Below are 227885 nucleotides of genomic sequence, written 5' to 3'. Positions count from 1 at the left end.
TCCGTCCTCCGCGGGCGCTCTGGGGCTGACCGTGGCTGCGGCGGAGAAGCGGAAACGTCGGACCTACTCGATCGGCGTCGCGCTCGACGGCTTCTTCTTCGTCTTCGCGGGCCTCGCCTCGATCTGGCTCGCCTACCTGAGCTTCACCGAGACCTTCCGCGTCGGATGGTGGGGCATCCCGCTCGCCGTCGCGTTCTGGGTTCTGCTGGCGTACCTCGTGCTGCCCCGGCTGCATCGCATCCTGACGATGATCTACGTGCCCGACTACTTCATCGGTCGCACACGCACGAGCGACGGACTGCTCGGCGACCCCGTCAACCTCGCGTTCATGGGCAGTGCCGAGCAGATCGAGGAGGTGCTGCGCCGAGCGGGCTGGACGAAGGCCGACCCCGTGACCCTCGCCTCCTCGTGGCGCATCATCACATCGACCCTCACCAGACGCAGCTACGACGAGGCCCCCGTCAGCCCGCTGTTCCTGTTCTCCAGGCAGCAGGACTTCGCCTACCAGCAGGAGGTGGACGGCAATCCCGCGCAGCGCCACCACGTGCGCTTCTGGCGCTGCCCCGACGACTGGCTGCTGCCGGGCGGGCGCCGGGTGGAATGGCTGGCCGCCGGCACCTTCGACACCGCCGTCGGGCTGTCGCTGTTCACGCTCCAGGTGACCCACCGCATCGACGCCGACACGGACATCGAGCGCGACCACATCGTGCAGACGGTCACCGCGGCGGAGCCTCGGGTGCGCGTCGACGTGATCGCGGACTTCTCCACCGGTTATCACGCCCGCAACGGCGGCGGCGACAGCATCCGCACCGACGGCGATCTGCCCATCGTGGACGTAAGGGGGGTGACGGCGTGAGCGAGAAGGTCCCCCGCAAGCGCACGGCGTTCGAGTCGCCCGCGCGCCTCGCGCGTCCGCTTGACCACGATCCGAACATGCCGCGACCCGCGGCGACCGTCGCCGGCGGGCTCCTCGTCCTGCTGCGCGTGCTGACGGGAGTGATCTGGCTGCTGTCGATCACGTTCGAGTGGCGTCACATCGTGCACGACGCATCGGTCATGATCGACGGGGTTCCCCTCAGCGAGGAGGAGCGGGCCCTCGGCCTGGGGTTCGTCTGGCTCGTGGGCGCCGCCGTCCTGCTCTTCGACGCCGTCATGGCCATCTTCGTCCTGCGCGGCGGCAACCGTTCGCGGGTCACCGTGCTGCTGTTCTCGGTGCTGTCGATCAGCTTCGCCTTCTCGACCTGGTGGGTGCAGGGTCAGGACATCCGCCTCAGCAGCACCCTGCTGAACCTGGGCCTCGACATCCTGGTGCTGCTCGCGCTGTCCAGCCGCAAGGCCGCGGCCTACGCGCGACGTAACGAACGCCGCTGAGCTCACGGCGCCCGAACAGACGCGGACCGGTAGCCTGGACGCTGCCGTGCGGCAGGTGAAAGCGAGGCGGCGTGTTCGACAGTCCCCTCTCCGCATCCGCGTACGACATCCTCCAGGTCGCAGCCGATGCCGACGATGACACCCTGCGGCGTGCGTTCCGGGTGCGCCTGCGCGAGACGCATCCCGACACCGGCGGCGACGCGGTGCGCTTCGTCGAGGTGCAGCGCGCGTGGGAGCTCGTGGGCACGCCCGAGGCGAGAGCGGCCTACGACCGCGGCCGGGGTGCGGTGAGCGCTGCGCCCGAGGCGGAGGGGGCATGGACGCCGCCCCGCGCGCGGCAGGACACGCGTCCGCGCGCCCGATCGGCCGGCCAGCCCGGCGGATGGCGGCGCGAACGCTACCTGACTCTCATCCGCGAATGGGTGGGACGCGGCACAGAGGTGCCCGACCCCTACGACGCGCAGCTCGTGCGCTCGGCGCCGCGCGAGATCCGGCGCCTGCTGGCCGACGCGCTCGCCGAGGAGGCGACCGCGCGCATCGTCGCCGACCTCGGCATGGGCTACAGCGTCTGGCACGATGTCGCCGCATCCGGTCGCAGCGGGGATCTCGACGAGAAGCTCGACCACATCGTGCTCGGCCCGAGCGGCCTTTACGGTGTGCTCTCCGAGGACTTCGGCGGCGCTGTCGGCTTCCGCCGCGGCGAGATCATCGGTCCCGCGGTCGTCGGCGCCCCCGTCAGCGATCTGCTGTCGCGGATGCGGGTCGTCGCCCGCGCGGCGCGGGTGCGCTTCAGCGGTGCCATCGTCGTGCTGCCCGACAACGACCTCGCCCAGCAGATCACCGAGCTCGGCACCGTGCGCGGCACGCCCGTCGTGGTCGCCGGCCGCTCCGCGCTGGCCACCGTGCTGCGTCGCGGCGTCACCGGCGCGCGCGACATCGGCGGCAATGAGGTCTTCGACGTGCGCACGCGCCTCGACGCCACCGTGCGCTTCGTCTGATCGCACGGTCCCGCACCGGATGCGGCGAACAGTCCGCCGCTAGCGTGGAGGCATGGACCCGATCGCCGCGACGTTCCTCATCCTGGGGCTGGCGGTGCTCGCGTTCCTCTCCGGCCGCGTGCCCCTCGAGGTCGTGGCGATCGGCGTCGCGCTCGCCCTCTGGGCCACCGGCGTGCTCACGCTGCCCGAAGCGCTCGCGGGGTTCGGCGACCCCACGGTGCTGTTCATCGCCAGCCTGTTCGTTGTGGCCAGCGCGCTCGAGCGCAGCGGGATCACCCGCTGGCTCGGCGGTCTGATCGTCGCGCGCGCCGGCGATCGCCGCGGCCCGGTGATCGCCGCGCTCGGTGCACTCGTGGCCGTGCTGACCGCCTTCCTCAGCATCAACGGCGCCGTCGCCGCCCTCGTGCCCGTCGCCGCGGTCATCGCCCGGCGCGCCCGCATCCCGGCGTCGAAGGTCATGATCCCGCTGGCCTTCCTCGCGTCGGCGGCGTCGCTGCTCACTCTGACCGGGACGCCCGTGAACGTCGTGGTCTCCGAGCTCGCCGAGGCGGAGACCGGCCGAGGGTTCGGTTTCGCGGAGTTCGCACTCGTCGGCCTCCCCCTGCTGGGAGCCGCCCTCGCCGTCATCATCCTGTTCGGCGACCGACTGCTGCCCTCCCGACCCCACGCCCCCGCGGATCCCGCGCCAGGGCCGCGTGAGGCGGAGACGCTGTCGCTGGTCCCCGAGACGGTCCGCACCGGCGCCGTGCGGACCGTGCGCACCGGGATGCGGCGGGGAGCCCGGCGCACCCTCGTGATCACCGGCGTGATGGTCGTGCTGCTGGCGACGGGACTCGCGCCGCCCGCCGTGGCGGGCCTGGTGGCGGCCGGTGCCCTCGTGCTCACCCGTGTCGTCACACTGCCTGCCCTGTACCAGGACATCTCGTGGACGACGTTGGTGCTCATCGCCGGCATGATCCCGCTCTCGGTGGCCTTCCTGCAGACCGGGGCGGCGGAGGTCGTGGCCGACGGCGTCGTCCGCGTCGTGGGATCGGCCGATCCGCATCTCGCCCTGCTCGCCGTCTGTGTGGTCACCGTCGTGCTCGGACAGTTCATCTCGAACGTCGCGACGGTGCTGATCGTCGCGCCGGTCGCCACGGCCATCGCGGTGAACCTCGGGGTCAGCCCCGTCACCTTCCTCATGGCGCTGACCGTCGCCGGTGCCGCGTCCTTCCTGACGCCCGTCGCGACCCCGGCCAACCTCATGGTGCTGGGTCCAGGCGGATACCGCTTCGGCGACTACTGGCGCCTCGGGCTCCCGCTCGCCCTCCTCTTCCTCGCCGCGGCGGTGCTCTACGTGCCGCTCATCTGGCGGTTCTGAGCCGGCGCCTATCCAGGTCTGCCAGGCGCTGAGGCGGTGATCACCGATGCCGCGCGCGAGTTCCTCGCCGAGTACCACCTCGCCACGCTTTCCACGCTGGACCGGCAGGGCCGCATCCACTCGGTGCCGGTCGGCATCACCTACGAGGACGGCGTCGTTCGAGTGATCGGCTCCCGCGGCACGCAGAAGTTCCTCAACGTCGAGCGCACCGGCCGCGCCAGCGTCAACACCGTCGACGGTCGCCGCTGGCTCAGCTTCGAGGGTCCGGCGCGCGTCGTCGAGGATGCGGATGCGGTCGCCCATGCGGTCGAGCTCTACACCCGTCGCTACCGCGAACCGCGTCCGAACCCCGACCGGGTCGCGCTCGAGATCGCGGTCGAGCGCGTGCTCGGGTCCCCCGAGTTCCGCGCCTGAGGCCGGACTTCCGCGCGGCTCAGACCAGCCCGAACAGCTCGAGCGGGTGCGTCAACCGCCACCACGGGCTCGGTCCGTTCAGCTCACCGTCGAGCACGACGTCGACCGTCGCCGCGTTCTTCGGGCCGGTCGCGACGAGCGTGCCGGCGACATCGCCCGGCTCGCGGGCGTCGCCGAGGTCGAACGAGCTCGACACCGACGCGGCGGAGCCGTTCCAGAGCACCACATCGGCATCGGCTGCCGTGACGAGCGGAACGCTCGCGCCCCACCGCGTCTCGACTCGACCGACGGTCGTGCCGGCCGCGACCGAGGGCTGCAGCTGCAGCTCCTGCTCGACCTGGGCGAACAGTGCTCGCGTCGCCGCATCCCGCGTCTCTACGTCGGGCTGCCCGAGCGTCGCGGCGTAGATGCGCACCGACGTGTCGCCGATCGTGACGTCCTTCGCAGCGAGCAGGTTGTAGGAGTCGAGCGTCCCGGTCTTGAGGCCGACGACGCCGGGGTCCGCGAGCAGATTGTTCGTGTTCTCGACGAGACCCGCGCCGGGAAGCTCTACGGCGGGCGTGCGCACGATCTCGGCGATGACGGGGTCGGCCAGCGCGCGCTTGGCGACCTTGAGCAGCGCCTCGGGGGTCGCCGTGTTCTCGGCCTCGATGCCGGCGGGGCCGGCGATCGTGATTCCGGAGACGCCGTGCGCGGCGAGCCAGTCGTTGGCGGCCCGCGCGTAGACCGCGTTGTTGGGCCAGATGGTGTCGGCGAGGCGGTCCGCGTAGTTGTTCGCGGAGCCCATGAGCATGCCCTGCAGCATCTGGTACTCGGTGAGCGTTCCGCCGACCGGAACGTTCAGCGCCGACTCGCCGTTACGGCGGTACGACCAGTAGCTGCTCTCATCCGCGGCGCTGAACGCGAACTCCTGCCCCTGTTCGCCTGCAGCCAGGGGCATCTGATCGAGCACGACCATCGCCGTCACGACCTTCGTGATGCTGGCGATCGAACGGGCATCAGCGCTGGAGGCGATGGGCGAGCCCACGCCGTCGACGACGACCGCGGCACTTCCCTCGCCGGGCCACGCTCCGACGGCCGCAGCCGCGGGGGTCGCCTCGACGGCCGACGCCTGGACGGTCGGAGCGATCGCGTGCAGCGGCCACAGCAGCGTCGTGCCGCAGTACGCCGCGATCACGGCCACGATCAGTGCGACCGGAACGATGACCCCGGGACGCCACGGGGTGCGACGGGGGGCGCGGGCGAGCAGGTCCGCAGCGACGGGGGTGAACGAAGCAGCGCCCGCGGCCTCGAGCTGGGGAGCCACCCTGGATGCGTGAGCGACGGTGGCCTCGTCGACCCAGCTCAGCGCCGTGGTCACCGGCGGCACGACGACCGGAACGGATGCGCCCGCGTCCTCCGATGCGTCGTCGAAGCTCGCGGCGGCGATGCGAGCGGGGGTGGATGCGGCATCCGCCGGAACGCCCGACACCGCGATCTCGAGATCGCCGGTCGGCAGGGAAGCCTCGCCGACGCGCGGCTCGACAGGTCCGCCGTGGCGCAGCGAACGCCGAGTGGGCGGGGTCGGGCCAGTCACGGTCACCCGCCTACGGTAGCGCGAGCCGCGGGTCTATACTCGGCACGTCAACCACGGGAGTCCGGTGAGCCGGGCTGAGAGGAAGCGAATCCACGCTTCGACCGTCGAACCTGATCCGGATCATGCCGGCGCAGGAAGGAGCATCAATGCACACGTCCACGTCCACATCCGCTCGTCCTTCTCTCACCTCGAGGTGGCGCTGGCGGGTCGTCGACATCGTCGTCGCCAGCGTGATCGGCGTCGCCGCCGGGGTCATCTTCTGGGTCTGGGGCCAGGCCTGGACGCCGCTGAGCACGGCACTCGCGTTCCTGCCGGGCCTGGAGGGGCTGCTGGCCGGCGGCTGGCTGTTCGCCGGCGTGCTCACAGGTCTGATCATCCGCAAGCCGGGCGCGGCGCTGTACGGCGAGATCGTCGCCGCTGTCGTCTCCATGGCGCTCGGCACGCAGTGGGGTTTCACGACGTTCATCTGGGGAGTGGTGCAGGGGGTGGGAGCCGAACTCGGCTTCGCGCTGTTCGCCTACGCGAACTACCGACTCTGGGTCGCTCTCGTCTCGGGTGCCCTCACGGGGCTGGCCGTCGCTCTGCTCGACACCAACTTCTCCTCCATCGCGGCGTACGACGCCGGCCCCCGCGCCATCTACTTCATCTCCGCGATCGTCTCGGGCATCGTCATCGCCGGGCTCGTCTCGTGGCTCATCGCCCGCGCGCTCGCCGCCACGGGCGCACTCGACCGGTTCGCCTCCGGACGCCAGGCGCGCATCGTCGAAGCCGCCGACGCGGCGTGACGGGCGGCGCGCGGGTCGTCGCCCGCGGGTGGGGGTGGCGGCACGCGGGCCGCAGACGCTGGGCCGTTTCCGACATCGATCTCACGATCGAGCCCGGTGAGCGGGTGCTGCTGCTGGGGGCGAGCGGTGCGGGGAAGTCCACACTGCTGCGCGCCCTGGCCGGTGTGCTGGGCGGTGACGAGGACGGCGAGGCCACCGGGGAGCTGACCGTCGACGGCGCGCACCCCGCATCCGTCCGCGGTGTCGCGGGAATGGTCCTGCAGGATCCGGACGCGCAGGTGATCCTCGCCCGCGTCGGCGACGACGTGGCCTTCGGGTGCGAGAACCTCGGGGTGCCGCCCGGCGAGATCTGGCCCCGGGTCGGTGAGGCGCTGGATGCGGTGGGGCTGGCGGTGCCGCTCGATCACCCGACGTCCGCGCTGTCGGGCGGACAGAAGCAGCGGCTGGCGCTCGCGGGCGCACTGGCCATGCGCCCGAAGCTCCTGCTCCTCGACGAGCCGACGGCCAACCTCGATCCCGAGGGCGCCCGGCAGGTGCGGGATGCGGTGGCCGCCGTCGCCGCCCGCACCGGCGCGACGCTCGTCGTCGTCGAGCATCGCGTCGACCTGTGGGCCGACCTCGTGGACCGCGTCGTGGTGCTCGCGCCCGACGGCGGGGTGCTGGCGGACGGCGCTCCCGCCGATGTCTTCGCCGCCGCCGCGGACGCCCTGACGCAGGCCGGTGTGTGGGTGCCGGGGGTTCCCGTCCGGATCGCGCAGCGCCCGCGCGCCGGAGAGGCATCGCCGCTCGTCGTCGGCACCCGTCTCGCGGTCGGACGCCGTCGGAGCGGGCGCCGCGAGGAGTCTGCCGCCGCATCCGGGATCGACGTGCGACTGAACGCGGGGCGGGCGCTGGCGATCACGGGAGCCAACGGTGCCGGCAAGTCCACGCTCGCGCTCACCCTCGCCGGGCTGCTGCCGCCGATCGACGGCGAGGTGCGGGCGGCGGATGCGTTGGCCGCCGGCGTCGGATCCGACCCGTCGCGCTGGCGCGCAGCCCAGTTGCTCACACGTATCGGCACCGTCTTCCAGGAGCCGGAACACCAGCTGCTCACCGCACGCGTGCGCGACGAGCTCGCTGTCGGCCCTCGCGCCCTGGGACTCTCCGAGGCGGAGGTGGCCGCGCGCGTCGATCCCCTGCTCGAGCGTCTGCGTCTGGGACGCCTCGCCGAGGTGAACCCCTTCACCCTCTCGGGCGGGGAGAAGCGCCGGTTGACCGTCGCCGCGGTGCTTGCGACCGCGCCGCGGGTCATCCTGCTCGACGAGCCGACCTACGGGCAGGATGCGCGCACCTGGCGGGAGCTGGCGGATCTGATCGACGAGCTCCGCGCCGACGGCACCGCGATCGGCTTCGTCTCGCACGATCCCTCCCTCGTCGCGGCGCTCGCCGACGACGAGCTGCGACTGGGGCAGCCCTCATGAGCCTGTTCGCGATCGACGCCTCGGCCAGCCCCTTGGGCCGGATCAACCCGGTCACCAAGCTCGTCGCGACCCTCGTCGTCTCCGTCACCCTGCTGCTCTCGATCGATCCGGTCTCGGCGGCCGTCACGCTCGGGGCCACGCTTGTGCTGCTGGCGTTCTCGCGGCTGCGGGCGCGCGAGGTGTGGCTGCGCGTGTGGCCGATCGCGGTCGCCGCCCTCATCGGCGGCGCGGCGACGGTGCTGTACGGGCGCCCCTCCGGTGCGGTGTTCTTCGAATGGGGCCTCGTGCGCGTCAGCGAGGGGTCGCTCTCGCTCGCCGCCGCCATCGTGCTGCGTGTGCTGGCGATCGCGCTGCCGTCCGTCGTCCTCTTCATCACGACCGATCCGACAGACCTCGCCGACGGCCTTGCCCAGTTGCTGCGCCTGCCCGCCCGGTTCGTGCTCGGCGCGCTCGCGGGCCTGCGCCTGGTGGGGCTGCTCGTCGACGACTGGCGTGAGCTCGCTCTGGCGCGGCGCGCACGCGGGGTGGCCGACCGGGGCCGCATCCGTCGGTTCCTCGGCCAGGCGTTCGCCCTCTTCGTGCTGTCGATCCGCCGCGGCACGAAGCTCGCGACCGCGATGGAGGCCCGCGGCTTCGGGTCCGACGCACCGCGCACCTGGGCCCGGCCGTCACGGCTCGGCTGGCGCGACGCGGTGCTGGTCGCCCTCGCGGCGGTGATCGCCGCCGCATCCGTGACGGCCGCGGTGCTCGCCGGCACCTGGACTCTCGTCTTCGCCCTCTGACTCCGCCGCGCCCCGCGCACGTTCCCCTGCCTTGTTCGCCTGCCTTGTTCGCCTGTCACAGATCGAGCCGCGGGCGTCGATCTGAGACAGGCGAACAAGGGGTCCACGTGCTCGCCTGTCACAGATCGAGCGCGGTGCGTCGATCTGGGGCAGGCGAGCGGGGGGCGTGACGGTGGGACCCGGTGCCGCGTAGGGTGGAACCGGATACCGACGTACGAAGGAGAACGTATGGATGTCGCGGGCGCATCCGCGCTGATCACGGGCGGCGCGAGCGGACTCGGCTGGGCCACGGCTCAGCGACTCGCCGCAGACGGGGCGCACGTCGTCCTCGTCGACCTGCCGTCCTCGGTGGGCGCGGAACGCGCGGCCGAGTTGGGCGGTACATTCGCCGCGGCCGACGTCACGAGTCCCGAGCAGATCGCGGATGCGGTCGCCGCCGCATCCGCCGCCGCGCCGCTGCGCGTGGTCGTCAACTGCGCCGGCATCGCCCCGCCGGCCAAGGTGCTGGATCGTGAGGGCGCCCCGACCCCGCTCGCCGACTTCGAGAAGCTCGTGCGCGTGAACCTCGTCGGCACCTACAACGTCATCGCCCAGTCATCCGCCGCGATCGCCCGCACCGAGCCGACCTCAGGAGGCGATCGAGGCGTCATCGTGAACACGGCGTCGGTCGCCGCGTTCGACGGCCAGATCGGGCAGCCCGCGTACTCGGCGTCCAAGGGTGGAGTGCACGCGATGACCCTCCCGATCGCCCGCGAGCTCGCCCGCCACGCGATCCGGGTCGTCACGATCGCGCCGGGCATCATGGAGACGCCCATGCTCGCGGGCCTGCCGCAGCCGGCGCAGGACTCGCTCGGCCAGCAGGTGCCGTACCCGGCCCGCCTCGGGCGCCCGGACGAATACGCCGGCCTCGTGGCCGAGATCGTGCGTAACGGGTACCTCAACGGCGAGACGATCCGTCTCGACGGTGCGATCCGGATGGCTCCGCGATGAGCGCCGATCCGATCCTGGTGGAGGTCGCAGACGGTCTCGCCCGCGTCACGCTGAACCGTCCCGATCGACTGAACGCGATGGACTTCGCGATGGGCGAGCGCTGGCGGGATGCGGCCCGGCAGGTCACCTCGGACCCTGAGGTCGGAGCCGTGCTGCTGGATGCGGCGGGTCCCGCCTTCTGCGCCGGCGGCGACGTGATCTCCATGGCGACCTCCGGTGCCGACGGCAGCGATGTCACGGCCGCCGCGCACGTGATCCACGACGGCATCCGCGCGTTCACCGAATCCGCCGTACCCGTCGTCGCCGCCGTCCAGGGAGCGGTCGCCGGCGGCGGGCTGGGTCTCATGCTCACGGCGGACTACATCGTCGCCGCCGAGGGAGCGAAGTTCGTCAGCCGCTACGCCAACATCGGCCTCACTCCCGACCTCGGGGTCTCGACCCTGCTTGCCGCCGCCGTCGGCCCGCGCCGGGCGCTCCAGCTGCTGCTTCAGGACCGCGCGCTGTCGGCGCCCGAAGCGCTCGAGTGGGGACTCGTCGCCGAGGTCGCCGCGGACCCCGCATCCCGCGCTCTCGAGGTCGCTCGCTTCTGGCTCGAGGGTGCGACGGGCGCGTTCGGCCAGGCGAAGCGGCTCGTCCGCTCCGGCGCCGACCGCCCGTTCGCCGAAAACCTCGACGACGAGGCGCGCACGATCGGCGCCGCTTTCGACACCCCCGACGCGAAGGCCCGCATCCAGGCCTTCGCCGCCGCATCCGCCCGCCGCGGGTGAGCCCGACGCCCCCGACGCACCAAGGAGATCCCATGACCGAGCAGAAGCCGCTCGCCGGCAAGACCATCCTCATGTCCGGCGGCAGTCGCGGCATCGGCCTCGCGATCGCGCTGCGCGCAGCGCGCGACGGTGCGAACATCGCCCTGCTCGCCAAGACCGACACCCCGCATCCGAAGCTCGAGGGCACGGTGCACACCGCGGCGGCCGCCATCGAGGAGGCGGGCGGGCGTGCGCTTCCCCTCGTGGGCGACGTCCGCAACGAGGACGACATCACACAGGCCGTGCTGACCGCCCACGGCGAGTTCGGCGGTATCGACATCGTCGTCAACAACGCCTCGGTCATCGACCTTTCGGGGTCCCTCGAACTCGCGACGAAGAAATACGACCTCATGCAGGACGTCAACGTGCGCGGCACCTTCCTGCTCTCCCGCGCCGCCGTGCCGATGTTGAAGGATGCGGCCAATCCCCACATCCTGTCGCTGTCGCCGCCACTGAACCTCTCGCCCCGGTGGCTCGGCGTCCACACGGGATACACACTCGCGAAGTACGGGATGACGATGGCGACCCTCGGCATGGCGGCCGAGTTCGCGGAGGCGGGGATCGCCGCCAACACGCTGTGGCCGCGGACGACGATCGCGACCGCCGCCGTGCAGTTCTCCCTGGGCGGCGAGCGGATGATGGCCGTCAGCCGAACCCCGGAGATCTACGCGGATGCGGCGTACGAGGTGATCACGCGGCCCGCACGCGAGTACACCGGCCAGACGCTCATCGTCGAGGACGTGCTCGCCGATGCCGGTGTCACCGACCTGTCCGGATACGCCGCCGTGCCCGGCACGCCGGACTCGGCGATGTTCCCCGACATCTTCCTCGATTGAGCGCGCGGAGGCATCCGCTCGCACCTGGTACTCAGGCAGGGGCCCCTACCCTTGCGCAGTGTCATTCTCCGCGCATCGACCCGGCCGCTTCGGCTCCGACGGCCGCATCGACCTCGAGTCGCAGCCCGAAGAGGAGGCGTTGTACCTGAGCGACGTCCGTCCTCCCGAGGACGTCGCGACCGGTCCGACCGAGGTGATCGACCCGATCGACGAGCCCGAGCAGGAGCCGCAGCCCGAGGCATCCGTGCCGGACCCGGCGCCACCCGTGGTCCGCGAACGCCGAAGCCCGCGCCGCCGACCCCGCCAGCCGCTCTCTCGCACCCTCGCCGTCCTCGGCGGCGCCGAAGGCGAGGTGCTCGACGACGTTCCGAGCGAGACGCCGCGCTTCGTGCAGATGTTCTTCGTGTTGGTCGGCACCGCACTCGTCTCCGCCCTCTCGATGGGCTTCGCGCTCGTCACGGGGGTGCAGATCGCCGTCTGGGCCGCCGTGCCGCTCGCCATCATCTGGGCTCTCATCATCTTCAACCTCGACCGCTTCCTCACCTCCACGATGCGCTCCACCCGCAACGTGTGGCGACTGCTCGGTCTCGCCTTCCCGCGCGTCATCATGGCCGCGCTCATCGGCATCGTCGTCGCCGAGCCGCTCGTGCTGCAGGTCTTCCACAACGACATCGCGCGGGAGGTCAACTCGACCAACGTGGTGCAGGCGCAGTCCGACCAGGATGCGGTCACCAACGGACCCGAGAAGCAGGCGCTGGACGCCGCCTCCGCCTCGCTCGCCGCCCTGCAGAACCAGGCGGCGACCGGCATCGTCGCGGGAACCTCGTCGACCTCGGCCGAGTCGGTGGCCGCGCAGGCGAACGTGGACCAGCTCACCCAGCAGCTCGCCGCGCAGCAGGGCGTGATCGATCAGGCCCGTGCGCTGTACCAGTGCGAGTTGACAGGCGAGGGGGCGGGCACCGTCGCCGGCTGCACCGGCGTGCAGGGATCGGGCACGAGCTCGGACGCCGCCCAGGCACAGCTCACACAGGCGCAGTCCGCGTACGACGCCCTCGCGACGCAGCTCAGCCAGGCGCAGGCCGCCCTCACCTCGGCCAACGCGGCCGGGACGGATGCGGCCGCGGCATCCGCCGACCAGAACAAGAAGCAGGCGGAGGACCAGCTGCCGGCGGCGCAGGCGCAGTACGACGCCGCGCTCGCCGCCTACAACGATCGCGCCGCATCCATCGCCGGAGGCAACGCGCAGGCGGTCGGGTTGCTCAGCCAGATCAGCGCGCTCGAACGACTGTCCGAGCGCGAGCCGACCCTGGCCTGGGCGCATTGGCTGATCGCGGCGCTGTTCTTCATGATCGAGCTGCTGCCGGTGCTCGTGAAGGTGCTGACGAGCTTCGGCGACCCGTCCATCTACGAGAAGGCCGACGCCCTGCGCCGACAGGTCTCTCTCGACCGGGTGACCGCCAAGACGTGGCACGAGCGCGCGGCGATCGTCACCGCGCCCGCGCCCCCCGCATCCGGTCCTCCTGCCGCCGCCGCGGGCTAGCCCGGCCTGGGGTTCCTCGTCGCTCCACCCGCGAAGGATGCGGATGCCGGCTGCGCAGGTTCCCAACGGAGGACGGCGTCGAGCAGGTCCGCGGTGGGGTGGAGGCCGTCCAGTCGGAGTGTGGGCTTGCCGAGCGCGGCGAGCCACGCTTCGTGGGTCGCTCGGCTCCGCCCGTCGAACGTCGGATCGTCGTAGCTCCGTGCCCAGTCCCGGAAGGCGTCCCAAGCCGGGTCATCGAGGGGGCGGCCCTCCCGCCGGCGCCGCTCGCGTGCCTCGAGCCGCCGCATCCGTTCGGCCGGATCCAGCGTGACGAAGACGACCGCGTCGCATTCGGCGGCGATGCCGTCGCCCCAGCCCATCATCGATCCGGAGAGCACCCATGCCGGCCGCGGCGCGAAGATCGCCCGCATGAGCGCCACCCGATCGGCATCCGCCCGCTTCTCGGTGAACGGCGGATCCGTGGGAACCCAGAAGTAGTCGTCGGCGTCCGCGTGCGGCACGCTCCAGGCCGAGGCGAGGGCCGCGCCCAATGTGGTCGTCCCGCTGCCGCTCGCTCCCAGGATGTGGATCCGTGCGCGTCGCATGGACCCATCCTCGCAACGCGCGCCGCATCCGTCACGCCGGTCCATGGGCACGGGCCGGGGCAGGATGCGGGCCGGGACCGGATGCAGTGGCGTGCCTCATCCGTCCGGGGTGCGACCGTCCGCCGCGCGCGTGCCGCCACACGTCTGCGCAGATGCGCCAGTCAATGACAGCTGCGGGTGCGCAAAAGTGGCGCGGGTGCGCAACTGCGACGCAACTCGGGTGAGGGAAGGGGGAGGGGCCTCGGGGGGGTCAGATGAGGCCGTGGCGGACGAAGGCGTTGTGGATGCCGTCGTCGAGCACCGCGGTCGTGACCTCGTCGGCGAGGTCCTTCAGCTCCCGCGCGGCGTTGCCCATCGCGATTCCGGTGCCGCACACCTGGAACATCTCGACGTCGTTCCAGCTGTCGCCGATACCGATCGCGTCGTCGGCGTCGATGCCGAGGTGGGAGAGCACCGCGGTGATCGCCGAACCCTTCGTGACGCCCTGCATGCCGATCTCGCCGTTCGTCCCGCCCGGAAGCGGGATGCTGCCCGGCACGACGTGGAAGCGGTCGCCCAGTTCGGACTGGGCGCGAGAGACCGCATCCGTCGAGTCGCTGAGGAAGACCGCCTTGGCGACGCGGGTGCGATCGATCGTGGCCAGATCCCGGAAGCGGGGTGCGCTCTGCGGTGCGGTCTGCGGCCCGTCCCCGGCGGGCCGGGGGCGCAGCGAGGAGAGCATCGCGGCGACGGCTGCCTGCACCTCGGCGGATGCGTACACGGCCTCCTCGGTCTGGAGGAAGTAGTGGATGTCGTGGGAGCGGAAGAACCGCTCGAGGCGGTCGACCGCATCCGCCGGCATCGGATCGGCGACGATCTCCTCGCTGCCGGCGACCGCGTAGGCGCCGCCGTTGGTGATGGCGCCGTCGAAGCCGATCTCACGCACGGCGGGGTGGATGTCGCCGGCCGAGCGTCCGGTGCTGAGGTAGACGAGGGCGCCGCGCTCGCGGGCGGTGCGGATCGCGGTCACCGTGGAGGGCGCGATCGTCGTGCCGTGATCGAGGATCGTGCCGTCGACGTCGAGGAATGCGATGCGGGGAGGGGTCACGATGATCCATTCTCCCCGGTGTCGCCTGAGAGGTGCGTCGGGGTGGGTGGTGCAGGAGAACACGCGCGCGTGCCCACGAGCCGTCCGAGAGGACGGTCGTGGGCACACGCGGCGGGCGGTGTCAGCGGGTGAGGCTGGCGCCGTTCGTGCGGATGACCTCGGCGTACCAGCCGAACGACTTCTTCTCGAAGCGCTCGAGCGTGCCGCTGCCGTCGTCGTTGCGGTCGACGTAGATGAAGCCGTACCGCTTGCTGAGCTGCGCGGTGGAGGCGCTGACGATGTCGATGCAGCCCCACGAGGTGTAGCCGAGCACGTCCACGCCGTCGGTGATGGCTTCGCCGACCTGCACGAGGTGGTCGTTGAGGTAGGCGATGCGGTAGTCGTCGATGACGGTCTTGACGCCGTCGATCTCGACCAGCTGGTCCTTCGCGCCCAGCCCGTTCTCGACGATGAACAGCGGCTTCTGCCAGCGGTCCCAGAACTGGTTGAGCACCAGGCGCAGGCCCACGGGGTCGATCTGCCAGCCCCACTCGCTCGCCTCGAGCGTGGGGTTGGGCACGCCGCCCATGATGTTGCCCTCGCCGGCGACCTTCTTGGCGGGGTCGGCGGTCGCGGCGACCGACATGTAGTAGCTGAACGAGACGAAGTCGACCGTGTTGGTCAGGTCTTCGCGGTCCTGGTCGGTGATCTCCAGCTCGATGCCCTTCTCGCGGAGCGTCCGCAGGAAGTAGCCGGGGTACGCGCCGCGGGTGTGCACGTCGCCGTAGACGAGGTTGGAGTGATCGAAGTCCATGACGGAGAGCGCATCGGCCGGCGACGGCGTGAGCGGGTACACGGGCATCGAGAGCACCATGCAGCCGATCTGCGCGTTCGGCGCGACCTCGCGGGCGATGCGCGTGGCACGGGCGGAGGCGACCAGCTCGTGGTGCATGGCCTGGTACAGCTGCCCGTCGCTCAGCTGTTCCTTCGGGGTGTTGATGCCGCCGGACATGAACGGCGCGTGCAGCAGCGAGTTGATCTCGTTGAAGGTCAGCCAGTACTTCACGCGCGAGCCGTAGCGCTCGAAGAGCGTGCGGGCGTAGTTCTCGTAGAAGCCGATGAGGCGACGGTCGGTCCAGCCGTCGTAGGTCTCGGCCAGGTGCAGGGGCGTCTCGTAGTGCGAGATCGTGACGAGCGGTTCGATGCCGTGCTTCTCCAGCTCATCGAGCACGCGGTCGTAGAACGCGAGGCCCTCCTCGTTGGGCTCGGCCTCGTCGCCCTTCGGGAAGATGCGGCTCCACGCGATCGAGAAGCGGTAGACGCCGAATCCCATCTTCGCGAACAGGGCGATGTCCTCCGCATAGCGGTGGTAGAAGTCGATGGCCTCGAGCTTGAGGTTGTCGACGGTGGGCTCAGCCGTGCGCGGGCCGACGATGCCGCGGGGCATGACGTCCTGGACCGACAGGCCCTTGCCGCCCTGATCGTAGGCGCCCTCGACCTGGTTGGCGGCGGTGGCGCCGCCCCAGAGGAAGCCCTGGGGGAACGGGGTGGTGGTGCTCATGGTTCTCTTCCGTTTCGTATCTGGGATGCGGCGTGCGGGCGGGAGCATGCGCCCCCGCCCGCACGGGTGTCACTTGGCGGCGACGGCCTGCTCGACGGCGACGGCGAGGAACAGCGGCTCGCCGTGCGCGATCGGGCCGGATGCCGGCGAGCCGATGGTCGGGTACAGGTCGGCGTTGGTGACGATGACCGGGGTCGTCAGGTCGTAACCGGCCGCGGCGATCGCTTCGAGGTCGAACTCGACGAGCAGGTCGCCCTTGCTCACCTGCTGTCCGCCCGTGACCTTGAGGCTGAAGTGCTCGCCGGCGAGCTTGACGGTGTCGATGCCGATGTGGATCAGCACCTCCGCGCCGTCGGCGTGCCGCAGCCCGATCGCGTGGCCGGTCGGGAACGCGGCCACGACGGTCGCGTCGAAGGGCGCGTAGAGCGCGCCGCTGCGGGGGATGATGGCCACGCCCTGACCGAGTGAGCCGTCGGCGAAGGCCGCATCCGGCGTCTCGGACAGCGGCACCACGGTGCCGTCAACCGGGCTGAAGACCTCGAGGTCGGTGCTCTCGGCGGCGGCGACCGCGTCCTCTGCGGGCTCCTTGAAGCCCACGATCACCGTGAGCAGGAAGGGCACGAGGATGGCAGCGCCGAGGCCGAGGGCCAGGAAGACCATGTTGCCGTTGCCGAACAGTGCCGGCAGCGCCAGGCCCGAGGGGACGACGAAGGCCGTGGAGAAGACGCCTCCGAGGGAGATGATCGCGCCGCCGATCGCGCCGCCGGCGATGCCGAAGGCGAACGGGCGCTTGAGCGGGAGGTTGATGCCGTAGATCGCCGGCTCCGTGATACCGGCGAGAAAGCCGGAGAGCGTGGCGGGTGCGGCGAGGGACTTGAGGTTCCTGTTGCGTGCCCGCACCCACACACCGGCGACCGCCGCCGCCTGGGCGAGCACCGCGGCGAAGACCGGAGCGATGAGCAGCATCTGCCCCGTGGTCTGGAGCTCGAGCTGGAACAGCGGCACGAGACCCCAGTGCAGACCGAAGATCACGAACACCTGCCAGAGTCCGCCCATGACGGCGCCGCCCAGCCACGGCACGGTCGCGAAGACCCAGCCGATGGCGGAGCCGACCCATCCGCTGATGACCGCGGAGATCGGGCCGATGACGACGAACACGAGCGGGACGGCCACGAGCACGACGATCATCGGTGTCACGAAGCGGCGGACGGCCGCGGGCAGCTTCGCGTACAGGAAGCGCTCGGCGTGGCTCTGCAGCCAGACCACGATGATGATCGGGATCACGCTGGAGACGTAGTTGACCATCGTGAAGGGGATGCCGAAGAAGGTCAGGCCCTCCGCGCCCACCAGGGCGGTCGCGGCCGGGTAGAGCAGGGCGCCGGCGATCGCCAGCGACGTGAACTCGGAGGCCTTGAAGTAGCGCGCGGCCGTGATCGCCAGCGCCAGCGGGAGGAAGTTGATGAACGCGTCCGACAGGGCGTTCAGCACCACGTAGGTCGAGGTGGTCGTGTCGATCCAGCCGAAGGTGACGGCTGCGGCGAGGAACGCCTTCAGCAGGCCGGTCCCCGCGAGCGCCCACAGCGCCGGGGTGAAGATGGCCGAGATCATGGCGATGAAGCGGTTGAACAGGTTGCCCTTCGGCGCGTCCGCCTCCGCGGCCGCAGTGTCGCCGGAGCCGCCGAACCGGGAGATCTTCCCGATGGCTGCGAACACCTCGGGCACCTCGTTGCCGATGACGACCTGGTACTGGCCGCCGGCCTGCGCGACGGTGACGACGCCGGGCACGGACTTGATCGCGGCGGCATCCGCCTTGCCCTCGTCCTTCAGGACGAAACGCAGCCGGGTGGCGCAGTGGACCAGCGAGGTGACGTTCTCCTCGCCGCCGACGCCCTTCAGGACGCCCGCTGCTGTCTTCGAGTAGTCCATCTCGGACTCCCTCTTTCCGCCGCATCAGCGCGGCACTCGAGTGGGGGACGCGCCGGGTCGGGTCGTTTCCGGGCAACAAAAAAACCTGAACTCGTTCACCGTCGATCAAGACGATGTGAGTTCAGGTTTTGCCTGCTGCCGCAGTAACAATCCGTCGCGTCCGCAGAGCGACGACGCCCTGCGCGAGTTACCGTAGCACCTCTTCGATGCCGCCGCCACCGTCGCCCGAGTCGGGCTTGGCACCGACCTGCGAGGCAAGTCGCTCGACGTGCACGATGAGGTACAGCAGCTCCTCGTCGGTGAGGTCGGAGCCTGTCGCCGCGCGCACATAGGCCTTCACCTGCTCGGCGATCGCGTAGGAGCGCGGATAACTGTGCTTGGCGAACTCGAAGAACGACGTGTCGCTCGATCGCAGCATGGTCTTGGACACCAGCCGCTGCAGCAGGAACTGCACGTGCAGAATGAAGCGCGCGTAGTCAGGACTCTCGACGTCGAGGGTCACACCCAGCCCCGTCTCCACCGTGGTCGCCACGTGCTGTACCCGCCGGAACAGCAGCGCTGCCGTGCCGTTCGGCTCGTCGCGGGTGGCATTGAGCAGGTGCATCGTGAGGAAGACGGCCTCCTCGGGCGGAAGCTCGCGCTCGAGCGCCGTGCCGATGTGGGCGGCCATGTGCTCGGCGGCGCGGAACTCGTGCGGATGCAGCACGCGCAGCTCCGGCATATGGGTCGCGGGGATGCGCACGCCCTGGTCGAGGCGCTCGAGCACGTACTGGATGTGGTCGATCACCGGGATGACGAGGCGCCGGCCGAGGTGATGGCCGAGTTCGCGTTCGGCGAGGTCCACGGCGCCTGTGACCGCCTCGATGACCGGGTACGGCACATCCGTGAGCAGCTGCCGCTCCCGCTCGCCCTCGGCGCCGGAGTCGAGGACGAACGTCTTCTCGACCTTCGCCGGGTCCAGCCGGTCCTCGGGCTTGAGCTGGAAGCCCAGGCCGCGCCCCATGAGCACGCGCTCGCGGCCGTGCTCGTCGATGGAGATGACGACGTTGTTGTTGAGGACCTTGTGCGCGACGACGTGATTCTCGCGCGCGCCGTCGCGCCCTTCGGGTGAGGGCATGCGTGCATCCTAATGGGGCGAGCGTCTTTCGGGGTCGTCGTGCCCAGGGCCCTGGCAGCCGCGCACCGGTAGCCTGGGAGGTATGACCGACCAGCCTCCCATTCGCACGACCGTGCCGCGCGACGCCGCATCCGCCGTGCGCCAGGTGCGCCCCCGCACCGAGGGCTGGTCGCAGCAGAAGGACGAGAGCGGCCGGCCGCTCCTGCAGTTCGCCAGCCCCAAGCGCGGCAAGCCGCCCGTGCACCTGGCCGACCTCACGCACGAGCAGCGCGCGGAGAAGCTCGTCGAGCTCGGGTTCCCGAAGTTCCGCGCGGCGCAGCTCGAGAAGCACTACTTCACGCACTACACGAGCGATCCCGCGCTCATGACGGATCTTCCCGCATCCGGTCGCGAGGAGCTCGTGGCGGGTCTGCTGCCCCCGCTTCTCACCGAGGTTCGCCGGCTCGAGACGGACCGCGGCGACACGATCAAGTTCCTCTGGAAGCTGCACGACGGCGCCCTCGTCGAATCCGTTCTCATGCGCTACCCCGGTCGCATCACGCTGTGCGTGTCGTCGCAGGCCGGATGCGGCATGAACTGCCCCTTCTGCGCGACAGGTCAAGCGGGACTGACCCGCAACATGAGCGCCGCGGAGATCGTCGAGCAGATCGTGCGCGCCAACCGGCTGATCCGCGACGGGGGCCTCGGACCCGCCGAGCATCCGGATGAGCGCGTCACCAACATCGTGTTCATGGGCATGGGGGAGCCGCTGGCGAACTACGCCCGCGTCATGCACGCGGTGCGTGTCATGACCGACAAGAAGCACGGGCTGGCCATGAGCGCACGCGGCATCACGGTCTCGACCGTGGGGCTCGCTCCCGCCATCCGCAAGCTCGCGGACGAGGACATCCCGGTGACCTTCGCCCTGTCGCTGCACGCGCCCGACGATCAGCTGCGCGACGAACTCATCCCGGTGAACTCGCGCTGGAAGGTCGACGAGGTGCTCGACGCCGCGCGCGGCTACTTCGAGAAGACGGGACGGCGCGTGTCGATCGAGTACGCGCTGATCAAGGACATGAACGACCACGCCTGGCGCGCGGATCTGCTGGCCGAGAAGCTCAACGCGCGCGGTCGCGGCTGGGTGCACGTGAACCCGATCCCGCTGAACCCGACGCCCGGATCGGTGTGGACCTCGTCCGAGCGCTCCGTGCAGAACGAGTTCGTGCGGCGCCTGAACGATGCCGGCATCCCGACGACGCTGCGCGACACCCGCGGCAAGGAGATCGACGGGGCGTGCGGGCAGCTCGTGGCCACCGAGGAGGACCAGGCGGTCGCCGCAGCGACCCCGGTCGACTGATCCGTCACAGATAGCCACCCCGATCTCGCGCCCGACGCGATAGCGTCGTCGCACAGGGGAGGGTGCGATGCCGCAGATCGTGTGGGTGATTCTGTTCGTCCTCGTGTTCGCGAGCGTCGCGGCGTGGGTCGCGCGCCGGCTCCTGGGTATGCCGATCGGATGGATCCGTCCGTTCGTGACCGGAGTGCTCGTGGTGATCGCCGGTGCCCCGCTGGCGCTGTGGGCCCTGCAGCAGGCGGACGTCGTCGACGGCGATGTCCTCACGGTCAACGACGCGATCGGCGCGCTGTTCCTGCTGCTGACCATCGGGTGGCTGTTCGCGATCGACGTCATCGCGATCGTCGCGCTCGAGTTCCTCTGGCCGACCCGGCCGCTGCGCAACCCGGTGGTCGTGGTGCGGGAGATGTTCCGTCGCCGCGACCGCGCGCGCCGCTACGCCGAGATCATCGCGATCGCGTCACGGCACGGACTCGGCGTGTATCGCGGCCGGCATCGGCCCGATCGCGAAGAGCTGCCGGCGGCCATCGTCGCCGCGCTGAACGACGCCGGCGTCACCTTCATCAAGATCGGGCAGGTGCTCTCCGCTCGCGACGACGTGCTGCCGCCGGAGTTCACGACCGCCCTGTCGACGCTGCAGATGGAGACCGTGCCGATTTCCTGGACCGAGGCGCGTCACGCGATCGAGACGCAGCTCGGCCGGCCTCTCGAGGAGGTCTTCGCGCGCGTCGACGAGACGCCGCTGGCGGCCGCATCCGTCGCGCAGGTGCACGCGGCGACGCTGCACGACGGCGAGGAGGTCGTGATCAAGATCCAGCGGCCGAGCGCACGCGCCCAGGTGGCGACCGACCTCGACATCGTCGAACGGCTCGCCGCGGATGCGGAGCGCCACACCACGTGGGCGCGCGACTACGGCGTGACGGCGCTGGCCGCGGAGTTCGCCAGATCGCTGCGGGAGGAGCTGGACTACCGCATCGAGGCGGCCAACACCGAGATGCTGCGGGGGGCGGCGGCCCGCTCGAAGCTCACGCCGCTCGCCGTGCCGAAGGTCTTCGCGCAGTACACGACCGCGCAGATGCTCGTGCAGGAGCGCGCCGAGGGCATCCCGTTCGGCCACGTCGACGCCTCGACGCTCGACCCGGATGCGGCGACCAGGATCGCCGACGCGGTCGTCGACGCCGTCTTCGAGCAGATCGCGGTCCGGGGCGTCTTCCACGCCGATCTGCATCCGGGCAACCTCATGCTCGCGGCCGACGGCACGGTCACCCTCATCGACTTCGGCTCCGTGGGGGTGCTCGAGAAGAGCATGCGCCGCCTGCTGCTGCCGCTGCTGGTGGCGATCGCGAACGAGGACGACGTCGCCGCGACCGACATCGTCCTGATGCTGGTGACACCGCCCGACACCGACACCTTCGACCAGGTCGCGCTGCAGCACGACATCGGCGTGATCCTCACCCGTATGCACAACGCGGGGGTCGACCAGAACGTGTTCGCGGCCCTCGTGGACGTCATGCGCCACCATCGCCTCGCCCTGCCGCCCTCGCTCCTGCTGGTCTTTCGCACACTCGCCTCGCTCGAGGGTTCGCTGCGGCGCCTGCGTCACGACTACGACATGGTCGGCCGAGCGTTGTCGCAGGCGCCCGCCTTCACGCGCGCGCTGACGTCGCCGAAGGGGTTCGCGCTCACGGCGCAGACGCAGGCGGCGATCGTGGGAGAGCAGCTGCGGCGACTGCCGCGAACGCTCTCCACCCTCAGCCAGCAGCTCGAGGACGGCACGTTCTCGGTGCGCCTGCGCAGCTTCGACGACGCGACCGGTCGCGGGTTCGTGGAACAGCTGTTCTCACGCTTCACCACGACGCTGGTCGGCATCGCCCTCGTGATCTCCGCGGTCCTGCTGGGCGTCTCGGATGCGGGGCCGCACCTCACCGCGCAGGTGCCGCTGTTCCCGTTCCTCGGTGCGGTGGTCGGCCTCGGCGGGCTGCTCCTGCTGCTGCGGAGCCTTCGCGCCGCCTTCGAGCGACGGCGATAGGCCCGGGCGACCCTCATCGTCTCAGACCCGGCTAGCGTGGACGGGTGCGGCGAAGAAGCGACGGGATGCGGCCATGACCGCGTACAGCGCGGGGCTCCTCCTCTTCCGGCCCGACACCGCCGAGGTCCTCATCGCGCACATGGGCGGGCCGTTCTGGCAGCGCAAGCAGGCGGGAGCGTGGTCGATCCCGAAGGGGGAGTACGACCCCGCATCCGAAGATCCGCTCGCCGCCGCGGAGCGGGAGTTCCAGGAGGAGCTGGGGCTCACTCCGCCCGCCGGCGAGCGGGTGGAACTCGGCGAGTTCCGCTACTCGTCCGGCAAGCGCCTCCGGGTGTTCGCGCTCGACGCCGACGGTTTCGCCCTGGTCGGGATGCGGTTCGGCGAGTTCTCGCTCGAGTGGCCGCCCCATTCGGGGCGCATGGAGTCGTTTCCCGAGGTGGACCGTGCCGAATGGGTGCGGGTCGACGATGCACGTGACCTGCTGGTGGCCGCGCAGCGCCCCGTGCTCGACGCCCTCGCGCCGCACCTGGACGGCTGAACGCTCCGCACGCGTTGTGTATACCCAAAGCGCGGAAAGCGTTAGTGACTGGTGCCAGGGCTCGCATTGTGCATACACTGTGCGAGTTCATCGGGCGGTATCGAAGGAGGCGGGATGCGGGCGAGCGACCGTGCCTACCGCACACTCCTCGAGCAGATCCAGTCCGGTGAGCTGGCGCCGGGAACCCGTGCTGGGCGAGGTCGAGCAGGCGCGCCGGCTCGGCGTGAGCCGCACCCCGCTGCGGGAGGCCATCGGACGCCTCGCCGCCGACGGTCTCGTCGCGCAGGCCTCGCCGCGCGTCACCGTCGTGACCGACATCGACGCCGACGACATCCGCGCCCTCTTCGCGGTGCGCCGCGCGCTCGAGGAGTCCGCCGCCCGTATCGCCGCGGAACGCGTGGCAGGCGGGGTTCCGGGGGAGCCGTTCGCCGCGCTCGCCGCACGCTGGTCGGCGGAGGATCCCCAGGCGGATGCGGACGCCTACTACGCCACGATCGCGCAGTTCGACCAGGCGCTGGATGCCGCCGTCGGCAACGACTACCTGATCGCCGCACTTCGGACCGTGCGCACCCACCTGGTCCGGGTGCGCCGGCTCGCACGTGACAACCCCGCGCGCCTCGCCGCCTCCGCCGCCGAGCACCGCCTCATCGCACGCGCGATCGCCGACGGCGACGCCGAACTCGCCGCCCACGCCACCCACGTGCACCTGCACCACGCCCTGACCGCCATCCTCGCGTCGCTCGCCGACGCATCCGACGCCCCCCGCGTCGCACGATCCACCCCGGGAGCAGCATGATCACGCACCACCTCCGTGTCCACACGAGCGAAGAGAAGCTCGCCCGCGAGGGCCAGCTGGCCTGGCACATCGCCGAGGTCGCCACCGACCCCGTGGCGGTCGAGCCGGAGGTGGTCGACATGATCGTCAACCGGCTCATCGACAACGCGGCGGTCGCCGCCGCATCCCTCACCCGGCGTCCCGTCGTCGCCGCACGCCAGCAGGCGCTCGATCACGCCGTCTCGGTCGGCGGCGCCGGTGCGACGGTGTTCGGATGCGCGCTCGAGCGCCGCACCTCTCCCGAGTGGGCGGCGTGGGCCAACGGCGTCGCTGTGCGCGAGCTCGACTATCACGACACGTTCCTCGCCGCGGACTACTCTCACCCGGGCGACAACATCCCGCCGATCCTCGCCGTCGCGCAGCACGTCGGCGCCGACGGGAACGCGCTCGTGCGGGGCATCGCGACCGGTTACGAGATCCAGATCGACCTCGTGCGGGCGATCAGCCTGCACAAGCACAAGATCGACCACGTCGCGCACCTCGGTCCCTCGGCCGCCGCCGGCATCGGCACTCTGCTGGGACTGGACACCGAGACGATCTCCCAGGCCGTCGGGCAGGCGCTGCACACGACCACCGCGACCCGTCAGTCCCGCAAGGGTGAGATCTCCACCTGGAAGGCCCACGCCCCCGCGTTCGCCGGCAAGATGGCGGTCGAGGCCGTCGATCGTGCGATGCGCGGCGAGACGTCCCCCTCGCCGATCTACGAGGGCGAGGACGGCGTCGTGGCCTGGCTACTGGACGGCAAGGACGCCTCCTACGACGTGCCGCTTCCCGCCGCGGGCGAACCCAAGCGGGCGATCCTGGACTCGTACACCAAGGAGCACTCCGCCGAGTATCAGGCGCAGGCGTGGATCGACCTCGCCCGCAAGCTCGGCACCGAACGGCCCGAGCTGCGCGATCCCGCGAACATCGCCTCGATCGTGCTGCACACGAGCCACCACACGCACTACGTGATCGGCTCCGGAGCGAACGACCCGCAGAAGTACGACCCGACCGCGTCCCGCGAGACGCTTGACCACTCGATCCCGTACATCTTCGCGGTCGCGCTGCAGGACGGAACCTGGCACCACGTCGACTCCTACGCGCCCGAGCGCGCGGCGCGCGCGGACACCGTCGAGCTGTGGAACAAGGTCACCACGGCGGAGGACGCCGAGTGGACCCGTCGCTATCACTCCGAGGACCCCGCCGAGAAGGCGTTCGGCGGGCGCGTGGTGATCACCCTCACCGACGGGTCGGTCATCGAGGACGAGATCGCGGTCGCCGACGCGCATCCGCTCGGGGCCCGACCGTTCGTCCGCGAGGACTACATCCGCAAGTTCCGACTGCTGGCGGAGCCCGTGCTCGAGGAGACCGAGATCGAGCGGTTCCTCGAGCTCGTGCAGCGCCTGCCGGAGCTGACCGCCGACGAGGTGCGTCAGCTCTCGATCGTCGCGAAGCCGGGGCTGCTGCTCTCCCAGCCGGCGCCGAAGGGGCTGTTCTGATGCTCGGGTCGACGGCGTCCGCATCCGAGAAGCGTCGCGCGTTCCGCGCCGGGCTCGCCTCGGGTGAGTTGATGCGGCTGCCCGGTGCCTTCAATCCGCTGTCCGCGCGTCTGATCGAGCGCAAGGGATTCGAGGGCGTCTACATCTCGGGCGCGGTGCTGTCGGCCGATCTCGGACTCCCCGACATCGGACTGACGACTCTGACCGAGGTCGCCGGACGCGGAGCCCAGATCGCCCGGACGACCGAGCTCCCGGCGCTCATCGACGCCGATACCGGCTTCGGCGAGCCCATGAACGTCGCGCGCACCATCCAGATGCTCGAGGACGCCGGTGTCGCCGGCGCCCACATCGAGGACCAGATCAACCCGAAGCGCTGCGGGCACCTCGACGGCAAGGCCGTCGTGGACGAGCAGACGGCTCTGCGCCGCATCCGCGCCGCCGTCGACGCGCGCCGCGACCCCGACTTCCTCGTGATGGCGCGCACCGACATCCGCGCGATCGAGGGGCTGGATGCGGCGATCGACCGCGCCAAGGCGCTGGTGGATGCGGGCGCGGACGCGATCTTCCCGGAGGCGCTGGCGACCCTCGACGAGTTCGAGGCGATGCGCAGGGCCGTCGACGTGCCGATCCTCGCCAACATGACCGAGTTCGGCAAGAGCGAGCTCTTCTCGGTCGACCAGCTGCGCGACGTGGGGGTCAACATCGTGATCTGGCCGGTCTCGCTGCTGCGCATCGCGATGGGCGCCGCCGAGCGCGCACTGGACGACCTCGTCGACAAGGGTCATCTGCGTGACAGGGTCGGCGACATGCAGCATCGCGCCGAGCTGTACGACCTGATCGACTACGAGCAGTACAACAGCTTCGACGGCAGCATCTTCACCTACACGCGTCCGTGACGCGCGGCCCAGCACGAAGGAGTGACATGACCGAGCAGGACCAGATCCGGAAGGGGCTGGCGGGGGTCGTCGCCGACGAGACCGCCATCTCCAAGGTCAACCCGGAGACCAACTCGCTGCTCTACCGGGGCTATCCCGTGCAGGAGCTCGCCGCCACGCAGCCGGTCGAGGCCGTGGCGTATCTGCTCTGGCACGGCGAACTGCCGAGCGACGAGCAGCTCGCCGAGCTCCGCCGTGTCGAGCGGGAGCACCGGCCGCTCACGGCGGCCGTGCAGTCGGCGATCGAACTCGTGCCGCTCGACGCGCATCCCATGGACGAGGTGCGCACCGCGCTGAGCGTGCTCGGCGCCGCGGATCTCGCCGGCGTCGGGTCGGTGCTCGACGCCGTCGGGACTCCGGAGGAGAATCTCGCGCGGAGCCTCCGGCTGTTCGCCGCGCTGCCGGCGATCGTCGCCTACGGTCAGCGCCGCCGCCGCGGTCAGCTCCCGATCCCGCCGCGCGACGATCTGGACTATGCCGCGAACTTCCTCTGGATGACCTTCGGTGAAGAGGCGGATGCGGTCGTCGTCGACGCCTTCAACCGATCGATGATCCTGTACGCCGAGCACTCGTTCAACGCCTCCACCTTCACCGGGCGGGTCATCGCCTCCACTCTCAGCGATCTGCATTCCGCCGTCGTCGGCGCGGTCGGCGCGCTGAAGGGTCCGCTGCACGGCGGCGCGAACGAGGCGGTCCTGCACATCTTCGATGAGATCGGCGACGCGGAGAACGTCACGGCCTGGCTCGACGACGCACTCGCGAACAAGCGCAAGATCATGGGCTTCGGCCACCGCGTCTACAAGCGCGGCGACTCCCGCGTGCCCACCATGAAGGCGGCGCTCGACGATCTCGTCGCCCACTACGACCGCCCTGACGTGGCTCGGCTCTACGACGCGCTCGAGAGCGAGTTCGTGGCGCGCAAGGGCATCTACCCCAACCTCGACTATCCGTCGGGGCCCGCCTACAACCTCATCGGGTTCGACACGGTCACCTTCACTCCGCTGTTCGTCGCCGCGCGTGTGGTCGGCTGGACGGCGCACATCATGGAGCAGTACAGCCGCAACGCCCTCATTCGCCCGCTCTCGGCCTACAACGGCCACGACGAACGGCACGTCGCCGGGTACGTCCCCGACGAGGCGGCAGAGCATGTCAGCGAGCGGCCCGAAGAGAAGGGCTGAGCCGATGCGCGAGGCGGTGCTGGTCGATGCGGTGCGCACGCCCTCGGGTCGGGGCAAACCGGGGGGCGCGCTGAGCGGCGTGCATCCCGTTGACCTCGCGGCCGGTGTGCTGCGCGCCCTCGTCGAGCGCAACGGCCTCCAGGACGCCGTCGTGGACGACGTGCTGCTCGGCTGCGTCAGTCAGGTCGGCGAGCAGTCCACGAACATCGCGCGCCAGGCCGTGCTCGCGGCCGGCTTCGCCGAGACGGTGCCCGCCGCGACGTTCGATCGTCAGTGCGGTTCAGGCCAGCAGGCCGTCCACTCGGCGGCGCACGCGATCATGGCCGGGGCGGCCGACCTCGTGATCGCCGGGGGCGTCGAGTCGATGAGCCGCGTGCCCCTCGGCTCGGCGGCCGCATCCGGGTCGCCCGTCTCGCCGCTGCTGCACGAGCGCTACCCCGACGGCCTCGTCTCGCAGGGCATCGCCGCCGAGCTCATCGCTGCGAAGTGGGGCCTGTCCCGCCAGGCGCTGGATGCTTATGCGGCCGAGTCCCACCGCCGTGCCGCGGCGGCGGCCGCGGCGGGGTTGTTCGCATCGCAGCTCGTGCCCGTGGAGACGCCGACGGGCCTCGTCGAGGTCGACGAGACGATCCGTGCGCAGACGACCGCGGACGCGCTGGCGGCTCTGCCGCCCGCATTCCGCACCGATGCCGCAGCGTCCCGCTTCCCCGAGCTGGAGTGGCGCGTCACCGCCGGATCGTCGTCGCCGCTGACCGACGGCGCCTCCGCGGTGCTGCTCATGAGCGCCGAACGCGCGGCGGAGCTCGGGCTGCGCCCGCGCGCCGTCCTGCGGTCGTTCGCGGTCGTCGGCGACGACCCGCTCATGATGCTCACCGCGCCGATCCCGGCGACGCGCCGCATCCTGGATCGTGCGGGGCTCACGATCGACGACATGGACGCGTACGAGGTGAACGAGGCGTTCGCCTCGGTGCCGCTCGCCTGGCTGGACGAGATCGGCGCCGACCCCGCGCGTCTGAACCCCTGGGGCGGCGCGATCGCGCTCGGGCACGCGCTCGGATCGTCCGGGACGAGGCTGCTCGGCACGCTCGTGGCGTACCTGGAGCACACGGGCGGGCGCCGGGGGCTGCAGGTGATGTGCGAGGGCGGCGGCATGGCGAACGCCCTGGTCGTCGAACGGGTCTGAGGGGAATTGCCCGGTGAGCGGACCTGCCGCACGCGGGTGCGCTCATGCCACGATGGGCAGATGAGCACCTACGAGACGATCCTCGTCGAGCAGCACGGTCGCGTCGGGTGGATCACCCTGAATCGTCCCGAAGCCCTGAACGCCCTCAACTCGACCCTGGTGGGTGAGCTCGCCGCCGCCGTCGCCGGTTTCGACGCCGACGAGGGCGTCGGGGCGATCGTGCTCACCGGAAGCGAGCGCGCGTTCGCCGCCGGCGCCGACATCAAGCAGATGGCCGACAAGTCCGCGCGCGACATGCTCGTCGACAACCCGTTCGCCGCCCTCGAAGAGGTGACGCGGGCCCGGACGCCGCTGATCGCCGCGGTCGCCGGGTTCGCCCTCGGCGGCGGATGCGAGCTCGCCATGATCTGCGACATCATCCTGGCCGCCGACACCGCGCAGTTCGGTCAGCCCGAGATCGCGCTGGGCGTCATCCCGGGTCTCGGCGGCACCCAGCGGCTCGCCCGTGCGGTCGGCGCGTACAAGGCCGCGGAGCTCGTGCTGACCGGGCGCCGCATGGGGGCCGAGGAGGCCGAGCGAGCGGGACTCGTCTCGCGCGTCGTCCCCGCCTCCGAGCTGCGGGATGCGGCGATGGAGGTCGCCGAAGCCATCGCGTCGAAGTCGCTGCCGGTCGTCTACGCCGCGAAGGAGGCGCTGCGAGCGGCGCAGGAGACGACGCTGGCGGAGGGGCTTCGGTTCGAGAAGCAGAGTTTCGCGACGCTCTTCGCGCTCGAGGACCAGAAGGAGGGGATGGCCGCCTTCCGGGAGAAGCGTGCGCCTCAGTTCCGCCATCGCTGACACCGAGTGTCGTCTAGACTCGTCCTGTCGAAGGAGCACCGCCCCATGAGAATCGTCGTGCTGGTCAAAGAAGTCCCCGACACCTACGGTGACCGCGTCCTGGATCTCGAGACCGGACTCGCCGACCGCGCCGCCAGCGACCGCGTCATCGACGAGATCGGAGAGCGCGCCCTCGAGGCCGCGCTCTCGTACGCCGACGCGCATCCGGGTACCGAGGTCGTCGCGATGATGATGGCTGCCGAAGAGGCGACGCCCACGCTGCGCAAGGCCCTCGCGCTCGGTGCCGGTTCGGCCGTGCAGATCGTCGACGAAGCGCTCCGCGGCGCCGACCTGGGGCTCACGGCCCAGGTGCTCGCCGCCGCCATCGCGCGGACCGGTTTCGACCTCGTCATAGCAGGCAACCAGTCCACCGACGGCGTGGGCGGGGTGATCCCCGCCATGATCGCCGAGCGGCTGGGTGTGGCGTCCGCGACGGGCCTCGCCCGTGTCGAGCTCGACGAGGATGCCGTCGAGGGCGAGCGTCCCGGCGACGGCGCCGTGCGCCGCATCCGTGCCGAACTGCCTGCCGTCATCTCGATCACCGAGGCGATGCCCGAGGCGCGGATGGCCGGCTTCAAGGGCGTGATGGCGGCGAAGAAGAAGCCCATCGAGACTCTGTCGCTCGCCGACCTCGGCATCGACGCGGACGACCCCGATGTCGCGCGCTCGATCATGATCGCGATCGCCCCCCGACCCGCGCGGGCCGCTGGCCAGGTGATCGTCGACGAGGGCGACGGCGGCAACCGCCTCGCCGAGTTCCTGATCCAGAACCGCCTGGTCTGAGAGGTGACGACGATGACCGACTTCGCCGACGACGCCGTCCTGGTGTTCTTGGAGACCTCGGCGGCCGGGGGGCTCGCCGCATCCGGCGCCGCACTCCTCGGGGCCGCATCCCGGGTGGGAACGCCGGTCGCCCTCGTCGTGGGGGACGCTGCGCTCGCCGCGACAGCCGGCGAGTGGGGGGCGCCTCGCGTGCTCGTCGCGCCCGCGGGTGAGGGGCTCGGCGTGGCCGAGGTCGACGCGCTCGCCGCGGCGGTGGCGCAGGTGGCGCCCGAGGCGGTGCTCCTCTCGCACTCGCTCGACGGGCGCGACGTCGCGGGCCGGCTCGCCGCGCGCCTGGGCGCGGCCCTCGCCGTCGACATCGTCGGCCTCGACCGCGACGACGAGGGCGTGATCGCGCACCACTCCGTGTACGGCGGCGCATACTCCGTCGACGCGGCGGCGACCTTCGGGCCGTTCGTGGCGACGGTGCGTCAGGGCGCGGTCGAGGACCGTGCGGCGGCCGTCGAGCCGGTCGTGACGGAACTGGCGGTGACCCCGTCGGATGTGCCGGCCGCATCCGTGCTGTCCACCGAGGTGGTGGAGAAGGCCTCCTCGCGTCCCGAGCTGCGGGGAGCCGCGCGGGTGGTGTCGGGTGGGCGCGGACTCGGTTCGGCCGAGAAGTTCGTCCTGGTGGAGCAGCTCGCCGACGCGCTCGGCGCCGCCGTCGGCGCGTCGCGCGCGGCGGTGGATGCGGGCTACATCCCCTACGAGCACCAGGTCGGACAGACCGGCGTCTCCGTGTCGCCGCAGCTGTACGTCGCGCTCGGGATCTCGGGCGCCATCCAGCACAAGGCCGGCATGCAGACCGCGAAGACCATCGTCGCCGTCAACAAGGACGCCGATGCGCCGATCTTCCAGATCGCGGACTTCGGCGTCGTCGGCGACGTGTTCCAGGTGGTGCCGCAGCTCATCGACGCCCTCGCGGCGAAGCGGGGCTGAGCGTGGCCGACCGCCCGCGTCGCGTGCGACGGGGACTTCCGCGCGTCGCCGGCGGGGAGCCGTGGCCCCCCGCATCCTTCGCCGCCGCCGTGGCGTCCGCCGGCGGTGCGCCCGCCCTGTCTTCCGTGGCTGCGGTCGCCCCTGGGGCAGAGGCCGCCCGCGAGGTGGAGGTCGCGCCTGTGGTGGCGGCCGCGGAGTCGCCATCCCTCCGTTCGCCTGTCACAGATCGCGCGGAAACCGCGCGATCTGTGACAGGCGAACACGCTCGGCGCTCGGTGCGAAGGGGGCTGCCGCGGGTGGCGGGGGGAGAGCCCTGGCCTCCTTCGGTCCCTACCCTCCAGGGCCCCTCCCACCCCGGCTCCCCTGTCACAGATCGCGCGGAAACCGCGCGATCTGTGACAGGCGAGCAAGGCTCGAAGCCCGTGCGTCGGGGACTACCGCGCGTTGCGGGCGGCGAGCCGTGGCCCCCGGTGGGACGGATACGGCCGGAGGTCGCCGCAGCGCCCGCTCAGCACCCCGACACCGCGACGCATTCCGCGACGGACGCTGGCTCCGCCGCGAACGCGGGCTTCGCCGCGACCGCCGGCTCTGCGCCGAACGCGGGGTCCGCCGCGAACGCTGGGTCTGCCGCGACCGAGGCCGACTCCGCCGCGCCCGAGCGCGCCGCCGCATCCGCGACGCCCGTCGGGGCCGAGCCGAGGCCGGTCGCATCCGTCCCGGACGTTCAAGGGGCGTCACCTGCGCCGAATCCGGGCGTGAAGCCGCAGGCGGAGTCCCTCGAACCGGGAACCACGGACGTCGAACGGATGCGGGAGCCGCTGCCGTTCACGCCGACCGTCTTCCCCGGACGTAACGCTTTCGAGCGCCCCGCGCCGCGGCCGGAGCCGCGCCGTTACGGCCCGTTCACCGCGCTGCAGTGGGCAGGCGCGGGCATCCTCCGCCGGCGCGGGGGTGTTGTTCGCGCTCGCGATGATCGTGTTCGCGACGCGGTGGCTCGTCTCGCTCGAGCCGCTGCGAGACTTCCTCGCTACCTACCCGGGCGAGTACCACCTTCCCGAGAGCGCCCCCGTGGGGCTTCCCGCCTGGCTGGGATGGCAGCACTTCCTCAACGCGTTCTTCATGCTGCTGATCATCCGGTCGGGTCTGCAGATACGGCGCGAGAAGCGGCCGGCCGCGTTCTGGACGCCGCGGTGGAACAGCAAGCGGAAGACCAGCCTGACGATCTGGTTCCACCAGTCGCTCGACCTCTTGTGGCTCGCGAACGGGCTCGTGTTCCTGGTGCTGCTGTTCGTGACGGGGCAGTGGATGCGAATCGTGCCGACCAGCTGGGAGGTGCTCCCCAACGCGCTGTCCGCGATGCTGCAGTACGCGTCGCTGGACTGGCCCACCGAGAACGGCTGGGTGAACTACAACAGCCTCCAGCAACTCGCCTACTTCACGACGGTGTTCGTCGCCGCGCCGCTCGCGATCCTCACGGGTGTGCGGATGAGCGGACTGTGGCCGCGGAAGGCGGAGACCCTCAACCGCATCTACCCGATCGAGTGGGCCCGCAAGGTGCACTTCCCGGTGATGCTCTACTTCGTGGCGTTCATCATCGTGCACGTCGCCCTCGTCTTCGCGACCGGTGCGCTGCGCAACCTCAACCACATGTACGCGGCGCAGGGGTCGGCGGATCCCACCGCATACGCGGACAACTGGGCCGGGTTCTGGATCTTCGCCGCATCCGTGCTCGTGATGGCCGGCGGGTGGATCGCTGCGCGCCCCCTCGTGCTCGCGCCCATCGCACGGCTCTTCGGCACGGTCAGCTCCCGCTGACCCCGCATCCCCGTTCAAACGGCCGCGAGACTGCATTTCCGCCACGAACGCACGGGTAAACACCGTGATCTCGTGACGAAGATGCAGTCTCGCGGAAAAGCGGGAGCCGGGTCAGCGGGTGAAGCGGACCTCGGTCAGCGTCTCGCCGAGGAACGGCTCGGTGTGCGTCGCGCCGTCGAGGGCGAAGCCGTTGCGCGTGTAGAAGCGGTGCGCGCGAGGGTTGTCGTCGGCGACCCACAGATACAGCTGCTCGCCGGGCTCGACCGCGGCGTCGAAGAGTTTCTGGCCGATGCCGGTGCCGTGCCAGGCATCCAGCAGGTAGATGAAGTACAGCTCCCTCTCGCGCGGTGCGTCCTCGTCGCGCGCGGGGCCGGAGCCGACGAAGCCCACGATCTCGCCCTCCACGAGCGCTGCGGACATGCGGTAGTCGGGGCCCTGCTCGGCCCAGTGGGTCCAGAGCTCGGCGAGCCTGCGGGGCGAGACGCGCTCCAGTGCGGCCTTGCTGATCAGGTGGTCGTAGGTCTCGTGCCAGCACGTGGCGTGCACGCGACCGAGGGCTTCGGCGTCCACATCGCGTACCGGGCGGACGATCACATCGGTGGTGAGGTCGGCTTCCATGGCCAGACTCTACGCGGGCGGCACGAACGGCGGAAATCGGCACCGCCGGGTCATTGCGGGCCACCATCCGCGACCCGGATGCGGCCGCCGCTGCTGTCGAGATCGCACAATCGAATCCCGCATCCGCCTGCCCTCTCCTACGATCTGTCGTCGTGAACGTGATCTGGCGCACTCTTCTTCTGCTCGCCTCCTCCCGCCGCCGTTACCGTCGCGAAGGCGCGATGGACTCGCTCGGCGTCGGGCGCATCCGGCTGACGACGCTTCCCACCGACCTCGATGTCGTGGGGCACATGAACAACGGACGGTACCTGTCGCTGTTCGACCTCGGACGCTTCGACCTGCTCATGCGCACCGGGCTCTGGGACCTCATGCGCGAGCGCGGCTGGTATCCGGTCGTCGCCAACGCGACCATCAGCTACCGCAAGTCGCTGCATCTGTGGCAGCGCTTCGACGTGGAGTCGCGCGTCATCGCCGCCGACGACCGCGCCGTCTACCTCGAACACCGCGCTGTCGTCGACGGTGAGATCTACGCGCAGCTCATCGCCCGCGGCCGTTTCGTGCGCCGCTCGGGCGGCACGGTCGGGCTCGCCGAGCTGTTCGAAGCGCTGGGCCAGGACCCCGCCACCGTGCCCGCTCCCGAGGAGTGGATGCTGCGCTGGGCCGAGGATGTGGCGCTCCCGTCGACGCGTCGCCCCGCGCCCAGCATCTGGCGCTGATCCGCCCCTGCGGGCGGGCTCGTGTCACGCCGGTGGCGCCGCCGGGCCCCGACGTAGGCTGAGCGCATGTCCTCCAGCACCGAGGCGGGGGCGCCACGAGCGCCGCGTCCCGCATCCCTCGCCGACGACGCGGTCACCCTCGCGCGACGTTGGGTCACCGAAGCAGCAGACGCCCATGCCGACCCCGCCGCGGAACGCCTCGCGGGAGTGCTGCGCGACCCCAACGGACTGCCCTTCACGATCGGGTTCGTCGACGGCGTCATGCGCCCCGAGAGCCTGTCGGCCGCGGCGGCGAACCTCAGCCGCATCGCCCCGCTCGTGCCCGACTTCCTGCCCTGGTACCTGCGCTCCGCCGTGCGAGTCGGAGGGGCCGTCGCCCCCGCGGTGCCCACGCCCGTCGTGCCGATCGCCCGCCGTGCGCTGCGCGACATGGTCGGCCACCTCATCGTCGACGCCCGCCCCGAGAAGCGGGGGGCGGCGATCGCCAAGCTGCGCGAGGGCGGCGCGAAGCTGAACCTCAACCTGCTGGGCGAGGCCGTGCTGGGCGAGAACGAGGCGCGGCGTCGACTGGACGGCATCCACGAGCTCATCCGCCGACCCGACGTCGACTACGTCTCGGTCAAGGTCTCGGCCATCGCCGGCCACATCTCGCTCTGGGCGTTCGACGACGTCGTCGAACGCGTCGTCGAGCGGCTGCTGCCGCTGTATCTGAGCGCCGCCGCCGACGGCACCTTCATCAACCTCGACATGGAGGAGTACCGCGACCTCGACCTCACGATCGCGGTGTTCACCCGCATCCTCGAGGACGAGCGGCTCTCGCGACTCGAGGCGGGCATCGTGCTGCAGGCGTATCTGCCCGATGCGCTCCCGGCTCTGCAGGAGCTGACCGCGTGGGCCCGGCAGCGCGTCGAGGACGGTGGCTCCGGCATCAAGGTGCGTCTCGTGAAGGGTGCGAACCTCGCGATGGAGCGCGTCGACGCGATCATGCACGGCTGGCCGCAGGCGCCGTACGACACGAAGCTCGACACCGACGCGAACTATCTGCGCTGCCTCGATTGGGCGCTGGATGCCGATCACGCCGCCGCGGTGCGGGTGGGTGTCGCCGGTCACAACCTCTTCGACGTCGCCTACGCGTGGCTGCTCGCAGGAGAACGGGGCGTGCGCGAGCGCATCGAGTTCGAGATGCTCCTGGGCATGGCCGCGGGGCAGGTCGCCGCGGTGTCTCGCGAGGTGGGCGCCGTGCTGCTGTACGTGCCGGTCGTCCGTCCCGACGAGTTCGACGTGGCGATCAGCTATCTCGTGCGCCGCCTCGAGGAGAACGCCTCCAGCGAGAACTTCCTCTCCGCCGCGTTCGACCTCGACACCGATCCCGAGTTGTTCGAGCGTGAGCGCGACCGCTTCCTCGCCTCCATCGAACGGTCTGCGGATGCGGCGTTGCGCACCGGACCCCGCCGCGGACAGAACCGTCTGCAGAGTGCGGCGGATGCGGCCCAGCCCGCCATCCTGCGCGACCCCGCCCCCACGCAGGAGATCGCCGGGCTCACCCAGGCAGTCCTCGGCATCGCCGCCGACCGCGCCGAGCCCGACGCGCACTCGGTCCTGTTCGGCGGCGCGGAGTTCGTCGAGACGGCCGTCTTCTCGCCGCGCGAATCGAACGCAGGCGCGCACGGGGCGCCGGGCTTCCGTCCCGCAGCCGACACCGATCCCGCCCTTCCGGCCAACCGCGAGTGGGCGCAGCGCATCATCGAGCGGATCGAGACCTCGACCGCCGGTGACGCGACGATCGGCGGCGCCCGCGTCGGTGACACGGACACGCTCGAGCGCACGATCGCGCGGGTGCGCGACGCGGCCGCCGGCTGGGGTGCGCTGCCCGCGGCCGACCGCGCCGTGGTGCTGCAGGCGGCCGCGCGATCCCTCGAGGCGCGCCGCGACCAGCTCATCGAGGTCGCCGCATCCGAGACCGGCAAGGTGGTGTCCGAGGCGGACGTCGAGGTGAGCGAGGCGGTGGACTTCGCCAACTACTACGCGGCCACCGCGCGCGAGCTGGATCGGGTCGCCGGCGCGGTCTTCGTCCCGGCGCGGCTCACGGTCGTCGCGCCGCCGTGGAACTTCCCGCTCGCGATCCCCGCGGGAGGCGTGCTCGCGGCCCTCGCGGCCGGATCCGGCGTGGTGTTCAAGCCCGCCCCTCAGGCTCGCCGTTCGGCGGCTGTCGTCGCCGAAGCGCTGTGGGCTGCGGGCGTGCCCCGCGACCTGCTCGCTCTCGTCGACATCGACGAGGGGGAGCTGGGGGAGCATCTCATCTCCCATCCCGCGGTGGACCGGGTGATCCTCACCGGGTCGTGGGAGACCGCCCAGCTGTTCCGCTCGTGGCGACCGGATCTTCCGCTGCTGGCCGAGACGAGCGGCAAGAACGCCATCATCGTCATGCCGTCGGCCGATCTCGACCTCGCCGCATCCGATCTCGTCAGGAGCGCGTTCGGGCATGCCGGACAGAAGTGCTCCGCCGCATCCCTCGCGATCCTCGTCGGATCGGTGGGGCGCTCGGCCCGCTTCGCGCGCCAGCTCGTCGATGCGACGCGCTCGCTCGTGGTCGCGTCGCCCGCCGACGCCGCCGCAGAGGTGGGCCCGGTGATCGAGCCCCCGCAGGGCAAGCTGGCGTGGGCGCTCACGACGCTCGACGACGGCGAGAAGTGGCTCGTGGAACCCGAGCAGATCGATGGAGCGCCGGAGCTGGCGGGACGACTGTGGCGTCCCGGCATCCGCACCGGTGTCGCGCCGGGGTCGCGCTTCCACCTCGAGGAGTTCTTCGGTCCGGTGCTGGGCGTCATGCACGCCTCGTCGTTGGCCGAGGCGATCGAGCTGCAGAACGCGGTCGCCTACGGCCTCACAGCGGGCCTTCACACCCAGCACCCCGACGACCTCGCGCTGTGGCTCGACCGCGTCGAGGCGGGCAACCTCTACGTGAACCGCGGCATCACGGGCGCGATCGTGCAGCGCCAGCCGTTCGGAGGCTGGAAGCGCTCATCGGTCGGGGCGGGGACGAAGGCCGGCGGCCCGAACTACCTGATCGGTCTCGGGAGCTGGCGGCCGACCGCCGTCAGCGGCTCCACCACGCTGCATCTGCGCGGGCTGGACTCTCGTATCACCGCGATCATCGAAGCCGCCCAGCCGGCTCTGGACTACGAACGCTTCGAGTGGCTGCGCCGTGCCGCGCTGTCGGACGCGGTGGAGTGGGACCGCGAGTTCGGCCGCATCAAGGACGTGACGGGGCTCGGCATCGAGCGGAACCTGTTCCGGTACCGGTCGGTCGATGTCGCCGTGCGGGCGACCGCGGGCGCGGAGGTGCAGGAGGTGCTGCGCATCGCTCTCGCTGCCCTCCGCGCAGGTTCCGCCGCATCCCTGAGCACGGCGACGGGGCTTCCCCCCGCCGTGCGCCGCGCCCTGGGTGAGGCGGGTCTCACGGTGCACGTCGAGACGGATGCGCAGTGGATCGAGCGGCTCACCCGTGCCGAGGCGGATGCGGCGGGTGTGAGCGTGAAGCCGCGCGTCGCGCGAGCACGGCTCGTGGGTCCCGCATCCGAGACCGACATCCTGCACCGCACCCTCGCCGAGGCGATCGCCGGAGACCCGGATCTCGCCGTCTACGCGAACCCGGTCACGACCGCCGGTCGCCTCGAGCTGCTGCCGTTCCTGCACGAGCAGGCCATCGCGATCACCGCGCATCGTTTCGGCACCCCCGACGCCTGGAGCGAAGAGGTCATCTGACCGTCGCCCGAGCCGGTCGTCCTGTCATTGCGGCGGCCGGCTTCCGCATCCATGTCCCACTTGCTGCAGAAATCAGACCCGATTCCTGCAGAAAGTGGGACACGCAGTGCGGGAAGTGGGACACGCAGTGCGGGAAGTGGGACATGCCGTGCGGGCAAGCGGTCGTCGGTCCCGCCGGGGAGGGCGGGACCGACGGGGCTCAGTCGCGGAGATCTCGCCTGGTAAGCGGGCGGTCCGCGGTGGGCACGGGGCCGGTGTCGGGCGCGACCAGCGCACCCGCATCCGCCGCCGCGGCCTGCGCGAGCACGGCCGGATCGTCTGATTCGGATGCGGCGGCCGCCTCATCCGCCGCCTCCTGCAGTGCGGACTTGGCCCGCAGTGGAGGCGTGCGGAAGAACAGCGTCAGCACGAACGCGAGCATCACGACACCCAGCGCCACCCGGTAGACCACGGTCGCCGAGTCGTTGAAGCCGACGAGGATCGGAGCGGTCAGGCGGGGGTCTGCGCCGTTGAGGAACGACGTGTCGTTCATGACCGAGCCGTCGAAGCTCTGGTCGTCGCTCTTCGAGGCGAGGGCCTCCTGCACCTGCGGCACGGCCTGAGCGACGAACGCCTCGCGGGCGGCATCGTTCGACAGGTCAACGGATGCGGCGCTCGCCGCCTGCTGCAGGTTCGCCACGATCGGGTCGTAGATCGTCTTCATGATCGCCGCGTTCTCGGGAGCCTGGGTGACCGCGGGATCGAGCGCCGCCTCGAGCGCGTTCGTGACGGTGGTCTCATCGGCGAACGAGTTCTGGATGTTCGCGGGCACCAGTGTGAACAGGAGCGAGAGGAGCACGGCGGTGCCGAGGGTTCCACCGATCTGACGGAAGAAGGTCGACGCGCTCGTGGCCACACCCATGTCGCGCAGACCGACGGAGTTCTGGCTGGCGATCGTCAGCGTCTGCATGAGCTGACCGAGACCGAGACCGAGCAGCAGCATGGCGCCGGCGAGGAACCAGTACGAGCTGTCGACGCGGAGGAAGGTCAGCAGCACGTATCCGCCCGAGAGGAACAGCGTGCCGAGGATCGGGAACATGCGGTACCGACCGGTGCGCGCGATGATCTGACCGCTCGCGATCGAGGCGATCATGAGACCGAGGATCATCGGCAGCATCTGGAAGCCGCTCTCGGTGGGCGTGGCGCCCAGCACGAGCTGCAGATACAGCGGCAGCGTCAGCATCGCACCGAACATGCCGAAGCCCACGAGCACGCCGATGACGGTCGCCATCGAGAACGTCGACGAGTGGAAGAGCGTCAGCGGGATGAGCGCATCCGTCTTCATCGCGCGCTCGACGAACACGAACGCGACAGCGCCCAGCGCGCCCACGACGTAGCAGGCGATGGCGATGGGGGAGTCCCAGCCCCACTCGCGGCCCTGCTCGGCCACCAGCAGCAGCGGGACGAGGGCGACCACGACGAGCGCCGCACCCCACCAGTCGATGCGCACGGACTCGCGCGGGCGGTGGGGGATGTGCAGGAAGCGCACGACGATGAACAGCGCGATGATGCCGATCGGCACATTGATGAGGAACACCCAGCGCCATCCGGCGATCCACAGGATCTGGTTCGCGCCGGAGAAGAGTCCGCCGACGAGGGGACCGATGACGCTCGAGATACCGAAGACGGCGAGGAAGTAGCCCTGGTACTTGGCCCGCTCGCGCGGCGCGAGGATGTCGCCCATGATCGCCAGCGGCATCGACATGAGACCGCCGGCGCCGAGGCCCTGCACCGCGCGGAACGCGGCGAGCTGCACCATGTCGGTCGAGAAGCTCGCGAGCACCGAGCCGACGATGAACACGATGATGGCGAAGAGGAAGAGGGGCCGGCGGCCGAAGATGTCGGAGAGTTTGCCGTAGATGGGCGTGGCGATCGTCGAGACGATCAGGTAGGCCGTCGTCACCCACGCCTGCAGGCTCAGCCCGTGCAGATCGTCGCCGATCGTCCGGATCGCCGTGCCGACGATGGTCTGGTCGAGGGCGGAGAGGAACATGCCGGCCATGAGGCCGAAGATCACCAGCAGTATGGCGCGGTGCGTCATCACGGGCTGGTCGGTGCGCGCAGTCTCGGACATGGAGCCTCCGGTGGGATGAGGCGGAAAAAGTTGACTATCCGCAACTATCGGACGTCTGATCATAGACCCGCTCTGTGACCACCGGACGCCATGGGGGCTGTCGACGAGGAGGGGATGCGGTCGGGGTGTTCGCCCGCCGCATCCCCTCCTCGGCTTTGCGTCTCAGGCGTCGATGCCCACCGAGTAGGACAGCCGCTCGATCTCGTCCGCAGACAGCGCCAGATCGGCCGCCTTCGCGCTGTCGGTGATGGATGCGGCGCGCCGCGCGCCCGGGATCGGGATCACGGTGTCGGCGAGGGCGAGCTCCCAGGCCAGCACCACCTGCTGCGGGCTGACGCCGTGCGCCTCGCCGACCTCGGAGAAGACGCGGAAGCGCTCGCCGACCGACCGTCCGCCGCCGCCGGTTCCGCCGAGCGGGCTCCAGGGGAGGAACGCGAGTCCCGCATCCGCGCAGTAGGTGAGCTCCTTGTAGCTGCCGGGGTGGCGCGGCGAGAACTCGTTCTGCACGCTCACGAGCGCGTCGCCGAGCACCTCCTGGGCGATCTGGATCTCCTCGATGCTCGCGTTCGAGATCCCGAGCGCCCGTACCTTGCCCTCATCGTGCAGCGCCTTGAGGTTCTGCATGATCTCGCCGTAGACGATCCAGCGGTCGGGGCGGTGGTACTGGTACAGGTCGATGACGTCGGTGCCCAGGCGCCGCAGCGACGACTCGACGGCGCCGCGCAGGTACGGCAGGGAGCCGTCGCGGCCGAAGTCCTTCTCCTCGGTGCGCGTGATGCCGCCTTTCGTCGTCACAACGATCGACGAGCGGTCGCCGCCCCAGGAGGCGAGGGCCTCGGCGACGAGCTCCTCGTTGTGACCCATCGCATCCCAGCTGGGGGCATAGATGTCGGCCGTGTCGATGAGCGTCACGCCCGCATCTAGGGCGGCGTGCACGGTCGCGATCGCGCTCTCCCGGTCGGGGAGCTCGTTGTCGTTGTTCATCGAGAGAGGCATGGCTCCGAGGCCGATGGCCGAGACGGAGAACGGGCCGAGAGTGCGCTGCTTCATGGGTCTCCTTCGACAGGGGGTGTGCGCTCCAGCCTCGCACGGCCGCATCCGGGTACGCGCTTCCGGTCGCGATTCGCCTCGTCGTGCGAGAATGTCATCCGGCGTGCCCGTGTCGCCGGCTCTCTGATAGCTCCGCCGGGCCCCAGGACAGCGTCCGCCGTGTGCCGAAGGAGCTGAATGTCCACCGCATCCGTGCCCTCATCCCGTATCGCCCAGCGCCGCAGCTACCTGATGTGCCGTCCCGAGCACTTCACGGTCAGCTACTCCATCAATCCGTGGATGCGGCCCGCCGACCCGACCGACACGGCCAAGGCTGTGGCGCAGTGGCAGGCGCTGTACGACGCCTACGTCGCGCTCGGCCACGAGGTGCGCCTCATCGACGGCGTGCCCGGGCTGCCCGACATGGTCTACACGGCCAACGGCGGCTTCGTCATCGACGGTGTCGCCTACGGCCCGAAGTTCCGCTTCGCCGAGCGCGCCGACGAGGCGGAGCCGTTTATGGACTGGTTCGCCGCGAACGGGTTCCGCGTCGCCCGACCCGAGGAGGTCAACGAGGGCGAGGGGGACTTCCTGCTGGTCGGCAACACGATCCTCGCCGGCACCGGGTTCCGCTCGACCGGCGACAGCCACCGCGAGGTCGGAGAGGTGTTCGGTCGTGAGGTCGTCTCGCTCACGCTCGTGGATCCGCGGTTCTACCACCTCGACACCGCGATCGCCGTGCTGGACCCGGTCGAGGGTGCCGGCGGCGTCGAGAAGGCCAACATCGCGTATCTTCCGGGCGCGTTCGACGAGGCGAGCCAGAAGATCCTCGCCGAGCGCTACCCCGATGCGATCCGCGTCTCGGATGCGGACGGCGATGTCTTCGGGCTCAACTCCGCGAGCGACGGCTACAACGTGTTCATCTCGCCCCGTGCGAAGGGATTCGAGGCGCAGCTGCGCGAGCGCGAGTACAACCCCGTGCTGATCGATCTGTCCGAGCTGCTGCTGGGCGGCGGCGGCATCAAGTGCTGCACGCTCGAGCTGCGTCGATGACGTCGATGAAGGAGACCGACATGTCTGTGCTCGACACCACCACGAGCGACATCATCACGGCCGAGGACGCGCACCTCGCCCACAACTACCACCCGCTGCCTGTCGTCATCTCGCGTGGCGAGGGATCGTGGGTCACCGACGTCGAGGGAAAGCGCTACCTCGACCTGCTGTCGGCGTACTCCGCCCTCAACTTCGGACACCTGCATCCGGCGATCGTGGCGGTCGCGCAGGAGCAGCTCACGCGCCTCACCCTCACGAGTCGGGCCTACCACAACGATCAGCTGGGCGTCTTCGCTGCGGCACTCGCCGAGCTCTGCGGCAAGGACCTCGTCCTGCCGATGAACACGGGCGCCGAGGCGGTCGAGACCGCGATCAAGGTCGCCCGCGCATGGGCGTACCGGGTGAAGGGGGTCCCCGCCGGTGCGGCCGAGATCGTCGTCGCGGGTGGCAACTTCCACGGGCGCACGACGACCATCGTCGGCTTCAGCGATGACCCGGAGGCGCGCGGCGATTTCGGTCCGTTCATGCCTGGGTTCGTGGCGGCGCCGTTCGGCGACGCGGACGCGCTCGAGGCGGCCATCACCGACAACACCGCCGCGGTGCTGATCGAGCCGATCCAGGGAGAGGCCGGCGTCATCGTGCCGCCCGCTGGCTATCTCGCCGCGGTGCGCGAGATCTGCACCCGGCGCAACGTGCTGTTCATCGCCGACGAGATCCAGTCGGGTCTCGGTCGCACCGGGTACACGTTCGCGTGCGAGCGCGAGGGCGTCGTGCCCGACATGTACGTGCTCGGCAAGGCGCTCGGCGGCGGCATCCTTCCCGTGTCCGCCGTCGCGGCCGACGCGGCGGTGCTGGGCGTCATCCGTCCGGGCGAGCACGGCTCGACGTTCGGCGGCAACCCGCTGGCGGCCGCCGTGGCTCACCGTGTGGTCGAGATGCTCGCCACGGGCGAGTTCCAGCAGCGCGCGAAGGCGCTCGGCGAGCATCTCGAGGGGCGCCTGAACGACCTCGTCGGTCACGGCGTCACGGCCGTGCGCGTGGCGGGACTCTGGGCCGGTGTCGACATCGACCCCGCGCAGGGGACCGCGCGCGAGGTCGCCGAGCGACTGCTCGGACGCGGCGTGCTCGTCAAGGACACCCACGGTCAGACCATCCGCATCGCGCCGCCGCTCGTCGTGCGCGCGACGGAACTGGATTGGGCGATCGAGCAGCTGAAGCTCGTCCTCACCGCCTGACGCGCGGGCCTCTCGGGGCACGGACCGCGGGTGGCCCGCCTGACCCCTCGGGTGGCCCGCCCGCCCGTCTGGTGTGCCGCCCGGGTGGTGTGCCGCCCGTGTGCCGGTGACCCGCCCGTGTGGCCGGTGTGCCGCATCCCCCTCCGTGTCTCACTTGTGCACGTTTGGGGTGCGCTGCGCGTGCATAAGTGAGACACGGATGCGGATGGGGTGCGAGTGGGGTGGTGCATGTCTCGGTTGTGCACGTTTGGGGTGCGCTACGCGTGAATAAGTGAGACACGGATGCGGGTGTACCACCGGCACCGGCACCGGCACCGGCACCGGCACCAGCACCGGCACCGGCCGAGACGCGCGAGGGGCCGAAGGGGGTTGCGGGTTCCACGCAGCGGAAACCGGGCATAGCCAGGGCGGGACGCATCCGCGATGATGGGGGCATGGCGATGGCGCTGGAGGGTACGTCCGACGACGGTGCGCGCTCTCTGATCGACCGGGCCTTCGCCATCCTCGGCACCTTCCAGGGCGGCCGCGTGCGTCAGTCCCTCTCGGACATCTCCCGCCGCACCGGACTGCCGATCGCGACCTGTCACCGCATCGTCAAGCGGCTCACCGAGTGGGGCGCGCTGGAGCGGGACGGCGACGGGCGGTACAACATCGGACTGCGCCTGTGGGAGACCGCCTCGCTCGCGCCGCGATCGGTGGGGCTGCAGCGCCTCGCCCGGCCCTACCTGCTCGACCTCTACGAGACGACGGGATACGCCGCGCACCTCGCGATCCGCGAGGGGCTCGAGCTCGTGTCGATCGAATTGCTGCAGAGCCCGCGTCGGCCGGCGGCGAGGCCGCGTGTCGGAAACAGGTATCCGATGCACGCGACGGCGATCGGCCTCGTGCTCCTCGCCCACGCGCCCGAGGAGGTGCGCGCCGAGGTCCTCGCCCGCCCGCTCACCGCCTTCACCTCGCGGACCTACACCGACCCGGCGCTGCTCGAGCGGCTGCTCGCCGACATCCGCCGCAGCGGCTACGCCGTCAGCGACCGGCAGGTCGACAACGTGCACATCAGTGTCGCCGCACCCGTCTACGCGGCCGACGGCTCCGTCGTGGCAGCCTGCTCGCTGGCTCTGACCGAGCAGGATGTGGACGGCAAGAACATGATCCACCTCGTGCGGCTGACGGCGACCTCCATCTCCCGGCAGCTCGCCGCGGCGGGGTACGCCCGCCCCGAGTCCTGACCCTCAGCGGGTGAAGGCGCTCAGCCCTGTGACGGCGCGTCCCACGATCAGCGCATTCATCTCCCGCGTGCCCTCGAACGTGTAGAGCGCCTCCGCGTCGGCGAAGAAGCGGGCGACGTCGTTGTCGACGCGGATGCCCTCCGCGCCGCAGATCTCCCGGGCGAGGGCGACCGTCTCACGGGCGCGGTCGGCGGCCCAGCCCTTGACGAGGGCCGCCTGCATCTCGTCCGCGCCCCCGTTCTGGCGCGCGTCGGTGATCGCGACGGCCAGCGCGAGTGTCGCGGTGGCGTTCCCCAGCATGCGCGACAGCTTCTCCTGCACGAGTTGGAAGCCGGCGATCGGCCGCCCGAACTGCCGCCGGCGCGACGCGTACGCGAGCGCCGCCTCGTACGCGCCGATCTGGAGCCCTGCCGCATTCCACGCGACGACGAACCGCAGGTCGGCGAGGATCGCGGCGAGGTCGGCGAAGGAGTCGATGCGCTGCAGCCGGTCGCTTTCGGGTACACGCACATCGCGCAGCTCGATGTCACCGTTGCGCACCATCCGCAGCGCGATCTTCCCCGTCACGTCGCGCACTGTCACGCCCTCGGCCGCACGCGGCACGAGGAAGGCCTTCACCCGGTCGTCAGCCGTATCGCGGGCGACTACCACGATCACCTCCGACAGCGCCGCGTTGCCGATCCACCGCTTGTGCCCCCGGATGCGCCACGTGTCGCCCTCACGGGTCGCGGTGGTCTCGAGGCCGCCGGCGACATCGGAGCCGTGATCGGGCTCGGTGAGCGCGAAGCATCCGGTGAGATCGAAGGAGCGGATGCGGGGATCCCATCGCTCGACCTGCTCGGGCGAACCGCCGCGGCGCACGAGCGTGCGGAACATGCCCACCTGCCCGCCGTAGAGGGTGCCGATCGACATGTCGAACCGGACGAGCTCCAGGTGGCGGAAGCCGATGTAGAGCGGGCGCGGCTCGCCGTCCTCGCCGACGATCGCCGGATCGTCCTCGAGGTGCAACGCCGCGATCTCCTTGCGCAGGTGCGCGGGGCAGTGTGCGTCTTCCCACCAGGTGGCCAGGTGCGGTCGGGCACGCTGCTCCAGCAGTTCCCGCAGCGCGGTGAGCTTGGTCGCCTCGGCGTCCGTCAGCCGCGCGGCGTAGCCGAAGACGTCGGTGGGGGCGCCCGTCATGACAGTCCCAGCAGCCGGGCGGCGTTCTGCTTGACGATCATCTCGTGCACGTCCGGCGGGAACTCGAGCGTCTGCACGTCGTTCAGCCACCGGTCGGGGGTGAGAGCGGGCATGTCGGAGCCGAAGAGCATCTTGTGCTTCAGATAGGTGCGCGCCGCCCGCACGAGCGCGGGCGAGAAGTACTTCGGCGACCAGCCGGACAGATCGATCCACGTGTTGAGCTTGTGCGTGGCGATCGAGAGCGCCTCGTCCTGCCACGGCACGCTCGGGTGGGCCATGATCACCTGCAGATCCGGATGCCGCGCCGCGACATCGTCGAGGAGCATCGGATTCGACAGCGAGAGCCGGAACCCCCATCCGCCGGGAGTCCCGGCGCCGGCACCCGTCTGACCCGTGTGGACGATGATCGGCACGCCGAGCTCTTCGATCGTGGACCACAGCGCATCGAACTCCTGCGCGGACGGGTCGAAGCCCTGCACCGAGGGGTGGAACTTGAAACCGCGCACGCCCAGCTCCCCGACCTGGCGGCGCGCCTCCTCGACCGCCGCCTCACCCTGGAGCGGGTCGACGCTGCCGAACGGGATCAGCACGTCGGCGTTGCGGTGAGCGCCCGCGGCGAGATCGTCGATGCTGTTGGGGGCGTGGCCCAGGTTGGTGGTCGCGTCCACCGTGAACACCACCGCCGCCATGTTGCGCTCGCGGTAGTAGTGGGCGGTCGCATCCACCGTGCGCGGCGGCTCGCTGCTGCCGAAGTACGCCGCCATGGCGGCGGTCAGGGCGGGCGGCGACGCGGTGCGTCCGCTGTCGTCGATCTGCACGTGGACGTGCACGTCGATCGCGGTGACGGCGTTCAGATCGATGGTCATCGTGCTCCCTGCATCCGTTCTGCCTGTTCGGCGGCGGCGTCGGCCTTGACGCGCGTGAGTTCGATCTTGCCGGTCTGGCTGCGCGCGAGCGTCGACCGCACGAAGACCTGACGGGGCTTCTTGTACCCGGCGAGGCGCTCGTCGAGGTACTCCGCGAGGGCGTCGAGGTCGACCGCGGCGCCCTCGGCGGGCACGATCATGGCCGAGACCACCTCGCCGAATCGCGGATGCGGCAGGCCGAACACGACGGCGTCGTCGATGTCGGGGTGCGCGAGCAGCTGCTCCTCCACCTCGGCCGGGAAGACCTTCTCGCCGCCCGTGTTGACCACGGCGCTCAGTCGGCCGAGGAGCTCGATCGAGCCGTCGCCGCGCGCCAGGGCCCAGTCGCCGGGCATCACGTAACGGTGCTCGCCGATCGTCGGGAAGGTGCGCGCGGTCTTCTCGGGGTCGCCGTAGTAGCCGCGCGGGAGGACGCCGCGGAAGGCGAGGATGCCGCGGGCGCCGGCGACCGGTGGCATCTCGGCGAGATCCTCGTCCAGGAGCACGGTGCCCGGGGTCAGCATGAGCTTGGCGGGCAGGTCCTCGGCGGCGCGCGTGATGCCGAACGCGAACGGACCGCCCTCGCTGGAGGCGAGCAGATCGACGATCATCACCTCGCCCTGCTCGTGCAGACGACGCTTGACCTCGTCGCTGAAGCGCATGCCGGAGCTCATGATCGAATCGACGCGCCCGAGCCCCCGGCCGTCCGCCTCGACGGCGTCGACGAAAGGAAGCGCGACGGCGTCCCCTGCGACGACGAGACGGGTCACCCCGTGCTCGTGCACCATGGCGAGGGCCTCCGCGACGTCGAGGTGGGCGTTCTCGAGGAGCACGATCGTGCCGCCGAGCGCGAGGGTCCCCATGGTCGTGGACTGCGCGGTGCCGTGCAGCATCGGGGGCAGCGGCAGGGTCACCACGCGCGGTGTCTCGGCGGCGGTCGCGATGCGTGCCGCCTCCTCGAGGTCGTCGGGCGGGTCGATCCCGATGACACCCCACGTCGACTGGCGACGCGCCTGCAGCAGGGTGTCCATCTCCCAGACGACGGCCTTGGGGGCGCCGGTCGTGCCGCCCGTGTAGAGCCGCAGATCCGCGCCGCGGGGCGCGGCCGGGGGGATCTCGCCACCCTCCGCGACGATCGCGTCGTAATCCTCGGCGCCGGGGATGGATGCGTTGCCGCCCTCGTCGTCGACGATGATCAACCGGACGGCGGGCTCGAGCCCCGTCACGGCCTCGGCGGCGACGTCCGCGAGGGAAGTCGGGGCGATCAGCACCTTCGCGTCGCAGTCCTCCAGAAGCGCGCGCACCTCGCCCGCCCGGTAGCGGTAGTTGATCGCGACGGGTGAGGCGCCGACGGCCAGGCACGCCCAGAAGAAGGTCAGGTACTCGACCCGGTTGTACAGCAAGAGCGCCGCCGCGTCGCCGAGGCCCACGCCGCTCTCACGCAGGTGCCGGGCGAGAGCACTCGCCTCCGCGGCGAATCGCGCGTAGCTGAGGCGCCGCGTCGGCGTGACGATGGCGGTGCGGTCGGGATCGGTCTGAGCGATCCGCGCCCACAGGTCGCTGTAGTGGATGCCGCTCACGCGTCCTCCCTGCGCGACGGCGGTCCCGACGGCTGCGCCTGCGCGCCGAAGCGGTCGGCCCAGGCCGCATCGATCTCCTCCGCGCTCCATCCGCCGTCCCGATGGTCGGTGTCGAGCACCCGGGGGTGGGCGTAGAGGGTGAGCCGGTCGCCGCCGATCCCGATGGCCTGGCCCGTCACGCCCGCGGCCCGCTCCGAGGCCAGCCACACCACCAGGGGCGCCACGTCGTCGGGTGTGCCCAGCGCCTTCTCGCGCCGGAGCTCGGGCGGAACCGGAAGGCCCGCGAGGTGGTCCTCCCACGCCTGCGCGTACGCGGGGATCGTGGCCGTCATGGGCGAGAGAGCCGTCGGGACGACGGCGTTCACCGTGATGCCGGCGCGGGCGAGCTCGAGCGACCACGTGCGCGCCATCGCCACGATCCCCGCTTTCACGGCGGCATAGTTGGTCTGCCCGAAGCTGCCGAACTGGCCCGCGGGCGAGCCGATCAGCACGATGCGCCCGCCCTCGCCCTGCTCGCGCAGGAAGGATGCGGCGGCGCGCGCACACGTGAAAGTCCCGCGCAGGTGCGTCTCCACGACGAGATCGAACTCCTCGTCGCTCATCTTCCAGAGCACGCGGTCGCGCAGCACGCCCGCGTTCGCGACGAGCACGTCGAGCCGCCCGAAGGTGTCGACAGCCGTTCGGACGAGCTCCTCGGCCGCCGCCGTCGAGCCGACCGCCGCGATGGCGGCGGTGGCCGAGCCGCCCGCGGCGCGGATCTCCTCGACCACGGCGCCGGCCGATGCCGCATCCACGTCGTTGACGACGACCGCAGCTCCCGCGGCCGCGAGGGCGAGCGCGTACGCCCGGCCGAGGCTGCGACCCGCACCCGTGACGATCGCCACCCGTCCGTCGAGTCGGATGCCGCTCACCGGAAGTGCCTCAGGATGAGTTCGGCCACGACCCCGGGTTTGGTCGAGCCCTCGACCTCGAACGTCAGCGCGAGGGTCACCTGGAGCGCATCGCCGCGATCCTCGACCTCCGCGATGCGGCCGGCGAGGCGGATGCGTCCGCCCGACGGCGTCGGGGCGGGGAAGCGGATGCGGTCGAACCCGTAGACGATGCCGGCGCTGGCTCCGCTCACCCGGTAGATCTCCCGCAGGGGCAGCACGACCATGCTGAGGGTCAGCATGCCGTGGGCGATGCGTCCCCCGAACGGGGAGGCGGCCGCGGCGGCCTCGTCGACGTGCAGCGGGTTGTCGTCGCCGGTCAGATCCGCATAGACGTCGATGTCGTCCTGCGTGATCGGGTACCAGGAGGACGGGCCCAGCTCTCTGCCGCGCGCGGCGGGAAGGTCCTCGATCGCAATGGCGTCGGTCGTCATCGGGTCTCCTCTTCTCGGATACGTCGGGGGATGATGATGGCCCGGCCGGTGATCTCGCCCCGCGCGAGCGCCGCGTAGGCGGCATCCGCGTCCTCGAGGTCGAAACGGCGGGTCACGAGTCGGTCGGTGTCGAAGGCGCCCTCTGCGGCGAGGCGCACGACGGCGGGAAGGTCTTCGCGGGTGCGCGCGCCGAACGAGCCGACGATCTGCTGTCCGCGGCGCACGAGGGGCGTGATCTCCACCTGCGCCCGGGTTCCGGCGGCGGCGATGCCGATCGCGACGAGGCGCGCACCGTCGGCGAGCATCCCGAGCCCCTGCTCCAGGGTCTCGGCGCGGCCCAACGCCTCGAAGACGACGTCGGCTCCGCCGACCAGGGAGCGAACTGCCGCGACCGGGTCCCCGGTGGACGCGTCGACGGTGGCGGTCGCGCCCAGCTCGCGGGCGCTGCGCAGCTTGTCGGCGGCGATGTCGACCGCGATGACCTCTCGCGCGCCGGCCGCGAGGCACAGGGGGATGAGGCTCGATCCGATCCCGCCGACGCCGATGATCGCGACGGTGGAACCCTCGGCGACCTCGCCGGCGCGGAAGACGGCCCCGTAGGAGGTCAGCCCGGCGCATCCGAGGATGCAGGACGTCTCGGGATCGAGACCGGCCGCGAGTGCCGCCAGGGCGGAGATCGGAACGACGCAGTACTCGGCGAGCCCGCCCATCGAGTACATCGCGAGGAAGGACCCGTCCGGCATCCGCAGCCTACTGCGCCCGTCGAAGAGGGTCCCCTCCAGACGGTTGCGGCGGAAGAACTGCTCGCACAGGTCGTCGCGGCCGCGCAGGCACGCGCTGCAGGTGCGACAGGGCATGATGAACCCGGCGACGACCGAGTCGCCGATGCGGAACGACGTGTCGCTGCCGGCGCCGATTGCCACGATCCGCCCGCTCACCTCGTGACCCATGACCGCGGGACGCGGGAAGACGACCTCGCCCTTGATCACGTGCAGGTCGGTGTGGCACACGCCGCACGCGATCACCTCGAGCAGCACCTCGTCGGGCCCGGGCTCCGGGACGGCGATCGTCATCATCCGCATCGCGGCGCCCTCGTCCTCCAGCACCGCTGCCCGCATCGTCGCGGGGATGGGAGTCAACACGGATCGTCCTCGTTCCTGTGGTCTCCCAGCATCCTGTCCGCTGCCCTCCGGACGAGCACGCGCTCTTCCGTGGAGTGAAAACCGGCCTCCGACCGGGGCGAGCACGCGTGTCATCCTGACCGCCGCGCAACTGGCGCGACGAAGGGAGAGCGAGATGGCACCGCAGGAAGCGCTGCTGGATCCGACCGGGATGAGCGCGGGCGCCGACGACGGCACGCTCGCCGCTCGTCCGGTGAGCCTGCGAGGACTCCGGGTCGGGCTGCTGGACAACACCAAGCCGAACGCGACGATGCTGCTGGAGGAGATCGCTGCGATCCTCCAGCGCGATCATGCCGCGGGCGAGGCGACGCTGTACACAAAGGACTACTTCGGGACCCCCCTGTCCGAACCGCTGCTGGAGCGCATCGCCGCGGAGAACGACATCGTGATCACCGCCGTCGGCGACTGCGGCAGCTGCTCGGCGGCCACCGTCGCCGACGGGATCATGTTCGAACGCGCGGGGGTGCCGACGGTGTCGATCACCTCGGACTCCTTCTTCATGTCGGGTCGCGCGATGGCCTCGGTGCAGGGGTTCCCGGGGTTCGAGTTCACCGCCGTCGCACATCCGATGGCGAGTCTGACGGAGACCGAGGTGCGCGAGCGCGCGGCCGCGGTGATGCCCGAGGTCCTGCGGATCCTCGGCGTGGAGGAGGGATGACGATGACGCTTCTGACGGACGAGGCGCCCACGGTCGACGCCGACCGTGTGCGCGCGCTGGTCGAGTACTACTACGAGAACGACTGGACCGACGGCCTGCCCGTGGTGCCGGTCACCGAGACGCTCCTCGAGGAGTTCCTCGCCGCCACGGATCGCGGCGCCGACGAGGTGCTGTTCACGATCTCGCACCTGAACCGCTCGATGACCGTCCGGCTCGCGGCGATCAACGCGGCGTTGGCCGGATGCCGGGCGGACTACTTCCCGACCGTGATCGCGGCGTGGGAGGCCATCGCGAAGGAGCCGCATCCGGCTCGCGGGATCTGGCAGTCCACGACCGGCACGGCGCCCATGCTCGTGGTCAACGGGCCGGTGCGCGAGCGGATCGGGCTGAACGGGCGCGGCAACGTCTTCGGATCGGGCTTCCGCGCCAACGCCACGATCGGACGTGCGATCCGGCTCGGATGCATCAACGTGTTCGGTCTGCATCCGCACAAGCTCGACCAGGCGACGCAGGGCACTCCCGCCAAGTACTCGGCCTGCATCGCCGAGAACGAGGAGCAGAGCCCCTGGGAGCCGCTGCATGTCGAGCACGGCTTCACCGCCGCCGACGACGTCGTCACCGCTTTCGTCATCCGTTCGGTCGTGCACATCGAGGCGCGGCACACGCAGGAGCCCGAGCAGCTGGCGCGCGACCTGATCGACACGATCGCCCGCACCGGTGCGCTCATCCACGAGTACACGAGCGCGCTGCTGGTGCTCACCCCCGAGCACGCTCAGGTGTTCGCCCGGGCCGGCTGGAGCAAGGACGATCTGCGCTCCTTCGTGTTCGAGAACGCCCGTCGCACCCGTGACGAGCTCGCCGCCGTCGGCAAGGACGCCCTCTCGCACAAGACACGCTGGCGGCTGCCCGGCACGCACCCCGACTCGATGCCGGACACGGCGAGCGCGAGCGGCGAACCCGATGCGGTCGCGTCGCTGCACAATCCGAGGTCGGTGCAGATCATGGTCGCCGGCGCCGACAACGCGGGCGTCTCGGCGGTCGTGGAGATCTTCACGCTCAACCCGCCGCGCGAGATCCCCTTCTCGCAGAGCCGCATCGGAGGCGACCGATGAGCGCCGCGACCTCCGTCGACGAGGCCCTCGCCCCGTTCGGCGAGATGATGGGCGCCGACGGCTATCTGCTCAGCTGGGAGGCGTCGGCCGACGATCGGATCGTCGTGCGCATCGAGGCCGGTGAGGGGGCGTGCGCGGACTGCCTCGTGCCGCTGAGCGTCATGGAGGCGATCATGGGACAGGCGCTGGCGCCCACCGCCTACGAGCTGGATCACGTCGTGCTGCCCGAGGTCGCCGCCCACTGAGCGGGCCGCGATCATGCACCTCACCGACGAGGAGAAGCGCATGCGCGACGGTGTCGAGGGTGACGCCGTCGCGGTCGCGATGGACCTGCTGATCCGCTACGGCGATGCGCTGCAGGCCGAGCGGCTGGTCGCCACGCGCAACGTCGCCGGCACCATGACCCAACCCTCGCCCGCGAAGGCGAAGCTGGTGGCCGAGGGCGGGTGGGCCAAGGCCTTCGCCGTCATGAACCTCGACAGCGACCGTGAGCTCGACATCCCCTCGATGCGCGTGCCCACCTGCCAGCTGCAGCACGGGTTCGGCGCAGACGCGGAGGGGCTCACGCGATACCCGGCGGACAGCATCCGGCTGCAGGAGGATGCGGAGTCGTACTTCACCGATCGCGGCGTGCGGGTGCTGGGCACCTGCACGCCCTATCAGGTGGGCAACCTCCCCGTCCTCGGCGAGCACTGCGCCTGGATGGAGTCATCGGCCGTCGTCTACGCGAACTCGGTGCTGGGCGCCCGCACCAACTGCGAGGGCGCCGCCTCCACCGGTGCCGCGTCGTTGACCGGCCGCATCCCGTACTGGGGCAATCACCTTCCCGCCAACCGTCTCGCCACCCACCTCGTGCGCGCCGAAACCCCCGTGGAGGGTTTCCGCGAGTGGGGGCTGCTCGGCTACTTCGTCGGCGAGCTCGTGCAGGAGGCGCGCCCCGCGATCGTCGGCTCACTCGCGCCGGCATCGGATGCGGATCTCAAGCACTTCGGGGCGGCCACCGCGACCTCGGGCGGCGTGGAGCTGTATCACCTGCCCGGGGTCACGCCGGAGGCGCCGACCCTGGAGGCGGCGTTCGGGGGCGCGGGGATGCCCGAGGCGGTGACCTACGGCGAGCGCGAGCGGCGAGCGACGTACGAGACGCTCAACGCGCAGGGCGAGAGCACGGAGGTCGACTTCGTGCTGCTCGGCTGTCCGCACGCCTCGCTCGCGCAGGTGCAGGGGGTCGCGGGGCTCCTGGAGGGGCGTCGTCTGGCCGACGGTGTGCAGCTGTGGATCATGCTGCCGCGTGCGCTCGCCGCCGACGCCCTGCGTCGGGGCTGGACGCGCACGATCGCCCGAGCGGGCGGGCGGGTGCTGACCGAGTCGTGCCCGGCGATGTCGCGCGCCGCGCCGCCCGGCACCCGCGTCATGGCGACGGACTCGGCCAAGCAGGCGCACTATCTGCCCGCGATCCTCGGCATCGAGGCGTGGTTCGGCACGACGCGCGAGTGCGTGGATGCGGCCGTCACGGGCCGCTGGCGGGGGAAGCTGACGTGATCGAGCTGGTGGGCCGGGGGATCGTCCCCGGGCGCGTGCGCGCGCCGGCGCTGGTCACGCGCGAGCCGATCTCGGGATTCGGGGGCATCGACGTCGCCACCGGGACGGTGATCGAGCCGCGGCACGAACTGTTCGGTCAGTGCTTCACGGGCCGTCTGCTCGTCTTCCCCGGCGCCAAGGGCTCCTCAGGGTGGTCGGGCTTCTTCCAGAGCACGCGACTCATGGGCACCGCTCCCGCCGCCCTCGTGTTCGACGTGATCACGACGAAGGCCGTGCTCGGCGCCATCGTGACGCGGGTTCCCACGGTCGTGCAGGCCGCCCCCGCGCCTCTGGACACGATCCGCACCGGCGACGTGGTGGAGGTCGACGGCGACACCGGCCGGATCGTCGTGATCCGGACCGATGGGGTGGCGGTGCATTCCGGTGGGTGAAAAGGTGGTTGGACCCCGGCGTACTGGTTCGCAGACTCGTCGTGTCGCTCGCAATGGCGTGAGCGGATCATCCCGACACAGGAGTCAGACATGATCACAGCAGTTCGTCGTACGAAGACCCGCCGTCTGTCGCTGGTCGCAGCGACGCTCGCGGCGGGCGCCCTCGCGCTCACCGGATGCGGCGCAGGCGCCGCGGAGGAGTCGGGCTCCACGCCCGGCGCGGGCGGTGACCTCGGATCCATGACGGTCGTCACGTTCCTGCCCCTGGAGTCATTCAGCTTCGGCCCGGAGATGTTCGCGTACTCGGGCGGATACTTCGAGAAGCACGGGCTGGATGTGACGCTCCAGCCGGTACAGGGCACGTCGGCCGCCATCCAGTCGCTGCTCGGCGGCGCGACCACCTTGACCCGTGCGAGCACGGTCGACGTCTTCCCGCCGATGGTCGACGGACAGCCGATCCGCGCCGTGGGCACGATGGCCTACAAGTCGAATCTGCGCATGATCTCGGTCGAGGAGGACCCCATCACGACGCCCGCCGACATGGAGGGCAAGGTCATCGGCATGGGCTCGATCGGCGGCACCAGCGAGAAGCTCTTGAACCTCACGCTGGACGATGCGGGTATCGCGGAGGACACCGTCACCCGCCAGGCCGTGCCCGTCACGGCGGCGACCCTGGAGGTCGTGCGCCAGGGGCAGCTCGACGGCTACATCGTCAGTCTCGACACCTCGCTCGCCATCGGCCAGCAGAATCCGGACGCGGTCGTCGACGACGCAGGTCTCGGCGACGCCCCCGACATCCAGACCTGGATCACGACCGAGTCCAACCTCAAGGACGAGAAGAAGGTCGCCCAGATCGAGGCGTTCATGGCCGCCATCCGCGAAGCCGTGCAGGACATGATCGACGACGCGCCGAACAAGTTCGCCAACGTGCTCAAGACACTGCGCGACAGCGGCGATTGGAACTTCCCGGCGCTCGCCGACGACGAGATCGCCGCGGCCGCGCTGGAGATCTACACGACGCAGACCTGGGTCGACGCCGACGGCGGCGTGCCGCTGCTGGAGAACAACCTGGATGCCTGGAAGGCGACCTACGACACCTACGTCAAGGCGGGGCTGCTCGAGGGCGGCCAGAACCCCGGCGACTGGATCACGAACGACTACGTGCCCGCGGGCTGAGCACGGGAAGGAACGATCATGAGCAACGACACCGTCGTCACGGCTGATCCGCCGCTGACGGAGACCGCGACGCAGCCTCGCCTGCGCATCCGGGGCGTCGGACGCGACTTCCAGACCCGCGCAGGAGTGACCCATGCCGTGTCCGGCGTCGACCTCGACATCCAGCGCGGCGAGTTCGTCGCCCTGATCGGGCGCTCGGGATGCGGCAAGACGACGCTTCTGCGCATGATCGGCGGCCTGCTCGCCCCGACCGCGGGTTCGATCGAGGTCGATGGGCGCCACCTGTGGCGCGACGGACGGGTCGAGCCGTCCGCCGTGACCCGGCTCGGGTTCGTGTTCCAGGAGAGCAACCTGTTCCCGTGGTTCTCGGTGCTCGACAACATCGCCCTGCCGTTGAAGCTGCGAGGAGTGGGCAAGGCGGAGCGCCGAGCGCGTGCGGCGGAGCTGGCCGACCTCGTGGGGCTGAAGGGCTTCGAGCGGTCGTATCCGCGTGAGCTGTCCGGAGGGATGCGGCAGCGCGCCGCGATCGCGCGCTCGCTGAGCACCGAGCCCGACCTGCTGCTGATGGACGAGCCCTTCGGGGCGCTCGATGCTCTGACGCGCGAGCGGATGAACCTGGAGCTGCAGCGCATCGTCCTGCAGACCAACTCCACCGTCGTCTTCGTGACGCACGACATCCCGGAGGCGGTGTTCCTCGCGGACCGGGTCGTGCACATGACGCCGCGGCCGGGCCGCATCCGGCAGATCCTGACCGTTCCGGACGCCAAGCCGCGCGACATCGAGCTGCAGACGACGCCCGGATTCAACGACATCGTGCGCAGCCTTCGCCACGACCTCGACGAGGAGGAATGAGCGCATGACCACCGTGCAAGCACCCCCGGACCAGCCGACCACCACGTCGGTCGTCACCCTCGAGCGCCGGCGCGCCCGCGCGCGGACCATGAAGATCCTGCCGTGGATCGTGACCCCGGCTCTCGTGGTCGTCATCATCGGCCTTTGGCAGCTCTACGTCAGCGCCTTCGACGTGAACCCGTTCGTGTTCCCGCCGCCGGCCGCGGTCGGCGAGGCGTTCGTCGCACTCGTCTCCGACGGCAAGACGTGGGCGGAGGCGGGCGTCACCGTCACCGAGATCCTCGTCGGCTTCGCCGTCGCCGTCGTCCTCGGTGTGGTCGTGGGTGTCGTCCTCGGCAAGCTCCCGTGGCTCGAGGTGAGCATCCGTCCGCTCATCGTCATCGCGCAGGTGGCACCCAAGGTCGCCTTCGTGCCGCTGTTCGTCATCTGGTTCGGCTTCGGGATCACCTCCAAGATCGTCCTGGCAGCGCTGCTGGCGTTCTTCCCCGTGATGCTCAACGTGCTGCTGGGTGTGCGTTCCGTCGAGCGGGGCCAGCGCGAGGTGATGCGCAGCCTGAACGCCTCCAGGGCGCAGACCTTCACGCAGCTCGAGATGCGCAGCCTGCAGCCGTATCTGTTCGCCGGTATGGAGGTCGCGATCGTGCTCGCCACCATCGGCGCCATCGTCGGCGAGTACCTCGGCGGCAGCGTCGGACTCGGAGCGATGGTCGTCAGAGCGATGAACTCGCTGGATGCGGCGCGCACCTTCGCTCTGATCCTGCTGCTCTCGCTGATCGGTCTCGTGCTGTACCTGATCGTCAACGAGGCGAAGCGGTTCTTCATCCCCTGGCACGAATCGGTCTACGGACTGCGCGAGAACCTCTGATCCGCACATCGCCGACGCCGCGCCCTCGCCACGGGCGCGGCGTCGGCGCGCGTCGTGGGAAGGTAGCCAGGTGACGCAGGAGGACAGATCGCGCGACCGCATCCAGAGCGTGGAGCGCGCGGTCGCGGTGCTGCGCGCCTTCGGCGGGCACGACGCGACCTCGAGCGTGAGCGAGCTGGCGACGCGGGTGCAGTTGCCGAGGCCCGTCGTGCGCCGCATCCTGCTCACGTTCGAGCACATCGGCTACGTCCGCAACGAGAACGGCCGCTGGGGGCTTACCGCCCGCATCCTCGAGCTCGGTGCGGGCTACTTCGCCGCCTCGTCGCTGCCCGAGATCGCGCAGCCGATCATGGCGGAGATCGTCGCGCACACGGGGGAGACCTGCAGCATCGGCGAGCTGGACCTGCCCGATGTGATCCACGTCGCGCGCGTGGAGGAGCGGCGCCCGCTCCCGGATGCGGTGCGGGTCGGCACGCGTCTTCCGGCACACGCGACGGCTGTCGGGCGCGTGCTGCTGGCAGATCTGCCCGAGTCGGAGCTCGATGCCTACCTGACGCGGCCGCGCGAGGCGTACACGCCCCTCACGATCGTCGAGACCGGCGCTCTCCGCGAGCGCCTGCGGCAGGTGCGCACGGACGGCTACGACGTGTCGATCGAGGAACTGCACCCCGGGATGATCGCAGCCGCCGTGCCGATCGTCGTCGCGGGACGCGCAGTGGCGGGACTGACGGTGTCGTCGACCACGCTCCGCTCGCGCGAGGCGGCGCTGCGCGACGAGATCGTCCCGGCGCTGCGGGATGCGGCCGAGCGCATCGCCGCGGCGTACCGGGCGGCGAATCCCGGCGCGTACCGGACTCCGCCGGCGACAGACTGACGCCGCCGTCAGCGCGCTGAGACGGGGGTCGGCGCCACCATCTCCGCGGTCGGCTCCTCGGTGCCGAGATAGGCACCGTCCGCGATCAGACGCGCCTGGAGCGCCGTCACGTCCACGTCGCCCACGGCGACACCCGCGCCCAGCGCGAGCGCGGCTGCGGTGCCGGCCGCCTGGCCCATTGCGAAGCACGGGCCGGTGACGCGCCCCGAGGACTGCCCGCCCTGGGTCATCGAGGCGCAGCGCCCGACGACGAGCAGGTTCGGCACGGCCTCGGGCACCAGCATCCGGTACGGCAACTGGTTGAAGCCTCTGCTGTCGGCGGGGGCGAAGCGGAACTCGACGTCTCCCGCCACGTGCGCCTCGACCGGCCAGCCGTTCACCCCGATCACGTCGGTGAAGTCGGCGCAGCCGAGCACGTCCTGCTCGGTGAGCATGTAGCGGCCGCGGATGCGGCGGGTCTCCCGGATGCCGATCTGCGGGGCGATGTCCACGACGTAGGAGTCCTCGAAGCCGGGGGTGCGCTCGCGGATGAAGGCGAAGGTGTCGCGCACCTGCCGGCGCCCCTGCAGCTCCCCTTGGGAGAGCTGCCGCACGTCGGTGCCGTCGACGGCGGAGCCGTCGTCGTTGCTCAGCTGCGTGAGGTTCGACCGCCACTCCAGCGGATTGCGCTGCGGGCGCACGATGGGCTTCTTGCGGGGGAAGCGATGCGTGCCGGCGGCCTCCGCGTCCTCCATCAGGCGACGGATGGTGCGCCACGCCGGACCCGCCTTGTCGTAGTCGACGCCGTTGATGCGGAACATCAGCGAGGGGTACAGCAGGTGCTCCGATCGCTCGAACGGCGCCCCCGCGAAGGCTGCGAGGTCGGCATCGCCGGAGCCGTCGATGAAGACCGATCCGCGCACGGCCTGCCGGCCCGACTTCGATTCGATGACGACCGCGTCGATCGCGCCGTCGTCGGCGAGCACCGTGTCGACGGCGGTCGTGTGGAACAGCACTTCCGCACCTGCCGAGACGAGCAGGTCGTCCGCGGCGATCTTGTAGGCCGAGATGTCGAATGCCTGCGCCATGATGCGATCGTCGACGCTGAGGTGCGGGTCGTTGAGACCGTCGAGGGCGACGAGGCGGTCGAGCAGGTCATCGGTGATCCCGCGGATGACGCGCATGTCTGTCCCGTACACGCGGGCGTGCAGGCCGCAGAAGGTGCTCAGGCCGCCCATGGTCCCCGCTCCGCCGAGGAACCCGTAGCGCTCCAGCAGCAGCACCGAGCGTCCGGCGCGCGCCGCTGCCGTGGCGGCGAAGAGGCCCGCGGGCCCGCCTCCCACCACCACGACGTCGTACTCCCCGATGACGGGGATGCGGGCGGCGGGCAGGGTGATCGTCGAATCGGTCATGCGTCCTCCAGGCTCGGGGTCTCGGTGTCGTCTCGGTCGCAGAGCCCCGGTCGCGCGCACAGCACGGCGCCGCATCCCAGAGGCTGAACGAGGTGCTCGTACTGGTCGAGCATCCCGCCGCCGGAGTCGCGGTCGGCCGGAGGGCGGTAGGGCTCACGCGCGGCGAGCTCAGCGGGGTCCACGAGAAGGTCGACGCGCCCCTCGGACAGGTCGATGTCGATCACATCGCCGTCCTGCACCCGGCCGAGCGGCCCGTCGTCGGCGGCCTCGGGGGAGACCTCGCCGATCGAGATGCCCTGGTTGACCAGCCCGCTGAACTGTCCGTCGGTCACCAGCGCGACGTCGTCGGCCAGGCCCCGAGCGTGCAGGGCGAAGATGAACGCCGAGGTCAGGCCCATCCCGGGGGCGCCCCGCACGCCGATGCCGCGGATGACCGCGACGTCGCCGCGCTGCAGCCGGCCGTCGCCGATCGCTCCGATCGCCTCCTCGCGGTTCGCGAACACCCGCGCCGGGCCTCGGAAGCGATGCGGACCGGGATCCGGGACCGGGCGCTTCGCCACAGCGCCGCCCGGGGCGAGCGTGCCGCGCAGCACGGAGATCGCGGGATCCGTGCCGAACGGGTCCTCGAGCGAGCGGATGACGACGCCGTCCGGGGCGGGGGCCGCGGACGCGTTCTCGGCGACGGTCGTGCCGGCCGCAGTGGGTCGCTCACCGTGCAGCAGCGGCAGCAGGGCGCGCAGCAGCGTGGCGCCGCCGCCGGCATCGTCGAACTCCTCGATGAGTGCGGGACCGTTGGGGCGCACGGAGGCGAGCAACGGAGTCTGCCGCCCGAGCGCACGGAACAGGCCCCAGACGTCCACGTCCACGCCCGCCTCGATCGCGATCGCCTGAAGGTGCTTGATGGTGTTCATCGATCCGCCCACGGCGAGCATGGCGCGCACCGCATCCTGGATCGCCTCTGCGGTGATGATGGAGCGCGGCCGGATGTCGCGGGCGATCAGATCGGCCATCGCGACAGCCGAGCGGCGCACGCTGTCCCACATCCGCGCGCCGTTGGCGCGGACGGGAGCGGCGCGGGGAACCGTCATGCCGAGCGCCTCGGCGACGACGTGCATGGAGTTCGCGGTTGCCATGCCCGAGCACACGCCCGGGCCCAGGATCGCGTCGTCGGCGAGGTCGATGAGGTCGTCGGTGGGAGCCCCCGTGACGGCCGCCTGTGCGGCGAGCAGGAAGACCTCCTCGACGTCCGCCTCGCGCCCCTCGGCCAGCCCCGAGCGCTGATAGCCGCACGGCACGATCACCGTGGGCACGTTCAGGCGCCCCGCGGCCATGAGGTGCGCGGGCGTCGTCTTGTCGCAGGAGCTGAGACAGATCATGCCGTCGAGCAGCGCGCCCTCGACCGACGCCTCGATGTCGTTCACGATGAGGTCTCGGCTGGGCAGGATGTAGCGCCCGGCGCGCCCCGCGCTCGTGACGAAGTCGGAGGGGGCGGCGGTGCGGATCTCGAAAGGCAGCAGGCCCTGCGCCCGGAGCTCCTTCTTCAGCACGGCGACGATGTCGTCGAGATGCGCGAAGCACGCTGCGAGATCGGACGAGGTGTTGACGATCGCGATCTTGGGGCGGTCGAGCTCCTCCGCGGGGATGCCGAGGGAGCGCCACTGCGCACGACGGGCGACCCCGAGTGCGGAGGTGGGAGGAAGATTGCTGCGCAACGCGGACATCCGTCGTCCTTCCGGGTCGTCATCGACTCCGTCGAGTGTACGCATTGCGATCGCTTGCACGCAATGCGTACACTCAAGTCTCGTGCGAGCGGTACTCCGATGACGGCGTCGCGGCCGCTGACCGCGGGTCTCGTTCTCGTGCTCGGTCTGCTCATGACCGCCAACCCGCTCGCGGCCAGCCTCTTCCTGCCGGGCCTCGGCGTGATCGTCCACGAACTCGGCACCACCACCGCGGGCGGCCAGATGGTCTACACCGGCTTTCTTCTCGGCGTCGCGGGCGGACAGCTGCTGATCGGACCGCTCTCGGACGCGACCGGTCGCCGCCCGGCGCTGCTGTGCGGGCTGGGGCTGCTGGCCGCCTCCGCTGCCGCATCCGCTGCCGCAGGCTCGATCGAGGTGCTCGTGGCGACGCGCGCGGCGCAGGGGCTGGGGGCTGCGGCGGTGGTCGTCGTGGCGCGAGCGGTCGTGGCGGACCTGGCGACCGGGGTGGCCGCCGCCCGTGCGTACAGCATCCTCATGTCGGTGATCGCGGCGGGGCCGTTCGCGGCGCCCATCCTCGGGGCCGCTGCGCTGCAGGTCGGCGGATGGCGGGCGGGCTTCCTCGCGCTCGCTGTCCTCGCCGCGCTCGCACTGGCCGTGGCGGCCGTCCTCGTGCCCGAGAGCCTGGAGCGAGGGCGGCGCCAGACCCTCCGGTTCGGCGCGATGGCCGCCAACTACGGCCGCCTGCTGCGCGATGGCGGGTACGTCCTGCCCGCCCTGTCGATGGCGTTCGCGTTCGCAGCGCTCGCGGTGCACTCCGCCGCATCGTCCTTCGTCGCGCAGGAGATCCTGCACACGGGGCCGTGGGGCTTCGCGCTCGTCTACGCGCTCTACGCCGGTTCCGTGCTCGCGGGCAGCACGGTCAACGCCGTGCTGGTGGGGCGTTTCGGCATCCGACGGATGATGGCGGCCGCGCAGGGGGCGGCGCTCGTCGCGACCGCGGCGCTGCTGATCTTCGCGCTGTGGGGACCGTTCACGCTCGTGACCTTCCTCGTGCCCGTTCTCGTGAGCGGCGCCGCGGCCTCCGCTGTTCTCGCGAGTGCGAGCGCCGTCGCCCTCTCGCGGGCGCGGTTCGCGGCGGGAGCGGGAGCGGCCCTGATGGGGTCGGCGCAGTACGCGGTGGCCGCCGCGGTGGCGCCCGTGGGCGGCGTCCTCGGTTCGCACACCGCCGTTCCCATGGCGGCCGGCATGCTCGGGTGCCTCATGGTCAGCGCGCTGTGCGCCGCCCGCACCCGCCCCTGACCCGTGGTGTGGGGCGGGGCGGCGTGTGTGGAACGGGGTTCCGGGGGTGGGCCGGTGCGCCCGGGGTGGGGTGAGTGTCGGGGCGGGCGGATGTGCGTGTCTCGCCGGTGTGCGTGTCGGGCCGGTATGCGTGTCGGGTCGGTATGCGTGTCTCACAAATGCACGCGTGCGAGACATCTCGCGTGCACGTTTGAGACACGCACGCCGGCGGGGGCGCGTGGGGCGTTGCGTGTCTCACTTGTGCACGTTCGCGGGGTGTGGTGCGTGCAGGTTTGAGACACGGACGTTGCGCGAGCGGGTGCGGGATGCGCGGGGGCGGTGGGTGTCTCACTTGTGCACGTTCGCGGGGTGTGGTGCGTGCAGGTTTGAGACGCGGACGTTGCGCGAGCGGGTGCGGGGTGCGCTCAGCGGATGCGGGATGTGCGCCCAGCGGGCGCGGGATGCGGGGCGGAGCGGGTGAGGGACGACGACGCGATCCACATCGTGGGGTGCGGAGAAACATCCCGGCAATACGCGCGCGATTAGGCTCATCGCATGGGCGACTTGTTCGACGGCTACGGCTCCACTCTCGCGCCGCGCAAGACCCCGCAGGGGCTGCCCGCGTTCGACGAGATGTTCGGTCATCCCGCGCATCCTGGCGCGGCGGCGGAGTCGCGCAGCGCCTATCGCGAGCTCTACCAGGCGCTGGCGCGCATGACGCAGGAGGAGCTGCGCGGGCGCACGGAGTCGCTCGCCTCCAGCTACCTCGCTCAGGGCGTCACCTTCGACTTCGCGGGCGAGGAGCGGCCGTTCCCGCTGGATGCCGTGCCCCGCATCATCGACTACGCGGAGTGGAGCGAGATCGAGGCGGGCGTCAAGCAGCGCGTCCGGGCCCTCGAAGCGTTCCTCGACGACGCCTACGGCCGCCAGAACTGCGTGCGCGACGGGGTGATCCCCGCGCGTCTGATCGCGTCGAGCCAGTACTTCTACCGTCAGGCCGCCGGCATCCACTCGGCGAACGGCGTCCGCATCCAGGTGTCCGGCATCGACCTCATCCGCGACGAGCACGGCAAGATGCGGGTGCTCGAAGACAACGTGCGCGTGCCCTCGGGCGTCAGCTACGTCATCTCCAACCGTCGCGTCATGGCGCAGACGCTGCCCGAGCTGTTCCTCTCGATGCGGGTGCGTCCGGTGGGCGACTACCCCAACAAGCTGCTCGCAGCTCTGCGCGCCTCGGCCCCGCCCGGGATCGACGACCCCAACGTCGTCGTGCTCACGCCGGGCGTCTACAACTCGGCGTACTTCGAGCACACGCTGCTCGCGCGACTCATGGGCGTGGAACTCGTCGAGGGGCGCGACCTGCTGTGCATGGGCGGGCGCGTCTTCATGCGCACGACCCGCGGCCCCAAGCGGGTCGACGTCATCTACCGCCGGGTCGACGACGACTTCCTCGACCCGCTGCAGTTCCGGGCCGATTCGATGCTGGGCGCGCCGGGACTCATGCTCGCCGCGCGCATGGGCAACGTCACGATCGCCAACGCGGTGGGCAACGGCGTCGCCGACGACAAGCTGCTCTACACCTACACGCCCGACCTCATCCGCTACTACCTGTCGGAGGAGCCGATCCTGCCGATCGTGGACACGTGGCGCCTCGAGGACCCGGCGGCGCTCGAAGAGGTGCTCGACCGGCTCGACGAGCTCGTCGTGAAGCCGGTCGACGGCTCCGGCGGCAAGGGGCTCGTCGTCGGCCCCGACGCCTCGCGCGCCGAGCTCGACACGCTGCGCAAGACCCTGCTGGCCGACCCGCGCGGGTGGATCGCGCAGCCGGTCGTCATGCTCTCCACCATCCCGACGCTCGTCGAGGACGGGATGCGGCCCCGCCACGCCGACCTGCGACCGTTCGCGGTGAACGACGGCGACGACATCTGGGTGCTGCCCGGCGGTCTCACGCGGGTGGCGCTCCCGGAGGGGCAGCTCGTCGTCAACTCGAGCCAGGGCGGCGGGTCGAAGGACACGTGGGTCGTCGGCGGCGCGGCCCCGGGTCACGTCGAGTACGGGCAGGGTCAGGGACTGGCGGGGCTCGTGGCCGACCAGGCCTCGACGATCACGCAGTCCATTCCGATCATCACGGATGCGGCACTCGAGGTCACCCCCGACGAGGTCGACCATTCGCCGCAGGACCGCCCCCGCTCGAACGTCGAGCAGCAGGAGCAGCAGCAACAGGCCCGTGCCGCCGCATCCGCCCCGGGGCATGTCCCACTTCCCGCAGGAATCGACCCCGAAAACTGCAGCAACCGGGACATGCGTTGCAGCAACCGGGACATGGACGGGGGTGCGCAATGCTGCTGAGCCGGATTGCCGAGAGCCTGTTCTGGATCGGGCGCTACATCGAGCGCAGCGACGGCACGGCCCGCATCCTCGACGTGCACCTGCAGCTGCTGCTGGAGGATCCGTGGATCGATGAGGACACCGCCTGCCGCTCGCTGCTCGCGGTCATGGGCTCCTCGCCGCCCGACGGCGTCGAGACCGTCACGCGCGAGCACGTGCTCTCCCGCCTCGCCGTCGACCGCATGAACCCGTCGAGCATCCTCTATTCGTTGACCTCGGCGCGCGAGAACGCCCGCCGTGCGCGCGAGATCGTCTCGACCGAGCTGTGGGAGTGCCTGAACACGACCAACGCGCGGATGCCGCGACGACTGCAGACCGACAAGGTGCACGAGTTCTTCCAGTGGGTGCGCGAGCGCGCCGCGCTCGCCGTCGGCGTCGTCGACTCGTCGACGAGCCGGGACGAGGCCTGGCAGTTCTTCACCCTCGGCCGGTCGATCGAACGCGCCGACATGACGGCGCGACTGCTCGCGACCCGGTCGCTGACCGAGGCATCGGGTCCGTCATGGACGACCATCCTGCGCTCCTGCGGTGCGTACGAGGCGTATCTGCGCACCTACCGCGGCATGCCGAGCGCGCGCAACGCCGCGGAGTTCCTACTGCTCGACCGCCTCTTCCCGCGCTCGATCATCTACTCGATCTCGCGGGCCGAGGAGTGCATCTCCGCGATCGACCCGCGTGAGGACCGCGTCGGCCACTCGAACCAGGTGCTGCGCGCGCTCGGGCGCATCCGCAACGACCTCGAGTACCTGCCGATCAGCGAGATCCTGAGCGAGCTTCCCACCCACATGCTCCGGGTGCAGACCGTCACGCGTGAGGCGTCCGACGCCATCCGTCAGCGGTTCTTCCCGACGCAGGCCGAGCCCAGCTGGATCGGAGAGACCTCATGAAGCGGCTGCGGATCGAGCACGAGACGGGCTTCCGGTACGGCGGCGACGTCTCGGCGTCCTACAACGAGGCGCGAATGCTTCCCGGCACCACCGAGAGCCAGTTCGTGCTCAGTGCGGCGCTCGAGATCGAGCCGTCGACCGCCGTCAACACCTACGTCGACTACTTCGGCACGCGGGTGAGCGCGTTCGACGTGCTCTCGCCCCATCAGGCGCTGACGATCACCGCGCGTTCGCTCGTCGAGGTGCGCCCGCGGCCCATCGAGCACACCGGCATCACCTGGGATCGTCTCGCGGCCGAGGCCGCGCGGTCGCTCGAGACGGTCGAGCAGCTGACGCAGACGCACCGGACGCGCCCTCATCCCGAGGTCGTCGAGCTCGCCGCATCCTACGCATCGCGGCACGACGACCCGGGCCGCGCGGCGCACGAGATCTGCGTCGCGATCGGGGATGCGGTCGAGTACATGCACGGTGTGACCGGGGTGCACTCGACGGCGATCGACGCGTGGGAGGCGCGCAAGGGCGTGTGCCAGGACATGGCGCACATCGCGATCGGCGCGCTGCGCTCCGTGGGCATTCCGGCGCGCTACGTGTCCGGCTACCTGCATCCGCGTCCGCAGGCCGAGGTGGGCGTCGCGGTGACGGGGGAGTCGCACGCGTGGGTCGAGTGGTTCGCCGGCGAGTGGACGGGCTTCGACCCGACGAACAACATCGAGATCGGCGATCGTCACGTGCTCGTGGGGCGCGGACGCGACTACAACGACGTGCCGCCGCTGCGAGGCGTGTACGCGGGACCGTTCAAGAGCAACCTGCACGTGAAGGTCACGATCACCCGCGAGGCCTGATCCGCGCTTCGCCGTCGCGCCGGGTCGTTCGAGCGCGCCGGGCCGGGCGCGGCGGGTCACGGACGCGGGGCGCGGGCGGTGCGCCGCGAGCGGCGGCGGATGCGGCGGCGCGCTGCCGCATCCGGGAGGGTCACCGGTGCGGTGGCTGCGGCGACCTCGTCGCTGAACTCCTCCGGAGCGACGACGCGGACGGGCCGGGTCTCGTCGATCTCGAACCGCAGGCGAGCCTCGGGGTCACGGCGCACCCGGCCGGATGCGAGGAGCCACGTGACGCCGATCGCGCAGCCGACGAGGCCCGCGACGGCGCCGACATCGATCGCGGCGCGCGGTCCCCACGTGTCGGCGACCCAGCCGGCGATCGGGGCGCCGATGGGGGTGGCGCCCATGATGACCGCCATGTACAGCGCGAGCACACGGCCGCGCAGGGCCGGATCCGTCGTGGTCTGCACGTAGCCGTTCGCGGTGGTGAGGATGGTGACGGTGCTGAAGCCGACGAACACGAGGCTCACGGCGTAGAGCGGGTAGGTCGGCATCGCCGCCGAGATGAGGGAGAAGACGCCGAAGGCTCCCAGCGCTGCGATCACGACCCGCATCCGGGCGCGATCGCGCCGTGCGGCCAGCAGCGCGCCCGCGAGGGAGCCGACGGCGAGCACGGAGCTCAGCAGCCCGTACCCGTCGGCCTGCTGCCCGAACTGCACCGCCATGGTGGAGGCGAAGATCGGGAAGTTCATGCCGAAGGCCGCGATCAGGAACACCATCGCGAAGATCACCTTCAGATCCGGCCGCCCCGCGACGTAGCGGAAGCCGTCGGCCAGACGCGCGCCGCCCGGTGCGCGGGTGCGCGGCACGAGCTCGCGCACCCGCACGAGCATGAGCGCGACGAGCATCGCGAGGAAGGTGCCCGCGTTGACCATGAAGACCCACCCGGTGCCCACCAGCACGATCAGCACACCGCCGATCGCCGGTCCCAGCAGACGCGCGGCGTTGAAGGATGCGGAGTTGAGTGCGACGGCGTTGGAGGCGTCGTCGCGCGACACGATGTCGGTCACGAACGCCTGACGCGCCGGCGCGTCGAACGCGTTGGCGACGCCGAACGCCGCCGCGAAGCACCACATGAGCGGCAGCGTCATGACGTTCGTCAGCAGCAGGACGCCGACGGCCACGGCCAGCAGCATCAGCGTCGACTGGGTGACCAGCAGCATCCGCCGGCGATCGAAGCGGTCGGCCGCCCAGCCCGTGATGCTGACGAGCACGAGGGGCGGCCCGAACTGCAGCGCCATCGTGACGCCCATGGCCGTCGCATCGTTGTCGGTGAGCTGCGTCAGAACCACCCAGTCCTGGGCCGTCGCCTGCATCCAGCCGCCGATGTTGGAGACGAGCGCGCCGAGGAACCAGACGCGGTAGTTGAACAGCCGCATCGAGCGGAACATCGCGCTCATCGCTCGGCCACCCGGCGCAGGATCTCGGATGCGGCATGCAGCGTCGCGCGTTCATCGGCGTCCAGCTCGTCGAGCGCCTCCTCGAGCCAGGCGTTGCGACGGCGGACCGTCTCTTCGACGACGGCGCGGCCCGCATCCGTGAGCACGATGTTGACCTTGCGGCGGTCGGTGTCGTCGCTCCGGCGCTCGAGGTAGCCCGACTCCTCGAGGCAGTTGACCGTGCGGTTCATCGACGGCGCGGTCACCCGCTCGCGTGCGGCGAGCTCGCCGAGAGTCCGCGTGCCGTTGACCTTCAGCGCCATGAGCACCGAGAACTGCCCGTCGCTCATCGAGTCGACCGCGCGCTGGGCACGCAGGCGCCGGGCCAGGCGGAAGACGGACATGCGCAGCTCTGCCGCCTCGGCGGCGCGGGGGGAATCGTCGGTCATCTCGATCCTTAGCATAGCTCATTAGTCTTGCTAAGGATCGAGAGCTCACTCGGTCTCGATCTCCTCGCGGCGGCGGCCGCCGAGGGTGAGTGTCGCCACCAGGCCCACCGCGATGAACCCCGCCGCGGTTAACGCGGCGTAGCGGGTGCCGTCGGAGAACGCGGTCTCGGCGGCGGTCGCGATCTCGGCCGTCTGCGGGTTCGCGGCGAGGCCTGCGATGGCGCCGCCCGCGGAGTCGACGACGCTGGAGACGATCTGATCGCGCTGGGATGCGGGCAGGCCCGCATCGTCGAGCGAGCCCGCCAGCAGGCCGCCGGTCGAGGTGAACAACACGGTGCCGAGGATCGCGACGCCGAGCGCCGCACCGACCTGGCGGGAGGTGGACTGCGTGCCCGAGCCCTGTCCGGAGAGCTCGACCGGGACGTCCTGCAGGATGACGCCCGTGAGCTGTGCGGTTGCGAGTCCCACGCCGAACCCGTAGACGAACAGCGCCGGCAGCAGCCAGCCCCAGGCCGCATCCGGGGCGACGACGAGGCCCACCCAGACGATGCCGATGATCTCGGCGAGAAGCCCGACCCGCACGATCGTGACCGGTGTCACGCGGCCGGATGCGGCCCCTGCGAAACCGCTCGCGACGAAGGAGCCGATCGCGAGGGCCAGGAGCACCAAACCTGTCTGCAGCGCGTCGAAACCGAGGACGAACTGCAGCCACAGGGGCAGCGACAGGATGATGCCGAACTCGCCGAGGGCGACCGTGAGTGCGACGAGGTTGCCGTCGCGGAAGGTGCCGATGCGGAAGAGCGACAGATCGAGGAGAGCGGCGCGGCCGCGGTGGACTCGATGGACGCTCCACGAGATGAAGGCGATGAGCGCGACGACGGCGATCGCGAAGGCCACGGGCACGGGCGAGATCGAGAACGGCCAGGTGAACGAGCCGAGCGAGAAGGTGGTGTCGGTGTTCTGCCACCAGCCATAGGTGCGGCCCTCGATGAGTCCGAACACGAGCGAGCCGAAGAGGATGACGGACAGGAGTGCGCCCACCCCGTCGATGCCGCGCCGAACCGACTCCCGCGACTCCGGGACGGTCAGTAGCACACCGATCACGATGATGACGGCGAGAGGCAGGTTGATGCCGAAGGCCCAGCGCCACGAGAACGCCGTGGTGAGCCAGCCTCCCAGGAGTGGTCCGACCGCGGCCATGCCGCCGATCGTCGAGCCCCACACGGCGAACGCGATGCCGCGCTCCTTGCCGCGGAAGGTCGCATTGATGAGGGAGAGGGTCGTCGGCAGGATCATCGCGCCACCCACCCCTTGCACGAGACGGGCGAGGATCAGCAGGCGCCCGTCCGGGGCGAGTGCCGCGCCGATGGAGGCGAGGGCGAACAGGACGACGCCGATGAGCATGAGGCGTCGCCGGCCGATCCGGTCGGCGATCGACCCGAACAGCAGCAGGAACGCGGCGAAGACGAGCGTGTACGCCTCCTGGATCCACTGCACCTCGGTCGAGGAGACGCCGAGCTCGTCGACGATCGAGGGCACCGCGACGTTCACGATCGTCGAGTCGACGATGATCAGCGACACCGCGACGCTGATGAAGACCAGGCCCGCCCAGCGACGGGATGACGGAGCGTTCATAATTTGTCTCGCTTTTCTAGCTTTCTCGAGCAGAGGCTACACCCGTCAGCGGTGCGCGAAGCCCATAAAATCGAGACCATGCCGGAGTTCACCGACGCGCACGGCGTCGCGATCGTCTACGACGTCCATCCCGCTCAGGGCCCCGCGCGCGGTGTCGTGCAACTCCTCCACGGAGTCGGCGAGCACGCCGGTCGCTACCCCGTGCTGATCTCCGCCCTCACCCAGGCCGGCTTCACGGTCTACGCGGACGACCACCGCGGGCACGGACGTACCGGTATGAAGCAGTGGGGGGATCCCGCGCGGCTCGGCCGGCTCGGTCGCGGCGGACACCGGGCGGCGGTGGATGCCGTCTGGCAGCTGACCCGCCGCATCCGAGACGAGAACCCCGACCTGCCGCTCGTGCTGCTGGGTCACTCCTGGGGGTCGTTCCTCGCACAGATCCTGGTGAACCGGCATCCCGAGGCCTACGACGCCGTCGTGCTGTCGGGATCGGCGCTGCGTCTGCCGGGCACGCTCAACGCCGGCAACCTGAACGCGCCATGGCGGCGAGAGGACGCCACCGGAACCGCGTGGCTGTCGAGCGATCTCTCGGTCGGACGCGCGTTCGCCGACGACCCGCTCACCACCGGCACGCCCCTGCTGAAGCTCTTCGGCCCCGTCGATGCGGCGCGACTGTTCGGGCGTCCGCGCCGCGATCTGGGCCGCGACATCCCGATCCTGCTCATGGTCGGGCGCGACGACACCGTCGGCGGCCCCCGCAGCGTCCACAAACTCGCCGCAGAGTATCGCGAGCGCTCCGGGCTCACCGACGTCACGACCCTCGTCTACCCCGGCGCGCGCCACGAGATCTTCAACGAGGTCGTGCAGGCCGACGTGCGCGCCGATCTGCTCGCCTGGCTCGACGCCCGCATCCCTCCCCGAGTCTGAGGTTCCCGGGCGACCTAGGCTGAGAACATGCACGGTGAGTACAAGGTCCCCGGGGGCAAGCTCGTTGTCGTCGATCTCGAGGTGCGGGAGGGGCGCATCGCCGACGTGCACCTCGCGGGCGACTTCTTCCTCGAGCCGGACGAGGCGCTGATCGACATCAACCGCGCGGTCGAGGGGCTCTCGGTCGAGACGGATGCGGCTGCCATCGCCGCCGCCGTGCGCGCCGCGCTCCCGGACGGCGCACAGCTGCTCGGCTTCTCGCCCGAGGCGGTCGGCACGGTCGTGCGGCGGGCGCTGGTCACCGCTCCCGGGTGGAAGGACTTCTCCTGGGAGGTCGTGCACGACGGGCCGGTCTCGCCGAGGATGAACCTCGCACTCGACGAGGTGCTCACCGCCCGTGTGGGAGACGGCCGTCGCAACCCCACCCTTCGGCTCTGGGAGTGGAACGAGTCCGCTGTGGTGATCGGCTCCTTCCAGTCGCTGCGCAACGAGGTCGACCCCGACGGCGCGGCCCGCCACGGCTACGACGTCGTGCGACGGATCTCGGGCGGCGGCGCGATGATGATGGGCGCCAACGCGATCATCACCTACTCGCTGTACGTCCCGGCATCCCTCGTGGCAGGCATGACCTTCGCCGACTCCTACGCGTTCCTCGACGACTGGGCGCTCCAGGCGCTGCGCTCGCTCGGCGTCGAGGCGACCTATCAGCCGCTCAACGACATCTCCTCCCCGCAGGGCAAGATCGGCGGTGCCGCGCAGAAGCGCCTCGCCAACGGCGGCGTCCTGCATCACGCGACGCTGAGCTACGACCTCGACGGCGAGGTCATGACCGAGGTGCTCCGCATCGGGCGCGAGAAGCTGAGCGACAAGGGCACGGTGTCGGCGGCCAAGCGCGTCGACCCGCTGCGGCGCCAGACGGGACTTCCCCGAGAGCAGATCATCGACCGCTTCATCAGCACCTTCACCACGATGTACGGCGCGACCACCGGACATATCACCGAAGAGGAATACGCCGAGGCGGAAGCGCTCGTTCAGAGCAAGTTCGCCACGGATGCGTGGCTGCAGCGCGTGCCGTGAGCGACGTCAGCGTCGGAACGGTCGCCATCCACCACGGCGACAATCTGGCCATCGCGAGGGAGCTCCCCTCCGGAGCCTTCACACTCGTCTACCTCGATCCGCCGTTCAACACGGGGCGCTCCCGCATCCGCGCGATCGAGACGGCGGCCGCGCCTGCCGCGGATGCGGTCTCCCGGCCCGGCTTCCGCGGGCAGGAGTACGCACGGCTGCGGGGAGATCTGCGTGCGTACGACGACCGTTTCGACGACTATTGGGGCTTTCTCGAGCCGCGGCTGCTCGAGGCCTGGCGCCTGCTGGCGGACGACGGCACGCTGTACCTGCATCTCGACTACCGCGAGGTTCACTACGCGAAGGTCATGCTCGACGCGCTCTTCGGTCGCGACCGATTCCTGAACGAGATCGTGTGGGCCTACGACTACGGCGCCAAGAGCCGGCGCCGATGGCCGACGAAGCACGAGACGATCCTCGTGTACGTGAAGGATCCGGCGCGGTACTTCTTCGACGCGGATGCGGTGAATCGTGAGCCCTACATGGCCCCGGGGCTCGTCACCGCCGAGAAGGCCGCGCGCGGCAAGCTGCCCACGGATGTGTGGTGGCACACGATCGTGCCGACCTCCGGCAGCGAGAAGACGGGGTATCCGACACAGAAGCCCGAGGGGGTGCTGCGTCGTATCGTGCAGGCATCCAGTCGTCCCGGCGACGCGGTGCTGGACCTCTTCGCCGGCAGCGGCACGACCGGTGCGGTCGCTGCACCCCTCGGTCGGCACGCCGTGCTCGTCGACGACAACGCGGATGCGGTCGCCGTCATGCGCGCCCGGATGCCGCGCGCCGTCCTTATCCCGCCGCTGCCCCGCGAGGCCTGAGCCGAGCGCGGGAAAAGAGCGGGAGCGTCAGAGCAGCGCGGCGGTGCCGGCGTACCCGTCGGCGACGACCGGGGAGTCGAGGTCGAAGACCTGCGTGGTGCCGGGCGCCTCGCCCCACGGCGTCCACGCCGTGCGGTGGTCGCGGATGAAGGCCACCGCCGTCGCGTGCATCCGTTCGGCGAGGGATGCGGGCGGATTCGTCCCCGCGATCCGGGCGACGCCGTCGGCCTCGAGTCGTCCGAACCAGAACGGCACGTCGAGGCAGTGGCATGCCCAGCCGATCGTGGGCGAGGGCCAGGTGAACCGGTACGCCCACGTCTGAGCGGCCGATCGGCGGGCATCGGCCACGCGTGGCACGAGCGCGCCGAAGACGCGGTCGGTCACGTAGCGCCCGAGCACGGCTGCGGTGCCCTTCGCGCGGGGGCCGGGGTTGTGGCGCAGGTAGGCGCGCCGCCGCCGCCGGTCGAGTCCCAGGGCCGCCAACGCCAGCCAGGCGGGGACGAGGCGCAGCTTGTGGGCGAAGGAGTCGGTCACCATCGTGAACTCGTCGGCCGTGGAGCCGATCAGCAGCGGCTTGTCGGCGCCGACACCCGAGGCGATCGAGGTCGGGGTGTCGGTGTGGAGAAGTTCGCCGTCGACGGCGGGTCCCCACGCGCGCTCGGCGATCATCTCCCGCAGCGGTGCGAGCCGTCCGCGGTGCGGGGCGAGCTCGATCGTGCTCTGCAGGGCGTGCAGTCTCTCTTCGGGCACCGAGGCGAAGCCGTCGCGATCCGCGCTCACGCCCGCCGCGGCCGCCAGGCGCGCTCCGCGGGCGCGGGCCTCATCGAGCGGAACATCCCCGAGCGCGCCGGAGATCGACCAGGCCGCCGAGAAGAGGTGTTGCGCCGACGGCATGCCCAGCAGCGTGAGCACCGCCCCGCCGCCGGCGGACTGGCCGCCGATCGTCACGCGCGCGGGGTCGCCGCCGAACGCGGCGATGTTCTGCTGCACCCACTCGAGGGCCGCGATCCAGTCCCGCACACCGCGGTTGCTCACGGCTCCCTCGATCGCCCCGAACCCGTCGAAGCCGAGCCGGTACGAGAGGGTCACGACGACGATGCCCGTACGCGCGAACGTGTCGCCGTCGTACCAGGGGCTCGCGGGAGAGCCGGAGATGTAGCCGCCCCCGTGGATCCACACGAGAACGGGGCAGGCGGTCGCCGCATCCGTCTCCCGCGGGGTGAAGACGTTCACGTTGAGCGTCGCGTCGCCCGGCACCGACGGCTCGGGGATGAGCGTGATCCCGGTGTCGCCGCGCTGCGGGGTCGGGCCGTAGGCGGTCGCATCGCGCACGCCGTCCCAGGGCGTCACCGGCTGAGGGGCGGCGAAGCGGTTCTCGCCGATGGGAGCGGCCGCGAAGGGGATGCCGAGGAACGCGAGGGAGCCCGGGCGGCGGAGGCCTCGGAGGGTGCCGGTCGAGATGGTGACGAGCGGATCGGTCATCGCAGCTGCGCCTCGCGTCCGGTGAGAGCGCTGTGGAACGCGGCGCGGACGATCGCGGCCATGTCGACCGAGGGGTCCAGCAGCCACTGGAGCTGCGCGCCGTCCCACGCGGCCTGCACGAGCCTGCTGGCGGTGGCGGGCGACATGTCGGGTGCCATCCGCCCGGCATCGACCGCGTGCTGGAACCAGTCGCGCAGGCCGTCGAGGAATCCGGCGGTGCGGTCGGCGAAGTACGCGTGCGCCGGATGCGCGGGATCGCTCGCCTCCACCGACATCCGCGCGAACAGGTGCACGAGCCCGGGGACCTGGGCGTTGTGCGCGATCATCCGCTCGTACGCCGCAGGCACGTCCTCCGTGCCTGCGGGATGGTAGGTACGCAGGTCGAGCTCGTCGCGCTTGCGGAGGATCTCGACGAACAGGTGCTCCTTGCTGTCGAAGTAGTGCAGCAGACCCGCCTGGCTGAGTCCGACGGCGTCCGCGATCTCGCGCACGGATGCGGCGCGGTAGCCCTCGCGGGCGATCACGGCCAGCGCCGCCTCGAGGATTTGCTCGCGCCGGGCGACGCCCTTCGCATAGGACCCCCGTTGCGTCATGTCCCCGAGGATATGCCCGAAACCGCTTGTGCGACGAAAACCGAGCGACATAAGCTTTTCGCGTCGGCGCGGAGCAGCGCCGTGATCACGAAGGAGCACCATGACGGATGTGTCCCCCGCCGAGCTGACGCTCGAGGAGAAGGCTTCGCTCACTAGCGGCCGCGATTTCTGGACCACCAAGCCGATCGTCCGGGTCGGGGTGCCCTCGATCATGATGACCGACGGGCCCCACGGATTGCGCAAGCAGTCGGCGGCGAGCGACCATCTCGGTCTCGCGCAGAGCGTTCCCGCCACGTGCTTCCCGCCCGCCGTGGGCCTGGGCTCGTCGTTCGACCCGGAGCTCGCGGAGCGGGTGGGCGTCGCCCTGGGGGCGGAGTCCGCGCTCGAGGACGTCGCCGTGATCCTCGGCCCCGGCGTCAACATCAAGCGTTCGCCGCTGTGTGGCCGCAACTTCGAGTACTTCTCCGAGGATCCGATCGTGTCGGGCGTCATGGGAGCCGGCCTCGTGCGCGGCATCCAGTCGCGTGGCGTCGGAGCCTCGCTCAAGCACTTCGCCGCGAACAACCAGGAGACCGACCGGCTCCGCGTCTCGAGCGACGTCGATCCCCGGCCGCTACGCGAGATCTACCTGCGCGGCTTCCAGCGCGTCGTGGAAGACGCGCAGCCGTGGACGGTCATGTGCTCGTACAACCGCATCAACGGCGTCTACGCCTCCGAGGATCCCTGGCTGCTCACCTCCGTGCTCCGCGGCGAGTGGGGCTTCGAAGGGCTCGTCGTCTCAGACTGGGGCGCAGTCAACGACCGCGTCGCCGGCGTCATGGCGGGGCTCGACCTCGAGATGCCCTCGAGCGGCGGACGCACCGACGCGCAGCTCGTCGCCGCCGTGAGAGACGGCTCGCTGGACGAGGCCGCCGTGGATCTCGCCGCCGGCCGCGTGCTCGAGCTCGTACGTAAGGCCGAAGCGCGGGCCGCCGCATCCGGGACGCTGGACGTCGACGCACACCACGCACTCGCCCGCGAGGCGGCCGGTCGCTCGATCGTGCTGTTGAAGAACGACGGGGGCATCCTCCCGCTCGGTCGCTCGCAACGCATCGCCGTCATCGGTGCATTCGCCGCCGAGCCGCGCTTCCAGGGCGCGGGGTCCTCGCTCATCAACCCGACGCGGGTGGATGCGGCCCTCGACGCGATCCGCGAGGCAGCTGAGAGCGAGGTCGCGTACGCAGCGGGCTTCACCTTCGACGGCAGAGGGGATGCGGAGGCGCTGCGCGCCGAAGCGGTGGCCGCCGCCGCATCCGCCGAACGCGTCGTGCTGTTCCTGGGCCTTCCGGCAGCGGAAGAGTCCGAGGGGTTCGACCGCACGCACATCGATCTGCCCGCCGTGCAGCTCGCTCTCGTCGACGAGATCGTGAAGGCCAACCGGAACGTGGTCGTCGTGCTCTCCAACGGCGGCGTCGTCGCACTGCCCTTCGCCGAGCGGGTGCCGGCGATCCTCGAGGGGTGGCTGCTCGGCCAGGCCGGGGGCTCTGCTACGGCGGACGTGCTCTTCGGCGACGTCAACCCGTCGGCAAAGCTCACCGAGACGATTCCGCTGCGGCTGGAGGACACCCCCTCCTACGGCAGCTTCCCGGGGGAGTTCGGCCACGTCCGCTACGGCGAGGGCCTCCTCGTCGGCTATCGCGGCTTCGACGCGGCCGCGAAGGACGTCGCCTTCCCGTTCGGACACGGCCTCTCCTACACGAGCTTCGCCTACGGGGATGCCGCCGCCGAGATCACCGAGGCGGGCGACGTGCGCGTACGGGTCGACGTCACCAACACCGGGGACGTCGCCGGGCGCGAGATCGTGCAGGTGTACTCCTCGCTGCCCGCTTCCGCCGTGCAGCGGGCGCCCCGGGAGCTGAAGTCGTTCCTGTCGGTCGCGCTGGATGCGGGCGAGACCCGCACGGCCGAGCTGATCGTCCGCCTTAGCGACCTCGCCTACTGGGACATCCGCGTCGAGGGCTGGGTCGTGGAGCCGGGCGAGTACGTCTTCGAGGTCGCAGCGTCGAGTCGCGACATCCGCTCGTCCGTCGCGCTCGAGCTGGCAGGCGACGAGGTGCGTCCGCGGCTGTCGCGCGAGTCGTCGATCGGCGAGCTGCTGGACAATCCGGCAACGGCTCCTGTCATCGGCCCGGCGATCACCGCGATGTTCGGTGACGACGCGGGGATGATCAAGATGATGGCGTCGTTCCCGATCGGCCGCCTCGCCGCCTTCCCGAACGCGCCCGTGAGCGAGCAGCAGGTCGACGAGCTGATCGCTGCCGGCAACGCCTGACGCCCAGGTGCGGTGAGCGGAGGGGATCCGGTGAGCGGAGCGCGTGCATCCCTCGAGGCGCGCTCCGCTCACCGCATCCCCTCCGCTCCGGGGCGGCGCGTTCAGTCGAGGCGTCGCACGTCGAAGAGCATCGCCTGCTGCGGGTCGAGCGTCGGCAGCGGGACGCCCGCTGTCGCCAGCACGGCCCCGGGCAGCACGACCTCTTCCTCCAGGGCACGGCTGATCCACTCCGGGGGTGTGACGTCGCGGCGCTTCGCCTGCCCGATCTCGGTGCGGATGCGGACGCCGTAACGCGCCTTCGCATCGAGTCCGGGGAACGGGATGCGGCCTACCTGGCCGTCGGCGGAGCTCGCCAGCCGTGCCCAGGTGAAGAGCGCGCGCGACCCGTCCTGCGCGATGATTCCCGTGAGCTGCGTCGCGTCGTCGACGAGGTCCGCATTGACGACGCGGCCGCTGTGCACCAGAGGGCGCAGTTCCCTGTAGAGGTCGGCCCAGGCGCGGGTCGCCGCCAGCTGCGCGTCGTCCTGGCGCGTGAGGTCCGCCTCGATGCCCGCGTGCGCGGTGAGCGCCGTGACGAAGCGGAACGACAGGTCGGTGACGCGGGAGGTCGTGTGCGCCTCGACATCGCCCAGGTGGGAGCCGATCAGCTCGGGCGGCACGATCAGCCGGGTCCAGCGTTCGATCTGCGAGCGCTCGACGGGATCGTTGCAGTCGGAGGCCCACACGCGGTCGGTGCGCTCCAGGATGCCGAGATCCACACGCCCGCCGCCCGCGGAACACGTCTCGATCTCGAGACCGGGATGCCGGCGTCGCAGCTCGTCGAGCAATCGGTACAGCGCGCGGGTCTGCCTGTGGACCGCGGGTCGGTCGCCGTCGCCGCGGTGTGCGACGGCCTCGAGCAGATCGCGGTTGTGATCCCACTTGAGGTAGTCGATGTCATACGCCGCGACCAGCGCGCTGATGCGCTCCAAGAGGTATGTCCACGCCTCGGGGCGGGCGATGTCGAGCACCTGCTGGTGCCGTGACGTGCCGCCGAGCCCTTCGGCAGGCGCGAGGATCCACTCCGGATGCTCGCGAGCCAGGTCGGAGTCGGGACTGATCATCTCCGGTTCGAACCAGAGGCCGAACTGCATGCCCGCGGCGCGCACCTGCGTCACGAGGGGTTCGAGCCCCTCGGGCCAGACGTCCTCGTCGACGTACCAGTCGCCGAGACCGGCGCGGTCGGATCGGCGGTGGCGGAACCAGCCGTCGTCCAGCACGAGGCGTTCCACGCCGACTGCCGAGGCGCGCTCGACGAGCGCCGACAGGCGCGTCAGGTCGTGGTCGAAGTAGACCGCTTCCCAGGTGTTGAGCGTCAGTGGGCGCGGCGAGGAGGGATGCGTCGCCCGCGCGCGCAGACGCCGGTGCAGGCGATCCGAGAGGCCGTCGAGACCCGCATCCGACCAGGTGAAGATCGCGAGCGGCGCGTCGTAGCGTTCGCCGGGGGTGAGGCGGATCTCGCCGGCTCGGAGCAGTTCGCCGACGCCGATGACCGAACGCAGCGCCCCCGCGCTCTCGGGCAGCCTCTCGGCGAGGTACTCGGCGTCGCCCGAGAAGGCGAGGTGCGCGCTCCAGAGCTCACCGTGCCCGAAGCCGAAGCCCGGCGTTCCCAGCGTGAGCAGGAACGGTGAGTCGTGCCCGGGCTTGCCGCGCCGGGCGCGCCGCACGTGGCTGCCGTCGCGCAGGGCCCCGCGCTGGGGCGAGCGTTCGCGTACCCATTTGCCGGAGAAGTCGAGCACTTCGCTCGCGCGGGCAGGCACGGGCATGAGGGCGCGCAGCGCCTCCAGGTCGTAAGGTGCGTCCGCGCCGCCCTCGGCCGGGCGCGTGAGGGAGAGCGCGACGCTCAGCACACCGAAGCGGTCGAGGGTGTATGTCGCCTCGCTGTCCAGGCTGGTCACCTCATCGCGCATCAGGATGCGGATCCGGCCGCCGCCCGCCTCGTCGTGCGACACGTGCGCATCCACGAGGCGGGGCCGGGGTGTCGTGGCGGCGCCGGCTGCATGGCCCGCCTGCGCGGGGCTCCCCGACCAGCCGTCGCGCTCGGTCGGCCAGATCGTGAGCGTGCGTGTCGCATCCAGCGCGTTGTTCAGCACGGCGGGAACACCCGTGAGACGCATGCCCGCGCCGAGATCGGTGGCGTCGCCGAGATCCGCTCCCCAGTGCAGGATGCGGGGAACCGGGTCGGTGAGCTCGATCAGCAGGCTCACACCCGCGGCGCGCAGGTACGCCGTCGTGTCGTCGTCGCGGTGCATCGATGCTCCTTCGCGCGGGCGGTGGGTCGGCGGGGTCCGGTCAGGCGTCGCGGTGCGCGCCGGCCGACGGGATCACGGTGAAGATCGTCGGCGCGGCGAACCCGGCGTCGGCGAAGGCTCGGCGCACCGCATCCGACACCGTATCGATCCGGTCTGCATCGACGAGCGCGATGGCCGCGCCGCCGAAGCCGCCGCCGGTCATGCGTGCGCCGATCGCACCGGCTGCCATGGCCGCCTCGACCGCGGTGTCGAGCTCGGGCACCGAGATCTCGAAGTCGTCGCGCATGGATGCGTGGGAGGCGAGCAGCAGCTCGCCGATGGCTCGCGGACCCTGTTCGCGGAGCGTTCGAACCGTGTCGAGCACGCGCTGATCCTCGGTCACGACGTGCCGCATCCGACGGAACGTCACGTCGTCGGTCTTCGTTCGTGCTCCTACGAGGTCCTCGACGCGCACGTCGCGAAGGGCCGGGACACCCATGATGGAGGCGCCGAGCTCGCACGACGCGCGGCGCTCGCGGTAGCCGCCGGTCGAGTGCGAGTGCTTCACGTTCGTGTCCATGACCAGCAGCTCGAGGCCCGCGGTCGCGAAACCGAGGTCGACGACCGTGGTGTCGAGCGGTGCGGCAGTCGAGGAAGATCGCCGCATCCTGCTCGCCGAGCATCGAGGCCATCTGGTCCATGATTCCGGTAGGGGCGCCGACGGCCTCGTTCTCGGCGACGCGGCCGACCTTGGCGAGGGTGACGCGGTCCAGTCCCAGCTCCCACACGTCGTTGAGAGCGGATGCGGTCGCGCCCTCGATCGCTGCGGAGGACGACAATCCCGCCCCGACCGGGACGTCGGAGGCGATCGCGATGTCGACGCCCGTCAGGCTCGCGGCATCCCGGCCCGACGCCGCCAACAGCGCCCACGCGACGCCGAGCGGGTACGTGGACCACTCGGGAACGTCGTCGCGCCCCTCGGGGAAGAGCGCGTCGAGCTGGTCGAGCGCGACCTCCACGGGCACCGGGTCGAACGTCGAGACGACGCGGATGCGGCCGTCCTCGCGCAGACCCAGCTGCACGTGCGTGCGGTGCTCGATCGCGAACGGCAGCACGAAGCCGTCGTTGTAGTCGGTGTGCTCGCCGATCAGGTTCACCCGGCCCGGCGCCGACCAGTGGCCGATGGGCTCGTGGCCGGTCAGTTCGACGAACAGGTCGCGGGCGGCGGCGGCCGCATCCATCGGGGTCACAGCGATACTCCTTCTACGGCCTCGCGCAGGCGGGCGGCGGCGGTCTCGGGCGGGACGTCGCCGATCCAGGCGCCCATGGCCGCCTCGCTCCCGGCGAGGTACTTCAGCTTGTCGGCCGCGCGGCGCGGCGAGGTCAGTTCGAGGTGCAGGCGAGCGCCGGCGCGGCCGGTGTGAACGGGGGCCTGGTGCCAGGCCGCGATATAGGGCGTCGGCGTGTCGTAGAGCGCATCGACCCCTCGCAGCAACCGCAGGTACAGCGGTGCCAGCTCGTCGCGCTCGGCGTCGCTCGTCTCGGCGAAGTCGGCGACGTGGCGGTGGGGCACGAGGTGCACTTCCAGGGGCCACCGCGCGGCGAACGGCACGAACGCGCTCCAGTGCTCGCCGACGAGGATCATGCGTTCGCTCTTCGACTCCATCTCGAGGATGCGGTCGAAGAGGTCGTCGCCGGTGCGCTCGAGCGCGGTCAGCAGCCGCTGCGTGCGCGGGGTGACGTACGGATAGGCGTAGATCTGGCCGTGCGGATGCGGGAGGGTCACGCCGATCTCCTGCCCGCGGTTCTCGAACGGGAAGACCTGCTGGATGCCGGGGAGCGCCGACAGCGCCGCCGTGCGATCCGCCCAGGCCTCGATCACGGTGCGCGCGCGGGTGACAGTCTGGGTGCCGAAGGAGCCCGCGTGCTCGGGGCTGAAGCACACGACCTCCGTGCGCCCCACGGACGTGCGGGTGCGGCCGAGTCCGTACTCGGCCAGGTCGGCGAGGCCCTGCGGCGGGTCGACGGCCGCCGGGACGTCGTCGGTCGCCACCGCGAGGGCGGGACCGAACGAGGGCGACTTGTTCTCGAAGACCGCCACGTCGTAGCGCGACGGGATCTCCGAGGGGTTCGAGGGCGTCTGCGGGGCCAGCGGGTCGAGCTCGGCCGGAGGCAGGAATGCGCGGTTCTGACGGTTGGCGGCGATGGAGATCCAGTCGCCGGTCAGCACATCGAGGCGCATCGTCGCGGTCTCGGGACGCGGTGCCAGCTCGCGCGCGTCGATGCTGCGCTCGGGCGGGAGTGTCGTGTCGGGGTCGTCGTAGTAGATGAGTTCGCGGCCGTCGGCGAGGCGTATGGGGCGCTTCACGACGCCCGCACCGAGGAATGCGACATCCTGCTGAGGTGTGTTCACGATAACACGCTACATTTCGGGCGTGATATCGTCAACATGACGACGGGGGCGCGATGGTTCGAGTATCGATGGCGGATGTCGCCGCGCACGCGGGCGTGTCCGCTCAGACCGTGTCCCGGGTGGTGAATCAGAGCCCGCGCGTCGACCCGGCCACCCGCGCCAGGGTTGAGGCGGCCATGAGCGTGCTGGGCTATCGGATGCATCGCGCGGCACGCGCCCTCCGCACGGGGCAGACCCGCACGATCGGCCTCGTCGTCTCCACTCTCGCCTCCGTCGGCAACTCGCGGATGCTGCAGGCGATCGCGGAGGCCGCCGCCGAACGCGACTATGCGCTCGCGATCGTCACGGTCGCCGGCACCCGCGACATCGCCGAGGCCTTCTCGCAGCTGCGCGACCAGGGTGTCGACGGTGCCGTCGTCCTCAACGAGGCGACGCGACTCGCCCGCGGCGCCGAGCCGCCCGCGGGGCTCCGCCTCGTCGTGGTCGACTCGCCGCCCGACGACCGCTTCACGATCGTGCAGACCGACCACGCGGGCGGTGCGCGGCTCGCGACCCGACATCTGCTGGACGCCGGCCACCGCACGGTGCATCACCTCGCGGGCCCGGTGACCTCGTTCGCGGCGTCGGAGCGCGAGCGCGGGTGGCGCGAGGAGCTCGCGGCGGCGGGCATCGACGCGCCCGAGCCGGAGCGCGGCGACTGGACCTCCCGATCCGGGTACGAGCGCGGCGCCGCCTTCGCGGCCGCATCCGCCGTCTTCGTCGCGAACGACCAGATGGCCCTCGGGCTGCTGCGTGCCCTGGCCGACGCCGGTCGACGTGTGCCCGAGGACGTCGCCGTCGTCGGCTTCGACGACATCGTGGACGCCGCCGAGTACCGCCCGCCGTTGACCACCGTACGGCAGGACTTCGACGTGCTGGGCGCCCGCGCCGTCGAGGTGCTCGTGCGCATGATCGAGACGGACGAGCCCGCATCCGCGCAGGCGATCGGCGCGACCCTCGTCGTCCGCGACAGCGCCTGACGCGTTCCGAAGACGCGTGATGCCCCGGGACGCGGAAAGGTTCCGGGGCATCACGGTCGGAGTTACTTCTGGACCGGGATCGACTGCGACTCGAGCGTCTTGATGGTCGCGTCCTGACCCTTCTTCAGCGCGTCGGCGAGCGTTCCCGAGCCGGACACGGCGGCCTTGAAGCCGTCGGAGACGTCGGCGTAGGTCTGCGTCATGGTCGGACCCCACACGAAGTCGGGGGTGACCTCGGTGGCCGCCTGGGCGAACACGTCGTAGATCTTCTGGCCGCCGTAGAAGTCGACGCCCTCCGCCAGCGACGGGAGCTTCAGGCCCTCGGTGGTCGCGGGGTAGATGTTGGCGGCCTTGTTCAGCGCCGTCAGCGCCTCATCGGACGTGTTCAGCCACAGCGCGAACTTCGACGCCTCGTAGGGGTGCTCGCTGCCCTTGAGCACGGCGATCGAGGATCCGCCCCAGTTTCCGGAGACGGCGTCGCCGGACTTCCACTGCGGCATCTGTGCGACGGACCACTTGCCGGACGTGTCCGGTGCGCCGCTCGAGATCGAGTTGGCGCCCCAGACCGCAGAGTTCCAGGTCCAGACCTGGCTCGAGTTGTACGCGTTGTTCCACTCGTCGGTCCACGCGGGGTAGGTGCTGACGAGGTCCTCCTTGATGAGGTCCTGCCAGTAGTCGGCGACCTTGGTCGAGGCGTCGTCCGTCAGCGAGACCTTCCAGCCGTCGGAGCCGTTGTCGAACCACTGCCCGCCGGCCTGCCAGACGAAGCCCGCGAACTGGTTGATGTCGGACTGCGAGAAGTTCGTGATGTACCCGCCGAGAGCGCGGATCTTCTTCGCCGCATCCTTGTACTCGTCCCAGGTCGTCGGCACGGGGATGTTGTTGGCCGCGAACAGGTCGGAACGGTAGAAGAGGCCCATGGGGCCGATGTCCTGCGGGATGCCGTAGACCCCGCCGTCCAGTGCCACCTGGCTCCACGCCCAGCCGACGAACTGGTCCTTGGCGGAGCTGACGTCGCCGCAGTTCGCGATGTTCTCGACGCCGTCCTGCACGAGGAAGTTGGGGAGCGCGTCGTACTCGATCTGGCCGAGGTCAGGTGCGTTGCCGGCCGCGATCTGGTTGAAGAAGTTCTGGTAGGTGCCGCTGTTGCCGTTGGGGCCGGTCTGCACCTTGACCTGGATGTCGGGGTTCTCGTCGTTCCAGATCTTCACGACATCCTCGATGCCGGGGATCCACGAGGTGAACTCGAGCGTGACCGGACCGTCGGCCGGTGCGCAGTCGCCGGCAGCGGCGTCGCTGCCCTGGTCACCGCCCGCGGCGCAGCCGGCGAGCAGGAATGCCGACAGCGCGAGAGCTGCGACGGCCTTCTTTCTGGGGTGCTGCATTTCCATCCCTTTCTTGGTGGTGCGTCCTTCGGGCCTTTCCGACGGACGAGGGCCGGGCGGTTCCTTCCGCCCGGAGTCTCAGATCACTTGATGGCGCCCGCGCCGAGCCCGCCGCGCCAGAAGCGCTGCAGCAGCAGGAACGTGACGATCAGGGGGATCACCGACAGCAAGGCACCGATGAGGACGAGCCCGCGCAACTCGGGCAGCTGGTTCAGCTGGTTGTTCCAGCCGAACAGGCCGTAGACGACCGGGAAGAGCTCTTCGCTGCGCAGCATGATCAGCGGCAGGAAGAAGTTGTTCCAGATGGCCACGAACTGGAAGAGGAACATCGTCACGAGCGCCGGCGTCATCAGTCGCATGCTGACGGTGAAGAAGGTGCGGATCTCGCCCGAGCCGTCCAGACGCGCGGCTTCCAGGAGCTCGTCCGGCACGGAGGATGCGGCGAAGATACGCGCGAGGTAGACCCCGAACGGACTCACGAGCGACGGGAGGAACACCGCCCAGAACGTGTTCGTCAGCTGCACCTGGCTGAAGATCAGGAACAGCGGCAGAGCGAGCGCAGTTGCGGGCACGAGCACGCCGCCGAGGACGACGTTGAAGAGGAACTCCCGCCCCGGGAAGCGGTACTTCGCCAGGGCGTAGCCCGCCATCGCCGCCAGCAGCGTCGCGATCGCACCGCCGAGGCCGGCGTACAGCAGCGAGTTGCCGAGCCAGCGCAGGTAGATGCCGTCGCGGTACGCGAACAGATCACCGATGTTCGCGAACAGCCGGAAGTCGGCGAACCACAGCGGGTTGGTCGTGAGGATGTCGCCGGTGTCCTTGCTGGACGCCACGAGCAGCCACCACAGCGGCAGCAGGAAGTAAACCGTGAACACGGCCATGATGAGCATCGCCGAGCCGCGCGAAACCAGGGGCTCGCGCACGCGACGGGTGGCGCCGGTGCTCCGGCGGGTGGCGACGGTGGCGCTCATGCGTTGCCCTTCCGCTGCATGTACTTCATGAATCCGAACGAGAGCACGAACGTGGTCACGGCCAGCACGACCGAGAACGCGGCCGCGAGGTTCGGGTTGGGGATGGATGCGGTCGCGTAGACCGTCATGTTGGGGGTGTAGGTGCTGGTGACCGCCGAGCTGAAGGAGCGGAACACCTGCGGCTCCGCCAGCAGCTGCAGCGTGCCGATGATCGAGAAGATCGCGGTCATCACGATCGCGGGCCGGACGAGGGGGATCTTGATCGACCAGGCGATGCGGAACTGCCCTGCCCCGTCCAGGCGCGCCGCCTCGTAGATCTCGGTCGGGATGGACAGCAGCGACGAGTAGATGATCAGCATGTTGTAGCCCACGTAGACCCAGGTCACGACGTTCGCGATGGACCACAGCACGAGATCGGCGCCGAGGAAGTCGACGTTCTTCGTCAGTGCGGTGAACGGCGACAGATTCGGCGAGAACAGCGAGCCCCACATGATCGCTGCGATCACGCCGGGCACCGCGTACGGCACGAAGAACGCGAGGCGGAAGAAGCGCTTGCCCTTGACCAGCGGTGAGTCCAGCAGCAGTGCGAACAGCAGTGCGAGGCCGAGCATGACAGGCACCTGCACGACGCCGAACAGCAGCATCCGCCCGACCGAGCTCCAGAATGCCTCGTTCTGGAAGACGAGCACGTACTGCGCGAATCCGCCGAAGACCTGTTCGGCCTTTCCGAAGGTGCCCTCGCGGCGCACGACGAGTGTCGACTGCACGATCGCGAAGAGGATCGGCGCGACGTAGAACAGGGTGAACAGGATGCCGAACGGCACCAGCAGGAACGCGATCGCCGCTTTGTGCGGCACCCGCGTCCGGGGCCGCGCGGGCGCTTCGGTGATGGTCACAGGGACTCCTCGATGATCCGGACGGCGCCGGCGGACACGACCGCGGTGCCGTCGACCGGCTGGTCGGTGAGCAGGTCACGGCCGCGGGCGTCGACGGCGACCTCGTTCTCTGAGTCGTTGATGACGAACAGATACGAGCCCTGCTCGCCCCGCCGGCGGACGACCTCGACGCCGGGGATGCGCGAGGCGTCGGCCTCCAGCCCGGCCTCGGCCGCCATCCGCGAGACGAGCGCGGCGTAGGAGGACGCGTCCGGCTGGGTGGCGAGATACCAGGCGGAGCCCGCTCCGACGGTGCGACGGGTGAGGGCGGGCATGCCGCCCGCGGGACCGTCGACGAACGTGTCGACGACCTCCGCGTCGATCGCCCGCATCCGTTCGGTCCAGACGCTTCCGACGGCGCCGGATCCGAGGCGGACCGTGTGCCCGGGTTCGAGCGGGGCGAACTCCTCCGCGCCGACGCCGAGCAGGTCGCGGAACGCGCCGGGGTAGCCGCCCAGGCGAACGGCGTCTCGCTCGTCGACCGTGCCGCTGAAGAACGTGATGAGCACCGCGGCGCCGGATGCGGCACGCTCGGCGATGACGGAGGCATCCGCATCCCGCACGAGGTGCAGGGCCGGGACGACGACGAGCGTGTGGTCATCGAGAGATGCTCCGGGGCGGATGATGTCGACCGTGAGGCCCGCCGCGGTGAGCGCGGCGTGCGCGGCGTGGACCTGCTCGAGGTAGGCGAGCGCCTCGCTCGGGCGCCCCTCGCCCTCCGCGGCCCACCAGCTCTCCCAGCTGAAGAGCAGAGCGGCCTGCGCGTGGACGCGCGTTCCCACCACGGGGGCGAGCGCGCGCAGGGTGCGGCCGAGCTCGAGCACGCGCTGCCAGGCCGCGGTGTCGGTGCCGGCGTGCGGGACGAGCGCGGAGTGGTACTTCTCCGCGCCCTGGGCCGAGGCGCGCCACTGGAAGAAGCAGATGCCGTCGGCGCCGCGTGCGACGTGCGTGACCACGTTGCGCAAGAGCTCGCCGTCGCTCTTCGCGAGGTTGTACGGCTGCCAGTTGACCGCACCGGTCGACGTCTCCATGAGCAGCCACGGCTCACCCTGGGCGAGTCCGCGGGTCAGATCCGCCGCGAACGACAGCTCCGCGCGGGGAACCGGAAGGCGGTTGTCGAGGTAGTGGTCGTTGGCGATGACGTCCATCTCGCCCGCCCACGACCAGTAGTCGAGGTTGCGGATGTGGGCCGTCACCATGAAGTTGGTGGTCACCGGCACCGCGCTCGCCGCGCGGATGATGGCGGCCTCCGCGCGGTAGAGACCGAGCTGCTCGTCGGAGCTGAAACGGTGGAAGTCGAGCATCTGGCCGGGGTTGCGCAGCGACAGGGCGCGGCGCGGGGGCAGGACGTCGTCCCAGGTGCCGTAGCGCTGGCTCCAGAACGCAGTGCCCCACGCGTCGTTGAGCGCCTCGATCGTCTCGTAGCGGCGCTGCAGCCAGCCGCGGAAGGCCTCGGCGCTCGCGTCGCAGAAGCACAGCGCGTTGTGGCAGCCGAGTTCGTTCGACACGTGCCACAGGGCGACGGCCGGGTGGCTCCCGTAGCGCTCGGCGACCCGGGTGACGACCTCGGCGGCGTAGGAGCGGAAGACGGGGGAGCTGGGGCAGTAGGCCTGACGCCCGCCCGGCCACGCGCGCACACCGTCCTCGGAAACCGGGAGGATCTCGGGATGGATGCGGCTCAGCCACGGCGGCGGCGACGCGGTGCCGGTGCCGAGGTTCACGCGGATGCCGTGCGCGTGCAACAGCTCGATGATGTCGTCGAGGGCGGTGAAGTCCCACTCGCCCGGAGCGGGGTTGATGTCCGACCAGCCGAAGACGTTGATGGCCACGAGGCTGACGCCGGCCTCGTTCATCAGGCGGACGTCCTCTTCCCACACCGACCGGTCCCACTGCTCGGGGTTGTAGTCGCTGCCGAAGACGATGCCGTCTGCGGCGAGGGTGGCGAGATGGGCGGCGTCGGGCATCCCGTGGCGCTCCTTTGCGTAGCTGTGAACGTGCACACATTTGCGTGCGAAGAATCTCGGAAGAGAATCTGTGAACGTGCACAGATTGTCACGGTTCGCCGCATCCGTCAAGCGGAGCCGCGCCGATAGGCTGGCGCCCATGACCGCATCCCCATCCGGACCCCGCCGCTCCACGGTGCACGACGTGGCGCGCGCCGCCGGGGTGTCGCGGGGCACGGTCAGCCGTGTGCTCAACGGCGGGTACGTGTCGGAGCAGGCGCGCGAGGCGATCCACCGCGCCATCAGCGAGGTCGGCTACGTGCCGAACACCGCCGCGCGCAACCTCGTGCGCCAGCGCACGCAGGCGGTCGGCTTCATCGTGCACGAGCCGCACTCGCTGTTCCTCGAGGACCCCAACATCGGCGGCATCATGCTGGGGGCCAACACGACGCTGTCGCAGGCGGACTACCAGATGGTGTGCGTCGTCGTGGACACCGCGCGCGACACCGACCGGGTCGCCCGGTACCTGTCGGGCGGATTCGTCGACGGTGCCGTGATCGTGTCAGCCCGGCATCAGGACCCCATCTCCGATGTGGTCGAGCGGCTCCGCCTTCCCGTCGCCTTCGTCGGCCACCCGCCCGGGATCAGCGGCGCCTGGGTCGGCATCGACAACCGCGGCGCGGCCGAGGCCGTCGTCACCCGACTCCGCGAGACGGGTCGCCGCCGGATCGGCATGATCGCCGCGGCCCTCGACCGCGACTCGGGCAGCGACCGCCTCGCGGGGTTTCGCGCGGCGCTGGGCGATGCGTTCGACCCCGCACTGGTGGAACCCGTCGACCTGTACGCCTTCGCCGACGGTGCCGCAGGCATGGCGCGGCTGCTCGAGCGCGCCCCTGACCTCGATGGCGTGTTCGCCGCATCCGATGCCGTCGCGGCCGGCGCGATGCAGGCCTTGCGGGCGGCGGGGCGGAGAGTCCCTGAGGACGTCGGGGTCGTCGGCTTCGACGACAGCGCCTGGGCGACCCGCACGTCGCCGCAGCTGTCCACCGTGCACCAGCCTGCCGAGGGGCTGGGCGCCGCGGCCGCCGCAGCCGTGCTCGCACAGCTCGACGGCGATCAGAGTGTGCGCACCGGCATCCTCCTCGACGCCCCCGTCGTCTGGCGCGACTCCGCCTGACGCGCGGGACTCGGGCGTGCGGTGTGGGCCGCATGCGTGCCCGAACTCCTGCAGATCGGGCTTGTGGCGTGCGGATGCGGGGGCCCGGGGCGGGTTCTGCAGGAGTTGGGGCGCGCCCCAGCTCGGCCGGAAGGTGCTGGGACGGGTGGTCGGGGCGCCGGATCGGTGGGGTCTGGCTCTGCGGTGCCGGCCGGGGGCCTGTCCCGGCCGGGCTGGTGGGGCCTGCCGGGGTGGTGCCTGCCGGGGATGGTGCCTGAGCCGCATCCGTGCCCGAACTCCTGCAGAACCGGCCGGCGGTATGTGTTGCGGGGGCCCGGGGCTGGTTTTGCAGGAGTTGGGGCGCGCCCCAGCTTGGCCGGAATGTGCTGGGACGGGTGGTCGGGGCGCCGGATCGGTGGGGTCTGGCTCTGCAGTGCCGGCCGGGGACCTGTCCCGGCCGAGCTGGTGGTGCGGGCCGCATCCGTGCCCGAACTCCTGCAGATCGGGCCCGCGGGGTGCGGATGCGGGGCCCGGGGCGGGTTGTGCAGGAGTTGAGGCGCGCCCCAGGTCGGCCGGATGGTGCCGGGACGGGTGATCGGGGCGCCGCGGGGCGGGACCGGGTACACCAGGTGCCCGTCCCGGCACGCGGAAACCGGAAGCGGGCGCCCGCGGCCGCGATCCGGAGGGATGCGGCGGCGAACGCCCGCTTCAGGGACGCAGGTCAGGCCCGGCGGCGGGCCTCCCAGCCCGAACGCACCATCTCGTCGACCGAGTAACGGTTCGCCCACTCGAGGTCGCGTGCGGCGAGCTCGCCCGTGGCGACGATGCGGTCGGGGTCGCCGGCGCGGCGCGGGCCGACGACGGGCGTGAAGTCGATGCCCGTCACGCGGGCCATCGCGTCCATGATCTGGCGCACCGACAGGCCGTTCTGCGACCCGAGGTTGTACGCGGCCTCGAGCGGTTCGCCCGCGGCGAGGCGGCGGGCGGCGACGGCGTGGGCGGCGGCGATGTCGGCGACGTGCACGTAGTCGCGCACGTTTGTGCCGTCCTCCGTGTCGTAGTCGTCGCCGTTGATCTGCGGGGTCTCGCCCGCGATCAGCTTCTCGAACACGATGGGGAAGAGGTTGTGCGGGCTGGTGTCGTAGACCTCGGGGTCGCCCGAGCCGACGACGTTGAAGTACCGCAGCGAGGTGTGCCGCAGCGGTGCATCCTCGTCGGCCGTCGCGACGGCCTGGTCGCGGATGAGCCACTCGCCGATCAGCTTCGACTCGCCGTACGGCGACGCCGGGCGCTTCGGCAGGTCCTCGACGACGAGCGGCACGTCGGGGGTGCCGTAGACGGCGGCGCTGGAGGAGAACACGAGCTTGTCGACGCCCGCTGCCGCCATCGCGGCGAGCACGACGCGCGTGCCCTCGACGTTCTGCTCGTACGTGTGCAGCGGACGCTTCACCGAGACGCCGGCGTACTTGTATCCGGCGACGTGGATGACGCCGGTCACCTCGTACTGGCGCAGGGTCTGCTCCACGAGGTCGCGCTGCAGGATCGAGCCGCGGACGAAGGGGACGTCCTCTGGCACGAACGCGGCGTGACCGCTGGAGAGGTCGTCGAGCACGACGGGGGCCAGGCCCGCCGCAGTGAGCGCGCGCACCACGTGCGCGCCGATGTATCCGGCACCGCCGGTCACAAGCCAGGTCATGTCATCCATCCTGCCCGAGTCGGGCGCTCACTCTTCACGGTGGCCGAGGTCGGGCTCGGCCACGAACGCCGCCACGGCCTTCGCGACCTGCTCGAGCTCGAGCACAACGATCTCGTTCTCGCCCTCGCGGGTCGCCGGCGCAGGCACGTAGAGCGTGCGCTGCGGGCCGTTGACCCAGTAGCGACCCAGGAAGAAGCCGTTCACGAACGCGAAGCCCTTGCCCCAGGATGCGGTGTCCAGGTACAGGTCGGCGGGGGTCTCGAGAGTGAACGCGCCGCGCAGCGCCGTGCGCCCGGCGATGGATCCGGATGCGGCGGCTCCGATGCTCGCGGCGATGCGCTCCACGTCGACGAGCGTGCCCGTCCACCCGGTCAATGCGCTTCCGCCGAGGGTCACCGGCGCGATGAGTCCCTTGGTCTCGCCGAGGCGGTGGTCGTAGTTGACACGGCCCTGGTCCTCCACGAGCACGGTGAGGTGTGCGCCGCGGGGAATCGTCAGAGTGCGCTCGTGCAGTGCCCGTGAGAGCCGTCCGACGGCGACGCCGTCGACCGACACCCAGGCGAGGTCGCGCACCTCGGCGAACGCGAGCACGGCCGCGTCGTCGTCTCCGAAGGCCGCCGCGGGAAGCTCGACGTCGTAGCGGACGAGCGGTCCGAGTTGTCCGAGGTCCTCGAACGTGCAGGGCTCGGTGCTGGTGGGCCCGGCGGATGCGGGGAGCCAGTCGCCGGTCGCGGTGAGCGCGACGGACAGCTCGAGGGCCGCCGGACGCGAGGGCACCGTCTCGGCCGGGACGTCGGTGTACTTGGCGAGCACCTCGCGGAACGCGTGGAACTTCTCGGTCGCGTAGCCGGACTCGTCCAGCGGGGCGTCGTAGTCGTACGAGGTCACGATCGGCGCGTAGCGGCCCTTGTCGTTGGCGCCGTTCGTGGTGCCGAAGTTGGTGCCACCGTGCAGCATGTAGATGTTCACGGATGCGCCCGCGGCCAGCAGCGCGTCGAGCTCCGCGGCGGATGCGGCGGCGCTGGTGGTGTGGTGCACCCCGCCCCACCAGTCGAACCAGCCGTCCCAGAACTCGGAGCACATGAGCGGGCCCGTCGCCTGGTGCTCGCGCAGGGTGGCGAGGCGCTCGGTGGCGCGCGAGCCGAACGAGCCGGTGAGGTGCAGCTCCGGAAGGCTGCCGTTTTCCAGCATCCACGGTTCGGGCTGGTCGACGGTGGTCAGCGGCACCGTGATGCCCGCCTCGCGCGTGAGGTCGGTGAGGATGCGCAGGTACTCCTTGTCGGAGCCGTAGGCGCCGTACTCGTTCTCGATCTGCACGAGCACGACGTTGCCGCCGCGGTCGATCTGACGCGGCACGACGATCTCGTACACGCGCCGCAGGTACTCGCTGACGGCCTCGACGTACTGCGGCTCCGAGCGGCGCAGACCGATGCCCGGCGTCCGGGTGAGCCAGACGGGCAGTCCGCCGTTGTGCCACTCGGCGCAGATGTACGGGCCCGGGCGCACGATCGCGTGCATCCCCTCGGCGGCGACGAGGTCGAGGAAGCGTCCGAGGTCGTTCCAGCCCGTCGCGTCCCACTGCCCGCGCACGGGCTCGTGGGCGTTCCATGCGACGTAGGTCTCGATCGTGTTCAGACCCATCAGACGCGCCTTGCGGATGCGGTCGGCCCAGTGGTCGGGGTGGATGCGGAAGTAGTGGAGCGCGCCGGAGAGGATGCGGTGCGGCTCGCCGTCCAGCAGGAAGTCGGTCTCGCCGACGGTGAAGGTGCTCACGGTGTCTTTCGTTTCGATCAGCGGGCTGCGCGCAGCGTGATGCGCGCCCAGGACAGCGGGGGGAGGGTGAGACGCACGCGGGTGCCGTCGACGACCGCCGTGAGGGATGCGGGTGCGACGGGCTGCGCCTCGGCGGAGTTGACGGTGTGGCGGTCGCCGCCTTCGGGCACGGTGACCACGAGCGCGTCGGCCGCGGCGATCTCGCGGTCGAGCTCGATCACGACCTCGGTGGCCTCGTCCAGCTCGCGGTGGGCGGCGAAGGCGACGATCTCGTCGCCGTTCACGGTGGCGACCGCATCCACGGCCGCGACGGCGCCGTGCTTGGCGGTCTCGATCGATGCGCTCTCGACGGTCGGGACGACCACGGTGCCGTGCGCCGCGGCCGCCGTCAGCTGGAACGGGAAGAAGGTCGTCTGCCGCCAGGCGGGGCCGCCGGGCTCGGTGCGGATGGGGGCGATGACGTTCACGAGCTGGGCGAGGTTGGCCATCGAGACCCGGTCCGCGTGGCGCAGCAGGGTGATGAGCAGGGAGCCCACGACGACCGCGTCGGTGACGGTGTAGTCGTCCTCGATGAGGCGCGGGGCGACGGGCCAGTCGCCGGTGAACACGCGCGGCTTGTCGACCTCGTTCCAGCGCGTCTGGTTCCAGACGTTCCACTCGTCGACGCTGATGCCGATCTCGCGGGTCGAGCCGGTCTCGGCGCGTACCTCGTCGATGATCGCCGCGACGTCGTCGAGGTAGCGGCTGAGGGCGGCGCCCGAGGCGAGGAAGCTGGCCGGGTCGCCCGGCGTCTCCTCGTAGTAGGCGTGCACGGAGATGTGGTCGATGAGTTCCGCGGTGTGGCGCAGCACGGTGCGCTCCCACTCGCCGAAGGTCGGCATCTCGTGGTTGGAGCTGCCTGCGGCGACCAGTTCGATGTCGGGGTCGATGAAGCGCATGAGGCGTGCGCTCTCGGCGGCGAGGCGGCCGTACTCGTCGGCCGTCTTGTGGCCGATCTGCCACGGCCCGTCCATCTCGTTGCCGAGGCACCACAGGCGGATGTTGAAGGGCTCGTCGCGGCCGTTCTGGCGGCGGCGCTCGCTGAGGGCGGTGCCGCCGGGGTGGTTCGTGTACTCGAGCAGGTCGGCCGCCTCGGCGACGCCGCGCGTGCCGAGGTTCACCGCCTCCATGAGCTCGAGGCCGGCGGACTCCGCCCAGTCGGCGAACTCGTGCAGGCCGACCTGGTTGGTCTCGGTGGAGTGCCAGGCCGCATCCAGGCGCACGGGACGCTCCTCGCGGGGTCCGACGCCGTCCTCCCAGCGGTAGCCCGAGACGAAGTTGCCACCCGGGTAGCGCACGACGGTCGCGCGCCCAGCTCGCGCACGAGCTCGAGCACGTCGGCACGGAAGCCGTTCGCGTCGGCGGTGGGGTGCGCGCTCTCGTGGATGCCGTCGTACACGCAGCGGCCCATGTGCTCGACGAAGGTGCCGAAGATGCGGCGGGGGACAGCAGGGCCGTCGGCGTTCGTCGCGACGGCGATGCGGGTGGCGGAGGTCATGATCGCTTTCCGGTCGGGGATGCGGCAAGGGGTGGGTCGGATCGGCAAGCGATGCGACCCACCCCTCGTCGGTGATTACTTGTTGACGCTGAAGCCCTGCTCGTTGCCGTAGCTGACGAGCTGGTCCTGCCAGGTCATGAGGCCCTCGTTGAGGTCGCTCTTGTTGGCGTAGGACTGGCCGACGGTGTCGCTGAAGATGCTGTTCGCGTAGACCTGGAAGGGCAGGTACTGCCATCCCTTGCGCACGTCGGATGCGGCCTGCACGAGCACCTGGTTGATCTGCTGTCCGCCGAAGTAGTCGCTCTCGGCGTTCAGGAAGGCGTCCGACTGCAGGTCGGCCGTGGTGGAGGGGAATCCGCCCGACTTCGCGAAGATGTCGATGCTCTCCTGGTCGTTGTTCAGCCACTTGAGGAAGGCCGCGGCCAGCGCCGGGTTCTTGCTCTGCTTGGTGACCGCCTGGCCGCCGCCGCCGTTCTCGGCCGACACGGGGGTGCCGTCGTAGGTCGGCATGGGCGCGACGCGCCAGTTGCCCGCGGCGCTGGGCACCGAGGACTCGAGGTTGCCGGGCATCCAAGCGCCGATGATCAGCGTGGCGATCGAGCCGTCACCGAGGCCCTTGAACCACTCGTCGCTCCAGCTGGAGGCGTCCGAGAGCAGGTTCTGGTCGACGAGCTGGTTCCAGGTGTTCGCCCACAGCTGCGAGCCCTCATCGTTGAGGTCGATGGTCACGTTCGTGCCGTCGACCTTGAACGGCTGACCGCCGGCCTGCCAGATCATCGAGGTCGCGAAGCCGGCGTCGCCGGTGTCGTTCGTGATCTTCTTGGTCGGGTCGGCCGCGGTGAGCTTCTTCGCAGTCTCGATGTACTCGTCCCAGGTGGTGGGAACGGTCAGGCCGTACTGGTCGAAGACGGCCTTGTTGTAGAACATGGCCATGGGGCCGGAGTCCTGCGGCAGACCGTAGATCTTGCCGTCGAAGTCGACCGAGCCCCACGTCGAGGCGGTGTAGTCGTTCTCGAGGTCGCCGAAGCCGTACGGCGCGAGGTCGAGCAGGCCGTCGGTGAGGGCGAACTGCGGCATGGCGTAGTACTCGATCTGCACGACGTCGGGGGCGCCGGAGCCGGCCTTGATCGCGTTCTGCAGCTTCGTGTACTCGTCCTTGTTGGTGCCGGCGTTGACGACGTTCACCTTGACGTTCGGGTACTTCTTCATGAACGCGGCCGCCTGGTCCTCGGCGGAGGGCGTCCACGACCAGTACGTGATCTCGCCGCCGGCCTCGAGGGCCTTGTCGAGGTCGTCGGCGCTCCCGCCGCCGGAGGCTGCACCGCCGCCGCCGGCGCAGGCAGCCAGCGCGATGCCCGCGATGGTGGTCATGGCCACGACGGATGCGGCGCGACGCAGCACCGAACCCTTGCGCATGTGTGACATGGGACTTTCCTTCACTTCGTTGTTGTGGATGCCGGAGCAGGACGCGCCGGTGGTGAGGGGGAATCGGGTGTCAGACAGTGCCCCTCGTCACTGCTTGACGCTTCCGGCGCTCAGCCCCGACTGCCAGAACCGCTGCAGCATGAGGAAGGCGACGACGATGGGGATGATCGACAGGAGCGAGCCCGTGATCACGAGGTTGTAGATCGGCTCGGCGGCGGCACCCGTCGCCTGCGCGTTCCACTGGTTGAGACCGACCGTGAGCGGGTACCAGGCGGGGTCGCTCAGCATGATCAGGGGCAGGAAGTAGTTGTTCCAGGTGGCGACGACCGTGAAGAGCACGACCGTGACGATGCCGGGGGTCAGCAGCTTCACCGAGATCGTGAAGAAGGTGCGGAACTCGCCGGCGCCGTCCATACGGGCCGCCTCCAGCAGCTCGGTGGGCACCGCGTCGCTGGCGAACACCCACATGAGGTAGAGGCCGAACGGGCTGATGAGCGAGGGGATGATGATCGACCACGGGGTGTTGGTCAGACCCATCTGGCTGAACATGAGGAAGGTGGGGACGGCGAGGGCCGTGCCGGGCACGGCCACCGCGCCGATGACGACCGCGAAGACCGCCTTGCGGCCGCGGAAGTTGTACTTCGCCAGGCCGTAGCCGGCGAGAGTCGCGAGCAGCGTCGCACCACCGGCACCGACCACGACGTAGAGCAGGGTGTTGCCGAGCCACCGCAGGAAGATCCCGTCGCGGTAGGTGAAGGTCTCCACGATGTTGTCCCACAGGTGGAACCCATTGCCGAACCAGAGTCCGAAGGTCGTGAACAGGTCGCCCTGCTCCTTCGTCGCGTTGATCAGCAGCCAGAACAGCGGCAGCAGCGTGTAGAGGATGAACAGGCTCATCACGATGGTGAGGATGAGCGACTTCCGCCGCATGAACGGCGAGGTACGGGCGAAGGCGGGGGCGGTCATCGCATCTCCTGACGGGATCCGCGCAGCTGCACGACGTAGGCGACGATCGCGGTGATGAGGCCCATGATGATCGCGACGGTGGCGGCGTAGTTGTACTGCTGGCCGGCGAACGACAGGTTGTACGCGTACATGTTGGGCGTGTAGAACGTCGTGATCGTGTTGGGGGCCAGGGGCTTGAGGATGTTCGGCTCGTTGAAGAGCTGGAAGCTGCCGATGATCGAGAAGATCGTGGCGATGACGATCGAGCCGCGCAGCGCCGGCAGCTTGATCGAGAAGATCGTGCGCCAGGTTCCGGCGCCGTCGAGGGATGCGGCCTCGTACAGCTCTCCGGGGATGGTCTTGAGCGACGAGTAGAAGATCAGCATGTTGTAGCCGACGAACTGCCAGGTCACGATGTTGCCGATCGAGACCATCATCCATTCGGGCACGAAGGGCGTGATGATCTGGGCGCCGAACAGGTCGTTGATGTTGCCGGCGAGACCGAACTGGTCGCCGTAGATGTAGCCCCACATGAGGACCGCGACGACGGCCGGCACCGCGTACGGCAGGAAGATCACGATCCGGTAGAAGCCGGAGGCGTGCAGTCGGGCGCTGTCGATCGCCAGGGCGGCGGCGAGCGCCAGCACGAGCATGATCGGAACCTGGATGATCAGGAACAGCAGCACGCGCAGGAAGCCGTCCCACAGCTTGGTGTCGGTGAACGCGGTGAAGTAGTTGTCGAGTCCGACGAACGCGTTGCCGCCCACGATCTGCTCGCGGAAGAAGCTGAGATACAGCGAGTAGACGAGCGGTGCCAGGAACACGAGTGCGAACACGATCGCGAAGGGGGCGACGAACAACCAGCCCTTCTGGTCGACCGCGAAACGCCGCCGCTTGGGTGTGCGGAGCGCGGGTGGGGGAGCCGCTGTGGTCGTCATCGTCCGATGCCTCTTCTGTGAACGCAATGCTCCGCAGAATTCGGGTTCCGCGGTATGTTGACGTAAACATAACTCCGCTCTCGCTAACATGTCAACGTCAACATCGAGGAGGATCCGGGCATGGGCCACGTCACGGCAGCAACACCGGGCGAACCTCGTGCGCGCCGACGCGAGACCTCGATGGCCGACGTGGCTGCTCTCGCCGGCGTCTCCGGCCAGACCGTGTCACGCGTCGCGAACGGGCGGGCGAATGTCGATCCCGACACCCGCGCCCGCGTCCTGGCCGCCATGGACGAGCTGGGGTACCGGCCCAACAGCGCCGCCCGCGCGCTGCGCTCGGGCAAGTTCCGCTCCATCGGCGTGATCATGTTCTCGCTCTCCAGTTACGGCAACACGCGGACCCTGGATGCGGTCGCCTCCGTCGCCGCATCCGCCGGATACTCGCTGACGCTCATCACGGTCGAGACGGCGTCGCAGTCCGACGTCTCCGGCGCGTTCGTGCGGGCTGCGGGAGCAGGCCGTGGACGGCGTCATCATCCTCATCGAGTCGCACCGTCTCGACGAGTCGGAGATCGCGCTGCCGACGGGACTGCCGGTCGTGGTCCTCGACTCGCACGCGGCATACGCCTACCCGGTCGTCGACAACGATCAGGCGCAGGGTGCTCGCCTGGCCACGGAGCACCTGCTGGATCTCGGGCACGAGACCGTGTGGCACGTGTCGGGCCCTCTCGAGTCGTACGCGGCCGAGCGCCGGCGCGACGCCTGGCGTGAGACCCTCGAGCGCCGGGGCGCAGCTGTGCCCGCGGTCGAGGTGGGCGACTGGACGGCTGACTCGGGTTACGAGATCGGCGTGCGGCTCGCGCAGGACGCGTCGGTCACCGCGGTGTTCGTCTCCAATGACCAGATGGCGCTCGGGCTCGTGCGTGCCCTGCACGAGGCCGGTCGCGCGGTGCCCGACGACGTCAGCGTCGTGGGCTTTGACGACATGCCCGACTCGGCGAACTACTGGCCGCCGCTCACGACCGTGCGTCAGCATTTCGATCGCCTGGGCTCCGGCGCCATCCGGGCGCTGCTCGCCGAGATCGAGGGTGAGAGCGTGGACGACCGCACGCTCGTGCCGACCGAGCTCGTCGTGCGTGCGAGCTCGGGCCCCCGCATCCGCTGACCCCGCGCGCCCCGCGCCTCCTCCCGCCGCACGGGCTGGGAACCCCCATCCCTCCGCGAGACTGCATTTCGAGCACGAGATCACGGGTAACAACCGTGATCTCGTGACGGAGATGCAGTCTCGCGGAGAGTGGCGAGCCCCCGAACGACGCTGGCCCGTCGTGCCAGGTGCTGACGAACTCGAAGTTCAACACGGTGCGCAACTTCACGCACTACATCGAGCCCGGCGACCGGCTCATCCCCACCGACGACACGCAGACCACCGCGGCCCTCACGGCCGAAGGCTGACGGCGTGACCCTGGTGCACATCAACTCCGAGGCGTCCGCGCGTTCGGTGCAGGTCGACCTGTACCGCTTCGCGAACATCGCTCCCGGCGCGACGGTCACCCCGATCGTGACGACAGAGTCATCGGCCGATGACGTCACCGACCACGCGCTCCTGGCGGGCGCCGCCGTTCCGGTCGACGCAGCGTCCAAGTCCGCGACCCTGACGCTGCCGGCGAAGTCGGTCACGACGCTCGTCGTGTCGGGTGTCTCGGGCGTCGCGGCGGATGCGGCCGTCTTCGAAGACGGCGAGACGTACCAGCTCTTCGGCGTTCAGAGCGGCAATGCCCTCGCGCCCGACCCCAACGGCCTCGCGATCCGCACCGGTGCGACGACCGCGGATGCCGCCCCCGCGCAGGCGTGGACCGTGCACTCGATCTCGGGCGAGGGAACGAACCGACACCGCATCGCCCTCGAGGCGGGCGACGGGCGCTTCTTCGCGGTGAACGGCACGAGCACGACGCTCGCGTCGGCGGATGCGGCGGCCGCCGCATCCGATCCGGCGCTCCAGTGGATCCCGTCCACGACAGACGGGCGCACGTTTTCGCTGCTGAGCGCGTCTGCCGAACGGGTGCTCGACGTGAAAGGACAGGGCACGGCCGACGGCGCGGCGGTCGGCACGTGGACCTCGAACAACGGCGGCAACCAGCGGTGGACGCTCGCGTCCACGCGGGTGGCGAACGTCACGCCGGTCACGGTAGCTGCCGTTCGCCCTCGGGGCGCTGCTGCTGGGCTCGCTCCTTTCCACGCGCACCAAGACCGCGAGACTGCATCTTCGTGACGAGATCACGGGTAAACACAGTCATCTCGTGAAGGAGATGCAGTCTCGCGGAGAGAAGGGACGCGAGCCCACAACGACGACTCCCGGATGCGGGGCGCCCGCCGAGGATCAGGCGCCGGAGAGGGCCTCGGACACGACGGCCCGGGCCTCGTCCTGCACGTCGTGCAGGTGGGCTTCGCCGCGCAGCGACTCCGCGTACAGCTTGTAGACGTCCTCGGTGCCGGAGGGGCGCGCGGCGAACCAGGCGTCCGCCGTCACGACCTTGAGCCCGCCGATCGCCGCGCCGTTGCCGGGGGCGTGCGAGAGCTTGGCGGTGATGGGCTCGCCTGCGAGCTCGGTGGCGGTGACCGCATCCGGCGACAGCTTCGCGAGCGCAGCCTTCTGCTCCGGGGTCGCCGGGGCGTCGACGCGCTGGTAGACGGACGCGCCGTAGGTGTCCTCGAGTTCCGCGTAGCGCTGCGAGGGGGTCTTGCCGGTCACCGCGAGGATCTCCGCGGCGAGCAGGCAGAGCAGGATGCCGTCCTTGTCGGTGGTCCAGACGGTGCCGTCCTGACGGAGGAAGGAAGCGCCGGCGGACTCCTCGCCGCCGAACGCGACCGATCCGTCCAGGAGACCGGGGACGAACCACTTGAAGCCGACCGGGACCTCGTACAGCGTGCGTCCGAGCGCCTCGACGACGCGGTCGATGATCATCGACGACACGAGGGTCTTGCCGACGGCGGCCTCGGCGGGCCAGGCCGGGTCGGTGCGAGAAGAGGTAGTCGATCGCGACCGCCAGGTAGTGGTTCGGGTTCATGAGGCCCGCATCCGGAGTGACGATGCCGTGGCGATCCGCATCCGCGTCGTTTCCGGTGAGGATGTCGTACTCGTCGCGGCGGGCGACGAGCGCTGCCATGGCGTTGGGAGAGGACGGATCCATGCGGATCTTCTCGTCCCAGTCGAGGGTCATGAACTTCCACGTCGGGTCGACGTCGGGATTCACGACGGTGAGGTCGAGGCCGTAGTGCTCGGCGATCAGCGCCCAGTAGTCCACGGAGGCGCCGCCCAGAGGGTCGGCGCCGATGCGGATGCCGGCCTTCTTGATCGCCTCGATGTCGATGATCGCGTCGAGGTCGCGTACGTACGCCTCGCGGAAGTCGTACTGCGCGAGGGTGTCGCCGTCGATGTCGGCATAGGGGGTGCGCTTCACGTCCGTCAGGCCCGTCGCGATGAGCTCGTTGGCGCGGTCGGCGATCCACGAGGTCGCGTCGGTGTCGGCAGGGCCCCCGTGGGGCGGGTTGTACTTGAAGCCGCCGTCGCGCGGCGGGTTGTGCGACGGCGTCACGACGATGCCGTCCGCGCGGCCCGTGTCGTCGGCGGCGCGGTCGCGGTTGTAGGTGAGGATCGCGTGGCTGAGGGCGGGGGTGGGAACCCACGAGTCGCGGGCGTCGACCCGCACGTCCACGCCGTTGGCGACGAGCACCTCGATGGCCGTGCGCTCGGCCGGGAGCGACAGGCCGTGCGTGTCGCGGCCGAGGAAGAGCGGGCCGGTGATGCCCTGGCCAGCCCGGTAGTCGACGATCGCCTGGGTCGTGGCGAGGATGTGGTTCTCGTTGAAGCTGGTCGACAGGCTCGATCCGCGGTGTCCGCTCGTGCCGAACACGACCCGCTGCCCGGGCACGGAAGCGTCGGGCTTCAGGTCGTAGTAGGCGGCGATCAGCTCGTCGATGTCGATCAGATCAGAAGGCTCAGCAGGCTGTCCGGCACGGCTCATGCCCCTAGTCTGCCGTGCCGGCAGGGTGTCGTCACTCCCCGCGCGCGCAGCGCGTCGTTTCCGGTGTTCACCGGAGGCCGTCGCGCGCGGTCTAGGCTGAGTGCCCGTGAGCACCGCATCCGTCGCCCGTCGTACCTACAGCTATCTGGGTCCGGCCGGCACCTTTACGGAGGCGGCCCTCGCGCAGGTGCCCGAGGCGCGCGGCCAGATCTGGCGTTCGGTGCGCAATGTGGGAGAGGCGCTCGCGGATGTCGTCGAGGGGCGATCGGATGCGGCGATGATCGCGATCGAGAACTCCGTCGACGGCGGCGTCTCCACGGCACAGGACGCGCTGGCCACGATGCCGGGGTTGCGCATCATCGGCGAGTACCTCGTTCCGGTCAGCTTCGTGCTGGTCGGCCGACCCGGGCAGCGCCTCGAGGACGTCTCGCTCGTGGCCGCGCATCCCGTCGCCTACGCGCAGTGCCTGCAGTGGCTGAGTCGGGAGCTTCCCGCACACGCGCACCTGCCCGCATCCAGCAACGTCGCCGCGGCCCTCGGTCTGCTCGACGGGACCAGCGACGCGGATGCGGCCATCGCCCCTCCCGGGATCCTCGAGCACCACGAGCTCGACCTGCTGGCCGAGGGCGTGGGGGACAAGAAGGACGCCGTCACCCGCTTCGTGCTCGTGGCGCGTACCGTGGCGCCGCCGGCACCCACCGGAGCCGACAAGACCTCGCTCATCGTGGAGCTGCCGGAGGAGTACCCCGGTGCGCTCATGGAGATGCTGGAGCAGTTCGCGACCCGCGGGATCAACCTCTCGCTGCTCGCATCCCGTCCGATCGGCGACGCCCTCGGCCGCTACCGCTTCGTGATCGACGCCGACGGCCACGTCCTCGACGAGCGTGTGGCCGACGCCCTCATGGGGCTGCGCCGCTTCAGCCCGAAGGTGATCTTCCTCGGCTCGTACCCGCGCGCCGACCGCGCGATCAATCGTTACCCGGAGCGGTACTCGGACGACGTGTTCGTCGAGGCCCGGGACTGGTTGCGCGCGCTCGTCAGCGGCGAGCCCGAGGCCTGACCCGCCCGCATCCGGCACCCCCGCGTCCTCCCGTCCGGCATGCCCGCCCCGGCGCGCCCGCCTGCGGGACGCTCCCGTCCGGCGCGCTCGCCTGCCACAGATCGAGCCACGGGCGTCGATCTGCGACAGGCGAGCGGGGTGATGGGCCGCCCGCCTGTCACAAACCGGGCCGATGAGCTCGATCTGTGACAGGCGAAGCCAGGGCGGACGGGCGAAGCCGGGGCGGCAAGCGGGCGAAGGCGGGGCGGCAGGCGGGCGGGCGCGAGGAGAGGAGAGTCCGCCTCAGGCGGCGAGCAGCGGCGTCAGCAGCTCGAGCGTCTGGATGCGGCCGCCCGCGGTGTCCAGGGGCTCCGCGTCGTAGGCGCCGGCGACGGGGGAGACCATGATCTCGTCCACGCCGTAGCGTGCTGAGAACGCGCGGAGGGCATCCGCGGCCTGCTCCGGTGCCCCGACGAACCACGTGCGGCGGGCGTTGTCGATGATGTGCGCGGCGAGGTTGTCGTGCGCCTCCGCATCCCGCGCCTGCTCGACGGTCTCCATCGGCACGAGCGGGCGTCCGGAGCGGATGCGGGACATCATGCGCACCTGCGGCAGCGCACGCTCCCACGCCTCGGCCTCCGTCGGTGCCACGACCGCGTTGGCCGTGACGAAGGTGCGCGGGCTCGGGTGGGCCTCGGAAGGGCGGTACTGGTCGCGGTAGAGCGTGAGCGCGCGCTCGAGTCCGTCGCCGGCGAAGTGGTTCGCGAAGACGTAGGGCAGGCCGGATGCGGCGGCCAGCTGCGCGGAGTAGTCGCTCGACCCGAGCAACCACACCTCGGGAAGGGTCGTGGCGGCGGGCGTCGCGTGCACGCTGTAGCTATCGCCGGAGGTGAAGCGCACCGTGGCCCCCGCGTCGCTGGTGAGCGAGAGGATGTCGGAGATGTGCTGCGGGAACTGTTCCACATCGCTCGTGGTGCCGCTGCGGCGCAGCAGCTGCGTGATGACCGGGTCGCTGCCGGGGGCGCGGCCGATGCCGAGGTCGATACGCCCCGGCGCCAGCGCCTCGAGAGCGGCGAACTGCTCGGCCACGATGAGGGGCGAGTGGTTGGGGAGCATCACGCCGCCTGAGCCCACCCGCATCCGCTTCGTGCGTGCGGCAGCGGCCGCGATCAGCACGGGCGGGCTGGTCGATGCCACCGCGGGCATGTTGTGGTGCTCGGCGAACCAGTAGCGGCCGATGCCCAGCTCGTCGGCGCGGTCAGCGAGGTCGAGGGATGCGGCGACGGCCTGAGCGCTGGTCTGGCCGGTGCGCACGGGGACGAGGTCGAGGACGGAAACGGTGATGCTCATCCCCGAGGGCAACCCCGCGGCGGGCTCCCGCATTCCGCGGCGCGCCGGAGACAGCCCGGTGTCAGGGCTTCCAGGTGACGGGTTGCCCGGCGTAGGGGTGGTCCTCGTCCGGGAAGGTGTCGTTGCGGCTGGTGCCGTTGAACTCGACCCCGCCCAGGTCCGGTCCCGTCGTCAGGGCCACCCAGCATTCCAGGGCGGTCCCGTCCTTCGGCTCCGGAAGGGACAGGCCGCACGCGTCCGCGTCGCCCATGCCGACGTTTCCGATGTCGTTGGCGAGCCAGCCGGCGAACGAGCCGTCCGCCTCGATCGGGATGAGGGGGACGCTCCGCGTCGTGCTGTCGTACTCGCTCACCGGCGTCCACGTGTACTGGACCACGATCGCGAACGGATGCCGGCTGCTCAGCTCCGCCTTGTCTTCGAATCCGTCGATGCTCTCGGGATCCATGGGATCCATCGAGAGCACCGTCGCGCCCACGAGCTCCGTGTCGCCGCTGGCGGCGGGCACCTTCACCCAGGCGGTGTCGCCGACCGACAGCGTGGTGCCGGGGGCGGTCGCTTCCGTCGGAGCGTCTCCGACCTCGACGGGAGAGACATCGGGACCGGCTGCCGCGCACCCGGCCAGTGCGAGTGCGGTGGCGGCCACGAGCGGCAGCAGGAGTCGGTGGGCGGTTCGGGGCATGTGGGGGTCCTTCCAGGAGCGCTCAGCGCGCGGCAGCTTTGACGTCCTCGTACGCGTCCAGCGCGCGTTTGCGCGATGCCCCCAAGTCGACGAGCGGGTCCAGGGATGCGGAATCCGGAGCCCACTGCGAGACGTAGAGACCATCCTTGTCGAACTTCTCGGCTTGTGTCTGGGGGTTGAAAATCCGGAAGTACGGTGCTGCATCGGCGCCCGAGCCCGCCACCCACTGCCAGTTGAAGGGGTTGGAGGCCGCATCCGCGTCGACGAGGGTGTCCCAGAACCACTGCTCGCCGCGGCGCCAGTCGATCATGAGGTTCTTGATCAGATACGAGGCCGTGACCATCCGCACGCGGTTGTGCATGATGCCGGTGTGCCAGAGCTCCCGCATCCCCGCGTCCACCAGGGGGACGCCGGTGCGTCCCCGTTGCCACGCATCGAGGTGCGAGGGCTGCAGTCGGGGCCACGGGAAGGCGTCGAACGCCGGACGCAGATTCTTCCGGGCGAGATCGGGGAAGTGGAACAGGGTGTGCCACGCGAACTCGCGCCAGCCCAGCTCGGAGAGGAAGCGTCCCGCATCCGCGCCGGTCGCGAGCGTGTCATGCCAGACGGTGAACGGGCTCAGCTCGCCCCAGCGCAGGCGCGGGGACAGCTGTGAGGTGACGCCCGCGGCGGGCTCGTCGCGCGCGGTGCCGTAGCCCGGAAGGTCGTCCTTCAGGAAGTGCCTGAGGCGCGCGCGGGCGGCCGGCTCTCCGGGCTCCCACGTCTCGCGCAGGCCCCCGGCCCAGTCGGGGCGGGTCGGCAGCAGCTCCCAGTCCTCGAGGGCATCGGATGCGGGTGGCCTGCCCATCCCGTCGATCTCGCGCGGCTCGGGCAATGGCGCTCGCGGGGCGGGAAGATGCAGGCACGCGCGCCAGAACGGCGTGAACACGGAGAAGTGCGTGTCGGAGCCGGTGCGCACCGTCCACGGTTCGAACAGGAGCGACGCCTGGAACGAACGCACCTCGAGCCCGCCTTCGCGCAGACTCTGCTTGAGGCCGGCGTCGATCTCGCGTTCCGGGCCGCCGTAGCGGCGGTTCCAGAAGACGGCGCCGGCGCCCGCATCCGAGACCAGCTCGGGCAGGACGGATGCGGCGGCGCCCCGGCGGAGCACCAGGGAGCCGCCGCGTTCGCGCAGGCGCTCGCCGAGGGAGGCGAGCGAGTGGTGCAGCCACCAGCGGGCGGCGCCGCCGAGCGCGCGGACGCCGGGGGACTCCTCGTCCAGCAGGTAGACGCCCACGACCGGTTCGCCGCGGTCGATCGCCGCGCGCAGGGCCGGGTTGTCGGCCAGGCGCAGATCGTCGCGGAACCAGACGAGGGTGGGGCTGCTCACCCGACCATCCTCGCGAACGCGGGGGAATCGCGGCCGAAGGGTTGACAGTCAGAGCCGGCTGAGGTCGTGCCCCGCGGGCACCGTCACCCGCAGTGCGGCCGCGTCGATGCGGCTCACGATCCGCACCGCCTCACCGAACTCGTCGCCGTCGAGCTGAACCGGATGCGGCTCGGCCGCGGCTACCTCCATCGTCCGTCCGCGCATGTAACGCACCGCGTTGTCGCGGGTGCGCAGTTGCAGCACGCGGCGCCCGGCGCGGAATCGGCGCAGCACGCTGTTGTCCCACGCGACCCGGCGCCAGACGAACAACCAGCCCCACCACGCCTTGGGCTGGAACAGCACGACGTCCATCGTCCCGTCGGTCACCGACGCCTCCGGGATGAGGGAGAGCCCCGCCGGCAGCGACCCGCAGTTGGCGTAGAGCACGCTCTGCACGCGGGCGGAGTGCAGCCGCTGGTCGCCCACTTGGTAGACGATGCGAAACGGTGCCGCCCCCACGAGCGAGCGCGCCGCTCCGTCGACGTAGGCCACCCAGCCGACGCTCTTCTTCAGCGACGGGCGGGTGTTGGCGATCATCGCCGCATCCAGTCCGATGCCGCCCATCACCACGTAGGCGTGGGTCTGTCTCGTTCCGTCGGCCCGGTGCAACTCGGCGAAGCCGACGTCGATCAGCGCCGTGTCGCCGGCGAAGGCGGTGGCGATCACGCGGTCGGGATCGTCCAGCGGCAGCCGCAGGTTGCGGGCGAGGAGGTTGCCCGTGCCGCTGGGCACGATCGTCAGAGGGATGCCCGTGTGCGCGAGGGCCTCGGCGACCGCGCGCACTGTGCCGTCGCCGCCGGCGACCAGCACCGCATCCGCTCCCTGCGCGAGGGCCGTGCGCGCCTGACCCTGGCCGAGGTCCTCGGGAGTCGTCTCGAAGAAGAGGGGCGCGCCCCATCCCGCGCTCTTCGCGGCGTGCACGACCTGCGCGCGCAGGCGACGGGCGTCGACTTTCACCGGGTTGTAGACCAGGGCCGCGCGCCGAACGGCGGCGGGATCCGAGGTCATGCTCACAGAGTAGGGCCGCGGGGATGCCGGTGGATGCCGGGATGGCACGGCTCGGCGCCGTCTCCGCGTCCATGTCCCACTTGCCGCACTTTTCGAGGCTGGGCTCCTACGCATGTCCCACTTGCCGCAGTATTCGGGGTCGACTCCTGCGGGAAGTGGGACATGCGTTGCGGGAAGCGGGACATGGCGGGCGGAATCCGAGGCGCACCCACCACGTCTAGACTTCACGGGTGATCGATCTGGCCCTCCTTCGCGATAACCCCGACCTCGTCAAGCGTTCGCAGGAAGCCCGCGGCGAGTCCGCGGAGACGGTGGATGCGGCGATCGCCGCCGATCGGGACCGACGCTCGGCCATCACGGCGTTCGAAGAGCTTCGCGCCGCGCAGAACGCGCACGGCAAGCGGGTGGCCGCCGCTCCCAAGGAGGAGAAGGCCGCGCTCGTCGCCGAGGCGAAGGATCTGAGCGCCCGGGTCAAGGCTGCGCAGGCTGCCGTGACCGAGGCCGAAGAGGCAGCCGCCGACGCTCTGGCGAAGATCGAGAACATCGTCATCGAGGGGGTGCCCGTCGGCGGCGAGGACGACTTCGTGACGCTGCGTACGCACGGCGAGATCCCGTCGTTCGATTTCACGCCCCGCGACCACCTCGAGATCGGTGAGCTGCTCGGTGCGATCGACATGGAGCGGGGGACCAAGGTCTCCGGCAGCCGTTTCTACTTCCTCACGGGCGTCGGGGCGCGCCTCGAGATCGCGCTGATGAACCTCGCGCTCGATCGCGCCCTGCAGGCCGGGTTCACGCCGATCATCCCTCCGACGCTGGTGCGTCCCGAGGTCATGCGCGGCACCGGATTCCTCGGCAAGCACGCCGCAGAGGTCTACCACCTCGACGATGAGGACCTGTATCTCGTGGGAACGAGCGAGGTTCCGCTGGCCGGATACCACATGGACGAGATCCTCGATCTCGGCCGCGGCCCCAAGCGATACGCGGGCTGGTCCACGTGTTACCGCAGCGAGGCGGGCTCGTACGGCAAGGACACCCGCGGCATCATCCGCGTCCACCAGTTCAACAAGCTGGAGATGTTCGTCTACGTCGACCCGGCCGAGGCGGAGGCCGAGCATCTGCGCTTGGTCGAGATGCAGGAGCGGATGATGCAGGATCTTGGTCTCTCGTACCGCGTCATCGATGTCGCAGCGGGGGATCTCGGTTCTTCCGCGGCGCGCAAGTACGACATCGAGGCGTGGGTTCCCACGCAGGACGCGTACCGCGAGCTCACCAGCACGAGCAACTGCACGACGTACCAGGCGCGTCGCCTGTCGATCCGGTACCGCCCGGAAGAGGGCAAGACGCAGCCGGTCGCGACGCTGAACGGCACACTGGCCACGACGCGCTGGATCGTGGCTCTTCTCGAAACGCATCAGCGCGCCGACGGCTCGGTCACCGTGCCGGAGGTGCTGCGTCCGTTCCTCGGCGGACTCGAGGTTCTGGAGCCGATCGCGTGAGCGAGGCGCGGCTGCCGGAGACCGGAGAGATCGAGATCGAGACGCCGGCCGAGGCCGCCGCGCTCGTCGAGGAGATCGCGACATCGCGCGCGGGCGGCATGCTCATCGTGCTCGACATCGACGGCACGGTGCTGCTGGAGGACGAGTCGCCGAGCCCAGGGATCATCGAGGCCGTGGCGGATGCGCGACGCGCCGGTCACGAGGTGATGCTCGCGACGGGACGAAGCTGGGAGGCGACGCGCGGCATCCAGGAACTGCTGCAGATCGCGCCGGACTACGCCGTGTGCTCGAACGGGGCGGTGATCATGGCGCGCGTGGGTGCGGCGGATCCCGCATCCCTCGTCTACGAACGCAAGCACGTCGAGACGTTCGATGCGGCGGAGGTGTTGACGCTGCTGCGTGAGCACCTGCCGGATGCGCACTATCTCATCGAGTTGCCCGACGGGCGACGCGAGTACACCGATTACATGGACGATTGGAACCTCGACCGTGCGTCGAAGGTGGAGTTCGAGGAGCTCGCGCGCCAGCCGGTGACCCGTGTCGTCGTGGTCTCTCCCGAGCACAACGAGGGCGACTTCGTCGAACTGGTCGATCGGGTCGGACTCAATCAGGTCTCGTACGCCGTGGGTTGGACGGCCTGGCTCGACATCGCCCCGAAGGGCGTCGACAAGGGCACCGCACTGGCGCTCGTGCGCGACTGGCTCGAAGTGGCGCCCGAGAATGTGCTCGTCATGGGCGACGGCCGCAACGACGTCGGCATGTTCGCGTGGGCAAAGCAGCACGGCGGGCGTGCGGTGGCGATGGGACAGGGTCCGCAAGAAGTGCAGGATGCGGCGGGTGAAGTCACCGCATCCGTGCTCGACGGGGGCGTCGCCGAGGTGCTGCGCCGCCTCTGAGCCGCCACCGCGTCGACTAGACTCGGCCCGTTCGACGCGCGCGTTCTGCGCGTCGGGAGGGTTGTCCGAGCGGCCGAAGGACCCGGTCTTGAAAACCGGTGGGCAGTAATGTCCCGTGGGTTCGAATCCCACACCCTCCGCCAAATGAGCCTTATTCGAACCCCGCCCAAACGAAAGTTTGGGCGGGGTTCTTGCGTATGACGTCTCATTGGCGTCGGTGACGCCTAGAAGGACCGCGGTGGGGCTCCAGCGGCGTTCTGGGCGACTTCCCCACTCCGACACGGGGACGAGCGCCCCGGCGCCGCTTCGAGCGCCTGAGTCCTCATCGACTTGCGTCGGTACGGGGATCACTGCTCGTTCGGGACTTTCGACCTTCACGGTGGTGTCCCTGGACAGGATCCCCGCGAAGAGGTCCTGTAGCTCGGCCTCTTCGACAGTGCCGTCTTGACCGATGAAGAGCTTTACAAACAGGCCTTGATTGAGCATCCTGCGCTCCGAGGGGATGGCGCCGCTGTATTGCTCGCCGCAGAGACGGGCTACTTCCAACGCTCGGTCGAGCTGTTCATCCAACTGGTCCAGGGTTTGCTCTGCAGTACGGATCTGCGCGGTTGCCGCGTCGAGTTCTCGGGTAGTTCGATCCATCTCGCTCTTGAGTAGATCCAGCGGGACAGCTCCCGCATAATGCGCCTTAAGGAGCGCCTCCTGTTCCTTCTTCACGCTCTGATAGCGCCTCTTCGCTTCCGAGAGAGTGAAGATCGCGTCGGCCTGGCTCCTGTCGAGTTCCTCGCGCACCACTCTTCGAACTGCCTCGATCCGTTCCGACGTGAAGTGGAGGCGTCCGTAGAAGGCTTCGACGCCGCGCTCGACCGCACTGACGCTCACGTACTTGCGTGTGCAGGTCGCGGCCTTTGCGCGCCGCCCGAGGCAGAAGAAGTAGTCGTAGTAGGCGCCGAGGCGTCCCTTGTTCCGTGTGAAGACGAGGCGGTTGCCGCACTCGCCGCAGTAGATCGAGCCCTTGAGGTAGTGCGGGTGTCGGCGGTCCTTCTCGCCGGCGCTGTTGTGCGCGGCGAGTACATCTTGGACTCGTAGCCACAACTCGCGAGCGATGAGCGGCGGATGCGACCCCTCGTAGTAGCCGCCTTTGTAGACGACAATTCCGACGTAGTACGGATGGGAGAGAATTCGGTGCAGCGTCGAGACGGTGACCGGGCGGCTCGGTTCCCTGTTGCGGGCTCGGTTGCGCAGTCCGCGCGCCTCGAGGGCTGCCGCCAGATTCTTGAGGCTCCAGTTGCCGGTGGAGTACTCCTCGAACGCCCAACGAATGTGCGGTGCGCGATCAGGATCGATCTCCACCCAACGAATGTCTGCCCGGCCCTCCTTGCGTTGCTTGTTCAAGTAGCCGAGTGGTGCCTGACCCGGAGTTCCGCCTTCTTTCAGCTTGGTCGTGATGCCCTTCTGCACCTCGCTCGCCAGATTGTTCGAGTAGTACGCGGCCACACCACGCATGAACTGAAGATTCAGGAGTCCCTGGGGTGTCTCGTCGATGTACTCGGTCACCGAGACCAAGGCTGTCTTGGTCTTTTCGCGAGCATCGTCGACGACGTAGTCGACCTTGGGGGAGCGGCTCAGGCGATCGAGCTTGTGCACGATGATGTGAGTGATTCCCAGCTCGCCAAGATCGCTGAGCATCGCCTTGAACTGCTTGCGGTTCGCGGTGGTTCCCGTCTTGCCGGGGTCGACATAGACGCCGACGATCTCGAGATCGTGATCGCGGGCGTACCGCTCGCAGGCCTCTCGTTGATACGGAATTGAGAAGCCGTCTTGCCCGCCACCCATCCGCGCCTGCTCTTCGGTACTGACACGGGCGTAGACCGCGGCTCGACCGCGGCGGTGTCTTCGTGCCTCGACCGCCGGGGTGTGGAGTGGTTGTGTGCCCGGTGTCTCACCGTTGCGGAGCCGTTGCACGAGATTGCTGTGTGCGCCGTCGTAGAGCACCTTTCGAGCCAACCACTTCGGGTCGGATGCGCTGCTCTCTTCGGTGACGTATCCAGCGACCTCTTCGACCATCGGTCTCTCACTCTTTCCACTTACCGGCTGATGAGTGGAGTGACCATAGCGGATCACCCGTTGCGCATCGGTCGGCGGGCGCCTCACGCTTCTTCTCGACATATTCACCTCCTTTCGCTTGGTGCTGTGGTCAGTGGACCACGGAACGCATGTATATGCAAGTGAATACAAATGTTATGCGGGGCGGCGTCGTTTCGGCCCAGTCGCCCGCTTCCCGCGAGCCTCTTCGATCCGATTGATTGCGACATCGGCGTAGTCGGGATTGAGTTCGATTCCCTGCCACGACCGCCCGAGGTTCTCTGCTGCGATGGCAGTGGTTCCAGACCCCATGAATGGGTCCAAGACGATTCCCTGGCGGAGCGAAGGTGTCACGCAGGCGCACGAGGGTTGGAGTGTGCCGCGGATTGCGGCAGCCCCGAGCGTGCGAATGACGTTTCTACGCCATGGTGTTCCGCATCCGGTACAGACGCCCTCGGGACAGCCGGCCCGGATGCAGCGCTCTGCAAGGGTGAGCGGAAACGTGGCGTGATGGTCCCCTCGTTCCAGGCGCTCACTGGAATGAGCCAGACATCGCCTGGATTCGAGCCCAGATCGTGTCCGACGCGGCCGCGGGCCCGCAGTCGTTGAAGACCGTCGCCACGATCTCCCTTCCGTCCCTGCCAGGTGTCGGGCCGGGTACGCGCAGGGAGCGACTCGCGTCGCCGCGGCGGCCTCGTGAGGTGTGGCACGCGCACTGCGTCGAGGTCGAAGAAGTACTTGGGAGTGCGCGCGAAGACGTAGACCACCTCCCACTTGTTCCTGAGCCGGTCGGTTACCGCAGTGGGCAAACCGTTCGGCTTTGCCCAGACGACCTTGTTGCGAAGCAACCATCCGCGCTCGATCATCGCGAGCGCCAGGCGCTCCGGGCCGAGCAGCAGGCTCTTTCGCGGTGCGCCCTCACCAGGAGTACGCGAGTAGCTGTCCCCGACGTTGAGCCACAAGGTGCCATCGGGCTTCAGGACCCGCTCAAGCGGCGTGAGCGCCGCTAACACGTCGTCGACCCACTCCTGCACGGTGGCCTCGTTTCCGAGTTGTCCCGCCACTCCGTAGTCGCGGAGCCCGTTCGCGTACGGAGGGCTCGTCAACACCATGTCGACGGACGCGGCAGGGAGGGTCGCCAGTGTTGTTGCGGCATCGCCGATGAGGAGGCGCGGGTCTGAACTGGTCATCCTTGTGCCTCCTTCTCCTCGGCAGTGATCGCGGCGATTACCTCGCTCGGTGTCGTGAAAGCGTGAAGCTCCATCGTGATTCCGGGCGGTCTTTCCGAGTTCGCGCTGAATACGCGTCAACCGGGTCTCTTCGGGAGCGATCCAAAGCACCTGAGGAAATCCGCCTGAGCGCCGTTCTTCGATGCCCGTGCGCCAGTAGGACTCATAGACGCCGGCCTTCCGGACGATCGTTCGAGCGGACTCGCTCGCGCGGTCATACTCTCCGAAGTACAGCGACTCGTAGCCTGGGTGTGCAGCGACCACCGCGAAGAAATCGGGTTTCAGGGTTACGGACCTGCCCACCTACTCCCGGAAATTGTCGCCAGCATCTCGGCTCTGTCGTGAAGTCGATCAGGCGGAGCCTCCCGGCGCGCTCAGCCTCGATGAATGCGACATGGACGCTCGCGATGCCGAGTTCGTGATGCAGAAACGCCGTCGACGGCTCCCTTACCCGGCGTCCTGGCTGGTCGGCACCAAGACGCTCGCCCGCGGGTGTGAGGTGCCAGACGTGCTGGGTGGAACCGCCCTGCACGCCCCCGAGGCGGCGATCGAGTGCGGTGATGACCCCGAGGTGCTTGAGGCGAGCCAGTACACGGCGCGTTGTCCGGGCCGCGCTGAGTTTCGATGCGTGATCTGAGAAGTGCCAGCGTTCGACGTGGTTGGTGGAGAGGAAGCGGTGTTGCTTCAAGGTGCCGATGATGCGAGTGTCCCGGGCCGAAAGGCTCATGCGGAGGGCGTCGAGACGAAGCTTGCCGACACGACCGTTGCTTTCGGGCGGTGTCATGCCGAAGGCATGACTGTCGATCCCGTAATCGATAGATTCGGCAGCCGGTGTGCCGGGTGGCGAGGGATCGTGGGCGACGCGACCGGTAGAGCGATCGGACACGGAGTTGGTAACGCGGGGTTTGGATGATGCGCCTGGTTCTGAATTCGTGTTCATTGCGAGGGGTCTCCTTGTTGAGCGTTAGTAGTTGGGGGGATGCGGCGTCCGATGTGTGGCGGCGGTCGTCCCTGATCGACAGCCGGATCGGTGCCGCTGTAGAGGGCGGTGACTTCTCGCTCGACCTCCGCCGGAGGGACGCCGAAGCGGCGCTGGCTCTCGGCGCGTATCTGACTTGCCTCGATCAGCGGCTCTGGGAGCTTGATCGTGCGCCCCGACGCGAATCCCTGGGTTCGTCCGTCTTCGTAGAGCGCGGCGTAGACGTTGAACTGCTCCAGCTGCATTAGGTCAGTGGTCTCGATCTCGGGTGAGTGGCGAGCGAGCATGGCGGCATCCTCGGCACCGAGTTGGAAGTAGACCCGGCTGCGGACTGTTCCGGTCACGACGTCTCGAAGCTCACGACTGATCTGTGACAGGACTTGGTTGCAGAGCACGAAGCCCGCGCCGTAGCCGCGAAACAGCGTCAGTGCCTCTGCGAAGTCCTGGGCGCCGTGGGTGAACCGGTGCCACTCATCAAGGGCGACCATGACGGGATGCCTCCGCTCAGCGGGAATCAGCGCTCGTTCCCGGATGGCGACGAATGCTTCGTGCAAGAGGAGCGATCCGAGGAGGGCTGCGCCCTGCTTGCCAAGCTGAGCTTCGGGTAGCGGAGCGAGCAGCACCCGTCGGTCTTCCCCGAAGACCTCGCGTACGTCGAACTTGGGCTCAGCTTGTCCGAGTGACCGACGAAAGGACGGGCGCAGCAGCAGCCCGCGTAGTCGTACGAGGACTGGCGACACGAGGTGTGCTCTCGCCTGCTCTGACTTGCCTTCGAACTCCGCCCAGTAAGCCTGCAAGAAGACGTCGTGCGCTACGTTGGACACAACCTTGCGGCGGAACTTCGGATCAGCGAGCAGCAGCGGCAGCATGAGCAGTGTCGCTCCGGGGTACTGCGCCAGTGAGCTCAATGCGGCGTGGAGAAGGTCGCGGGTCGTGACACCGATCACGTCTGACAGCACCGAGCTGAAGATGTTCACCAGACTGTCGACCACGACCTCCAGCGGCTGACCGTTCAGGCGTAAAGGGTTGAGGCCGATCACGCCGTCTTCGGACAGCAGGTCGAAGCACACGATCCGGTCGCGGTGCTTCGGAGCCACTCTGCGAACTACCGCCCTCGAAAGGTCGACCTTCGGCTCTAGGACCAGGGCGGCTTTGCCTTGGTCGATCCATTGCACGAGAAGGTTCGCCGCGAGGTCTGACTTCCCGACTCCCACAGGTCCGAGTATGTGGAGGCCCCGGAGGATGGCGTCCTCGCCAAGGGTGATAGTGCCGTTGACGCCTGGCGCTGTGGCGTCTGCGAGGACGAGGCGTCCTTCCTCGGTGGTCGTGCGGTACGGCGGAGGGAGCAATACCGGGTGCAGAGTGGGGAGTCCGGGAAGTTCATCTCCGATGGGAAGCCCGCTAAGCGCTGTCGCCTCTCGGATCGTGAGGTGCTGCCACCACAGCGGGAAAGATCCTCGGTCAAACGACCGTGTGGAAGTACCGCGGACGGTCAGCCGGACACCGGGAGCTTCGAGCCGGCGCACGGCGCTGTGGAGTCGTCGAAGGAGTGCGCGCTCTCTGTCGGATGAATCGGCGGTCGCTCCCAGTCGGATTGAAGCGGTGAAGCCGTCCGAGCGCGCCTTCTGCAGTCGCTGGGTATTCACGAGATTGTCGAGACGTTCCGCCTTTGTGCCAAGCACCGCGGCGAGGATGCTCGCTGACGTCGCTTGCGCTACGGAAGTGCTGCTCCCGAGTCGAGCGCCGAGGACGACTTGAACGGCGGCAACCTCGCCCGCCTTGGCTGCGCTGACTGCGCGGTACAGCTCTCGGGTCGAGATCTCGAGTGAGTCCGAGGCGAACGCTCGGTCCGACGGTCGTGGCTGGATAGCGCGTGCTCGGTTGACGGGTTCACGAGGATGCGCTTTGCTGAGCGTTCCGTCGAAGGTGGCGGCCACGCGGCTGAGGGCGTCCACTCGAGCTTTGATGAGCAGCCGAACGCCATGGTCATCGCCGCGGAGCTCGATCACGAGTCCGGTGTGCGACTGATCATCGGCGACGCGGCGAAGCATCTCGACCGCGTCCGACGCGTCGAGCGGGCGGTGCACGACGAGCTCGCGCCAGACGAAGGGCCTACCCGCGCTCATCGCTCACCTCCTCCGTCGATCTCGCGATCTGATCGGCTTCCTGGTGCAGCTGGCGTCTCGCGATTGCGAGTACCGCCCGCGCTACTTTCCGAAGCGAAAGCTCGTCGCGCACGTCGGTCTGCTCAGCGCCGACGACCTTTGAGTCGTCCATAGGTTTGCTCGGTTGATTCATGTGCCCTCCCTTCTCACGTCGACACGCCTATCGCCGTCTCCCCCTAAGAGGCGCACGAAAGACACAGCGGCTGGGTATGACCGCGTGACGTGAACAATTAATTGGTTCGCACGCGCCGGGCTCGTCTGGTAGCGGGACGAGGGCTGCGTAATATCGCGCTCATAGACTGGCGCGAATTCACGCACCACTATGAGCTACTGAGGCAACTACGTAAATAACGGTTTTCGAGAAAGTGCGCATTTCGTCCGACCGATCGGACGGGTGGGTTCTAGTGGTTTGGTGGCGATTTATGGACGCGATCTCCACGTTGCAATTCCGACAACGATGACGACGGCGACGACGGCGATGATCAGCAGTTGCCACCAGACACTGGCGATGAAGTCCACCGCGACGGACAACGCCCACGCGGTGAACAAGACGGCGAGCCCGAAGAGCGCCAAGCGCTTCGTCAGACCGGAGGAGTTCTCGGACATGACTTCCCTGTTCTCTGGGTCGGAAGGATGACCGAGGGGGCGGTGCAGAGCGGCGTCGCCCCCTCGGCCACCGATTCACTCACTGCGAGGCGGGTCCTGGGCGTCAGCCGCCGCTCGGGCGAGTTCACGGCGGGCGTAGGCGGCGTCGTCGTTCAGCGCCAGACACAGCGCTTGAACAGATCGGCGAAGATCTCCGCGCGTACGTTCAAGCTTCACACTGAGCTTCTTGACGCGTCGCTCCCGGCGGAGGGCAGTCACCTTCTCGACCGCGTCAGGCAGCACATATGCTGCCGCTCCGCCGACGAGGATGATCGCGAGCACCATGCTCATGACATCAAGGGCACTCATCCCAGACCTCGAGACAGTCGCTGACCGGCCGTGATCGCGTAATTCGCGATGATCGCCTCGTAGTATGCGCCTCCAGCCGGTGCGACCTTCATGTACGCCTCAGCCTGAGACACGAGAGTCGCAACGTTGGATAGTGCGACGCTGTGGAGAAATGCTGCCCCCTGCTCCGCCATCGCCATGACGTCAGCATTGGCGGCGACCTGCTCGGTCTCGCGCCTGGATTGTCGAGCGATGCCACCGCCGACCGAGACACCGAGCGCGGTCGTCCGAGCGCCGAACGGCCGCTGAACCTCGCCGCTCACGACCAGTCCCCGCAGTCGCAGCCCCGGTGCTCATCCTGGCTGATCAGGCGAGGGATGGCGTACCAGGGGTACTCCCCATCGCGCAGGTAGCGATAGACCTTCACCTCAGCGATGGCTGAGGTGCCGGCCTGGACGTGCTGCTCGCGAACAAGCGCGCCGTCCTTGTAGATGTTGAAGCCGTACCACGGCACGGCTTGCTGGCATACAGTCGAGTTCGTCACGACTGTCCTCTCTGGGTTGGGAGTGACCGCCATGCGACGAAGTTGGTAGCTGGGTCGCGTGGCGCTGAAGTGGTTGGCGACCGCATGGACCGTGCGGTCGCCAACTGCGTTGGGTCGAGAGCCGAGAACTTGGGTGACGACCCGCGGCCAGGTTTGCATGGGCGCAACCGCGTGATCCAGCGCAACGGGCCAACTCGTCGTGCCGGTCTGTGCGGCACAGGTCGGCACAAGCTGGCACAGGTGAGAAAGTGACTCTTGAATAGGAAAAACCCGCTCATTGCTGAGCGGGTTGGGTGGCCCTGATGGTCGTGATGTGGTGCGGGTTCGTTACTGTCGCGTCGGTGCTTGCGAAGCACAATCCCTGCGCAATGCGGCTTGCCGGAGAAGGAAGGTCTCCTCGCGTATGACGGAGTGGCTGATGACGTCCCTGCCGTAAGCGCGCTTCGGCTCGTAGTCTCCCGCCAGCGTGTTGATCCACAAGCCGTCCTCATCGGCTCCTTGTGGCAGTGGCCATAGGAAGCCTCCAAGGCACACTTGAGTGTCGCGCTGCCACTGGTTCGTGATCTCGAGAATGCTGAGAAGGAACGTCTGGTAGTTCGGGTAACTCAGGAGCGCGTCTGTGTTCATCACCCACAAGGCGATGATGTCGAGCAGGCAGCTCGGTTCCTCGTCCCTGCTTCGGTAGTCTTCGACGAGGGCAAGGAACTCATCGCTCGCGAGCCAATCCCCGAAGGCTTGGCTCGCGGTCAGTGGTGTGGTTACATACAGATTTCTAAGGCCCATGGCGGCCCTCCTATGCATGAAGGGGGCCAACCCAATAGTTATTATACATTCACGCGCATATATTGTCAATAGTTTCCAGGGGGGGCGGGGTGGCTCGAGGCTCAGGTGCATCCTTATCGGATGACGAGATCGAGGACATAGCGGAGCTCCTGTGCGCCCGGTCGGCCCCGCGCAACCTCGCTGGGAACCTATCTCTCATTCGTCACATTCGAGTGCGTTTTGCCGTATCGGAGTATTGGGTCGCAGCGCGCATCGCTTGGTGGGCGCTGGATAGCTGTTTGCGCAGAGATGAAGAACAAGAAGGGAAGCGTCCCCTTCTTGCCGCTCGACACCTCCTTGGGCTTTACGAGTATCCGGCCGATCCTGTCGAACCGTTTAAGGAATCTGGGAATTCACTACGCGACTATGTGGCCCGGGCGGGAAGTGGCTCAACGACCCTCAATCTGACTGAAAGGCAAGAGATCGCCGCCGGCGAGGGTGGCTACGGACATCGCACAAATCTGTCTGGATACAAGAAGGGTCGCCGGGCCGTCGCGGAATCGGTCTGGTCGGAGTTCAACGTGTTCCTGGCCAGATTGAGCCCTGTGAAAGTCGATGAGCTGCGTCGCGGCTTCATTGCTGAGGGTCCTCCGGATTGGTTCCTGACGGACGGTGCGCCCAAGGAATGGTCAGCTCTCGGAGTCCTCCCCGTAGCTGGGCGGGCTGGAGTGCTGGAGAAGTCGCAAGCGGGTGCCCTGCCCGAGTCGGAAGGTTCCGTGCCCGTCGGAGCGGCACCGTTCCTGGAGAGTCCTCGGCCACCTCGTTCCTGGCGACCAAGGCGGCGCAGTTTGGTCTTCGCCGCTATAGCCGCTCCGGCGATAGCTGTAGCCGGCCTGTTCGTCGGCTCGGCTTTCTGGGCAACGCCGACGCGCAGTACGACTGTCGAGACCTTCGTGCCGAGCGCGACGGACGTCTCCGCTGCGGCTGAACTCACTGACGACAGCCTGCATGTCACTTGCGCTCAACGTTCTTACAGTTCCGCGCGATCGGACGCTCGTGCCTGCACGGGAATCAATCTGTTGCTCGACCCTTGTTTTCTCACGGCTCTGGATCGCGTGGTTTGTCCGAAGGTTGAAGACGTGGCGCGTGGGGTGGAGGGGGGTTCGGCGTTAGCTGCAGTGGTCGCAGAGTCTGTCTCCGTGGACTGGATCGCGTCTAGTGACTTGGTCGGAGCTGAACAGGCCGCGCTCACTGAGTACCCCTGGGCGTTTCGGTTGGATTATCGCGACGCAGAGAACGAGCCCTACTTCTGTCAGGCGGATGTGCGAGGTGATATCACATTCAAGGCCGCCATTTTCTCTTGCAGTACATCAGGGGTGCACACCCAGAAGATCCTCGATGGCGAAGCCTTCATGCGTGGCGCCGGCTTGATTGCGGTCGAGTATGAGGGCATGATCACGGCCTCGGACTTCCAGCGCACGAGCCCGCAGTGGACTGTCGCCGTGCAGCTGCCCGGTACCAACCGGCTGACGCGTGTGGCCATCGACGAAGCGTGGTTCTAGAGGGTCAACTCTCACCGCGGTTCGGAAGGGTCACCTCCAGGCTGAAACATCCGGTGCTTGGCCCGGGATGAGTTCCGTTACCTCCACGCGCAGGACGCTACTCAATGCCGCGAGCGTATAGAGCGACGGGTTCGCGGCTACGTCGGGCCGAGATAGCCCCTTCTCCAACTGCGCGTACGTCGCCCTCGTGATGCCCGCTGCCGCTGCCAATTGCTCCTGGCTGAGCCCGGCAGCAATCCGGCGACGGTGTAGTTCAACGCCGAGTCTCTGAACGTACGGTGCCCACTCCGGGGGAGGGATGCGCTTGGCCATCCCTCCACGCTCATCACCAAGCGACTCGTGGTGGATGATAAATTATGCATAATGGATCATGCTCCGCCGACCTTGAGGCACGCTCCACGGTTGCTGGGCACCGTCTGAGTCTGAACTGAGCTGAACTGGGGGATCCCAACTATGACCCGACCCTGGCGCCGCCTCCGGCGCACTTCATCCGTCGCTGCCGCAGCCCTCGCTGTCGTCGGCGCACTTGCGATCGCGCCCCAGGCCGCGAGCGCTGCCGACGACGTACCCCAGGTGATCGTGAGTAACCTCGCCGTCAATACGGCCGCTCCCGAGGCTGCGACGGTCACCTTCGACTATGCGCCCAATGTCAGCGACGAGGCTCCCACTCGGCCCTACAGCTTGCGCATCTACGTCTACCCGACGAACGTGAACCGTGAAGAGGGCACCATCGACTACCTCACCATCTCGTCGGTCGGTTCCTACAGCAAGACGTTCACCCTCGCCCCTGGCAATTACAACGTCTCGGTCGGGGTCCACCGGATCGAAAACTGCGAGTGCGGCGGTCCGGAACCGACCATGTTCACCACGGTGCCGTTCACGGTCACCGCGGTCACGCCGACCCCCGGACCCACGCCGATGCCTACCACGCCTGAGCCGACGCCGGAGCCCACGACGCCCGCGCCTCAGCCTTCCGAAACGACCGCTCCTGCTACCCCCGCAGCCTCCCTGTCCGCGACGAGCGTCCTCGTGGGAAGCGGCGTGACGGTGACGGCAACCGGGCTTGCGGCCAACGAGCCCGTCGAGATCTGGATCCACAGCACACCCGTCCGGCTCTGGAGTGGCACCGCGGACGCGTCGGGCTCGCTGACTCAGGCCATCACAATCCCCGCTGACCTCCCGCTGGGTGCCCATCAGATCGAGGTCCGCGGTACCGCGAGCGGCTCGCTGTGGCTCAACCTCACGGTTCGGGGCGCCGAGCTTGCCGCAACGGGCGTCGACGGAAGTGCCGGCGCCGGCATCGGTATCGCTGCGGCGACGCTTCTTCTCGGCGGCGCGACCGTCCTGCTTCTTGCAAAGCACCGCCGCCGCGAAGCTGCCTAACAGGATCCCGGCAAATAGGGCGTCCGCATCGCGGGCGCCCTATTTGTTTGCGGGCGCATGAAAGAGCGCGGATCGCTTTTGGCGCAAGTGGCGGTGTTCCATTGGTTTGATGTGTCATACTCCCTAGCTATGGCTAAGCAGCAGATCACCCGACTCATTGACGACCTCGACGGCGAAGTTCTTGAGGCCGGCAAGACCATCCATTTCTCGCTCGAAGGTCGCGCCTACGAAATCGACCTCTCGGACACGAATGCCGAAAAGCTCCGTGAGGCATTCGCGCCGTTTATCAAGGCCGGGCGCTCGATTGGGAGCGCTTCCCGCAGCACCTCGACGCGTGGGCGCGCGGCGAAGAAGGACAGCCGAGACCTCGGGGCTGTGCGCGAGTGGGCAGCCGTCAATGGCTACGAAGTGAGCGCTCGCGGACGCGTCCCGGCCGCTGTTCTTGAGGCGTACGACGCCGCGCAGTAATCCCAACTATGCGTGGATGAGCACCCGGAAGTGACCCTCTCAGGGTGAATCGCCGGGTGCTTTTCCACAGCGCAAACGCCGTGCCGCGCGGGATCTAGAGGCATCGTTCTACCCTTTTTCTATGTCCGCGTACACCGTCGATCCAGATGCGCTTCGCGCTGCGTCGACGTCGGTGGAGCAGCTGGCGGACAGCGTTGCAGCGGCGCCCACGGGGACCTGTGTGGATGCCGGTCATGATGCGCTGGCGTCTGCGATTTCCGAGTTCGAACAGCAGACTTCGTCGAGTTGGAGAGCGCGCCGACAGACCACGGTCGCTGTTGCACAGGGTTTGAGGCGCACTGCGACGATCTTCGAGAGCGCCGACGACGACGCCGCGAGCTCTACTCAGCGCGTCAATCCGGGGATGTTCTGATGGCAGAACTCGGTCAGACATTCGATCCGCGGCAACTGATTCCGGGTTCGCCCGAGAGCGTCGAAGATCTCGCGGCGACGTGGCAGCGGCGAGCGTCTTTAGCGGAGGAGACTGGTGTGTCTCTTCGACGCTTCCCCGCTCCTGAGGGCTGGACGGGGAATAGCGCAGACGCGTTCGAGTCGCGGGTTCAGTCGGTCGGCTCTCGATGGATTCTGCTCTCCGACGTGTACGGCGCGGCGGTACAGGCGCTCATCGGGTATGCATCCGTACTCCGCTGGGCGCAACTCCAAGCGGAGACCGCCATTGACGCGTGGGAGGAAGGGCAAGCGGCGACGGACGCCAAGCTCTCTGTACCGTTCCCGAACGGCGGACGTGGCGAGGCAATCCAAGCAGGCGCCCCCGACAAGGCGCGCGCCCAGCAGATCCTCGCCGATGCCCGCGCGCGCGTCGCCGCCGCGGGTGACAGCGCGGCCGCAAGCCTTCGTGAGGCCGCCAAAGAGCCCCAGCTCGGAGAAGACGTCTGGGATGCGCTTGGCAAGGTCACATCGACTCCCGATGAGGCACTCGTGCTGCTGTCGGGATTGACCGCCGCGGAGATGACGACGGTGCTCGCGCTGCGTCCAGAGATCGCCAACCTCGTTGCTCAGGCCGGAGCTGCTGGAGTCAACAGGTGGTGGAACGCCTTCGGTGATCCGCAGCGCGAAGCGCTCATCAACTTGATTCCGGCGGTCATCGGCAATCTCGAGGGCGTCAGCTACACCGACCGGAACACGGCGAACAAGCTTTATCTGGACGATCAACTCGCCGCAGCGAAGAAGGATCTGGAGACGGCTCAGGAGAATCGCCCGCCGGTCGGTGAACGTATCGGCGTCAAGGAGTATTACGACCGCCTTCAGGAGCTGCAGACTCGCGTTGATGCACTGACGGATGTCAATCGAGCCTCCGAGCTTCCGGATCGTTTCTTGGTATCGCTCACGGGTGATACCCCGCCCCTCGCCGCGATCGCCATCGGCAATCCGGACGGTGCGGCGAACATCACCTTCACTGTCCCGGGAATGGGTGCCCAAACGACGAACATGAGCGAGTGGGCGCAGTCGGCACAGAACCTGCAATACGAGCAGGCCTTCGTCGACCCTTCGCGCACTCACTCGGTCATCGCCTGGATTGGATATGAGACTCCGCCGATGGGTGGCGAGCAAGTGATGTTCAACGGCCTCGCGGAAGCTGGCGCAACTCGGTTGGAGTCCAGCATCGTCGGAGTGCAGGCCACGCGCGGCGACGCAACGGTGAACGTTGCTGGCCATTCGTACGGTACGACGACGTCCTCTATCGCGCTCACGGAGATCGCCCGTCCGGTCGATACGTACGTGACGATGGGATCGGCTGGGTTGCCGATTCAGATCAATGAAGCAGCCGACGTCAACGCGGACCGGGTGTTCGCGGGTCAGGCAACGAACTCACCGGCCATCCTCCCCGGTACTGGCGACGCATGGGCGTGGTTCGGTCGCTTGAGTTGGGAGCATCCGGTGAACCCCGTCGACGCTGGTTTCGGCGCAGAGGTCTTCAGCGTTGACGGTAGCGACGGTCTCAAGGGAGTCAACGATCACGCCACGCACACCTCTGGCGGCACCGGCTATCTTGACTCTGGTACCGAGTCCCTGCGCAACATTGCGCTGGCGACCACGGGACAAGGCGATTCGATCACGCCCGAGGAACCCGCCGCGAACCGGCCGCCGGGAGTAAGAGGACGAGGATAGCGATGCGCAGACCAGGCCTATTGAGGGCGACTGTCGCCGCCATCTCCTTCGTCGTCGCGCTCTCTTTGACCGCGTGTGGTAGCAACGCAGGAGATGAGATGACTCCGAAAGAGTCCCGAGAGGCCTTCCTCACGCTCGTGAAGGACACTGCCACAGTCGTCGCGCCCGACGGATGGGCTGAGATCGGTCCTCCCGGCTGGTCTTCCTGCTCAGCCGACGGCGCGGAGGGCGCGAGCACCGATTGGGCGTACGGGCGCGAGCCGCTGACTGATCATGCCGCGAACGCGCAGAAGGTCGCGGACTACTGGGAGTCCCTGGGAATGCAAGTGCGTATCGTCAGCGAACCGAATTACTCCGTCTACGCCACTGGAGGAGCCACTGACGCCATCGCGTTCCACACCGCACCGGGGCTCTACGGGATCAGCGGCAGCGCTCGATGCGTGCCGGGAGACGCGAAGAGTCTTATCGACGAGCAGCTGGAGCAGCAATGAGCCTCTCCTTCGATCCCGGCCGGCATGCCGAAATGGTCGATGTGCTCGCGCGGGCGGCGAGCTCGCTTGAAGATGTCCTTGGGGAACTCGAGGGTGAGGTCTCGATCCTTCGCGGGAACTGGAGTGGGGCGGCTCTAGACGCGTACGACCGCGCGCAACGTGAATGGGCTGAGTCGCTCAGGTCGCTGAATGGTGCCCTGAGATCGGCAGTGAGCGCTGCCCAGTCCACCGGTGAGACGCTCGCGCAGGCTGATCGTGATGCTGTGCGTCTGTGGAGTTGAAGCGGCTACGCGGGATCGGGGCGGAGGCACGCGCCTCTGGGAGTCAAGCCTTGGTTGGGACCTCGATTTCCCACAGGTTGACCACCCCTCCGGTGAGCATTGCGGCCGAGATGGACTCGAGCACATCGTCGCGGCTCCTTCTGTACGGAATCTCGCGCCAATCAACATTCTCGTATTCGACTCGATATACATCGTTTCGGACAATCATGTCCCCTTCCGCCATGAGCACCATGCCCTCGGAGAATCGGTATAGGGGATCGAATTCGGACCGGATGGCGCTGATTACAAGATTTACCGCACGTGTCAGCTCGATTGTTAGCCACCAGGCAGTTTCGCAGTGCAGGTCAAACGTGCGCTTCAGTTCTTTATATCGCGGTGGATCCCACGGAATGTTCACGTAATCCCGCGATATCCCGATCCGCTCACCAACTCTGTCACCGGCCTTGACAAAGTGCTCCAGGAGTATAGCCAGCACGCCCTCGTAGTTCTTGAAGGCGTCTCGGATCTTCGGATATCGGTCGGGCCACGTGAGTGACAGCAGCCAGGTGCCGAGATCGAACAGCGATCGTTGTGTGTCTGTGCTCATATGCGGGAACACGTCATTCAGCCCATAAGTGAAGTCCTGCCAACCTTCGAGGCTCGCGCGCTGCTCCCACAACTCCAGTCGAGCGGAGAGCAGTTCGTCTTCCTGCTGCTCAAGATGGCTGCGCCCGTCTGCGCCATCAACCCGCGATTCATGACTGGCTTTCAGCGCCAGCAGCTCATCGATGGACCAAGCCCGGCCATTGTCCTTGTCGACAACGGCGTGATGCGTGGGGCAGAGCAACACGAGGTTTGCATAGGTGTCTAGCTGTTCGGGCGGATAGCGCGGGTCGTGACGGGGGCCACCCCTCTTTGGTGACCGGATGTGCGCTTCCTCTCCCAGCGCAACGCCATGCGACTGCAGCACGAGCATCTCCGGAGTGCGGAGATCCACAGTCAAACGCTGCTCACAGCCGGGCCATGCGCACCTGTTTCCAGCGCGACCCCACAAGATCTTTCGATCGGTCGACTTGATCGCCACTGCTCCAGTATGGCGACGTTTGCCGCCGGCCGCCCGAAGACGTGAAAGTCATGTTCTCATCGGGTGCGGCTGTTGCCATGTGTGGGATGCGTTGACTGACATACTTCCCCCATGGGGTTGGAACTTGTCGTCGGCATCATCGGCGTTGCAGTAGCCATTATCGTGCCGGTCTGGACCTACCGAAAGTCCAATCCGAAGCGACAGTTGCGGTACCGGGTCGAAGTGACGCCGCTCTTGAGTGAGGGCCTGCCGACCAAAGGTTCGCTACAGGTGCTTCTCGATGGACAACCTGTGAGTAACCCTCAGATCGTCGCGCTGACGGTGTGGTCAGATGGTCGCGGCGACATCGATTCGCAGTCTTTCGACGCTGCAAAGCCGCTGACTTTCACGGTTGGGGCCCCAATCATCGACACGATCTCCGCGGAGCCTTCTGCTGAAGTGCACCTAGAGGTGGAACAGCCGGACAAGCTGATCATCCGCCCTGCCCTGCTCCACAGGCGTTTCGCGTCGACAGCGCGAGTGATCGTTGACGGGGTTCCAAGCGTGCAGCCCAATCACGTCTTGCTGGGCGTTAACGTGCTACCAGTGGTCCTCACCGCGGCAGCTTCTGCCATCGCGACCTCACGCAAGAAATGGCGTGTGACCCCGCTTCTAGTCGCCTCCGCCACGCTTCTGCTGGGCGTCTTGTTGCTGATCGTCAGCCTGATCATCTACGCGTTCGATCGACAGGCATATCTTCCGTGGGGGGTAACCGCGATCCTGATCATGATGGTTGCGCTGCTCGCGGTTCTGATCGTCCTTATCGTTCGCTTCTTCGGCTGGATCGGCCGAAACGTCGAGGCACGATCAGGTCTGCGGAGATAGCACGACACGTCGCACTTCGTGCAGGGTTTCGTACTAGCTTTCGGACGAGATGGAGCTGCGGCGCGTGCACACTGAGCTGAGGTCATGAAGTGGGAAACACTTTGGAGCCGGGACGCGTCCGCGTAGGGCATGTCATCGACGCGTCGATGGAGACAGGACTGCCCGTTCAGTCTGCGACGTTGACCTTCGACGCCGCGCAGGGTGCCGAGATACACATCGCCTATCTTCGCGAACCGCCCGATAGCCCAAACGCTCAGTTCGCGCGCGCCAATGCTTGGTTTCGTCGGTTCGGTGAAGACCTTCCGAAGACGCTCGTCTTCATGGACGACAGCGGAGTTGTCACCCTCAACGGCCTGCGCGCCTCGCACCTGTCTCAAGGCGGCTATCCGCTTGGCCGCGCCCGTGCGAGCGTTGCAATCTTCGAGAGACCGCGGGAGCTTCGAGATGAGTACCTCGTCCACGAACTGGCTTCCACGATCGATGGGCTTGAGGAGTTCACTCGCTTCGAGCCGATCACGCACGACGTGGAGTACTTCCCAGACGGCCACCACCGCACGACGGTTGTGGTCGAGAGCGTCGATTCGGTGGAATGGGCGGCCAATGGTTACGCCTATGCGATCAAGTCGAACGTTTCGTGGGCCGCCCAGAACGGCCGCTACTTCCGTGTTGTCGACAGCGAACCGTTCATTCTGACAAAGAGCGAGGCCGGCGCCTCGCCGCTCGACCACCTCGCGGCCCAGTGGCCAATCCGATCGCTGCTCATCTTGATCCACGGTCAGCCGTTGGCCTGGCGGTCGCACCGACTCCGAGATGAACAGTTCCCGTTGTGGATGATGGATGGATCTGCGAGAGACCCACACTTCGTTGAAGTTCAGTTCCAGGGGACGGTCGCTCAACACGCTGCGGCCCGGCCGTCGTCACCGCACTTCTCTCACCCGCCGTTACGGCTCGGAGAAATCTCTCCGTCTGCTCTCGCTGACTGGGTCGCGCTGTACAACGGCAACGATGTCTTCGAGCAGGCCGTGCAGCCCGCGGTCGAAGTGCTCAACGGAGCATCCCGGTTCCTAGAGCCGCAGTTGATGATGCTGGCGATATCGCTCGATCGGTTCGGTTACTTCTTGTATGGAGACAGACGTCAACGACGCATCGCCACACACATCGAGAAGTGCATGGACGAGGCCGAGATCGACTGGCCGTCCATCGGGTCACGTCGCGGCGTTGCGCTTGCAATCGCCAATGCAAACAACGACCTCAAGCACCCGGACCGCGAGACCAGTCCACCCTCCCGTCAACTGACAGCCCTGGTGGAGCTTTGCAAGCTCATCGTCCGAGCGCAGGCCTTCACGCTACTTGGTGTGGACGCCGAGAAACGTGCGCGATTCGTGTCGCGCAGCAACGATGCGCTGAACGCACTCCAGATGTTCCGCGATGCACGACTCACAATTGGTGATGATGGCGCGTTTAGCGAGGAGCCGAGCGAGAACGTCCGCGGCGCATAGAGCGACTTGCTCAGCGGTGCCGTCGGCGCGCTACGAGGGGGTGGCCGTGTCGCTGGTGGATAAGGCGTCCCACCAGCGGACAAGTGCGCCTCTCGCGATGTGCTCGAAGGTTGCGAGCAGCATCGGCGTCTCGGACGCGTCCCAAACGCCACCCAGCCCACCCGCGTTCAGGCCTAGTGGCACTTCTTGTACTGAGCCGTCTTCGACCGTTCGGGGGAGTTCCAGCATCGGAAGTGGAAATGGCTTGCCGTCATGTAGTGCACGGGAGCGGTGACGGTAAACGAGTCTGGCGTGCTCGTCCATGCGGTCCCAGGCGAGCTGCTCGTGCGCTGGGCGATGCTGGGGCGGTTGGGGTGCGTAGGCAGATATGAAGTCGATGAACTTCCGGGTGCTTCGCGCCTGCGGTGCAGCCTGCTTGCACACGCGCGCGCGCACTCGCTCATCGGCTCCATCGAGCGCGGCCCACAACTCTGGCCATAGCTCGCGGATCAGTGCCTCGGAAGGAGCCTTCACCTTTTGGCTATGGTTGGCGGCGATCTCAATCGCCGTGACGAACTGTAGCCACGCAAGGTTCGGATCCTCGTTCGACCACCACAAGCCTTGTGCATATGCTCGGGCGGCACGGACCAATGCGATCTGATCGGCCTCCGCGAACCGAGGGAATGAGTGAAGCCTCGCCAGGTCGCTGATGTCTGGCTGCCGAGTCTGGGTTGCCGGGATGTACTCGCGACCCCGCTTCCCGGGTGTCGTGGGTGAGGGTACTTCGACGTAGAACGGCTTCGCTTTCGGGTTTGCGAGATGCCGTCCAGAGAAGCGACTCGTTCCAGCGGAGCGGATCCGCACGCCCAGATGGAGTGAGATCAACGCAACGATCTCATCTGACATCTGGCCGCCGTGATAGGAGTCGGAGTTCGCGGGAACAAGCTCCCCGTCCGTCAGTAGCTGGGGCAGGAGGTCGGTATGGATCGCCATGTGAAGCTTGAGCGCAAGCCGTACCCCCACTTGGTGCTGCTCGGAGACATCTCCGAATACGAGGGAGAGGCTGTATGGCCCGAGAGAGGGCGAACTGCCGGTGAAGTGTCGGTCGGAGTACAGGTCCTCGTCAACGTTCTCGCTCTCAGGTTCGCGAGCGTCGAAGTCCCGCCAGTTCCGCCAAGCGTCCGTCCCCATGGGCCAAGGATGCCAGGCGTCGTTCGATCGATCTACTGCAGTGCTACGCGGCGGGTGAACCAAGTGGGGCCGGGCGTACGAGGCGGCTGGGAGTCCGCCCTTTCAAACAGTCGCCTCGTTTGGACGCAGGCATGATTACGTCGACTGCAAGCAGCGTTGCGCGGCTAACCAAAACGCGCTGCGCGCTTGCTCCGCCCAAACCCAAGGCGCCTGGCTGTCCACTGCGCTCTTGGGCTCCCACATCGCCACGTGGACTCTGTTGGCATACTCACGAGATGCATGAACGAGGTCAATTTCGTCTGCCGCGACGACCTCGAGGATGTTCTGCGTTGCCCACAGTTCGGTGGCCGAACCGCCAGCCCCTTCCGCGTGAGCGTACTCGTTCAGATAAAGCCTCGCATTTGCGGCTTGCTCGCCTCTCTGCGCGGCCCACAAGAACGCAATAATCGCCGACTGTATGTCCTGATGGTATCTAGCAGCTCGGTCGTGCTGCCGTCGCACTCTGGCGAGCAGGAGTGTTGCGCCGAGGGATGATGCGCCCCCGATCAGTGCCCCGAGTAAAGCGGCCACCCCTGCGTCCATGGCGCGAGCATATCTACTTGATGCTCTCGGTGTGCGGTCTAGCTGTTCCCTGCGGCGGTGCTGACTGTGCGGCACCTCAGGGGGCCAGGATGCGCACCGTTTCTCCTGTGGGTCTGTCCCTATGCCAGCAGCCGCGTGGTGACGACGATGCTGAGTAGTCACGAACCTTCGGGTGAGCCCGGGCTGGCTGAGGCTTGGGTGTTCGCGCAGCGTGCTTTCGGAGATGGGACGCGCCCTACGCCCTCCGCTCCTGGGATCGAGGTGTCCGAGAGTCCCTCACCGATAGCGCGGGCTAATGGCTGCCACTCTCTCTTCCGGCTGAGACTCTGAAAAGCTCTGTGCTTAGTCGAACATCCCGCGGTACCGTGGGTTGGGTGTGGGGGCTCGGATCGGTCAGCTCGGCCTTCGGCGTCGACCGTTCGCCTCTCGAAATCCTTGTGAACCTGAGCGTGTTTCCTGCGAGCGTTCTATCGTTCCGCGCACGGGCAGGACAGAGCATCGCGGGGTTCAGCGTCGAGATCATGGGCGTTGACGCTCGCTTGCGCGGACAGTGGGGGGACCCGGTCACGCGCGAGCCCGATCTGCTCGTGCATGGACGCCCGGTCGATGTTTATGTGTTCATGGCCAGCACCGAATCTGGTGCGCGAGTGTCACTAGAGGGGCACGGCATCCCTACTATTGCGACGACAGAGGACTTCTTGCTCCTCGTGTCGTGGGTTGGCTGCAACGGGAACGACGTAGGTGGCGAGGTGGTTGTCTATTGGAGGGGCGCGGACCGAATCTCCGGGCGCGGACCGATAGGACTGTGTGGCGCGGACGCGACGGCCATCCGCGAGTACTCGGCTGACCCGACTAACCGGCTCACCATAGCGCCGCGAGTCCGTGGCAAACGGATCAAGTCAATTCGGACGTGGGGCGGAAGCCAGCGTCAGAACGGAGGACGCAAGGTGGATCACCTGAGTGCGGTCTCACCCGCAGTGCCTGTCCGTGTATCGGGCCTGACGCTGCGCGGTCTTCGTGGATTCCGCTCGGATGCGGGGCTCCGATTGGCGCAGCCCACCGGCGTGCCGGGAAGCGGACTGACGATTGTTGTCGGTGCAAACAATGCGGGAAAATCGACGATCTGGGAAGCGTTCGACGCGTTGGCCCGAAAATCCAAATCCGATGTCTCATTCTCAGAAGGTCGCCGCAACCGATTGAGTCCAGATGGTGTACACATTCGGCTCGATCGTGTCGACGGGTCGGCATATTCTCTGCGCAGTCGGAACCCCGACACTAGCGAGACTGTGGCTGAATGGATAACCACGGGTAATAGTCCCCAGCGTTTCGAGATTGTCTCAGTGCCATCAAGGCGACAGTTCAATGCTAGCTTTGGAAAGAACCTCACGAGTCAACGAGACTGGATGACGAGTGGGTCGGACTTCTCTCGCTCGCGTCAGTTTGACCAGTCATCGCAGTTCACTGGTCGGCTTTTTGACCTGCACAACGATGAAGCCAAGAAGGCGAAGTTCGACTCGCTCATGGAAGACGTTCTCGGGCATGAGCTGAAGTGGATGATCGATCTCGCCGATGGTCAACAAGGTCAGTCTTACTATCTGAAGATTGCGACGGGCGATGGGTCCAACCATACGAGCGAGGGACTCGGTGACGGGATCATCAGCCTGCTCTTCATCTTGAACGCTCTGTACGATTCGGAACCAGGAACCCTCGTGACGATCGATGAGCCTGAGCTTTCTCTTCACCCCCAGCATGTCCGTCGGCTTGGGCGGCTCATTTCGCGCTTCGCCCGTGATCGCCAGATTGTCGTCTTCACCCACTCACCCGCGCTGGTCTCGTGGGATGACATCGCTGCAGGAGCTGAGATCGCCAGGGTGTTCAAGGAGGGAGGCCAGTCGCTACTCGCCCAAGCGAGCAGGTCTGCGATCGATGACATCAGCCGCGCCCGGGGCGGATGGGTCAACCCTCACGTTTTTGGTTCAGATGCCAATGCCACCCTCTTCCTTGACGATGGAGTCATCGTCGTCGAGGGGCAAGAGGACGCGGCGCTGTTGCCAACCGTGTTCGAGCAACTTGAGATTCCGTTCAACGGCGCTATTTTCGGCTGGGGGTCGGGTGGCGAGAGCAATGTCGAGCGCATCCTAACTCTGCTCTTCGAGCTTGGTTTCAAGCGCGTGGCGGCCGTGCTGGACAATGATGTTCCCGAAACGAGCGAGAAGCTAAGAGCCCGATTCCCTGGGTACTTGGTGGTGGAGATCCCGGCGGCTGACATACGCGATAAGCCGGCCAAGAATTTCTCGGGCAAGGCTGGTCTAATGGATCGCAGGGGCAGACGAGTGAAGCCCGAGCTTGAAGACGCCGCGCGGGAGGTGCTTCAACAAGTGAGCGACCGGCTCGCGCCCACGCCCCGGATGTAGCATGCCATCCGTGTAGAAGTCAGTTCGGTGCGCGGTGCTGCTCACGACGTTCGTCTAACCCTTCAGCCCCTGAGGCGGCCGCGCATGCATTACGCGCCGAGTGGAACGCGCTGCGGATAGTTTGCGTTCGAGGGCCCTCCTTCTTGTCGGCTCGCGATCCAGTCCAGCAGCCGTTTCGTCTCCCGCGAGGGGTTCGAAAGCCATCGCGTAGGCTTCGCAAAACTGAAGGTACGCGACGGCATTCGAACCCCCACTGGCCGAGATTGCTGGTGAGGAGGTCGGGTTCACGCCGTAGACCTAAGCGGTCACTCGTAATCCAGATATCCGTGCTCGATGGCCCACGAAATGAAACGGCCGGACTCAAACGGAAATCGATAGGCGGTCGCGAGGATGTCATCGGCCACGGCTCCAGCCGCCTCACGCGACAGACCGTGATGAAGGATGGCATCCAAGATGATCGCCACGCTTCCACGGTGGACGACCTTCTGCGACATGGCGGCCTGTCTTGCCGTACGGTCGTCGAGGATCGCAGTTCCGGGCAAGGTCTCGGCCAACGCTAGTACCCCGCACTCGCCGAGATTGCTCACGCCATCTGCTCCGACGAGAAGCGAACTGTAATTGGCAAACGCGACAAGACCTTCGGTCTCCGTAATCTGTCTCACCGTGATCCACGTTGACGTTGCGTCGAGTACAAGATTAAGGTGCGGGTGTCTGGCGGATCCTGAGAATATCTCATCATAGACGACGTCAGGGATGATGACCGGATGGTTGCCTGCAATCAGCTTAAGTAGACCTAACCATCCGGCTTTCGCGAAGTGGCTAAGAGGGCCTGTGTCGAATATCCAAGGTGCCGTGTCGTCGCCGTCGACTAGTTGAGGATCGACCATAGTTCACTCTCGTTCGGAGTGGCGAGTGGCGGCAAATCGTCCCCTTCATACTTCCCTCGCAAGAGCTCGAGTGCCCGCTCGGCGCTAATGCGCTCCCCCCGATAGAGGGAGAGCACTGCTCGTTCGTACACGCTTGGAAGAATTTGTCTCTCCAGTTCGTACGGCACGAACAGTTCGTATTCGAGAATGTCGGCCTTAGTTGTTTGTACTCCGCGAACTCGATGAGCGTCCTCGCGAGGAAGGATGCCTGATTCTGTCAGGCGTGTTGCGAGTGTCGCCATATCCACTTGGAACTTGCTGGCCGTGCGGACTGCCGCGGCGCGCGGCCCTTCGTCGGAGACGGATGCCCAATACTCGGTCAACGCGCTTGAAGGGAGTAGGAATGAGCGCGCAAAGCGATCGAACAGGGCTTCTGTTCGATCGCTTTCGGCGCCTTCCGAAATTCGCCAGTCGACGGTGAAGTCGTCAGCTACTAGAAAGTGCGCGAGTTCATGTGCCGCGGTTAGGCGACGTCGACCCAACTGACTCGCCCCATTGACAAGCGATACGCCACCGCTCGCCAGTAGCACAGTGCCGCCATCGGCAGCATTTGGGCCAAGATCCGACACGAAGACGAGAAGTCCGAGCGGTGACAAGGTTTCTGTCAGCCGTAGGACCGGAGCATTTGGTTGGATATTAAGTGCGTGTCGGGCACGCGCGGCCAATTCGTCAGCTTCAGCAAGAGACCGAGGGACTTCCCAGGGATCGCGCTGGGCAAGTGTCAAGGAGTCGACTTGTTCGGCCAGGAACTCGACATCACGTGCAAGCCTTTCCAACTCGCGGTTGATTTCAGCGAGCGAAGAACTGGCATCCCGCCGAACTCTGTAGGCCACTACGGACTCCGGTCCGTCGGTGAGCAGCCACTCGATCCTTTGGCCAACCGTGGTCGCGATCCGAGCTAGTTCAAGGGCGGAGACACCGCGCGCGCCGGTCTCGATCTTCGCGATTGCCGTTCGATCGAGGCCAGCGCCATTGGCTAGCTCAGCCTGGGTGAGTCCTGCTTCGGTGCGCGCGCGGGCAATGCGACCGCTCAGGGCGGCAAGATCGAGTGCCATGTGTGCGATTCTAGAACACTCGACCGTTGGCCTGCTAGGGAGCTAGGCAACGCCCCGTGCTTCGCCCAGGCCGTGCGCGGTGACGGCGCGGCTCCAGTCGTCGGTTCCTGGGGCGACTCCGTTATTGGGCTTGGCGACCGTCGTCATCCTTCCAGGCTCACCCTCCCGGGCAAGTCAGTTCAGATGTCACCTACCGGTGCGGCAGACCCAAGAGGCGTTCCCTGGCTCCTTCAGCACTATTGTGATGCGGCGTCAGGTCTGTTCAATCGGGACGCTCGGAACCGTAACCGGTTCGAGAGGAGCTGAACCGCCGGAAAGTCCATCGAGGCCATGCGAATTCAGGTCCGGTCTCGAGCGTTCCAGTCGTAGTACTGAAGTGGCGCTCGTTCGATGAGCTTGTCGATGGGCGAACCAGAAACACCTGCGTGACTCTCTGGAGGAGATCCAGTCGGGCCGGTTCGACGGAGCAGTCCTGCATCTTCCTGCTGCTGCCGTGGAGGGTCGCTTAGGGATGCTGGAAGCTTCGGCGGAGGGAGAACACGCTTGCCGCCGCTACCCGTTCGCATACTTCACAAATCCGGTTGCTCCTGCGGAGAGCGACCATCACATCGTCGCGGAGAGGGACGTCACTGTGGCCGAGTTCTCTAGCAAGCGGGTCAGTTCTCGACAGGGCCTGTGACCAGGGATGCGTTGCGTGGATCGTAGCTTTCAGCGGCGTAGAGCGTGGGAAGCAGGTGTCCCTCAGCGCCTCGCATCTCAAGGTCCGTACGCGCGATCTCGTGGGCTCCTTCGATTGACTGTCCGTTCGCGATGGTTCCGTAGAAGCGGGCGGCGTACCCAATCGCGTCGTCGTCGTAGATTTTGTCTGCCATCCCGATGGCGAAGGGGACCACACCTGCCACAAGACGCTCCGCCTGGGCGGCCGACCTGCACGAGTTGAGCACGACGAGCGATGGCGGTGTGTCCACTGCTCTTAGCGCTCTCGCGAAGACCTCAGCGGGGATGGCGACGCCCGAGTTCGGGTCGTCGGTGTCTTCTTCGAACACGACGAACTTCTCATCGCTGTGTCCGGAGAAATGCACGACATGTGGGCGAAACTCGGTTATCCCGTCCAGAAGGTCCTGCGGAGTCGCCGCCGACCGCACGTCGAGGTCCACATAGTCACGGTGCGCCGCAGCTTTCACCGCTGCTCTGATCTGCCGGATCTCTCGTCCGACCCGCAGGTCACCTTCGCCCGACGAGGTCAGGAGCAGGATGCGGAGCTTCTCCGGACGTGGTGCCGGCAGGTGCTGCTGGAGGCGTGCGACATTCGCCTCGGCGGATGCGACCCGTTCAGTCAGGGCAGAGCGTTCGGCAGCATGTCTCTGGTCGCGCTGGCGTTGCTCACGATCACGTTGCGTCTGAGCTGCGCGCTGCTCAGACGCTTCCGCCCGCTCGAGGCTGCGGGCGAGTCTCAGAGCTTCATTGGAGTAGCCCGCTGCCTTCACCTGCCATCGCGCGGCATCCTTACCCGCGGCGGCAGCCTCGCCTTCGCGGCGGCGGCTTTCGGCGAGCTTGGACCGTGCTGAGGATGCGTTCGTTGCTCGGGCCGCGGCAGCTTGGGCCTTCGCCGCCTCGGCGCGCTTCTTCGACTCGCGACTGCGGAACTCACCCGCCTTCTTCTCCGCTTCGGCCTGTTGAGCGCGCTTCCGCTCCAGCTGAGACCTGATTTGTGAAGCGCTCATCCCACTCCTTCGTGCACGGCCGTTCAGCCCAGTATCCCAACGTGACTCGCCGTTGTGAGCCAACTAATCCATATCGAACGGAGGGCGTCACGGCTCTGTCTGCCAAAGGTGGTGCCGGCTTTCATGCCCGGCTTGTTTTGGTCGGTTGCCCGTAGCGCGCGACGCCGTGGGGACATCTGCTTCTGGCTGGGCTGGCGGGTGGGAACGTGCTGGACCGTTCGGGCTTCGCGCTCCGATGCTTCGGGTGCATCCCGACCCTGTCCGCAGACCCTCGCGTCGCGCTCTGGTGGGGACAACGTGGGCTGATCACGTGAACATCTACTCCCTACCCCTTCAAGGCATCCTCGATCTACCAGTCGAGACCACCTCCGGCACGCCCGGATCTCGCGCGTCTGCGGACTGGATGGCAGGTTTGCCCGTTAAGCCGCCATCCGTTGTGACCCGCCCGCAGTTGGTTCATTTGTGCTGGGGGTTCCGCTCTCGCTTCGAAACCCGCGTCAGCAGCCGCTGCGTCTCCCGCGAGGGGTTCGAAAGCCATCGCGTAGGTTCCGGAGATGCGAAGAGAGCGGCCCCCGCAGGGGGTCGCTCTCTTCGCATCTCCGGCTGAGCGGGTTCGAATCCCTCGGGTGGGCCCACGCCGCCCGAGGCTCCGCGCGATGACATCGCCTTTTCCTTTTCGCTTCAGTTATCTTTCCGGCGCGCAAGTCGAGAAATTGCGAAAGGTTGATGTGTCATACTCCCTGGCTATGGCCAAACAGCATTTCACTCGACTCATTGACGACCTCGACGGCGAAGTCCTCGAGGAGGGAAAGACGATTCACTTCTCTCTCGAGGGGCGCTCGTACGAAATCGACCTTTCCGAGAAGAACGCCGAAAAGCTCCGCGAGGCTTTCGCGCCGTTCATCAAGGCGGGCCGTTCCATCGGCAGCGCGGCGCGTGCGACGCCCCGTGGTCGCGGTGCGAAGAAGGACACGCGTGACCTCGGTGCCGTGCGCGAATGGGCTGCGGCGAACGGTCACGAAGTGAGCGCTCGTGGACGCGTTCCCGCCGCCGTTCTCGAGGCATACGACGCCGCACACTGACTCTCAGTGCGCACGGGGAAGCAACCTGCCTTCCTCGAGGATTGAGGGGCAGGGGCTTGCAGCGTCGAGGTTCTGCGCCGCGAGTTCCCTTGCCGCTCCATCGACCGCGAGCAACGACGCGTTCGGAGCGCGATGAAGACCACATGGGCCTCGAGGCCGCGTACGAATCTTCGAGAGCTTGGTAAGCATCCGTCTCCCGGGCTCGGAGAAACGAAGCCGGGGCCCTCTTCGCGCGCATCATGCGATGGAGGCTCGAGGAGTCATCGGGAACACTTCTACTCGAAAACCAATAAAGGAGTGTGACACGCTCGCCGATTCCGACTCTCACACCTAGGGAGAGCATCGGCCTCTCCTGCACGAGCCAGGAGAGGCGGAGGCGATGAAAACATGGCAACGGAGGTCGCGACGCAGCGATTGGAGGGCGACCGCGATGATCGTCGCGGTGGTCGTGCTCTTGGCGGGGCCGACGGCGGCATGGGCGTCGCCACCCGAACCGGTCGGCGACAACGGCGACTACCGGTACGTGCTGCACTGGACGACGGGTCGCGATGGCACCGAGGAGCTACCCTCCTTCGGCATCGGTACGAGCGCGGCGTTCGGTGCAGACGGGTCCATGTACGTCATGGCCGACTACTCCTCGGGTAGTTCGCAAGCCATCCTCAGATATGACCCGCAGACCGGGTGAGATGCTCGGCTCGATGTCGATCTTCCCCGATGGGCCGGAGAGCGATCGGGGCTATCCCCAGGGCATCTGGGCCGACCCCGACGGCTCCGTGTGGGTTGTCGGGCGTGGTGCGACATCGGCCCTCATGCACCTCTCCGCGACGGGCTCCGAGATCGGACGGTACCCGCTCGCCGACGGCATCTCTGGCTACGGCCTGGTGCGGCTCGCGGACGGCCGGTTCGCGATGCTCGATTCGTCCGATTGGCTGCAGGCCAACATCGTCACGCTCGACATCGCCACCGGCGCGACGACACGGGCCACGGTATCAGGGCTCGCCAACCCGGGAGAGGCAGGTTTCCAGTTGAATCTCACGCCAGACGGCAGACTGCTGTGGGCTGACCGGGACAAACTGCGCATCGTCTCTGTGGACGGGGTCGTCGTTGAGTCGTACGACATCGGCGACACCGCGAACTACGCGGTGATCGGAGCTGACGGACTGCTTTACTCGGCGAACCAGAACGGTGACATCGAGGTGCGCTCTCTGGACGACCTCGCGGCGCCTGGCAGGCGGATCGCAGAACGTGGGGTCGTCTACGCTCCGACGCAGCCGATGTCCACGACCGCCATCGCGGTTGCTGCTGATTCCACCGTGTACTCCCTGGGTTACTTCTACGGAGACCAGAACGGTGTCGATACGATCGATCCGTTTCGCGGCATCGTCGCGCTGGGGCAGATCTGGGCGCCGATTATCTCGTCGACCTCCGCGAGCATGAGCGCACTCGCCTGCCAGCCGATCGCCACCGCGCCATTGGTGGCGACGGGGACACCTCCTGTCTCTCAGTTCGAGATCGTCGACGGGGTGCTGCCGGCCGGTCTTGCGTTCGACGAGACGACCGGTGCTATCAGCGGCACAGCCTTCCAGCCCGCAGACATCTCGCTGGTCGTGCGAGCGCTGAACGGTGTGTCTCCGACACCAGGCACTACCGCGGATACGGTTGTGCTCTCCCTCTCCGTCTCGTTGGGTCAGTTCACCGACACATCAGTAACGATCGCGGGTGATGCAGAGGTCGGTGCACTGCTTACCGCCGAGACGACGAGCTGGCAGCCCGCGCCGCAGACCAGGTCGCTTCAGTGGCTTCGCGACGATGTGCTCATTGCGGACGCCACAGGGTCGACCTACCGGGTACGGGATGAAGACGCGGGGCACGAGTTGACGGCGCGGGTGACCGGTACGGCGGATTGCACAGCCGCCGCCACCGGCGTCTCCGCCCCGCGGCTGATCTCCGTCGTTCACGAGTCGACACCGACACCGACACCGTCCGCGGATCCCGCATCAACGCTGGCTTCGACGCCGTCCGGGAATCCCTCATCGACCCTTCCCGCGCGACTCGCGTCGACGGGGAACGAGGCGGGTGTCAGCATCTTCGTGGCCATCACGCTACTCGGAATCGGCACGCTCGTTCTGATCGCCCGTCGCCGCCGCGTTCGATAGGACTGCTGCGCGGGCCATGCCGCGGCGACGTGGTGCGGGTGCCCCTGAATCGGTGCGGGCACTGTGCGGGTCCGAGAACGCGGTCGATACTCCTGCCATCTCGCGCCCGGCGCCCGGGCGGGGAGCTTCAGGCCCTGTTCTGCAGGAGTTCGGGCACGTGCGGGTGCCGGATCCGCAGGGCGAGCCCGGCCCACGCGGCGCAGTGGACGCAATGATGAAGCCCCGGCGGGGGATGCCCGCCGGGGCTTCATCGTGTGCTCAGGCCGCGCGGCGGCGTCGTCGCACGAGGTACGCTCCCGCGCCCAGCAGCGCGAGTGCTGCGGCCCCGATCGCCCAGAGCGGCGAGGTGTCGACGCCGGTCTGCGGCAGCGATCCGCGCGCCGCGGCGGCGGGTGCAGCGGTCGTCGGATCGGATGCGGCGGGCGCCCGCACGGTGGGCGTGAACGTCGCGGTCACCTCTGTGCCGCGGGTGTCCGCCACGCGGTACGCGACCGGGGTCGCCGTGCCGACGAAGTCGGCCTCGGGGGTGAAGACGATGCGCTGACCGTCGAGGTCGTAGCGACCCTGGCCCGTGATCGTCACCGAGGTCACGGGAGCCGCGGCGGCCCGGGCGGAGGCGTCGCCGGTGGCGTCGAGCAGCGTCAGCGTCGCGGCATCCAAGGGGATGTCGGCGTCGCCGGCGCGGTCGTTGGCGAGAGGCTCGACGGCGATCGGCTCGCCCGGTGCACCGGATGCGGTGTCGTCGACCGCGACCGGGGTCACCGCGACGAAGCCGTCACCGAGGTCGGCGACGAAGGATGCCACCCATGCGAGCGCGGAGTTCCAGTTGACCGTGATCTCGTTCACCGACCACGCTCCGATGTCGTCGACGTAGCAGGCCTGCGGTGCACAGCCCGCGAGCCAGGCGCTCGCGACCGGATCCTGGATCGACGAGTTCGGCCCGCCGGCCACCGTGCCGATCGGCGGATGCGGCAGCTGCGGGTCGAGCGCGTTCGCGTACCACCGGCTGTGCTGGTTGCGTGAGTCGTTCGTGCCGTAACCGGTCACGTACGACTGGCCCAGCACGTTGCGGCCGAACAGGTAGTCGTACGCCTCGATGACCGCGTCCGCGTAGCGCGGGCGATGCGTCAGATCGAACGCCGTGGCCAGCACGACCTGGTTGTTCAGCACGGCCGAGTTCGAGCCCCAGTCGTACAGGCCCTCCTTCGGGGCGTAGGGCTGACCGAACGGCTGCGCCTTCTGATCGGCGATCAGCTTCTCGGCCGCATCCACGACGGACTGACGGATGCGGTCGATGTCGGGAAGGCCCGTGCCGAAGCGCGCGAGCTGCATGCGCCCGAGGGCCGCCACGTCGCCCCAGTAGAAGCCGCCCGCGGTGAAGATGTCGGCGGTGTGCAGGGGGTTGCTCTCGACCTCGTCGCGGTAGCGGTCGCTGCCGGTCGTGAGGTACAGCTCGGCCGCCGCCCAGTAGAACTCGTCGGTGACGGTGTCGTCGGCGTACGTGCCGCCGCCCACGCCGTCCTCCTCGGGTGCGAGCAGATCCGGATGTGCGAGAGCAGCGTCGTACGCGGTCTCCGCCGCGTCGCGCAGGCGCGACGCGAAGGCCGCGTCGTACGGCTCGAACAGGCGCGACGCCTGCGCGGCCGTGGCGGCGAGGTTGAGCGTGGCCGCCGTCGACGGGCGGTGCAGCAGTCGCTCCTGCGGGTCGTCGTGCGGCATCAGCGGCAGGCCCGTCCATGCGCGATCGGTGACCTTGTGCCAGGCCATCCCCGACAGCGGATCGCCCGCGGGAACCTGCATCTTGAGCAGGAATTCCAGCTCCCAGCGCGCCTCGTCGAGGATGTCGGGCGTGCCGTTCCCGCGCTCGGGGACTGCCAGGGTCGAGTCGCCCAGAGCGGCCTCGGTTCCGGCCGGAAGCGAGCGCTCGTACGCCGACAACAGCTGGGCGACGGCGATGCCGCCGTTGACGACGTACTTGCCGTGGTCGCCCGCGTCGTACCATCCGCCCGTGACGTCGTGTCGATCGGAGCACGTCCAGCCGTCGGACCATGTCTGCGGTTCGAGGCAGCCGACGTTGCTGTCGCCCTGGTTGGCGCCCTCGTCCAGGTGCCCCGCAGGGCGCGCGTACTCGGCGCCCGCGATGTCGCCGTCGATCGCGATGCCGGATCGGTTCGTGTAGAAGAAGCGCAGCGAGTCGGTGCGCAGCGACTGGAACACATCGGCGGCGATGCGGAAGGGGTGGCTCAGCTCCGCGCCGACGCGCAGCCGCATGCCGTCACCGGTCGCGGTGACGCCGGAGAAGTCGATCGTGTGCACGTCGACCCCTGCGCTGGCATCGAACCCGGCGGGCGTCGTGGTGCCGGTCGCGACAGGGGCGCCGTTCGCGTCCTCGAGCGTCCAGGTGAGCGGCTCGGCCGCATCCGTCACGACGGTCGCGCGCTTCGGTCCGCGCGGAAGGTAGCCGACTTGATTGACCTTCACCGCCGGGCCGGTGTCGGCCTGGTAGGTGTACTTCGTGCCCGTGAGGGTCACGTCGTCGAAGCAGATGACGGTGCCTTCCGGCACGCCTCCGACGCGGAACTGCACCTGCGAGAGGTGGAACGTGCCGGCGGGCGTGGTCTCGAACGTGTAGGAGTACGTCTGCACGGCCGTGCCGACGGCGAAGGTGCGCTCGATGAAGTCCTCCGTCGACGCGCCCGAGTAGGTGCCGACCTTGGTCGAGGCCGTCACCGGTGCCGAGGCGGATGCGGTGAAGCTGAGCCGGAAGGCCGTCTCACCCGGGAGGGGGATGTCGTTGTGTCCGACGAGCACGTCCCAGAGATTGGCGGTCGCGCCGGTCACGGTGGCGCAGAGGTTGCTGTCGGGGTTCGACAGCGCCACGGGCCCGGCCGTCCACCACGGGCTCGTGCCGCTGTCGAACGTCGGGTTCGGCAGCAGTTGGTCCGTGCCCACGACCGGGTCCACGGGGCCCGGGTCGACCGGTGGCACGGAGTCCTCCTCGATGAGAGAGACGTTGTCGAGGCAGAAGGTGGTGGGGGCGCTGTTGGCGCCGAGGCGGAACTGCAGATCGGAGACCGTGCCCTGGCCGAAGTCGCGGGCGGTGAAGGTGTAGCTGAGCGTCTGCCACGCATCCGTGAGCGAGGCGGTCTGGCTCGTGTAGGTGCTGAACGACGCGTCGGCGACCTTCGGGGCCACCTGTGTCACGAGGGTAGCGGGACTGCTCGCGCGTACGTCGGCTTTCAGGATGTAGTCGACACCCGCCGTCAGCGGCATGTCGCTCTGCCCGATCAGGACGTCCCACGGATTGGCGGTGGCGGGCACGTCGGCGCAGAACACACCGCCGTCCGTCCGGAATGCATCCACTCCGGCAGACCACCACGGTTCGTGGCCCGAGGTGAACGTGCCGTTCTGCACGTAATCCGTGGCCGCCGCGCTCGCGGCGGTGGGCAAGGACACTGCGCCGGCCGCGGCCAGCGCTCCGATCATCAAGACGGCAAGGTTGCGTCTCACGTGCCGCGTCGTCGCGCGCATTCAAGCTCCTTCGCTCTGGGAGCGCTCTCAGAGAGCGCTCCCACGGAACATAGCAGAACGCGGGCATGCGTATCGAAAGATTTCGACACCTGTGGGTCGTTACGCGGCCGCCCGCCGGATCGCCCGTACGAGCGGCTCGGTCGAGGCGAGTGAGACCAGCACGAGCGCGACGCCGACGACGAAAGTGAGGGCGATGATCAGCAGCGACGTCGGAGCCAGCACGAGGGTGATGCCGATGACCGGCAGGCTCAGTGCGATGCCCGCGAGCGCGCCGCCGAGCGCCGCCCAGCGCAGGGGCAGCAGCACGGTGATGCGGCGGGCGCGGGCGAGGTCGGCTGCCGGCACGCCGAGACGGTCGAGACCGACGATCAGCTCGCGGTCCTCGAGCACGGATGCGGCCTGGGTCACACCGACGGAACACGCGAGGAGCAGGAAGGCCGACACGAGCGTGACGAGAACGCCCGTGCGGATGTCGGCGAACACCGTTCCGCTGTCGGCCGTGTCGCCGCCGGCGAGCGTGACCAGACTCATTCCGGCTCCGCCGACCACGGCGATGAACGAGACCATCGCGATCGCGGAGACACGTCTCCAAGCGACAGAAGCGTGTGCGGCGAGCTCGCGCCCGGCGATCAGATGCGCCGCATCCCCGGCGCGGCGAGCCATCGCGCGTCCGCGCGCGGCGACGATCGGGGTGCCGACGAGGTTCAGCAGACCGAGGGAACCGGCGAACAGCCCCAGCAGCAGGGCGAGCGAGATGGCGGGGCCGACCAGCTGACCGATGGCCGAGAGGTTCAGGACGATGAGAGCGACGGCGGCGGCGCCGATCACGCCGACGACGACGGCGGTGCGGCGGCGCGGCGCGGGTTCCGACCGCCGACGCACGCCGAGCGGTGTGAGCGCGACGCGGCGCAGCCCGAGGGAGGCGCTGACGGTCGCGAGTGCCACGACGCCCGCGAGCACGAGGGCGAGCACGTCGAACCCGGCCCATACCGCTGCCGCTCCGATCGGACCGCCGAAGAACGGCAGGAGGCCTACGAGCGGCAGGACGGCGACGTAGACGGTCGCACCTGCGACGGCGCCGACGGCCGCCGTCGCGGCGGCCTCGATGACCGTCATCGCAGCGACCTCGCCGGAGGTGGCGCCCAGCAGACGCAGGGTCGCCAGGCGGTCGTCGCGCCTCCGGCTCGACAGACGCGCGGCGGCGGCGCCGAGCGTCGCCAGCGGAACGGCGAGCAGGACGAGGGCGAGCACGGCCAGGATGCCGTACATCCCGGTGAACGCCCCGCCGCGATCGTCGGTGAGGAACATGCGCGTGCCGCCGGCGCCGATCAGAAGCAGCGTCGTCGTGGCGGCGAAGGCGACGATCGGGAGCACGAGCGCCGCACGTGACTGCCGCGATGGTCGGGCGAGCAGGCGTGACAGGGTGAGCGTGCGTCGCACCGCGCCCTGCGTGGCGACAGCGCTCATCGCTGCGCCTCGCTCATCGGCGCGGCGTCGAGGATGCGGCCGTCCCGCATCCGGACGATGCGGTGGCAGCGCGCCGCGACCTCGGCGTCGTGGGTGACGACGACGAGGCTGCGCCCCTGTCCGACCGTGGCGTGCAGGAGCGCTGACATCACCTCGGCGGATGTGGCGGAGTCGAGAGCGCCGGTGGGTTCGTCGGCGAAGACCAGAGGTGCGCCGGTCACCTGAGCGCGGGCGATCGCCACCCGCTGCGCCTGGCCGCCGGAGAGCTGGCCGATGCGGCGGTCCTCCATGCCGGCCAACCCCAGTGCGTGCAGCCATCCGGCGGCGCGCTGCTCTGCGTCACGACGCGCCACGCCCTGCACCAACAGCGGGAGGGCCGCATTCTCGAGGGCGGTGAGCTCCGGCAGCAGCAGGTGCTCCTGGAACACGAACCCGAGCTGACTGCGACGGATCGCCGAGCGCCCCGTCTCGTCCATGCCGACGAGCTCGACCGGATCGTCCTGGCCGAGGCGGACGGAGCCGCCGTCGGGGGCGATGACCGCGGCGAGGCAGTGGAGCAGAGTGGTCTTCCCCGAGCCCGACGCGCCCATGACGGCGACGGACTCGCCCGCGGCGATCGTCACGTCCACGCCCGCGAGGGCGGTGAGCGTGCCGTAGCGCTTGACGAGACCGCGCGCGACGAGAACAGGACGAGAAGGTGAGGGAGCGTGCATGTCTTCGAGCCTCGTCGGCGGATGCGGCGATGTCGTCGGCCTGGAGCACCATCCGCGTCATCCTCGGGGATGATCGCGGCCGTGTCGCGGGATCGATACACAGGTGCGACGGCCCTGCGACCGACGGACGAGGCCCGCTCGGTACGGTCGTTTCATGAGCAGCACCGTCCCCCGCATCCTGGCCCTCGTCGCGACCGTGGGCGTCCTCGTCGCCGGCTGCGCCGCCGACCCGCGTCCCGTCGTCCCGGTCGCTGCGACGACGCCGGGCTCGCCGTCAGCGCCGGTCGTCCCCGCCGTCGCGGGCTTCGCGCCCGGCGAGGTTCCTCCGGTTCCGCTGTTCACGATGCCCGACCTGTCCCTGCTCGACAGCTCGCTCGGCGGCTTCGCTATTCAGGTGGACCGCGAGATCGGGCCGCGGCCCGGAATCGAGGTGCGCCCCGCCGCGTGCGGCGACGTGACCGAGCGTGCGACCGCCCAGGGCTCGGTGCTGCTGTACGGCGACGGGTCGGGAACCTTCACCGGACCCGACGGCACGGTGCACAACTACGGCGACGGCTCCGGCAGCTTCACGGTCGACGGCGTGACGGCGAACGTCTACGGCGACGGGTCGGGCTCGTACATCGCCGACGGCATCGAGATCCACAACTACGGCGACGGCTCCGGCAGCTTCACGGTCGACGGCGTGACGGCGAACGTCTACGGCGACGGGTCCGCCTCGCGCACCGGCAACGGCGTCGAGCACTGGAACTACGGCGACGGCTCCGCGATGTACCGTGACGCCGACGTCGAGATCCACAACTACGGCGACGGGTCCGGTTCTTACGTCGCGACGGGCCTGGACATCCGCAACTACGGCGACGGCACGGGCGCGGTCAACGGCGAGCCCGTCGAGGTGGACGCGCTTCCCGCCGTCGCGCCGGTCGGGGTCTTCCCGCCCCTCGGCACGCTCGCGCCGCTCGCGTCCTGCGGCACGACCATCACGCTCAGTGATGGCGTGCTGTTCGACTTCGACCGTTCCGAGATCCGGGCGGATGCGGCGGGCGTGCTCGATGAGCTGGCGGCCGCGATGACGGATCTCGACGTGCCATCCGCCGAGATCGGCGGACACACGGATGCGATCGGCTCCGACGGCTACAACCTCGAACTGTCCGAACGTCGCGCCGCATCCGTGGTCGCGGCCCTCAAGGACCGCGGTGTCACGGCGTCGCTCAGCGCGGTCGGATACGGCGAGAGCGCGCCCGTCGCCGCGAACGAGATCGACGGCGTCGACAACCCCGCCGGACGCCAGCTCAACCGCCGCGTCGAGATCTTCATCCCGGCCTTCTGAGCGGACGTGAAGATGAAGAACACGCTCCCGATCACGCTCGCCGCCCTCGTGCTGCTCCTGACCGGATGCTCTGTCGCCTACGAGGCGCCCGGCGCTCCCGCGGCCGATCCCGCTCCGTCGTCGACGCCGGCCCCGGCGGCATCTGCGTCGAAGGAGCAGGAGCAGGAGCCGAGCGTCTCGACGCCTCCGTCCGCCGCATCCGACGACCTGCGTGCACGCTACGCCGACGTGGCGCAGCAGACCTCCTGCGCCTCGGGGGAGGTCGTCGTCTCGCAGGCGGGTGCGACGGTGTCGATCACGGGGGAGTGCGCCCTCGTGACCGTCGCCGCGAGCGGCGCTGTCGTGCTGGCCGATCGCATCGGCACGCTCGAGATCACCGGGGCGGCCAACCAGGTGCAGGCTGCATCCGTCGACACCGCGCGGTTGGGCGGCAGCGGCAACGACGTGCGGTGGGAGAGCGGCACCGCAGACGTGACCGATACCGGCGTCGCCAACACGGCACGCGCCACGACCGGAGGATGACCAGCATGTCCCAGCCCCCGCAGCAGTACGTCTACGTCACCCGTCCCACCGACGGGCTCGCCATCACGTCCTTCGTGCTCGCGCTGCTCGGGTTCAACCTGCTCGCGGTGATCTTCGGGCACGTCGCGCTCTCCCGCATCCGGCGCAGCAACGCGGCCGGAGCGGGCTTCGCGATCGCGGGGCTGGTGATCGGCTACCTCACGATCGCCGCGATCGCCCTTCTCATCCTCGCGGCGTTCGGCATCGGCATCTGGGCGGTGACTGCCTCATGAGCGACGAGGCGCGCACCCGCGTACTGCTCGTAGACGACGAGGAGGCCATCACCTCCACCCTCGCCCCCTTCCTCGAACGCAGCGGATTCGACGTACGGGTGGAAGCCGACGGTGAGAGCGCCCTCGCCGCGCACGCCGCCTTCGCCCCGCACATCGTCGTCTCCGACGTGCTCATGCCGCGCATGGACGGCCGTGAACTCGTGCGGAGCCTTCGCCGCGCGGATGCGTGGACCCCGGTCATCATGCTGACGAAGGTGGATGCATCGTTCGAGCGCACCGCGGCGCTGGAGGAGGGCGCCGACGACTATCTCGGCAAGCCCTTCGACCCGCCGGAGCTCGTCGCCCGCATCCGTGCCGTGCTGCGCCGCACCGCCGGCGGCGGAAGACCGTTGACGGCCTCCTCGCAGCTCGTGAGCGACGGACTGCGCCTCGATCGCGTCGCGCGACGGGCGCAGCGGGACGGTGCGGCGATCGAGCTGACGCCGAAGGCGCTCACCCTGCTCGAGTACCTCATGTCGCACCCGGACGAGGTGCACACGAGGGAGCACCTGCTCGAGACCCTGTGGGGCTTCGAGTTCGCCGTCACCACCCGCGCCGTCGACCACCGCATCGCGGAGCTGCGACGCGCGCTGGGCGACGACGCGCAGCAGCCGCGCTGGATCGAGACGCTGCCCGGTGCGGGCTACCGATTCTGTGCCCCGGTGAGCGCGTCATGAGGGCAGTGCGGCCGGCACTGGTGGTCGCTCCGCTCGCCGTCGCCGTGCTCATCGCCGTCGTGCTCGCAGTCGCGGGCGGCAACGGCTCCCTCGTGCTGCGGATGCCGCTGGCCACCGTGCTCATCGTGGCGGGGGCGCTCATGTCGATCGTGCTCGTCCTTCTCCTGATCGTCGGTCCGGTACGCGCGCGCCGACGCGACGCGGCGCTCGCAGCGGCGCGCGGCGAGGGCGCCGTCGCAGAACGCGACGCGCACCGGCGGTTCCTGCGCCGCCTCGACCACGAGCTCAAGAATCCGGTGACCGCCATCCGCTCGGCTCTCGCCGCGGGCGAGCAGACCCCGCCGGGAAACCTCGCGATCGCTTCGGCGCAGGCGGCGCGGCTGAGCGGCGTCGTCACTCAGCTGCGGGCACTGTCGTCGCTGGAGACACGGCCGATCGAGGCGTCGCGGGTGGATCTGACCGTCATCGTCGAAGAGGAGGCGGCGGCGCTGCGCGACGAACTCGCCGCCCGTGGTGTCGATCGCCGCGTGGAGACCGTGCTGCCGACCGTCCCGTGGCCCCTGCCGCCGGTGACGGGAGACCCGGACCTGCTGGCCGTCGCCGTGCGCAACCTGCTGCTGAACGCCGCGAAGTACTCCGGCGACGGTGCGCGCATCGAGGTGCGCGGCACGGAGGAGACGGATGCCGTCGTCATCGAAGTCGCCGACACCGGGTGGGGCATCCGCGCCGAGGACCTGCCGTTCGTCTGGGACGAGCTGTGGCGCGCTCAGGACGCGCGCGGGGTGGAGGGCACGGGGCTCGGCCTCTCGCTCGTACGCGTCGTGGTGCTCCGGCACCACGGCGAGGTGTCGCTGCGGTCGCAGTTCGGGCGTGGGACGAGCGTGCGCCTGACGCTTCCGCGCGCGCCTCGCTGAGCGCGCCCAGGCGATCCGCACGTCGTTCTCAGGTCTCGGCTCGTAGGATGGGCGACGATCTACGGGGAGCAGTGCGCGCACGTCCTGCCGCACCTGCCGTTTCTGTGTACGAGAGGACCCGCGTGAGCCCGACCCGAAGCGGGCGCCGCCAGACGGTGGCGCGCCACGGCCGATTGCGCTCGCCGCATCCCGTCGCACAGTTCTTCAAACTCGTCGCGGTCTCCCTCGCCGTCGTTCTCGTCGCCGGAATCGGCATCGTGGGGTACAACGTCTGGAGCTTCGCGACCAATCTGAACGAGGATGCGGTCGCGCTCGAGGGCCAGAGCGCGGTGCCCCCGGACATCGGTGCGATCGAGGGCGGAGTGAACCTCTTCCTCGCCGGCACCGACGCCTGCGAGCCCGACTACGCCGCACTCTTCGGCGACCGGTGCACGGGCGCCGACTCCGAGGGCGACCTCAACGACGTCAACCTCCTGCTCCACATCTCGGACAACCCCCGCCGCGTGACGGTCATCTCCTTCCCGCGGGACCTCATGATCCCGATCCCCTCCTGCACCCGGCCGGACGGCTCGACGACGTCTGCTATGAGCAAGCAGCAGTTGAACTCGACCTTCTCCTACGGGGGCCTCAGCTGCGCGGTGAAGACGATCTCCGAGCTGACCGGGCAGAACATTCCGTTCGCCGCATCCGTCACGTTCGGCGGCGTCATCCAGATCACCGACGCCATCGGCGGCGTGGACGTCTGCATCGCCAACGGCATCCGCGACCCCTACACGGGCATCGACTGGCCCGCGGGCACGCGCAACGTGCAGGGCTGGGACGCTCTGCAATTCCTCCGGACGCGGCACGGCGTCGGGAACGGCGGCGACCTCGGTCGCATCTCCAACCAGCAGCAGTACATGTCGCGGCTCGCGCGCAAGCTCGTCGGCGAGGGTGTGCTGAGCGATCCCGCCACGCTCTACAAGCTCGCTACCGTCGGCGTCGAGAACGTCACGCCGAGCCAGAGCCTCACGAATCCCATGACGCTCGTGCAGATCGCGCTCGCCGTCAAGGAGGTGCCGTTCAACGAGATCGTCTTCGTTCAGTACCCCACCCTCGCCGACCCGGCCGATGCGAACCGCGTGGTGCCGAACAAGAACGCTGCCGACACCTTGTTCGCCGCGCTCGAGGCCAACCAGCAGCTCGTGCTGACCGGCTCGACGAGCCAGGGTGAGGGCACGATCGTCGCCGATCCGACCGACGCTCCCGCCGACCCGACAACCCCCGCGCCGACCCAGTCCGCCGACGTGGCGCAGCCCACGACCCCCACCGACAGCGTCGAGCTGCCGTCCTCCATCGCGGGGCAGACCGCCGCTGAGGAAACGTGCTCGAACGGAAATCTTCGCTGATGCCGAAGCGGCGCTCCCGCCGGGTGCCGGTCGCCCGCCACGGACGGCTGCGGTCTCCGCATCCTCTCGTGCAGGCGTTGTCCCTCCTCGCCGTAGCCGTCGTGGTCGGCATCGCCTCGGCTGCCGGGGTCGTGGGTTTCCACGTGTGGGATGCGGCGGCGACCATCGGTGGCAACTCGGTCGAGATTGGGAACGAGGGAGATCCCCCGCTGCCGCCGGGGCTCGGCGAGATCGAGGGCGGCGTCAACCTGCTTCTCGTGGGTACAGATGCGTGCGAAGGTCAGGATGTCGCCCTGTTCCCGCGGTGCGGTATGGACGACGACGGCGGTGAGCGCAACGACGTCACGATGCTGGTGCACATCAGCGACGAGCCGCGTCGGGTGACGGTCGTCTCGTTCCCGCGCGACACCTACGTGCCGATCGCCGAGTGCGAGGACGCCGACGGCAACACGGTCGGCGGTGGCACCGAGAAGATCAATGCTTCGTACATGTACGGCGGTCTCGGGTGCACGGTGCGCACCGTCGAGGAGCTCACCGGCGAGGACATCCAGTTCGCCGCGGCGATCCGTTGGACCGGTGTGATCAACCTCTCGGACGCCGTCGGAGGTGTCGACGTCTGTGTGCAGGGCGACATCTCCGACCGGCACACGGGTCTCGTTCTGACGGCAGGGACGCACACGCTGCAGGGCGTGCAGGCGCTGCAGTTTCTGCGCATCCGCCACGGCATCGGCGACGGCTCTGACCTCGGTCGCATCTCGAACCAGCAGCAGTTCATGTCGTCGCTGGTGCGAAAGATGCAGAGCGATGCCGTGCTCGGCGACGCGGGCAAGCTCTTGAACTTCGCGAACGTCGCGATGACGCAGGTGCGCGAGAAGCAGCTCGTGCTCGACAAGCAGCTCGCGAACCCAACCCGCATGGCACAGATCGCGATGGCGCTGAAGGACGTCCCGTTCGAGGACATCGTCTTCGTACAGTATCCGGCGGCCTACTCCGGAGACGGGCTCGTTCCGATCTCCGGCGCCGCCGACTCGCTGTTCGCGGCCCTCCGCGAGAACCGCCCGCTGCAGCTCACCGGCGAAGCCAGCGGTGGGTTCGGCGTGGAGGTGACGGGGGAGGTGCCCGACACGGCCGTTCCCGACCCGGCCGCGACCACTCCCGCGCCCGCGGCGACCGAGGGCGTCGAGGCGCTCCCCCCCGAGGCGGCCGTCGAGCTGCCGTCGTCGATCTCGGGTCAGAACGCCAGCCAGGTGACCTGCACCGTTCCGCAGAAGTAGCGCTCAGAGGTCGAAGCGGTGCGGGATGACGCCTTCGCGGTCGCGGTACGGCGTGAAGCCCATCGCGGAGTAATAGGCCAGTGCCGGGGCGTTGTCGGCGCCGATACTCGCGTCGAGATGTCGCACGCCCGCTGACCGCGCCGCTGCCAGCGACACGGCGAACAGGCTCCGTCCTATGCCCCGGCGCCCGGCCTCGGGATGGATGTGGGTGCCGATGATGCCCCAGTCCTCGGGGACGTCGTACGGGTTGCCCGGCGATGCCCGCTTGAGTGACTGGAACCCGAGGATGCGGTCGTCTTCTACGGCGACCGTGCAGGCGATCCGGTGCTCGGGGCGGAGGTAGCGCTCCTGGACGAAGGCGACGTCGACCGGGTCGGCGCGAAGGCCGGCGCGGTGGATGGCGTTCTGCACCTCGGCCATGCTCGCCGCATCAGTCGGTTCCGCCGGTCGGAATTCGATCATGGTCTGATTGTCCTTCCTCACTGGCTGGACGTCGCTGACGGGGTTCGTCGGCGCAGGACCAGAACGGCTGCCGTGGCGGTGGCGGCGGCGGCGGGAAGCCAGAGCGCGACGGGGCCGACGAGGCGTGCTGCGGCGGCGCCTCCGATCGCGCCGATCGCGATCGCGATCCACAGAGCGAGGTGCCGCATCCATGCGCGCCGGTCGCCGCCGCGGAAGGCGACGACGATGTTCTCGGCGAGCTTCATGAGCTGCCCCGTCATGTACGTGATGCCGAAGGGGGCGGCGCCGTCGCGGGAGTGCACGGCGTTCGTGGCGCCCATCGCGGCCGCGAGGACCGGGCCCGCCGCCAGCACGTGACCTGTCCCGGCCAGAACCGCGGCCACGAGCAGCGTGAGCGCCACGAGGGTCATGACGCCGTGCGACCGTGCGCGGATCGACACGGCCGTGCCCGTCACGCCCCCGGCGACGAAGGCCGCTACGAGCAGTCCCGCGTATCCCGCGGCGCCCCACGCGCCGCCCGTCAGCTCCGCAGAGGCCTGCGTCGTGTTGCCGCTCATGAACGACACGAAGAAACCGCCGAGCATCACGAACGCGAAGCCGTCGACGAAACCGGCCAGCAGCGCGAGCGCCGCAGAACTGACGAGGTGTTTCGGGTCCACCGCATGCCCTTCCGGATGCGGTGCGCACCGCATCCGCTATCGAGTATCCGGGACCTGTTCGGCGGGGGCGAACCGACCCGTTATGATGGACGGGTGTGTTCGGCGCAAGCCGCCACTGGAGACGTCGCATAGTCAGGCCTAGTGCACCACCCTGCTAAGGTGGAGTCCCCGTAAGGGGACCGAGGGTTCAAATCCCTCCGTCTCCGCGGAGAATCCCCGGTCAGATCCGGTCTTTTCCGGCTCGCCGAGAGGCGTCGGGGTCAGCGTCCGAGGCTCGGACCCCGCCGAGTGCCCCGTGAGTGTCCCGGCTTTCGGCCGAACTCCTCGGCGGCAGCCAGACGCCGCACATGGTCGCGGCGCTGACCTTCGCCGAGGACGTGCGCGTAGACCGCGAGGACGGTGCGCGCCTCGTCGCCCAGGTACTCCGCGACCTCGTGGACCGCGGTGCCGAGCCGCAGCCAGGTGGACGCGGCGTAGTGGAGCAGAGCGTGGCGTCGGAAGCCGAGCGGGAACTTGCGGACAACGCCGACCGAGAGCTGCCCGCCCCGCTGGTTGGTGAACAGGTAGTCGTCGGGCTGCTTGCCCGCGGCGTGCTGTCGGAAGATCGCCAGCGCCCGCGGCGACAGCGGTACCGGCCGGGTGCCGCGCCAGGACTTCGGGTTCTTCTCCTCGTAGTGGTCGGCGTGCGAGCGTTCGACGTTGAGTTGCGCCAGCGGCACCTCTGCGGGCGGAGAAGGTCGCCGGGAAGCAGGCCGACGCCGACCCGCGCGCGACTGAGACGCGGCAGGAGGCGCAGCAGGCCCACCGCGAGCAGGACCGCATGATTGACCGGCATCTACGCGAGTCGATCGCGCTGAGCCAGCGCGCCCTCGCCGGATCGACCCCGAGCCGTGTCATCGCCCACGTCGCGAAGCTCAGGACGCAGGCCGAGCGCGACCGCCGCAACCTCGAACGGATCGAGGCGCTGCCCGTCACTGAAGCCGTGCAGTACGTCCGTGAATTCACCGCCCGTACCGAGGCCGAACGGCAAACGGCCGAGCGCGCCCAGGCCGCACGCGAGGCACGCGCCGCGCAGCTCGGCCACTACCAGCCGTCGATCGGCCACGGTCGGACGGGACCGGTGCGTGACGCTCGCGGTCTCTGACCGGTCAGGCGTGACGAAGCGGCGAGGGTGCGGTTCAAGCGTCCTTCGTGGGCTCGATGTCCCGTGCTATTCGGAGCAGGAGATGTCGGAGTAGACCTCGATGACTCGGTTGGTGTCGGGGTATCCGGCTTCCTCCAGAGCGGCTCGGACCTCCGCTCGCACCGCTTCCCGGTAGGCGTGTCCCTGGAGCAGACCCTCAGAAGTCCAGCCGATGTCCGGGTCCGATTCGAGGATCGTGCGCCACTCATCCCAGCGGCTCTGACTCACCTCGGCAGCAGCAAGACGCTCCTCCGCGATCCGCCAAGCGTCGTTAGGAACACCATCGGCGAGAGGGCTCAGCCACCACGAGACGTCGCACACACCGTCCGCAACGGAAACCGTGTCCACCCTGTCAGGGTCGCCCGAGGGCAGCGGAACCCCCCGACACCCCGCGACGCTCAAGGTCAGGACGCCTGCCGCGACGACGCTCGCCACCCATCGTCGCCCGGCCGGAGGCCGCCCGTGCTCAGGCCTGCGGAGCGGTTCCATAGCTGGTGTCCCCTCCCTGCCTGATAGTGCGGACGTGACCGCTGCAGTTGCGCGTTCCCCAGATGGCGAAGGCGGCTGCGACCAGCGGCAGGGCGAAGGACATCAGCGGCGCGACGAGCATGCCCTGGAGCGCGGCATAGCCGACGCCGATGACAATGGCGATCACGACACGGGCCGCGACAGGCCCGCGCAGTCGGGTCGCCGCCCACCATGTGATCGCCGCAGCGCCGAGGACCGAGGCCGCAGCAAGGGCGGGTGCCATCCGATCCCAGGCGGGGGCGCCGAGGTAGCCGAGGGCGACCGCGAGGAAGGACACGGAGAGCAGCAGCAGCGGACCCCAGGTGTGAGCGGGAGCACGCCGCGAGCGTGCGGCGAGCACGATGCCGACGCCGGCCAGCAGCGGCAGCGACGACACGAGCGAGAGGGTGATGCCCTGCCCCATCGCCGCCGTCGTGTCCACCGCGCCGCTCGACCAGCGAGCGCCGGTCAGCGCGTAGGCGACACCGACCGCGCCGCCCGCTGCGGCGAGCCAGGCTGAGGCGCGGGACAGGCGCCGGTTGCCCGCCGTCATGGTCCCGCTCGTAGGTATCGCAGTGGCGGTCGGTGACGTGACCCGCTCCGACCGCAGCGGCAGGAGGGTCAGGACTGCGACGCCGGCAGCGGCGATCGCCGCCGTGTACGGGGTCAGCAGGCTTACCCCGATGATCGGCGCCGTGACCACCCCGGCGAGCAGCGCGAGCCCGACCGCGGTCGCGGCGTGCATCCGGGTCCGACCGATGGCCGCCACCAGGAACACGGCAATCGCCGCCGCACCCAACGCCCAGCCTGCGGCGACGAACCACGCCCAGGCGTCGGCGAACCAGCCGCCGGACACGTCGCGGTTCGCCGCGTCGAAGCCGACCGACCACGACACCGCCGCCAACCCGGAGAGCGCGAAGCTCGGCACCGCTAGCACCAGCACGAGCACCGCACGCGGCTCGGAGAGCCAGCCCCGGTGCCGTGCCAGCGCAACTACCGCGACGGCGACGAGCGCCGGGCAGACCGCCGCGCTCACCGCCGGGAGTCCCCAGCGTGCCGCGTTGCCGGGCAGCATCGGCCGCAGCCACTCCAGCGCCGGACCTGCCAGGGCGATGCCGGCTAGCGCCGCCAACAGCAGCGCGGCGACGGCGCAGCCCAGCGCGAGCCTGCGGTCCAGCCTCGCACCCAGCCCGTGCACGATGGCCGACCACCGCTCGGCGCCGGTCGGCCGGTCGCGGCCCTGCCGCTCGGCCTCGTCGAGCATCGCGCCGAGCAGTACCTCGCCGTTGCGCTCCCGCCAGCCCTTCGGATACCAGCGCAGCAGCCGGGCGAACCGCCTCCGCTCCGCGGTCATCCGGCCACCGCCGACGTCGGCATCAGCGTGGCGATCCGCACCTGCGTCAGCCCTTCCCGCGCGGCGCGCACTGAACGCTCCAGCACCTCGACCTCCTGGACCAGTCGGCCCGAGCCCGCATCGGTGATCCGGTAGTAGCGGCGCGCCCGCCCGTTCACGACCTCCTCGCCGTCGGCGACGATCAGCCCCTCACGCTCCAGTCGCTCCAGCGCCGCATACAGGGTCGTGACCTTCAGCTCCACCCGGCCCTCGGACGCATCCGATGCTTCCCGCATGATGTCGTACCCGTGCCGCCGACCGGCAGTCAACACTGTCAGAATCCAGAACGCAGGCTGCGGCACTCCCGCTGTGACGCCCCCTCGTCTGCGTGGCGGGCATGCTCCGGTATCGCCATCGGCCGCGCCCATGCCGGGCATCGCCCGTGACGGGTTCCTATGGCGGTCCGCCACTGCCTACGCTGCTCCGAAAGGTGTGCGCGAGAACGCAGCGCTCGCCCGATCCGCACAGCGAGAGGCGCCGCCGAATGTCCCACCGAGCCGTCGCGGTCGTCTGGACCGGTCCCGGACAGGTCGATGTGCGTGAGGTGTCCGTTCCCGCGCCAGGCCCTGGCCAGGTGCTGATACGAAACCTCGTCAGCCTGATCAGCCCCGGAACCGAGGCGGGCTGGCTGGCCGGGCCGACGTCCCACGGCGTTCTGGGGGTGACATTCCCGTTCGTTCCCGGATACTCACGCGTCGGACGTATCGTCGCGGTGGGGGAGGGCGTCTCCGGGTGGGAACTCGGCCAGCGCGTCGTGGCAGGCTTCGATGGCGACGGTCGTCCCCTCGGAGCGCATGCCGAGCTGTCGCTCGCACGGGCCGAGGACCTCGAGGTCGTGCCCGACGGACTCAGCAGCGAGGCCGCCGCGTTCTTCCTCCTCGGTCAAGCGGCGTGCTCGGTCGTCATGCTCGCCGAGGTGCGTCTTTCCGACTCCGTCGCCATTGTCGGGCAGGGGCCGATAGGTCAGCTCGCCGTGCAGTTCGCCCGCGCCGCAGGGGCGTCGCGGGTCACCGTCTTCGATCTCGTCGCTGCGCGGAGGGAGGCGGCGCTGGCCGTCGGTGCGCACGAGGCGATCGATCCGCGAGACGAGGCCGGCACTGCTTCCCATCAAGACGCATATCGGCACACCGTCGACCTGTCGGGTGCCCCCGCCGGCACAGCGCTCGCGATCCGGACGGCGCAGCCGCGGGGCACCGTCGTTCTCTCCACAGGGTATGCGGGACCCATGGAGATCGACTACGGTTCAGTGTTCGTCAAGGGTCTGCGTCTGATCGGCGGCTACGTCAACGCAGATCCGGACCTCGCTCGCTCGGCCACGCGCACCTTCCTGCGCATGGTCGGTGAGGGAAGCCTCGACGTCTCCGGGCTGCTCTCCGAGCCGTGGGGTCCACAGGACGCGGTCGGGCTCTATCGCCGCATCCTCGCAAAGGACACCTCGCTGTCCGCGCCGCTCTTCCGGTGGGCTGCTGACTAAGAGCCACGCCGCGTCCTGTCGCCCGCGGCGGGGGACCCGCATAATGGACCCGTGTCCTCCACCGTCGAACGTCGCCGCAACCCGAGCGCCTGGGCTGGATTCTGGTTCGGTCTTGCCGGTCTCATCCTCATGCCGATCCCGCTGTTCATCGGACTCATCCTCGGTGGTGGCCTTTCCCTCGTCGCCGCCGTGTTCACGGTAATCGGCCTACTGAAGGGTCTCGCGCGCAGCGGTCGGGGCATCGCGCCCGTCGTATTCGCGATCATCTTCATCCTGCTCACCTGGGGCGGCATCTCCGTCGGCGGCGGGACGATCTGGTGACTCACCCTCTTCGCTGAGTCAACGCACTGCGAGCATTTCCGCCTTGACGGACTCGCGTGCGAGCGACCGAGGATCGCGGATGCGGCGAAGCGGTGATGCGCTGACCCAGACCACCGTCAAGAGCACGCCGGCGCAGCCGATCGCAGCCACCGCCTGATCACGGCGGACCTACATGCAGAGCGGCAATCGCAACCGCGTTGCGCGCCACCAGGCTCGCAAGGCGGCATGACGTGGGCTTGGCTCTGGGTCGTTCGTGAGGCGCATGCACGAGATATACCGATTTAGTGACATGACAAGTTAGAAGACCTTGAGTATTGACGCTATACGCAAGAACCGGTTTACTAAGGCTGCAACCACTCAACGAGACGACTGAGAGCGCCACCCGCGGGCGTGGATCAGTGCGACCACGCGCGACCCGTGCGCGTGGACGTTCTCCGAAGGTCCGAATCACAGAAACGCAATGGCTGGCGTGGGCAGTATTGCGAGAAGGAGTCCGCGCAATGAAGCGTTCCATCAGCGCTGCTGTCGCCCTCGTCGCCGTTGCCGTTCCGTTGGCAGCGTGCAGCTCGGGGGGTGGCGACGCAGCGAGCACAGAACTCACGTCCGGCCCGATCACGATCTGGTACTCGACGAACGAGCAGGAGATCGCCTGGGGCAAGGCTGTCGTCGAGGCGTGGAACGCCGACCACCCGGACGAGCAGGTGACGGCGGAGGCCATCCCGGCCGGCAAGTCCTCCGAGGATGCGATCTCGGCCGCGATCACCGCGGGCAACACCGCCTGCCTCGTCTACAACACCGCACCTGCCGCGGTGCCCTCGTTCCAGAAGCAGGGCGGCCTGGTCAACATCTCGAAGACGTTCGACGACGGCGAGTCGTTCATCGCCGAGCGCTCGGGCGACGCGGCGGACGGCTTCCGTTCGCCCGACGGCGACCTGTACCAGGTGCCGTGGAAGGCCAACCCCTTCATGCTCTACTACAACAAGACCGCCTTCGCCGAGGCGGGGCTCGACGCCGAAGCGCCGAAGCTGTCGACCTACGACGACGTGCTCGCCGCCGCGAAGGCGATCAAGGATGCGGGCGCCGCCGACTACGCGCTGTACCCGCCGGCATCCGGCGACTACACGAACGCGCTGTTCGACTTCTACCCGTTCTACCTCGCCAACTCCGACGGCACGCAGCTGGTGGCCGACGGTGCGGCGACGTTCACGAGCGAAGCGGGCATGCAGACGCTCGAGTTCTGGAAGACGCTGTACGCCGACGGCTACTCGTCGGCGGAGGCTTACAGCGGCGACGCCTGGGCGGGCCCGTTCGCCGACGGTGTCGCCGCGATGGGCATCGCCGGCCCGTGGGGTGCCGCGCAGTTCGACGGCAAGGTCGAGTACGGCGTCGTGCCGCTGCCGACCGCCGACGGCAAGACGCTCGAAGAGACCTACACGTTCGGTGACTCGAAGAACGTCGGTCTTTACACCTCGTGCCAGAACAAGCAGACCGCGTGGGACTTCGCGAAGTTCTCGATGGATGCCGACAACGACCTGGCTCTGCTCGAGACCACCGGTCAGTTCCCGATCCGCACCGACCTCACCGAGGTGGCGGGCGACTACCTCGCCGCGAACCCGCTGCTGGCGACCTTCGCCCAGGCCGTCCCGCTGACGGTCGACGTGCCGAACATCGCCAACGCGACGGAGATCTGGCAGACCTTCCGCGACACCTGGGGTGCCGCGGTGCAGTCCGGCCAGGGCGATCTCGCCGAGCAGATGAAGAGCGCCGCCGACAAGATCGACTCGCTCGCAGCCCAGGGCTGATCACGCGGGGCCGGGGAGCGTGATGCTCCCCGGCCCTTCTCTTCTCGTCCGCGTCGACGCACGGCGCGTCGGGCTCAGCGCCCGCATCCTCTCTTCGCGCACGCATGCGCGCATCTCTCAACCGGCCGAAGGAGCCCGTCATGAGAAGAATCAGGGCCTCGCTGGCTCTCGTCGTCGCCCTGGTGCTCGCCTTCACGGGGCTCGCCACCGTGCCCGCGACGGCAGCCACCCCTGACGACGACGTCAACACGATCGTGTCGCGTCTGCAGGAGTACTACCTGGCGCAGGGCGACGAGATCATCATCGCCAACGGCATCTACCTGGCGCGGGTGTCCGAAGCGCAGGAGTACGCCGCCTCCCAGAACCCCGACGGCTCCTGGTCCGACGTGAACTACGCCGACCGTACGAGCTCGGCGAACGGCGCGACCTGGTCCGCCTACATCGCGTTGTATCGGATGCTCGCGATGGCCTACGCGTACCGCGACGCCGACGCGAAGGGCTTCGAGGATCCCGCTCTCGTGACCGCGGTCGACCGCGCCCTGACCTACTGGGATGCGGTCGATCCCGGCAACCAGAACTGGTGGGAGACCGAGATCGGCGAGTCCATGGCCATGGGGCGCATCTCGATCTTCCTCGGCGGAGTCCTCAGCGACGAGGCGTTCGCCGCCAGCCTCAAGCACAACACCGGAAAGCTCGACCCGGTCGGTGCCAACGGTGCATGGCGTACGACGAACTACCTGTTCGAGGCGGTCGCCTCGCGCAACTTCGAGGACATCGCCTCCGGCTTCGACACGATGGCCGCGACGGTCGCCGTCGACAACTCCGGGAACGTCAACGAGGCCGTGCAGCCCGACGCCAGCTTCTGGGCCCATGAAGCGCAGCTCTACAGCGAGGGCTACGGCATGGCGCTGTTCACCAACGTCGCGCTGTGGGCGGATGCGGCGCGGGGAACGAGCCTCGGTTTCACCCGCGCGCAGCTCGACGACATCGCGTTCTACATCATCAACGGCACGCGCTGGATGATCCGCGGTGAGGTGGGGATGCTCTACCTGGGCTATCGGCCGCCCAAGACGATCGACGGCGTCACGAGCTACGCATCGGAGTTCCTCGAACCGCTCGACGAGATGGCGCGCACCGATGCCCTCTACGCCACGCAGTACCGCGCACTCGCCGACAACATCCGCGGCAAGACCCCCGGCAACGGCGTCACAGGCGACAAGTACTTCTGGCGGTCGGAGTTCTCCTCCCACATCCGCGATGAATACGCCATCTTCACCCGCCTGAACTCCAGCCGCACGGTCGGCGCGGAGTATCGTTCCACGTTCCGTCCCGAGGTCGGCAACGAGGTCTTCTGGAACTCGGCGGCGGCCACCGCCATCCAGGTGAACAACCGCGAGTACCTCGACCTCGGTCCCGCCTTCGACTGGTTCCACTACCCGGGTGTCACGGCTCCCTACTTGAAGGAGCAGACGCGAGGAACGAACGGCCGCGTCGGCAACGGCGGCAGCTTCACGGGCGGCGTCTCGGACGGGCACTACGGCGCGAACGTCTACACGCTCGACCGCGCGAAGACGAAGGGGCTGAAGAGCACCTTCCTCTTCGACGACGAGATGGTGGCGCTGGGAACTGGCATCGGTTCGACGGCGGATGCGGCCGTGCACAGCGTCGTCAACCAGGCCGCTGCCAAGGACAACGCGACGGTGGACGGCAAGCCCGTCGCCGACGGTGCGGACGGTGTCGTCGTGGACGACCCGGCATGGGCCTACAACGACGAGGTCGGATACGTCTTCCCGTCCGATGCGCCGGTCACCGTCTCCAACAAGGCGCAGACCGGCAGCTGGGTCGGCGAGGATGCGGTGAGCCGCGACGCCTTCACCCTGTACTTCGACCACGGCACGAAGCCGACGGACGCGGGCTACGAGTACATCGTGCTGCCCGCCGCATCCCCGGCTGAGGTCGAGCGCTACGCCGCCGCTCCGGCGGTACGCATCCTGCAGAACGACGCGAGCGTGCAGGCCGTGCAGCATGCGGGTCTTCAGCGCACGATGGCGACGTTCTTCCAGGCCGGCGCCCTCGATCTCGGCGACGGACGCACGCTCGAGGTCAATCAGCCCGCGATCGTCATCCTCGACGAGTCCGGTGCGGAGCCCGTCGTCAGCATCGCGAACCCCGACAAGCCGGGGCTCGTCGTGGCCGTCACCCTTCGGGGGCCGGACGCGGTGCACGCCGGAACCTTCGCTCTCGGGTCGGGGCCGAACCTGGGCAAGACCGTCACGGCGTCCTTGGCGTCGACCGACGGCGCCCAGGCGTCGGCCTATTCGGCGAGCAGCTCCGCCGAGGGGCGCGGCGCCGCGCTCGCCGGCGACGGCGATGCCGCCACCTCCTGGGCGTCCGCGGACGGCGGGGTGCAGTGGGTGGCCAAGGATCTGGGCGCCGGTGCCTTCGTGACGGGGCTGACCCTCGAGTGGGGCGCCGAGGCAGCCACGCGCTACCTCGTGCAGACCTCGCAGGACGGTGCCAACTGGAGCGATCTGCGCTTCGTGCAGAACGCGGAAGGGGGCACCGAGACGCTCGAGTTCCCGCCCACCGCGGCGACCTACCTGCGGGTGCTGCTGCTCGAGAGCGCCGGAGGGAGCGGCTACTCGATCGCCGAGATGTCGGTCGAGGCCAGTCGCAACCTGGCGCTCGGTCGATCGGTGACGGCGTCGGGCGGGTCCGCGGCCGGCAGCATCACCGACGGCAACATGGCCAGCCGCTGGAGCGCCAACCTCTCCGACACGGCGTGGACCCAGGTGGACCTCGGCTCGGTGCAGTCGATCGGCACCGTCCGGCTCTGGTGGGAGGCCTCGTACGCGAAGCAGTACCGCATCCAGGTGTCCGACGATCAGAACAACTGGCGCGACGCCTATGTGACGCCCTCGGGCGGCAGCGACGGCGGACTCGACGTGATCGCGGTGCAGGAGAACGCCCGCTATGTGCGGATGCAGTCGATCCAGCGCAGCACGACGCAGTACGGCGTCTCGATCTGGGAGATGGAGGTGTTCGAGGGTGACGCGATCGCCTCGGCGCCCACGACGCCCGTCGGGCGGGAGAACCTCGCGCTCGGTCGGCCCACGACCGCGGAGTCGTCGTACAACGCGACGCTCGAGCCGCGCTTCGCCACCGACGGGATCGGGACGACCCGCTGGGCGTCGCGCCGCGAGGACGCCCCGTACAAGACGGAGCGCTGGCTACAGGTCGACCTGGAAACGCCGACGACCGTCAACCAGGCGGTGCTGACGTGGGAGTCGGCGACCTCGAACGACTTCCGGCTGGAGGGCTCGCTCGACGGTCAGACCTGGCAGGAGCTGGCCCGAGTGCAGAAGACCTCGGCGGAGCTGAAGAACACGGTGGACTTCGCCGACGCCGAGGTGCGCTACGTGCGGGTCGCCGGTCTGCCGGTGACGAAGTACGGCATCTCGCTGTTCGAGTTCGAGCTGTACGGCGGCTACAACTTCTCGTGCACCTCGCCCGACGTGAGCGCGGCCCATGGCGACATCGCCACCGTGACCGCATCCATCGCCCCGCTCGACGCCGACGACGTCTTCATCGCCTACCCGGTGGAGGCGGCCGTCGCCCGTGTCCAGGGCGCGCCGCGCGTCGGTCAGGACGGCTCGGTCGCCTTCGACCTGCGGGCGGGGGAGTCGGGTTCGACGCGAGTGCTTCTCACCCACGCGAAGGGCGATGAGATCAGCTGGTGCACGGTCAACGTCGCCGTCGACACCGCCGCGCTGCAGGAGCTCGTCGACCGCGGAAACGCGCTCGACAGCAACATCTACACCGCTGACAGCTGGCGCCCGGTGCTGCCCGCGCTCGAGGCGGCCAAGGACGCGCTGCGCACGAGCGGGATCGGGCAGTCGGTGATCGACCAAAGGGCAGAGGCCCTGCGCGCCGCGCTGGACGGCCTCGTCGAGATCGGCCAGGAGCCCGAGGTCACGGTGCCCTCCGCGCCCGCCTCGCTGACGGCGGCTGCCGAAGGCTCCGCGGTCATTGCGACGTGGCTGGCGCCGGAGGACGACGGCGGGGCCGCGGTCTCGGCGTACGAGCTCACGATCGGTGACCGCGTGATCCCCGTCGGCGGCGACGTGCTGACCGGGCGTGCCGACGGGCTCGCCCCCGGTACGTACGCGGTATCGGTGCGCGCGCAGAACGAGGCCGGTTGGTCGCCGGCGACCACACCGGTGTCGGTGGAGGTCGTCGAGCAGTCAGATCGGACGCCGACCGTGACCGCCTCGGACGGACTGCGAGCCGGAGGCAAGGTGACGGTGACGGGCGCGGAGTTCACGCCTGGCGCGCAGTACCTCGTGCAGCTGCGGTCGAGCCCGCGGGACCTCGGCACCGTCACGGCGGATGCGGCCGGAGCGTTCACGCTCACTGCGGACATCCCCGCCGACGTCCCCGGTGGTGCGCACACGATCGTCGTGATGCGCGACGGCGTCGACATCGCCTCCGTGGCGGTGCAGATCGAGGCTGCCGCCGGTGGTGGAACGGATCCGCAGAACCCGCAGAACCCGGCGGACGGAGCGCTCCCGAGCACGGGTGCCGACCTCGCCTGGGTGCCGTGGACGGCAGCGGCGGCACTGCTCATCCTCACTCTGGGCGGTGCGCTCGTGCTCGACCGGCGCCGGCGCCGCGCAGGCGACTGAACCCAGCGGAGATATGCAGACGGATGGCCGGGGCTTCGGACCCGGCCATCCGTCGTGGTTTTGAGCAAGCCGGGCGTTCATAGAAGACGAAGCGTTATCAAAGTGCTCGCTGAGGAGCCTCCACCGTGGCGCGATCGACGCGTACCGCCGCGGCGCCGATCAAGGCGACGGCTTCTCCGCCTTCAACCTGGGCCTCCTCCACCATGAACTCGGTGATACGGACTCAGCATCCGAAGCCTTCCGGCGGGCGAGGCAGATGGGTGATCTCACGGAACCCCCGGACGGGTACGTGGGCGGACAGGGGATGTAGCGCGGTACCCACCTGGAAGCCATCTCGGATGGGTCAGGCGCGATGACGCGAGGCCGACCGTCCTCACGCTCGATCGTCCAAGATCCCGCCGCGCGCAGTTGATGAGACACGGATGCGGCGAGGCCGAAGCCCCGCCGCATCCGTGCGAACGCTCCGTCGCGCTCAGCCTTCGGCACGCTCCAACTCGGCGACGCCGATCGAGGAGTCGGCCATGCCGTAGAACACGAACCAACGCCCGCCGATCTTCTCGATCGCCGTGGGGAAGACGACATTGCCGAGCGTGCCCGAGAGCTCCTCTGCGGTCTCGGGCGCGAGTAGCGGCTCCGGTGTGCGCGCGAGCACACGGCGCGGGTCGGCCGCATCCAGCAGGATCGCGCCGGCGCTGTACTTCGACCCGTGCGCCAGCTCGAACCCGCGCGGCGTCGCACCGGAGACACCGTGGTGCAGAAGCAGCCAGCCCTCCGGAACGCGCAGGGGAGACGGGCCAGCACCGATCTTGGCCGACTCGTACGCGGCCTCGGGGGCGACGATCTGCGACGAGTTCTCGACCAGGGTCAGTGCGTTGACATCACGCGTCGCGGCGTCGAGATCGACATAGCCGATCCAGATCGACGGGCGATCGTCGGCGATGCCGGCCGGCGGCCGCGCGCCCTCGCCCGGTCGCAGCCAGTCCAGATCCCACATGGGGCGGTGCAGCAACGCCAGCGACGGACGCCCGTCCGGGCCCGGCACCGCTTCGGGGAAGAAGACGATGTCCTTGTTGGGGAAGAGGTTCAGATCCGAGTCGAGCTCGGGCTGATAGGCGAAGCGGATGGGACCCAGCCGCCGCCACGTGACCGTGTCCGTCGAGACGGCGATCGCGGACTTGGGTCCGAGCGGGCCGTACGCCACGTACGTCATCACATGGATGCCCAGCGGCTCGACGAAGGTGATCCGAGGGTCTTCGACACCCGCGTTCTGTCGTCCGTGCTCCCAGCCCTCGTCGGGGGACAGCACCACCCCGAGGCGTTCGACCCCCGTGGGCACACCGTCCTCGATCACCACGCGGGCCCGGGCGATGCGCGAGACGTTGCCCTCCGCGACGATGCGCGGATAGAGGTAGAGCTCGCCGTCGGGGCCCCACGCCGTTCCGGGGTTGAGTACGCCCTCCACCTCGTGGGGGTCGTTCGTGTCGGCTTCCATGAGGTTGCCGACCCGGCGCAGTGCGTACGCGATGGTGGCGTCGGGTTCGAGTTCGTCGGTCTGGGTCATCTGCCTTGCCTTGTCGAGGGACGGGTCGAGGATGCGGGTGCCGCGGCGATCAGCCCTTCACGGCCGAACCGAGGTTGGCCGAGGTGAAGTGCCGCTGGAAGACGAGGAAGAGCACGACGACAGGAACGGCGAGCACGCACGCACCGGCGAGCACCGCCCCCATCGGGTTCGCGAGGAAGGAGCCGTTCGACTGCGAGAAGTTCGCCAGGCTCACCGCCAGGGTCTGCAGGTTGGCGTCCTTCGTGACCAGGAACGGCCACAGGAACTCGTTCCACGGCCCGATGAAGGTGACGAGCATCGCGGTCAGCACGGCGGGACGAACCAGCGGTACGGCGATCGAGCGGAGGATCCGCAGCTCACCGGCTCCGTCGATGCGCGCCGCGTCGAAGATTTCCTTCGGGATCTGCAGGAAGTACTGCCGGAAGATCAGCACGGCGACGGAGTTGATCGCGAACGGGAGGATCATGCCCAGGTAGCTGTCGGCCAGGTTGAAGTAGCGCACGACCATCACGTACAGCGGGATCATGAGCAGCTGGAACGGAATGGCCTGCACGAGCAGCACGAGGGCGAACACCAGCCCCTGGCCGCGGAACTGCAGCACCGACAGCGCATAGCCCACGAGCAGCCCGAACACGAGCGTGCAGCCCACGACGCCCGCCGTCATGATCAGCGAGTTCAGCAGTGACCGGAACAGGTTGATCGACTCATTGACCTCGACGAAGTTGTCGAGCGTCAGGTTTCCGGGGAGGGGGAGCAGCCCGAACAGGGTCGTGTCGCGCTGGCGCTGCAGTGCGCCGAGCACCATGTAGTAGAACGGCACGAGCGCGGCGAGGGCCCCCAGGCCCACGCGCGGCGAAGCGAAGCGCCGCGAGGGCGCGGGAGCCGCCGACCGAGCGGGGCTGTTCCTTCGCACGACGCGTGCGCGGAGCGATCGAGGCCATCAGTTCTTCCTCTCGGTGAGGCGACGTGACACGAGCGACACGATCATCACGAGCAGCACGAGGATCATGCCGATCGCGGCCGCGATGTCCGGCTGCCCCTGCTGGATGCCCTTCTGGTACATCAACAGCGCGGGGGTGAGGGAGGCGCCGTTGGGTCCGCCGCCGGTGAGCAGGTAGGGCTCGGTGAAGATCTGCCCCGTCGTGATGATCGACAACAGGATGACCAGCGACGTCACCGGCGCCACGCCGGGCAGGGTCACCGAGCGGAAGCGCTGCCACCGGCCGGCGCCGTCGAGCTGGGCCGCCTCGTACTGCTCCTGGGGCACATTCTGGAGAGCCGCGAGGTACAGCAGGATGTAGAAGCCGAGGTTCTTCCAGGTCACGTAGACCGCGATCAGCGGCATGATGATCGCGGGGTTGGCGAGCCAGGTCGGGTCGGGTGCGAGTTCGCCCAGCAGCGTGTTAACCACGCCGTTGCCGTTGAAGAGGAAGATCCACACGGCGATGGTCGCCACCGACGCCGTCACGTAGGGGATGTAGTACGCGACGCGGAAGAAGCCCTTCCAATGCACGACCGCGTTCAGGCCGCTGGACAGGAGCAGGCCGAGTACGACGGTCAGCGGCACGTTGATCACGAGGAACACGAGCAGGTTCAGGAACGCCTGGTGCACCTGCGGGTCGGCCAGCACCTGTGCGAAGTTGTCGAAGCCGACGAATGGCTGGGGCACCTGCACGCCGGGCGCCGTGAAGAAGAAGTCGTGGAACGACATCCAGATGCCGAAGCCGAAGGGCACGAGGAAGACCACGACGACGAACGCCACGTACGGCGCGCTCAGCAGCATCCCGAGGGGGTTCTCGCCCAGCCACCGCTGGAGGCGTCGGCGGCGGCGCGGCGACCCGTCGCGTCGGCTCATGAGCGCAGTCACTGCTGTCCGGCCTTTCGCCCTGGTCGCGACATCTCGCGTACTCCCTCGTCTCGCTCCGGGGACGGCGACGTCGCGACCCCGGGTGTGCTGTGCACGTCCCATGAGTAAACCGGTTTTTGTTCGCGAGATCAACTCGTGAGGAGATCGCGCATGATTCCGCGGTATGGCGAGGATTGAGAGGGGCGGCATTCAACTAAATCGGACTAAACGACGCTATGATTCTGAGGTGCAGAACGAGCCTTCCCTTCCCAGCGGTGCGAGCGCCGGTGCTGCTCCCGCTCGGGGCAAGCGCAAGGGCGAGACCCGCAAGGCCACGATCGGAGACGTGGCCGCGATGGCTCGTGTCTCCAAGAGCGCGGTCTCCTTCGTCTTCAACGGTCGCGGCGGTGTGGGCGAGGAGGCGCGGGCGCGGATCCTTGATGCGGCCGCTGCCCTCAACTGGAAGCCGGATGCCCGTGCCCGCGCGCTCTCGCGCAGCCGGGCGCAGGCGCTCGGTTACATCGTGCGGCGTGAACCGGAGCTCTTCAGCACCGACCCGTTCTTCCCGCAGTTCATCGCCGGTGTCGAGAGCACGCTGTCCGGCGAGGGCTACGCTCTCGTGCTGCAGGTCGTCGACGGCGAGGAGACCGAGCGCGCGGCGTACGCGAGCTTCGCCAACGAGGCGCGCGTGGACGGAGTCTTCCTCGGTGATCTGCGGATCGGGGACCAGCGGCCCGTGGAGCTGGCAGAGCTCGGTCTGCCCTACGTTCTCGTCGGACCGGACGCGCCCTCCGGCGCGGGTCCGGATCCCATCGGCCTCGACGACGCCGCGGGTGTGCGTCGCGCCGTGCGTCACCTTCATGCGCTCGGACACCGGCGCATCGCGCACGTCGGGGGCTCCGATCGTTACGTCCATTCCGCGGTGCGACGCCGGGCATGGGAAGACGAGATGGCTGAGCTCGGGCTCGAGCCGGGGCCCACGGTCGTCGCCGACTTCACGCGGAGCGGCAGGGGCCAGGGCCACACATGAGCTGCTCGATCTGGCGGCGGCGCCCACCGCGATCATCTACGCGAACGACCTGATGGCGATCGCCGGGATGTCGGCCGCGATCGATCGTGGTCTGCGTGTGCCCGCCGACCTGTCTGTCGTGGGTTTCGACGACATCCCGCTCGCGCCCTATGTGGTGCCTCCGTTGACCACCGTCCGGCAGGACGTCATCCAGTGGGGGCGGGCGAGCGCCCGGGTGCTCATCTCCCTCGTGGAGGGGCGGGAGCCCGCCCCGATCGAACTGCCGCCCGTCGAGTTCATCATGCGCGGCAGTACGGGCCCGGTGCGCGCCGGCGCGTGATCCGGCGCCGCGATTCGCGCAACCCGCGGTCCCGCCCCTTCGGGGGCCGATATCCTCGCTGAGGGCATCCGCCCCTGCAGCCGTTCGGCTGCGGCCCTCGCATCCGGGAGAGTGCGTATGTCGGTCGGCCTGCTCGCCGTCGTCGATGACATCCTGACCGCCGCCATCAAGGCGAGCGCGAAGACCGCGGGCGTCGTGATCGACGACGCCGCCGTCACCCCGCAGTACGTGCAGGGCATCACGCCGGCGCGGGAGCTGCCGGTGGTGTGGAAGATCGCGCTCGGCAGCCTCATCAACAAGTTCGTCATCATCATCCCGATCGCGCTGCTGCTGACCGCGTTCGCGCCGTGGGTTCTGCCGTTCCTGCTGATCCTGGGCGGCGGGTTCCTCTGCTTCGAGGGCGCCGAGAAGGTCCTCGAGTGGTTCGGTGCGCACCACGAGGATGCGGATGACGGCGCCCCCCGCGACGAGAAGAAGCTCGTGTTCGGTGCCGTCCGCACCGACCTCATCCTCAGCACCGAGATCATGCTGATCGCGCTCTCGAGCCTCGACCCCGACTTCGGCATCTGGATGACCCTCGGCGCGCTTCTGGTCATCGGGCTCGCCATGACCGCCCTGGTCTACGGCGCGGTCGCGCTACTGGTGAAGATCGACGACATCGGACTGCGCCTCATGAAGAGCGACGCCCGCCGCATCCGCCGTTTCGGTGTGCGCGTCGTCGCGTCGATGCCGACCGTGTTCCGGGTCATCAGCGTCGTCGGCACCGTCGCCATGCTCTGGGTCGGCGGTCACCTGGTCGTGGGCAATCTGGCCGAGACGCTCTGGGACGGACCCGAGCACCTGGTCCACGCCGTCACGCATCTCGTGGAGGCGGCCGGCCCCGTCGTGGTGTGGATCGTGGAGACGGCACTGTCCGCCGTCTTCGGGCTCGCGCTCGGACTCGCGATCGTGGCCGTCGTCACCGGAATCTCCCGTCTGACCAAGCGCGGCGCCCGCGCGGATGCGGGCCACTGAGGTCTGAGGACGCCACTGCGGGATCCGAAACGTCACGGAAATGCACTCATGTCATGATCATGACATGAGTGAGCAGCCGTCCATCCGGGAGCGGTACACGGAGCAGACGCGGCGGACGATCCTTCTGGCCGTGGCCGAGTGCATGGAAAGCGATCCCGACCGCGACTTCTCGATGTCACAGGTCGCCGCGAGGGCGGGTGTCTCCGTGCGCACCGTGTTCCGCCACTTCGCATCGCGCGACGAGCTCGTGTCGGCGTTCGGTGCCTGGTACGAGCAGGAGATGCTGCCGTTCCAGCCGCTCGCGAGCGTGCACCAGCTGCCCGACGTCTTCGCCCGGTCCGCCCGGGAGATGCATCGGCGACCTGCCCTGTCGCGCGCCATCGCCATGTCGTCTGTCGGTCGGGACGCGATGACAGGATTCAACGCTCTGGTGCTGCATCAGCTGCAGGATGCCGTCGAGACCGAGTTCGCCGCCGCGACGGAGGCTGAGCGGCGCCGGTTGGTGGCGGGTCTCCACTATCTCGACAGCATCACCTCCTACGTCGTTCTTCACGATGACCTCGGCCTCTCGGGCGACGAGGTGGGAGAGGTCGTGGGCTGGATGATGCGCCTGGCGATCGGGGCCACCTCCGCGGTCGCGACGCCGGTCGCGACGGCTGCGGGGGGCGCCGCGACGAGAAACGAGGACCAGAAGGAGTGGCCGGCATGATCGATCCGACGTTGGCGGAGTTCGCCCGCCGCATCCCCAAGGCCGAGCTGCACGTCCACATCGACGGCACATTGGAGCCGGAGATGAAGCTCGAGATCGCTCGGCGCAACGGTGTTCCTCTCGCCGAGTCGACGACGGAGGAGATCCGCGCGAGCTACGTGTTCCACGACCTGCCGACCTTCTTGGCCGTGCACTATCCGAACATGGCGGTGCTGCGGACCGAGCAGGACTACTTCGATCTCTGCCAGGGGTACCTCGCCCGCGCGCACGCCCAGGGGGTGCGGCACGTCGAGATCTTCTTCGACCCGCAGCTGCACACGAGCCGGGGCGTCGCTTTCGGCACGATGATCGGCGGCTATCGGCGGGCGATCCTCTCGGAACGGGAGCGCACCGGTATCAGCGCGGAGCTGATCATGTGCTTCCTCCGCGACCGCGGCATCGACGATGCGCTGGCCACGTGGGAGCAGTCGGAGCCGTACCGCGACTGGATGATCGGCGTCGGTCTCGACTCAGACGAGAAGGACCACCCGCCTGTCGAGTTCGTCGAGGTCTTCTCCCGCGCACGGCAGGCCGGGCTGCGGGTCACGGTGCACTGCGACATCGACCAGGAGAACACGCACGAGCACATCCGGCAGGCGCTGGTCGAGCTGCAGGTGGATCGCATCGATCACGGCACGAACGTCGTGGAGGACGCCGCGCTGCTGGCACTCGCCCGCGAGCGCGGCATCGGATTCACCGTCTGCCCGCTCTCGAACTCGTTCGTGACGGCGACGATGAAGGCCGACGAGATCGTCGCGTTGGTGCGTGAGGGCATCCCGGTGTCCATCAGCTCCGACGACCCGCCCTACTTCGGAGGGTATGCCGGCGACAACTACGCCGTGCTCGCGGATCGAGTGGGGGCGCAGGCGGCGGACGTCGCGGCCTGGGCCCGCTCCTCGTTCCGGGCGGCGTGGTTGCCGCCGGATCGGCGCGAGGCGTACCTCGCCGACGTCGATCGCTTCGTCCGCGAGTACCCAGCGATCTCGTCCGTGACCTGATCCGCGCACTGCGGGATCCGGCGGGTTCACGCATCGGGGCGTATCGCCGTGCGCCGCCGACTGTCATGATCGCCGCGTGAAAGCTCTCAAGCCGCTCGTCCTGGTCGCGGCAGCCCTCGCGCTCACGGGCTGCTCGCAGGCCGCGACGGACACCGCCGAGCCCGCGGGGAGCTCGGCCGCGGCGGACGCTGATTCGGGTTCGGCGCCGGCGCCGCAGGCGGGGTCGGGCACGGGCGATGCATGCACGCTCGTGCCCTCCCCCGACATCGCCGCGGCGCTCGGCGTCGACGCGGTCGACGGCGTCGCCTCGGAAGGACAGCAGGGGCTGCAGCAGTGCACCTGGACGTACGCCGACACGCACACCGCCATCGCCCAGTACACGACGGACGCCGATGCGTTCCTGCCCGCTGAGCTGTATCCGCAGGGGGCGGATGCCCAGCCCGTCCCCGGCATCACCCGCGGGTGGGCGGACGCATCGATCGGCACGATCCTCGTCGTGAAGGGAGATGCGGGGATCCTGCTCGTCGACATCGATCCCGGGGGCTCGGGCGCCGATCCGGTCCTCTGGACGGCTCTCGGCGAGACGATCGCAAGCCGCTTCTAGCCCCGCGGCTACGGGTTTCGGCGGATTCCGCATCCTGGCCGTATCGCGTCGGGCTCGCTGCGTGGCACGATTCCCCCGGAACCGGCGCAACGGCCGGCAGAGGGGCGGGCGGCGTGGACGACGACGTCGACGGCAGTGCCGAGGCATGGCGGTTCGTCACGGGCGTCCTGCTGCGCGTCTTCGGCGGGGACGCGGCCGCCGAGCTCGCTGACGCGTCGGCGCGTTCGGATGCGGCGACCGCCCGCGCGGATCGCGGCCTGTACCGGGTCGCCGCCACGATCGCGGCGGTTATCGCCTGCCGCTTCCCCGACGCCGCCGCGCACGCCCGCCGCGCCCTGGACGACGTCGCCGGGTGCGCCGTGCCCGTCGCGCGCCTCGCATCCGCGGCGATGCTGACCGCCGACGCGATGGCGGGAACAGAGCACGGCCGACACCACGGCGTGGAGGCCGGCTCCGTCGCCCGAGCGGTGTCGCAGCCGGGGGAGGGCGCCCTGCTGACGCGGTATCTCCTGGCGGAGGCTGCGCTGAGCTCGGGTGGCTTCGAAGCCGCCGACACGCTGATCCGCGGCGCGCCGCTCGCCCCGGGGCAGGTGGTGACGGGCGACACCGAGAGCGCCGACCCCGCCGCCGTGGCACTGCAACTGATCGCCGCACGCAGCGCCGCCTTCCACGGACGACGCGACGAAGTGCGCACGATCGCTGCCGGCCTGTTCCGCAGCGCGACGATCGTGCCGCAGCGCGCGCTCGTCGTCCTGCAGGCCATCGGGGGCTATGGCGCCGCCGTCGCCGGCGATCGGGAGCGGTTCTTCACGCTCGCGGACGCCGTGATCGCTCGCACCCGCCGCGACGAGAACTACCTGTCGGTGGGCTCCTCGCTCTACGTCGCCTGGGGCTTCCGCGCCGTCGGGCAGTTGCAGCGTGCGGCCGCGCTGCTCGTCTCGGCAGCGGGTGCCGACCTGTCCCGCTGCAAGGTGTGGGACCGCGCGTTCGCCACGGAGGTGCTCGTCGAAGCGGCGTTGTCCCGCGGTGACACCTACCGTGCCGGGGTGCTCCTGCGCCGCAGCGGCGCGTTGGCACGCCACCGCGTCGCGGCCTCCTCGCTGACGCGGGCGCGGGGAGCGCTGGCCCTGTCGCAGGGGCAGGCGGCGGATGCGGAGGCGCTTGCTGCCGCGTCCGTGCGGATCGACGAGGCGGCGGGCGCGGCGACCGAGGTGCTGCGCGGCGAGCTCGTGCGGGCGGTCGCTCTCGCGCAGGCGGAGCCGGCGGCGGCACTGGAGCTGCTGCTGCGGCTCGCGCGCCAGGCGGACGCCGTCGGGTACGAACGGCACCGGCTGCTCGCCGCCCGTCGCTGGCGCGACCTCGCTCCGCACGTCGAGGGTGCGCGCGGCGATCTGTCGGTCATGACCGAGAAGCAGCGCGAGGTCGCCGTGCTCCTCGCCGAGGGGAACACGAACGCGGCCATCGCGCAGGTGCTCTATCTCTCCCCTCGCACGGTGCAGAGCCACGTCGAGGACATCCTGCGCATCACCGGAGCGCCGACCCGCGGCCGGGCCGCTGCGCTGCTGGGGCCGCGGCGCGGACTGGACCTGGGACTGCTGACTCCCCGCCAGCGGCAGGTCGCCGCACTGGCCGCCGCGGGCGGCCGAAACGCCGAGATCGCCGCATCCGTCGGGCTCAGCGTCAAGACCGTGGAGCACCATCTGGGCGAGGCGCTGCGCCGGCTCGGGCTGCCGTCGCGCGCGGCGCTCGCGACGGTCGCGTTCGCGCCGGAGGGCTCAGCCGCGGGCGCGGTGGCGCCGCACGCCGTGTCCGACGAGCAAAGCCGCTCCGCACAGCAGGGCAGTGAGAGCGGCGAACGCCGCGCCTGACGCATCCTCCGCGCCGCTCGCGGCCAGTCGTGCGGGGGAACCGGGGGCAGCGCTCGGCGGGGTCGTCGTCGACGGAGTCGGCTGGGGCGCCGCGGCGACCGCCAGGGTGATCGTCGTCGTGACGGCCGTTCCATCTGAGGCGGACGCGGTGATCGTATACGTCTGCGCCTGCTGTGCGACGATCGGGGTCCCCGCGATCCTGCCGGTGGCGGCATCGAGCGAAAGGCCCGCTGGCAGAGACGGCGCGACCTGGAACGCGGGTGCGAGGTCGAAGGCGGCGGCGGTCGCGAGGATCTCGAACGCCGCACCCACGGTCGCCGTCGCGCCGGAGGCCGCCGTGACGGCGGCGCGAGACAGCAGGCCCACGGAGCCCGAGGCGCCGTCGCCGACCCACGCGCGATCGCCGCTCGGTGAGAGGACGAACGTCGGTCGCGTCGGTCAGATCGATCGCCGTCGTCTCGCTGACGGCGCCGGTCGCCACGTCGAGCGTCGACACGCTGTTCCCGCCCACCACGAAAAGGTTCGCACCGTCGGGCGAGAAGTTCGCCGCCGTCGCGGCGTGCGGCACGCCGGCCGAGCCGACGATGGTCGCGTAGGTCGGGGATGCGGCGTCGATGTCGACGAAGAACACACGGTCGGCACTGCCCGCGGTCACCGCCGCGAGAGTGCCCGCGGGGTTCATCGCGATCCGCCCCGCGGCGCTCGTGCCGGGGAGGATGACCGAGGCAGCCTGCCCGCCGAGCGCGAACGGATCGTTGAAGAGGTACAGCACGCCCGTGCCCGCGGCGGCTCCCGCGACGAGGACGTCGTTGTCCGAACCGTTGCCGACGCCGACGGCGATGTCAGAGATGGCGGACGGGCGCGGCGTGCTGGGGGTGTCCGGAGCGAAGTCGATGCCGCTCACGCTGCTCACGCCGAGGTTGAAGCGGAGGATCCGGGTGGGATCCGCCCCCGAGGGGGCTGCGACGACGGTCTGACCGGCCGCTGCGATCGACAACCCGCCCAGGGCGGTTCCGGGCAGGGCGATCTGCGAGACGAGTGCGCCCGATGCGTCCAGGCGCACGATCCAACCGGTCGTGGTGGAGACGTCAACCTCGGAGCCGTCGGGGCTCAGCGCCACATCCGTGGGCACGCCGAAGCCCTCGACGGTGAAGTCGACCGAGTGCGCGACGACCGCGCTGGTGGCGGTGTCGAAGATCGCGACGCGGGAGGAGCCGTCGACGATGTAACCGGTCGACCCGTCGGGGGAGAGCGCGAGACGCTCGACGCCGCCGGCGGTGCCGGCCACTCCCGTGACGGTGCGCAACGGTTCGGCGGCGTGCGCGGGAGTGCCGACGAGAGCGAGAGCCCCCGCGGCGATCAGGGCGAGGGGGAGGAGACGGCGTCGCATGGCGGTCCTTCGGTGTGGGGCTCCCATCACCGCGGGAGCAACCGAAGTCTCGCGAGCGCCACAGGTGCGCACCATAGGGGAATCGGCCCAGATGCACCGATTCCCCCGCGAGTCAGCGCGCGACCGGCTCCTTCTCCGCGTCGGCGGTTACGCGGCGTGCACGTCGCCGGGCGACGATGCGCCCGCGGACCGAGAACACCAGGACCGCGGCCAGCAGCACGTAGAGCGTGATGGTGATCGGACTGTGCACGAGCACCGAGAAGTCGCCGTTCGCGCTCATCGCCGCATCCCGCAGGCTCGTCTCGGCCAGCGGGCCCAGCACCATCCCGATGATGAGCGGGGCGAGCGGGAAGTCCATCGCCCGCATCAGGAAGCCCAGGATGCCGATGCCGAGCAGCATGAGCAGATCGAACGTCGACCCGGAGGTGGCGTAGATGCCCAGCGCGCAGAACACCGTGATGCCGGCGTACAGGTACGGGCGGGGGATCAGCAGCAGCTTCGCCCACAGCATCGCGAACGGCAGGTTCAGGATCAGCAGCACGACCATCGCGATGAAGAAGCTCGCCAGAAGCGCCCAGACGAGCTCGGGGGCGCGGTCGAAGAGCAGCGGGCCGGGCTGCAGGCCGTACTGGCGGAACGCCGCGAGCATGATCGCCGCCGTCGCGGAGATCGGCAGACCCAGGGCGAGCAGGGCGCCCATGGCCATGCCCGTCGTGGCGTTTCCCGCCGCCTCCGGGGCGGCGAGGCCGCGGATGGCTCCGTGCCCGAACTGCGGCTTCTTGCGCCGAGCGTCCAGTCGCTTCTCCAACCCGTAGGCGAGGAATGTCGGGATCTCGGATCCGCCCGCGGGCACGACGCCGAACGGCAGGCCGATCGCCGTGCCGCGCAGCCACGCCGGCGTCGCCTCCTTCAGCTCCTTCCGGCTGAGCCACGGCCGACCGGTGGGCTTGATGATCTTCTTCGCTGTGTCGTGGCGCGCGAGGCACGCGACGAAGATGACCTCACCGAGCGCGAGGATGGCGACGGTCACGGTGACCAGCGAGATGCCGTCGAACAGCTGGGGCGACTCCATCGTGAAGCGCGGTGCTCCCGACACCCCGTCGATGCCGATCACGGCGATGCCGAGCCCGATGAACAGCGACGTCAGCCCCTTGATGACGTTGTCCGTGACGACGGACGACGTCGCGGCGAACGCGAAGACGGCCAGGGCGAAGAACTCCGCCGGACCGAACCTGCTCGAGAAGTCCGCGAGAGCGGGGGCGAGGAACACCACGACGATCGACGCGATGAAACCGCCGATGAAGGCGCCGATGGCGGCTGTGGCCAGGGCCTGGGCGGCTCGGCCGTTCAGCGCCATCTTGTGACCCTCGAACGTGGAGGCGATGGCGGAGGCCTGCCCCGGAGTGTTCATGAGGATGCCCATGGTCGAGTCGCCGAACAACCCGCCGAAGTAGACGCCGGCGAACATGATGAAGGCGGCGGTGGGATCGAGCGAGAACGTGATCGGCAGCAGCAGCGCGACGGCCATCGAGGAGCCGAGGCCGGGCAGGACGCCCACGGCCGTGCCGAGGAGGCAGCCGACCAGAACCCACAGCAGGTTCTCCGGGGTGAACGCACCCGCGAATCCCTGTGCCAGAAGTTGCAGAGCATCCATGTCAGAACCCCCCGAGGATGCCGGACGGGAGCGGCATCCCGAGCAGCATGTCGAATCCGATGTAGGCGAGCGAGCTCAGTGTCGCGCCGACCGCGAGCATCTGGATGGGCTTGGACGCCCCGAATCCGCGGGCGATGCACCAGAAGAGCAGGGTCGCCGCGATGAGCCAGCCGAGCAGATCGAGCAGCAGCGCGAAAGCGAAGAACGACACCAGCACCCACGCCAGCGAGCGGACGTCCACGCGCACCGGCCGCGGTGGTGACGCATCGTCGTCGGCGGCCTCGGCCGCCAGCAGCTCCGCCGTGAGCGGGTCGGGCATCGCCCGGACCTCCCGCACCGCGGTGATCGCGAGCGAGACGGCGAACACGTAGAGACCGGCGGTGACGATGCCGGGGAAGAACTGCGGCCCGGGGAAGGCGGCGCCCTCGGGCACCCGCATCGTCAGGATGCCGATCAGCAGGTACGTGGCGAACGCCGCCACGATGACGGGCATCGTCAAGCCCTTCAGCAGCGCTGCGATGCCGGGCCCGGAGACGAGTCGCAGGCGCTCGCCGAGGACGGCGGAGGTGGCGGTGGGATTGGCGGGGAAGGTCACAGGCCCATCTCCTCGTAGAGCGTGCGGATGCGGGACTCCTCGTCGTCGAGGAAGCCGGTGAGCTCGTCCCCGGTGATGACGCGCTCGGTCCAGCGGTAGCGGTCGACGGCGTCCTGCCATTGGGGGGTCTCGACGGAGTCGAGGATGAGCTGTGTGAGCTGATCCACCTCGTCGTCGGTGAGCCCTGCGGGGGCGGCGAGCATGCGCCAGTTGGTGAGCGAGATGTCGTAGCCCTGCTCGGCCGCGGTGGGGATGTCGATCCCCTCGACCGGCTCCTTGGCGACGAGGGCGAGGGCACGGAGGCGTCCGGCCTCGATCTGGTCGATGTTGTCGGGGTATCCGCCCGCCGCGGCTTTCGCCGTGCCGTTGAGCAGCGCCTGGATCGCTTCGCCGCCGCCGTCGGACGAGATGTAGGTCGTCTCGACCGGGTCGATCCCCGCGGCGAGGGCGAGGTCGGTCACGACGAGCTGGTCGAACGAGCCGCCGCCCGTCCAGGGCAGCGCCTTGGGGTTCTCCTGCCACGCCGCGACGAGGTCGTCGAGGCTCTCGTAGGGGGAGTCCGCGGGGACGACGATGACGTCGTACTCCTCGACGACGACGGCCAACGGTGTGACGTCGGCGAGGGTCGCGGCGGAGTTGAACTGGATCGTCGCGGCCAGCAGCCCCGTGCCGCCGACGAGCAGGTTGTTCGCCTGGCCGTTCAGCACCGACACGTTGCCGAGGGCGATCGTGCCGCCGGCTCCCGGCATGTTGACGACCTGCACGTTGTTGACGAGCCCGTTCGCCTTCTGCGCCTGCTGCAGCTCGCGCGCGACCCCGTCCCATCCGCCGCCGGCGGCGGCGGGGGCGACGATGGTCATCGAGGCGCTGATCTCCTGTCCGGCGGCGGCCGAGCTGATCGAGCCGAACGCGGCGATGCCGACCGCGGCTGCGGTCACGACACCGCCGATCACGCGGCCGATCACGGTTCTGGTGGTGGTCTTCGTCCGGGGGGCGGACTCGTCCGAGGGGGTGGTCATCGTTGCTCCATTCGCGCGGACATCGTCGTCGCCGCGAGATCGACCTAGGATGGCAGCGCGCGAGCCGGCGGGGCCGGTCGCGCCGATTTGTTCCCATAAACGCGCACGCGGCGACGGAGCCGCACGGCGAGGAAGCGAGCACGATGGCGTTCGGGCACCGGCAGCGCGCCGTCCGGCTCGCCATGCTCGTGCTGCCCTCGATCGTCACCCTCGCCGCTCTCGGGGTCACGACGACGGTCGCCCTCGCGCTGCAGGAGAGCCGCATCCGTGACGCGACGGCGGAGCGCGTGCAGGAGGTGGCCACGAGCCTCGCCGCTCTGAGCGAGGTCCGCCAGACGGTCGCATCCGTCTCCGATGCGGGAACGCCGGGCGACCTCGCCGATGCGGCGGATCTCGCTCCGGCGACGGCAGCGCTGCAGCCGATCGCGGAGCTGGTCGCCCGCGCGGCGGGCGTCTACTACGTCGTCGTGACGGACGACGAGGGCGTGCGCATCACGCATCCGCTCGCGTCCGAGCGCGGTGTGCAGGTCTCGACCACGAACGCCTCGGTGCTCGCGGGCACCCCGTTCCTCGGTACCGAGACGGGCCCGTCGGGGCCGTCGCTGCGCGCGAAGGTGCCGGTCGTCGACGGAGACCGCGTGGTGGGCATGGTCGCGGTCGGGGTGCTCGAGTCCGACATCGCCGCCGAACGCGAGCAGGCCTTGGGGGCTCTGCTGCCCTGGGCGGTGGGGGCGCTCATCGTCGCGACGCTCGCCAGCTCCGCGCTCACGGCGGCGGTCGAGCGCCGCTTCCGCCGGCTCGACGAGCTGGCACTCGAGCACGCGCAGATGGGGCGGACGACGGCGGCGCTTCGCGAGCAGTCCCACGAGTTCACGACACGCCTGCACGTCCTGCACGGGCTCGTCTCCCGAGGCGACGCGGACGAGGCGCTCGCCTACATCGAGGATCTCGTGCCCGTATCGGGTGCGCGGCACGATGAACGGGATGCGGGTATGCCGCTGCGCGATGCCGCCGTCCATGCCGTGCGTTCCGACGTGCTCGCCCACGGTGCGCAGGTCGAGTTCGACATCGCCGTCGCGCGCGACATCGATGACGAGGTCGTGACCGTCCTCACCAACCTCTGTCGCAACGCCGCGGAGGCGGGGGCCGCCCGCATCCGCTGCGTGCTCCGCGAGCGCGGCGATCTGCTCGTCGGGGCGGTCGAGGACGACGGGCCGGGCGTGGACCCGCGCCAGGCGACGCGGATCTTCGCCCTCGGGTTCTCCTCGAAACCGGATGCCTCCGGCGGCGGACGAGGCATCGGTCTCGACCTGGTGCGCCGCCTGGTCACCGCCCGAGGGGGAACGATCGAAGTCGGCGCCTCGACGCTCGGCGGGGCCAGGTTCTCCTTCGAGATGGCGAGGCGCCCGTGAACGGGAACATCCGCGTGCTCGTCGTCGACGACGACAGGGGAGCCCGCGCGCTCCACAGCGGCTTCGTCGCAGCGACGAGCGGCTTCACGGTTGTCGGCACGGCCGCGAGCGGGCGGGAGGCGCTGGGCTTCGAGGTCGACGCGGTCGATCTCATCCTGCTCGACATGCGACTGCCCGACATCAGCGGCATCGAGGTGCTGCACCGTCTGCGCACGATCGGCGGGTCGGAAGTGGACGTGCTCGTCATCAGCTCGTCGCAGGATCAGACGACCGTACGCCAGGCCCTCGCCGCGCACGTGGTGGGATACCTGATCAAGCCCTTCACGGAATCGGCGCTGCGCGCCCAGCTCGAGCAGTACCGGACACGTCGTCAGCAGGCGCAGCAGGATGCGCGCGAGCGTCCGTTGAGCCAGGGCGAGATCGACCGGCTGCTGGCGACGGGAGGCATCCGCACCGGGACGCACGCCGACATGACGCCCGCGGCCGCACTCGCACTGCCGAAGGGCCTTGCGCAGCCCACGCTCGATCGGGTGGCGGCAGCTCTCGACCCCGTCATCGCGCGCTCCGGCGCCGACGTCGCTGCCACGTGCGATCTGTCGCGAGCGACAGCGCACCGCTATCTGACGCACCTCGTCGACCTGGGGCTCGTCGATCGGGCCCACCGCTACGGCAAGCGCGGCCGTCCCGAAGTCCTTTACCGGCTCGCACCGGCGCACGCCTCGGATCCGACGACCCGCTGAGATCCCTCGCCCTCGACGTGCCCGTCGTGATTGTGTGGGCGCACGCGAACACACGCCCGGAGGCAGCAATGAACGCTCGTCGAGGTCCCCACCGTCCGCCCGCCGGAAGCGAGGACCGGTTGAGTATCAATCCGGTGTTCGTGCGGCCGGGGGAGGCCACGGAGTTCGACCGCTATCGACTCCCGGCAGGACCGAGCCTGCCCGAGACGGCGTATCAGATCGTGCATGACGAGGCGATCCTCGACGGCAACTCGCGCCTGAACCTCGCCACGTTCGTCACGACGTGGATGGACGACCACGGTCAGCGGCTGTATCGCGAGGCCTTCGACAAGAACATGATCGACAAGGACGAGTACCCGGCGACCGCCGAGATCGAGGAGCGGTGCTGGCGGATGCTGGCGGACCTCTGGCACGCACCGGGCGACGCCGACGCGATCGGTACCTCCACGATCGGCTCCTCGGAGGCCTGCATGCTGGGCGGGCTCGCGCTCAAGCGGCTGTGGCAGGAGCGTCGCAGAGCCCAGGGCCGGCCGACCGATCGGCCCAACCTCGTCATGTCGGCTGCCGTTCAGGTGGTGTGGGAGAAGTTCTGCAACTACTGGGAGATCGAACCGAGGTACGTGCCGGTCTCCCCGGATCACCTGACGCTGGACGGCGAAGGCCTGGAGCAGTACGTCGACGAGAACACGATCGGCGTCGTCGCGGTGCTGGGACAGACCTTCACCGGGCTCTACGACCCGGTCGCCGCCATCGCGGCGAAGCTCGACGAGATCGAGGCCGCCACCGGCTTCGACGTCCGCATCCATGTCGACGGCGCCTCCGGCGCCATGATCGCCCCGTTCTGCCAGCCCGAGCTGGACTGGGACTTCCGCATCGCGCGCGTCAACTCGATCAGCACCTCGGGACACAAGTACGGACTCGTCTATCCCGGTGTCGGCTGGGTCGTCTGGCGGGATCCGTCGGTGCTGCCGGAGAGCCTCGTGTTCCACGTCAGCTACCTCGGCGGCGACATGCCCACCCTCGCCCTCAACTTCTCCCGCCCGGGCGCGCAGGTGCTGCTGCAGTACTACCAGTTCCTCCGCCTCGGGCGCGAGGGCTACCGGGCCGTCCAGCAGAACTCGCTCGACGTGGCGCAGTTCCTCTCGGGTGAGATCGGACGCATGGGGCCGTTCGAGCTCGTGAGCCGCGGAGACACCATTCCGGTCTTCGCCTGGACCCTGAAGGCCGGCCACACGGACGTCTGGAACCTGTACGACCTGGCGGACCGGTTGCGAATGAAGGGATGGCTCGTGCCGGCCTATCCGATGGCCGACGACATGAGCGACACGGTGCTGCAGCGCATCGTGGTGAAGGTCGGGCTCAGCCGGGACCTCGCGGCATCGCTCATCGCCGACATCCGCGCCGAGGTGGACTTTCTCGATCGGCTGGATGCCCCGCTGCCGCGCGAGCGCACCACCGGCTCCGGCTTCCATCACTGAGCCCGGCGCACGCCGATGGAGTCCCGTCACGGGATTACGCTCGCCGTGTGAGCGCAAACCTCGAGGACCTCGTCTTCCGGCCGGCCCGTGTCGAGGATGTCGCCCGCATCCTCGCGTTCTGGGCAGAGGCGGCGGAGAACGATGCTCGTCCGTCCGACGATGTCGCGACGGTGGAGACGCTGGTGCTCCGGGACCCGACGGCTCTCGACGTCGCCGTGCAGCGGGAGCGCGTCGTCGGCACGCTGATCTCCGGCTGGGACGGATGGCGAGCGCACCTCTACCGCCTCGCCGTCCACCCTGAGCAGCGAGGCCGCGGGGTCGCGGGTGAGCTGCTTCGTCGCGCGGAGAACCGGCTCGCGCGTCTGGGAGCGCGGCGGCTCGACGCGATGGTGCTGGAGCAGAACGGGCTGGGGCAGTCGTTCTGGGCCGCTGCGGGATTCAGCCCTCAGGCCGAGTGGCGGCGGTGGGTGCGCTCCGCCGAGTGATGCGCGCTCGCGTAGGCCGGACTCAGTCGCCTGCCGACGGGAGGAACACGATCTTGCCGTGCACGTCGCCCGCCTCGGCGCGTTCATGCACGCGCGGCAGGTTCGCGAGCGGCAGACGTTCGGCGATCTCCACGCGGAGCTCGCCGCGGTCGACGAGCGAGACCAGGCGGGCGAGCTCGTCGACGTCGGAGCGGACGAAGATCGTCACCGCCCGGACGTCGCGCGCGTCGTCACCGGGCGTCGGCACCGTCGGCGTGGTCGAGACCACGACGCCGCCGTCGCGCACCAGCGGCACAAGGGCCTGGAAGCCCTCGGCCGTGATGGGCGCGAGGTTCAGCAGCACGTCGACCGGCTCGGCCACGGCGTCCTCGAGCCTCGTGACGGTGTGGTCCACGATCTCATGCGCGCCGGCCGCCTCGACCATGCTGCGGCTGCGTCCGCTCGCGGTGGCGATCACGTGCGCTCCCGCGCGCCGGGCGAGCTGGACGGCGTAGCCGCCGACCGGCCCGCCGGCACCGTTGATGAGCACGCGCTGGCCGGCGCTGAGTCCTGCCCCCTCGAAGAGGGCCTGGGATGCGGTGAGTCCCACCGAGGGAAGCCCCGCCGCATCCGCCAGCGGAGTGGTGAGCGGGGCCTTCGTGACGACGGCGGCCGGCACCACCACGTACTCGGCGGCCGCGCCGTCCGACTCCATGGGGATCAGCCCGATGACGCTGTCGCCGATCTCCAGATCATCGACTCCCTCGCCCAGCGCGTCGACGATGCCCGCGACGTCGTACCCGGGGATGTGCGGAAGCGTGATGGGGATGGGGAGGAAGCCTCCGCGCATCCCGCCGTCGGCCGGGTTGTAGGCGACGCCGGCGACGCGGATGCGTACCTGTCCGCTGGCGGGCGCGGGCGTCGGTGCGTCCTGGTAGCGCAGCACCTCGGGGCCGCCCGTCTCGTGGAACCGTACTGCCTTCATGATTGTCTCCTCAGGTAAGTGCTTCGGATTCGAAGCATACGATGACGATAGCAGTGGTTCGAATTCGAAGCAACTGTTTCGAATCGGTAGCACTGCTACGCTCGCTGCATGGGTTCATCGCCGACGGGTCCGAGCGCCGTCCAGCTCGCCGCATACTTCGGTCTCATCGAGGTCAGCAGCCTTCTGCGTCATGCCGTCGAGCAGCAGCTCAAGGAGGCGGGCGATCTGAGCTATGTCCAGTTCCAGCTGCTCGCGACGCTCGGCGATGCCCCCGAGGGCTCGCTGCGGATGACGGATCTCGCCGACGGCGTCGTGTACAGCCGCAGTGGCCTGACGTACCAGGCCCAGGTGCTGGAGAAGCGGGGTCTCGTCACCCGATCGGCGTCGCCCGACGATGATCGCAGCGTCGCGGTCGCTCTGACCGCGGAGGGCAGGGACGTGCTCGGACGGGTCTTCCCCGGGCACATCGCGATCCTCGAGGATCTGCTCTTCGCGCGGCTCTCTGCCGGCGACATCGATGCACTCGCCGACATTCTCGGGCGAGTCCGCGACCACATGAGGCACACGCCTCCGCGCTCGGCTGCCCGGCGTCGCCGCGCCCCGGCATCCGAGGAGACTTCCGCATGATCGAGGTCGATGCGGTGCGCGTCGTATCCGGTGACGTCACGCTGCTCGACACGATCACCCGGCGCGTGGATGCGGGCACGGCGCTGGCCGTGCGGGGCGGCAACGGAACCGGGAAGACGACCCTCCTGCGTGTGCTTGCGGGCATACAGGCACCGTCCGCCGGCTCGGCGCGCATCGCCGGGGCGGCCATCTCTCAGCGCGACCGCACCTTCCGCCGACGGGTCGCGGCGATGATCGGGCTGCCGCCCTTCGCGCCCGATCTCACCGTGCTCGAACACGTCCGCCTTGTCGCGGTGACGTGGTTCACATCGGAGGAAGCCGATGCGCGTGCGCGTGCCGCGCTCGACGAGCTCGGCTTGCAGACGCTGCACGAGCGGTTCCCCCATGAGCTGTCGTCGGGGCAGGCCCAGCTCTTCGGCCTCGCGCTCGTGCTCGTGCGTCCCTGCGAGGTGCTGATCCTCGACGAGCCCGAACAGCGCCTCGACCCCGAGCACGTGGAAGCGGTCATCGCCGCGCTGCGGGCGCGGCGGGATGCGGGAATCACTCTCGTGGTCGCGACCCACCATCCGCGGCTCGCGGAGCTCGTCGCCGACGAGACGGTGCATCTGGAGCGCGTCGCGTGAGCGGCAGCGTGCGCACCGCCGTCGCACTGTGGCGGCAGCGAGGCGCCCGGAGCGGCAAGGAACGGGCCTTCGCGGTCTATCTGCTCGCGCTGGTGGCCCTCGTGGCGGTGGCGCCGGTCGTGCGCGCGGTCTGGCTGAGTGCGGCAGGGCCCAGCGGTCTCGCGCTGTTCGCGGACCCGCGTGCGCCCCGCGTGATCGCACTGGCCGCGTCGGTGGTCTGGGCCGCTGCGCTGGCGGGGGGACCCTCGCGCGGCCCGGCCCTTCGCCCGCACGCGCTGAGCTACGCGCTCGGTGCCAGCGCCATCCCCCGCTCGCGCGCCTTCCTCGGGCCGGTGCTGGCCGCGGGGATCGTCTCGATCGGACTCGGGACCGTGGCGGCGGCGCTGGCCGGCGGGAGTCTCGCGGCGAACGGGATGGCGTCCGCGGCCTCCGTCGCAGGCTTCGCTGCGGCCGGCGCGCTGGCGGGTGCGGTGACGGTCTGCGCGTGGCTGCTCGGGCAGGCACTGCCGCGCCTCGCGCTCCCGGCAGCGGCCCTCGTGCTCGGCCTCGGGGTGCTGTCGGTCGCCGTTCCCGCCGCGAGCATCGCGACGCCCATGGGGTGGGTCGCCGCCGCGTACCCGCTCGGCGGCGGGACGAGCGGCCTCATCCCGCTGACGGCGCTCGCGCTCGCGCTCGCGGCGGTCACGCCGTGGCTGCTGGACCGGCTGCGCACGGATGAGCTGCTCGCGCAGGCAGCGCGCGCGGATGCGGCGCAGGCATCGGCCGCCGGGCTGGATCTCGGCCAGGCGGCGGACGTCTATCGCGCCCGCCCCGCGCACGGCCGACGCCTGCCCGCCCTGGCTCCACGCGGCCGGCTGTGGTCGGTCATCCTGCGCCGGGACGCCGTCGGGTCCTTGCGCACACCGCTGCGGCTCACGCTCGGGGTCGTGGCACTGGCGCTCGCCGGTGTCCTGGCGGTGCTCGCGCTCGTACCCGGCACGCCGACGCTTCTGCTCGGCGCCGTCGCCGGGCTCCTCTCCTTCGCGGGCCTCGGGCCGGTGACCGACGGCATCCGTCACGCCGCGAGCGCTGCCGCCGACGTACCGCTCTACGGTGTTGCCGATGCGTCGCTCGTCGCGTTGCACGCCCTGTTCCCGCTCGTGGCCGCCATCGCCCTGGCGACGTTCGCGGCCGGGCTCGCTGGGGCGGTCTCGGGGGTCGGCGCGGCGCCCGTGCCGGCGGTGGCGCTCCAGGCGCTGATGACGCTCGCCCTGCGGCTGGCGAGCGCGCTGAAGGGGCCGATGCCCCCGGTGCTGCTCGCACCGATGCCGACCCCGATGGGCGACCCGATGGCCGGCGTGCGGCTCGTGTGGGCGTTGGACGCGATCGTGCTGGCCGCGGGGTCGGGAGCGGCGGTCGTGCTCCTTCCCGAGGCCCCGATCGCGACCTGCGCCGCAGCGGGTGCGATCGCCGTCATGATCGCGGTGCGCTGGCGCGGTCGGCGCTGAGCCGGCCGCTCACGGCGAGTGGCGGCGGCCGCGTAGGCTCGAGAGCTATGGCTGCCGGCGCGACGATGTACACGTTCGATGTGACGCTGTCGGATGTGGACCGCGGGGTGTACGAGCAGTTCACGCTCCGAGCGGCCCGCCATCCCTCCGAGACGGACGCGTTCATGCTGACCCGGGTGCTGGCGTTCTGCCTGGAGTACGAGGAGGGCATCGCCTTCAGTGAGGGGATCTCGCAGGCCGAGGAGCCCGCGGTGCTCGTGCGTGACGCGACGGGTGCGATCACCGCGTGGATCGAGGTGGGGGCGCCGGATGCGGCGCGCTTGCACTTCGGCAGCAAGCTCGCCGATCGGGTCGTCGTCTACACCCATCGTGACCCGGTGAAGGTCGCCGCTTCGTGGGACGGCAAGAAGATCCACCGGGGTGACGCGATCCGCCTGGTCAGCTTCACGCCCGGCTTCATCGACGGCGCGCGCCCTGCTCTCGAACGGCGCAACACCGCGACGGTCTCCGTCTTGGAATCCCGGCTCTACCTCGAGCTGAACGGCACCGCGGTCGACGCCGAGGTCCTCGCGCAGCCCGCGCAGTAGCGCCGCTCAGCGCGCCGCGAGCACCCGGGCCAGGCGATCGGCGAGCCCCGGCGCCGAGTCGGACGGCAGCGCCGCCACGGGCCACCAGGCGACCGCATCCGATTCGTCGCTGACGACGAGGGGAGCGTTCAGGTCCGAGACGCGGCCGATGACGCCGATGTCGAGGTGCGACGCGCACCGGCCGAAGCCGCCGCCGAGCGCGTGATGATCCAGATCCGCCACCGCGATGGCGTGGAGCAGCGCGGGGGACAGGCCGGTCTCCTCCTGCAGCTCGCGCAGTGCAGCGCCCTCCACGGAGGTGTCGCCCGCCTCGAGGTGCCCGCCGGGCTGCACCCAGAACCGGCCCTTGCCGTGGAAGCACAGCAGGACGTGCTCGGCGTCCTCGTCTAACACGAGGGCGCTGGCCGTGACGTGCGTCGGCGGCCCCGAGCGCTCCAGGGCCGCCTGGCCGTGGTCGCGAAGCGCCTCGACGAAGTCCGCGCGCGTGGTCTCCTCTGCCCCGGCGCGGGTGCGCCATCCGTCGACAGCGGCGGTGACGGATGCGAGGAGCGGGCTCATCCTTCGACGGTAGGCGATGCGCGTACTCCTCGGCGCCGTCCGGGTCAAGGTTCGACCGCGGAGCGCGGGGCGGGAGTAGGAAGGTCGGCGGCAGGGGGCAGCGGAGCCGCCTGTGGAAGGAATGAGACATGTCGCTGCAGCCCACCGAGATCAGGTCCCTCGTTCCCGCTCGCATGGATCGCCTGCCGTGGTCGAGATTCCACTGGATGATCGTGGTCGGCCTCGGCTTCTCCTGGATCCTCGACGGACTCGAAGTGCAGATCGTCGCGGCCACCGGTTACGCGGCCACCCTCGGCATGGGATCCTTCGAGGTGGGGCTGGCGGCCACCTTCTACCTGTTGGGGCAGGTCACCGGCGCCCTCGTGTTCGGGCGCTTGACCGACAAGCTCGGGCGCAAGAACCTCTTTCTCATCTCCCTCGCGATCTACCTGGTCGGCAGCGCTGTCGCCGGTCTCGCCTTCGCTCCCTGGTTCTTCTACATCTGGCGTTTCGTCGCCGGTGCCGGCATCGGCGGAGAGTACGCGGCGATCAACTCGGCCATCGACGAGATCATCCCCGCGAAGTACCGCGGACGCGTCGACATCGCCATCAACGGCACCTATTGGGGCGGCGCGGCCCTCGGCGCCGTGGCCAGCTCCTTCTTCCTCAACCAGGACATCTTCGCGGAGGACCTCGGCTGGCGGCTCAGCTTCTTCGTGGGCCCCGTGCTCGGCATCCTCATCATCTGGCTGCGCCGCCACATCCCGGAGAGCCCGCGCTGGCAGATGACGCACGGACGCGAGGCGGAAGCCGAGCGCGGCGTCGACGAGATCGAGGAGCGCATCCGCAAGGAGGGCAAGGAGATCCCGCCGGTCGATGAGAGCAAGGCGATCGTCGTGAAGGAGTACGGGCGTGTGCCGTTCCTGGTGATCGCCAAGGTGCTCTTCCGGCAGTACCCGCGGCGCACCCTGGTCGGGGTGACGATGATGGTGACGCAGTCGTTCCTGTACAACGCGATCTTCTTCACCTACGCGCTCGTGCTCGAGAACTTCTACGACGTGCCGCCCGCATCCGCGTCGCAGTACTTCATCGTCTTCGCCCTGGGCAACCTCGCCGGCGCGCTCGTGCTGGGAAACTTCTTCGATACGTGGGGCCGACGACGGATGCTGTTCGGCACGTACGTGCTGGCGGGCCTCATCCTGCTGGCCAGCGCGTTCCTGTTCCACATCGGCGCCTTGGATGCGGTGACGCACACGATCTTCTGGTGCGCGTCGTTCTTCTTCGCGTCGGCCGGCGCTTCTGCGGCCTATCTGACGGTGAGCGAGATCTTCCCGCTGGAGTTGCGCAGCCAGGTGATCTCGTACGTCTTCTCGATCGGTCAGCTCGTCGGAGCCGCAGCGCCCGCCCTGTACGGGGCCCTCATCGGAGACGGCTCGGACCGCGGCCCGCTCTTCTGGGGGTACGTGCTCGGTTCGGCCGTGATGATGATCGGCGGTGTGGTGTGCGGCATCTTCGGCGTCAGCGCGGCCGGCAAGTCGCTCGAGGACATCGCCGATCCCCTCTCGCTGGTCGACGCGAAGGGCGGGGAGCGCTCGTGATCCGCGGGGGCTCAGCCGTCTTGGCGGCGCAACGCGCGCAATCGCGGGAAGCTGTCGCGCCACGACGCGCGCGCAGCGGGGATGTCGCCGACGAGCACGACGGCAGCTGCGGAACGGGTGTCTCCGAGCGCGTAGCCTTCGGGGAGATCGTCCACGAGCTGACCGGCTCGGGGGCCGCCGTCCAGCATGTACATCCCGGCAGAATAGCGCGCGGCGATAGAGGGGCGCCGAGGGGTTGCGCAAAACCGCGTCGTCGTTCCTGGGCCCGGGTTGTGGTGGTCTCTCCCGTCGGCGAAGATGTTTGCTAGAAAGACTAGTAGTTAACTTGTGAGCGGAGTGACATGGCCGGCAGCACGGCAGAGGAACGCAAGATCGACCCGGCGGTCTCGGCGATCGAACGCCTGAGGCTCGCCGAGGCGAGTCTGAGCCGCCGCCGTCAGACCGCCTGCGGTCCGAGCGAGAACGCGCGCGCCGCCATGCGTCTCATCCTGGAGCGCGCGGATGCGGGGGAGGACCTCACCCCCGGCGACATCGCGGAGCATCTGGGCGTCTCGCCCGCAGCGGTCAGCGGCATCCTCGACAAACTCCACGCCGGCGGGCTCGTCACCTTCCGCACCAATCCCGATGATCGCCGCAGCAAGCTCGTCGTGCCGTTCGACCGGGATACCGACATCGACGACCTCGACCCGGTGGGTGCCCGCATCCGTCAGGCTGTCGGGGACCTCGACCCGGAGGTGTCGGCCGCGGTGGTGCAGCTGATGGAGAAGATCACGCAGGCTGTCGATGCGGAGTGTCGCTGACTGCCGGCTCGGGCGACAGCGTCAAGCCATGCGGGCCATTTGCCTCGGCCATCATGGCGTCCAGCCATTCCCGGTTGAGCGCGGGGTTGCGGCTGCCGTAGAAGGCGAACACCAGGGAGATGGCCGGATGCACCCAGAGGCTGCGGGTGCCGATGCCGCTCGTGTCGGCGAGGTGCAGCAGGAACGGCTCTCCGCGGCGCAGTTTGTTCATGAAGACGAGGCGCAGATGTGCGAGGGCCCGGTCATCGATGTCGAAAGACTGGCTGCCGCCGTCGTAAAGCAATTGGCCCATTGCCCTAAGGTAACCCCAGGAAAGCGCTTAACTAATTCCGTTTAACTAGCTTAACTACTGTGGCGCTCGCGCCGGAACCGTCGGGGCAGCACGACCCAGAGCCCCACGACGAGGACAGCGCCCACGATCAGCGCGATTGCTCCTGCCGTCCGGCCGAGTGTGACATCCACGATGAGGGCCGTGACGCCGACGCTGAGCAGGGCGATGACGGCGAGATCGATGGCGACGATGCGCGCAGCGACCCTGACGAGAGCCGGCTTCATCCGGCGGGCGAAGACGGTCCGGTGCAGGGTGACGGGCGCCAGGGCGAGAAGGGTCGACAGGCCTGCGAGCCCGACGAGCGTGATGTAGAGAACCACCTGGAGCGCGTCGAGGTCGGCGAAGCGGGGCTGGAAGGCGACGGCGAGCAGGAACCCGGTCAAGATCTGCGTGCCGGTCTGCATGACGCGTAGCTCCTGCATGAGCTCGTCCCAGTTGCGATCCGCCCGTTCGTTCTCGCTCTCGTCGCGGCCGTCACCCGGTACGGCATCCCGTGCGTCCTCCGACATGTCGCCTCCTCCCGCATCCCGTGGATAGCAGATCGTCTCCTTCCCTGCCAGGGGCGTTCGGGCGTCGGAGGGTCGGCGCAGAATCTCGGATGTGGAAGCTCACATGATGATCCAGCAGGTGCCCGACTCGGCTCCGCGGGCGTTGTGGGTGCAGGTCGAGGACGGTCTCCACGTCGCCAGCACGGCGTCCGCGTTCGTCGGCACCGTGACCGAGAAGGCGAACGGCTTCGAAGCCGTCGACGGGCTCGGCACCTGCCGAGGTGTTTTCGCGCGCCTCGACGACGCCAAGGCGGTGCTCGAGGCGGCGGCCTACGCCGACGCGGTCATCTGACGCATCAGGCGATCGTCACGGCCGTACCGTAGGCGCAGACCCTTGAGCTCGCCGCCGGCGAGGGCCTTGAACGAGGCGCCGATGTTCGAGCCGATATGGCGCGAGCGCACGGTGAGCCCGAAGACCTCGCCGTGCACCTCGGTGATCGTGCGACCGGGGACGTCGTTCGTCGTGACGATGATCATGCGCCACACCCTAGGGCACGGTGGGTCCCGCGTCACGGGTGGCGGTCGACTGACGCTCCGCTTCGAGGCGTTCGGCCTCGGCCCCGCCGATCGCCTCTCCGCGCGCCACGAGTCCGGAGACGTCGGAGAGCGGGATCTGCTTGAGGAAGAGCGAGAGGACGAAGGCGACGGCCACGAACGGCAGCAGATACCAGAACACCGGTGCCAGAGCGTCGGCGTAGGCGTCGACGACACCCGTCCGCACCGACTCCGGCAGCGAGCCGAGGACACTCGGGTCGATAGTGGCGGTCGCCGCGGCCGCATCCGATGCCGATGCGCCCGCGCCGGTGAACACGCCGTTGAGGTTCTCCGTCAGTCGGCTCGTGAACAGCGCTCCGAACACGGCCGTCCCCAGGGCCGCCCCGACCTCGCGGAAGTAGTTGTTCGAGCTGGTCGCCGTGCCCAGCTCCGCCGCCGGTACCGCGTTCTGGACCACGAGCACGACGACCTGCATGATCAGCCCGAGCCCGGCGCCGAAGACGAAGAGGAAGACGCAGATCAGCCAGACGGGCGTCGAGGCCGTCAAGGTCGTCATGGCTGTCATCGCGATGCCCGTCACGATCGTCCCCACGATGGGGAACAGCCGGTAGCGGCCCGAGCGGGTGATCGCGATCCCGGAGAAGATCGAGGTGCCCATCAGTCCCACCATCATCGGCAGCATGAGCAGCCCGGAGGTCGCGGCCGAGGTGCCCGTGGACATCTGGAGGAACGTCGGGACGAAGCCGATGGCCGCGAACATCCCGATGCCCAGCACGAGGCCGATCGCGGTGGCGTTCACGAAGATGGGATTGCGGAACAGGCTCAGCGGCATGATCGGATCGGCCGCGCGCGACTCGGCGAACACGAACATCGCGACCGCCACGGCCATGCCCGCACCCCAGGCCCACGTGACGGGCGAGGTCCAGCCCACCTCGCGGTCGCCGCCGAAGTCGGTGAACATGATCAGGCACGTGGTCGCCGCCGACAGGAACAGCACGCCGAGCCAATCGATCGGCTTGGTCGCGCGCTTGTTGGGGAGCTGGAGCGCGAAGAGCCCGATGACGAACGCGGCGATGCCCACGGGGATGTTGATGTAGAACGCCCACTGCCAGGTGAGGTGGTCCACGAAGAATCCGCCGAGGAGCGGGCCGGCGACGGCCGAGAGGCCGAAGACGGCTCCGAGCGGTCCCAGGTACTTGCCGCGCTCCTTCGCCGGCACGATGTCGGCGATGATCGCCTGCGAAAGGATCATGAGCCCGCCGCCCCCGAGGCCCTGGACGGCGCGGAAGGCCACGAACATCCAGAAGTCGCTCGCGAAGGCGCAGCCGACGGAGGCCAGCGTGAAGATCGCGATCGCGAGGAGGAAGAGCCTGCGTCGGCCCAGGACATCGCCGAACTTGCCGTAGACCGGCATGACGATCGTCGTCGCCAGGATGTAGGCCGTCGTGATCCACACCTGGTGCTCGACGCCGCCCAGCTGGCCGACGATCGTGGGCATGGCCGTCGACACGATCGTCTGATCCAGGCTGGACAGCAGCATCCCGGCGATCAGGGCGGAGAAGATCACCCAGATCCGGCGCTTGGTCAGCAGCAGCGGGGCGTCGGCCCGAGCGGTGGTCGAGGTCATGCGGAGGGGCCTTTCGGGAGGAGGTCCTGGGTGAGGAAGAGCTCGCGCGCCGCGGTGAGGCGTTCGGCGTAGAGGTCGGCGTAGCTGGCGGATGGCTCACGCCGCGTGGGCGGAGGCTCGCCCGGGCCGGAGCCGAGGAATGCCTCCGCGGTGTCCCGCGCGATGGTGCCGATGATCTGGGCGGCGAGCCGCGCGCGGAGATCTCCGGGGTCGAGGCCTTCGCGCTTCTCGATCAACCGGGCGTCCGAGCGCTCCATCTCCACGGCGTGCGCCAGCAGGCGCGGCAGGAGGCGGGGCTCGCGCTCCACGGCGGTGATCAGTTCCGAGATGCTCTCCGGGGCGACGTCCATGCTCGCCCACCGTGCGGAGACGAGTTCGGCCAGGTCGTCGAGCAGGGTGGGGGAGAGCCTCCCCGCGCCGGTTCGCCCGTCGAGGAAGGCGCGCTCGGCGGCGCTGTCGTCGCGGTGCAGGCCGAAACCCAGTACGGCGTCCTCCTTCGAGGCGAAGTAGTTGAAGAACGTGCGGCGCGAGACGCCTGCCTGCTCGCACAGCTGCTCGAGGGTGAACCCCGCCAGTCCGTGTTCCGCCGTCAGTCGGCGTGCAAAGGACACGAGCGCGCCCTCCGTCTGGCGGCGCTTGCGATCTCGTCCCGATTCTGCACTTTCGGCCATGATGTGCATTTTTGCACCATTGTTCTGATAGTGCAAGTCATGCCGAGTGTGTCGTTCCCGACGCGGCCGGATGAGGAGGACGTGAGGATCCGGATGGTGGGCGTTCGGATTCCGTAAGGACGGCGGGAAGCGCCCCCGCGGAGGCGTTCGATCGACGAGTGCCCCGAGCGGGGCGCCCGCGCCGACCGCGCGGCGTGTTCTCTGGAGAGTCCCCGTGCTCGATCTCGTCTACGTCCTCGCGACGCTCGCGCTCTTCGCGCTCGTCGCCCTCGTTCTGAAGGGGGTCGACGCCCTGCAGGCGGGCGACCGCGCGTCCACCCGGCCGACCGGCGCCACCCGGAGTGAGCGCGCATGATCGTCATCTCCCTCGTCGCCGCTGCCCTCGCCGTCGCCGCCGTCGTCTACCTCGTGATCGCGCTCGTGCGCCCGGAGAAGTTCTGATGGATGCGGAATCGATCACCTTCGGCATCCTCCAGATCGCGACCCTGCTGCTGGCGCTGGGGCTCGTCTACCGGCCGCTCGGCGACCTGATCGCCTTCGTCTTCACCTCGCCCCGGCACGCCCGCATCGAACGCGGTGTCTACCGCGTGATCGGTGTCGACGCCGAGGCGGAGCAGAGCTGGCAGGCCTACGCACGCGGCGTGCTCATCTTCTCCGCCGCCGGTGTGCTGCTGGTCTACCTCCTGCAGCGCACGCAGCAGTTCCTGCCCTACGCACTGGGGCTTCCCGCGGTGCCGGAGGGGCTCGCCTTCAACACCGCCGTCTCCTTCGTCACCAACACGAACTGGCAGTCGTACTCGCCCGAGGCCACCCTCGGCTACACCGTGCAGCTCGCGGGACTGGCCGTGCAGAACTTCCTCTCGGCGGCCGTCGGACTCGCCGTCGCGGTAGCCCTGGTGCGCGGTTTCGCGCGGCGCGGATCCGGCACGATCGGCAACTTCTGGGTCGACCTGGTCCGCGGTGTCGGCCGCATCCTGCTGCCCCTCGCGATCGTCGCGGCGATCGTGCTCATCATCGGCGGCGTCGTGCAGAACGTCGCGGGCTTCACCCCCGTCGACACCATCAGCGGTGCGGTGCAGAACCTGCCCGGCGGTCCCGTGGCCTCGCAGGAGGCCATCAAGGAGCTGGGCACCAACGGCGGCGGCTTCTTCAACGCCAACTCGGCGCATCCGTTCGAGAACCCGACGCCGTGGACCAACCTCTTCGAGATCTTCCTGATGCTCGTGATCCCCGTCTCGCTGCCCCGCGCCTTCGGCCGCATGGTCGGCGACAACCGTCAGGGCTACGCGATCCTCGTGGTGATGGGGACTCTGTTCGCGGTCTCGCTCTCGCTGCTCACCTGGTTCGAGGTGCAGGGCTTCGGCAGTGCACCGCAACTCGCCGGCGGCGCGATGGAAGGCAAGGAGACCAGGTTCGGCATCTGGGCCTCCACGCTGTTCGCCACCTCTACGACCGTCACCTCCACGGGTGCCGTCGACGCGATGCACGATTCCTTCACGGCCGGCGGCGGGGCCATGACCATGATCAACATGATGCTCGGCGAGGTGGCGCCGGGCGGTGTCGGGTCGGGCCTCTACGGGATGCTGATCCTCGCCGTGATCGCGGTCTTCATCGGTGGCCTGCTGGTGGGCCGGACCCCCGAGTATCTCGGCAAGAAGATCGGCCCCGGCGAGATCAAGCTCGCGAGCCTGTACATCCTCGTGACCCCCGTGCTCGTGCTCTCCGCCACCGCGCTGAGCTTCGCGCTGCCTGGCGTGCGCGACGACGTCGCGTCCACGTCGATCCTCAATCCCGGCCTGCACGGGTTCAGCGAAGTGCTCTACGCGTTCACGTCGGCGGCCAACAACAACGGCTCCGCGTTCGCGGGTCTCACCGCGAACACCCCCTGGCTGGACACCGCGCTCGGCGTCGTGATGCTGCTCGGGCGATTCGTCCCGATCGTGCTCGTGCTGGCGCTCGCGGGCTCGCTCGCTGCGCAGGAGCGCGTTCCCGGCACGTCCGGCACCCTTCCGACCCACCGGCCGCAGTTCGTCGGCCTCCTCGTGGTCGTGAGCGTGCTCATCACCGCACTCACCTATTTCCCCGTTCTCACGCTGGGTCCCCTGGCGGAAGGGCTTCTGTGACCATGTCCCGACTTCCCGCATCCCCCGATCTCACCCGCCCGACCGAGAGCGAGGCCGCCGGCGGCGCGCACGGCCGCCGTCGCGCCTTCGGGGCCGCGCAGCTCGCCGAGGCTCTGCCCGGCGCGCTCGCCAAGCTCAACCCGGCCGCGCTGTGGCGCAACCCGGTCATGTTCCTCGTGTGGGTGGGCGCCGCTCTCACGACCCTCATCGCGATCGCGGAGCCTTTCCTGGGCGGTCCCGAGAGCACCGGCGGCTCGGCCGTGCCCTTCGGCTTCACCTGGGGCATCGCGCTGTGGCTGTGGCTCACGGTGATCTTCGCGAACCTCGCCGAAGCCGTCGCGGAGGGGCGCGGCAAGGCCCAGGCGCAGGCGCTGCGCTCGACGCGCACGAGCACCATGGCCCGCCGCCTCCTGGCCTACGATCCTGAGCGCGACCGTGCCGGGGAGAAGACAGCGACGACCGAGGTGGCATCGAGCGAGCTGACCCTCGGCGATGTCGTCGTCGTCACCGCGGGCGAGCTCATCCCCGGCGACGGCGACATCGTCTGGGGGATCGCGACGGTCGACGAGTCGGCCATCACGGGCGAATCCGCGCCGGTGGTGCGGGAATCCGGCGGTGACCGCAGCGCCGTCACCGGCGGCACGCGGGTGCTCAGCGACCGCATCGTCGTGCGCATCACCTCCCGGCCCGGCGAGACCTTCGTCGACCGCATGATCGCGCTCGTGGAGGGCGCCTCACGCCAGAAGACGCCCAATGAGATCGCCCTCAACATCCTGCTCGCGAGCCTGTCGATCGTCTTCGTGATCGTCGTCCTGACGCTGAACCCGATCGCCTCCTACGCGGCGGCCCCCGTCTCCGTGCCGGTTCTCGTGGCGCTGCTGGTCTGTCTCATCCCGACCACGATCGGAGCGCTCCTGTCCGCGATCGGCATCGCCGGCATGGACCGCCTCGTGCAGCGCAACGTGCTCGCGATGTCCGGCCGCGCGGTCGAGGCGGCGGGCGATGTCACGACGCTGCTGCTGGACAAGACCGGCACCATCACGTACGGCAACCGTCGTGCCACCGCATTCGTCGCGCTGCCGCAGGTCGACGCACAGGAGCTGGCCCGTACCGCCGCCCTCTCCTCGCTCGCCGACCCGACGCCCGAGGGCACGTCGGTCGTCGACCTCGCCCGCACGCAGGGCATTGACGCCACCGAGCCCGAGGGAGCGGTCGTCGTGCCCTTCACCGCGCAGACCCGGATGAGCGGCCTCGACCTCGCCGACGGCACCCGCATCCGCAAGGGAGCGGCCTCGGCGGTCACCGCGTGGGTCGAGTCTGAGGGGAGCGTGATCGCCACAGCCACCAGGGCGCAGCTGACCAGCGAGGTGGAGGCGATCTCGACCGCAGGCGGCACTCCGCTCGTCGTCGCCGTGGCGGATGCCGCCAGCACCCGCATCCTGGGCGTCATCCACCTCAAGGACATCGTCAAAGAGGGGCTGCGCGAACGCTTCGACGAGCTGCGGTCCATGGGCATCCGCACCGTGATGATCACGGGCGACAACCCGCTGACGGCGCGAGCGATCGCCGCCGAGGCCGGTGTCGACGACTATCTCGCCGAGGCCACCCCCGAAGACAAGCTGGCCCTCATCCGCAAGGAGCAGGCCGGTGGGAACCTCGTCGCCATGACCGGTGACGGCACGAACGACGCGCCCGCTCTCGCGCAGGCGGATGTGGGTGTCGCGATGAACACGGGGACGTCGGCGGCGAAGGAGGCCGGCAACATGGTCGACCTCGACAGCGACCCCACCAAGCTGATCGACATCGTCCGCATCGGCAAGCAGCTGCTCATCACCCGCGGCGCCCTCACCACGTTCTCGCTCGCGAACGACGTCGCCAAGTACTTCGCGATCATCCCGGCGATGTTCATGGGGGTCTTCCCCGGCCTCGCCGCACTGAACGTGATGCAGCTGAGCTCGCCCGCATCCGCCGTCACGAGCGCGATCATCTTCAACGCGATCGTGATCGTCTTCCTCATCCCCCTCGCCCTGCGCGGCGTGACCTACCGGCCCGCATCCGCATCGCAGGTGCTGAGCCGCAACCTCCTCATCTACGGACTGGGCGGCGTGATCGCCCCGTTCCTCGGTATCAAGCTCATCGACCTCGTCGTGAGCCTCATCCCGGGCTTCTGAGCCCCTCTGGAGACGCCACCATGTCGCTTCGTTCCGCCCTCCGCCAGTCCGGCGTCGCCGTGCGCGCCCTGATCGCGGCGACCCTCGTCCTCGGCGTCGGCTACACCGCGCTCATCACGGGCGTCGGCCAGCTCGCCCTGCCCGCGCAGGCGAACGGCTCGCTCGTCACGGATGCCGCGGGCGCGGTCGTCGGCAGCGCCCTGATCGGCCAGTCGTTCACTGAGGCCGACGGCGCCGCTCTGCCGCAGTACTTCCAGTCGCGGCCGTCGGCCGCCGGCGACGGCTACGACGCGAGTGCCTCGTCCGGGTCCAACCTGGGTCCCGAGAACCCCGACCTGCTCGCCTCGATCGCCGAGCGCCGGCAGGCGGTCGCCGAGCTCGAGGGTGTCGATCCCGCATCCGTGCCGGTCGACGCGCTCACCGCATCCGGGTCCGGACTCGACCCGCACATCAGCCCCGCCTACGCGGCGCTGCAGGTGGCCCGCGTCGCCCGCGCGCGCGGACTGGACGAGGGCGAGGTGCGCGCGCTCGTGGCCGCGCACACGACCGGTCCCGACCTCGGCTACCTGGGCGAGCCGCGGGTGAACGTGCTCGAGCTGAACCTCGCCCTCGACGCGCTGGCGCCGTGAGGCGGGCATGCGTGTTCCCGCCCGCCCCGCGGTCCTGCTCGCCTGTGGTGGCCTTGCTCGCCTGTCCCAGATCGACGCCTGCGAGTCGAACTGTGACAGGTGAGCGGGTAGTGGCGTTGCTCGCCTGCCCCAGATCGACAGCCACGGCTCGATCTGGGGCAGGCGAATCGGCGGTTCACCGTGAGTGGGGAAGATCGGCGGGCGACCCGGGGAGATTAGGGTGAGGGCATGAAGCGCGGGAGGCTGCGCGTGCTGCTGGGCGCGGCGCCGGGCGTCGGCAAGACGTTCCAGATGCTGCGGGAGGGCGCGAGACTCGCCCAGGAGGGTCTCGACGTCGTCATCGCCGTCGTCGAGACCCACGGCCGGGCGGCCACGGCGCAGCAGGCCGAGGCGCTCGCGCAGATCCCCAGGCGGCGGTGGGCGCATCGGGGCGTCGAGCTGGAGGAGATGGATGTGGATGCGGTCATCGCGCGGCATCCCGACGTCGCCCTCATCGACGAGCTCGCCCACACGAACGCCCCAGGATCGCGGAACGAGAAGCGCTGGCAGGACGTCGAAGAGGTGCTCGCCGCGGGCATCGACGTGATCACCACCGTCAACGTGCAGCACATCGCCTCGCTCGGCGACGTGGTGGAGCAGATCACCGGCGTCGCGCAGCGCGAGACCGTGCCCGACACCGTCGTGCGCGGCGCCGACCAGGTCGAGGTGGTCGATCTCGCGCCGCAGTCGCTGCGGGACCGGCTGTCGGCCGGGCTCGTCTATCCCGCCGAACGGGTGGATGCGGCCCTCTCCAACTACTTCCGCCTCGGCAACCTCACCGCGCTGCGCGAGCTCGCGCTGCTCTGGCTCGCCGACGAGGTCGACAGCGCGCTCAAGGACTATCGGAGCGCGCACGACATCCGCGGCACGTGGCAGACGCGCGAGCGGGTGGTCGTCGCACTCACCGGGGGCCCCGAGGGGGAGACGCTGCTCCGCCGAGGCGCCAGGATCGCGGCCCGTTCGGCCGGCGGTGAACTGCTGGCCGTGCACGTGTCCAGCGCGGAGGGGCTGCGTCGCGCGACGCCCGGCGCGCTCGCACAGCAGCGCGCGCTGGTCGAATCCCTCGGCGGCACCTACCACCAGCTCGTCGGCGACGACGTTCCGCGCGCCCTCGTCGACTTCGCCCGCTCCGTGAACGCGAGCCAGCTCGTCATCGGCGTCAGCCGCCGTTCCCGGTGGGCCGCGGCGGCCACCGGACCCGGGATCGGGGCCACCGTCATCCGGCTCTCGGGCGACATCGACGTGCACATCGTGAGCCACGCGGCCGCCGCCGGCGGACGGATGCGGCTGCCCTCGGTGCAGCGGGGAGCGCTGAGCGTGAAGCGCCGCATCCTCGGTTTCGTGATCGCGCTGACCGCGGGTCCGCTGCTGTCGGCCGCGCTGTTCGCCTTCCGGAGCGACGAGTCGATCACCTCCGACGTGCTCGCCTTCCAGCTGCTCGTCGTGGTTGTCGCGCTCGTGGGCGGCATCTGGCCGGCGCTGTTCGCGGCGGTCCTCTCGGGGCTGACGCTGGACTTCCTCTTCGTCGCGCCGACCTTCACCGTGTCGATCGCGCATCCGTTGCACGCGCTCGCCCTGGGGCTGTACGTCGTGATCGCGATCCTCGTCAGCTACATCGTCGACCAGGCCGCCCGACGCACCCGCCGTGCCGAACGAGCCGCCGCGGAGTCGGAGCTGCTGGCCACGGTGGCCGGATCCGTGCTGCGCGGCGAGAGTGCGGTGCCCGCCCTCATCACCCGCACGCGCGAGGCGTTCGGGCTCGCAGGGGTGCGCCTGATCGCCGCCGACGGCGAGGTCATCGCCACCGACGGCGAGCCGGTGCGCGGCGGCGGCTTCACGACGCTCCCGGTCGGCGACGCGGTCCTCGAGCTGCACGGCCCCGATCCGGATGCGTCGGCTCGGCGACTGCTCGAAGTGATCGTCGCGCAGCTCGCCGCAGCCCTCGAGCACACCGACCTGTCGGCCGCGGCGCGAGAGGTCGATGCGCTCGCCGCCACCGATCAGGTGCGCACGGCCCTGCTCTCAGCGGTCAGCCATGACCTTCGCCGGCCGCTCGCCGCTGCGGTCGCGGCCATCGGCGGCCTTCGGGCCGCCGGAGCGCACATGAGCCCTTCCGATCGGCGCGAGCTGCTCGACACCGCCGAGGAGAGCCTCGCGACCCTGTCGACGCTCGTGACCGACCTGCTCGACGTGAGCCGCGTGGAGGCCGGTGTGCTCGCCGTCGCGCTCGCGCCGGTGGATGCCGCAGGCTCGGTCCTCGCCGCCCTCGATGAGCTGGGCCTCGGTCCCGACCGGGTCGAGCTCGCGCTCGATCCGGCCCTGCCCGCGATCGCGGCCGACCCCGTGCTGCTGCAACGGATCATCGTGAACGTGCTCGCGAACGCCGCGCGCCACTCGCCGCCGGACGCCCGGGTGCGGGTGGCGACCAGCAGCCTCGCCGAGCGGGCCGAGATCCGCATCGTCGACCGAGGTGCGGGCGTACCCGCCGAGCGGCGGGACGACATGTTCGCGCCGTTCCAGCGGCTGGGCGACACCGACAACACGGTCGGGCTCGGGCTCGGACTCGCGCTCTCGCGCGGCTTCGCGGAGGGGATGGGCGGCACGCTGACCGCGGAGGACACCCCCGGCGGCGGCCTCACCATGGTCGTCTCGCTGCCGCTGTGGCCGGCGGATGCCGCATCCGAGGGGAGGATGGGCTCGTGAAGATCCTGGTCGCCGACGATGATCCCCAGCTCGTGCGGGCCCTGCGGATCACGCTCGCCGCGCACGGCTACGACGTCGTCGCCGCAGCCGACGGTGCGGCCGCGATCACGCTGGCCGCGCAGTCGCACCCCGACATCGTGCTGCTCGATCTCGGCATGCCGCATCTCGACGGCGTGCAGGTGATCGAAGCCCTGCGCGGGTGGACGACGGCGCCCATCATCGTGGTCTCCGGACGCACCGGCTCCGCCGACAAGGTCGACGCGCTGGATGCGGGCGCCGACGACTACGTGACCAAGCCGTTCCAGATCGACGAGCTGCTGGCGCGGCTGCGCGCGCTCGGACGGCGCGCCGCCGCATCCGTCGACGATCCCGTCGTGCGCTTCGGGGACGTCGAGCTGGATCTGGCGACCAAGACGGTGACTCGTGCGGGCGCGCGGGTGCATCTGACGCCGACGGAGTGGCGGATGCTGGAGTTCCTCGCGCGGCATCCCGGTGCGCTGGTGACCCGCCAGAGCCTGCTGAAGGAGATCTGGGCGAGCGAGAACGTCAACGATTCGGGGTACCTGCGCCTCTACATGTCGCAGCTGCGCAAGAAGCTGGAGGCGGACCCCGCCCGCCCGGTGCATCTGCTCACCGAGACCGGCATGGGGTACCGCCTCCATCTCTGAGGAGCCTGTCAGTCCTCGACGACTCGCACCGTGACCTCGATGTTGCCGCGGGTGGCGTTCGAATACGGGCAGACCTGGTGTGCCGCGTCGGCGAGGGCCTGCGCCTGGTCGGCGGGGAGATCCGGGATGACGACCTCCAGCTCGACGGCCAGCTGGAAGCCGCCCTGGCCGTTCGGGCCGATGCCGACGCGGGCGCCGACGCTCGTGTCGTGGATGGCGACCTTCTGCATCCGGGCGACGGACTGCAGCGCGCTGTGGAAGCAGGCCGAGTAGCCGGCGGCGAACAGCAGCTCCGGGTTCAGGGCCTCGCCCGCTCCGCCCATCTCCTTGGGGACGCGCACGTCGGCGTCGAGGATGCCGTCGCTCGTGGTGACGTGGCCGTTGCGGCCGCCTCCGGTGGCGAGGGCTTCTGCGGTGTAGAGGACGTCCATGGGGGATACCTTCCGTTGATTCTTCGGGGGAGGGGAACTCAGTCGGCGTCGGCGTGCAACGTGTCCGTGAGCGAGTGGAGGGCGGTGAGCAGCGCGCGGGCCGCATCCGGCTCGAGTCCGTAGCAGTTCCACATCTGGGACGGGAGCTCGGACATCTCGGCGCGCAGGGCCGTGCCGCGCTCGGTCGGCGCGACGGTCACGACGCGTCCGTCCGCGTCCTCGCGGGTCCGGGTGACGAGGCCCGCCTTCTCGAGCCGCTTGAGAAGCGGCGACAGGGTGCCTGAATCCAGGCCGAGGCCCTCACCCAGCTGGCTGACCGTGCGCGGCCCGCGGTCCCAGAGCTCGACGAGCACGAGGTACTGCGGGTAGGTGAGCTGCCACGGCTCGAGCAGGCGCCGGTACACCTGGGTCGTCGCCCTGCTCGCCGAGTACAGCGAGAAGCACAGCATCCGATCCAGCGCCGGTCCGCTCGTCTCCGTCATGCGAAAAGCATTGCACGCAATTCAATTGTGCGCAATTCAGTGCGCGCGTCGAGACGGGGGCGGGGGACTGTGACGGGGTATGACGCCCGGTGACGCGCTGTTGCGACGCCCCGTGAACGCGGGATGCCGGCGGGGCAGGCTCGCGGTATGACGTCGCCACCCGTCATCGACACCCACGAGCTGCGCCGCGCACTCGCCGATGCTCGGCGCCCGGTGCGGCTGCTCGACGTGCGCTGGCGGCTCGATCTGCCGGAGGGACGCCCCGCCTATCTCGCGGGACACCTGCCGGGCGCCGTCTACGTCGATCTCGAGCGCGAGCTCTCGCGCCCGGGACACCCGGAGGAGGGCCGGCATCCGCTCCCCGCGCTCGCCGACCTCGAGCATGCGGCGCGCGCGTGGGGCCTGGACGCGGGCGATCTCGTCGTGGCCTACGACGACAACGACGGCGTGGCGGCGGCTCGCGCCTGGTGGCTGCTGCGCCGCCGGGGCGTCGACGTACGGGTGCTGGACGGGGGACTCCGCGCCTGGATCGGAGCCGGTGGCCTGTTGGAGGGCGGGGATGTGAGGCCGGAGCCCGGGAACATCGTGCTCGCCGACGCCGACCCGGGGATCGCTTCGATCGAGGCGGCCGCAGGTGCACCGCAGTACGGCGCCCTGATCGACGCGCGTGCGCCGCAGCACTACCGCGGTGTCGCTCCCACCGCCGATCCCGCGGCCGGCCACATCCCCGGCGCGATCAACGTGCCCACCCTCGCCCACATGCAGGCCGACGGGCGACTGCGCCCGGCCGCGGAGGTGCACCGGACGCTCGCGGATGCGGGTGTAGACGCATCCGCCGATCTCGTCCTGACATGCGGCTCGGGGATCGCTTCTGCCCACAGCGCGCTCGCGCTCGCGGCGGCGGGCATCGACGCGCGGGTGTTCCCCGGTGGCTGGAGCCGCTGGTCGCGCACTCCTGGGCGGCCGATCGCCGTCGGTCCCACGCCGTGGGGCGACGTCTTCGCCCGCTGAGCCCGCTCCGCCTCTCGCGCCGACGGGTGTGTGCTCTGCCGGTTGCGTGCTCCGGGGCGCTGCGTGTCTTCTGCCGATGCGTGTCTGGGACGTTGCGTGTCTCACTTGTGCACGCGGAGGGGCGCTTTCCCGTGAACGGTTGAGACATGGAGGTCTGGGCTCGTCGGGCAGATGTGCGCGTGTCTCGCTTGTGCACGCGGAGGGGCGCTTTCCCGTGAACGGTTGAGACATGGAGGTCTGGGCTCGTCGGGCAGATGTGCGCGTGTCTCGCTTGTGCACGTGGGTGGGCGCTTTCGCGTGCACGGTTGAGACACGCATGCCCCGGTTCGCGCGCAGGCTTCGGCTCCCGCAGGGGAGGGGCGCCCCGGCGGGAGCCGGGCGTCGTGGTTCAGCGGCGGGCGGGGTGGGTGTCGGGGAGGTAGGGGCCGGCGCCGAAGAGACGCTCGCGCAGGGTGCTGGCCTCTTCCTCGTCGCGGAGTCGGCCGCGCCGGCGGAGCTCCGGGACGACGAGCTCTGCGACGTCGCGAAGCGTGTCGAACGAGTGGTACTGCCGCAGGTTGATCCCGTCGATGCCGTCCTCGTCGAGCCACCGTTCGATCTCGTCGGCCACGACTCCGGGGGTGCCCACCACGAAGTACCGGTCCTCGCGGCTGCGTCGGAACCCCTCGAGGGTGTCGGCGACCGTCCGCTCCGGTGCGAGACCTAGTCCGTCGACGTCCGCATCCGCCAGCGCCGCCGCCTCCCGGACGGTCAGCGACCCGTCGAAGGCCGTCAGGTCCAGGGGCACGCCGGCGTGCGCGAGGATGCCGTCGAGACTCGTGAACTGTCGGTAGGTGTCCCACTTCCGCGCCGCTTCCGCCTCGGTCCGCCCCACGACGATGCCGGCCTGCACGAGGAAGCGAAGATCGTCAGGGGAACGGCCCGCGGCGGCCGCGGCCTCTCGCATCCGGGACCTGTTGCGACGAAAGTCGTCGGCGCTCTTTCCGCCGGTGAAGACCACCTCGGCGTGCCGGCCGGCGAGGGCGATCCCGGCGGGAGAACCCGTGGCCTGGAACAGCACCGGGGTGCGCTGCGGCGTCGGCTCGACGAGGTGCGGCCCCGCGACGCGAAAGTGCTCTCCGGCGTGGTCGATGTAGTGCACCTTCGCCGGATCGGTCACGAGAGCGCCCTCTGCGTCGAAGACGACGGCGCCCTCGTCCCACGAACGCTCCCACAGGGCGTAGACGACCGAGAGGAACTCGTCGGCGATGCGGTACCGCTCGTCGTGCGGGATCTGCTCGTCCAGGCCGAAGTTGCGCGCGGCGTTGGGCAGGTAGGACGTGACGATGTTCCATCCCACGCGCCCCCGCGTCAGGGCGTCGAGGGTGGACATGCGCCGGGCGAAGGTGAACGGCGGTTCGTAGCTCGTCGAGAAGGTCACCCCGAAGCCCAGCCGGCGGGTCACCGCGGCCATGAGCGGCACGACGAGCAGGGGATCGTGCGAGGGGATCTGCAGTCCCTCGCGCACGGCCGTTTCGGGCCCGTCGCGGAACACGTCGTAGGCGCCCACGACGTCGGCCAGGAAGATCGCGTCGAACCCGCCCTCCTCGGCGAGCTGCGCGAGCTCCTGCCAGTAGGCGATCTCGCCGTGACGGTGCCGGTTGTTGCCGGGCAGACGCCAGAGTCCGTGCGTGATGTGGCTGACCGTGTTCATCTCGAACAGGTTGAGGATGAGCTTCTTGGGCTCGGGCATGGATCTCTCTCGGTCAGGTTCTCGGGCGGGGCGGGGCGGCTACTCGGGCGCTGTCGGCGCGTGCCGGGTGCGGACGCGGCGGGCGAGAACGGCCGGGCCGGTTCAGGTCTCTCCGACCGTCCACCAGGACGCGAGCGGCGTGCCGGTCAGCTCGTGCGCGCCCAGTGCGCGCGCTTTGAACCGTAAGGGGTTGTGCGAGGCGAGCGTGCGTGCGTTGCGCCAGTGGCGATCCAGAGCACGGTCGGCATCGAGCGCGCTCGCACCGCCGACCTCGAACAGGCGGTTCGCGGCCTCCAGGACGGCGGGGAGGATCACCAGCTGCGCCGCGGTGACGGCCCGATCCGCCGCAGCGACCGCGGGGCGGGCCCGTTCGTCGTCGCCGGACAGCACGGCCTCGGTCGAGGCGTCGAGAGCGGCGGATGCGGCGGCCAGCGCGGCGTCGGCCGCGAACGAGGCCGAGGCGATGTCGCCGACGACCTCCTGCACGAGCGGATCGTCCTGCGTCCTGCGGGCCACCCCGTGGCTGAATCCGCGCGTGCGGGTGCGGACATAGGTGCGCGCATCGTCGAGCACGGCGCGCCCGATCCCTGCGGCGGCCGCGAGCAGCACGAGCTGCACGAAAGCGCCGGCGTGGCTCACCCGCCCCTGCTCCCGGGCGATGATGTCGTCCTCCTCGATGCGCACGTCGCGGAAGATCGTCGTGCCGCTGCCCGTCAGGCGCTGGCCGAACCCCCGCCAGTCGTCGACGCGTTCGACTCCGCTCGCCGTGGTGTCGAGCATCACGCTGACCTGCTCGCCCTCGTACTCGGCGAGGACGCCGACCGTGTCGGCGAACAGCGTGCCGGTCGAATAGAACTTCCGCCCGTCCAGGCGCAGGCCGCGTGCGTCGCGGGTGACCGCCGTGGCGACGTGGCCGACGGAGGCAGGTCCCCGCTCGAACGTCGCGTTCCCGTGGATCGCTCCCCCGGCGACCCGCGCCAGCAGGCGGTCGCGGCGGGCCCCGGGCGGTGAGAGCAGGGTCCGGTCGACGAACGCGAAGTGCGACCGCAGCAGCTGCGCGAGGTTCGGATCGCGGCGTGCGAGCTCCGCCAGCAGCTCGAACAGCTGCGACGGGCCCGCCCCGCGCCCGCCGAGCGCGACGGGAAGAGTCACGCGGGTGAAGCCGGCGTCACGCAGCGCCTCGACTTCTGCGTGCGGCAACCGCCGCTCCCGTTCTCGCGCGACGGCTTCCTGTCCGACGGCGTCGAAGACCGCGTCGAACTCGCGCACCAGGGCGGCCGATCCGACGCTCATGCGACCGAACCCGTCGCGGGGACGCCGGTCGGCGCGCCGGGCGCCTGCCAGGCGGGAATCGTCCCGTCCAGCTCGAAACGGCCGACCGCGCGCACCCGCTGGAGAACGGGATTGTGGGAGGCGATCGTGCGCACATTGCGCCAGTGCCGATCCAGGCCCAGCGTGCGCGACGTCGCGCTCGCGCCGCCGACCTCGAACAGCCGGCTGGTGGCGGCAAGCACGAGCTCGATGACCGTCTGCTGCGCGCGGTACACCTCCAGCTCGATGTCGCGCAGCGCGGCGCCGTCGTGGGCCCCCGCGGCGGCGTCCAGATCTGCCGCGACGCTGAGCACGATCCGCCGTGCGGCGGACGCGGCGGCGCTGATCTCACCCACGACGACCTGCACAAGCGGGTCGTCGACGGGCCGCGTCTCGCCGGCGAAGCCGAAGGTGCGTCGTCGCGGGCGCACGAAGGCCACCGTGTCGGCGACCGCCCTGCGGGCGATCCCCGCGATCACGGCCAGAAGGGTCAGCTGATAGACGCCCCCGACGACGCGGTGGCGATCCTCGTCCCGCCCGCCCAGAGGGAACACGTCGCCGGGATCGACCGCCACCGCATCCAGGATCGTCGTACCCGAGGCGGTCAGAGGCTGCCCGAATCCGTCCCAGTCGTCCACGATGCTCACCCCGGGCGCATCGGAGCGCACCGCCAGGGCGACGCGCTCGCCGGAGGCGTCGACGGCCGCCACATGGACCCAATCGGCGTACAGCGAGCCCGTCGTGTAGTGCTTGGTGCCCGTCACCCGCAGGCCGTCGTGGCCGGTGTCCGTGAGCCGCGTTGTCAGCTGCGCCGTCTCCTGGCGTTCGCTGAACGCGTTGCCCATGACCTCTCCGGCCGCGAGACGAGGAAGCCAGCGGGTTGCCGTGTCCGTGTGCCAGCCGTCCCAGCGGAGCTGCTCGACGAAGGCGATGTGCCCGCGCCAGATGTGCGCGAGATTCGAGTCGACCTCGGCAAGCTCCACGACGCGCGCGAGCACGTCGACCAGCGACGCCTCAGCGCCGCCGACGATCCGCGGCAGACGGAGGGCGCCGAAGCGCTGCGCCCGCAGCTCGTCGACGGCCGCGAACGGGAGATCCCGCTCGCGCTCCCGCTCCGCGGCGCCCGCGCGCCATCTCGCGAGCAGCTCGCCCCATGCGTCGGTCATCAGTGCATCACCTTTCGCGAGACCCAGTTGCCGAGCAGCTGGGCGGCCTGGACGAGGACGATCAGGACGACGACGATCACGAGCACCACGAACCAGTCGAAGCGTTGATAGCCGTACTTGAGTGCGAGGTCGCCGAGCCCGCCGCCGCCGATCGCGCCGGCGACGGCCGTCGTGTCGACGAGCGCGACGACGATGTAGGTCAGCCCCAGTGTCAGCGGTCCGAGGGATTCGGGGAGCACGACCGTGAAGAGCACCCGGGCCGGGCTCGCCCCCATCGCCACGGCCGCCTCGATGGACCCCGGATCGACGGCGACGAGGTTCGACTCGACGATGCGGGCGATGGCCATGGAGGCGACGATCGTGATCGGCACGGTGGCCGCGAGCGGCCCGATGCTCGTGCCGATCAGGAAGCGGGTGAGGGGGATGATCGACACGGCGAGGATGATGAAGGGCACGGGCCGCACGATGTTGATGACGAGGTTCAGGCCGCCGAACACGACCCGGTTGGCGAGCAAATTGCCCGGCCGCGTCGCGTACAGGAGCAGCCCCAGGCCGAGTCCGAGGATCGTGGCGAGGGTGAAGGAGATCGTCACCATGAGGAGCGTCTCGAACAGTGCCCGGCCGACACGGGGGAGCAGGGCGTCCAGGTAGGCGGCATCCATCAGCGTGCTCCTTCCAGCTCGGTGACCACGGCCGCATCCCGCAGGTCCGTGAGGGCGCGATCCACGTTGTCGTCGGTGCCGAGCAGCTCGACCGTGAGGCTGCCGAAGAGCCGCGCCTGCAGCTCGTCGACGCCGCCGTAGACGACGTTCACGTCCACGTCGTGTGCGCGCGAGATGCGCGAGAGGAAGGGATCGTTGGACTCGCGGTTCTCGATGTGCAGCTGCACGAGACGTCCGGTGTGCACCGTGCGGATGCGCCGGATCGTCTCCGCCGAGGGCAGATGGTGCAGCACGGAGGACACGAAGCGTCGCGAGGTCGCGTGCTGCGGGTGCGCGAACACGTCGTACACGCTGCCCTGCTCGACGACGCGGCCTTCCTGCATGACCGCGACGCGGTTGCACACGTCGCGGATCACCTCCATCTCGTGGGTGACGACGAGGATCGTGATGCCGTACTCCGCGTGCACGCGGCGGAGCAGATCCAGCACCTCGCCCGTCGTCTGCGGATCGAGGGCGCTCGTGGCCTCATCGCTGATGAGCACGTCGGGCCGATTCGCGAGCGCACGGGCGATGCCCACGCGCTGCTTCTGCCCGCCCGAGAGCTGCGAGGGGTACTGGAGCGCCTTGTCGGACAGCCCGACGAAGTCGAGCAGCTCGGCCACCCGGTCGATCGCGTCGCTCTCGGAGACGCCCGCCAGGCGCAGCGGGTAGGCGATGTTCTTGTAGACCGTGCGCGAGCGCAGCAGGTTGAACTGCTGGAAGATCATGCCGATCCGCTGGCGGGCCCGCCGCAGCCCGGCCGCGTCGAGCGCCGTGATCTCCCTCTCGCCCACGAATACGCGTCCGCTCGTCGGGCGCTCCAGCGCGTTGACGGTCCGCAGGAGCGTCGACTTGCCGGCGCCGGAATAGCCGACGATCCCGTAGATGTCGCCGGCGTCGACGGCGAGGGTGACGTCGTCGAGCGCGGTGAGGGTGCGCCCTCGGGCTGTGGTGAAGGTCTTCGAGACGTGCTCGAAGCGGACGGCGGTGCTCATGCTCCTCCAGGGAGTGGATGCGGGTGCGTGCGTCTCGTTCCGCGCCACGGCCTCGCTCGACGACCGGGGTCGTGCCGGTCGTCGAGCGAGAGCAGCGAGCGCGGAGGCGGATCAGCCGTTGGCGGCCGCGGACTTCTCGAGGTCGGCGAGCTTCGCGCGCAGGGTGTCGACGGGGATCTGCACGAGCACCGTCGCTCCCTTGTCCTCCTTCTCGAGCGCCTCGGCGGCCCGCGGGTCGGCGTACGCCTCTTCGAGGACCTTCCACGCCGGGTCGTCCGCGTTGTCGGCGCGACTGGCGACGACGTTGATGTAGGGGAGGTTCTTCTCGTCGAGCGAGTCGTCGAGGTACAGGGCCTTGTCCGCGGTGATGCCCTGCGAGGGGTCGAAGTAGGAGAGGCCGACGACGACGGCGGACAGGCTGGGATCGTCGAACTGCTGCGGAATCGTGGTCGCCGCGATCGGCACGAACTGCAGGTTCTTCGGGTTGGCGGTGACGTCGTCGACAGAGGGGAAGTCGCCCGCATCCTTGCTCAGCTCGATGAGTCCGGCCGAAGCCAGGATGCCGAGTGCACGGCCGCCGTTGGACGGATCGTCGGGGATGGCGATGCGGCCGCCGTCGGGGATCTCGTCGGTGTCGCCGAGGGTCGCGGAGAAGATGCCCCACTGCGTGATGAGTGTCGAGAACACCGGGGTGAGGTCCTCGTCGTTCTGGGCGTTGAAGTTGGAGAGGTACAGGATGTGCTGGAAGGCGTTGCCATCCACCGTCCCGGCGGCGAGCTCCGTGTTCGGCAGCACCCAGTCGTCGACGTTGACCCAGGTCACGTCGAGCCCCTTCTCCGCCGCGATGTCCGCGATGGCGCTCTGGAAGTCGGAGTCCTCGCTGACCGCGATTCGCAGCGCGAGACGCTCCTCGCCCCCTGCCGCGGCGGCCGGCTCCTCGGAGCGGGTGAGGTTCGCGACGATGGCTACGACGCCGACGATCACCGCCACGACGACGACGGCTGCGACGCTCAGCCAGATGGTGCGCCGGCGCTTGCGGGATGCGTCGAGCGACGTCCGCAGATCGGCGGAGTCGGACGGGTTCTCGGACATGTGATGTCTCCTTGCTCTGGCCGTTGCGCCGGTGGCGCGCAGGGCTCTGTGTGCTGTGTCGGCGACCCGGGGTCGCGATGTCCTCATTGCGCCACACCGGGTCGGCGGCGTCCGATCCGAGCCGTCACATCGCGTCGCGCGTCGTCATATCCCGTCACGGGCGCGGTCGGCGAGAACGAGCATCCCTTCATCGAGCGAGCATCCGATCGAGTGCTCACTCGATGAAGGAGTGGATCACTCGGCGGCAGGGGTCGAGCGTGAGCTCTGATAGGGTCGCAGCGTGCTTACCTGTCGTTGTTGTCGCTGAGTGATCCCGTGCGCCCTGCCGCGCACCCTCACCGATGACCTCCGACAACCCGCGGGCCCCGCAGCCGGGCCCCGCCGCACCCAGGGACACCTCCATGCGTTACGCATCCAGCGTCGCCGCGCTCGTCGGCAACACCCCGCTCGTCAAGCTCAACCGCGTCACCGACGGCATCGCCGCCACGGTGCTCGCCAAGGTCGAATACTTCAATCCCGGCGGCTCCGCCAAGGACCGCATCGCCAAGAACATCATCGACGCAGCCGAACGCGACGGGCTGCTGCAGCCCGGCGGCACGATCGTCGAGCCGACCAGCGGCAACACCGGCGTCGGCCTGGCGCTCGTCGCGCTCGAGCGCGGCTATCGCATGATCTTCGTCGTCCCCGACAAGTTCGCCGGCGAGAAGGTCGCGGTGCTGCGGGCCTACGGGGCCGAGGTCGTGATGACACCCACCTCCGTCCCACCCGAGCATCCGGACTCGTACTACAGCGTCTCCGACCGGCTCGCGCGTGAGATCCCGGGGGCGTTCAAGCCGAACCAGTTCGCCAACCAGAACGGCCCCCGCGGACACTTCGAGACCACGGGCCCCGAGATCTGGGCGGACACCGACGGCGCCGTCACCCACTTCGTCGCGGGCATCGGCACCGGCGGCACGATCAGCGGCACGGGCCGCTTCCTCAAGCAGGCGTCCGAGGGTCGCGTGACCGTGATCGGCGCCGACCCCGAGGGGTCGATTTACTCCGGCGGTCCGCTGCACGGCTACCTCGTCGAGGGCGTCGGCGAGGACTTCTGGCCCGCCACCTTCGATCCCGCCGTCGTCGACCGCTACGAGCGCGTGGACGACGCGGAGGCCTTCGCCATGACGCGCCGCCTGGCACGCGAGGAGGGCTTGCTCGTGGGGGGATCGGGTGGGATGGCGGTGGTCGCCGCCCTTCGAGCCGCGCGCGAGCTCCCCGCCGACGCCGTGGTCGTCGTGGTGCTGCCCGATCACGGCCGCGGCTATCTCAGCAAGATCTTCGACGACGCCTGGATGACCGATCACGGATTCGCCGTCGAACAGACCACGAGCCGGCTCGCCGAAGCCCGCACCGACGAAGGAGCACAACGATGACCAACCCCGCAGCCCGCGCCTTCGCCAGTCTCGCAGTTCACGCAGGGCAGGATTTCGACCCCACCACCGGTGCGGTCATCCCGCCGATCCACATGAGCACGACGTTCGCCCAGGACGGCATCGGCGGTCTTCGCGGCGGTTACGAGTACGGCCGCAGCGGCAACCCGACCCGTACGGCTCTCGAGACGCAGCTCGCCGCGATCGAGCACGGCGAGCATGCGCTGTCGTTCTCGTCCGGACTCGCCGCAGAGGACGCACTGCTGCGCGCCGTGCTGAAGCCGGGCGACGACGTCCTGCTCGGCAGCGACGTGTACGGCGGCACCTACCGGCTGCTCGCCCGTGTGCTCGGCCCATGGGGCGTCACGCTCCGCGTCGTCGACATGAGCGATCTGGATGCGGTCGCCGCAGCCCTCCAGGAACGACCGGCCCGCATCCTCTGGGTCGAGACGCCCTCCAACCCGCTGCTGAAGGTCAGCGACATCGCGGGGCTCGCGCGCCTCGGACACGAGGCGGGCGCGCTCGTCGTGGTCGACAACACGTTCGCGACCCCTGCGCTGCAGCAGCCGCTCGCGCTCGGCGCCGACGTGGTCGTGCACTCCACCACCAAGTACCTCGGCGGCCACTCCGACGTCGTCGGCGGTGCGCTCGTCACGAACGACGCGGAGCTCGCCGATCAGGCGCGCTTCCTCCAGTTCGCCGTCGGTGCGGTCTCGAGCCCGTTCGACGCCTGGTTGACCACACGCGGCATCAAGACCCTCGGCGTGCGGATGCAGCGTCACAGTGAGAACGGCGACGCCGTCGCGAACTTCCTCGCCGGTCACGAGCGGGTCGCCGCCGTCTACTATCCCGGCCTGTCGACGCATCCCGGCCACGACATCGCGCGCACCCAGATGAGCGGGTTCGGCGGCATCGTGTCGCTCGCGCTCGCCGATCAGGCCGCGGCCCGTCGCTTCGCCGAATCCACGCGACTGTTCACGCTCGCGGAGTCGCTCGGAGGGGTCGAGTCCCTCGTGAACTACCCCGATGCGATGACCCACGCGTCGGTGCGCGGCACCGAACTGGCGGTCCCCGTGGAGGTCGTGCGCCTCTCGGTGGGCATCGAGGACGCGGAGGATCTTCTCGCCGATCTGGATGCGGCGCTCGCCGCGATCTGAACACGCGCCCCTCGACGTCGCACGCGCAAGAGGGCCTGTGACGCCCTTTCCTGCGTCGCGCTGGGTACAGTAGTCGCGCAAAGCAGGTCGACCCGACGGCCTGAGGGGATCTATGAGATCGATGGTGCGCGGACACTCCGTGTCGTCGAAGGCGTCGAGTGGCGACGTGACCGGACGGAACCGGCGATGACGCCTGCCCGCGCATACGCCGAGGCCCGTCGCGGCGGTGCCGTCGGGAGTGCGCGACGCGTGGCGCGTATCTGGTGGGGGACTCTGACCAGCGGCCGTTTCTTCAGCGGATGGAGCGCTGCCGTCTCCCTCCTGATCGCCGTGACGGTGCTCGGCGCCTACCGGTCGGTGAACTCGACGGTCGAGTACCTGCCCGCCATCGGCATCTCGGTTCTCGTCTGGGCCGTGCTGGTGGTGCTCGTGCTGCCGGTGGCGTGGGCCGAACGCCGCATACGGCGCCGTCGCCGGCGAGCCCTTCTCGTGCTCGTCACGGTGGTCGGCGTCGGCGCGGCGCGTCCCCTGCTCAACGACGCCGCCGGCTTCGTGCTGCTGCACGAGCCCAGCACGGGCTCCTGGGTCGAGCGCGTGACGACGAACGTGGTCATCTGGCTCATCGTGCTGTCCCTCGTCGCCACGGCGACGGTGGCCTACCACACCACCCGCGACGCGAGCGCGCGCCTGCGGGTCGCGCTGTCCGACCTGAGCGAGGCCGACCGCCGCGCCGACGCCTACGCGCGCCGCAGCCGCCTCCTGCTGCACGGGGAGGTCGCGAAGCTCCGCACCGAACTCACGCAGCTGGTGGCGGCCGACCCCGGATTCGACGAGGTCAGTGCGTTCTCGCAGTCGGTCCGCGCGGTCAGCCACGACCTCGAGGACGCAGCGGTGCTGCCGCTGTCCGAGATTCCCGCAGGAACCGGTCCCGTGGACGTGCCCGCCGCGCCCCGACGCCCGCTGCTGGCGCGGCTGCGCCCGCCGAGCCCGGTGGTCGTCAGCATCGCCTACGTGGTGGGCAGCCTTCCGTACACGCTGACCACGGTGTCGACGGCCCTCGCCCTCATCGCCGTCGTGCTCGTCTTCGCCTGCGGCTTCGTGGCCGACGCGGTCGCCCGTCGCTCGTCGCGCCGTCGCTCGGCCACTGCGCGAGGCGGCGCCATCCTGTTCGCCTGGTTCGCGACCGGGGTGCTCTTCGCTTCCGCCGCGATCCTCCTGGCACCGCAGACCCTGCCGACGGCGCTCGTCCCGATCCTCGCCTTCCCCCTCCTCGCGGCCATCGTCGGTGTCTCCTCCGATGCGATCCACAGTGCGATCGTGCAGATGCGTCGCCTGTCGCGCGCTCTGGCCGCGCAGACGGATGCGGTCGCCACGCGCACGACGCGCGCTCGTCTCGAACTGCGCAGCGCGGCCGAGCAGCTGCACGGTCGCGTCCAGGGGAGGTGCGTGCTGTTCGCGGCGACGGTGGACGAGCGCGCGGCCACGGCCGAGGAGCTGGAGGCCTTCGCGGCGACGATCACGCTGGCCCTCGCGGAGATCGAGGGCACAGCGCCGACACGGGCCGCGGCCGCGACCGCGCCCTCGAACGCCCTCGCCCAGATGATCGAGACGTGGTCCCATGTGCTGGAGATCTCGAGCGACATCGACGAGGAGTCGCGGATCGCACTCGGCCGCGAGGATGTGACGCGCCGTGTCGTCGACATCGCGAGCGAGGGCTTCCTCAACGCGGTCAAGCACTCGGGCGCGAGGCAGGCGACGCTCGAGGTGACCCACGGCGACCCGGATGCCGCCCCGGAGCTGCGTGTGGAGGTGTCATCGCCGGGACGCCTCGGCTCAGCACTGCCCCTGACCGCGGGCCGGGGCATCGCCAATCTGGGCGGCGCGCAGCTGTTTCAGCGAGGCCGTGATGTCGTGCTCGAGGCACGGGTGCCCTTGCCCGTCGCCTGAACTGCGCGCAGGCGACCGCATCCGATCGGGATGCATGCGTGGCGCCCGGCGGCCGGCGCCAGTGTGTCTCTGCCCCTCCGTGTCTCAGTCGTGCACGCTGCGGCTTTCGTCGGCGTGCATAAGTGGGACACGCAGTGCCGTGGCGCCCGGCGCTCGAATCGGTGTCTCAGTTGTGCACGCTGGCCTGACGCGTTTCGTGAATAAGTGGGACACGCAGGGGTCCGGCACCGTCTCAGTGCGGATGCGGCGGATGCGTCGGATGCGGGTGCGGATGCGGATGCGGCTGATGCGGATGCGGGCGCGGGGCGCGAGGCGCGGGGCGCGGGGCGCGAGGCGCGGGGCGCGGATGCGGGGCGCGAGGCGCGGGGGGGCGATGCTCAGGCGGGTTGCGGTGCCGCCGGCAGCCGCAGCACCGCACGCAGACCGCCGGACGCAGGGGAGACGAGCTCCAGGGTGCCGCCGTTCCGTTTCGCGAGGCGCTGCGCGATGGACAGGCCGAGGCCGACGCCGGGTGTGCCGGAATGCTCCGCCTGGACGCCCCGGAAGAACCGGTCGAAGGCGCGGTCGCGGTCCGCGTCGCTCATGCCCGGCCCGCTGTCGCTGACCGAGAACTCGGTGATCCCGCCGTCTTCGCGTACGCGCACCAGCACGTCCCCGTCGACCGGTGTGAACAGGATCGCGTTGGTGAGCAGCGCTCCGAGCGAGCGATGGATGTCGGCGGGAACCCCGTGCACGTTCGCTCCGGCATCGATGTCGATCTCGAGGCGCAGCCGTTTCTCATCGGCCGCGGCGCCGTGGGAGGCGACGATCGCCGCCACCACGGAACGGGTCGAGAGCGTGTGCTGCTCGCCGGGGCTCACGGGCGTCGCATGGGCGCCGCCGACCATCAGCAGATCCTCCACGAGATCCGACAGACGCAGACCGTTCCGCCGGATGCGGGAGACCCAGTCGCGTTCGAGAGCGGTCAGCACGGGCGACTCTTCGAGAAGCTCGGCGTAGCCCAGCACGTTCGTCAAGGGCGTCCGAAGCTCGTGACTCGTGGTCGAGATGAAGTCGTCGCGCTGCCGGCTGAGGTCGGCGCGCAGCTCCGTGGCCGCGTCGCGCTCGCGCTCGGCGTCCGCGCGGGCCTCGATCATGCGGACGGTGCTCGACACGTCGAGCAGCTGTACGGCGAACAGTCCGGGATCGTCCTCGATCGGGTTGGCAACGAGGCGCAGCGACGTGTCTCCGTCGGTGTGCACACGCTCGACGCCGTCGCGACTGGCGTGGCGGGCGACGTGCTCGAGGGGACCCCTCCAACCGTCACCGTCGAGTTCGAGGGCGATCATGGAGCGCGCGGCCGGATTCGCCCACAGCAGCTGGGTGCTCTCGCCGGCGCGGCGCGCCACGGCGAGTCCCACCTCGGTCTCGACCAGACCGCCCGAGAGCAGGTGGCTGGTGCGCGCCGCCACCCGCGCCGTCTCCTGCTGCTCCGCGCGTGCGGTGAGCAGCAGGAGCGACACGGTCGCCAAGGCGATGAGGAAGATCTCGACGGTGATCGCGCGCTCAGCCGACGAGAGCCCGAGTGCGAAAGGCCCGCGCCCCGCCAGGGTGACCATGAGAATCGCGACGCCGGCGACCAGCACCTCGACGAGGGCGACCACGAACGGCAGGCGCAGACATCCCCACGCGATGATCATGAACGGCAGGAAGGTGAGGGGGATCTCCACGCGGGGAACGGCGACGAACGCGAGCACGCCGAGCAGGAGGGCGGGCTGCAGCACGCCCTCCCAGCGCGGCAGTGGTGTGGAGCCGAACGACGGCGGGATGCAGGCGAACGGAGCGATCAGGAGCACGGCGGCCGCGTGGGAAGGAAAGACGGTCAGCGCGGTCGCCGAGAAGTCGCCACCGCCGAGCAGCGCGGCCGTGGCGGCGGCGATCATCGCGGCGACGAGGGCGCCCGTGAGGCCAGCGACCACGAAGACGAGCGCCTCGCGCGTGCGGCGCAGGACGAAAGCGTTCGATCCGCGGTAGCCCCAGATCGCCAGCACTGTCAGCACAGCCGCGACCTCCATGGCGTTCCCCAGCGCATAGCCGACGGCCACCGCGAGCGAACGGCCGTAGACGAGGTTGGGGATCACCGTCACGACGAGAACCAGCAGAACGGAGGCGCCGCGGCGGCGCGGTGGATTGAGCAGGGCGAAGAGGACGGCCGCTCCCGCGGCCGGCCACCACGCGGCGGCGCTGCCTCCCGGAGGCGTGAAGACCGTCCCCGTGAGGCCCAGTGCGCCGATGACGATCGCGGCGATCGGCCAACTCCACCACGGGGGGATCCATGCGGTCCGTGCCGGGGCGCCGAGTGTCGCGAACGGGGCGCCAGCCTTCATACTGTGAACGTACCCTCTCGGCGGCGCCCGCCCCGTACACGAGACAAGGGTTGCGAGGAGGTGGCGGCCGTGGCCAGCATCCTGGTCGTCGAAGACGACGCCGATGTGGCGCAGCTGATCCAGCACCGCCTGGCGGCGTCGGGGCACGAGGTCGCGGTGGCTCCCGATGGTGAGCAGGGCCTCGTCGCCGCGCGCGACGCGCATCCCTCCCTCGTGATCCTGGACTGGATGATGCCGTACCGCACCGGTCTGGAAGTGTGCACCGAGCTCCGCGGCGACGCGTCGTTCGCGAGCACCCGCATCATGATGCTCACCGCCCGGACCCAGGACGAGGACATCGCGCGCGCGTTCTCGGCCGGCGCCGACGACTTCATGACGAAGCCCTTCTCGCCGCGCGAGCTCGTCGCGCGGGTGGGGGCCCTGCTCGCCTCATGACCCGCCGCGCCGCGCTTGCGCCGGTGCGTGCCGCAGCCGCTCTCGCGCTGATCGCGAGTGTCGCCGTCGCCGTCGCCGCGTGTGCGAGCGAGCCCGCGCCGCCGCATCCGCCGCCCTCCGCGGTGCCGGCCGACTATCAGCTCGGTGGCGCGTATCCGCCGGACCCGCGGGTGGGCATCGTTGCCCGCGACCGCTCCGCGGCGCCTGTCGACGGGGTGTACTCGATCTGTTATCTCAATGCGTTCCAGACGCAGCCCGGCGAGCGCGACGAGTGGCCCGACGACCTCGTCCTCCGCCAGGACGGTGCGGACGTCATGGATCCGGACTGGCCCGACGAAGCGCTCCTCGACACCCGTTCGGATGGCGCTCGCCAGGCCATCGCGGAGCGCGTCGGCGAGTGGATCGACGGCTGTGCGGCGGCGGGCTACGACGCGGTCGAGTTCGACAACCTCGACACCTACACGCGCTCCGACGATCTCCTGAGAGCCGACGACAACCTCGCCCTCGCGACGCTGCTCGTCGAGCGGGCGCATCGTGCGGGCCTTGCGGCGGGCCAGAAGAACGCGGCGGAGGATGCCGAGCGTCTGCGCGCGGAGGCCGGCTTCGACTTCGCGGTGGTGGAGGAGTGCGCGTACTACGACGAGTGCGCCGCCTACACCGACGTCTACGGCGACGCCGTGGTCGCGATCGAGTACACCGATGCGATCGACCGGCCGTTCGACGACCTCTGCGCCGATCCCGCGATGCCCGCATCCCTCGTGCTGCGCGATCGCGACCTCACGACGCCGGGGGATGCGGACTACGCCTTCGAGATCTGTCCGCGCTGATGCGGCGCCGTATCCGGGCCCGGGAACGGGTGCTCAGTGCTCGTCGACCTCGGCGGTGGCGACGGGGTGTCCCTGCACCTGGCCGCGGTCGGCCTTCAGGCGGTCGTTGCGGGTCTTCAGCAGGCTCGCGACGGTGGCCACCGCGATCGTCGCGCCGATGAACAGCAGCGAGAACCAGATCGGGATTTCGGGGACCCAGTCGATGTGCTCGCCGCCGTTGATGAACGGCAGCTCGTTGACGTGGAGTGCGTGGAAGACGAGCTTCACACCGATGAAGGCCAGGATGACGGCGAGGCCCTGCGCCAGGTAGACCAGGCGCTCCAACAGTCCGCCGACGAGGAAGAAGAGCTGGCGCAGGCCCATCAGGGCGAACGCGTTGGCGGTGAAGACGATGTACGCCTCCTGCGTGAGCCCGTAGATCGCGGGGATCGAGTCGAGGGCGAAGACCAGATCGATGAAGCCCACGGCGATGATCGTCAGAAGCATGGGGGTGACGAAGCGCTTGCCGTCGATCTTCACGGTCAGCCGGTCGCCGTGGTACTCGTCGTGAACCGGGAGGATGCGGCGCATGAACCGCACGATCCGCCCGTTCGAAGGGTCGGACTCGTGGCTCGAGAACGCCTGCTGCCAGGCCAGGTAGAGCAGGAACGCGCCGAAGATGTAGAACACCCAGGAGACGTTCTCGATAAGGGCGGCGCCCAGCGCGATGAACGCGCCGCGCATGATGAGCGCGATCACGATGCCGATCATGAGCACCTTCTGCTGGTACTCCTTGGGCACGGCGAAGCCCGTCATGATGATGAGGAAGACGAAGAGGTTGTCGATCGACAGCGCCTTCTCGGTGAGGTACCCCGCGAAGTACTCGCCACCGAAGGTCCAGCCCGAGACCATGCCGATCCCGACGCCGAACAGCAGCGCCAGGCCGATGTAGAAGACCGACCAGACGGCGGATTCGCGGATGGTGGGGGCGTGCGGCTTTCGCACGTGCACGAAGAACTCGAAGACGAAGAAGGCGATCGTGATCGCGATCGTGATGAGCCAGATGGCGGGGGTGATGTTCACGGAGAACTCCAAGGGGTGGGCGTACGGTCATGACGCCAAGGTCTCCTCCGCCCCGATGCTGGTCGGGACCGGCGGCCCGGGATCCGACGTTGGATCCGTACTGACGAGCCGACCGCGAGCGGGAGTACTCCCCTTGCTTGAATGACAGAATACGGCATCCCGGGCACGTCGAGCGCACGCCGCAGGTAGCGTCGGATCCGTGACGCATCCTTACGACGAACGCGGCCGCGAGATGCTCGATCGCCCGGAGAGTCGGAAGTGGAGCCTGCATCCGGGCAAGATCGGGGCGTGGGTGGCCGAGATGGATTTCGGCACGGCGCCGGTGGTGAGCGCAGCGCTGCACCGGGCGGTCGAGGAGGAGACGCTCGGGTATCTGTCGCCGGCGCTGGCCGAGCGGATGGCGCTCGCCACGGCGAGCTGGATGCGGCGCGCTTACGGCTGGAGCATCGCGTCCGAGCGCGTGCACCCCGTCGCCGACGTGATGGCGGCGCTGGGCGTCGCGGTCCGCACGTTCGCGCCCGCCGGTTCACCCGTGATCGTGCCCACACCCGCCTACATGCCGTTCCTCACGTACCTGCCTGCGATCGGGCACCCGGTGATCCCGGTGCCGGGACGCGTGGTGTCGGGGCGATGGGAGCATGACATCGACGGCATCGACGCCGCGTTCTCCGCCGGCGCGCGCACGCTCGTGCTGTGTAACCCGCATAATCCGACCGGCTCCGTCCTGACCCGGGATGAGCTCAGCCGGATCGCCGAGGTGGTCGAACGTCACGGCGGCAGGGTCTTCGCCGATGAGATCCACGCGCCGCTGCGATACGGCGGTGTCACACACGTGCCGTACGCCTCGCTCTCCGAGGCCACCGCCTCGCACACCGTCACCGGCACGAGCGCGTCGAAGGCGTGGAACATCCCGGGGGTGAAGGCGGCGCAGCTCATCACCTCGAACCAGAACGACGACGACATCTACCGACGAGTGGGCTTCGCCCACGTGCACGGCGCCTCGACTCTCGGCGTCGTCGCATCCATCGCCGCGTACGAGGAGGGGGAGCCCTGGCTCGCCCAGACGATCGAGTATCTCGACGGCAATCGGATGCTGCTGGTGGATCTGCTCGCTCAGCACCTGCCCGAGGTGCGCTATACGCCTCCCCAAGGCACCTACCTCGCGTGGTTGGACGCACGCGACCTCGCGCTGCCGGACGCGCCTGCCGACTTCTTCCGCGAGCGCGCGGGGGTCGTGCTGACCGACGGCGCGCTGTGCGCGGCTCCCGGATTCCTCCGGCTCGTGCTCGCGATGCCGCGTCCGCTGCTCGCGGACGCGGTCGCCGCCATGGGCGCGAGCGCGCGCGAGTAGACGGGTCGGCGCGGATTCGCAACCCCCGTGGCGTGCCCTGTCCGCCGACCTACCGTGATCGCAGCAGGAGGCGGTCATGAGTATCAAGGAGCACGACGATCTCCGCGACGACGCGGACTACTTCGAGGATGACGTGCGGCGGGAGTTCGAGGAGCGCTTCGGTGCTGCGGCGCCGGAGCCGGCGAGCCCGATTAGCAAGCCGATCCCCATCCCCAGTTTCCGACCGCTGCGACGGCGGTGAGACGACGGGGTTCTCCGTCTTCGGCTGACGCCCGCGCCGCCCGCGCGTAGCATGGCGTTCTCATCCTGCGGCGGAAGGGACGGCCATGAACGCGATGACCGGTCTGCCGCTGGTGGGTGTCAGCATCGTGGCGACGTTCGTCGTCCTCGCTGCCTTCCTCTGGGTGAGAGGCCCCTCGTATCGTTCGGGATCCTTCCTCGGGATCGCCACCGCCTCGGCCGTGTTCGCGGTCTTCTCCAGCCTGCTCTACGTCATCTATTTCTCGTTCGAGCACGAGGCGTGGACTCTCGCGGCAGGCGACGCCGCGATGGTGCTGGCGCCGGCTCTGCTGTGGGTCGCCGTCGGCGCGCTCAACGACAGGCGGCCGTGGCGCCTCTGGGTCGTGATCGCGGGCGGCCTCGCGATGTTCGTGTGCAGCATCCTGCTGGCGGAGACGGTCTCATCGGGGATCAAGATCCTGTTGCTGATCGTGGGCTGCACGCTGACCGCGGTCGAGGCGCGCGTCGGGCGCGCACGTGCCACGAGCGGCACATTGGCGATCGCGGCGACGATGGTCGGCTACGCGCTCTACTCCGTCGGCAGAGCGGTCTTCCTGGCGATCGACGGTCTGTACGGCGGGGTCTATGCGCAGTACTTCGCCACGGGGCCCACCACGATCGCGGGGGTGCTCGCGGTGATCCTGCTGGCCTTCGGGGTGCTCGCCGCCGCCCGGGACGAACGAGCCAGCCGCCGGGTGCAGCAGGTGGACACGCGAGACCGTCTGGCGGCACGGGCCAGGGCGATCCTCTCCCAGCACGGCGCCGTCTCCTGGCGCGTGGCGACCGTCGACGAGTTGGAGCTGATCCGCGAATCGTTCGGTCAGGAGTACATCGACGAGGTCAACACCGCGTTGGTCGCCGCCTGCACGCGGATGCTCGCGGACGAGGCAGAGGTGGGACTCATCGGGCCTGGTCGAGTGGCCATGGTGTGCGCTGTCGCAACGCCGGATGTGGCGGCGGACGAACTCCGACAGCGGTTCGCACAGAGCTCGGACCGGCTCCGCGAGACCTACGTCCCCGACCTCGAGATCGCCGCCACGACGGTCGAGTCCGACATGGTGCTGGCCGTCGTCATCGCGCAGGCGTGAACCAGCCGGGAGAGCGCGAAGAGGGGCGCCGCCGGATCGGCGACGCCCCTCTTCGCTGACGCCACGAGTCGGTGCGGGCCCCCGCGCGTCTGCGGGCGATCAGCAGAGCGACGCCGAACAGCAGCAGGCCGCCGCCGGCCAGGAGCGCCCAGCTCGCGATCTCCCCACCGGTGAGGGCGAGGTCACTGCGGTCCGCCGGAGCCGCACCCGGTGCTGCGGCGATGGGCTGCTCGGTGCCCGTGCCGGGGGTGGAAGGCTCACCTCCGGTGCCGGGAGTCGGTGTCTCACCTCCGGTGCCGGGAGTCGGTGTCTCGCCTCCTCGCGCAGGAGGCGCAAGGTGGCCGCGCCTGCGATGTCGTCTCCGTCGCGCGGAGAGCCGGGACGGACGTGGCCGGTCATCAGGGTGAAAAGCGCCGGATGCTCGACGGCGAAGGCGAGGTGCGCATCCCAGATCGCGGCCGGCGCCCCTGTCCCCGACGGTGACGGGATCTCGTCGAGCAGACGCGCGAAGCGGTCGAAACCGCGCTCGACGAGCGCATCGATCAGTCCCTGCTTGCTTTCGAAGAAGTGGGAGAGCGTGGGCAGTTGCACTCCGGCGCGGGAACACACCGCGCGCACCGACAGTGACCGGTCGGCGTCCTCCCCGAGCAGCGCCTCGGCGGCATCGAGAAGCCTGCCGCGCGATCCGTCGGTCGGGTTCGGCACGGCCCCACCCTAGTGCGTACCTAGGTCGGTGCGAGGGTGCAGTCAGGCGCGCAGACATCGTCGTGCTCCGGGGGATGGAGTGAACCGGGCGATTCACTCCGCTCACGCTAGGGGGACCAACCGTTCGGACGAGGCTGTCTGTGTTTCGATTATGTGAAACGTATGAAGTTCGGATGCGTCTCGTGTCGCCCCGGCGGAGGAACGGCCCCTCGCCGGCGATGGCGAGGGGCCGTTACGGAGTGCGAGCGCTCGGGCCTTCGCGGGGAGCGGGCGCTCGGAAGGAGTAAACCACGCGTGATCGTCGGGGCGGAAGGGCGGGGCCGTGAGAATGCCCTCACCGGTGGTCGACGGGCAGGGTGAGGGTCACGACCGCTCCCGATCCCGGCTCGCTGACGATGTCGATCGCGCCGCCGTGGGCGTGCGCGATCGCACGTGAGACGGCGAGTCCGAGTCCGAGACCGGGTACCGCGTTGGCCCGCGCTTCGCGGCCGCGGTGAAAGGGTTCGAAGACCCTCGCGAGCTCGGACGGGCGGAAGCCGGGACCCTCGTCGATGACCGTGATGTCGATCCGTCCCGCGAGGGCGTCTGAGGTGAGCGCCACGGTGACGGTGGAGCCGCGGGGACCGAACCGGACGGCGTTGCCGATGAGGGCCTCGACGGCCATCCGCAGGCGGTCCGCGTCCGCGCTGACCTGAGCCGGGGCGACGTCGACGAGGATGCGGATCTCGTGCTCAGCCGCATCCGATGCGCGTGCCGCGACCGCCTCCTCGACGATGCGAGCGGCATCGCACCGGGTGACGACGAGCCGCGGAGCGAGGTGTTCGAGCAGCAGGAGCTCGTCGAGTCGATGGACGATCCGGTCGACGTTGCGACGCAGGATCTCGAGCCGCACCGCTGCGTTCGGGACGCCCCGCTCGATGTCTTCGGTGAGTAGTTCCAGGTGTCCGACGATCGGGGTCAGCGGGTTTCGCAGTTCGTGGGAGGTCGAGGCGAGGAAGTCATGCGGGAACCGGTCGTGGTGGGCGCGTCGCGACACGTCCCGTGTGATGAGGACGGTCCCCTCGAGCCCCGTCGACGCCGACGTGAACCGATGAGACGACTTGCGCAGCGCTCGCCGGCGGTCGACGGGTCCGGCCCACACGGTGCGCTGCGCCTCGCGGCCCTCGGTGGCGGCGAGGATGACCGATTGTTCCACCCGCAAGGGTGCATCGTCGATGTCGAATCCGGGCGGGCTCTCGCGCAGGGATCGCGCCAGATCGAGGTCGTCCAGGTCCACCCCCTGCAGTCGTGCGTACCGGTACGCAGGGGCGTTGGCGGCGCGCAGACGGCCCTCGGGGTCGAAGATCGCGATCCCGGTGTCGAGGTGGTCGAGCAGTCCGTCGTCGACGGAGATGCCTCCGCCTGCCGATGCGCCCATCGCGGCCTTTCTCCTTTGTCGCATTCTGCCCGCCGCCGGGGAAGGGTCGTGATCGGGCGACGGAAAAATACTCAGCCGCAACCTGCGGGAAAACATGCGTGGGTATCTTCAGGGAAGGCCGGCGGATGAGGGGGCTCCCGACTCTGATGCTCCGGCATCTCGACGGTCGTCCAGCTCCAACCGTTCAGTCCTTGGGAGGACGCATGCAGGCACCGTACTCGCGCTCAGAATATCGCTCGAGCACCGGACCACGTGAGACGACCGTGCGCGACCGCGAGGCGAAAGCACGTGCGCGCCGCCGTCGCCGCTTGCACCGCAAGCTCTCGCAGCGCCCGCATTGGTCCCTCTATGTCGGTGTCGCCCTGCTCGCCGCCGGCGTCGTCGCCCTTGTCGCCGCCGCGATGCTCACGCGCTGATCCGGGAAACGCAGAACCCCCTCCTCGGCGATGCCGGGGAGGGGGTATGAGCATTTGGCCAAGGCCCCAGCTCGGGTGCGAGCGATCGGGCCTTCGCGGGGAGCGACCGCTCAGGTGAATTCAATCACATGGGACACAGGCGATTCATTGATCTGAGCATTTCCGCTCAGTCGTGTTGATCTTCATCCTCCTGAGGGCCGTCGCCGTGTGCCGAGTCGGAGGCCGCCTCGTCCGCGCCAGCCGTCGCGCTGAGCACGCCTTCGGGGCGGATCAGCTCGCGCACCTCCGACATGAAGCTCGTGAGCTGCTGCTGTTGCCAGCGAAGCGCGCGGGTACGGTCCTCCGCATCGCGCAGGACGGCGGTCGAGTGGTCGATGACGGTGGACACGATCTTGTGCGCCTTGGTGCGCGCGCGGTCGAGGTTCTCCTGCGCCCGCACGTGCGCGTCCGCTTCGATCTGCGCGGCCTGGGCCCGCATGAGCTTCTCGTAGTCGTCCGCCTTCGCCGAGATGCGCTGCGCGTGCTCGAGCGAGGCGGCGACCTGATCGTTCGCGTCCGAGGTGATGCGTTCGGCGTGCGCGACGGCCTGGTTGTGCAGCACCAGGAACTCCTGTTGCGCGTCGTCCTGGCGACGCGTCAGGGTCTCCTCGAACTCCAGCAGTCGTGCATTCATCTCGCGGACGTCGCGTTCGGTGTCGCTGCGCAACTGCGCGGTCTCGCGCGTCACCATCGCTCGCAGCGCGGCAGCGCCCTTCTCCGCCTCCGAACGGATGGCCTCGGCCTCTCGCTCCGCCTGCGCGAGCTTCTCGGCGGCGTGCGCCGCTTCGCGCTGGATGGTCGCCTCGTGCGCCGTGTACTCGGTCTCGATCCGCAGGCGCACCTGGTCGGCGTCGTGCTGCGCCTGCGCCTGGATGCGGGAGACGTCCGCCTGAGCCTGGGTGCGTTGGGTCGCGACTTCCTCGCGCGCTGCCTCGAGCAGGCGTTCCGCCTGCGCTGCGGCGTTCTGGACGATGAGGCCGGCCTGCTCCTCGGCGACGCGCAGAACGGCCTCGAACTGGTCGCGTGTCGACGGGTCGGCGGGATCCGACACCGGGGTCTCCGACCCTTCGTCGCCCTCGGGCCGTTCGACGAGCTGCGCGGTCAGGGCGGCGATGCGCGCTTCGGCTTCGGATATCTGGGCGGTCGCCGTCTGCAGATCGGCCTCCAGCCGTTCCGTCTGCTCGCGCTGCTCTTCGCGCACCCGACCCACCGACTCCTCGGTCTCGGCGACCAGGCGTTCGATCTCCGTCCGCTGCTCCTCGCGCAGTCGATCGAGGGTCTCCCGCTGGCGCGCCTCGGCCGTGCCGAGCTCGGCCGAGGTGCGCTGCAGGCGGTTCGTGAGCTCGGAGATCGCCGCATCGACCTCATGGCGGTCGTAGCCCCGGAATCCGACCGAGAACGTGCTGCCTTCGTCGCCCGAGGACGGGCGCATCAGTTCATCGAACGGGCTGGAGCCCGTCTGTGAGTCGTCGGGGGAGTCTGGGCGCGCGTCGCTCATGCCGTGCCTTCCGGAGGTGTCGGGTGTGTTCTACTACTCTGCCCGTTCTCGTTCATCGATGGGCGATGTGAATCTCCGCTGTGAGCGCCGGCGCTGCTCTCAGAGAGTGGTGGCGAGTTCCTTGATCCACTGGGCCAGGTCGGGTCCGAGGTCGTCCCGATCCAGGGCGAGCTGCACGTTGGACTTGATGTAGTCGAGTCGGTCGCCCGTGTCGTAGCGGCGGCCGCGGAAGACGACGCCCAGAACCGGTCCGCCGATGCTCTCGTCCTCGGCCAGCGCTTCCAGCGCGTCGGTGAGCTGGATCTCGCCGCCCTTGCCCGGTGCGGTCTTCTCGAGCACGTCGAAGATCTCGGGCTTGAGCACGTAGCGTCCGATGACGGCGAGGTTGCTCGGCGCGTCGGCGGCCGACGGCTTCTCGACGAGGCCGGTGATGGTCACGACGTCGTCCTCTGCGGTGGGCGCGACGGCCGCGCAGCCGTAGAGGTGGATCTGCGACGGATCGACCTCCATCAGGGCGACGACGGTCGCAGATCGGGCCTGGGACACCTCGATCATGCGCGCGAGCAGCACGTCGCGGGCGTCGATCAGGTCGTCGCCGAGGAGGACGGCGAACGTCTCGTGGCCCACGT

General features: G+C 69.5%; 205 protein-coding genes, 2 tRNA genes, 7 pseudogenes and 1 riboswitch (2 of these 215 cut by a window edge). Of the genes and pseudogenes, 121 read left to right on the top strand and 93 right to left on the bottom strand.

What is annotated here, in order from left to right; translation table 11 throughout:
• The 6 genes from QE377_RS05540 to QE377_RS05515 form a co-directional block, all read left to right on the top strand.
• Positions 1–29: the 3' end of an enoyl-CoA hydratase/isomerase family protein gene (locus QE377_RS05540; protein WP_307320359.1), read on the top strand. Its footprint begins 1030 nt before the window's first position; 29 of the gene's 1059 nt are visible here — the last part of the coding sequence; its start codon lies off the left edge, out of view; it ends in the stop codon at positions 27–29.
• 2 nt (positions 30–31) lie between these two features.
• Positions 32–856, top strand: coding sequence for an LssY C-terminal domain-containing protein (locus QE377_RS05535; RefSeq protein WP_307320357.1), 825 nt, complete (start codon positions 32–34; stop codon positions 854–856).
• Positions 853–1371, top strand: coding sequence for a hypothetical protein (locus QE377_RS05530; protein ID WP_307320354.1), 519 nt, complete (start codon positions 853–855; stop codon positions 1369–1371). The genes QE377_RS05535 and QE377_RS05530 overlap by 4 nt, the downstream gene beginning before the upstream one ends.
• A 71-nt stretch (positions 1372–1442) precedes the next feature.
• Complete coding sequence (locus QE377_RS05525; protein WP_307320351.1) at positions 1443–2369, top strand: J domain-containing protein; 927 nt, start codon at positions 1443–1445, stop codon at positions 2367–2369.
• Between the two features lie 52 nt (positions 2370–2421).
• Complete coding sequence (locus QE377_RS05520; RefSeq protein ID WP_307320348.1) at positions 2422–3729, top strand: SLC13 family permease; 1308 nt, start codon at positions 2422–2424, stop codon at positions 3727–3729.
• 36 nt (positions 3730–3765) lie between these two features.
• Entirely contained in the window at positions 3766–4143 is a 378-nt protein-coding gene (locus QE377_RS05515; RefSeq protein ID WP_307320345.1) for a TIGR03618 family F420-dependent PPOX class oxidoreductase, read from the top strand.
• A 19-nt stretch (positions 4144–4162) separates the two neighbouring features.
• Here QE377_RS05515 and QE377_RS05510 read toward each other — a convergent pair whose 3' ends face one another.
• On the bottom strand, positions 4163–5725 hold the full coding sequence (locus tag QE377_RS05510) for a D-alanyl-D-alanine carboxypeptidase family protein (protein ID WP_307320342.1): 1563 nt from the start codon (positions 5723–5725) through the stop codon (positions 4163–4165).
• A gap of 37 nt (positions 5726–5762) precedes the next feature.
• Positions 5763–5873: riboswitch (TPP riboswitch) on the top strand.
• On the opposite strand from QE377_RS05510, the gene QE377_RS05505 reads away from it, so the two are divergent.
• The 7 genes from QE377_RS05505 to QE377_RS05475 all read left to right on the top strand — a co-directional run bounded on the left by QE377_RS05505 (position 5866) and on the right by QE377_RS05475 (position 12918).
• Positions 5866–6504, top strand: coding sequence for an ECF transporter S component (locus QE377_RS05505; RefSeq protein ID WP_307320339.1), 639 nt, complete (start codon positions 5866–5868; stop codon positions 6502–6504). It overlaps the preceding riboswitch by 8 nt.
• The gene (locus QE377_RS05500) at positions 6501–7964 is read left to right on the top strand and encodes an ABC transporter ATP-binding protein (protein WP_307320336.1); all 1464 of its coding nucleotides are present in this window, start codon (positions 6501–6503) and stop codon (positions 7962–7964) included. The genes QE377_RS05505 and QE377_RS05500 overlap by 4 nt, the downstream gene beginning before the upstream one ends.
• A complete protein-coding gene (locus QE377_RS05495; RefSeq protein WP_307320333.1) occupies positions 7961–8746 on the top strand; it encodes an energy-coupling factor transporter transmembrane protein EcfT in 786 nt (261 codons plus the stop codon). Before QE377_RS05500 ends, QE377_RS05495 begins: the two co-directional genes overlap by 4 nt.
• A 228-nt stretch (positions 8747–8974) precedes the next feature.
• Positions 8975–9736 carry an SDR family NAD(P)-dependent oxidoreductase gene (locus tag QE377_RS05490; protein ID WP_307320329.1) on the top strand — a complete coding sequence of 254 codons (762 nt, stop codon included), beginning with the start codon at positions 8975–8977 and terminating at the stop codon, positions 9734–9736.
• Positions 9733–10503 (top strand): enoyl-CoA hydratase/isomerase family protein, encoded by a 771-nt coding sequence (locus tag QE377_RS05485; RefSeq protein WP_307320325.1) that lies wholly within the window; start codon positions 9733–9735, stop codon positions 10501–10503. Before QE377_RS05490 ends, QE377_RS05485 begins: the two co-directional genes overlap by 4 nt.
• Before the next feature lie 32 nt (positions 10504–10535).
• Complete coding sequence (locus tag QE377_RS05480) at positions 10536–11378, top strand: NAD(P)-dependent oxidoreductase (RefSeq protein WP_307320322.1); 843 nt, start codon at positions 10536–10538, stop codon at positions 11376–11378.
• A 58-nt stretch (positions 11379–11436) separates the two neighbouring features.
• Positions 11437–12918, top strand: a complete 1482-nt coding sequence (locus QE377_RS05475) for a DUF4407 domain-containing protein (protein ID WP_307320320.1) — start codon at positions 11437–11439, stop codon at positions 12916–12918.
• On the opposite strand, the gene QE377_RS05470 is transcribed toward QE377_RS05475, so the two are convergent.
• The 5 genes from QE377_RS05470 to QE377_RS05450 all read right to left on the bottom strand — a co-directional run bounded on the left by QE377_RS05470 (position 12915) and on the right by QE377_RS05450 (position 19172).
• Complete coding sequence (locus QE377_RS05470) at positions 12915–13502, bottom strand: AAA family ATPase (RefSeq protein WP_307320318.1); 588 nt, start codon at positions 13500–13502, stop codon at positions 12915–12917. The genes QE377_RS05475 and QE377_RS05470 overlap by 4 nt on opposite strands.
• Before the next feature lie 250 nt (positions 13503–13752).
• Positions 13753–14595, bottom strand: coding sequence for a Cof-type HAD-IIB family hydrolase (locus tag QE377_RS05465; protein ID WP_373459558.1), 843 nt, complete (start codon positions 14593–14595; stop codon positions 13753–13755).
• 115 nt (positions 14596–14710) lie between these two features.
• Positions 14711–16129: a glycoside hydrolase family 1 protein gene (locus QE377_RS05460; protein ID WP_307320312.1), complete on the bottom strand. Its 1419-nt coding sequence runs from the start codon at positions 16127–16129 to the stop codon at positions 14711–14713.
• A 69-nt stretch (positions 16130–16198) separates the two neighbouring features.
• Entirely contained in the window at positions 16199–18055 is a 1857-nt protein-coding gene (locus tag QE377_RS05455) for a beta-glucoside-specific PTS transporter subunit IIABC (protein WP_307320309.1), read from the bottom strand.
• Positions 18056–18242: 187 nt separating this feature from the next.
• Complete coding sequence (locus QE377_RS05450) at positions 18243–19172, bottom strand: PRD domain-containing protein (RefSeq protein ID WP_307320305.1); 930 nt, start codon at positions 19170–19172, stop codon at positions 18243–18245.
• Positions 19173–19254: 82 nt separating this feature from the next.
• On the opposite strand from QE377_RS05450, the gene rlmN reads away from it, so the two are divergent.
• From rlmN to QE377_RS05390, 12 genes and pseudogenes are all read left to right on the top strand, one after another.
• Positions 19255–20508 carry a 23S rRNA (adenine(2503)-C(2))-methyltransferase RlmN gene (rlmN, locus tag QE377_RS05445; protein ID WP_307320303.1) on the top strand — a complete coding sequence of 418 codons (1254 nt, stop codon included), beginning with the start codon at positions 19255–19257 and terminating at the stop codon, positions 20506–20508.
• Between the two features lie 67 nt (positions 20509–20575).
• Entirely contained in the window at positions 20576–22534 is a 1959-nt protein-coding gene (locus QE377_RS05440) for an AarF/ABC1/UbiB kinase family protein (protein WP_307320299.1), read from the top strand.
• A 73-nt stretch (positions 22535–22607) separates the two neighbouring features.
• A complete protein-coding gene (locus QE377_RS05435; RefSeq protein ID WP_307320297.1) occupies positions 22608–23072 on the top strand; it encodes an NUDIX domain-containing protein in 465 nt (154 codons plus the stop codon).
• 114 nt (positions 23073–23186) lie between these two features.
• A pseudogene (locus QE377_RS05430) lies at positions 23187–23868 on the top strand (GntR family transcriptional regulator).
• Complete coding sequence (locus QE377_RS05425; protein ID WP_307320295.1) at positions 23865–25388, top strand: MmgE/PrpD family protein; 1524 nt, start codon at positions 23865–23867, stop codon at positions 25386–25388. The pseudogene QE377_RS05430 and the gene QE377_RS05425 overlap by 4 nt, the downstream one beginning before the upstream one ends.
• The gene (prpB, locus tag QE377_RS05420; RefSeq protein ID WP_307320292.1) at positions 25388–26284 is read left to right on the top strand and encodes a methylisocitrate lyase; all 897 of its coding nucleotides are present in this window, start codon (positions 25388–25390) and stop codon (positions 26282–26284) included. The genes QE377_RS05425 and prpB overlap by 1 nt, the downstream gene beginning before the upstream one ends.
• Positions 26285–26310: 26 nt before the next feature.
• Positions 26311–27501: a bifunctional 2-methylcitrate synthase/citrate synthase gene (locus QE377_RS05415; protein WP_307320288.1), complete on the top strand. Its 1191-nt coding sequence runs from the start codon at positions 26311–26313 to the stop codon at positions 27499–27501.
• Between the two features lie 4 nt (positions 27502–27505).
• Positions 27506–28684: a thiolase family protein gene (locus QE377_RS05410; protein ID WP_307320286.1), complete on the top strand. Its 1179-nt coding sequence runs from the start codon at positions 27506–27508 to the stop codon at positions 28682–28684.
• 60 nt (positions 28685–28744) lie between these two features.
• On the top strand, positions 28745–29521 hold the full coding sequence (locus QE377_RS05405) for an enoyl-CoA hydratase-related protein (protein ID WP_307320284.1): 777 nt from the start codon (positions 28745–28747) through the stop codon (positions 29519–29521).
• Positions 29522–29566: 45 nt separating this feature from the next.
• The gene (locus tag QE377_RS05400) at positions 29567–30343 is read left to right on the top strand and encodes an electron transfer flavoprotein subunit beta/FixA family protein (protein ID WP_307320283.1); all 777 of its coding nucleotides are present in this window, start codon (positions 29567–29569) and stop codon (positions 30341–30343) included.
• A 12-nt stretch (positions 30344–30355) separates the two neighbouring features.
• Positions 30356–31321, top strand: coding sequence for an electron transfer flavoprotein subunit alpha/FixB family protein (locus tag QE377_RS05395; protein ID WP_307320280.1), 966 nt, complete (start codon positions 30356–30358; stop codon positions 31319–31321).
• A gap of 951 nt (positions 31322–32272) precedes the next feature.
• Positions 32273–33136, top strand: coding sequence for a cytochrome b/b6 domain-containing protein (locus QE377_RS05390; protein ID WP_307320277.1), 864 nt, complete (start codon positions 32273–32275; stop codon positions 33134–33136).
• A 111-nt stretch (positions 33137–33247) separates the two neighbouring features.
• Here QE377_RS05390 and QE377_RS05385 read toward each other — a convergent pair whose 3' ends face one another.
• Entirely contained in the window at positions 33248–33754 is a 507-nt protein-coding gene (locus QE377_RS05385) for a GNAT family N-acetyltransferase (protein ID WP_234073760.1), read from the bottom strand.
• A gap of 152 nt (positions 33755–33906) precedes the next feature.
• On the opposite strand from QE377_RS05385, the gene QE377_RS05380 reads away from it, so the two are divergent.
• On the top strand, positions 33907–34470 hold the full coding sequence (locus tag QE377_RS05380; protein ID WP_137418857.1) for an acyl-CoA thioesterase: 564 nt from the start codon (positions 33907–33909) through the stop codon (positions 34468–34470).
• A 66-nt stretch (positions 34471–34536) separates the two neighbouring features.
• On the top strand, positions 34537–38235 hold the full coding sequence (locus tag QE377_RS05375; protein WP_307320269.1) for a bifunctional proline dehydrogenase/L-glutamate gamma-semialdehyde dehydrogenase: 3699 nt from the start codon (positions 34537–34539) through the stop codon (positions 38233–38235).
• A 199-nt stretch (positions 38236–38434) separates the two neighbouring features.
• Here the strand turns inward: QE377_RS05375 and QE377_RS05370 are convergent, their stop codons facing one another.
• Entirely contained in the window at positions 38435–40348 is a 1914-nt protein-coding gene (locus QE377_RS05370; RefSeq protein WP_307320267.1) for an MDR family MFS transporter, read from the bottom strand.
• A 162-nt stretch (positions 40349–40510) separates the two neighbouring features.
• Positions 40511–41398, bottom strand: coding sequence for an aldo/keto reductase (locus QE377_RS05365; RefSeq protein WP_307320263.1), 888 nt, complete (start codon positions 41396–41398; stop codon positions 40511–40513).
• 177 nt (positions 41399–41575) lie between these two features.
• On the opposite strand from QE377_RS05365, the gene ddaH reads away from it, so the two are divergent.
• The 3 genes from ddaH to QE377_RS05350 all read left to right on the top strand — a co-directional run bounded on the left by ddaH (position 41576) and on the right by QE377_RS05350 (position 44891).
• The gene (ddaH, locus tag QE377_RS05360; protein WP_307320261.1) at positions 41576–42430 is read left to right on the top strand and encodes a dimethylargininase; all 855 of its coding nucleotides are present in this window, start codon (positions 41576–41578) and stop codon (positions 42428–42430) included.
• Positions 42431–42450: 20 nt separating this feature from the next.
• A complete protein-coding gene (gene rocD, locus QE377_RS05355) occupies positions 42451–43665 on the top strand; it encodes an ornithine--oxo-acid transaminase (protein WP_307320258.1) in 1215 nt (404 codons plus the stop codon).
• Positions 43666–44099: 434 nt separating this feature from the next.
• Complete coding sequence (locus QE377_RS05350) at positions 44100–44891, top strand: IclR family transcriptional regulator (RefSeq protein ID WP_307320255.1); 792 nt, start codon at positions 44100–44102, stop codon at positions 44889–44891.
• Between the two features lie 3 nt (positions 44892–44894).
• Here QE377_RS05350 and QE377_RS05345 read toward each other — a convergent pair whose 3' ends face one another.
• From QE377_RS05345 to QE377_RS05320, 6 genes are read right to left on the bottom strand one after another with little or no spacing between them, the layout of a single operon-like run.
• Positions 44895–46070 (bottom strand): acyl-CoA dehydrogenase family protein, encoded by a 1176-nt coding sequence (locus tag QE377_RS05345; RefSeq protein ID WP_307320252.1) that lies wholly within the window; start codon positions 46068–46070, stop codon positions 44895–44897.
• Complete coding sequence (locus QE377_RS05340) at positions 46067–46936, bottom strand: amidohydrolase family protein (protein WP_307320250.1); 870 nt, start codon at positions 46934–46936, stop codon at positions 46067–46069. Before QE377_RS05340 ends, QE377_RS05345 begins: the two co-directional genes overlap by 4 nt.
• Positions 46933–48555 carry an AMP-binding protein gene (locus tag QE377_RS05335; RefSeq protein WP_307320247.1) on the bottom strand — a complete coding sequence of 541 codons (1623 nt, stop codon included), beginning with the start codon at positions 48553–48555 and terminating at the stop codon, positions 46933–46935. The genes QE377_RS05340 and QE377_RS05335 overlap by 4 nt, the downstream gene beginning before the upstream one ends.
• Entirely contained in the window at positions 48552–49457 is a 906-nt protein-coding gene (locus QE377_RS05330; protein ID WP_373459557.1) for an SDR family oxidoreductase, read from the bottom strand. Before QE377_RS05330 ends, QE377_RS05335 begins: the two co-directional genes overlap by 4 nt.
• Before the next feature lie 5 nt (positions 49458–49462).
• Positions 49463–49918, bottom strand: coding sequence for a MaoC family dehydratase (locus QE377_RS05325; RefSeq protein WP_307320242.1), 456 nt, complete (start codon positions 49916–49918; stop codon positions 49463–49465).
• Positions 49915–51060, bottom strand: coding sequence for a zinc-binding dehydrogenase (locus QE377_RS05320; RefSeq protein WP_307320240.1), 1146 nt, complete (start codon positions 51058–51060; stop codon positions 49915–49917). Before QE377_RS05320 ends, QE377_RS05325 begins: the two co-directional genes overlap by 4 nt.
• A 154-nt stretch (positions 51061–51214) precedes the next feature.
• On the opposite strand from QE377_RS05320, the gene QE377_RS05315 reads away from it, so the two are divergent.
• From QE377_RS05315 to QE377_RS05275, 9 genes are all read left to right on the top strand, one after another.
• Positions 51215–51757, top strand: a complete 543-nt coding sequence (locus tag QE377_RS05315; RefSeq protein ID WP_307320239.1) for a UGSC family (seleno)protein — start codon at positions 51215–51217, stop codon at positions 51755–51757.
• Entirely contained in the window at positions 51754–52869 is a 1116-nt protein-coding gene (locus QE377_RS05310) for a hypothetical protein (protein WP_307320237.1), read from the top strand. The genes QE377_RS05315 and QE377_RS05310 overlap by 4 nt, the downstream gene beginning before the upstream one ends.
• The gene (locus QE377_RS05305) at positions 52866–53114 is read left to right on the top strand and encodes a hypothetical protein (RefSeq protein WP_307320235.1); all 249 of its coding nucleotides are present in this window, start codon (positions 52866–52868) and stop codon (positions 53112–53114) included. The genes QE377_RS05310 and QE377_RS05305 overlap by 4 nt, the downstream gene beginning before the upstream one ends.
• A gap of 13 nt (positions 53115–53127) precedes the next feature.
• Complete coding sequence (locus QE377_RS05300) at positions 53128–54408, top strand: aconitase X catalytic domain-containing protein (RefSeq protein WP_307320233.1); 1281 nt, start codon at positions 53128–53130, stop codon at positions 54406–54408.
• Complete coding sequence (locus QE377_RS05295) at positions 54405–54839, top strand: aconitase X swivel domain-containing protein (RefSeq protein ID WP_307320230.1); 435 nt, start codon at positions 54405–54407, stop codon at positions 54837–54839. The genes QE377_RS05300 and QE377_RS05295 overlap by 4 nt, the downstream gene beginning before the upstream one ends.
• A gap of 90 nt (positions 54840–54929) precedes the next feature.
• Positions 54930–56015, top strand: a complete 1086-nt coding sequence (locus QE377_RS05290; RefSeq protein WP_307320229.1) for an ABC transporter substrate-binding protein — start codon at positions 54930–54932, stop codon at positions 56013–56015.
• A gap of 18 nt (positions 56016–56033) precedes the next feature.
• Positions 56034–56867, top strand: coding sequence for an ABC transporter ATP-binding protein (locus QE377_RS05285; protein WP_234073741.1), 834 nt, complete (start codon positions 56034–56036; stop codon positions 56865–56867).
• 4 nt (positions 56868–56871) lie between these two features.
• A complete protein-coding gene (locus QE377_RS05280; protein WP_307320228.1) occupies positions 56872–57732 on the top strand; it encodes an ABC transporter permease in 861 nt (286 codons plus the stop codon).
• A gap of 70 nt (positions 57733–57802) precedes the next feature.
• Positions 57803–58606 (top strand): IclR family transcriptional regulator C-terminal domain-containing protein, encoded by an 804-nt coding sequence (locus QE377_RS05275; protein ID WP_307320227.1) that lies wholly within the window; start codon positions 57803–57805, stop codon positions 58604–58606.
• 8 nt (positions 58607–58614) lie between these two features.
• Here QE377_RS05275 and QE377_RS05270 read toward each other — a convergent pair whose 3' ends face one another.
• Both QE377_RS05270 and QE377_RS05265 read right to left on the bottom strand, forming a co-directional pair.
• Entirely contained in the window at positions 58615–59997 is a 1383-nt protein-coding gene (locus tag QE377_RS05270; RefSeq protein WP_307320226.1) for an FAD-dependent oxidoreductase, read from the bottom strand.
• The gene (locus tag QE377_RS05265) at positions 59994–61718 is read right to left on the bottom strand and encodes a dihydroxy-acid dehydratase (protein ID WP_307320224.1); all 1725 of its coding nucleotides are present in this window, start codon (positions 61716–61718) and stop codon (positions 59994–59996) included. Before QE377_RS05265 ends, QE377_RS05270 begins: the two co-directional genes overlap by 4 nt.
• Positions 61719–61817: 99 nt before the next feature.
• Between QE377_RS05265 and QE377_RS05260 the strand changes: the two genes are divergently transcribed.
• From QE377_RS05260 to QE377_RS05245, 4 genes are all read left to right on the top strand, one after another.
• Positions 61818–62999 (top strand): MFS transporter, encoded by a 1182-nt coding sequence (locus QE377_RS05260; RefSeq protein ID WP_307320222.1) that lies wholly within the window; start codon positions 61818–61820, stop codon positions 62997–62999.
• Between the two features lie 534 nt (positions 63000–63533).
• Positions 63534–65327: a circularly permuted type 2 ATP-grasp protein gene (locus QE377_RS05255; RefSeq protein ID WP_307320220.1), complete on the top strand. Its 1794-nt coding sequence runs from the start codon at positions 63534–63536 to the stop codon at positions 65325–65327.
• Positions 65321–66253, top strand: a complete 933-nt coding sequence (locus QE377_RS05250) for an alpha-E domain-containing protein (RefSeq protein ID WP_307325880.1) — start codon at positions 65321–65323, stop codon at positions 66251–66253. The genes QE377_RS05255 and QE377_RS05250 overlap by 7 nt, the downstream gene beginning before the upstream one ends.
• Complete coding sequence (locus QE377_RS05245) at positions 66250–67095, top strand: transglutaminase family protein (protein ID WP_307320218.1); 846 nt, start codon at positions 66250–66252, stop codon at positions 67093–67095. The genes QE377_RS05250 and QE377_RS05245 overlap by 4 nt, the downstream gene beginning before the upstream one ends.
• 56 nt (positions 67096–67151) lie before the next feature.
• Here the strand turns inward: QE377_RS05245 and QE377_RS05240 are convergent, their stop codons facing one another.
• Genes QE377_RS05240 through QE377_RS05230 form a run of 3 tightly spaced genes read right to left on the bottom strand, consistent with a single transcriptional unit; the run spans position 67152 to position 70597 of the window.
• Positions 67152–68525: an MFS transporter gene (locus QE377_RS05240; RefSeq protein WP_307325878.1), complete on the bottom strand. Its 1374-nt coding sequence runs from the start codon at positions 68523–68525 to the stop codon at positions 67152–67154.
• A 5-nt stretch (positions 68526–68530) separates the two neighbouring features.
• Entirely contained in the window at positions 68531–68962 is a 432-nt protein-coding gene (locus QE377_RS05235; protein ID WP_307320217.1) for a MarR family winged helix-turn-helix transcriptional regulator, read from the bottom strand.
• Between the two features lie 45 nt (positions 68963–69007).
• The gene (locus QE377_RS05230; protein ID WP_307320215.1) at positions 69008–70597 is read right to left on the bottom strand and encodes a DHA2 family efflux MFS transporter permease subunit; all 1590 of its coding nucleotides are present in this window, start codon (positions 70595–70597) and stop codon (positions 69008–69010) included.
• Positions 70598–70675: 78 nt separating this feature from the next.
• Between QE377_RS05230 and QE377_RS05225 the strand changes: the two genes are divergently transcribed.
• The 3 genes from QE377_RS05225 to QE377_RS05215 are packed head-to-tail and all read left to right on the top strand — an operon-like array spanning position 70676 to position 73464.
• Complete coding sequence (locus QE377_RS05225; protein ID WP_307320213.1) at positions 70676–71524, top strand: alpha/beta fold hydrolase; 849 nt, start codon at positions 70676–70678, stop codon at positions 71522–71524.
• Positions 71525–71551: 27 nt separating this feature from the next.
• Complete coding sequence (locus tag QE377_RS05220; protein WP_307320211.1) at positions 71552–72601, top strand: biotin/lipoate A/B protein ligase family protein; 1050 nt, start codon at positions 71552–71554, stop codon at positions 72599–72601.
• The gene (locus QE377_RS05215) at positions 72580–73464 is read left to right on the top strand and encodes a site-specific DNA-methyltransferase (protein WP_307320209.1); all 885 of its coding nucleotides are present in this window, start codon (positions 72580–72582) and stop codon (positions 73462–73464) included. The genes QE377_RS05220 and QE377_RS05215 overlap by 22 nt, the downstream gene beginning before the upstream one ends.
• Positions 73465–73491: 27 nt before the next feature.
• On the opposite strand, the gene QE377_RS05210 is transcribed toward QE377_RS05215, so the two are convergent.
• Both QE377_RS05210 and QE377_RS05205 read right to left on the bottom strand, forming a co-directional pair.
• Complete coding sequence (locus QE377_RS05210; protein ID WP_307320208.1) at positions 73492–74946, bottom strand: carboxylesterase/lipase family protein; 1455 nt, start codon at positions 74944–74946, stop codon at positions 73492–73494.
• Positions 74943–75539, bottom strand: coding sequence for a TetR/AcrR family transcriptional regulator (locus tag QE377_RS05205; protein WP_307320207.1), 597 nt, complete (start codon positions 75537–75539; stop codon positions 74943–74945). Before QE377_RS05205 ends, QE377_RS05210 begins: the two co-directional genes overlap by 4 nt.
• A gap of 100 nt (positions 75540–75639) precedes the next feature.
• Between QE377_RS05205 and QE377_RS05200 the strand changes: the two genes are divergently transcribed.
• Positions 75640–77850: a glycoside hydrolase family 3 C-terminal domain-containing protein gene (locus QE377_RS05200; protein WP_307320206.1), complete on the top strand. Its 2211-nt coding sequence runs from the start codon at positions 75640–75642 to the stop codon at positions 77848–77850.
• 101 nt (positions 77851–77951) lie between these two features.
• On the opposite strand, the gene QE377_RS05195 is transcribed toward QE377_RS05200, so the two are convergent.
• The 3 genes and pseudogenes from QE377_RS05195 to galT all read right to left on the bottom strand — a co-directional run bounded on the left by QE377_RS05195 (position 77952) and on the right by galT (position 82533).
• Positions 77952–80141 (bottom strand): alpha-galactosidase, encoded by a 2190-nt coding sequence (locus tag QE377_RS05195; RefSeq protein ID WP_307320205.1) that lies wholly within the window; start codon positions 80139–80141, stop codon positions 77952–77954.
• A gap of 40 nt (positions 80142–80181) precedes the next feature.
• Positions 80182–81361: pseudogene (galK, locus tag QE377_RS05190) on the bottom strand (galactokinase).
• A gap of 5 nt (positions 81362–81366) precedes the next feature.
• Complete coding sequence (gene galT, locus QE377_RS05185; protein WP_307320204.1) at positions 81367–82533, bottom strand: galactose-1-phosphate uridylyltransferase; 1167 nt, start codon at positions 82531–82533, stop codon at positions 81367–81369.
• 53 nt (positions 82534–82586) lie between these two features.
• Here galT and QE377_RS05180 point away from each other — a divergent pair, with 53 nt between their 5' ends.
• Positions 82587–83552, top strand: a complete 966-nt coding sequence (locus QE377_RS05180) for a LacI family DNA-binding transcriptional regulator (protein ID WP_307320202.1) — start codon at positions 82587–82589, stop codon at positions 83550–83552.
• Positions 83553–83614: 62 nt separating this feature from the next.
• Here QE377_RS05180 and QE377_RS05175 read toward each other — a convergent pair whose 3' ends face one another.
• The 4 genes from QE377_RS05175 to QE377_RS05160 form a co-directional block, all read right to left on the bottom strand.
• Positions 83615–84937 carry an ABC transporter substrate-binding protein gene (locus QE377_RS05175; protein ID WP_307320200.1) on the bottom strand — a complete coding sequence of 441 codons (1323 nt, stop codon included), beginning with the start codon at positions 84935–84937 and terminating at the stop codon, positions 83615–83617.
• An 83-nt stretch (positions 84938–85020) separates the two neighbouring features.
• Positions 85021–85908: a carbohydrate ABC transporter permease gene (locus QE377_RS05170; RefSeq protein ID WP_307320198.1), complete on the bottom strand. Its 888-nt coding sequence runs from the start codon at positions 85906–85908 to the stop codon at positions 85021–85023.
• Positions 85905–86804 (bottom strand): carbohydrate ABC transporter permease, encoded by a 900-nt coding sequence (locus QE377_RS05165; protein ID WP_307320197.1) that lies wholly within the window; start codon positions 86802–86804, stop codon positions 85905–85907. The genes QE377_RS05170 and QE377_RS05165 overlap by 4 nt, the downstream gene beginning before the upstream one ends.
• Positions 86801–88807, bottom strand: a complete 2007-nt coding sequence (locus QE377_RS05160; RefSeq protein ID WP_307320195.1) for a beta-galactosidase — start codon at positions 88805–88807, stop codon at positions 86801–86803. Before QE377_RS05160 ends, QE377_RS05165 begins: the two co-directional genes overlap by 4 nt.
• 139 nt (positions 88808–88946) lie before the next feature.
• Between QE377_RS05160 and QE377_RS05155 the strand changes: the two genes are divergently transcribed.
• The gene (locus QE377_RS05155; protein ID WP_307320193.1) at positions 88947–89963 is read left to right on the top strand and encodes a LacI family DNA-binding transcriptional regulator; all 1017 of its coding nucleotides are present in this window, start codon (positions 88947–88949) and stop codon (positions 89961–89963) included.
• 700 nt (positions 89964–90663) lie between these two features.
• Here QE377_RS05155 and galE read toward each other — a convergent pair.
• From galE to QE377_RS05125, 6 genes and pseudogenes are all read right to left on the bottom strand, one after another.
• Positions 90664–91638 carry a UDP-glucose 4-epimerase GalE gene (gene galE / locus QE377_RS05150; protein WP_307320191.1) on the bottom strand — a complete coding sequence of 325 codons (975 nt, stop codon included), beginning with the start codon at positions 91636–91638 and terminating at the stop codon, positions 90664–90666.
• 27 nt (positions 91639–91665) lie between these two features.
• Positions 91666–93411 (bottom strand): beta-galactosidase family protein, encoded by a 1746-nt coding sequence (locus tag QE377_RS05145; protein WP_307320189.1) that lies wholly within the window; start codon positions 93409–93411, stop codon positions 91666–91668.
• 17 nt (positions 93412–93428) lie between these two features.
• Positions 93429–94948 (bottom strand): annotated as a pseudogene (locus QE377_RS05140) (alpha-N-arabinofuranosidase).
• A 75-nt stretch (positions 94949–95023) separates the two neighbouring features.
• A complete protein-coding gene (locus QE377_RS05135) occupies positions 95024–96373 on the bottom strand; it encodes a sugar ABC transporter substrate-binding protein (protein WP_307320187.1) in 1350 nt (449 codons plus the stop codon).
• 87 nt (positions 96374–96460) lie between these two features.
• Positions 96461–97339 carry a carbohydrate ABC transporter permease gene (locus QE377_RS05130; protein WP_192900654.1) on the bottom strand — a complete coding sequence of 293 codons (879 nt, stop codon included), beginning with the start codon at positions 97337–97339 and terminating at the stop codon, positions 96461–96463.
• Positions 97336–98256: a carbohydrate ABC transporter permease gene (locus QE377_RS05125; protein ID WP_234073714.1), complete on the bottom strand. Its 921-nt coding sequence runs from the start codon at positions 98254–98256 to the stop codon at positions 97336–97338. Before QE377_RS05125 ends, QE377_RS05130 begins: the two co-directional genes overlap by 4 nt.
• 120 nt (positions 98257–98376) lie before the next feature.
• On the opposite strand from QE377_RS05125, the pseudogene QE377_RS05120 reads away from it, so the two are divergent.
• From QE377_RS05120 to QE377_RS05110, 3 genes and pseudogenes are all read left to right on the top strand, one after another.
• Positions 98377–98511: pseudogene (locus tag QE377_RS05120) on the top strand (LacI family DNA-binding transcriptional regulator); the annotation flags it as partial.
• A 265-nt stretch (positions 98512–98776) separates the two neighbouring features.
• Positions 98777–99421, top strand: coding sequence for a substrate-binding domain-containing protein (locus QE377_RS05115; protein ID WP_307320183.1), 645 nt, complete (start codon positions 98777–98779; stop codon positions 99419–99421).
• Positions 99422–99712: 291 nt separating this feature from the next.
• Complete coding sequence (locus QE377_RS05110; protein ID WP_307320181.1) at positions 99713–100525, top strand: RICIN domain-containing protein; 813 nt, start codon at positions 99713–99715, stop codon at positions 100523–100525.
• A gap of 108 nt (positions 100526–100633) precedes the next feature.
• Here the strand turns inward: QE377_RS05110 and pgm are convergent.
• Positions 100634–102278, bottom strand: a pseudogene (gene pgm, locus QE377_RS05105) (phosphoglucomutase (alpha-D-glucose-1,6-bisphosphate-dependent)).
• 106 nt (positions 102279–102384) lie between these two features.
• On the opposite strand from pgm, the gene pheA reads away from it, so the two are divergent.
• Positions 102385–103338, top strand: a complete 954-nt coding sequence (gene pheA / locus QE377_RS05100) for a prephenate dehydratase (RefSeq protein WP_307320179.1) — start codon at positions 102385–102387, stop codon at positions 103336–103338.
• A 282-nt stretch (positions 103339–103620) separates the two neighbouring features.
• Here pheA and QE377_RS05095 read toward each other — a convergent pair whose 3' ends face one another.
• From QE377_RS05095 to QE377_RS05080, 4 genes are all read right to left on the bottom strand, one after another.
• Positions 103621–104667, bottom strand: a complete 1047-nt coding sequence (locus tag QE377_RS05095) for an LLM class flavin-dependent oxidoreductase (RefSeq protein ID WP_307320177.1) — start codon at positions 104665–104667, stop codon at positions 103621–103623.
• A 61-nt stretch (positions 104668–104728) separates the two neighbouring features.
• Positions 104729–105346 carry a hypothetical protein gene (locus tag QE377_RS05090; RefSeq protein WP_307320174.1) on the bottom strand — a complete coding sequence of 206 codons (618 nt, stop codon included), beginning with the start codon at positions 105344–105346 and terminating at the stop codon, positions 104729–104731.
• Positions 105347–105368: 22 nt separating this feature from the next.
• Positions 105369–106715 (bottom strand): deoxyribodipyrimidine photo-lyase, encoded by a 1347-nt coding sequence (locus QE377_RS05085; protein ID WP_307320172.1) that lies wholly within the window; start codon positions 106713–106715, stop codon positions 105369–105371.
• A gap of 48 nt (positions 106716–106763) precedes the next feature.
• Positions 106764–107762, bottom strand: coding sequence for a diacylglycerol kinase family protein (locus tag QE377_RS05080; RefSeq protein WP_307320171.1), 999 nt, complete (start codon positions 107760–107762; stop codon positions 106764–106766).
• A gap of 230 nt (positions 107763–107992) precedes the next feature.
• On the opposite strand from QE377_RS05080, the gene serS reads away from it, so the two are divergent.
• The 4 genes from serS to QE377_RS05060 all read left to right on the top strand — a co-directional run bounded on the left by serS (position 107993) and on the right by QE377_RS05060 (position 110811).
• Positions 107993–109258 carry a serine--tRNA ligase gene (serS, locus tag QE377_RS05075; protein ID WP_307320168.1) on the top strand — a complete coding sequence of 422 codons (1266 nt, stop codon included), beginning with the start codon at positions 107993–107995 and terminating at the stop codon, positions 109256–109258.
• Positions 109255–110154, top strand: coding sequence for an HAD family hydrolase (locus QE377_RS05070; protein WP_307320166.1), 900 nt, complete (start codon positions 109255–109257; stop codon positions 110152–110154). Before serS ends, QE377_RS05070 begins: the two co-directional genes overlap by 4 nt.
• A 55-nt stretch (positions 110155–110209) precedes the next feature.
• Positions 110210–110297 (top strand) — tRNA-Ser (locus QE377_RS05065).
• Positions 110298–110598: 301 nt separating this feature from the next.
• On the top strand, positions 110599–110811 hold the full coding sequence (locus tag QE377_RS05060) for a hypothetical protein (RefSeq protein WP_307320164.1): 213 nt from the start codon (positions 110599–110601) through the stop codon (positions 110809–110811).
• 201 nt (positions 110812–111012) lie between these two features.
• Here QE377_RS05060 and QE377_RS17355 read toward each other — a convergent pair.
• The 9 genes and pseudogenes from QE377_RS17355 to QE377_RS05015 form a co-directional block, all read right to left on the bottom strand.
• A pseudogene (locus tag QE377_RS17355) lies at positions 111013–111990 on the bottom strand (recombinase family protein); the annotation flags it as partial.
• 405 nt (positions 111991–112395) lie between these two features.
• A pseudogene (locus QE377_RS17350) lies at positions 112396–113771 on the bottom strand (DNA methyltransferase).
• Entirely contained in the window at positions 113683–114195 is a 513-nt protein-coding gene (locus QE377_RS17345; protein ID WP_373459556.1) for a replication-relaxation family protein, read from the bottom strand. The pseudogene QE377_RS17350 and the gene QE377_RS17345 overlap by 89 nt, the downstream one beginning before the upstream one ends.
• Before the next feature lie 209 nt (positions 114196–114404).
• Positions 114405–116456: a hypothetical protein gene (locus QE377_RS05040; protein WP_307320157.1), complete on the bottom strand. Its 2052-nt coding sequence runs from the start codon at positions 116454–116456 to the stop codon at positions 114405–114407.
• A 576-nt stretch (positions 116457–117032) separates the two neighbouring features.
• A complete protein-coding gene (locus tag QE377_RS05035; RefSeq protein ID WP_307320156.1) occupies positions 117033–117218 on the bottom strand; it encodes a hypothetical protein in 186 nt (61 codons plus the stop codon).
• 75 nt (positions 117219–117293) lie between these two features.
• The gene (locus QE377_RS05030; RefSeq protein WP_307320154.1) at positions 117294–117566 is read right to left on the bottom strand and encodes a hypothetical protein; all 273 of its coding nucleotides are present in this window, start codon (positions 117564–117566) and stop codon (positions 117294–117296) included.
• A complete protein-coding gene (locus QE377_RS05025) occupies positions 117563–117868 on the bottom strand; it encodes a hypothetical protein (RefSeq protein ID WP_307320152.1) in 306 nt (101 codons plus the stop codon). Before QE377_RS05025 ends, QE377_RS05030 begins: the two co-directional genes overlap by 4 nt.
• Complete coding sequence (locus QE377_RS05020; RefSeq protein WP_307320150.1) at positions 117865–118089, bottom strand: hypothetical protein; 225 nt, start codon at positions 118087–118089, stop codon at positions 117865–117867. Before QE377_RS05020 ends, QE377_RS05025 begins: the two co-directional genes overlap by 4 nt.
• A gap of 327 nt (positions 118090–118416) precedes the next feature.
• Positions 118417–118872 (bottom strand): hypothetical protein, encoded by a 456-nt coding sequence (locus tag QE377_RS05015; protein ID WP_307320148.1) that lies wholly within the window; start codon positions 118870–118872, stop codon positions 118417–118419.
• Between the two features lie 212 nt (positions 118873–119084).
• On the opposite strand from QE377_RS05015, the gene QE377_RS05010 reads away from it, so the two are divergent.
• Positions 119085–120413, top strand: coding sequence for a hypothetical protein (locus QE377_RS05010; protein ID WP_307320146.1), 1329 nt, complete (start codon positions 119085–119087; stop codon positions 120411–120413).
• A gap of 30 nt (positions 120414–120443) precedes the next feature.
• On the opposite strand, the gene QE377_RS17340 is transcribed toward QE377_RS05010, so the two are convergent.
• Entirely contained in the window at positions 120444–120725 is a 282-nt protein-coding gene (locus QE377_RS17340; protein WP_373459517.1) for a helix-turn-helix transcriptional regulator, read from the bottom strand.
• Between the two features lie 141 nt (positions 120726–120866).
• Between QE377_RS17340 and QE377_RS05005 the strand changes: the two genes are divergently transcribed.
• The 6 genes from QE377_RS05005 to QE377_RS04980 all read left to right on the top strand — a co-directional run bounded on the left by QE377_RS05005 (position 120867) and on the right by QE377_RS04980 (position 125205).
• Positions 120867–121796 carry a hypothetical protein gene (locus QE377_RS05005; RefSeq protein WP_307320144.1) on the top strand — a complete coding sequence of 310 codons (930 nt, stop codon included), beginning with the start codon at positions 120867–120869 and terminating at the stop codon, positions 121794–121796.
• Between the two features lie 129 nt (positions 121797–121925).
• Positions 121926–122264, top strand: a complete 339-nt coding sequence (locus tag QE377_RS05000) for an Lsr2 family protein (protein ID WP_307320142.1) — start codon at positions 121926–121928, stop codon at positions 122262–122264.
• Between the two features lie 121 nt (positions 122265–122385).
• On the top strand, positions 122386–122676 hold the full coding sequence (locus tag QE377_RS04995) for a type VII secretion target (protein ID WP_307320141.1): 291 nt from the start codon (positions 122386–122388) through the stop codon (positions 122674–122676).
• A complete protein-coding gene (locus QE377_RS04990; RefSeq protein ID WP_307320139.1) occupies positions 122676–124433 on the top strand; it encodes an alpha/beta hydrolase in 1758 nt (585 codons plus the stop codon). The genes QE377_RS04995 and QE377_RS04990 overlap by 1 nt, the downstream gene beginning before the upstream one ends.
• Before the next feature lie 98 nt (positions 124434–124531).
• Positions 124532–124924, top strand: coding sequence for a hypothetical protein (locus QE377_RS04985; protein ID WP_307320137.1), 393 nt, complete (start codon positions 124532–124534; stop codon positions 124922–124924).
• Entirely contained in the window at positions 124921–125205 is a 285-nt protein-coding gene (locus QE377_RS04980) for a WXG100 family type VII secretion target (RefSeq protein ID WP_307320135.1), read from the top strand. Before QE377_RS04985 ends, QE377_RS04980 begins: the two co-directional genes overlap by 4 nt.
• Before the next feature lie 43 nt (positions 125206–125248).
• On the opposite strand, the gene QE377_RS04975 is transcribed toward QE377_RS04980, so the two are convergent.
• Positions 125249–126181, bottom strand: a complete 933-nt coding sequence (locus QE377_RS04975) for a hypothetical protein (protein WP_307320133.1) — start codon at positions 126179–126181, stop codon at positions 125249–125251.
• Between the two features lie 198 nt (positions 126182–126379).
• Between QE377_RS04975 and QE377_RS04970 the strand changes: the two genes are divergently transcribed.
• Both QE377_RS04970 and QE377_RS04965 read left to right on the top strand, forming a co-directional pair.
• The gene (locus QE377_RS04970; RefSeq protein WP_307320131.1) at positions 126380–127132 is read left to right on the top strand and encodes a hypothetical protein; all 753 of its coding nucleotides are present in this window, start codon (positions 126380–126382) and stop codon (positions 127130–127132) included.
• A gap of 179 nt (positions 127133–127311) precedes the next feature.
• The gene (locus tag QE377_RS04965) at positions 127312–128631 is read left to right on the top strand and encodes a hypothetical protein (RefSeq protein ID WP_307320129.1); all 1320 of its coding nucleotides are present in this window, start codon (positions 127312–127314) and stop codon (positions 128629–128631) included.
• A gap of 30 nt (positions 128632–128661) precedes the next feature.
• Here the strand turns inward: QE377_RS04965 and QE377_RS04960 are convergent, their stop codons facing one another.
• Positions 128662–129801 (bottom strand): hypothetical protein, encoded by a 1140-nt coding sequence (locus tag QE377_RS04960; protein ID WP_307320127.1) that lies wholly within the window; start codon positions 129799–129801, stop codon positions 128662–128664.
• Positions 129802–130757: 956 nt separating this feature from the next.
• Here QE377_RS04960 and QE377_RS04955 point away from each other — a divergent pair.
• Positions 130758–132797, top strand: coding sequence for an ATP-dependent endonuclease (locus QE377_RS04955; protein WP_307320125.1), 2040 nt, complete (start codon positions 130758–130760; stop codon positions 132795–132797).
• A gap of 305 nt (positions 132798–133102) precedes the next feature.
• Here the strand turns inward: QE377_RS04955 and QE377_RS04950 are convergent, their stop codons facing one another.
• The 3 genes from QE377_RS04950 to QE377_RS04940 all read right to left on the bottom strand — a co-directional run bounded on the left by QE377_RS04950 (position 133103) and on the right by QE377_RS04940 (position 136565).
• Positions 133103–133684 carry a nucleotide-binding protein gene (locus tag QE377_RS04950; protein ID WP_307320124.1) on the bottom strand — a complete coding sequence of 194 codons (582 nt, stop codon included), beginning with the start codon at positions 133682–133684 and terminating at the stop codon, positions 133103–133105.
• Positions 133666–134778 carry an XRE family transcriptional regulator gene (locus QE377_RS04945; protein ID WP_307320122.1) on the bottom strand — a complete coding sequence of 371 codons (1113 nt, stop codon included), beginning with the start codon at positions 134776–134778 and terminating at the stop codon, positions 133666–133668. Before QE377_RS04945 ends, QE377_RS04950 begins: the two co-directional genes overlap by 19 nt.
• Positions 134779–135434: 656 nt before the next feature.
• Entirely contained in the window at positions 135435–136565 is a 1131-nt protein-coding gene (locus QE377_RS04940; RefSeq protein ID WP_307320120.1) for a CHAT domain-containing protein, read from the bottom strand.
• 593 nt (positions 136566–137158) lie between these two features.
• On the opposite strand from QE377_RS04940, the gene QE377_RS04935 reads away from it, so the two are divergent.
• From QE377_RS04935 to QE377_RS04925, 3 genes are all read left to right on the top strand, one after another.
• Positions 137159–137584, top strand: a complete 426-nt coding sequence (locus QE377_RS04935; RefSeq protein WP_307320119.1) for an Lsr2 family protein — start codon at positions 137159–137161, stop codon at positions 137582–137584.
• A gap of 430 nt (positions 137585–138014) precedes the next feature.
• On the top strand, positions 138015–138269 hold the full coding sequence (locus tag QE377_RS04930; protein ID WP_307320118.1) for a hypothetical protein: 255 nt from the start codon (positions 138015–138017) through the stop codon (positions 138267–138269).
• Positions 138250–139740, top strand: a complete 1491-nt coding sequence (locus tag QE377_RS04925) for an LPXTG cell wall anchor domain-containing protein (protein WP_307320117.1) — start codon at positions 138250–138252, stop codon at positions 139738–139740. The genes QE377_RS04930 and QE377_RS04925 overlap by 20 nt, the downstream gene beginning before the upstream one ends.
• A 258-nt stretch (positions 139741–139998) precedes the next feature.
• Here QE377_RS04925 and QE377_RS04920 read toward each other — a convergent pair whose 3' ends face one another.
• The 3 genes from QE377_RS04920 to QE377_RS04910 form a co-directional block, all read right to left on the bottom strand.
• Positions 139999–143271 (bottom strand): glycoside hydrolase family 9 protein, encoded by a 3273-nt coding sequence (locus QE377_RS04920; RefSeq protein WP_307320116.1) that lies wholly within the window; start codon positions 143269–143271, stop codon positions 139999–140001.
• Between the two features lie 99 nt (positions 143272–143370).
• The gene (locus QE377_RS04915; RefSeq protein WP_307320114.1) at positions 143371–144738 is read right to left on the bottom strand and encodes an FtsX-like permease family protein; all 1368 of its coding nucleotides are present in this window, start codon (positions 144736–144738) and stop codon (positions 143371–143373) included.
• Positions 144735–145451, bottom strand: a complete 717-nt coding sequence (locus QE377_RS04910) for an ABC transporter ATP-binding protein (protein WP_307320112.1) — start codon at positions 145449–145451, stop codon at positions 144735–144737. Before QE377_RS04910 ends, QE377_RS04915 begins: the two co-directional genes overlap by 4 nt.
• A gap of 154 nt (positions 145452–145605) precedes the next feature.
• Here QE377_RS04910 and QE377_RS04905 point away from each other — a divergent pair, with 154 nt between their 5' ends.
• The 7 genes from QE377_RS04905 (at position 145606) to QE377_RS04875 (ending at position 151864) form a co-directional block, all read left to right on the top strand.
• A complete protein-coding gene (locus QE377_RS04905; RefSeq protein WP_307320111.1) occupies positions 145606–146778 on the top strand; it encodes an OmpA family protein in 1173 nt (390 codons plus the stop codon).
• A 12-nt stretch (positions 146779–146790) separates the two neighbouring features.
• Positions 146791–147300, top strand: coding sequence for a DUF3060 domain-containing protein (locus tag QE377_RS04900; RefSeq protein WP_307320109.1), 510 nt, complete (start codon positions 146791–146793; stop codon positions 147298–147300).
• A gap of 5 nt (positions 147301–147305) precedes the next feature.
• Complete coding sequence (locus tag QE377_RS04895) at positions 147306–147572, top strand: DUF4190 domain-containing protein (protein ID WP_307320107.1); 267 nt, start codon at positions 147306–147308, stop codon at positions 147570–147572.
• Entirely contained in the window at positions 147569–148288 is a 720-nt protein-coding gene (locus QE377_RS04890) for a response regulator transcription factor (protein ID WP_307320105.1), read from the top strand. The genes QE377_RS04895 and QE377_RS04890 overlap by 4 nt, the downstream gene beginning before the upstream one ends.
• Positions 148285–149202 (top strand): sensor histidine kinase KdpD, encoded by a 918-nt coding sequence (locus QE377_RS04885; RefSeq protein ID WP_307320103.1) that lies wholly within the window; start codon positions 148285–148287, stop codon positions 149200–149202. Before QE377_RS04890 ends, QE377_RS04885 begins: the two co-directional genes overlap by 4 nt.
• A gap of 122 nt (positions 149203–149324) precedes the next feature.
• The gene (locus QE377_RS04880) at positions 149325–150590 is read left to right on the top strand and encodes an LCP family protein (RefSeq protein WP_307320101.1); all 1266 of its coding nucleotides are present in this window, start codon (positions 149325–149327) and stop codon (positions 150588–150590) included.
• The gene (locus QE377_RS04875; protein ID WP_307320099.1) at positions 150590–151864 is read left to right on the top strand and encodes an LCP family protein; all 1275 of its coding nucleotides are present in this window, start codon (positions 150590–150592) and stop codon (positions 151862–151864) included. The genes QE377_RS04880 and QE377_RS04875 overlap by 1 nt, the downstream gene beginning before the upstream one ends.
• 3 nt (positions 151865–151867) lie before the next feature.
• On the opposite strand, the gene QE377_RS04870 is transcribed toward QE377_RS04875, so the two are convergent.
• Both QE377_RS04870 and QE377_RS04865 read right to left on the bottom strand, forming a co-directional pair.
• The gene (locus QE377_RS04870) at positions 151868–152326 is read right to left on the bottom strand and encodes a GNAT family N-acetyltransferase (protein WP_307320097.1); all 459 of its coding nucleotides are present in this window, start codon (positions 152324–152326) and stop codon (positions 151868–151870) included.
• Positions 152327–152343: 17 nt separating this feature from the next.
• Positions 152344–152985, bottom strand: coding sequence for a YoaK family protein (locus tag QE377_RS04865; RefSeq protein ID WP_307320095.1), 642 nt, complete (start codon positions 152983–152985; stop codon positions 152344–152346).
• A 117-nt stretch (positions 152986–153102) separates the two neighbouring features.
• Between QE377_RS04865 and QE377_RS04860 the strand changes: the two genes are divergently transcribed.
• Positions 153103–153191: transfer RNA gene (locus QE377_RS04860), tRNA-Ser, on the top strand.
• Positions 153192–153245: 54 nt separating this feature from the next.
• Here the strand turns inward: QE377_RS04860 and QE377_RS04855 are convergent.
• Positions 153246–153704, bottom strand: coding sequence for a hypothetical protein (locus tag QE377_RS04855; protein ID WP_307320094.1), 459 nt, complete (start codon positions 153702–153704; stop codon positions 153246–153248).
• Positions 153705–153805: 101 nt separating this feature from the next.
• On the opposite strand from QE377_RS04855, the gene QE377_RS04850 reads away from it, so the two are divergent.
• Positions 153806–154129 (top strand): hypothetical protein, encoded by a 324-nt coding sequence (locus tag QE377_RS04850; protein WP_307320093.1) that lies wholly within the window; start codon positions 153806–153808, stop codon positions 154127–154129.
• Between the two features lie 66 nt (positions 154130–154195).
• Here the strand turns inward: QE377_RS04850 and QE377_RS04845 are convergent, their stop codons facing one another.
• From QE377_RS04845 to QE377_RS04835, 3 genes are all read right to left on the bottom strand, one after another.
• Positions 154196–154516 carry a hypothetical protein gene (locus tag QE377_RS04845; RefSeq protein WP_307320092.1) on the bottom strand — a complete coding sequence of 107 codons (321 nt, stop codon included), beginning with the start codon at positions 154514–154516 and terminating at the stop codon, positions 154196–154198.
• Positions 154517–154634: 118 nt separating this feature from the next.
• Positions 154635–156029: a hypothetical protein gene (locus QE377_RS04840; RefSeq protein ID WP_307320091.1), complete on the bottom strand. Its 1395-nt coding sequence runs from the start codon at positions 156027–156029 to the stop codon at positions 154635–154637.
• Positions 156026–156436: a PadR family transcriptional regulator gene (locus tag QE377_RS04835; protein ID WP_307320090.1), complete on the bottom strand. Its 411-nt coding sequence runs from the start codon at positions 156434–156436 to the stop codon at positions 156026–156028. The genes QE377_RS04840 and QE377_RS04835 overlap by 4 nt, the downstream gene beginning before the upstream one ends.
• Positions 156437–156552: 116 nt before the next feature.
• On the opposite strand from QE377_RS04835, the gene QE377_RS04830 reads away from it, so the two are divergent.
• The 4 genes from QE377_RS04830 (at position 156553) to QE377_RS04815 (ending at position 164350) form a co-directional block, all read left to right on the top strand.
• Positions 156553–157542 carry a zinc-binding dehydrogenase gene (locus QE377_RS04830; protein WP_307320089.1) on the top strand — a complete coding sequence of 330 codons (990 nt, stop codon included), beginning with the start codon at positions 156553–156555 and terminating at the stop codon, positions 157540–157542.
• 51 nt (positions 157543–157593) lie between these two features.
• Entirely contained in the window at positions 157594–157863 is a 270-nt protein-coding gene (locus QE377_RS04825) for a hypothetical protein (RefSeq protein ID WP_307320088.1), read from the top strand.
• 500 nt (positions 157864–158363) lie between these two features.
• Positions 158364–159665, top strand: a complete 1302-nt coding sequence (locus QE377_RS04820; RefSeq protein ID WP_307320087.1) for a sugar ABC transporter substrate-binding protein — start codon at positions 158364–158366, stop codon at positions 159663–159665.
• 140 nt (positions 159666–159805) lie between these two features.
• Positions 159806–164350 carry a discoidin domain-containing protein gene (locus tag QE377_RS04815; protein ID WP_307320086.1) on the top strand — a complete coding sequence of 1515 codons (4545 nt, stop codon included), beginning with the start codon at positions 159806–159808 and terminating at the stop codon, positions 164348–164350.
• A 472-nt stretch (positions 164351–164822) separates the two neighbouring features.
• Here the strand turns inward: QE377_RS04815 and QE377_RS04810 are convergent, their stop codons facing one another.
• From QE377_RS04810 to QE377_RS04800, 3 genes are all read right to left on the bottom strand, one after another.
• Positions 164823–165911 carry a glycosidase gene (locus QE377_RS04810; RefSeq protein WP_307320085.1) on the bottom strand — a complete coding sequence of 363 codons (1089 nt, stop codon included), beginning with the start codon at positions 165909–165911 and terminating at the stop codon, positions 164823–164825.
• Between the two features lie 49 nt (positions 165912–165960).
• Entirely contained in the window at positions 165961–166716 is a 756-nt protein-coding gene (locus QE377_RS04805; protein ID WP_307325875.1) for a carbohydrate ABC transporter permease, read from the bottom strand.
• A 135-nt stretch (positions 166717–166851) separates the two neighbouring features.
• Positions 166852–167766: a carbohydrate ABC transporter permease gene (locus tag QE377_RS04800; RefSeq protein WP_307320084.1), complete on the bottom strand. Its 915-nt coding sequence runs from the start codon at positions 167764–167766 to the stop codon at positions 166852–166854.
• Positions 167767–168004: 238 nt separating this feature from the next.
• On the opposite strand from QE377_RS04800, the gene QE377_RS17335 reads away from it, so the two are divergent.
• The 7 genes from QE377_RS17335 to QE377_RS04770 all read left to right on the top strand — a co-directional run bounded on the left by QE377_RS17335 (position 168005) and on the right by QE377_RS04770 (position 174338).
• Positions 168005–168787, top strand: a complete 783-nt coding sequence (locus tag QE377_RS17335) for a LacI family DNA-binding transcriptional regulator (RefSeq protein WP_373459516.1) — start codon at positions 168005–168007, stop codon at positions 168785–168787.
• Positions 168672–169106, top strand: coding sequence for a LacI family DNA-binding transcriptional regulator (locus QE377_RS17330; RefSeq protein WP_373459555.1), 435 nt, complete (start codon positions 168672–168674; stop codon positions 169104–169106). The genes QE377_RS17335 and QE377_RS17330 overlap by 116 nt, the downstream gene beginning before the upstream one ends.
• 117 nt (positions 169107–169223) lie before the next feature.
• Positions 169224–170120 (top strand): DUF808 domain-containing protein, encoded by an 897-nt coding sequence (locus QE377_RS04790; protein ID WP_307320083.1) that lies wholly within the window; start codon positions 169224–169226, stop codon positions 170118–170120.
• A 64-nt stretch (positions 170121–170184) separates the two neighbouring features.
• Complete coding sequence (locus QE377_RS04785; RefSeq protein WP_307320082.1) at positions 170185–170829, top strand: TetR/AcrR family transcriptional regulator; 645 nt, start codon at positions 170185–170187, stop codon at positions 170827–170829.
• Positions 170826–171866 carry an adenosine deaminase gene (gene add, locus QE377_RS04780; RefSeq protein ID WP_307320081.1) on the top strand — a complete coding sequence of 347 codons (1041 nt, stop codon included), beginning with the start codon at positions 170826–170828 and terminating at the stop codon, positions 171864–171866. The genes QE377_RS04785 and add overlap by 4 nt, the downstream gene beginning before the upstream one ends.
• Positions 171867–171942: 76 nt before the next feature.
• Complete coding sequence (locus QE377_RS04775; RefSeq protein WP_307320080.1) at positions 171943–172470, top strand: hypothetical protein; 528 nt, start codon at positions 171943–171945, stop codon at positions 172468–172470.
• Positions 172471–172583: 113 nt separating this feature from the next.
• Positions 172584–174338: a helix-turn-helix transcriptional regulator gene (locus QE377_RS04770; RefSeq protein ID WP_307320079.1), complete on the top strand. Its 1755-nt coding sequence runs from the start codon at positions 172584–172586 to the stop codon at positions 174336–174338.
• On the opposite strand, the gene QE377_RS17325 is transcribed toward QE377_RS04770, so the two are convergent.
• On the bottom strand, positions 174246–174650 hold the full coding sequence (locus QE377_RS17325) for an Ig domain-containing protein (RefSeq protein ID WP_373459554.1): 405 nt from the start codon (positions 174648–174650) through the stop codon (positions 174246–174248). The genes QE377_RS04770 and QE377_RS17325 overlap by 93 nt on opposite strands.
• A 98-nt stretch (positions 174651–174748) precedes the next feature.
• On the opposite strand from QE377_RS17325, the gene QE377_RS17320 reads away from it, so the two are divergent.
• The 3 genes from QE377_RS17320 to QE377_RS17310 all read left to right on the top strand — a co-directional run bounded on the left by QE377_RS17320 (position 174749) and on the right by QE377_RS17310 (position 175567).
• Positions 174749–174934 carry a hypothetical protein gene (locus tag QE377_RS17320; protein ID WP_373459515.1) on the top strand — a complete coding sequence of 62 codons (186 nt, stop codon included), beginning with the start codon at positions 174749–174751 and terminating at the stop codon, positions 174932–174934.
• A gap of 18 nt (positions 174935–174952) precedes the next feature.
• Positions 174953–175315 carry a hypothetical protein gene (locus QE377_RS17315; RefSeq protein WP_373459514.1) on the top strand — a complete coding sequence of 121 codons (363 nt, stop codon included), beginning with the start codon at positions 174953–174955 and terminating at the stop codon, positions 175313–175315.
• 99 nt (positions 175316–175414) lie between these two features.
• On the top strand, positions 175415–175567 hold the full coding sequence (locus QE377_RS17310) for a hypothetical protein (protein ID WP_373459513.1): 153 nt from the start codon (positions 175415–175417) through the stop codon (positions 175565–175567).
• 273 nt (positions 175568–175840) lie between these two features.
• On the opposite strand, the gene QE377_RS04765 is transcribed toward QE377_RS17310, so the two are convergent.
• From QE377_RS04765 to QE377_RS04755, 3 genes are read right to left on the bottom strand one after another with little or no spacing between them, the layout of a single operon-like run.
• A complete protein-coding gene (locus QE377_RS04765) occupies positions 175841–177382 on the bottom strand; it encodes a tripartite tricarboxylate transporter permease (protein WP_307320078.1) in 1542 nt (513 codons plus the stop codon).
• Between the two features lies 1 nt (position 177383).
• Positions 177384–177977: a tripartite tricarboxylate transporter TctB family protein gene (locus QE377_RS04760; protein WP_307320077.1), complete on the bottom strand. Its 594-nt coding sequence runs from the start codon at positions 177975–177977 to the stop codon at positions 177384–177386.
• Positions 177974–178996, bottom strand: coding sequence for a tripartite tricarboxylate transporter substrate binding protein (locus tag QE377_RS04755; RefSeq protein ID WP_307320076.1), 1023 nt, complete (start codon positions 178994–178996; stop codon positions 177974–177976). Before QE377_RS04755 ends, QE377_RS04760 begins: the two co-directional genes overlap by 4 nt.
• Positions 178997–179139: 143 nt before the next feature.
• Between QE377_RS04755 and QE377_RS04750 the strand changes: the two genes are divergently transcribed.
• The 4 genes from QE377_RS04750 (at position 179140) to QE377_RS04735 (ending at position 183111) form a co-directional block, all read left to right on the top strand.
• A complete protein-coding gene (locus tag QE377_RS04750; RefSeq protein WP_307320075.1) occupies positions 179140–180408 on the top strand; it encodes an ATP-binding protein in 1269 nt (422 codons plus the stop codon).
• On the top strand, positions 180405–181148 hold the full coding sequence (locus QE377_RS04745; protein WP_307320074.1) for a response regulator: 744 nt from the start codon (positions 180405–180407) through the stop codon (positions 181146–181148). Before QE377_RS04750 ends, QE377_RS04745 begins: the two co-directional genes overlap by 4 nt.
• A gap of 68 nt (positions 181149–181216) precedes the next feature.
• Complete coding sequence (locus QE377_RS04740; protein ID WP_307320073.1) at positions 181217–182626, top strand: glutamate decarboxylase; 1410 nt, start codon at positions 181217–181219, stop codon at positions 182624–182626.
• Between the two features lie 47 nt (positions 182627–182673).
• The gene (locus tag QE377_RS04735) at positions 182674–183111 is read left to right on the top strand and encodes a GNAT family N-acetyltransferase (protein ID WP_307320072.1); all 438 of its coding nucleotides are present in this window, start codon (positions 182674–182676) and stop codon (positions 183109–183111) included.
• A 22-nt stretch (positions 183112–183133) separates the two neighbouring features.
• On the opposite strand, the gene QE377_RS04730 is transcribed toward QE377_RS04735, so the two are convergent.
• Positions 183134–184075, bottom strand: a complete 942-nt coding sequence (locus QE377_RS04730) for an NADP-dependent oxidoreductase (RefSeq protein ID WP_307320071.1) — start codon at positions 184073–184075, stop codon at positions 183134–183136.
• Positions 184076–184183: 108 nt separating this feature from the next.
• Between QE377_RS04730 and QE377_RS04725 the strand changes: the two genes are divergently transcribed.
• The 4 genes from QE377_RS04725 to QE377_RS04710 are packed head-to-tail and all read left to right on the top strand — an operon-like array spanning position 184184 to position 187399.
• The gene (locus QE377_RS04725; RefSeq protein ID WP_307320070.1) at positions 184184–184702 is read left to right on the top strand and encodes a MarR family winged helix-turn-helix transcriptional regulator; all 519 of its coding nucleotides are present in this window, start codon (positions 184184–184186) and stop codon (positions 184700–184702) included.
• A complete protein-coding gene (locus tag QE377_RS04720) occupies positions 184699–185325 on the top strand; it encodes an ATP-binding cassette domain-containing protein (protein WP_307320069.1) in 627 nt (208 codons plus the stop codon). The genes QE377_RS04725 and QE377_RS04720 overlap by 4 nt, the downstream gene beginning before the upstream one ends.
• The gene (locus QE377_RS04715) at positions 185322–186812 is read left to right on the top strand and encodes a hypothetical protein (protein ID WP_307320068.1); all 1491 of its coding nucleotides are present in this window, start codon (positions 185322–185324) and stop codon (positions 186810–186812) included. The genes QE377_RS04720 and QE377_RS04715 overlap by 4 nt, the downstream gene beginning before the upstream one ends.
• A gap of 47 nt (positions 186813–186859) precedes the next feature.
• Positions 186860–187399 (top strand): YaeQ family protein, encoded by a 540-nt coding sequence (locus tag QE377_RS04710; RefSeq protein ID WP_307320067.1) that lies wholly within the window; start codon positions 186860–186862, stop codon positions 187397–187399.
• Between the two features lie 6 nt (positions 187400–187405).
• Here the strand turns inward: QE377_RS04710 and QE377_RS04705 are convergent, their stop codons facing one another.
• Entirely contained in the window at positions 187406–187957 is a 552-nt protein-coding gene (locus tag QE377_RS04705) for an NUDIX hydrolase (protein ID WP_307320066.1), read from the bottom strand.
• A gap of 128 nt (positions 187958–188085) precedes the next feature.
• Between QE377_RS04705 and QE377_RS04700 the strand changes: the two genes are divergently transcribed.
• Entirely contained in the window at positions 188086–189534 is a 1449-nt protein-coding gene (locus QE377_RS04700; protein ID WP_307320065.1) for an MFS transporter, read from the top strand.
• An 11-nt stretch (positions 189535–189545) separates the two neighbouring features.
• Here QE377_RS04700 and QE377_RS04695 read toward each other — a convergent pair whose 3' ends face one another.
• The gene (locus QE377_RS04695) at positions 189546–189728 is read right to left on the bottom strand and encodes a hypothetical protein (protein WP_307320064.1); all 183 of its coding nucleotides are present in this window, start codon (positions 189726–189728) and stop codon (positions 189546–189548) included.
• Positions 189729–189875: 147 nt separating this feature from the next.
• On the opposite strand from QE377_RS04695, the gene QE377_RS04690 reads away from it, so the two are divergent.
• Positions 189876–190334 (top strand): MarR family winged helix-turn-helix transcriptional regulator, encoded by a 459-nt coding sequence (locus QE377_RS04690; protein ID WP_307320063.1) that lies wholly within the window; start codon positions 189876–189878, stop codon positions 190332–190334.
• Here the strand turns inward: QE377_RS04690 and QE377_RS04685 are convergent.
• Positions 190303–190626 carry an ATP-dependent DNA ligase gene (locus QE377_RS04685; protein ID WP_307320062.1) on the bottom strand — a complete coding sequence of 108 codons (324 nt, stop codon included), beginning with the start codon at positions 190624–190626 and terminating at the stop codon, positions 190303–190305. The genes QE377_RS04690 and QE377_RS04685 overlap by 32 nt on opposite strands.
• Positions 190627–190676: 50 nt before the next feature.
• Positions 190677–191174: a DUF6328 family protein gene (locus tag QE377_RS04680; protein WP_307320061.1), complete on the bottom strand. Its 498-nt coding sequence runs from the start codon at positions 191172–191174 to the stop codon at positions 190677–190679.
• Positions 191175–191280: 106 nt separating this feature from the next.
• Here QE377_RS04680 and QE377_RS04675 point away from each other — a divergent pair, with 106 nt between their 5' ends.
• Positions 191281–191505, top strand: a complete 225-nt coding sequence (locus tag QE377_RS04675; RefSeq protein ID WP_307320060.1) for a hypothetical protein — start codon at positions 191281–191283, stop codon at positions 191503–191505.
• Here QE377_RS04675 and QE377_RS04670 read toward each other — a convergent pair.
• The 3 genes from QE377_RS04670 to QE377_RS04660 are packed head-to-tail and all read right to left on the bottom strand — an operon-like array spanning position 191484 to position 194006.
• Complete coding sequence (locus QE377_RS04670) at positions 191484–191690, bottom strand: heavy metal-binding domain-containing protein (RefSeq protein ID WP_307320057.1); 207 nt, start codon at positions 191688–191690, stop codon at positions 191484–191486. The two genes, QE377_RS04675 and QE377_RS04670, sit on opposite strands and share 22 nt — an antisense overlap.
• A gap of 10 nt (positions 191691–191700) precedes the next feature.
• On the bottom strand, positions 191701–193335 hold the full coding sequence (locus tag QE377_RS04665; protein WP_307320055.1) for an MDR family MFS transporter: 1635 nt from the start codon (positions 193333–193335) through the stop codon (positions 191701–191703).
• The gene (locus QE377_RS04660) at positions 193332–194006 is read right to left on the bottom strand and encodes a TetR/AcrR family transcriptional regulator (protein ID WP_307320053.1); all 675 of its coding nucleotides are present in this window, start codon (positions 194004–194006) and stop codon (positions 193332–193334) included. Before QE377_RS04660 ends, QE377_RS04665 begins: the two co-directional genes overlap by 4 nt.
• A 214-nt stretch (positions 194007–194220) precedes the next feature.
• Between QE377_RS04660 and QE377_RS04655 the strand changes: the two genes are divergently transcribed.
• The 7 genes from QE377_RS04655 to QE377_RS04625 all read left to right on the top strand — a co-directional run bounded on the left by QE377_RS04655 (position 194221) and on the right by QE377_RS04625 (position 202339).
• A complete protein-coding gene (locus QE377_RS04655) occupies positions 194221–194361 on the top strand; it encodes a hypothetical protein (RefSeq protein ID WP_307320051.1) in 141 nt (46 codons plus the stop codon).
• Positions 194358–194447 carry a potassium-transporting ATPase subunit F gene (locus tag QE377_RS04650; protein WP_137418923.1) on the top strand — a complete coding sequence of 30 codons (90 nt, stop codon included), beginning with the start codon at positions 194358–194360 and terminating at the stop codon, positions 194445–194447. Before QE377_RS04655 ends, QE377_RS04650 begins: the two co-directional genes overlap by 4 nt.
• The gene (kdpA, locus tag QE377_RS04645; protein WP_307320049.1) at positions 194447–196129 is read left to right on the top strand and encodes a potassium-transporting ATPase subunit KdpA; all 1683 of its coding nucleotides are present in this window, start codon (positions 194447–194449) and stop codon (positions 196127–196129) included. Before QE377_RS04650 ends, kdpA begins: the two co-directional genes overlap by 1 nt.
• 2 nt (positions 196130–196131) lie before the next feature.
• Entirely contained in the window at positions 196132–198300 is a 2169-nt protein-coding gene (gene kdpB / locus QE377_RS04640; protein ID WP_307325873.1) for a potassium-transporting ATPase subunit KdpB, read from the top strand.
• A gap of 20 nt (positions 198301–198320) precedes the next feature.
• Positions 198321–198929 carry a potassium-transporting ATPase subunit KdpC gene (gene kdpC / locus QE377_RS04635; protein ID WP_307320047.1) on the top strand — a complete coding sequence of 203 codons (609 nt, stop codon included), beginning with the start codon at positions 198321–198323 and terminating at the stop codon, positions 198927–198929.
• 228 nt (positions 198930–199157) lie between these two features.
• Positions 199158–201671 (top strand): ATP-binding protein, encoded by a 2514-nt coding sequence (locus QE377_RS04630; protein ID WP_307320045.1) that lies wholly within the window; start codon positions 199158–199160, stop codon positions 201669–201671.
• On the top strand, positions 201668–202339 hold the full coding sequence (locus tag QE377_RS04625; RefSeq protein WP_307320043.1) for a response regulator: 672 nt from the start codon (positions 201668–201670) through the stop codon (positions 202337–202339). The genes QE377_RS04630 and QE377_RS04625 overlap by 4 nt, the downstream gene beginning before the upstream one ends.
• An 8-nt stretch (positions 202340–202347) precedes the next feature.
• Here the strand turns inward: QE377_RS04625 and QE377_RS04620 are convergent, their stop codons facing one another.
• Positions 202348–202770, bottom strand: a complete 423-nt coding sequence (locus QE377_RS04620) for an organic hydroperoxide resistance protein (RefSeq protein WP_137418928.1) — start codon at positions 202768–202770, stop codon at positions 202348–202350.
• A gap of 38 nt (positions 202771–202808) precedes the next feature.
• The gene (locus QE377_RS04615) at positions 202809–203252 is read right to left on the bottom strand and encodes a MarR family winged helix-turn-helix transcriptional regulator (RefSeq protein WP_307320040.1); all 444 of its coding nucleotides are present in this window, start codon (positions 203250–203252) and stop codon (positions 202809–202811) included.
• Between the two features lie 147 nt (positions 203253–203399).
• Here QE377_RS04615 and QE377_RS04610 point away from each other — a divergent pair, with 147 nt between their 5' ends.
• Positions 203400–204263, top strand: a complete 864-nt coding sequence (locus tag QE377_RS04610) for a sulfurtransferase (RefSeq protein WP_307320038.1) — start codon at positions 203400–203402, stop codon at positions 204261–204263.
• Positions 204264–204651: 388 nt separating this feature from the next.
• Here the strand turns inward: QE377_RS04610 and QE377_RS04605 are convergent, their stop codons facing one another.
• From QE377_RS04605 to QE377_RS04580, 6 genes are all read right to left on the bottom strand, one after another.
• Positions 204652–205995: an NtaA/DmoA family FMN-dependent monooxygenase gene (locus QE377_RS04605; protein ID WP_307320037.1), complete on the bottom strand. Its 1344-nt coding sequence runs from the start codon at positions 205993–205995 to the stop codon at positions 204652–204654.
• A 102-nt stretch (positions 205996–206097) separates the two neighbouring features.
• On the bottom strand, positions 206098–207288 hold the full coding sequence (locus QE377_RS04600) for an acyl-CoA dehydrogenase family protein (RefSeq protein WP_307320036.1): 1191 nt from the start codon (positions 207286–207288) through the stop codon (positions 206098–206100).
• Complete coding sequence (locus tag QE377_RS04595) at positions 207285–208472, bottom strand: acyl-CoA dehydrogenase family protein (protein WP_307320034.1); 1188 nt, start codon at positions 208470–208472, stop codon at positions 207285–207287. Before QE377_RS04595 ends, QE377_RS04600 begins: the two co-directional genes overlap by 4 nt.
• Positions 208472–209134: a methionine ABC transporter permease gene (locus QE377_RS04590; RefSeq protein WP_307320032.1), complete on the bottom strand. Its 663-nt coding sequence runs from the start codon at positions 209132–209134 to the stop codon at positions 208472–208474. The genes QE377_RS04595 and QE377_RS04590 overlap by 1 nt, the downstream gene beginning before the upstream one ends.
• Entirely contained in the window at positions 209134–210168 is a 1035-nt protein-coding gene (locus tag QE377_RS04585; RefSeq protein ID WP_307320030.1) for a methionine ABC transporter ATP-binding protein, read from the bottom strand. Before QE377_RS04585 ends, QE377_RS04590 begins: the two co-directional genes overlap by 1 nt.
• A 111-nt stretch (positions 210169–210279) precedes the next feature.
• Positions 210280–211260, bottom strand: a complete 981-nt coding sequence (locus tag QE377_RS04580; protein WP_307320028.1) for a MetQ/NlpA family ABC transporter substrate-binding protein — start codon at positions 211258–211260, stop codon at positions 210280–210282.
• A 401-nt stretch (positions 211261–211661) separates the two neighbouring features.
• Between QE377_RS04580 and QE377_RS04575 the strand changes: the two genes are divergently transcribed.
• The 3 genes from QE377_RS04575 (at position 211662) to QE377_RS04565 (ending at position 215773) form a co-directional block, all read left to right on the top strand.
• The gene (locus tag QE377_RS04575) at positions 211662–212672 is read left to right on the top strand and encodes a pyridoxal-phosphate dependent enzyme (RefSeq protein WP_307320026.1); all 1011 of its coding nucleotides are present in this window, start codon (positions 211662–211664) and stop codon (positions 212670–212672) included.
• Entirely contained in the window at positions 212669–213826 is a 1158-nt protein-coding gene (locus tag QE377_RS04570; RefSeq protein ID WP_307320024.1) for a cystathionine gamma-synthase, read from the top strand. The genes QE377_RS04575 and QE377_RS04570 overlap by 4 nt, the downstream gene beginning before the upstream one ends.
• 186 nt (positions 213827–214012) lie before the next feature.
• A complete protein-coding gene (locus QE377_RS04565) occupies positions 214013–215773 on the top strand; it encodes a hypothetical protein (protein WP_307320022.1) in 1761 nt (586 codons plus the stop codon).
• Positions 215774–216150: 377 nt separating this feature from the next.
• On the opposite strand, the gene QE377_RS04560 is transcribed toward QE377_RS04565, so the two are convergent.
• Positions 216151–218139, bottom strand: a complete 1989-nt coding sequence (locus tag QE377_RS04560) for an ATP-binding protein (protein ID WP_307320020.1) — start codon at positions 218137–218139, stop codon at positions 216151–216153.
• Between the two features lie 69 nt (positions 218140–218208).
• Between QE377_RS04560 and QE377_RS04555 the strand changes: the two genes are divergently transcribed.
• Both QE377_RS04555 and QE377_RS04550 read left to right on the top strand, forming a co-directional pair.
• On the top strand, positions 218209–218574 hold the full coding sequence (locus QE377_RS04555; RefSeq protein ID WP_307320018.1) for a response regulator transcription factor: 366 nt from the start codon (positions 218209–218211) through the stop codon (positions 218572–218574).
• The gene (locus tag QE377_RS04550; protein WP_307320016.1) at positions 218571–219401 is read left to right on the top strand and encodes an endo alpha-1,4 polygalactosaminidase; all 831 of its coding nucleotides are present in this window, start codon (positions 218571–218573) and stop codon (positions 219399–219401) included. Before QE377_RS04555 ends, QE377_RS04550 begins: the two co-directional genes overlap by 4 nt.
• Before the next feature lie 33 nt (positions 219402–219434).
• Here the strand turns inward: QE377_RS04550 and QE377_RS04545 are convergent, their stop codons facing one another.
• A complete protein-coding gene (locus QE377_RS04545) occupies positions 219435–220463 on the bottom strand; it encodes a TerC family protein (RefSeq protein ID WP_307325870.1) in 1029 nt (342 codons plus the stop codon).
• Positions 220464–220662: 199 nt separating this feature from the next.
• Here QE377_RS04545 and QE377_RS04540 point away from each other — a divergent pair, with 199 nt between their 5' ends.
• The 3 genes from QE377_RS04540 (at position 220663) to QE377_RS04530 (ending at position 223181) form a co-directional block, all read left to right on the top strand.
• Positions 220663–221814: a MalY/PatB family protein gene (locus QE377_RS04540; RefSeq protein WP_307320013.1), complete on the top strand. Its 1152-nt coding sequence runs from the start codon at positions 220663–220665 to the stop codon at positions 221812–221814.
• Between the two features lie 76 nt (positions 221815–221890).
• Positions 221891–222055 carry a hypothetical protein gene (locus tag QE377_RS04535; RefSeq protein ID WP_307320011.1) on the top strand — a complete coding sequence of 55 codons (165 nt, stop codon included), beginning with the start codon at positions 221891–221893 and terminating at the stop codon, positions 222053–222055.
• Between the two features lie 85 nt (positions 222056–222140).
• Positions 222141–223181, top strand: coding sequence for a hypothetical protein (locus QE377_RS04530; protein ID WP_307320010.1), 1041 nt, complete (start codon positions 222141–222143; stop codon positions 223179–223181).
• A 99-nt stretch (positions 223182–223280) separates the two neighbouring features.
• Here QE377_RS04530 and QE377_RS04525 read toward each other — a convergent pair whose 3' ends face one another.
• Entirely contained in the window at positions 223281–223886 is a 606-nt protein-coding gene (locus tag QE377_RS04525) for a TetR/AcrR family transcriptional regulator (protein ID WP_307320008.1), read from the bottom strand.
• A 334-nt stretch (positions 223887–224220) separates the two neighbouring features.
• A complete protein-coding gene (locus QE377_RS04520) occupies positions 224221–225303 on the bottom strand; it encodes a cell wall metabolism sensor histidine kinase WalK (RefSeq protein WP_307320006.1) in 1083 nt (360 codons plus the stop codon).
• Between the two features lie 203 nt (positions 225304–225506).
• Between QE377_RS04520 and QE377_RS04515 the strand changes: the two genes are divergently transcribed.
• Positions 225507–225719 (top strand): hypothetical protein, encoded by a 213-nt coding sequence (locus QE377_RS04515; protein WP_307320004.1) that lies wholly within the window; start codon positions 225507–225509, stop codon positions 225717–225719.
• A gap of 166 nt (positions 225720–225885) precedes the next feature.
• Here the strand turns inward: QE377_RS04515 and QE377_RS04510 are convergent, their stop codons facing one another.
• Positions 225886–227190, bottom strand: a complete 1305-nt coding sequence (locus QE377_RS04510) for a cell division initiation protein (RefSeq protein WP_307320002.1) — start codon at positions 227188–227190, stop codon at positions 225886–225888.
• 165 nt (positions 227191–227355) lie between these two features.
• Positions 227356–227885 carry the 3' portion of a UTP--glucose-1-phosphate uridylyltransferase GalU gene (gene galU, locus QE377_RS04505; RefSeq protein WP_307320000.1) on the bottom strand. 361 nt of this gene lie beyond the right edge of the window, so the window shows 530 of its 891 coding nt (coding positions 362–891); its start codon lies off the right edge, out of view; it ends in the stop codon at positions 227356–227358.

The sequence above is a fragment of the Microbacterium sp. SORGH_AS_0862 genome (assembly GCF_030818795.1).
In the GTDB taxonomy this organism is placed as follows: Bacteria; Actinomycetota; Actinomycetes; order Actinomycetales; family Microbacteriaceae; genus Microbacterium.
The sequence above is the reverse complement of the archived record's forward strand: the minus strand, read 5'-3'. Positions and strand labels throughout refer to the sequence as shown.

What these genes read in the sequence shown, in the direction of transcription:
- QE377_RS04605 (WP_307320037.1), bottom strand. Translation starts at nt 205,995, where the DNA reads ATGCCCGAGCCCAAGAAGCTCATCCTCAACCTGTTCGAGATGAACACG.
- QE377_RS05285 (WP_234073741.1), top strand. Translation starts at nt 56,034, where the DNA reads ATGAGCAACGACACCGTCGTCACGGCTGATCCGCCGCTGACGGAGACC.
- QE377_RS04900 (WP_307320109.1), top strand. Translation starts at nt 146,791, where the DNA reads ATGAAGAACACGCTCCCGATCACGCTCGCCGCCCTCGTGCTGCTCCTG.
- QE377_RS04710 (WP_307320067.1), top strand. Translation starts at nt 186,860, where the DNA reads ATGGCTGCCGGCGCGACGATGTACACGTTCGATGTGACGCTGTCGGAT.
- QE377_RS04690 (WP_307320063.1), top strand. Translation starts at nt 189,876, where the DNA reads ATGGCCGGCAGCACGGCAGAGGAACGCAAGATCGACCCGGCGGTCTCG.
- QE377_RS05470 (WP_307320318.1), bottom strand. Translation starts at nt 13,502, where the DNA reads ATGCGACGCGCACGGATCCACATCCTGGGAGCGAGCGGCAGCGGGACG.
- QE377_RS04685 (WP_307320062.1), bottom strand. Translation starts at nt 190,626, where the DNA reads ATGGGCCAATTGCTTTACGACGGCGGCAGCCAGTCTTTCGACATCGAT.
- QE377_RS04875 (WP_307320099.1), top strand. Translation starts at nt 150,590, where the DNA reads ATGCCGAAGCGGCGCTCCCGCCGGGTGCCGGTCGCCCGCCACGGACGG.
- QE377_RS04740 (WP_307320073.1), top strand. Translation starts at nt 181,217, where the DNA reads ATGAACGCTCGTCGAGGTCCCCACCGTCCGCCCGCCGGAAGCGAGGAC.
- QE377_RS04620 (WP_137418928.1), bottom strand. Translation starts at nt 202,770, where the DNA reads ATGGACGTCCTCTACACCGCAGAAGCCCTCGCCACCGGAGGCGGCCGC.
- QE377_RS04700 (WP_307320065.1), top strand. Translation starts at nt 188,086, where the DNA reads ATGTCGCTGCAGCCCACCGAGATCAGGTCCCTCGTTCCCGCTCGCATG.
- QE377_RS04750 (WP_307320075.1), top strand. Translation starts at nt 179,140, where the DNA reads ATGGCGTTCGGGCACCGGCAGCGCGCCGTCCGGCTCGCCATGCTCGTG.
- QE377_RS04565 (WP_307320022.1), top strand. Translation starts at nt 214,013, where the DNA reads ATGACGCCTGCCCGCGCATACGCCGAGGCCCGTCGCGGCGGTGCCGTC.
- QE377_RS05255 (WP_307320220.1), top strand. Translation starts at nt 63,534, where the DNA reads ATGGGCGACTTGTTCGACGGCTACGGCTCCACTCTCGCGCCGCGCAAG.
- QE377_RS05170 (WP_307320198.1), bottom strand. Translation starts at nt 85,908, where the DNA reads ATGAGCGCCACCGTCGCCACCCGCCGGAGCACCGGCGCCACCCGTCGC.
- QE377_RS05015 (WP_307320148.1), bottom strand. Translation starts at nt 118,872, where the DNA reads ATGGGCCTTAGAAATCTGTATGTAACCACACCACTGACCGCGAGCCAA.
- QE377_RS04530 (WP_307320010.1), top strand. Translation starts at nt 222,141, where the DNA reads ATGAACGCGATGACCGGTCTGCCGCTGGTGGGTGTCAGCATCGTGGCG.
- QE377_RS05305 (WP_307320235.1), top strand. Translation starts at nt 52,866, where the DNA reads ATGAGCGCCGCGACCTCCGTCGACGAGGCCCTCGCCCCGTTCGGCGAG.
- QE377_RS05245 (WP_307320218.1), top strand. Translation starts at nt 66,250, where the DNA reads ATGAAGCGGCTGCGGATCGAGCACGAGACGGGCTTCCGGTACGGCGGC.
- QE377_RS05195 (WP_307320205.1), bottom strand. Translation starts at nt 80,141, where the DNA reads ATGCACCGCGACGACGACACGACGGCGTACCTGCGCGCCGCGGGTGTG.
- QE377_RS04785 (WP_307320082.1), top strand. Translation starts at nt 170,185, where the DNA reads ATGAGTGAGCAGCCGTCCATCCGGGAGCGGTACACGGAGCAGACGCGG.
- QE377_RS05350 (WP_307320255.1), top strand. Translation starts at nt 44,100, where the DNA reads ATGGCGATGGCGCTGGAGGGTACGTCCGACGACGGTGCGCGCTCTCTG.
- rocD (WP_307320258.1), top strand. Translation starts at nt 42,451, where the DNA reads ATGTCTGTGCTCGACACCACCACGAGCGACATCATCACGGCCGAGGAC.
- kdpA (WP_307320049.1), top strand. Translation starts at nt 194,447, where the DNA reads ATGGATGCGGAATCGATCACCTTCGGCATCCTCCAGATCGCGACCCTG.
- QE377_RS05460 (WP_307320312.1), bottom strand. Translation starts at nt 16,129, where the DNA reads ATGAGCACCACCACCCCGTTCCCCCAGGGCTTCCTCTGGGGCGGCGCC.
- QE377_RS05450 (WP_307320305.1), bottom strand. Translation starts at nt 19,172, where the DNA reads ATGCCCTCACCCGAAGGGCGCGACGGCGCGCGCGAGAATCACGTCGTC.
- QE377_RS05260 (WP_307320222.1), top strand. Translation starts at nt 61,818, where the DNA reads ATGACGGCGTCGCGGCCGCTGACCGCGGGTCTCGTTCTCGTGCTCGGT.
- QE377_RS04960 (WP_307320127.1), bottom strand. Translation starts at nt 129,801, where the DNA reads ATGGGGACGGACGCTTGGCGGAACTGGCGGGACTTCGACGCTCGCGAA.
- QE377_RS05090 (WP_307320174.1), bottom strand. Translation starts at nt 105,346, where the DNA reads ATGCCCCGAACCGCCCACCGACTCCTGCTGCCGCTCGTGGCCGCCACC.
- QE377_RS05005 (WP_307320144.1), top strand. Translation starts at nt 120,867, where the DNA reads ATGACCCGACCCTGGCGCCGCCTCCGGCGCACTTCATCCGTCGCTGCC.
- QE377_RS04705 (WP_307320066.1), bottom strand. Translation starts at nt 187,957, where the DNA reads ATGAGCCCGCTCCTCGCATCCGTCACCGCCGCTGTCGACGGATGGCGC.
- QE377_RS04720 (WP_307320069.1), top strand. Translation starts at nt 184,699, where the DNA reads ATGATCGAGGTCGATGCGGTGCGCGTCGTATCCGGTGACGTCACGCTG.
- QE377_RS04870 (WP_307320097.1), bottom strand. Translation starts at nt 152,326, where the DNA reads ATGATCGAATTCCGACCGGCGGAACCGACTGATGCGGCGAGCATGGCC.
- QE377_RS05315 (WP_307320239.1), top strand. Translation starts at nt 51,215, where the DNA reads ATGGCACCGCAGGAAGCGCTGCTGGATCCGACCGGGATGAGCGCGGGC.
- QE377_RS04850 (WP_307320093.1), top strand. Translation starts at nt 153,806, where the DNA reads ATGATTGACCGGCATCTACGCGAGTCGATCGCGCTGAGCCAGCGCGCC.
- QE377_RS05095 (WP_307320177.1), bottom strand. Translation starts at nt 104,667, where the DNA reads ATGAGCATCACCGTTTCCGTCCTCGACCTCGTCCCCGTGCGCACCGGC.
- QE377_RS05265 (WP_307320224.1), bottom strand. Translation starts at nt 61,718, where the DNA reads ATGTCCGCGTTGCGCAGCAATCTTCCTCCCACCTCCGCACTCGGGGTC.
- QE377_RS04615 (WP_307320040.1), bottom strand. Translation starts at nt 203,252, where the DNA reads ATGACGGAGACGAGCGGACCGGCGCTGGATCGGATGCTGTGCTTCTCG.
- QE377_RS04670 (WP_307320057.1), bottom strand. Translation starts at nt 191,690, where the DNA reads ATGATCATCGTCACGACGAACGACGTCCCCGGTCGCACGATCACCGAG.
- QE377_RS04510 (WP_307320002.1), bottom strand. Translation starts at nt 227,190, where the DNA reads ATGCGCCCGTCCTCGGGCGACGAAGGCAGCACGTTCTCGGTCGGATTC.
- QE377_RS05365 (WP_307320263.1), bottom strand. Translation starts at nt 41,398, where the DNA reads ATGAAGCAGCGCACTCTCGGCCCGTTCTCCGTCTCGGCCATCGGCCTC.
- QE377_RS04730 (WP_307320071.1), bottom strand. Translation starts at nt 184,075, where the DNA reads ATGAAGGCAGTACGGTTCCACGAGACGGGCGGCCCCGAGGTGCTGCGC.
- QE377_RS04970 (WP_307320131.1), top strand. Translation starts at nt 126,380, where the DNA reads ATGGGGTTGGAACTTGTCGTCGGCATCATCGGCGTTGCAGTAGCCATT.
- QE377_RS04830 (WP_307320089.1), top strand. Translation starts at nt 156,553, where the DNA reads ATGTCCCACCGAGCCGTCGCGGTCGTCTGGACCGGTCCCGGACAGGTC.
- QE377_RS05490 (WP_307320329.1), top strand. Translation starts at nt 8,975, where the DNA reads ATGGATGTCGCGGGCGCATCCGCGCTGATCACGGGCGGCGCGAGCGGA.
- QE377_RS04815 (WP_307320086.1), top strand. Translation starts at nt 159,806, where the DNA reads ATGAGAAGAATCAGGGCCTCGCTGGCTCTCGTCGTCGCCCTGGTGCTC.
- QE377_RS04835 (WP_307320090.1), bottom strand. Translation starts at nt 156,436, where the DNA reads ATGGGCGCGGCCGATGGCGATACCGGAGCATGCCCGCCACGCAGACGA.
- QE377_RS05480 (WP_307320322.1), top strand. Translation starts at nt 10,536, where the DNA reads ATGACCGAGCAGAAGCCGCTCGCCGGCAAGACCATCCTCATGTCCGGC.
- QE377_RS05300 (WP_307320233.1), top strand. Translation starts at nt 53,128, where the DNA reads ATGCACCTCACCGACGAGGAGAAGCGCATGCGCGACGGTGTCGAGGGT.
- QE377_RS05325 (WP_307320242.1), bottom strand. Translation starts at nt 49,918, where the DNA reads ATGACGACCGACGCCATTGCGATCGAGGACCTTCCCGCCGCGCGCGGC.
- QE377_RS05270 (WP_307320226.1), bottom strand. Translation starts at nt 59,997, where the DNA reads ATGACCGATTCGACGATCACCCTGCCCGCCGCCCGCATCCCCGTCATC.
- QE377_RS05345 (WP_307320252.1), bottom strand. Translation starts at nt 46,070, where the DNA reads ATGACGGGCGCCCCCACCGACGTCTTCGGCTACGCCGCGCGGCTGACG.
- QE377_RS04765 (WP_307320078.1), bottom strand. Translation starts at nt 177,382, where the DNA reads ATGGATGCTCTGCAACTTCTGGCACAGGGATTCGCGGGTGCGTTCACC.
- QE377_RS05435 (WP_307320297.1), top strand. Translation starts at nt 22,608, where the DNA reads ATGACCGCGTACAGCGCGGGGCTCCTCCTCTTCCGGCCCGACACCGCC.
- QE377_RS04980 (WP_307320135.1), top strand. Translation starts at nt 124,921, where the DNA reads ATGAGCCTCTCCTTCGATCCCGGCCGGCATGCCGAAATGGTCGATGTG.
- QE377_RS04985 (WP_307320137.1), top strand. Translation starts at nt 124,532, where the DNA reads ATGACTCCGAAAGAGTCCCGAGAGGCCTTCCTCACGCTCGTGAAGGAC.
- QE377_RS05155 (WP_307320193.1), top strand. Translation starts at nt 88,947, where the DNA reads ATGACCGCATCCCCATCCGGACCCCGCCGCTCCACGGTGCACGACGTG.
- QE377_RS05340 (WP_307320250.1), bottom strand. Translation starts at nt 46,936, where the DNA reads ATGACCATCGATCTGAACGCCGTCACCGCGATCGACGTGCACGTCCAC.
- QE377_RS04935 (WP_307320119.1), top strand. Translation starts at nt 137,159, where the DNA reads ATGACATCGCCTTTTCCTTTTCGCTTCAGTTATCTTTCCGGCGCGCAA.
- QE377_RS04895 (WP_307320107.1), top strand. Translation starts at nt 147,306, where the DNA reads ATGTCCCAGCCCCCGCAGCAGTACGTCTACGTCACCCGTCCCACCGAC.
- QE377_RS04990 (WP_307320139.1), top strand. Translation starts at nt 122,676, where the DNA reads ATGGCAGAACTCGGTCAGACATTCGATCCGCGGCAACTGATTCCGGGT.
- QE377_RS04550 (WP_307320016.1), top strand. Translation starts at nt 218,571, where the DNA reads ATGACCCGCCGCGCCGCGCTTGCGCCGGTGCGTGCCGCAGCCGCTCTC.
- QE377_RS05520 (WP_307320348.1), top strand. Translation starts at nt 2,422, where the DNA reads ATGGACCCGATCGCCGCGACGTTCCTCATCCTGGGGCTGGCGGTGCTC.
- QE377_RS04520 (WP_307320006.1), bottom strand. Translation starts at nt 225,303, where the DNA reads ATGGGCGCATCGGCAGGCGGAGGCATCTCCGTCGACGACGGACTGCTC.
- QE377_RS05080 (WP_307320171.1), bottom strand. Translation starts at nt 107,762, where the DNA reads ATGACCTCGGATCCCGCCGCCGTTCGGCGCGCGGCCCTGGTCTACAAC.
- QE377_RS04930 (WP_307320118.1), top strand. Translation starts at nt 138,015, where the DNA reads ATGATCGTCGCGGTGGTCGTGCTCTTGGCGGGGCCGACGGCGGCATGG.
- QE377_RS04575 (WP_307320026.1), top strand. Translation starts at nt 211,662, where the DNA reads ATGCGTTACGCATCCAGCGTCGCCGCGCTCGTCGGCAACACCCCGCTC.
- QE377_RS04660 (WP_307320053.1), bottom strand. Translation starts at nt 194,006, where the DNA reads ATGGCCGAAAGTGCAGAATCGGGACGAGATCGCAAGCGCCGCCAGACG.
- QE377_RS05230 (WP_307320215.1), bottom strand. Translation starts at nt 70,597, where the DNA reads ATGAACGCTCCGTCATCCCGTCGCTGGGCGGGCCTGGTCTTCATCAGC.
- QE377_RS04905 (WP_307320111.1), top strand. Translation starts at nt 145,606, where the DNA reads ATGAGCAGCACCGTCCCCCGCATCCTGGCCCTCGTCGCGACCGTGGGC.
- QE377_RS17340 (WP_373459517.1), bottom strand. Translation starts at nt 120,725, where the DNA reads ATGGCCAAGCGCATCCCTCCCCCGGAGTGGGCACCGTACGTTCAGAGA.
- QE377_RS04515 (WP_307320004.1), top strand. Translation starts at nt 225,507, where the DNA reads ATGCAGGCACCGTACTCGCGCTCAGAATATCGCTCGAGCACCGGACCA.
- kdpC (WP_307320047.1), top strand. Translation starts at nt 198,321, where the DNA reads ATGTCGCTTCGTTCCGCCCTCCGCCAGTCCGGCGTCGCCGTGCGCGCC.
- QE377_RS05310 (WP_307320237.1), top strand. Translation starts at nt 51,754, where the DNA reads ATGACGATGACGCTTCTGACGGACGAGGCGCCCACGGTCGACGCCGAC.
- QE377_RS05160 (WP_307320195.1), bottom strand. Translation starts at nt 88,807, where the DNA reads ATGCCCGACGCCGCCCATCTCGCCACCCTCGCCGCAGACGGCATCGTC.
- QE377_RS04580 (WP_307320028.1), bottom strand. Translation starts at nt 211,260, where the DNA reads ATGTCCGAGAACCCGTCCGACTCCGCCGATCTGCGGACGTCGCTCGAC.
- QE377_RS05290 (WP_307320229.1), top strand. Translation starts at nt 54,930, where the DNA reads ATGATCACAGCAGTTCGTCGTACGAAGACCCGCCGTCTGTCGCTGGTC.
- QE377_RS04755 (WP_307320076.1), bottom strand. Translation starts at nt 178,996, where the DNA reads ATGACCACCCCCTCGGACGAGTCCGCCCCCCGGACGAAGACCACCACC.
- QE377_RS04920 (WP_307320116.1), bottom strand. Translation starts at nt 143,271, where the DNA reads ATGCGCGCGACGACGCGGCACGTGAGACGCAACCTTGCCGTCTTGATG.
- QE377_RS05030 (WP_307320154.1), bottom strand. Translation starts at nt 117,566, where the DNA reads ATGAGTGCCCTTGATGTCATGAGCATGGTGCTCGCGATCATCCTCGTC.
- QE377_RS04820 (WP_307320087.1), top strand. Translation starts at nt 158,364, where the DNA reads ATGAAGCGTTCCATCAGCGCTGCTGTCGCCCTCGTCGCCGTTGCCGTT.
- QE377_RS05410 (WP_307320286.1), top strand. Translation starts at nt 27,506, where the DNA reads ATGCGCGAGGCGGTGCTGGTCGATGCGGTGCGCACGCCCTCGGGTCGG.
- QE377_RS04600 (WP_307320036.1), bottom strand. Translation starts at nt 207,288, where the DNA reads ATGAGCGTCGGATCGGCCGCCCTGGTGCGCGAGTTCGACGCGGTCTTC.
- QE377_RS05385 (WP_234073760.1), bottom strand. Translation starts at nt 33,754, where the DNA reads ATGGAAGCCGACCTCACCACCGATGTGATCGTCCGCCCGGTACGCGAT.
- QE377_RS04675 (WP_307320060.1), top strand. Translation starts at nt 191,281, where the DNA reads ATGATCCAGCAGGTGCCCGACTCGGCTCCGCGGGCGTTGTGGGTGCAG.
- QE377_RS05505 (WP_307320339.1), top strand. Translation starts at nt 5,866, where the DNA reads ATGCACACGTCCACGTCCACATCCGCTCGTCCTTCTCTCACCTCGAGG.
- QE377_RS04910 (WP_307320112.1), bottom strand. Translation starts at nt 145,451, where the DNA reads ATGCACGCTCCCTCACCTTCTCGTCCTGTTCTCGTCGCGCGCGGTCTC.
- QE377_RS04915 (WP_307320114.1), bottom strand. Translation starts at nt 144,738, where the DNA reads ATGAGCGCTGTCGCCACGCAGGGCGCGGTGCGACGCACGCTCACCCTG.
- QE377_RS05175 (WP_307320200.1), bottom strand. Translation starts at nt 84,937, where the DNA reads ATGCAGCACCCCAGAAAGAAGGCCGTCGCAGCTCTCGCGCTGTCGGCA.
- QE377_RS05135 (WP_307320187.1), bottom strand. Translation starts at nt 96,373, where the DNA reads ATGTCACACATGCGCAAGGGTTCGGTGCTGCGTCGCGCCGCATCCGTC.
- QE377_RS05495 (WP_307320333.1), top strand. Translation starts at nt 7,961, where the DNA reads ATGAGCCTGTTCGCGATCGACGCCTCGGCCAGCCCCTTGGGCCGGATC.
- QE377_RS04810 (WP_307320085.1), bottom strand. Translation starts at nt 165,911, where the DNA reads ATGACCCAGACCGACGAACTCGAACCCGACGCCACCATCGCGTACGCA.
- QE377_RS04560 (WP_307320020.1), bottom strand. Translation starts at nt 218,139, where the DNA reads ATGAAGGCTGGCGCCCCGTTCGCGACACTCGGCGCCCCGGCACGGACC.
- QE377_RS05205 (WP_307320207.1), bottom strand. Translation starts at nt 75,539, where the DNA reads ATGACGCAACGGGGGTCCTATGCGAAGGGCGTCGCCCGGCGCGAGCAA.
- QE377_RS04885 (WP_307320103.1), top strand. Translation starts at nt 148,285, where the DNA reads ATGAGGGCAGTGCGGCCGGCACTGGTGGTCGCTCCGCTCGCCGTCGCC.
- QE377_RS05235 (WP_307320217.1), bottom strand. Translation starts at nt 68,962, where the DNA reads ATGACCGACGATTCCCCCCGCGCCGCCGAGGCGGCAGAGCTGCGCATG.
- QE377_RS05455 (WP_307320309.1), bottom strand. Translation starts at nt 18,055, where the DNA reads ATGGACTACTCGAAGACAGCAGCGGGCGTCCTGAAGGGCGTCGGCGGC.
- QE377_RS04595 (WP_307320034.1), bottom strand. Translation starts at nt 208,472, where the DNA reads ATGACCGACGCATGGGGCGAGCTGCTCGCGAGATGGCGCGCGGGCGCC.
- QE377_RS05370 (WP_307320267.1), bottom strand. Translation starts at nt 40,348, where the DNA reads ATGTCCGAGACTGCGCGCACCGACCAGCCCGTGATGACGCACCGCGCC.
- QE377_RS04805 (WP_307325875.1), bottom strand. Translation starts at nt 166,716, where the DNA reads ATGGTGCTCGGCGCACTGCAGCGCCAGCGCGACACGACCCTGTTCGGG.
- galE (WP_307320191.1), bottom strand. Translation starts at nt 91,638, where the DNA reads ATGACCTGGCTTGTGACCGGCGGTGCCGGATACATCGGCGCGCACGTG.
- QE377_RS05375 (WP_307320269.1), top strand. Translation starts at nt 34,537, where the DNA reads ATGTCCTCCAGCACCGAGGCGGGGGCGCCACGAGCGCCGCGTCCCGCA.
- QE377_RS04590 (WP_307320032.1), bottom strand. Translation starts at nt 209,134, where the DNA reads ATGGATGCCGCCTACCTGGACGCCCTGCTCCCCCGTGTCGGCCGGGCA.
- QE377_RS05035 (WP_307320156.1), bottom strand. Translation starts at nt 117,218, where the DNA reads ATGTCCGAGAACTCCTCCGGTCTGACGAAGCGCTTGGCGCTCTTCGGG.
- QE377_RS04725 (WP_307320070.1), top strand. Translation starts at nt 184,184, where the DNA reads ATGGGTTCATCGCCGACGGGTCCGAGCGCCGTCCAGCTCGCCGCATAC.
- QE377_RS05200 (WP_307320206.1), top strand. Translation starts at nt 75,640, where the DNA reads ATGACGGATGTGTCCCCCGCCGAGCTGACGCTCGAGGAGAAGGCTTCG.
- QE377_RS05405 (WP_307320284.1), top strand. Translation starts at nt 28,745, where the DNA reads ATGAGCACCTACGAGACGATCCTCGTCGAGCAGCACGGTCGCGTCGGG.
- QE377_RS17315 (WP_373459514.1), top strand. Translation starts at nt 174,953, where the DNA reads ATGTCGACGAAGAACACACGGTCGGCACTGCCCGCGGTCACCGCCGCG.
- QE377_RS05415 (WP_307320288.1), top strand. Translation starts at nt 26,311, where the DNA reads ATGACCGAGCAGGACCAGATCCGGAAGGGGCTGGCGGGGGTCGTCGCC.
- add (WP_307320081.1), top strand. Translation starts at nt 170,826, where the DNA reads ATGATCGATCCGACGTTGGCGGAGTTCGCCCGCCGCATCCCCAAGGCC.
- QE377_RS05000 (WP_307320142.1), top strand. Translation starts at nt 121,926, where the DNA reads ATGGCTAAGCAGCAGATCACCCGACTCATTGACGACCTCGACGGCGAA.
- QE377_RS05440 (WP_307320299.1), top strand. Translation starts at nt 20,576, where the DNA reads ATGCCGCAGATCGTGTGGGTGATTCTGTTCGTCCTCGTGTTCGCGAGC.
- QE377_RS05425 (WP_307320295.1), top strand. Translation starts at nt 23,865, where the DNA reads ATGATCACGCACCACCTCCGTGTCCACACGAGCGAAGAGAAGCTCGCC.
- QE377_RS05485 (WP_307320325.1), top strand. Translation starts at nt 9,733, where the DNA reads ATGAGCGCCGATCCGATCCTGGTGGAGGTCGCAGACGGTCTCGCCCGC.
- kdpB (WP_307325873.1), top strand. Translation starts at nt 196,132, where the DNA reads ATGTCCCGACTTCCCGCATCCCCCGATCTCACCCGCCCGACCGAGAGC.
- QE377_RS05395 (WP_307320280.1), top strand. Translation starts at nt 30,356, where the DNA reads ATGACCGACTTCGCCGACGACGCCGTCCTGGTGTTCTTGGAGACCTCG.
- QE377_RS04665 (WP_307320055.1), bottom strand. Translation starts at nt 193,335, where the DNA reads ATGACCTCGACCACCGCTCGGGCCGACGCCCCGCTGCTGCTGACCAAG.
- QE377_RS05240 (WP_307325878.1), bottom strand. Translation starts at nt 68,525, where the DNA reads ATGTTCCGCTCGATGCGGCTGTTCAACTACCGCGTCTGGTTCCTCGGC.
- QE377_RS05130 (WP_192900654.1), bottom strand. Translation starts at nt 97,339, where the DNA reads ATGACCGCCCCCGCCTTCGCCCGTACCTCGCCGTTCATGCGGCGGAAG.
- QE377_RS04995 (WP_307320141.1), top strand. Translation starts at nt 122,386, where the DNA reads ATGTCCGCGTACACCGTCGATCCAGATGCGCTTCGCGCTGCGTCGACG.
- QE377_RS04650 (WP_137418923.1), top strand. Translation starts at nt 194,358, where the DNA reads ATGATCGTCATCTCCCTCGTCGCCGCTGCCCTCGCCGTCGCCGCCGTC.
- QE377_RS04630 (WP_307320045.1), top strand. Translation starts at nt 199,158, where the DNA reads ATGAAGCGCGGGAGGCTGCGCGTGCTGCTGGGCGCGGCGCCGGGCGTC.
- QE377_RS05400 (WP_307320283.1), top strand. Translation starts at nt 29,567, where the DNA reads ATGAGAATCGTCGTGCTGGTCAAAGAAGTCCCCGACACCTACGGTGAC.
- QE377_RS04790 (WP_307320083.1), top strand. Translation starts at nt 169,224, where the DNA reads ATGTCGGTCGGCCTGCTCGCCGTCGTCGATGACATCCTGACCGCCGCC.
- prpB (WP_307320292.1), top strand. Translation starts at nt 25,388, where the DNA reads ATGCTCGGGTCGACGGCGTCCGCATCCGAGAAGCGTCGCGCGTTCCGC.
- QE377_RS04800 (WP_307320084.1), bottom strand. Translation starts at nt 167,766, where the DNA reads ATGAGCCGACGCGACGGGTCGCCGCGCCGCCGCCGACGCCTCCAGCGG.
- QE377_RS04585 (WP_307320030.1), bottom strand. Translation starts at nt 210,168, where the DNA reads ATGAGCACCGCCGTCCGCTTCGAGCACGTCTCGAAGACCTTCACCACA.
- QE377_RS05180 (WP_307320202.1), top strand. Translation starts at nt 82,587, where the DNA reads ATGGTTCGAGTATCGATGGCGGATGTCGCCGCGCACGCGGGCGTGTCC.
- QE377_RS04945 (WP_307320122.1), bottom strand. Translation starts at nt 134,778, where the DNA reads ATGGCACTCGATCTTGCCGCCCTGAGCGGTCGCATTGCCCGCGCGCGC.
- QE377_RS04695 (WP_307320064.1), bottom strand. Translation starts at nt 189,728, where the DNA reads ATGTACATGCTGGACGGCGGCCCCCGAGCCGGTCAGCTCGTGGACGAT.
- QE377_RS04890 (WP_307320105.1), top strand. Translation starts at nt 147,569, where the DNA reads ATGAGCGACGAGGCGCGCACCCGCGTACTGCTCGTAGACGACGAGGAG.
- ddaH (WP_307320261.1), top strand. Translation starts at nt 41,576, where the DNA reads ATGTCCACCGCATCCGTGCCCTCATCCCGTATCGCCCAGCGCCGCAGC.
- rlmN (WP_307320303.1), top strand. Translation starts at nt 19,255, where the DNA reads ATGACCGACCAGCCTCCCATTCGCACGACCGTGCCGCGCGACGCCGCA.
- QE377_RS05225 (WP_307320213.1), top strand. Translation starts at nt 70,676, where the DNA reads ATGCCGGAGTTCACCGACGCGCACGGCGTCGCGATCGTCTACGACGTC.
- QE377_RS04840 (WP_307320091.1), bottom strand. Translation starts at nt 156,029, where the DNA reads ATGACCGCGGAGCGGAGGCGGTTCGCCCGGCTGCTGCGCTGGTATCCG.
- QE377_RS04925 (WP_307320117.1), top strand. Translation starts at nt 138,250, where the DNA reads ATGACCCGCAGACCGGGTGAGATGCTCGGCTCGATGTCGATCTTCCCC.
- QE377_RS05280 (WP_307320228.1), top strand. Translation starts at nt 56,872, where the DNA reads ATGACCACCGTGCAAGCACCCCCGGACCAGCCGACCACCACGTCGGTC.
- QE377_RS17345 (WP_373459556.1), bottom strand. Translation starts at nt 114,195, where the DNA reads ATGAGCCTTTCGGCCCGGGACACTCGCATCATCGGCACCTTGAAGCAA.
- QE377_RS04950 (WP_307320124.1), bottom strand. Translation starts at nt 133,684, where the DNA reads ATGGTCGATCCTCAACTAGTCGACGGCGACGACACGGCACCTTGGATA.
- QE377_RS05210 (WP_307320208.1), bottom strand. Translation starts at nt 74,946, where the DNA reads ATGACCGATCCGCTCGTCACCATCTCGACCGGCACCCTCCGAGGCCTC.
- QE377_RS04680 (WP_307320061.1), bottom strand. Translation starts at nt 191,174, where the DNA reads ATGTCGGAGGACGCACGGGATGCCGTACCGGGTGACGGCCGCGACGAG.
- QE377_RS04535 (WP_307320011.1), top strand. Translation starts at nt 221,891, where the DNA reads ATGAGTATCAAGGAGCACGACGATCTCCGCGACGACGCGGACTACTTC.
- QE377_RS04570 (WP_307320024.1), top strand. Translation starts at nt 212,669, where the DNA reads ATGACCAACCCCGCAGCCCGCGCCTTCGCCAGTCTCGCAGTTCACGCA.
- QE377_RS05125 (WP_234073714.1), bottom strand. Translation starts at nt 98,256, where the DNA reads ATGACGACCACAGCGGCTCCCCCACCCGCGCTCCGCACACCCAAGCGG.
- QE377_RS05220 (WP_307320211.1), top strand. Translation starts at nt 71,552, where the DNA reads ATGCACGGTGAGTACAAGGTCCCCGGGGGCAAGCTCGTTGTCGTCGAT.
- QE377_RS04610 (WP_307320038.1), top strand. Translation starts at nt 203,400, where the DNA reads ATGACGTCGCCACCCGTCATCGACACCCACGAGCTGCGCCGCGCACTC.